General features: G+C 42.5%; 176 protein-coding genes, 2 tRNA genes and 1 pseudogene (1 of these 179 running past the window's edge). 81 read left to right on the top strand and 98 right to left on the bottom strand.

Translation table 11 applies throughout. The features are described 5' to 3' along the window. The 8 genes from GJV22_RS05625 to GJV22_RS05660 form a co-directional block, all read right to left on the bottom strand. Positions 1-1,428, bottom strand: a 1,428-nt coding sequence (locus GJV22_RS05625) for a SprB repeat-containing protein (RefSeq protein ID WP_205461752.1), incomplete at its 3' end; no start/stop codon positions are given. A gap of 690 nt (positions 1,429-2,118) precedes the next feature. Next, the gene (locus GJV22_RS05630; RefSeq protein ID WP_163709903.1) at positions 2,119-3,120 is read right to left on the bottom strand and encodes a PorP/SprF family type IX secretion system membrane protein; all 1,002 of its coding nucleotides are present in this window, start codon (positions 3,118-3,120) and stop codon (positions 2,119-2,121) included. Continuing rightward, a complete protein-coding gene (locus GJV22_RS05635; RefSeq protein WP_163709905.1) occupies positions 3,120-4,151 on the bottom strand; it encodes a T9SS type B sorting domain-containing protein in 1,032 nt (343 codons plus the stop codon). The genes GJV22_RS05630 and GJV22_RS05635 overlap by 1 nt, the downstream gene beginning before the upstream one ends. A gap of 412 nt (positions 4,152-4,563) precedes the next feature. Then, positions 4,564-5,673, bottom strand: coding sequence for a hypothetical protein (locus tag GJV22_RS05640; RefSeq protein WP_163709908.1), 1,110 nt, complete (start codon positions 5,671-5,673; stop codon positions 4,564-4,566). Between the two features lie 50 nt (positions 5,674-5,723). Next, a complete protein-coding gene (locus GJV22_RS05645) occupies positions 5,724-11,813 on the bottom strand; it encodes a carbohydrate-binding domain-containing protein (protein WP_163709912.1) in 6,090 nt (2,029 codons plus the stop codon). Positions 11,814-12,614: 801 nt separating this feature from the next. After that, the gene (gene tpx, locus GJV22_RS05650; protein ID WP_163709915.1) at positions 12,615-13,127 is read right to left on the bottom strand and encodes a thiol peroxidase; all 513 of its coding nucleotides are present in this window, start codon (positions 13,125-13,127) and stop codon (positions 12,615-12,617) included. Positions 13,128-13,342: 215 nt separating this feature from the next. Beyond that, on the bottom strand, positions 13,343-13,951 hold the full coding sequence (locus tag GJV22_RS05655; RefSeq protein ID WP_163709918.1) for a hypothetical protein: 609 nt from the start codon (positions 13,949-13,951) through the stop codon (positions 13,343-13,345). 299 nt (positions 13,952-14,250) lie between these two features. After that, positions 14,251-14,826, bottom strand: coding sequence for a peptidylprolyl isomerase (locus GJV22_RS05660; RefSeq protein WP_163709920.1), 576 nt, complete (start codon positions 14,824-14,826; stop codon positions 14,251-14,253). Positions 14,827-15,095: 269 nt separating this feature from the next. Here GJV22_RS05660 and GJV22_RS05665 point away from each other — a divergent pair, with 269 nt between their 5' ends. The 4 genes from GJV22_RS05665 (at position 15,096) to GJV22_RS05680 (ending at position 18,731) form a co-directional block, all read left to right on the top strand. Continuing rightward, positions 15,096-15,929: a UDP-2,3-diacylglucosamine diphosphatase gene (locus GJV22_RS05665; protein ID WP_163709923.1), complete on the top strand. Its 834-nt coding sequence runs from the start codon at positions 15,096-15,098 to the stop codon at positions 15,927-15,929. A 33-nt stretch (positions 15,930-15,962) separates the two neighbouring features. Then, entirely contained in the window at positions 15,963-17,024 is a 1,062-nt protein-coding gene (locus GJV22_RS05670; protein ID WP_163709927.1) for a glycosyltransferase family protein, read from the top strand. Between the two features lie 27 nt (positions 17,025-17,051). Beyond that, complete coding sequence (locus GJV22_RS05675) at positions 17,052-17,606, top strand: SRPBCC family protein (RefSeq protein ID WP_163709929.1); 555 nt, start codon at positions 17,052-17,054, stop codon at positions 17,604-17,606. 117 nt (positions 17,607-17,723) lie between these two features. Continuing rightward, positions 17,724-18,731, top strand: coding sequence for an SRPBCC family protein (locus tag GJV22_RS05680; RefSeq protein ID WP_163709932.1), 1,008 nt, complete (start codon positions 17,724-17,726; stop codon positions 18,729-18,731). 102 nt (positions 18,732-18,833) lie between these two features. Here GJV22_RS05680 and GJV22_RS05685 read toward each other — a convergent pair whose 3' ends face one another. Genes GJV22_RS05685 through crtD form a run of 4 tightly spaced genes read right to left on the bottom strand, consistent with a single transcriptional unit; the run spans position 18,834 to position 22,381 of the window. Beyond that, entirely contained in the window at positions 18,834-19,562 is a 729-nt protein-coding gene (locus GJV22_RS05685; RefSeq protein WP_163709935.1) for a hypothetical protein, read from the bottom strand. Between the two features lie 2 nt (positions 19,563-19,564). Beyond that, positions 19,565-20,263, bottom strand: a complete 699-nt coding sequence (locus GJV22_RS05690; protein ID WP_163709938.1) for a fatty acid desaturase — start codon at positions 20,261-20,263, stop codon at positions 19,565-19,567. Continuing rightward, on the bottom strand, positions 20,263-20,907 hold the full coding sequence (locus tag GJV22_RS05695) for a carotenoid biosynthesis protein (protein WP_163709942.1): 645 nt from the start codon (positions 20,905-20,907) through the stop codon (positions 20,263-20,265). The genes GJV22_RS05690 and GJV22_RS05695 overlap by 1 nt, the downstream gene beginning before the upstream one ends. Further along, the gene (gene crtD, locus GJV22_RS05700; RefSeq protein WP_163709945.1) at positions 20,900-22,381 is read right to left on the bottom strand and encodes a 1-hydroxycarotenoid 3,4-desaturase CrtD; all 1,482 of its coding nucleotides are present in this window, start codon (positions 22,379-22,381) and stop codon (positions 20,900-20,902) included. Before crtD ends, GJV22_RS05695 begins: the two co-directional genes overlap by 8 nt. Positions 22,382-22,478: 97 nt before the next feature. Between crtD and GJV22_RS05705 the strand changes: the two genes are divergently transcribed. The 3 genes from GJV22_RS05705 to GJV22_RS05715 are packed head-to-tail and all read left to right on the top strand — an operon-like array spanning position 22,479 to position 25,470. Next, entirely contained in the window at positions 22,479-23,963 is a 1,485-nt protein-coding gene (locus GJV22_RS05705; RefSeq protein ID WP_163709948.1) for a phytoene desaturase family protein, read from the top strand. Then, positions 23,947-24,780: a phytoene/squalene synthase family protein gene (locus tag GJV22_RS05710; RefSeq protein ID WP_163709951.1), complete on the top strand. Its 834-nt coding sequence runs from the start codon at positions 23,947-23,949 to the stop codon at positions 24,778-24,780. The genes GJV22_RS05705 and GJV22_RS05710 overlap by 17 nt, the downstream gene beginning before the upstream one ends. Beyond that, positions 24,781-25,470, top strand: coding sequence for a lycopene cyclase domain-containing protein (locus GJV22_RS05715; protein WP_163709954.1), 690 nt, complete (start codon positions 24,781-24,783; stop codon positions 25,468-25,470). Between the two features lie 97 nt (positions 25,471-25,567). On the opposite strand, the gene GJV22_RS05720 is transcribed toward GJV22_RS05715, so the two are convergent. Beyond that, positions 25,568-26,089 (bottom strand): YhcH/YjgK/YiaL family protein, encoded by a 522-nt coding sequence (locus tag GJV22_RS05720; RefSeq protein WP_163709959.1) that lies wholly within the window; start codon positions 26,087-26,089, stop codon positions 25,568-25,570. A 192-nt stretch (positions 26,090-26,281) separates the two neighbouring features. On the opposite strand from GJV22_RS05720, the gene GJV22_RS05725 reads away from it, so the two are divergent. Then, entirely contained in the window at positions 26,282-26,791 is a 510-nt protein-coding gene (locus tag GJV22_RS05725) for a hypothetical protein (RefSeq protein ID WP_163709962.1), read from the top strand. On the opposite strand, the gene GJV22_RS05730 is transcribed toward GJV22_RS05725, so the two are convergent. After that, positions 26,756-27,172 (bottom strand): (deoxy)nucleoside triphosphate pyrophosphohydrolase, encoded by a 417-nt coding sequence (locus tag GJV22_RS05730; RefSeq protein ID WP_163709965.1) that lies wholly within the window; start codon positions 27,170-27,172, stop codon positions 26,756-26,758. The two genes, GJV22_RS05725 and GJV22_RS05730, sit on opposite strands and share 36 nt — an antisense overlap. Before the next feature lie 57 nt (positions 27,173-27,229). Between GJV22_RS05730 and GJV22_RS05735 the strand changes: the two genes are divergently transcribed. From GJV22_RS05735 to GJV22_RS05745, 3 genes are all read left to right on the top strand, one after another. Further along, positions 27,230-27,757 (top strand): hypothetical protein, encoded by a 528-nt coding sequence (locus GJV22_RS05735; protein ID WP_163709967.1) that lies wholly within the window; start codon positions 27,230-27,232, stop codon positions 27,755-27,757. Positions 27,758-27,918: 161 nt separating this feature from the next. After that, a tRNA-Gln gene (locus GJV22_RS05740) sits at positions 27,919-27,991 on the top strand. 902 nt (positions 27,992-28,893) lie between these two features. Continuing rightward, positions 28,894-29,217: a hypothetical protein gene (locus GJV22_RS05745; protein WP_163709970.1), complete on the top strand. Its 324-nt coding sequence runs from the start codon at positions 28,894-28,896 to the stop codon at positions 29,215-29,217. 46 nt (positions 29,218-29,263) lie between these two features. Here the strand turns inward: GJV22_RS05745 and GJV22_RS05750 are convergent, their stop codons facing one another. The 4 genes from GJV22_RS05750 to GJV22_RS05765 form a co-directional block, all read right to left on the bottom strand. Further along, positions 29,264-30,355: a hypothetical protein gene (locus GJV22_RS05750; RefSeq protein WP_163709973.1), complete on the bottom strand. Its 1,092-nt coding sequence runs from the start codon at positions 30,353-30,355 to the stop codon at positions 29,264-29,266. Positions 30,356-30,455: 100 nt separating this feature from the next. Beyond that, complete coding sequence (locus GJV22_RS05755; RefSeq protein ID WP_262888212.1) at positions 30,456-31,187, bottom strand: agmatine deiminase family protein; 732 nt, start codon at positions 31,185-31,187, stop codon at positions 30,456-30,458. Positions 31,188-31,356: 169 nt separating this feature from the next. Next, the gene (locus GJV22_RS05760) at positions 31,357-32,139 is read right to left on the bottom strand and encodes a hypothetical protein (RefSeq protein ID WP_163709979.1); all 783 of its coding nucleotides are present in this window, start codon (positions 32,137-32,139) and stop codon (positions 31,357-31,359) included. Positions 32,140-32,212: 73 nt separating this feature from the next. After that, a complete protein-coding gene (locus GJV22_RS05765; protein WP_163709982.1) occupies positions 32,213-33,700 on the bottom strand; it encodes a pentapeptide repeat-containing protein in 1,488 nt (495 codons plus the stop codon). Between the two features lie 343 nt (positions 33,701-34,043). On the opposite strand from GJV22_RS05765, the pseudogene GJV22_RS22230 reads away from it, so the two are divergent. After that, positions 34,044-34,619, top strand: a pseudogene (locus GJV22_RS22230) (DUF3387 domain-containing protein). A gap of 447 nt (positions 34,620-35,066) precedes the next feature. Here the strand turns inward: GJV22_RS22230 and GJV22_RS05780 are convergent. From GJV22_RS05780 to GJV22_RS05810, 7 genes are all read right to left on the bottom strand, one after another. After that, positions 35,067-35,726, bottom strand: a complete 660-nt coding sequence (locus GJV22_RS05780; protein ID WP_163709988.1) for a DUF6371 domain-containing protein — start codon at positions 35,724-35,726, stop codon at positions 35,067-35,069. Between the two features lie 231 nt (positions 35,727-35,957). Then, the gene (locus GJV22_RS05785; RefSeq protein ID WP_163709991.1) at positions 35,958-37,418 is read right to left on the bottom strand and encodes a hypothetical protein; all 1,461 of its coding nucleotides are present in this window, start codon (positions 37,416-37,418) and stop codon (positions 35,958-35,960) included. Beyond that, positions 37,418-38,104 carry an HNH endonuclease signature motif containing protein gene (locus GJV22_RS22125; protein WP_205461753.1) on the bottom strand — a complete coding sequence of 229 codons (687 nt, stop codon included), beginning with the start codon at positions 38,102-38,104 and terminating at the stop codon, positions 37,418-37,420. Before GJV22_RS22125 ends, GJV22_RS05785 begins: the two co-directional genes overlap by 1 nt. Positions 38,105-38,108: 4 nt before the next feature. Continuing rightward, entirely contained in the window at positions 38,109-38,381 is a 273-nt protein-coding gene (locus GJV22_RS05795; protein WP_163709994.1) for a hypothetical protein, read from the bottom strand. 98 nt (positions 38,382-38,479) lie between these two features. Beyond that, positions 38,480-39,364, bottom strand: coding sequence for a hypothetical protein (locus GJV22_RS05800; RefSeq protein WP_163709998.1), 885 nt, complete (start codon positions 39,362-39,364; stop codon positions 38,480-38,482). Then, positions 39,345-40,550, bottom strand: coding sequence for a site-specific integrase (locus GJV22_RS05805; protein ID WP_163710001.1), 1,206 nt, complete (start codon positions 40,548-40,550; stop codon positions 39,345-39,347). Before GJV22_RS05805 ends, GJV22_RS05800 begins: the two co-directional genes overlap by 20 nt. 246 nt (positions 40,551-40,796) lie before the next feature. Continuing rightward, positions 40,797-41,681, bottom strand: a complete 885-nt coding sequence (locus GJV22_RS05810) for a LysR family transcriptional regulator (RefSeq protein ID WP_163710004.1) — start codon at positions 41,679-41,681, stop codon at positions 40,797-40,799. Positions 41,682-41,818: 137 nt separating this feature from the next. Here GJV22_RS05810 and hutH point away from each other — a divergent pair, with 137 nt between their 5' ends. The 9 genes from hutH (at position 41,819) to GJV22_RS05855 (ending at position 53,374) form a co-directional block, all read left to right on the top strand. Continuing rightward, positions 41,819-43,393: a histidine ammonia-lyase gene (gene hutH / locus GJV22_RS05815; RefSeq protein WP_163710007.1), complete on the top strand. Its 1,575-nt coding sequence runs from the start codon at positions 41,819-41,821 to the stop codon at positions 43,391-43,393. Positions 43,394-43,405: 12 nt separating this feature from the next. Further along, on the top strand, positions 43,406-44,641 hold the full coding sequence (hutI, locus tag GJV22_RS05820; RefSeq protein ID WP_163710010.1) for an imidazolonepropionase: 1,236 nt from the start codon (positions 43,406-43,408) through the stop codon (positions 44,639-44,641). A 4-nt stretch (positions 44,642-44,645) separates the two neighbouring features. Further along, positions 44,646-46,646: a urocanate hydratase gene (locus GJV22_RS05825; protein ID WP_163710013.1), complete on the top strand. Its 2,001-nt coding sequence runs from the start codon at positions 44,646-44,648 to the stop codon at positions 46,644-46,646. Positions 46,647-46,657: 11 nt separating this feature from the next. Beyond that, positions 46,658-47,458 (top strand): N-formylglutamate amidohydrolase, encoded by an 801-nt coding sequence (locus GJV22_RS05830; RefSeq protein ID WP_163710015.1) that lies wholly within the window; start codon positions 46,658-46,660, stop codon positions 47,456-47,458. A 33-nt stretch (positions 47,459-47,491) separates the two neighbouring features. Beyond that, a complete protein-coding gene (gene hutF, locus GJV22_RS05835; RefSeq protein ID WP_163710017.1) occupies positions 47,492-48,832 on the top strand; it encodes a formimidoylglutamate deiminase in 1,341 nt (446 codons plus the stop codon). 226 nt (positions 48,833-49,058) lie between these two features. Then, positions 49,059-49,424, top strand: coding sequence for a DUF6686 family protein (locus GJV22_RS05840; RefSeq protein WP_163710019.1), 366 nt, complete (start codon positions 49,059-49,061; stop codon positions 49,422-49,424). A 51-nt stretch (positions 49,425-49,475) separates the two neighbouring features. Continuing rightward, positions 49,476-51,707: a formate C-acetyltransferase gene (gene pflB / locus GJV22_RS05845; protein ID WP_394367538.1), complete on the top strand. Its 2,232-nt coding sequence runs from the start codon at positions 49,476-49,478 to the stop codon at positions 51,705-51,707. A 98-nt stretch (positions 51,708-51,805) separates the two neighbouring features. Then, complete coding sequence (gene pflA / locus GJV22_RS05850; protein WP_205461754.1) at positions 51,806-52,555, top strand: pyruvate formate-lyase-activating protein; 750 nt, start codon at positions 51,806-51,808, stop codon at positions 52,553-52,555. 24 nt (positions 52,556-52,579) lie between these two features. Continuing rightward, a complete protein-coding gene (locus tag GJV22_RS05855; protein ID WP_163710022.1) occupies positions 52,580-53,374 on the top strand; it encodes a formate/nitrite transporter family protein in 795 nt (264 codons plus the stop codon). 27 nt (positions 53,375-53,401) lie between these two features. Here the strand turns inward: GJV22_RS05855 and GJV22_RS05860 are convergent, their stop codons facing one another. The 23 genes from GJV22_RS05860 to GJV22_RS05970 form a co-directional block, all read right to left on the bottom strand. Further along, positions 53,402-53,695 carry a hypothetical protein gene (locus GJV22_RS05860; RefSeq protein ID WP_163710024.1) on the bottom strand — a complete coding sequence of 98 codons (294 nt, stop codon included), beginning with the start codon at positions 53,693-53,695 and terminating at the stop codon, positions 53,402-53,404. 544 nt (positions 53,696-54,239) lie between these two features. Continuing rightward, a complete protein-coding gene (locus GJV22_RS05865; RefSeq protein ID WP_163710027.1) occupies positions 54,240-54,422 on the bottom strand; it encodes a cysteine-rich CWC family protein in 183 nt (60 codons plus the stop codon). Between the two features lie 122 nt (positions 54,423-54,544). Further along, entirely contained in the window at positions 54,545-55,456 is a 912-nt protein-coding gene (locus tag GJV22_RS05870; RefSeq protein WP_163710030.1) for a nuclear transport factor 2 family protein, read from the bottom strand. 492 nt (positions 55,457-55,948) lie between these two features. Beyond that, on the bottom strand, positions 55,949-57,154 hold the full coding sequence (locus GJV22_RS05875; RefSeq protein ID WP_163710033.1) for a glycoside hydrolase family 27 protein: 1,206 nt from the start codon (positions 57,152-57,154) through the stop codon (positions 55,949-55,951). Between the two features lie 99 nt (positions 57,155-57,253). Continuing rightward, positions 57,254-58,639, bottom strand: a complete 1,386-nt coding sequence (locus GJV22_RS05880) for a sialate O-acetylesterase (RefSeq protein ID WP_163710035.1) — start codon at positions 58,637-58,639, stop codon at positions 57,254-57,256. 208 nt (positions 58,640-58,847) lie between these two features. Beyond that, complete coding sequence (locus tag GJV22_RS05885; protein ID WP_163710038.1) at positions 58,848-59,729, bottom strand: tetratricopeptide repeat protein; 882 nt, start codon at positions 59,727-59,729, stop codon at positions 58,848-58,850. 309 nt (positions 59,730-60,038) lie between these two features. After that, a complete protein-coding gene (locus GJV22_RS05890) occupies positions 60,039-62,882 on the bottom strand; it encodes an insulinase family protein (RefSeq protein WP_163710041.1) in 2,844 nt (947 codons plus the stop codon). 208 nt (positions 62,883-63,090) lie between these two features. After that, positions 63,091-64,443, bottom strand: coding sequence for a thioredoxin family protein (locus GJV22_RS05895; RefSeq protein ID WP_163710044.1), 1,353 nt, complete (start codon positions 64,441-64,443; stop codon positions 63,091-63,093). Between the two features lie 24 nt (positions 64,444-64,467). Next, positions 64,468-65,796 carry a thioredoxin family protein gene (locus GJV22_RS05900; RefSeq protein WP_163710046.1) on the bottom strand — a complete coding sequence of 443 codons (1,329 nt, stop codon included), beginning with the start codon at positions 65,794-65,796 and terminating at the stop codon, positions 64,468-64,470. Between the two features lie 49 nt (positions 65,797-65,845). Beyond that, positions 65,846-67,186 (bottom strand): thioredoxin family protein, encoded by a 1,341-nt coding sequence (locus GJV22_RS05905; RefSeq protein ID WP_163710049.1) that lies wholly within the window; start codon positions 67,184-67,186, stop codon positions 65,846-65,848. A gap of 185 nt (positions 67,187-67,371) precedes the next feature. Next, on the bottom strand, positions 67,372-70,011 hold the full coding sequence (locus GJV22_RS05910; protein ID WP_163710051.1) for a M16 family metallopeptidase: 2,640 nt from the start codon (positions 70,009-70,011) through the stop codon (positions 67,372-67,374). A 319-nt stretch (positions 70,012-70,330) separates the two neighbouring features. Then, positions 70,331-71,839: a hypothetical protein gene (locus tag GJV22_RS05915; protein ID WP_163710054.1), complete on the bottom strand. Its 1,509-nt coding sequence runs from the start codon at positions 71,837-71,839 to the stop codon at positions 70,331-70,333. Positions 71,840-71,857: 18 nt separating this feature from the next. Next, a complete protein-coding gene (locus tag GJV22_RS05920; protein ID WP_163710057.1) occupies positions 71,858-73,075 on the bottom strand; it encodes a hypothetical protein in 1,218 nt (405 codons plus the stop codon). Between the two features lie 85 nt (positions 73,076-73,160). Continuing rightward, positions 73,161-74,606, bottom strand: a complete 1,446-nt coding sequence (locus tag GJV22_RS05925) for a RagB/SusD family nutrient uptake outer membrane protein (RefSeq protein ID WP_163710060.1) — start codon at positions 74,604-74,606, stop codon at positions 73,161-73,163. 12 nt (positions 74,607-74,618) lie between these two features. After that, complete coding sequence (locus GJV22_RS05930) at positions 74,619-78,248, bottom strand: SusC/RagA family TonB-linked outer membrane protein (RefSeq protein ID WP_163710062.1); 3,630 nt, start codon at positions 78,246-78,248, stop codon at positions 74,619-74,621. A 143-nt stretch (positions 78,249-78,391) separates the two neighbouring features. Continuing rightward, positions 78,392-79,609, bottom strand: coding sequence for a FecR family protein (locus GJV22_RS05935; protein WP_163710064.1), 1,218 nt, complete (start codon positions 79,607-79,609; stop codon positions 78,392-78,394). A gap of 89 nt (positions 79,610-79,698) precedes the next feature. Next, positions 79,699-80,256: an RNA polymerase sigma factor gene (locus tag GJV22_RS05940; protein WP_163710068.1), complete on the bottom strand. Its 558-nt coding sequence runs from the start codon at positions 80,254-80,256 to the stop codon at positions 79,699-79,701. Positions 80,257-80,592: 336 nt separating this feature from the next. After that, positions 80,593-82,536, bottom strand: a complete 1,944-nt coding sequence (locus GJV22_RS05945; protein WP_163710072.1) for an OmpA family protein — start codon at positions 82,534-82,536, stop codon at positions 80,593-80,595. A gap of 63 nt (positions 82,537-82,599) precedes the next feature. Continuing rightward, on the bottom strand, positions 82,600-83,577 hold the full coding sequence (locus tag GJV22_RS05950) for a PorP/SprF family type IX secretion system membrane protein (protein ID WP_163710075.1): 978 nt from the start codon (positions 83,575-83,577) through the stop codon (positions 82,600-82,602). Continuing rightward, entirely contained in the window at positions 83,577-86,483 is a 2,907-nt protein-coding gene (locus GJV22_RS05955; RefSeq protein WP_163710077.1) for an Ig-like domain-containing protein, read from the bottom strand. The genes GJV22_RS05950 and GJV22_RS05955 overlap by 1 nt, the downstream gene beginning before the upstream one ends. A gap of 48 nt (positions 86,484-86,531) precedes the next feature. Then, positions 86,532-87,515, bottom strand: a complete 984-nt coding sequence (locus GJV22_RS05960) for a hypothetical protein (protein ID WP_163710081.1) — start codon at positions 87,513-87,515, stop codon at positions 86,532-86,534. A gap of 48 nt (positions 87,516-87,563) precedes the next feature. Next, entirely contained in the window at positions 87,564-90,419 is a 2,856-nt protein-coding gene (locus GJV22_RS05965; RefSeq protein ID WP_163710084.1) for a hypothetical protein, read from the bottom strand. Positions 90,420-90,932: 513 nt separating this feature from the next. Next, positions 90,933-91,688 carry a LytR/AlgR family response regulator transcription factor gene (locus GJV22_RS05970; protein ID WP_163710087.1) on the bottom strand — a complete coding sequence of 252 codons (756 nt, stop codon included), beginning with the start codon at positions 91,686-91,688 and terminating at the stop codon, positions 90,933-90,935. 159 nt (positions 91,689-91,847) lie between these two features. Here GJV22_RS05970 and tsaB point away from each other — a divergent pair, with 159 nt between their 5' ends. From tsaB to efp, 3 genes are all read left to right on the top strand, one after another. Continuing rightward, positions 91,848-92,561, top strand: a complete 714-nt coding sequence (tsaB, locus tag GJV22_RS05975) for a tRNA (adenosine(37)-N6)-threonylcarbamoyltransferase complex dimerization subunit type 1 TsaB (protein ID WP_163710090.1) — start codon at positions 91,848-91,850, stop codon at positions 92,559-92,561. Positions 92,562-92,665: 104 nt separating this feature from the next. Continuing rightward, a complete protein-coding gene (locus GJV22_RS05980) occupies positions 92,666-93,394 on the top strand; it encodes a DUF3108 domain-containing protein (RefSeq protein ID WP_163710093.1) in 729 nt (242 codons plus the stop codon). Positions 93,395-93,543: 149 nt separating this feature from the next. Next, positions 93,544-94,113, top strand: a complete 570-nt coding sequence (gene efp / locus GJV22_RS05985; RefSeq protein ID WP_163710096.1) for an elongation factor P — start codon at positions 93,544-93,546, stop codon at positions 94,111-94,113. 629 nt (positions 94,114-94,742) lie between these two features. Here efp and GJV22_RS05990 read toward each other — a convergent pair. The 5 genes from GJV22_RS05990 to GJV22_RS06010 form a co-directional block, all read right to left on the bottom strand. Beyond that, on the bottom strand, positions 94,743-96,197 hold the full coding sequence (locus GJV22_RS05990) for an O-antigen ligase family protein (RefSeq protein ID WP_163710099.1): 1,455 nt from the start codon (positions 96,195-96,197) through the stop codon (positions 94,743-94,745). A gap of 3 nt (positions 96,198-96,200) precedes the next feature. Next, positions 96,201-97,154 (bottom strand): GumC domain-containing protein, encoded by a 954-nt coding sequence (locus GJV22_RS05995; protein WP_163710102.1) that lies wholly within the window; start codon positions 97,152-97,154, stop codon positions 96,201-96,203. 84 nt (positions 97,155-97,238) lie between these two features. Beyond that, positions 97,239-98,531, bottom strand: coding sequence for a tyrosine--tRNA ligase (tyrS, locus tag GJV22_RS06000; RefSeq protein WP_163710105.1), 1,293 nt, complete (start codon positions 98,529-98,531; stop codon positions 97,239-97,241). 158 nt (positions 98,532-98,689) lie between these two features. After that, the gene (locus tag GJV22_RS06005) at positions 98,690-99,709 is read right to left on the bottom strand and encodes a DUF3667 domain-containing protein (RefSeq protein WP_163710108.1); all 1,020 of its coding nucleotides are present in this window, start codon (positions 99,707-99,709) and stop codon (positions 98,690-98,692) included. Then, entirely contained in the window at positions 99,687-100,226 is a 540-nt protein-coding gene (locus tag GJV22_RS06010) for a CvpA family protein (RefSeq protein ID WP_163710110.1), read from the bottom strand. Before GJV22_RS06010 ends, GJV22_RS06005 begins: the two co-directional genes overlap by 23 nt. Before the next feature lie 22 nt (positions 100,227-100,248). On the opposite strand from GJV22_RS06010, the gene GJV22_RS06015 reads away from it, so the two are divergent. After that, on the top strand, positions 100,249-101,919 hold the full coding sequence (locus tag GJV22_RS06015; protein WP_238480287.1) for a GH3 auxin-responsive promoter family protein: 1,671 nt from the start codon (positions 100,249-100,251) through the stop codon (positions 101,917-101,919). Positions 101,920-101,979: 60 nt separating this feature from the next. After that, positions 101,980-102,594, top strand: coding sequence for a deoxynucleoside kinase (locus GJV22_RS06020; RefSeq protein WP_163710115.1), 615 nt, complete (start codon positions 101,980-101,982; stop codon positions 102,592-102,594). Here the strand turns inward: GJV22_RS06020 and GJV22_RS06025 are convergent. Together GJV22_RS06025 and GJV22_RS06030 are read right to left on the bottom strand one after the other, a co-directional pair. Then, on the bottom strand, positions 102,591-103,589 hold the full coding sequence (locus GJV22_RS06025; protein ID WP_163710119.1) for an adenosine kinase: 999 nt from the start codon (positions 103,587-103,589) through the stop codon (positions 102,591-102,593). The two genes, GJV22_RS06020 and GJV22_RS06025, sit on opposite strands and share 4 nt — an antisense overlap. Before the next feature lie 217 nt (positions 103,590-103,806). Beyond that, positions 103,807-104,028, bottom strand: coding sequence for a hypothetical protein (locus GJV22_RS06030; RefSeq protein ID WP_163710122.1), 222 nt, complete (start codon positions 104,026-104,028; stop codon positions 103,807-103,809). Between the two features lie 121 nt (positions 104,029-104,149). On the opposite strand from GJV22_RS06030, the gene GJV22_RS06035 reads away from it, so the two are divergent. Next, complete coding sequence (locus GJV22_RS06035; protein ID WP_163710125.1) at positions 104,150-104,833, top strand: Crp/Fnr family transcriptional regulator; 684 nt, start codon at positions 104,150-104,152, stop codon at positions 104,831-104,833. A gap of 23 nt (positions 104,834-104,856) precedes the next feature. On the opposite strand, the gene GJV22_RS06040 is transcribed toward GJV22_RS06035, so the two are convergent. Beyond that, positions 104,857-106,104, bottom strand: coding sequence for a metallophosphoesterase (locus GJV22_RS06040; protein ID WP_163710128.1), 1,248 nt, complete (start codon positions 106,102-106,104; stop codon positions 104,857-104,859). Between the two features lie 364 nt (positions 106,105-106,468). Between GJV22_RS06040 and GJV22_RS06045 the strand changes: the two genes are divergently transcribed. Genes GJV22_RS06045 through GJV22_RS22370 form a run of 3 tightly spaced genes read left to right on the top strand, consistent with a single transcriptional unit; the run spans position 106,469 to position 108,940 of the window. Then, a complete protein-coding gene (locus GJV22_RS06045; protein ID WP_163710131.1) occupies positions 106,469-106,699 on the top strand; it encodes a FeoA family protein in 231 nt (76 codons plus the stop codon). Positions 106,700-106,704: 5 nt separating this feature from the next. Further along, a complete protein-coding gene (feoB, locus tag GJV22_RS06050; RefSeq protein ID WP_163710134.1) occupies positions 106,705-108,804 on the top strand; it encodes a ferrous iron transport protein B in 2,100 nt (699 codons plus the stop codon). A 1-nt stretch (position 108,805) separates the two neighbouring features. After that, positions 108,806-108,940: a FeoB-associated Cys-rich membrane protein gene (locus GJV22_RS22370; protein ID WP_163710137.1), complete on the top strand. Its 135-nt coding sequence runs from the start codon at positions 108,806-108,808 to the stop codon at positions 108,938-108,940. A gap of 157 nt (positions 108,941-109,097) precedes the next feature. Here the strand turns inward: GJV22_RS22370 and GJV22_RS06060 are convergent, their stop codons facing one another. The 5 genes from GJV22_RS06060 to GJV22_RS06080 form a co-directional block, all read right to left on the bottom strand. Further along, on the bottom strand, positions 109,098-109,781 hold the full coding sequence (locus tag GJV22_RS06060) for a hypothetical protein (RefSeq protein WP_163710140.1): 684 nt from the start codon (positions 109,779-109,781) through the stop codon (positions 109,098-109,100). A 152-nt stretch (positions 109,782-109,933) separates the two neighbouring features. Further along, positions 109,934-111,784: a helix-turn-helix domain-containing protein gene (locus GJV22_RS06065; protein WP_163710144.1), complete on the bottom strand. Its 1,851-nt coding sequence runs from the start codon at positions 111,782-111,784 to the stop codon at positions 109,934-109,936. A 181-nt stretch (positions 111,785-111,965) separates the two neighbouring features. Then, a complete protein-coding gene (locus GJV22_RS06070; protein ID WP_163710146.1) occupies positions 111,966-112,613 on the bottom strand; it encodes a DUF6090 family protein in 648 nt (215 codons plus the stop codon). A gap of 66 nt (positions 112,614-112,679) precedes the next feature. Continuing rightward, positions 112,680-112,865: a hypothetical protein gene (locus tag GJV22_RS06075; RefSeq protein WP_163710148.1), complete on the bottom strand. Its 186-nt coding sequence runs from the start codon at positions 112,863-112,865 to the stop codon at positions 112,680-112,682. 72 nt (positions 112,866-112,937) lie between these two features. Then, complete coding sequence (locus tag GJV22_RS06080; RefSeq protein WP_163710151.1) at positions 112,938-114,644, bottom strand: acyltransferase family protein; 1,707 nt, start codon at positions 114,642-114,644, stop codon at positions 112,938-112,940. A gap of 266 nt (positions 114,645-114,910) precedes the next feature. Here GJV22_RS06080 and GJV22_RS06085 point away from each other — a divergent pair, with 266 nt between their 5' ends. Beyond that, the gene (locus GJV22_RS06085; protein WP_163710154.1) at positions 114,911-116,971 is read left to right on the top strand and encodes a helix-turn-helix domain-containing protein; all 2,061 of its coding nucleotides are present in this window, start codon (positions 114,911-114,913) and stop codon (positions 116,969-116,971) included. A 66-nt stretch (positions 116,972-117,037) separates the two neighbouring features. On the opposite strand, the gene GJV22_RS06090 is transcribed toward GJV22_RS06085, so the two are convergent. After that, positions 117,038-117,787, bottom strand: a complete 750-nt coding sequence (locus tag GJV22_RS06090) for a NigD1/NigD2 family lipoprotein (protein ID WP_163710157.1) — start codon at positions 117,785-117,787, stop codon at positions 117,038-117,040. Positions 117,788-118,208: 421 nt separating this feature from the next. Further along, entirely contained in the window at positions 118,209-120,971 is a 2,763-nt protein-coding gene (locus tag GJV22_RS06095; protein WP_163710161.1) for a M16 family metallopeptidase, read from the bottom strand. A 525-nt stretch (positions 120,972-121,496) separates the two neighbouring features. Here GJV22_RS06095 and GJV22_RS06100 point away from each other — a divergent pair. From GJV22_RS06100 to GJV22_RS06115, 4 genes are all read left to right on the top strand, one after another. After that, a complete protein-coding gene (locus GJV22_RS06100; protein WP_163710165.1) occupies positions 121,497-123,665 on the top strand; it encodes a hybrid sensor histidine kinase/response regulator transcription factor in 2,169 nt (722 codons plus the stop codon). 136 nt (positions 123,666-123,801) lie between these two features. Next, positions 123,802-124,755 carry an ester cyclase gene (locus tag GJV22_RS06105; RefSeq protein ID WP_163710167.1) on the top strand — a complete coding sequence of 318 codons (954 nt, stop codon included), beginning with the start codon at positions 123,802-123,804 and terminating at the stop codon, positions 124,753-124,755. A gap of 465 nt (positions 124,756-125,220) precedes the next feature. Next, entirely contained in the window at positions 125,221-127,224 is a 2,004-nt protein-coding gene (locus GJV22_RS06110) for an FAD-dependent oxidoreductase (protein WP_163710169.1), read from the top strand. A gap of 2,253 nt (positions 127,225-129,477) precedes the next feature. Next, positions 129,478-130,236, top strand: a complete 759-nt coding sequence (locus tag GJV22_RS06115; protein WP_163710172.1) for a hypothetical protein — start codon at positions 129,478-129,480, stop codon at positions 130,234-130,236. A gap of 555 nt (positions 130,237-130,791) precedes the next feature. On the opposite strand, the gene GJV22_RS06120 is transcribed toward GJV22_RS06115, so the two are convergent. Then, on the bottom strand, positions 130,792-131,262 hold the full coding sequence (locus tag GJV22_RS06120; RefSeq protein WP_163710176.1) for a hypothetical protein: 471 nt from the start codon (positions 131,260-131,262) through the stop codon (positions 130,792-130,794). 53 nt (positions 131,263-131,315) lie between these two features. Then, a complete protein-coding gene (locus GJV22_RS06125) occupies positions 131,316-131,630 on the bottom strand; it encodes a hypothetical protein (protein WP_163710179.1) in 315 nt (104 codons plus the stop codon). Between the two features lie 90 nt (positions 131,631-131,720). Between GJV22_RS06125 and GJV22_RS06130 the strand changes: the two genes are divergently transcribed. The 11 genes from GJV22_RS06130 to brxL are packed head-to-tail and all read left to right on the top strand — an operon-like array spanning position 131,721 to position 151,788. Continuing rightward, on the top strand, positions 131,721-131,897 hold the full coding sequence (locus GJV22_RS06130) for a helix-turn-helix domain-containing protein (protein WP_262888207.1): 177 nt from the start codon (positions 131,721-131,723) through the stop codon (positions 131,895-131,897). Further along, a complete protein-coding gene (locus GJV22_RS06135) occupies positions 131,897-132,493 on the top strand; it encodes a DUF1819 family protein (RefSeq protein ID WP_163710185.1) in 597 nt (198 codons plus the stop codon). Before GJV22_RS06130 ends, GJV22_RS06135 begins: the two co-directional genes overlap by 1 nt. 1 nt (position 132,494) lies before the next feature. Then, a complete protein-coding gene (locus tag GJV22_RS06140) occupies positions 132,495-133,076 on the top strand; it encodes a DUF1788 domain-containing protein (protein WP_163710188.1) in 582 nt (193 codons plus the stop codon). Then, positions 133,073-136,579: a BREX system P-loop protein BrxC gene (gene brxC, locus GJV22_RS06145; protein WP_163710191.1), complete on the top strand. Its 3,507-nt coding sequence runs from the start codon at positions 133,073-133,075 to the stop codon at positions 136,577-136,579. The genes GJV22_RS06140 and brxC overlap by 4 nt, the downstream gene beginning before the upstream one ends. After that, entirely contained in the window at positions 136,580-138,175 is a 1,596-nt protein-coding gene (locus GJV22_RS06150) for an RNA-binding domain-containing protein (protein WP_163710194.1), read from the top strand. 57 nt (positions 138,176-138,232) lie between these two features. After that, complete coding sequence (locus tag GJV22_RS06155) at positions 138,233-140,353, top strand: AAA family ATPase (protein WP_163710197.1); 2,121 nt, start codon at positions 138,233-138,235, stop codon at positions 140,351-140,353. Next, positions 140,353-141,372 carry a hypothetical protein gene (locus GJV22_RS06160; RefSeq protein WP_163710201.1) on the top strand — a complete coding sequence of 340 codons (1,020 nt, stop codon included), beginning with the start codon at positions 140,353-140,355 and terminating at the stop codon, positions 141,370-141,372. The genes GJV22_RS06155 and GJV22_RS06160 overlap by 1 nt, the downstream gene beginning before the upstream one ends. Before the next feature lie 27 nt (positions 141,373-141,399). After that, positions 141,400-145,014 (top strand): BREX-1 system adenine-specific DNA-methyltransferase PglX, encoded by a 3,615-nt coding sequence (pglX, locus tag GJV22_RS06165; RefSeq protein WP_163710203.1) that lies wholly within the window; start codon positions 141,400-141,402, stop codon positions 145,012-145,014. A gap of 28 nt (positions 145,015-145,042) precedes the next feature. Continuing rightward, positions 145,043-147,217 carry an AAA family ATPase gene (locus tag GJV22_RS06170; RefSeq protein WP_163710206.1) on the top strand — a complete coding sequence of 725 codons (2,175 nt, stop codon included), beginning with the start codon at positions 145,043-145,045 and terminating at the stop codon, positions 147,215-147,217. A gap of 59 nt (positions 147,218-147,276) precedes the next feature. Next, positions 147,277-149,772 (top strand): BREX-1 system phosphatase PglZ type A, encoded by a 2,496-nt coding sequence (gene pglZ / locus GJV22_RS06175; RefSeq protein WP_163710208.1) that lies wholly within the window; start codon positions 147,277-147,279, stop codon positions 149,770-149,772. A 3-nt stretch (positions 149,773-149,775) separates the two neighbouring features. Further along, positions 149,776-151,788 carry a protease Lon-related BREX system protein BrxL gene (brxL, locus tag GJV22_RS06180; protein WP_163710211.1) on the top strand — a complete coding sequence of 671 codons (2,013 nt, stop codon included), beginning with the start codon at positions 149,776-149,778 and terminating at the stop codon, positions 151,786-151,788. Positions 151,789-151,837: 49 nt separating this feature from the next. On the opposite strand, the gene GJV22_RS06185 is transcribed toward brxL, so the two are convergent. After that, positions 151,838-152,458: a hypothetical protein gene (locus GJV22_RS06185; RefSeq protein ID WP_163710213.1), complete on the bottom strand. Its 621-nt coding sequence runs from the start codon at positions 152,456-152,458 to the stop codon at positions 151,838-151,840. Between the two features lie 553 nt (positions 152,459-153,011). Here GJV22_RS06185 and GJV22_RS06190 point away from each other — a divergent pair. The 6 genes from GJV22_RS06190 to GJV22_RS06215 all read left to right on the top strand — a co-directional run bounded on the left by GJV22_RS06190 (position 153,012) and on the right by GJV22_RS06215 (position 158,722). Continuing rightward, positions 153,012-153,404: a hypothetical protein gene (locus GJV22_RS06190; protein WP_163710216.1), complete on the top strand. Its 393-nt coding sequence runs from the start codon at positions 153,012-153,014 to the stop codon at positions 153,402-153,404. A 3-nt stretch (positions 153,405-153,407) separates the two neighbouring features. Continuing rightward, positions 153,408-154,757 carry a WG repeat-containing protein gene (locus tag GJV22_RS06195; protein WP_163710219.1) on the top strand — a complete coding sequence of 450 codons (1,350 nt, stop codon included), beginning with the start codon at positions 153,408-153,410 and terminating at the stop codon, positions 154,755-154,757. Between the two features lie 36 nt (positions 154,758-154,793). Then, positions 154,794-155,270 (top strand): hypothetical protein, encoded by a 477-nt coding sequence (locus GJV22_RS06200; RefSeq protein WP_163710222.1) that lies wholly within the window; start codon positions 154,794-154,796, stop codon positions 155,268-155,270. Between the two features lie 129 nt (positions 155,271-155,399). Continuing rightward, positions 155,400-155,942: a hypothetical protein gene (locus GJV22_RS06205; protein WP_163710225.1), complete on the top strand. Its 543-nt coding sequence runs from the start codon at positions 155,400-155,402 to the stop codon at positions 155,940-155,942. 176 nt (positions 155,943-156,118) lie between these two features. Then, positions 156,119-156,949, top strand: coding sequence for a GIY-YIG nuclease family protein (locus tag GJV22_RS22130; protein ID WP_205461755.1), 831 nt, complete (start codon positions 156,119-156,121; stop codon positions 156,947-156,949). A 762-nt stretch (positions 156,950-157,711) separates the two neighbouring features. Then, a complete protein-coding gene (locus GJV22_RS06215) occupies positions 157,712-158,722 on the top strand; it encodes a transposase (protein WP_163710229.1) in 1,011 nt (336 codons plus the stop codon). Positions 158,723-158,809: 87 nt separating this feature from the next. Here GJV22_RS06215 and GJV22_RS06220 read toward each other — a convergent pair whose 3' ends face one another. Then, on the bottom strand, positions 158,810-160,429 hold the full coding sequence (locus GJV22_RS06220; RefSeq protein WP_163710232.1) for a hypothetical protein: 1,620 nt from the start codon (positions 160,427-160,429) through the stop codon (positions 158,810-158,812). A gap of 518 nt (positions 160,430-160,947) precedes the next feature. On the opposite strand from GJV22_RS06220, the gene GJV22_RS06225 reads away from it, so the two are divergent. The 8 genes from GJV22_RS06225 (at position 160,948) to GJV22_RS06260 (ending at position 170,265) form a co-directional block, all read left to right on the top strand. Beyond that, a complete protein-coding gene (locus tag GJV22_RS06225; RefSeq protein ID WP_163710235.1) occupies positions 160,948-161,850 on the top strand; it encodes a helix-turn-helix transcriptional regulator in 903 nt (300 codons plus the stop codon). A gap of 54 nt (positions 161,851-161,904) precedes the next feature. Continuing rightward, positions 161,905-163,572, top strand: a complete 1,668-nt coding sequence (locus GJV22_RS06230; protein WP_163710238.1) for a DUF262 domain-containing protein — start codon at positions 161,905-161,907, stop codon at positions 163,570-163,572. A 16-nt stretch (positions 163,573-163,588) separates the two neighbouring features. Beyond that, positions 163,589-165,883: a DUF262 domain-containing protein gene (locus GJV22_RS06235; RefSeq protein ID WP_163710241.1), complete on the top strand. Its 2,295-nt coding sequence runs from the start codon at positions 163,589-163,591 to the stop codon at positions 165,881-165,883. Beyond that, positions 165,864-166,349: a 3'-5' exonuclease gene (locus GJV22_RS06240; protein ID WP_163710244.1), complete on the top strand. Its 486-nt coding sequence runs from the start codon at positions 165,864-165,866 to the stop codon at positions 166,347-166,349. The genes GJV22_RS06235 and GJV22_RS06240 overlap by 20 nt, the downstream gene beginning before the upstream one ends. Positions 166,350-166,417: 68 nt before the next feature. Further along, positions 166,418-168,466 (top strand): hypothetical protein, encoded by a 2,049-nt coding sequence (locus GJV22_RS06245; RefSeq protein WP_163710247.1) that lies wholly within the window; start codon positions 166,418-166,420, stop codon positions 168,464-168,466. Positions 168,467-168,671: 205 nt separating this feature from the next. Further along, complete coding sequence (locus GJV22_RS06250; RefSeq protein ID WP_163710250.1) at positions 168,672-169,274, top strand: recombinase family protein; 603 nt, start codon at positions 168,672-168,674, stop codon at positions 169,272-169,274. A 209-nt stretch (positions 169,275-169,483) separates the two neighbouring features. Then, positions 169,484-169,951 (top strand): hypothetical protein, encoded by a 468-nt coding sequence (locus GJV22_RS06255; protein WP_163710253.1) that lies wholly within the window; start codon positions 169,484-169,486, stop codon positions 169,949-169,951. 26 nt (positions 169,952-169,977) lie between these two features. Next, on the top strand, positions 169,978-170,265 hold the full coding sequence (locus GJV22_RS06260; protein ID WP_163710256.1) for a hypothetical protein: 288 nt from the start codon (positions 169,978-169,980) through the stop codon (positions 170,263-170,265). A gap of 4 nt (positions 170,266-170,269) precedes the next feature. Here GJV22_RS06260 and GJV22_RS06265 read toward each other — a convergent pair whose 3' ends face one another. From GJV22_RS06265 to GJV22_RS06290, 6 genes are all read right to left on the bottom strand, one after another. Further along, on the bottom strand, positions 170,270-170,614 hold the full coding sequence (locus GJV22_RS06265; protein ID WP_163710259.1) for a DUF3024 domain-containing protein: 345 nt from the start codon (positions 170,612-170,614) through the stop codon (positions 170,270-170,272). A 105-nt stretch (positions 170,615-170,719) separates the two neighbouring features. Further along, positions 170,720-171,586 carry a DUF6291 domain-containing protein gene (locus tag GJV22_RS06270; protein ID WP_163710263.1) on the bottom strand — a complete coding sequence of 289 codons (867 nt, stop codon included), beginning with the start codon at positions 171,584-171,586 and terminating at the stop codon, positions 170,720-170,722. Positions 171,587-171,767: 181 nt separating this feature from the next. Continuing rightward, positions 171,768-172,424, bottom strand: coding sequence for a hypothetical protein (locus GJV22_RS06275; RefSeq protein WP_163710266.1), 657 nt, complete (start codon positions 172,422-172,424; stop codon positions 171,768-171,770). Between the two features lie 53 nt (positions 172,425-172,477). Continuing rightward, on the bottom strand, positions 172,478-173,059 hold the full coding sequence (locus GJV22_RS06280) for a hypothetical protein (RefSeq protein WP_163710271.1): 582 nt from the start codon (positions 173,057-173,059) through the stop codon (positions 172,478-172,480). Positions 173,060-173,269: 210 nt separating this feature from the next. Next, positions 173,270-174,076 carry a radical SAM family protein gene (locus tag GJV22_RS06285; protein ID WP_163710274.1) on the bottom strand — a complete coding sequence of 269 codons (807 nt, stop codon included), beginning with the start codon at positions 174,074-174,076 and terminating at the stop codon, positions 173,270-173,272. Between the two features lie 98 nt (positions 174,077-174,174). Then, positions 174,175-175,278 carry a hypothetical protein gene (locus GJV22_RS06290; protein ID WP_163710276.1) on the bottom strand — a complete coding sequence of 368 codons (1,104 nt, stop codon included), beginning with the start codon at positions 175,276-175,278 and terminating at the stop codon, positions 174,175-174,177. 192 nt (positions 175,279-175,470) lie between these two features. On the opposite strand from GJV22_RS06290, the gene GJV22_RS06295 reads away from it, so the two are divergent. After that, positions 175,471-176,031 (top strand): hypothetical protein, encoded by a 561-nt coding sequence (locus tag GJV22_RS06295; protein ID WP_163710278.1) that lies wholly within the window; start codon positions 175,471-175,473, stop codon positions 176,029-176,031. A 457-nt stretch (positions 176,032-176,488) separates the two neighbouring features. On the opposite strand, the gene GJV22_RS06300 is transcribed toward GJV22_RS06295, so the two are convergent. From GJV22_RS06300 to GJV22_RS06315, 4 genes are all read right to left on the bottom strand, one after another. Beyond that, a complete protein-coding gene (locus tag GJV22_RS06300; RefSeq protein WP_163710281.1) occupies positions 176,489-176,779 on the bottom strand; it encodes a helix-turn-helix domain-containing protein in 291 nt (96 codons plus the stop codon). Positions 176,780-176,961: 182 nt separating this feature from the next. Continuing rightward, the gene (locus GJV22_RS06305) at positions 176,962-178,221 is read right to left on the bottom strand and encodes a site-specific integrase (protein WP_163710285.1); all 1,260 of its coding nucleotides are present in this window, start codon (positions 178,219-178,221) and stop codon (positions 176,962-176,964) included. A gap of 273 nt (positions 178,222-178,494) precedes the next feature. Then, a tRNA-Asn gene (locus GJV22_RS06310) sits at positions 178,495-178,568 on the bottom strand. A 186-nt stretch (positions 178,569-178,754) separates the two neighbouring features. Further along, entirely contained in the window at positions 178,755-179,519 is a 765-nt protein-coding gene (locus GJV22_RS06315; RefSeq protein WP_163710288.1) for a hypothetical protein, read from the bottom strand. Positions 179,520-179,858: 339 nt separating this feature from the next. Between GJV22_RS06315 and GJV22_RS06320 the strand changes: the two genes are divergently transcribed. The 4 genes from GJV22_RS06320 to atpC all read left to right on the top strand — a co-directional run bounded on the left by GJV22_RS06320 (position 179,859) and on the right by atpC (position 185,105). Then, on the top strand, positions 179,859-182,207 hold the full coding sequence (locus tag GJV22_RS06320; protein WP_238480288.1) for an efflux RND transporter permease subunit: 2,349 nt from the start codon (positions 179,859-179,861) through the stop codon (positions 182,205-182,207). A 24-nt stretch (positions 182,208-182,231) separates the two neighbouring features. Further along, on the top strand, positions 182,232-183,215 hold the full coding sequence (locus GJV22_RS06325) for a polyprenyl synthetase family protein (protein ID WP_163710294.1): 984 nt from the start codon (positions 182,232-182,234) through the stop codon (positions 183,213-183,215). A 115-nt stretch (positions 183,216-183,330) separates the two neighbouring features. Continuing rightward, a complete protein-coding gene (atpD, locus tag GJV22_RS06330) occupies positions 183,331-184,842 on the top strand; it encodes a F0F1 ATP synthase subunit beta (RefSeq protein WP_163710297.1) in 1,512 nt (503 codons plus the stop codon). Positions 184,843-184,859: 17 nt separating this feature from the next. After that, positions 184,860-185,105 (top strand): ATP synthase F1 subunit epsilon, encoded by a 246-nt coding sequence (atpC, locus tag GJV22_RS06335; protein WP_163710301.1) that lies wholly within the window; start codon positions 184,860-184,862, stop codon positions 185,103-185,105. A 76-nt stretch (positions 185,106-185,181) separates the two neighbouring features. Here the strand turns inward: atpC and GJV22_RS06340 are convergent, their stop codons facing one another. Further along, positions 185,182-186,351 carry a MalY/PatB family protein gene (locus tag GJV22_RS06340; protein WP_163710304.1) on the bottom strand — a complete coding sequence of 390 codons (1,170 nt, stop codon included), beginning with the start codon at positions 186,349-186,351 and terminating at the stop codon, positions 185,182-185,184. A gap of 18 nt (positions 186,352-186,369) precedes the next feature. Next, the gene (locus GJV22_RS06345) at positions 186,370-187,059 is read right to left on the bottom strand and encodes a 2-phosphosulfolactate phosphatase (protein ID WP_163710307.1); all 690 of its coding nucleotides are present in this window, start codon (positions 187,057-187,059) and stop codon (positions 186,370-186,372) included. Positions 187,060-187,607: 548 nt separating this feature from the next. Here GJV22_RS06345 and GJV22_RS06350 point away from each other — a divergent pair. After that, a complete protein-coding gene (locus GJV22_RS06350; protein ID WP_163710309.1) occupies positions 187,608-188,195 on the top strand; it encodes a hypothetical protein in 588 nt (195 codons plus the stop codon). Between the two features lie 95 nt (positions 188,196-188,290). Further along, positions 188,291-188,890, top strand: coding sequence for a hypothetical protein (locus tag GJV22_RS06355; RefSeq protein ID WP_163710313.1), 600 nt, complete (start codon positions 188,291-188,293; stop codon positions 188,888-188,890). A 65-nt stretch (positions 188,891-188,955) separates the two neighbouring features. On the opposite strand, the gene GJV22_RS06360 is transcribed toward GJV22_RS06355, so the two are convergent. Further along, entirely contained in the window at positions 188,956-189,711 is a 756-nt protein-coding gene (locus GJV22_RS06360; RefSeq protein ID WP_163710316.1) for a DUF5995 family protein, read from the bottom strand. A gap of 295 nt (positions 189,712-190,006) precedes the next feature. Here GJV22_RS06360 and GJV22_RS06365 point away from each other — a divergent pair, with 295 nt between their 5' ends. After that, positions 190,007-190,894 (top strand): M48 family metallopeptidase, encoded by an 888-nt coding sequence (locus tag GJV22_RS06365; RefSeq protein WP_163710319.1) that lies wholly within the window; start codon positions 190,007-190,009, stop codon positions 190,892-190,894. Positions 190,895-191,042: 148 nt separating this feature from the next. Here the strand turns inward: GJV22_RS06365 and GJV22_RS06370 are convergent, their stop codons facing one another. From GJV22_RS06370 to GJV22_RS06405, 8 genes are all read right to left on the bottom strand, one after another. Further along, positions 191,043-191,852 carry a hypothetical protein gene (locus tag GJV22_RS06370; protein WP_163710322.1) on the bottom strand — a complete coding sequence of 270 codons (810 nt, stop codon included), beginning with the start codon at positions 191,850-191,852 and terminating at the stop codon, positions 191,043-191,045. Between the two features lie 944 nt (positions 191,853-192,796). Next, complete coding sequence (gene scpA, locus GJV22_RS06375) at positions 192,797-194,950, bottom strand: methylmalonyl-CoA mutase (protein WP_163710325.1); 2,154 nt, start codon at positions 194,948-194,950, stop codon at positions 192,797-192,799. Between the two features lie 33 nt (positions 194,951-194,983). Beyond that, entirely contained in the window at positions 194,984-195,334 is a 351-nt protein-coding gene (locus GJV22_RS06380) for a four helix bundle protein (protein ID WP_163710328.1), read from the bottom strand. Positions 195,335-195,376: 42 nt separating this feature from the next. Beyond that, complete coding sequence (gene mutA, locus GJV22_RS06385) at positions 195,377-197,254, bottom strand: methylmalonyl-CoA mutase small subunit (protein ID WP_163710331.1); 1,878 nt, start codon at positions 197,252-197,254, stop codon at positions 195,377-195,379. Positions 197,255-197,590: 336 nt separating this feature from the next. Then, positions 197,591-198,910 carry a TolC family protein gene (locus tag GJV22_RS06390; protein WP_163710334.1) on the bottom strand — a complete coding sequence of 440 codons (1,320 nt, stop codon included), beginning with the start codon at positions 198,908-198,910 and terminating at the stop codon, positions 197,591-197,593. 41 nt (positions 198,911-198,951) lie between these two features. After that, positions 198,952-200,469 carry a DHA2 family efflux MFS transporter permease subunit gene (locus tag GJV22_RS06395; protein ID WP_205461756.1) on the bottom strand — a complete coding sequence of 506 codons (1,518 nt, stop codon included), beginning with the start codon at positions 200,467-200,469 and terminating at the stop codon, positions 198,952-198,954. A 109-nt stretch (positions 200,470-200,578) separates the two neighbouring features. Further along, positions 200,579-201,565 (bottom strand): HlyD family secretion protein, encoded by a 987-nt coding sequence (locus GJV22_RS06400; protein ID WP_163710340.1) that lies wholly within the window; start codon positions 201,563-201,565, stop codon positions 200,579-200,581. A 23-nt stretch (positions 201,566-201,588) separates the two neighbouring features. Further along, positions 201,589-202,215 (bottom strand): TetR/AcrR family transcriptional regulator, encoded by a 627-nt coding sequence (locus GJV22_RS06405; protein WP_163710343.1) that lies wholly within the window; start codon positions 202,213-202,215, stop codon positions 201,589-201,591. Between the two features lie 207 nt (positions 202,216-202,422). Between GJV22_RS06405 and GJV22_RS06410 the strand changes: the two genes are divergently transcribed. The 3 genes from GJV22_RS06410 to GJV22_RS06420 all read left to right on the top strand — a co-directional run bounded on the left by GJV22_RS06410 (position 202,423) and on the right by GJV22_RS06420 (position 205,201). Then, positions 202,423-202,842: a hypothetical protein gene (locus GJV22_RS06410; protein WP_163710346.1), complete on the top strand. Its 420-nt coding sequence runs from the start codon at positions 202,423-202,425 to the stop codon at positions 202,840-202,842. A 189-nt stretch (positions 202,843-203,031) separates the two neighbouring features. Beyond that, positions 203,032-204,138, top strand: a complete 1,107-nt coding sequence (locus GJV22_RS06415; RefSeq protein ID WP_163710347.1) for an aminotransferase class I/II-fold pyridoxal phosphate-dependent enzyme — start codon at positions 203,032-203,034, stop codon at positions 204,136-204,138. Then, complete coding sequence (locus GJV22_RS06420) at positions 204,125-205,201, top strand: dipeptide epimerase (RefSeq protein ID WP_163710350.1); 1,077 nt, start codon at positions 204,125-204,127, stop codon at positions 205,199-205,201. The genes GJV22_RS06415 and GJV22_RS06420 overlap by 14 nt, the downstream gene beginning before the upstream one ends. Before the next feature lie 69 nt (positions 205,202-205,270). On the opposite strand, the gene GJV22_RS06425 is transcribed toward GJV22_RS06420, so the two are convergent. Continuing rightward, positions 205,271-206,095 carry an MBL fold metallo-hydrolase gene (locus tag GJV22_RS06425; RefSeq protein ID WP_163710354.1) on the bottom strand — a complete coding sequence of 275 codons (825 nt, stop codon included), beginning with the start codon at positions 206,093-206,095 and terminating at the stop codon, positions 205,271-205,273. Positions 206,096-206,232: 137 nt separating this feature from the next. On the opposite strand from GJV22_RS06425, the gene GJV22_RS06430 reads away from it, so the two are divergent. Continuing rightward, a complete protein-coding gene (locus GJV22_RS06430; RefSeq protein ID WP_163710357.1) occupies positions 206,233-207,603 on the top strand; it encodes a UDP-N-acetylmuramate--L-alanine ligase in 1,371 nt (456 codons plus the stop codon). Between the two features lie 81 nt (positions 207,604-207,684). Here GJV22_RS06430 and GJV22_RS06435 read toward each other — a convergent pair whose 3' ends face one another. Together GJV22_RS06435 and GJV22_RS06440 are read right to left on the bottom strand one after the other, a co-directional pair. Continuing rightward, positions 207,685-208,647 (bottom strand): hypothetical protein, encoded by a 963-nt coding sequence (locus tag GJV22_RS06435; protein ID WP_163706911.1) that lies wholly within the window; start codon positions 208,645-208,647, stop codon positions 207,685-207,687. Positions 208,648-208,802: 155 nt separating this feature from the next. After that, positions 208,803-209,243 (bottom strand): DUF4395 domain-containing protein, encoded by a 441-nt coding sequence (locus tag GJV22_RS06440; RefSeq protein WP_163710360.1) that lies wholly within the window; start codon positions 209,241-209,243, stop codon positions 208,803-208,805. A gap of 153 nt (positions 209,244-209,396) precedes the next feature. Between GJV22_RS06440 and GJV22_RS06445 the strand changes: the two genes are divergently transcribed. The 9 genes from GJV22_RS06445 (at position 209,397) to GJV22_RS06485 (ending at position 220,380) form a co-directional block, all read left to right on the top strand. After that, complete coding sequence (locus GJV22_RS06445) at positions 209,397-210,686, top strand: S28 family serine protease (RefSeq protein ID WP_163710363.1); 1,290 nt, start codon at positions 209,397-209,399, stop codon at positions 210,684-210,686. A gap of 173 nt (positions 210,687-210,859) precedes the next feature. Continuing rightward, positions 210,860-212,977 carry a glycoside hydrolase family 36 protein gene (locus GJV22_RS06450; RefSeq protein WP_163710366.1) on the top strand — a complete coding sequence of 706 codons (2,118 nt, stop codon included), beginning with the start codon at positions 210,860-210,862 and terminating at the stop codon, positions 212,975-212,977. 255 nt (positions 212,978-213,232) lie between these two features. Further along, positions 213,233-213,613: a PaaI family thioesterase gene (locus GJV22_RS06455; protein ID WP_163710369.1), complete on the top strand. Its 381-nt coding sequence runs from the start codon at positions 213,233-213,235 to the stop codon at positions 213,611-213,613. After that, the gene (locus GJV22_RS06460) at positions 213,606-214,778 is read left to right on the top strand and encodes a chorismate-binding protein (protein WP_163710372.1); all 1,173 of its coding nucleotides are present in this window, start codon (positions 213,606-213,608) and stop codon (positions 214,776-214,778) included. The genes GJV22_RS06455 and GJV22_RS06460 overlap by 8 nt, the downstream gene beginning before the upstream one ends. Next, positions 214,717-216,399 carry a 2-succinyl-5-enolpyruvyl-6-hydroxy-3-cyclohexene-1-carboxylic-acid synthase gene (menD, locus tag GJV22_RS06465; RefSeq protein WP_163710376.1) on the top strand — a complete coding sequence of 561 codons (1,683 nt, stop codon included), beginning with the start codon at positions 214,717-214,719 and terminating at the stop codon, positions 216,397-216,399. Before GJV22_RS06460 ends, menD begins: the two co-directional genes overlap by 62 nt. Before the next feature lie 12 nt (positions 216,400-216,411). Next, positions 216,412-217,236 carry a 1,4-dihydroxy-2-naphthoyl-CoA synthase gene (gene menB / locus GJV22_RS06470; protein ID WP_163710380.1) on the top strand — a complete coding sequence of 275 codons (825 nt, stop codon included), beginning with the start codon at positions 216,412-216,414 and terminating at the stop codon, positions 217,234-217,236. 67 nt (positions 217,237-217,303) lie between these two features. Continuing rightward, positions 217,304-218,212, top strand: coding sequence for a 1,4-dihydroxy-2-naphthoate polyprenyltransferase (locus GJV22_RS06475; RefSeq protein ID WP_163710382.1), 909 nt, complete (start codon positions 217,304-217,306; stop codon positions 218,210-218,212). Beyond that, a complete protein-coding gene (gene menC, locus GJV22_RS06480) occupies positions 218,212-219,237 on the top strand; it encodes an o-succinylbenzoate synthase (RefSeq protein ID WP_163710386.1) in 1,026 nt (341 codons plus the stop codon). Before GJV22_RS06475 ends, menC begins: the two co-directional genes overlap by 1 nt. A gap of 105 nt (positions 219,238-219,342) precedes the next feature. Next, positions 219,343-220,380: an AMP-binding protein gene (locus tag GJV22_RS06485; protein WP_163710388.1), complete on the top strand. Its 1,038-nt coding sequence runs from the start codon at positions 219,343-219,345 to the stop codon at positions 220,378-220,380. Between the two features lie 7 nt (positions 220,381-220,387). On the opposite strand, the gene GJV22_RS06490 is transcribed toward GJV22_RS06485, so the two are convergent. The 7 genes from GJV22_RS06490 to sov all read right to left on the bottom strand — a co-directional run. Then, the gene (locus tag GJV22_RS06490) at positions 220,388-221,398 is read right to left on the bottom strand and encodes a fatty acid desaturase (protein WP_163710391.1); all 1,011 of its coding nucleotides are present in this window, start codon (positions 221,396-221,398) and stop codon (positions 220,388-220,390) included. A gap of 626 nt (positions 221,399-222,024) precedes the next feature. After that, on the bottom strand, positions 222,025-223,407 hold the full coding sequence (locus tag GJV22_RS06495; protein WP_163710395.1) for an FAD-binding oxidoreductase: 1,383 nt from the start codon (positions 223,405-223,407) through the stop codon (positions 222,025-222,027). A 21-nt stretch (positions 223,408-223,428) separates the two neighbouring features. Beyond that, positions 223,429-223,713, bottom strand: coding sequence for a cyclase (locus GJV22_RS06500; protein WP_163710398.1), 285 nt, complete (start codon positions 223,711-223,713; stop codon positions 223,429-223,431). A 174-nt stretch (positions 223,714-223,887) separates the two neighbouring features. Next, positions 223,888-224,094: a DUF1059 domain-containing protein gene (locus tag GJV22_RS06505; protein ID WP_163710401.1), complete on the bottom strand. Its 207-nt coding sequence runs from the start codon at positions 224,092-224,094 to the stop codon at positions 223,888-223,890. A 225-nt stretch (positions 224,095-224,319) separates the two neighbouring features. Further along, entirely contained in the window at positions 224,320-227,076 is a 2,757-nt protein-coding gene (locus GJV22_RS06510) for a WD40 repeat domain-containing protein (protein ID WP_163710405.1), read from the bottom strand. 168 nt (positions 227,077-227,244) lie between these two features. Beyond that, positions 227,245-228,504, bottom strand: coding sequence for a peptidase U32 family protein (locus GJV22_RS06515; RefSeq protein WP_163710407.1), 1,260 nt, complete (start codon positions 228,502-228,504; stop codon positions 227,245-227,247). Positions 228,505-228,855: 351 nt separating this feature from the next. Further along, positions 228,856-230,686, bottom strand: partial view of a T9SS outer membrane translocon Sov/SprA gene (gene sov, locus GJV22_RS06520; RefSeq protein ID WP_163710410.1) — the 3' end only. It continues 5,714 nt past the right edge of the window; only the last 1,831 of its 7,545 coding nucleotides appear in the window; its start codon lies off the right edge, out of view — the gene reads right to left on this strand; its stop codon occupies positions 228,856-228,858.

Genomic DNA, 230,686 nt, shown 5'->3' on the forward strand with positions numbered 1-230,686 from the left:
ATCATTACATTGCACTGCTGTTGCCGTCGCACTGATTGTCAGTGCAGTGGCCGGATCTACAGTGGCGGATGTTACTGCCGTACATCCATTGGCATCTGTTACCGTTACTTCGTATGTTCCTGCCGTAAGCCCCGACTGATCTTCGTCACTGGCTGAAAGACCACTGCCGTCTGAGGTCGTCCAAGAGTAGGTATAACCCGGGGTACCTCCGGAGATCGTTATATCGATTGTTCCGTCGCCGCCTCCAAAACAATTAACATCGTTCTTTGAATAGTCTATTATTGGTAATGAGTTAATGGTAATTGTCACCACTTCCGATTGTGCATTATTACAAGCTGCACCATCAACAACGACACTATCTTTGTAATAAAATGATCCGGGCAAAGCAGTCGGAACGGAATAAGTGTCACCAGTCTCTCCCAAAATATCGTACCAAGGCCCTATGGGCGAATTACCAACTCTCCAATGATGATTGATTGTTCCTGTTCCATTCGTTACCGTTGCAGCTAATTCTAACGTTCCGTTTTGGCAAACATCACCTTCTCCTGATACAGTAGTCGTAGGATCTGGTACCACCGTAATACTCTTGGCTGTCGAATAAACAATATCGTTACAACTATCAGAGACAGCAACCCTGAACTCGTGCAAGCCTACAGTTAATATATTCGGTGGATCATATGAAGTCCCTGTTTCCCCGGGGATATCTGTCCACCCCGAATTATCTATGTTCTCTTGCCACCGAAACGAATAAGAAGGCGTACCCCCACTGGTCGCTATGCTAAAAGTTAAAACATCGGGATTAAAATTGGTGCAAACTCTAAGTACATTTGTGTTGTGAACGGGCGGAGTAAGTGGATCAGGCTCATTAACAGTAAAAGTCGATTCTTCGGGTATACCAGCTTGATCTGTTACAATAACAGTATAATCTCCTGCAATCAAACTCGGAATAGTATCGCTAGTTCCAGTTAATCCACTTTGGCTTCCATCATTTGCCTCCGGGCCATCCCAGCTAACGGTGTAGGGCTCATTCGTACTCGTAATTGACAAAACAATACTACCATCATTTCCTCCACGACAAGTCACATTACTAACGGTCCCACTCAGGGTGGTAATAGTGCTAGTTTCAGAGTAGTCATTGCTAATCTCTGGCGCTGATCCTTCGTCCTCGTTTTTAGCAACTTCATTCTTTATTGAAAATACACCTGGCGGTGGCAAAGCCAGCACCAAAGGGGATAAAGTTTCCGAGGCACCTTCGAAATCGTAGTTGAAAGCTAGCAGTTGAGATTGTGGTATAAAAAGCGGAGAAAGATTGCTATTGGAACGATCGACACTTGAATTTACGGAAGAACTAGTAGAGGAGCTGAAAACAGAGGAATTTTGAGTGGGGAAATGGACGTGGCTACCAGATAAAACTATGGACTTGGCCATACCGTCTCCTTTAGGAGCAAATATTAAGCTACTTCCGTTAGTCTTTTGTGATGTACCCAAAATAAGAATGACAATCAGCAAGCATCCCACGCACATCGCACCGACGTATCTCACCTCGCTTTTATCCATAAGTCTAGAGATATACCAACTCTCGTCCTCCAAACAGCACTTATCGCATAGTTAGTTTTTTTGCCTGTTTGAACTAACAAGTTACAATATTTCATCCGGTTTTGCACAATCGATCATCAACGCAAAACATACACAATCAGCGTTTTATGGTCAATAGCCTTGTTTTTATCGACAAACAGTCCTTTTTACTCGATAAAACAACTCGAAATTTGTGCAAATCGGGATTCAAACACCTGATAAACTGCACAAAACGACTCAAAATACATAACATAAGTCAGAATAAAGATGCTAGGGAACATAGTTTTACAACACAAACCGGCGTTTTTCGACGATGAAAAGAGAAGAGAAATTATTGTCCGGGAAAGACGTAATATTTTATTTAGTATCCCCTTAAATTTCAAAAATCAAGATTCAACCAAAACAAGATTTTCTAGTCGGGAAAATGACTTTACGTCTTGAGAATGGGTAATTCAGAACAATTCGTAATCGGATAGGATAATCTGCTACTGGTTTCATCTTAAAAAATGCAGATTTTTTCATCGATTTGGAAAGTTTGTTGCGCTAAAAATATTGCTTCCGGGTATAGGGTCTGCGATAGAAGTCGAATTCGTAAACGACGCGTATTTCGTGGGTTTGGAGTTGGTATTTAAAGATTTCACGCCCAAAGGGAAGCTCCATCGCATAACCGAAGCGAATATTTTTCATCATTACAAATTGGGTTACAATAGCTGCCGTGTTGTTGGTTCGGTACATGGCACCTACCCAAAATTTATCGTAAAAAAGCCAGTTTGCCGCAAAATCGGCGGTGATCGGCTCTCCAATAGCTGCTTTAACTAATAGGGTTGGTTTAAAACGGACTTGCCGTTGTCTTCCGAAGAAATACCCCCCCAACAAATAGAGATAACGCACATCGGCCAACGATGAAAAGTTGATGACATCGGCCCGAAATTTATTGGAGATAATTTGCGGAATAGATAAACCAATATAATAGTCGCGGGTGTAGACCAAGGCACCTACGCCCCACTTTAACATCATCCGTTGGTGAATATCGGTTGCAAAAGCCTCGTCCGGATCATCCTGTCCCCAATCCAGATCGTAACGGGTCAACAGGTTATCGTAATTAATGACCCCCACTTTCAAACCTAAGCGCAGGTTGGTTTTCCAGTCTAATCGAACCTGGTACGAATAGTCGGCCGCAATGGTCAGCTTGTTTTCATAACCAATGTGCTCCTCTGTAATATTCAAGCCCATGCCGTTATTGTCATTCTTAACGGGTTTGTACCAGCTCGCAGCCATCATAAGAGGCGCACCATCTTGCCCAACAAAATAACGACGGGTAAAAACCTGCACCCCCACTTTTTCCCACATCCCTGCATAGGCCGGGTTAATGGTTTGCATGCCATTCATATATTGGGTAAAAACCGGCTCAGTATATATTTTATGCGAGCGATCGCGGTCAATCTGCCCTTGGGCATTCAAACTCAACAACAGCAGCAGCAGTCCGAATGCGAACTGTAGGCGAATTGCCGGAATCAATAAATATGTCGCTCGTTTGTTCTTCATTAATTTCCCCTTCCATAGGATACCATAACGAAGCCTCTTGCTAAATCGCCGTTTCCTTTGTCTAAGACATACAAATACACGCCAGGGATGACCATCTGGTCTGCATTGTGGTGATGTTTGGTCGTTTGACCACCCCACCAGAGGTCGGCCTCACTGTAGCCCCAAATATTTGTATTACCATAATTCTCTTTCCCGTACAGCAAATATCCCTGTTTGTCAAAAATCATCAATTTCGCATTCGGATATTGCTCAATACAATCAATCACGAAGTAGTCGTGCGCACCATCGCCGTTCGGAGAGAATCCTTCAGGGATAAAGAAATGACAAGTTGTATCGGGTGGTGCTGCCGGCGATTCTGCCGGATTACAATTCAAATGATCCGGAATAGTGATGTGGACAGTTGCCGTATCGCACAATGTTTGCTCCATATCAAGACATAGCGTATAAGTGAATGAATCGGTGCCTTGGGCTAACATGTTTATCGTATAGCTTACGGTTCCCTGGTCATCCAACTCCTGCAGTATACCTTGAGTGGGCCATTCTAAGATACTGACGAAATAGTCATAATTTCCTTCATTTTCATCGTTGTCGGTGACAAAAAAGAATTGCTCTTCACAATCGACAGTGTATTCATCGTCAATGGCTACAGGCGGAATAATTTCATTCGAAACTTCCTGAATACTGATTAGGCCCATTTTAATGTTGTTTGTACAAGCCAGCTCATCAACTGCGGTTACTTTATAATAATAGACTCCCGGCACATGCCAAATAACCTGAACCTTAGATCCTTGCTTTATGCCGTTTACAAACTCTGCCAGATCGGCGGTCACATCCCCCGGCTCAGCTACGAAATCGATTGTAGAATCACTGTAAAGCTCCCAGGTGTAGGTTACCCCAGGCTCTTGGTCAACTGTCAAATCAATTACCTGACCTTGAGACACAGCAAGCTGGGCCGTGGCGGAAGCCGCAACCAAAAGTACCGGTATAATTACCAATCCCCATCTGCTGATATGGTACCAAAGTCGGTTCATGAATTTAATTCAGTTTCAATTTCTTGTTATTGTTTTTGAATTTGAATTCTTCTTGCCTAGCTGCCTGCACTCTTTCTTGCAGGCTGTTTTCATATTATATATTCTCATCGCCCTCAAGCATCGGACTTTATCTTTTCCCCTTGGAGGACAATCGAATCAGGTTTTGATCTTAAACTCAACTCCGGAAAGCAATACACCGAAGATCTTCTGATTAATCCCTTGCGGATTATTTCCATATTCGAGATTTCAGCAACAACGGTATAGCTCGGTTAAATGATCCATGTGTTCCAACGGAACGAACATTCACTGCCAATTCACAATCCCAAAAGCCTCAGCCAAGCCCAACCCCTTCAAAAAAGGAAGGGCTTGGCGAGTATATTCTGGTTATGAAAAAGCATTTTTCGTCAAACGACTAGTTTGTTTCGTTTCCTGTCGTAAACTTTGGAGCCGGCATACTTGTGTCTGTAACTGTCGGACGTGGATCGATTTTAGAATCAGCTGTATCTGCTTTATCTGCTGCACCAGGGTCTGAACAATCAGCATTTACCACATCATAAGTACCATCGGCAAGTTTACCATCCAAGGTCATGGTGAAAGTTTGGCCGTTTTTGTTTTCATAATTCGCGTGGTCAACCAATACGCGAACAAAAACCGATACGCCTTTATCAGTCGCATCCTTCACGCTTGTAGCCGGTGTGATATGTGTTTTTCCAGATTCAAGAGTAGTCCAATTCGTTGAAGAGCCCCAAGTATCCGGAGTATCATAAGTATATTGATAGGTTAGGGTCTGCGCTGAATTTTCCCCGGTTACTGTAAATTCCGGGATCCAGTAGTCTGTGAAGTTTGCAGCTACAAATTCAAAATACAGGTAGTTATCACCGTAATCGTAGACAATACCTTTGCCTGATTCATATTTGATTGATTCAACAACGTCAACACAAGTTGTTGGCGTAACATTATACTTATCTATTGAGCTTTCCGGAGTCGCAACATCCATTGCAATGATGTCAACGGTGAACGCATTTTGGGGATCCAGTTCCCAAATTTTCATATTGTCCGTACACTCAGAACCACTTACGTAATAGGCTACAACGAACAATTTTTCTTCCGTCCCGGCAATTACAGAATTCAGCATACCCGAGGTCCATGTTAACTGAATCGTTCCTTCTGTATTTACATTGGAGTTGCCAACACCGACTTCAATATTATAGTTAGCTGAAGCTGTCAAAAGCTCATTTGAGCCCACTATCAATGCTGTTGCTGTGTTAAATTCGGGCTCTCCCGCGTTGTTCACGACAAAACTCGAATCATTGGTTGCCCAAAAACGCCATTCTCCGGTTCCTGTCAAATCGCTAACTTCAGCTTTATAAGTATACTGCACACCCGCAAATGGGTGTAGCGCATCGCTCGTACAGCTTAAGGTTTGAGGAGTTGACCACTTAACACCTTGTGCGTTCGACTCGTTAATTCCCGCAAATACTGCAAGCAGGAAAATTGCTAATGATAAAAATTGCTTTTTCATAATACACTTGTTTTAAACGGTTATTTTATTTCTCTTATTTATTATTATTCTTATGGCCAATTACCTGAAAAGGCCGAATCATTCATTCTTATAATTTCGGGACGCGGAGTCACCATAATAAAAATCACAAAGTCCATTTCCGACGAATTTCCGCAACCGTCAACCAACCAATAAATCAGGGTATACAACCGGTCTCCATTGGCATCACCCTGAAGGGTAATTGGATGGTCAGTAATCGCATCAGACTTATCTGACAGCAAGTCTGAATTATCATCACGAACCGGATTATTGTCGCTGTCAAGCAAAGACCAATGCAGCGCTGCTTCACAGTTATCGGTAAAGCTGATGTTCGCCAAAGTTTCCTTTTCGAGATCGGTTAAAATGTGATAGTCGGGACGATTCGGGGTAATATCAGTATTGGGTTCGGACAACCCGTTATGGCTCGCCTCGATTAAGTGATTCACACAAAAACTATAATTCTGGGCCGGTGTATTCACAAAAGACGGTTTGTTCGTGTCCAAAATATTGATCTCCTGCGTGCACTCGGAATAATTACCCGCGTAATCGGTTGCCCGATAGGTACGTCGTACATTCCCGTTACACAGAGAGCCGTCCACCAACTCGTCGCTATAGCTGATCTGGATTTCATTGAAGGCGGTACAGTTGTCTGACACGGCCGACTGCGAATCAATGGCAACAAAGTCTTCCGGACTTGTAGCTCCATCAGGAACATCTTCATAGCAACTTACCTCAATGGTTTCCGGGCAGCTGATCGTCGGTGCCACTTCATCACCAACCGTCACAGAGGCTGTATTTTCCACACAAGTATGGCCAGCCACCTGAACTTCAATCTGAAAATCGGTCTGCTGTAAGCTGTTCGGATATTTACTTTGCAATTGACCCGAAATACGATATTGATCATTCACATCCGGAAGCCCGTCGCCGCTTTCAGCAATTGCCGGTGGCGCCGGAGCATTGATAAAACTTGCTGTATTTGTTCTGTTCCAGACAAAGGATACGTCATTGACATCGTTCAACAAAGTCAGCGTAATTGGAGCAATTTGCGAATCATCTGACGGACATATGATTTGTGTCTCATTTATGATCGAAACATCAGGAACCGGTTGAACACGTAATTCAAATGTTATCGGTGTCGCAGGACAATCACCGGCATGAGGTGTGATCGTGTAGTACACAATCGCTTCCTGAGTTGACGTATTTACGACCGGATCCATAATAATACTTCCACAGCCGGAAGAACAGGAGGTATAGCCAGAAGCCAATCCATCAGGGTTACTGGCTTCCCAGGTATAGGTCACCAAGCCGGGCTCTACCACATTGCCGTAAAGATCAATACTTCCTATCCGAATATCAGTCGTTTCGCCGGAGCAGGTCACATCCGTTCCGCTAGTTGTTGCCGTTGGGACAGGATAAATCGTAAAATGCACTTCCTCTTTACAAGTAGACTCATCACCACAGGAAACATAGAAGCTCCAATCTCCGGGAGTTTCTGTATTTTCGATCACACCTGATGCAACCGGATCGAATTCCTCACCTTCAGCAACGGCATTCCCATTTTCGTCATACCAGGTAACTTCAGAGTATGTCTTCTTAATAAATAAAGGCTTATCATTTTGGTTAAACTGAACGTTTACATCAACATCCGAATCGAGCGTATAATCGTTAATTACCAATTGGTAGTAACTATTGGGATCTAAATTGTCGATGGTTAATTTCGGACAAGCAGCACCGACGGGAATTAATCGAAGAAAACCTTCTTCCGGGTTATTCGGATCAAACGGATACTCGTAGAGAGAATAGCTGAAGTAATCTTTTTGGTTACAATCATTAAACGTAAAGCCTCCATCTTTTTCATCAACCATGAAAATGTCAGTCACCGCATAAGAGACTTCATCGCCGGCACTATATACATAATCCTGACTTGACACGTAATAGGTCGAGTTTTCGTCCGGGTCCAATTTGGTCACGTGAGATGCTTCATCCCACTCCACACAAAGCGACAGGGCATCCATCGCCTCCGACTCTCCTCCCTGACAAATCGCCACATCGTTGGCAAAAGCCGAGGCAAAGCCAATATCAGCTGTAATCGACTGGGCGCAATCCGGATGAGCACTGTTACGTCCCAACACGGTCACAGATCCGTAGGGTAAATCAGGACCATAATAATCATCGGTTGTCCAGGTGGAACCTCCATCGTAAGAGTACTCAACGACTCCTAAATCGCTGGTCGAAAAATTCAGTGGATTGTCGGTTGAGCCTCCCATAGCCGCATCCATCGTAACAGAACGTTCAAAACAGGATGGAGAAATATAAAGATCAGGAGTTCCATATATTTTCACCGGAATATCATATGAAGCAGAACAACCATCTGTAGTAGTAGCCGACAGGGTATAAACCTGAAAACCGGCTACAGGAATAAAACTGAAGCTACCTGTTGTATTGTCTGTAAAGGTCGGCACCGCAAGCCCCTGCATTTCATAGGATCCGGAAGCATAGCTCAGCGAATATGTCACATCTGCGGTTGTAGATGTTGCCTGGATAGAAATTGACTCGTCTTCGCAAACAATCTGACTACTGATGGTATAACTCAGGTTTGCCGACGGATAAACCGTAAGATTTAAGCTTGCTGTATTTTCTTTACCATCAGGGGAAGTAATCGTGATCAAATAGGGTACATTAACCGGCGTAGTTCCGGTATTTAAAAGAACCTCATCAATCGGGCCATTCCCGCTTCTCGCTGCATTACTGATGTTTGCAACAGCCGGTCTCTCCCATTCAAACGAGCAACCATCGACATCAGCCGTTGGAAAATAGCTAAACTCGTCGTTACTGCAGACTTCAGCTTCAGTCGCAGAAGTCAGGCTAGGCAATTCCCCCACTGCAATTGTTACAGTGCTTGTCAATTCACTTGCCAATGCCGAGCAATAGGCTCCTCTCAATGATGTTATCGCATATTGCGTGGTCGCCGTCGGACTTAGTGTAATTTTTTCAGGGTTGCCGGTATTTGTTGCTACCGAGCCACCATTAATTGAATATTGAAATGGGCCTGTCCCCGTAAAGCTGATCCAAAGTGTAGCCGTCTGCCCCGCAATTATAGTTACCTGGTTCGTTGACGTGCCATTCACTGTCAGTATTGCCGTCGGACTTGCGTTCATTACAACGTTCTTTAATCCCGACATTGTTCGTTCGCAACCTGTTGTTGAATTAGTTGCAATGACGGTATAACTACCAGCTTCAGTTTGCTCGCCAAAACTAATGGCTGTGCCGTCGCCAACTACTGGAGTACCGACAGCTGTTCCGTTGCGATAAAGTTGGTATGAAGTTCCGGATACGCTGCCAGATAATCCAACCAACACGCCAGCATCACCTTCACAGTAGCTGCCTCCACCTGTCACACCAAATTGCTGAGGCAAAGGATTGACGGTAACAGTTGCAGTACCTGCCATATCCTGCAAGCAGGTAGTCCCGGAATCTGTTGCCTTCACCGTATAAACTCCTGCATTCGACTGATTCGGAAAATTAATTGCACTTCCGGTGCCGCCTATCGAACCGCCAACCGCAGATCCATCGCGATACAGCTGGTACATTACGCCACTTTCACTTCCATCTAAACCAACCGATGCGCTTCCACCTCCACTACAGAACGAACCTCCACCTGTCAGGTTATAAACAGCAGGTCCTTCGGTTACAGTTACCGTTGCCGTTTTACCGCTGATCGCTTGTAAACATCCGCCTGCATCGGCCACACTAACCAGTTCGTAAACATAACTACCGGAAACCAACGAACTTTGGCTAACCGTCGCCGAATTACCTGAAGAAGTCAGGGGTGTAGGACTTCCTCCATTTAAGCGGTAGGTAAATTCAAAAGGAGCAGTTCCGGTCGTTCCGGTGAAGGTTATTGGTGCATCACCACTATCAGCACAAATCGTTGTTGTACCGGCGATCGTTGCATCCGGTGCAGCGTAAACAGAAATAATATCAACAGAAGAATAAGCTTGGGAACAACTTCCATTTTGTACTAAAACCCGGTAACGTGTATCGACAGTTAAATCGGTCGCGGTATAAGTAGTTGATGTATTCGCTACTGAAATCCAGGTAGCCCCTCCATTCTCTGAGTATTCCCACTGAACAACATCACCGATATGACCCGATAACGTTAGCGTAGTCGAATTGCTTCCTTTACATACATTTGTCCCACCGGAGATACTTCCACCAACACTGGCTTCATCAACTGCGACAGTCACAATTGTACCGGTAACCGTTCCCGCAATATTCGCATCAGAAACTGAAACGAGAGAATAAGTTGTCGTTGCCGATGGGTATACTTTTATGTTGTAGGCCGAAGTAACTCCTGTCAAGCTATAATTTGACGTTCCATCCGTATAAACCACATTCCAATTAGCTGCTCCGGTCAACTCCAGGTTCAAGGTTGCCGAAGCTCCCTCGCAAATCGTCGTGTCACCAATCAAATTAGCAGTTGGCTTCACGATCGCAGCAAGCGAAAGGGATGGGCTCGTTATTCCGGTGGCGATAATACTCGAACTCCCAACCGATCCGATAGCACTCCAGGCTGTTCCGTCCCAGCTGGCAGCAACCAACGACGAATAAATGGTACTGTTTGGAGACAACGCTGCAGATGGATACAATGCCGTGACGTTATAACTGGAAATTCCATTGGTATTGATCTCCCAATAACGATTCATGTAATTGGTTGAATTCGCATCATTAGGATGCTGTGCTTCGTGCATCGACAAGGTAATTGCGCCTCCGCTGCCAACAATGCCTGAAAACGCCACTGAAGACTTTTTAGCATTCGAATCAACAAGATTGAAGGTAACATTTGATGAACTTGCCGGAAGTGTTAAACTGAAATCATGCAGGAGAATCAGGCTGCCGCTACCAGCGCTGAAAGAACTGCTCACATCCAAATCAGATGCTAATTCCAAATGCACATTGGGTTCTGTTATTATCTCAGGAATAGTAATCGCGCTATTGATGACGAAATATTCGCCGGAAGTCGTGTTGGCATTCCCAAACTGGAATGCCCCCCCGGTGATTGTCTTGGTTCCTTTTGCTGAAGCAACTGCGGCAATCGACAAATCAACTGCCGTGCCGCTGCTTGAATTTGCATTTTCAAATACGATGGTGCCTCCGGCGAAGTTGAAATAGGCATAACCGTTTATATCCAAGCTTCCTTTGCCACTCGTCCCGTTGCCTTCCGTTGCGAGAGCTATAGTTCCTCCATTTATGGTTATTCCGGATTGAATTCCTGCACCGCCATCCGACAAGGTACCAGCGGCAGCACTCTGCAGCCCACCCGCAATAGTTACATTTCCGCTATTCACGATAAAAGCACCCCCAGTATCCACAGTCACATGGTTGTCAGCAGCAATTCCAAAATTTACAGTTCCGCCTTCTACCCGGATTAATCCTTTATTATTGACGGTATAATCTCCGGTATTCAATGTCCCGCCCGCAGAAACCTGAAGTCCCGCAGAAGCTGGAATATTGAAGCTATTCGTTACACTTGTTGTTCCACCGGCGATATCCAGCAGTCCATTCAAAAGGTTCAAGCTTGTAACGGTAACATCAGACGAAATCGTAACAACCGAAGAAACATTTGCTCCGGCATCAATCACCAAATTATTAAATATCGTAGTTGAAGTCCCGCTGACAGTGCTTCCTGCAGCTGTTAAGGTAATCGTTCCGCTATCGTCCAGCGTGCCATTATTCCCAAAACTACCATTGACGGTCAGTGTTGCTCCCGCTGCTAAAATCAACGTTCCACCCGACTCAATGGTCAGGTTTTGACAAACAGCACTACCAGTGATTGTAATTGTTTCTCCGGAAGGAATGGTTACGTCGTCGGTACTTGTCGGCACGAGGTTGGAATCCCAGGTCGATGCGGTATTCCAGTCCGTGCCGCCAGGCTGCACGGTAACGTTTAATGGAAGTGCCAAAAGATACTCGGTGAGGGACGACGCGGACTTCTCTCTTTCTGTTGTAGCGAAAGAAGAGTCAGCTCCTTTTACCAGAAATGACAGCCCTGCAAAAAGTACGATCAACATCGTCCTTCCGGCGCAAATCCAACTGATATGTTTTCCTCTAGTTTTAGCCATTATACCACATTTCTTGCTCACAGTATCAAGTCAACCCCTTTTTCAAATCGCTTGTATACTTTTCCAGGTTAAAAATTCGTAGGGAAAAATTCATTCAGGCTTTCCTGTCTATCAATCGCACAAAAAACCGATTGACAGGACCTTAAGATCGAGCCGTTTCCGGTTAATTAATCAACAAAACTTCGGTTTGCGAATTCGCGAGAAGGACAAGCTTTTTTGAAAATAGCTTTTTGCTCGCTGCGTAAATGAAACATTACTGAATTGAAGTAAATTTTTTCCATAGCATTCCTCAATTTTGTTTTTACTAATTATGCTCATCATACAATCAAAAAAGACTTGACAAAACAATCTTTCTTAATGTTGTTAGCGCGGTCTGCTCTCCGGTCTATACTTCTGTTTAAAGTAGCAAAACCGGGTCACTGACATTTTCGCTTTCATCAGTTAATTACGATTTTTGATAATTGGTAACCCGTGTTTGATCAATGAAAAAGGCTTTTTGATATCAAAAAACGACAATGCTCGACCAACGCCCTGAATACAAGAAGGTTGAAAAATCACCATTTACTATAAATTTTTGCATATGGAAAGCACGCGGAAGTGATTTACATCTAAAAGCGGGGACAGGCAGTCAAACCCGATAGAGAGCGATAAGATTATGTATTTACAACATATGTTCAACCATCATCTATAAGACTACTGAAAAACAACAATCTAGGCCATTACAGAAATGGACCGACATTTTTGAAATAAAAAAAGCAGACCCTTAAAAGGATCTGCTTTGCTATTTGTTGGATGTAATTCTTACAACAATTCTTTCACTACTTCCAAGGCTCCGTCGTAATTTGGCTCATCTGTTACTTCAGGGCAAATCTCAGCATACTGAATTACACCTTCTTTGTCCACGATGATGGTACCGCGAGTCAATAAACGTAGCTCTTTGATCAGATAACCATATTTGGTTCCAAATTCTACATCTCTATGATCTGAAGCCGTAACTACCTTATCCAACCCTTCAGCTGCACAAAAACGACTTTGCGCAAAAGGCAAATCACAAGAAATTGAAAGGACTACGGTATCTCCCAAATTAGCAGCTTCAGCATTAAAACGCTTATTCTGCAACTGGCAAACACCTGTGTCAATTGATGGATAAAGAGCCAATACACGAACTTTACCATCGTAATCACTTAATTTAATCGGGTTCAGCCCTGCCCCGATCACCGTAAAATCCGGAGCTTTCTGTCCAACTTTAACGTCATCACCCAATAGTGTTAATGGACCACCTTTGAAGGTAATCTTTCCGGTTGTTTCTTTCATTGTTTTTTTTTTGATTTTATTTAATTCTGCGCAGACAATCCTGTCTGTCTGTTAATTCATAAACGCCACAATCGCCCGATCAAAGATCATGTACAGCGATTATGAACGTGAAAGACTAAAACAACAAAAATTCATTCTTGTTTGAAAGGAAATAGACTTTTTATGGAAATATTTTTTCATCCCATCGTTGGACGATAATCCCCGGCTAGCGCGCTTCATAGCGCTAGCGTCAAGCCAACAGACAGATTATTAACCGCTGCTTCAGCCCACATAAACCATTTCTCATTTAACCGATAGCGGGCCCCAAAATGGATATCGCCCAAAAATTTCTTTTCATGCCAGTCTTTCTCTCCCGGACCAATTGCCACCTCGCAACTAACACCGGTATAAACGTTCCAGGGATTCTGTTTGCGATGTAGCTTCGCCCGAATCAAATGGTAACTCACCCGAATGCCCAGGTAGCTCGAAAGGTACTTCCCTTCGTCTTTTTTCATTTGATAAAGACCTGACTGAGCGCCAATCGACAACTGGTCTTCGACCATATAATCGAGCACCATTTTCCCACCCAAAGCACTTCCGTATTTAAAATCGGTTGAATACCCCCCGGAAAGGTAGAGCTCACCAACATAGCGATTCCAAAACGTGTAACTCGGATGGTAATTCTTCGGAACAGGCGAAGCCGGCGCCTCTCCCTCCTCCGAAGCTGGCGTGACAATCTGATCGGATTTCTGTATCGAAAACCCGCTTAATGTTCCAGTTAATATAATTCCCAAAAATAAAAGACGAATCAGCAATTTCCGCGTAAATGCAGATAAGGTAATCATGGATGAATCGGATATTGAAACCTCCGGCAACTGACCCGATCTTCCGGCTCAGTCCTCAGCTTCAGTCTACAAATTTTCTCTTTTCACTCTCCGCAATAATACGAAGTTTTAAGTCGCTTTATTGCGCGACAGGCGAAACTTTCGAAATGGAAATCGCCCGCTATTCTTCAACAGCACTCAGTTTCTGTTCAAAAACAGTCGTTTGTCCCAAGTCCAATTACTGAAAAAATATCAAATTTCGGATTGGAATATTCTTCGGCTATTCACAGTGGAGCAACCTCCCCATATCGACTCAGCCCTTACTTCAGCCGTTTAATATTGTAGATCTGTACCGGCTCAGTGAGGTATTGCTCTTCATCCTCTTGCTGCTGGATTTGGCGAACCACGTCCATTCCCTGAAGAACCTTTCCGAATGCAGCAAATCCTTGCCCATCGGGATTCCGTTTGCCGTCGAAGTCCAATTCAGGCTGATCACCAACGCAGATAAAAAATTCAGTAGAAGCGGTTCCCGGGGAATAACGGGCCATCGAAAGTGTGCCATCCAAATGCTTCAGTCCGGTTTTTTTTGTCGTTTCATGCAAAATAGCCGGGTAACTCTCTATGAGCTTGTCATCATTCAGCCCACCCTGAATCACTTCTATTTTCACGGGACTTTGAGGCTGATTATCCATTCGAACAACGCGATAGAATGTTGCATTCAGGTAGACACCCTTGTCAACTAACTCCAAAAAATTGCCGCCTGTCACCGGTGCATGCACCGTATCAACTTCCAACAAAATGTTCCCCATCGAACTTTCAATCTCCACCTTTGGAAGAGTCGTATTACCGCACGATACGAATACCATCAGCAGCATTCCAATCACTAAGTTTCTCATCTCTTTATTGTTTCATATTAACTCCCTGTACTTCCGGTATTTTGCAGAATCTCGTTCACTTACTCTGCCAACGGATGAAACTCGCCAAAAAACCTCCCCTGTGTTTCGTAAGTCTTTGTTAGGGCTCGTTTCATAATTTCTTTACACGGATTTCAGTTTCTGTTCACAAACTTAGTGGTTTTTAGCGTCTTTTCGTGTCCATTATTTCATTTTAGCTTAATCACTGCTTAATAAGTAAGCCGGATATTGCAGTAGTTATTTATTGAAATATGAAAGCGAGAAAGCTCGAAGTATCGGTCATTTCCGATTTGCATTTGGCGACGCGTGCCTGCAAAGCCAAAACGATCCTGAAATATCTAAAGTCGATTAACCCAGGAATCTTAGTACTGAACGGCGACATCATTGACTCCTGGCGTTTCAGCCGCAACTACTTCCCAAAGCCCCAGTTGAAGGTTGTCCGGCAAATCATTAAAATGCTGGAGAAAGGTGTTCATGTGTTTTACATCACCGGCAATCACGATGAGTTTCTTCGGAAATTCAACCAAACAGAAATTGGGAAGCTAAAGATCGTCAACCAACTAATTTTGGAATTGGACGGCAAGAAAACCTGGGTTTTTCATGGCGACCTGTTCGACCACATTATCCACAAAGCAAAGTGGTTGGCCAAAATCGGAGCCGCAGCCTATGGTTTGTTGACTGTTATTAACAATGGTCTCAACTTCATATTAAAACCTTTTGGAGTGAAAGAGTTTATCCTGTACAAAAGCCTGAAGAAAAAAAGCGGGAACGACAGTCGTCCATCGGCGTTCGAAAGAGCGATTGCCGCTACGGCAGCCGCCCAAAATTACCAAACGGTAATCTGCGGACACACCCACGCTCCAAAAGATAAAATCGTAATGATGCCGGGCAAACCGGTTCACTACATCAACTGTGGCGATTGGGTGGAGCATTTCACAGCAGCGGAGTACAACGATGGCAAATGGGAACTGCACTATTTTGAAGACAGCGATGAAGAAAATTCGACCGACGAGCCCGACATCCCGGATCACAAACAAGTCTACCAATCGCTGTTTCGTGAGTTGGCCATGGCAAACTGCCTCTAGACGCTGACATTGAACCGAGCAAAACATCAGCAAATGCAACAGACAAAAAAAACAAATCTTCGCATATTATACGCCATTCAGGGAACCGGGAACGGGCACCTGGCCAGAGCTACAGAGATCGTCCCAATCTTGAACAGACTGGGACACACCGACGTCCTGGTCAGCGGAATTCAGGGAGATATCCAATTACCCTTTCCGGTGAAATACCATTTTTACGGACTGAGTTTTATTTTCGGCAAACACGGTGGAGTCAGTTTGTGGCAAACAGTGAAACGGTCGAGACCCTTCCGGTTTTTTCGAGACATGATGAACCTTCCTGTCAAAGATTACGACCTGGTGATTTGCGATTTTGAGCCAGTAACTGCCTGGGCTTGCCGCTTTCGCGGGAAAACCTGTATCGGGTTGAGCCACCAGAATGCCGTGCTTCACCCCAAATCACCCAAACCTTCGCACACCGACTGGCCAGGACTTTTCATTTTGAAAAATTACGCACCGGCAACAATCAAATATGGCTTTCATTTCAAAAGGCTTGATGAGCTGAACTTCACCCCGGTGATCCGATCGGCAATACGCCAATCGAAACCAAGTAACCAGGGACACTACACCGTTTACCTCCCGGCATACAGCAACGAGGATATCGAACAAGTCTTGAGTTTATTCCCGCAGTTCCAATGGGAAGTTTTCTCGAAACATAACAAAGAAAGCTACCGCAAAGGCTCAATCTGGTTCCGACCGGTTTCGCTGAATGACTTCAGCGAATCGTTTGTGCATTGCGCCGGGATTATCTCTACCGCCGGTTTCGAAACACCAGCCGAAGCAATTCACATGGGGAAGAAACTGTGTGTTATCCCGATGAGAAAGCAATACGAGCAAGCCTGCAATGCAGCTTTCCTTGGAAATATGGGTGTCCGTGTGCTCACAAACTGGCACGACTCACCAAAACAACTGGCAGACTGGCTGCAACTTGATGAACCGCTGCGTACCAACTACCCCGACGAAACGTTCCACATTTTGGAACAGGTCGTTGAACGGGCTGAGGCTGAACTTTATCAAAAAATGATTTCTTCAGCAGAATCAGCCAATCCTCCAATTTGAATATTTCACCCTTAAAACCAAACAGACATGCGAAAAATAAGCTTAAACCTCCTTTTGCTAGTCGCGCTTTTCACGGGAATTGGTTATTTGCTTCCCAACGAAGTCAAAGTAGAAAAGATAATCCGCATTCAAGCCCCGATAACTGAGGTCTACCAGCAAGTTAACAATCTAAAAAACTGGGACAAATGGTCAGGAATGGTTCCCCTCGACAGCGCAATGAACCTGGAATTTATAGCGACAAAGCAAGGCGATACCGGATTTTGTTGGAAAACAACCGGAATGAACCCACAAAAACGCCGCCTGTTGGTTACCGGCACTTCCTGGTGTGACTCGCTGAGCGCCAAAATGAGTTTCAATAAAGATGATATTGCAAGCAGCTGCTTCCACTTTTCCGAAAATGACGGAACAACTGTGGTCAGTTGGGTTTTCCGAACCAAACTGAATAACGACCTGATTAGCCGGTGGAGCGGACCATTTATTCACAATTTGATTGCACCGGATTTAAACCACGGACTCACGAAACTGAAAACAATCAGCGAAGAACAAAACAACGATTCCAGCCCCCAATATTCTGAGCTTTAGCCCAATTGTAAAACATTACCGGGGTTCGCATTTTGCCATCATATTGAACAAAATTGAAAGGCAGGTCGTTTTAAGTGAAGATTAACTAAAAAACCACTCACCTTTAAAATCGAACAGATGAAAACCCTGAAGAAAATCCTTACGGCAATTGCGGTGCTACTCCTTTTGTTTGTGATCATTGCCTGGTTTCTACCCCAAACCGTTGAGATCAAGCGCCACATCACAATCGACGCTCCGGTTCGCGTTGTTTACAACCAAATAAACGATTTGCACAGTTGGCAAAAATGGGCAGTCTGGAACCAAATTGATCCGGATATGAAAACGACCTACCATCAACTGGGTATTGGCGAAGGTGCCGGATATGATTGGGAAAGTGAACATGAACAGGTTGGACACGGGTCGTTAAAAATCCGTAGCTCCGTTCCATATGATTCAATCCTGGTAGATCTGGATTTCGGAGAGAAAGGTGTTGCAGAAAGTCCTTTTTACTTTTCAGAGGAAAACAACCAGACGTCGGTCGTCTGGAGCTTCAAAACAGATCTGGGCATGAACCCGCTACACCGTTGGATGGGTCTGCTTTTTGATTCGATGATTGGTCCCGATCTGAGAAAAGGCCTGGAAAATCTGAAAGTCGTCGCGGAAACAATTTGGCAGGAAAAACAGCCGTTGGTGGAACTCCAAACACTTCCGGATATGAACTATATCAGCGTTCGCGGAAATGTTGTTTTTTCAATGATCTCGGCAGAAATGGCTCGCATGTATGGCGATCTCTACGGGTTGATTCAAAAAGACGGTTTGCAAATGACCGACATGCCTTTTGCGATTTACCACAAAATAGACGGTGACATGATTGATCTGGAATGCGGCATTCCTGTCGCTGAAAAGATTGATAGTACCGATAAAATCCATGCAGGAACGATGGTTAGCCGCACTTACGTTGAAGCTGACCACATCGGCTCCTACAACACCTTGAGACAAACCCATGAGTTTATTCAGAAATGGCTGAAGGATCACCAGATTACGCTGGCCGGCTCTCCAATGGAAAAATATTTGACTGATCCGTACGAAGTAACCGATACCGCACAGTGGATCACTGCTGTCTTTTATCCGGTAGTTGTGCAATAAGCCAACGCAGAGGGCCTGGAAAACAGACTTGAAATCGACTGGCGACGAACTTCGTTTTTTCGCAGCCATTTTGATCCGCTTATCCATGCCCTTTGCCCTTCTCTAGTCAACTACCCGACTGTCCAGGAACTTTCTTATCCAACTCAGCTCGCCATGCTCAACTCGAAGTTTCGCCAACAACGAGTGGAATTGCACCTCATCTTCATTTTCGAAATAAGCCTTCAGCAAAAATAGCTGAACCATCATCTCAAACCAGTCACAATCGCCAACTTCTTGCCGATGTAATAACTCCAGGCTCTTTTGATAATATTCAATCGCTTTCTCTTTATCACGTCCTAAAAGACGAGGTTTATAGAAAAGCATATTCGCTTTTTCAAACCAAAGGAGCGGCTCGTCCTCCGATAGTTTTTGAGCTTTTCGGATAGCCGACTGATGCTTCGGATATAAAATCGGAGCCTGAACCATCGACAAGGCAATTTGATAGGAATGGAAGCAGGCATCCAGGCAATAAAAAGCAGCAACATCCGGGTATTTCGTCCGAAGTTTCTCAAGCTGAACGAATGCTTTTTCCAATTCATCGCGCGCCTCATCTTCCAATCTGTTTCCCAAATAAAAACCTGCCACACCATAACGAGCCAAAAGAATCTCCTTTTGCCAAACCACTGAAGAGTCCTTCATACTTTCCATTTCCTGAATTATTGCCGGCCAACGCTGCATTTCATCATTCACATAAGTCTGGTAAAGCCGACATTCCAGATCAGCCTGATTGGGCTGTCCCAAAACTTCAAAGAGAAAGCAAAAATTAAGAAGGATGATCAAAAGCAAGCGCATAGCTATTCGCCCTCCGTTTTATGGATTGAATGATTTTTTTCGCGATACAGCTGCCACCAAGGAATACGCGGTATTTCGTGATGTTCCCAGTGGTAACCAAAAAAATAACAACTCAACATAGCCCACCAATGCGGTCCGTTTTGGCTACGGGCCCGATGGGGCTGCATCGTTTCCTCATGCGGTTTCCGATGTGGCAAATAGGTTCCGACAAAAAACAGTTGAAAGCTGGATAAAACTGCCGGGACAATCCAGAAAAGGACCAGCCGCGGAACTTCAACCCAAATTTTGAGCACGTTAAAGACAACTGCCATAAACACAAACTGCCAAATGGTCGCGTAACGCATCAAAAAAACGAACCACCAGACGAACACATTTTGCGAACGAATATAGTAATCGGGATCGTTTTCTGTAGCCGGAAACTGGTGATGTAAATAATGGTTCGTGCGCAATTTACGGAATGAAAGCCCTGCAAAAAAGAGGGAGGCCAGCCAACCGAAAAAATCGTTCACCCGCCGATTCGAACTTACTAATCCATGCATGGCATCGTGCCCCGTGATGAATAAGCCAGTGTACAAATAGGCCTGCAGCAGGACGTGAAAATAACTCCAGCCTGAAGTTAGGGCGAGCGGCGAATATAGCAAGCTCCATACGAGATGGAATGCCCAACACAGCAAAATCACAATGGCTATAAAAACTCCCATCACAGCAAATTCAAACTAAAATTCAACACTAAAAAGAAGATAAATTGGCACATAATAATCCAAACAGCGAGTTGGTTCCGGAGGTTCAGTTTCAAAAAATTCATACCGGCAAATAAAAAAAAGGAGACCAAAAACCAATCAAGGTAATTTTTAAAAGGAATGTGCCCATCCTGCCAACTCCAAATATTGAGCTGAGTAGCTACCGGTTCCATCACAAAATCGAACGCAACCATTAGAGCAGCACCAACAACCGGCAGTCTCCATTGCAAACGAAACCGCGATAACAACACATAAATACCGTAGCACAATACCAACCAATTGGCTCCGATGAGCAAGGGCGTCTCCCAAACCTTAATTCCTAACACAGGACCGTATTTATAATTTCCGAAAAGCAGCCCGGTACGCGTTCCCAACAGTTCGGCTCCAAATCCAATCAACACAACAATAACGATACTCAGGAGAGTTTTGACCGACCAGTGCTCCTGAAACCAAAGCAGCAAAACCACCGACAAACATAAATTCAATGGACTAAGCTCAGCAAAAAGTTCCCGGCTTGCAGGCATACTAAAGCCGACAATCCCAACCAAATACAGGATGGCTATTACAGCTCGGGCCGCGACTACAAGTTTACTTCTCTCAGGCATAGCCACCCTCCTTCTCACCCACCAAGTCACCAACAATTTTTGCAGATGCCAGACACAATGGAATACCACCTCCCGGATGCACACTGCCACCCACAAAATAAACCCCCGGCAATTCGTTTCTAAAATTCGGATGGCGACGAAAGGCCGAAAACATACTGTTTGAGCTGGCCCCATAAATGGCTCCCCCTACCGACGCTGTTTTTCTTTCAATACCAGGCGGGTCCCAAACTTGCTCTGAAACAATATTGGCTCCTACCGGCTGCTCCAGTAATCGTTCCAATTTCTGAATAATCTGCGTTCGAACCTGATTTCGTATATCCGCCCAATTCTGCCCAATATCAGCCGGAGCATTCACCATCACAAACCAATTCTCCATACCATCGGGAGCATCCTCCGCATTTAGCTTGCTGCTAACATACACATAAACCGTCGGGTCGTCGCTTATCGTTTTTTGCTGAAATAAACAGTCGAACTCGGTCTTATAACTTTTACTGAAGAAGATATTGTGCAAATCCAATTGCGAATACTGCTCCTTCATTCCCCAATAAAAAATCAATGCCGAGCTCGACGGATCATCTTGCCTCAGCTTCTTGAAACGACCGGAATCGGCCAACAGCGTTTCGTAAAAATAATGAATATCAACATCGCTCACCAGCAAATCAAAATCCCGTTGCTGTCCATCAATCATCAAGGTTTTAGGTCCTTGTTTACCAGCCAGAACCAGCTCGACAGGCGTTGAAAAATGAAACTGAACAGCCAACCGTTCTGCTTGCTGCTGCAACACCTCAACAATCGCGTACATCCCCTTCTCCGGGAAATAAGCACCCAAATTATGCTCCAGGTGAGCAATCACCTGCAAGGTCGCGGGAGCCGCGAAAGGATTGGAACCGTTGTAAGTTGCAAATCGGTCGAATAGTTGAATGATCCGCGGATCTGAAAACGCAGAACTATTTTTAGTGTGAAAATTGGACGTTGCCTGTATCCGTGGCAATTGCAATGCCCTTTTGAGATTTCCGAGTGTCAACAACTTTTTTAAACGATGAAGCGAATTGAAGATAAAGACGGGCGACGTGATCCTGTATATTAAAGCCGCTTTCTTCAAATAACGCAAAACAGCTGATTGAGAATCGGATGATTTTTCCGCAACTTCAGCGGCGAAACGCTCCGGATCGGCAAAAGCATTAATGACAATTCCATCTTCGTAAAAATAACGAGTCACCACCTCAAGCTTTCGGATTGGAATGCGCAAATCGTCGTCGAGCAGTTCATACAGCAAGTGTGGCAACGTGAACAATGACGGTCCTGTGTCGAACCGAAATCCATCCAAGCTGAACTCATTTAACTTTCCTCCTGCATTTCCAGCTTGCTCAAAAACATCCACATCCCAACCCGATCGCGCCAATCGAATGGCAACCGCTAAACCCGCTATTCCGGCCCCGATGATCCCGGCATTTTTCATGCTTTTTCTTTTCATTAATAACTAATTAAACACTCTCATCTAAAAAATTCCTCATCTAAGTAAAACTTTTTCATACTTATTTGTTTAATATTTTAGATCATCCATTAAACAAATGAAACAAAAAGCACTGATTATTGGAACGGGATTGGCCGGTCTATCCACCGCTCTTCGCCTTACAACTGACGGATACGAGGTTGAAATGGTTGAAAAATACTATCAACCTGGCGGACGACTCAACTTACTTGAAAAAGATGGTTTCAAATTCGACATGGCCCCCACTTTTTTCAGCATGAGCTACGAATTCAAGGAACTGGCCAACTATTGCAAAATTGATATGCCATTTGAATTTGTTGAATTAGATCCGCTCTATGCGGTTCATTTTGAGGGCGACAAACGATCGTACCTGATCTACAAAGATTTAAAAAAACTTGCTGAAGAATTCAAGGAACTGGAGGTAGGACTGGAAAAGAAATTACGCCGCTTTTTGGAAGCCGCAGGAGAAATATTCCACGACACGGAGAATATTGTCATCAAGCAAAATTTCGACAGTTTGCTCGGATACTTGCTTCAACTCACTCGCGTACCAGTCAAGCATGCCCCAAAAATGTTCCGCTCAATGTGGACTGAGATGGAGAAAAACTTCGATTCGTTCGAAGTGAAAGTCATCTTCTCGCTGGTCGGATTTTTTCTGGGCTCAACACCTTTCGACACCCCCGCGGTCTATTCAATGCTGAACTACACCGAGCTGGTACACGATGGTTATTACAACGTAAAAGGCGGCATGTATAAAATTGTGGAAGGATTGGTGAAAGAACTGAAGAAAAGAAATGTTAAAATGCACTTCAACGTGGAGATTGACCGGTTTGAAGAGCAAAAAGGCAAGCTAAAATCCTTCACAGATACCAACGGCAAAAAATGGAACGCAGATGTTTTTGTTGTTAATGCCGATGCCGCTTCGTTCCGGGGACAGGTCCTTCAACGTAAAAAATATACACCCGAAAAACTCGACAGCAAAAAGTGGACGCTCGCTCCACTGACCATCTACCTGGGGCTCGATACAAAAGTCAACAACATGTATCACCATAACTATTTTTTAAGACGAAATTTCGAAGAGTACGCCCATAAAATTTTCAAAAACAGCATCAAGTTAGACAAACCGTATTACTACGTCAACATTCAATCGATGCACAATCCCGGCTATGCACCACCAGGTAAAGAAAGTGTTTTCATTCTTTGCCCGGTTCCTGATTTGCGCTACAAGGCCGACTGGCAGGACGCGGAACGCATTGCCGACGCGATTGTGCAAGACATGAGCGAACGTACCGGTTTCGATTTCAATTCGCACACCGAGACTAGGGTTGTGTATGATCCTCAGCAATGGGAAAGCATGTTCAACCTTTATCGCGGAAGTGGGCTTGGCCTGGCTCACGACCTGAACCAGGTTGGTGGCTTTCGTCCTTCGAACAAGGACGAAAAGCTAACCAACTTGTATTACACCGGTGCATCAACTGTTCCCGGAACAGGGTTGCCGATGACCGTAATTTCCTCACGTTTAGTAACCGAACGAATTTTGAAAGACCATGGAACTTTATCGTAAAAACAACCTGGACTGCAGTCGGATTACGACTAAAAACTACAGCACCTCATTTTCACTTGGGGTGCGGATGCTCAACCCGAAATATCGCACAGGGATTTACAGCATCTACGGTTTTGTCCGCTATGCGGACGAAATTGTTGACACCTTTATTGAGCAGGACCAGCGAACAATTTTCGATGAATTTACCCGGGAAACATGGAAAGCCATTGATCGGGGATTCAGCATCAACCCGATTATCGACAGCTTTCAGGAAGCAGTTCGACACTTTGGCATTGATCATCACCTGATCAAAGCTTTTCTGAAAAGTATGGAAATGGACCTTTACGAAAATGCCTATGATCCGAACCAACTGGAAACCTACATTTACGGCTCTGCCGAAGTGGTTGGGTTAATGTGTTTGCGGGTATTCTATTTTGATGAGCCTGAAAAGTATGACCAACTCATTGAGCCGGCACGAAAACTGGGAGCAGCCTTCCAAAAGGTGAATTTTCTGCGCGATGCTCAGGATGATTTCGAGAACAAAGGGCGGATTTATTTCCAGGATATCGATTTCAACAATTTCGATCTGGAAACAAAAAAACAAATTGAACAGGAGATTGAACAAGATTTCAGAGAGGCCTATCAAGGAATCAAAGCATTAAAAAAGGAAGTTCGTTTCGGTGTTTACCTTGCATACATTTATTACCTTCGCCTCTTCAGGAAGATCAGGCGTGCCTTGCCCGTTGATATTTTAAAACAGCGGTACCGGGTTTCCAATCCCAAGAAAATGTATCTCTTGGCGAACGCTTATTTGAAGAACGCTTTTAACATTTTGTAGATGCAGGCAGCACAATTTACTTATGCCGGTCTTTTGCTGGCGACCCTGGCCATACCTTTGGCTCTAAGTTTTGACAAAAAAGTACATTTTTACACCAACTGGAGATATGTGTTTCCGTCAATTTTCATAACCGGGTTGATATTTATTCTCTGGGATATTCGGTTCACAAAAGTTGGAATCTGGAGTTTTAGCCCCGATTACACGCTGGGCTTTTCATGCTGGGGCTTGCCGATTGAAGAATGGGCGTTTTTTATCATCATTCCCTATTCGTGTTTATTCATCTACGAGGTTTTAAAAGCTTACATTCCTGCCTTTGACAAAGGAAATTTATTTGCGGCAGTCAGCCTCGGACTACTCGTTATTTTCGCTGCAATTTGCTACTTCAACCGATCACACGCTTACACTTTTTTCAATTTCCTATTTCTAACGGTTTACCTGGGGTACACGGTTTTCCGAAACCGCTTCAAGCAACACCTAACCAAGTTTTACCTGACGTTCCTGATTGGGTTAATTCCATTTCTCATCATCAACGGTGTATTGACTGCCTTACCGGTGGTTGAATATCACCCCGATCACATCATGAATATCCGGTTTTTGAGTATTCCCTTTGAAGATTTTGGCTATTTCTTCTTGATTCTGTTGATGAATTGCACCATTTATGAAACCTTGAAAGAGGGCCGGTTCTTTTAGCTTAAGGTAGTGCTTGAAACCCCGGGAAGACAAACAAAAAGGTGAATCCCGTCTTCATTCAGACCAGTTTCACCTTCAAAATATTATTGATTAAAATTTATTTTGCCACCGCGATTTTAGCAACCAGCTTCTTCACCGGAGCCGACTCATCAACCTTAATACAGGGACGATGAACATCTTCGGGGAAAAACAGGAAAAAAGCTTCAGGCGTTGCCATGTGTAAATCGCCATCGTTTTCACCATAAAAAATCAAATCTTTCTGCTCATTATACTCCATGGCATTTTGAGCCTCGCTCAACGGGAAGATCCCCATCTTCTCTTCACCTGAAATCACATATTGCAGGTCAATATACTTTTTGTGGGCTTCCCACTTGGCATTCTCCGGCTCCTTGGTATCATATTCTGAGATCATCGCAAAAGCCTGATCACCTGCCAAAGGATATTTACCAACTTCCAGCGCTGAAAGATCTTGTTTCATAAACTCGAAAACCGCCTTCCAGGCCTCGGTATTCGCTTGATATTGCTTGTAAAATTCATCAATATTAACCGATTCGTGAGCGGCCACACTAATACCTTCAGACCAGCTCCCTGCTGCAAACCATTCTTTCGTAGTACTCATTTTTGGTGTTTTAATTTTCAACCAAAATTAGGCAATGTTTCATCAATCCGGAGCAAATTAGCTTCGGGAAATTCAATTAAAAACCAAGGAATCGTTAATAAATTCTAAAATCAAACTAATAGCCAGCATCTTATAAAATATTTTTCTGATATTTGAGTTGTTGCATTTAAAAAGATAGGAGATTTGTCGGGTATGAGTTTTGCAGCCATCTTAAAATTATTTCACGTTTATTTATTAGCCACTGTTAAGTATTTTTTGACCTTTCCGTATTCCATGCTGATTGGTCTTAATTTTTTGCAGACGCTGATCACCGTCACGATTGGCGGAATCACAGGTTTCTACTTTTTCTATTACTTAAGTGGATATCTGATCCGTTTTTACCAAAATCACCACGGAACAGTGTTGTGTGCACTGAAAAATTATACCCGGATTGATCTGTGTCATCTCATAAACAAGAACCCAGCTGTAGTAACCGTCAAGGTAAACCGAAAAATGCGTTTGATTGTAAAACTCCGGGCGAAATACGGTTTCTGGGGCATTATCATCATGACTCCATCTCTGTTAAGCATGCCGATCGGGGCATTTCTACTGAATAAATATTATTCTCGCCAAAAAAATACCGTTGCCTACATGACCCTTTCTATTTTAGGGTGGGCGCTGCTGTATTCATCGATCTTCATTATTTTCCCGAAGCCGTTGTGAAACCGCAATTTGATTAAGTTGAAGTAATTTACGGTCAGCAACCTGCCAGTCCGGTTTTTCCAGATCATCGGCATCCAGCCAGCAAAAATTCGTATGTTCATCAAGCACTATTACTCCATTTTGAATGGAACAGACAAACGGATGCAGCCGAATTTGTTTGATGCCGTAGTCGTGGCAAACGGGGAACAAATAAGCTTCAACAACTACCGAAACCGCCAACTCTTCCACTATCTCCCGCTTAATGCAAGCAACTGCGCTTTCACCGGGTTCGATTTTTCCTCCCGGAAATTCCCACTCTCCCGGATGATCTGAATCGGCTCCCCGCTGAACGGCCAACAAACGGTTATTACAAACAATTAAAGCACAACAAACGTCAATCATAAACTTTCGGCCTTGGTGTAAATGCTTAAATTTATGCTTTCATTTCAAAATACGGCCATGACTTCAGCTGAAATTCAAGAACTCTTAAGGAATTGGGAAAACAGTGAACTCCTCTTTTCCCATTTTGCGAACCAGCCCAAAGACTTTGAAAAATTATTGCAGCTTGTTTTCGACGATAGCCAGGCAATAAACTGGCGCGCCGCATGGATTTTAGACCACGTAAACGACCGAAACAGCCTTTTGGTCGGTATATACCTCCCCCGTATTATAGAAGCGGCTCTACAAAGCAAAAACGCTTCGAAATTGCGCCATTATTTGAAAATCATCAGTACACACCCAATTCCTACTGAATCAGCAGGCTTTTTATTCGATCGTGCTACAGCTATTTTTACTGATGCAGAATGTCCGATTGCCGTCCGTGTGCATGCCATGCAGGTTTTATATGAAATCTCCCAAATGGAACCGGATCTTAAATCCGAACTCATCCAATTAATCGAACATGAAATGGAATTTCACCCATCAGCAGGGATCAAATCGCGGGGAAAACGACTTCTTAAACGCCTCAACACTCAAATCCGATCCTGATTTCAAAATCGACAGATTTTTTTTGAAATTGTATTTCATTCATTTTCAATATACCTTTCAAAAAAACATGCTGTCCAACCTAAAAAACTTCAAAAAAGTATTTTGGGAATTGAAAAATTTTATACTTTTGCCGCTGTCTTTAAACAAAAGACAATAATGATTGACCCGTGGTGTAATTGGCAACACGTCTGGTTTTGGTCCAGAAGAGTCCAGGTTCGAGCCCTGGCGGGTCAACAAAAAGAGCTGATTTTCAGCTCTTTTTTTTTGCTTGCACCCGAATTTGCACCCCTTGTTATTAAAAATTGCCTCATCCGGCATATACCTTTACCCAAAAAGAAATATCAACGGGACCACTTATTTCTTCCCCGTTCCAGCAGATTACTTTCATTGCTATTTTGTATATTTAACTAATAATCACCAAGCTATAATCCAAAGTCTGCATGTTTAATCGGATTGAGAAAAACTTATTGCAAGTCGCCAATGGCCTTAACAATATAAACCAGGAAGCAAAAGAAAGATTGGTTAAAACCATTAAAGACCATTTCGAAGCAATGAGAACAATTAATCGGATTCTTATAATAGGGATCGTACTTTGGATATTGCTACTTAGATACTCCAATGATACAAACAACGTAATTCCTCTGTTTGGAGTCATGTTCATTTTGGGGTACTATGCATTAATCGCAAAAAACCGAGACATCAAGAAAGCGATTCGTCATTTATCTGACGACAACGATTATTACAAGAACAAGCCTCACTTACATAAATCAACATACGAATACGATTCAGAAATCAGAAAACTACTTGGTTGGGACAATTCCGAATGGCGACGATGACAAAAACCACCAACTATACGGTAATGCCCGTGTAATCCCGCCCTTTTCCATCGCTAATAACTAGGATGCAACATACTTTTATTGATAAACCTGGCAGCCATTTTCCCCGACCATCAAGACAAACATCAAGCAACGCTAACGGTGCATCGGCACCCCACTGGCTTACTACTCTACGGGGAAAACCCCACCAAATAAATAGATATCATCCCCTTGGGGCCTATTAATAAGCTGACACATTATAGAAACCAATATGGTCAACAACGCATTAAAACAGTGATTTAACACAAAAAACTAACAATCATGGCAACCTCTAAGTTGAGACCACTAATTGAGAGCCGAATGGCCCGAACGGCAATCGAACACCTAAACGAGACGAACCCTGATTATCTGCGGGCTATGTTTAAGGACAATCCCAAGGAACTAAAAGACCAAATTGAGCAAAAAGTAATGATCGCTTTCGACTTGAAGGAAAGGTATTTAAAAACAGGCATGAGCAACGATCAAGTGATGGAACTATTAAACCTATACCTCGCAGATCCTGAAGAATTACCGCTAGAAGACATAAACGAAATTAGTCAGGCAAAAATCAGCCATATGATAAAGAAGATGGCAAACCTGAAGTAACATGCCGCTATAACCAAAGCGGGAGCAAGGCGATATCGTGCTGATACTAAAAGCCACCGATAAGACTATCGAGTTCCTTAAAAATAGCTTCAACTATTGATTCTGCATCTGTCTTCCCAAGATCTATGTCAGCAATTTTTTTGGTTCCTAACCAGGGATTTTTCGGGGGTGAAAACTTCAACTTTTGCAGTAGCTGCTCATAATCACGCCTGAACGCAAGAGAGTTATTCCAATCGCCTCCTGCTTTTGATGCGCTGCGAAGGCCTATATAGCGGCCGCCTGAGGATGTAATTATAAATTCAAGTTTATCATCTCCACGCCCTTCAAAATGAATACGAACAGTCTTGTCTCCCTTCTCGGATAACCTGAGGGTGCTGTTGTTTCCCGTAAAGCGAGAACTTCGTCCGATAACTTCTATTACTTCAGCTAGTGTTTCCTTTGTAATGCTTGTACAGCGTGCTCCATCAGCACCAAAAAATTGATCAGACGTATAGATGCTCGTGTTTTCAACGAAATTACTTAACAAGGCTTTCGATCTAGGCCTTTTGTGCTGCACATTAAGGTATCGGGGGTGATAGAATGGGTTCTTATCAAACTCATCGTGTAAATACGCATTATTCTTTTTTACATAGTCAAAAATGCGTGATGCCTTATCCCGAAGTTCAACTCCACTAGATTTACCTGCGCTACCCCAGCCGAGATATACAGGCTTATCTCGAAACAACTGCACGTCCTCCTCTAGCGAGAACAAGTGTTTACTTTGCATGTTTTGAAAGCTGTTCAGAGCCTCTCCCAAATGTTGGTTTCGCAAGTTGAATAGGTTCAATAACTGAATTACACCATTCAGCTTTTTCTGGCTATCTGCTTTGACGTAATAACCATCGAATATTTTTGTTATCCACCCCATTGTTGGATCTGGACGGAATTCATACCAATCATTGGTGTATCCTGTCCCCAGGAAAGAACAGATCTCACTGAGCTTTGAGCCTTTGATAGGCTCCTCTGTTATGGGTGCAGCACTTCCAGGGTTAATAAGAACTGCACTTCCAATGAGATCCCAACTATTCCCAAGTTGAATTAAAGTTGTTCGACGAAAGTTAAAATTGTCTTCTGAGAAGTATCTTGCAAAGACACGCATAGTGGAGGTTTTAGTTGTTGTTGTTGTTGAAGGTTAAAGGTTAAAGGTTAAAGGTACCATTAATGCAGCCAAATTGATTCTATTTTTATGACAGTTGTGTTTAACTCTTCTCGGTCACCGTCCAGCTGGCGCAATTCAATACACCGCCATATTCAGCAATCCAGCATGCATTGTAAGGAACAACTTGATGCGAGCGACCAAATAACTTGTTCATGACCTCCAAGGCTTTCACATCTTCTTTTTGATCAAACTGCGATACAACAATCAAGTTACCCACATGGAGGTAATTGATGTAAAGCCCGATGGCATTCCCTTGGTCCATTTCAACAGTGCATGGAATATCATGGTAGGCCAGGTTATGAGCTGAAAGTATTGCTAATACTTGCTTTAACCACTCTTTCTCCGGCTCTTCGTGGGTATCGTTCAGCAGCACAGCTTTATCGTCCACAAAACGAATTAAACCATCCGCATGGCCGGTTGCCTCATTGGGGTATGCCGGTATCACAATCACCTTACATTGCAGGTCTTTTTCCAGCTCAGCAATCACGTCTCCATCAGAATTAAATTGATAGCGGTTGTCGGCTATTATCTTGTCTGTAACGATCACTTTATCGCTTGCCTTAGCCAAGTTTCCCCCATCTAGAACGAGTCGGCTAAAACGCGGCAAAGCCAGTTTGTTAACCGCATTTATTACGACCGGGTTGATGATGCTCCAAACTTGATTACCGTTGTAATAGTCCACCGGGCGAAATACAAACCGCACATAGTCATTGTCTGCAACTTGTACTGGCATGTAATCTCGACAATAATAGTCTTCATCTGTTGTGGAGATGAGGAGTTTTACCTGTTATCCGGCACCTTCGATAATTGACTGTAACTCGTCAAATCGCTCTTGGTTCTCTTCGGGCCATAAGTTCGAGAAGTATACCGTGTTGTAGACAGAGTCTTTTTTCATACACACATTATTTTGTTTTAATACTATTACCCACGCTCAATTAACTTTAATCTCGGATCATACCATAAGGTGAAACTTTCCCTTCCGTCAAAAAGAGGTACAATGCATTAATGCAGTTTACTTCACTATCATAATAATGAACACGAGTCATCCACGTAGGTAGTAGATCTTTTTCTTTGAAGTAGTAATGTTCGTAAACTATATTGTTACGGACGATTCCAATTTTGCCATCTGAAAATCGGACCGTTATCTCCATGATCTCATCAGAGTACGCAACTCTTGAAACTGACCATGAAACCTTGATCCTTTCATCATTTGTCGTATTTTTTCCTCCCGAGCTGTTTTCTGGGTTTGAATCTAATATTGAAGGAAAATCGTGTCTTAGCTTTGGATCGCTTGCTGTTTTCTCTTTTTCTCTGTTAGACGAAATCTTATCAACGTAAGTATTTACCAAAAAATCTCGAACCTCTTCAATCGAATTTAATGGCACTGGGATTTTATCTTCATTATACAGAATCACATACTCGTCAGCGCTGTCAACCTTTAAAGCCAGTATCTTTTCATCGAAAAACCCATGCTTAAACAAAAAGCACTCTTCTCCTTGATCAATTAGGATAGAGTTATTACCAAGATACTCCCACTTGGCTTTTTGTACTCGACCATTCACTGATAATAGTAGATCGTTGTTTTGTCGAAAAATATACACTGTTTTTGAGTTTTGCAACTCATCAACAGTCACCCAATGTTGATTGACAAGTAGTGCTGTCTCGTCCAACTTTTTCGAGTAGCGTTGCAGTTTTGGAAAAATATCTAAGAAGAATGTTTTCATTGATTAGTAATTAATGGCATAAATATCGAATACACTCTATGTTGTCGAATTTTGAACAAAACCTATTGTTATCCTAAAATCGCCCATACTTCCTGAAGGCCTGTATAGTTTGATATATGAGTAGTCCTACAATCAGCCTTACAAGAATGTCTGTGGCATACGACCAAGAACCAGAGTATACTTCCATGAATTCGATGTCGTGGGCAGGATTAGTGAACTGTAAATAGTAACCAATAACCTTACCAACAGACATAAATGTATCTGATAGCGTCGTATCCAGTGTAGGTATGATTGGACGACTAGATAGCAAAAGCCAGTAAACAATAAAGCCCAGTACTGAGATACCGAACAGCCAACCCAACCCTCTTCGCCAGCTAAGTCCGTAGTTATTTGACAACCGGTTAAAACCTGTAATAAATCGGTCATTTTCATACCATTTACAGCCATTGTCGCGCAGTTCTATCCGATATGCTTCCATTTCCAGAGCATGATATGCCAGCGCTTGTATTCGGTTATTTTGCTTTAACGACTCGTGCTTTAATATGCGGTAGGTTTCTCTCTTTTGGTAGTGAGTAACTGTTTTCCAGTCATCGTTTTGATCGATGTCGTAGTTCAGAGGTGCCGACACAGATACGAAGCCTTTAGTGTCTATATTGAGTCCGAATAATTCCAAAAAACCATCGCTAATAAAATTTATGTAGGCCATGTTTACCCCACCGTTAAAAGCAGTCTCTCTCAAAATCATGTTCTTCGCTACTTTGGCATAATGAAAGACAACCGCAGCGGAAAAGACAGCTTTTGAGAATACAGCTGTTTCAAGAAAGTCTGTTTTGTAAAAGCGAGTTTCGGCATTGAATCGAGTGTTGTAAAAATCCACTAAGCCTTCAAATTTTGTGTTTTCGAAGGTGCATTCGGGGAAATGTCTGTGGTAAAATATTACTTTCTTTTTGAAGGTGGTGTCCTTAAAGCTGCAATTCATAGGGTGATAATATGGCATTTCCGTTTTGTCCCGATATGAATCAGTTAAACGAAAGTCAGCAGCGTCTTCAAAGGTGCACCTGACAAACTCTACTTTATCCCCAAATACGGTATTCTCAAAACTCACGTACTTATTAAATGTACAACCAATAAACTTAACACTTTGTCCAAACTTAGCATCGTAAAAGTCAACTGTACCTTCAAATGTAACACCCGAGAACATGACAACATCATTGAAGATTGTCTTGTTAAATTTGACATCTTCTTCTATCGTTGCTCCGTAGTGTGTAAACTCCTTTTCAAAAAACGAATCAGTGATTCGCAGTTGACCTACAATGTCAGTACCCTCAAAATCAAGTTTACATTTGAACAGGCACTTCAAAGCAGTGAAGCTCTCTACAAGTTCCTGAGTAAGGAAGTCGTATTGATCAGTTATGATTCTATTCTCATAGTAGGGGGTATTTATAAACACAGACACTTCTTCAGCGGCACCGTTGTAGCTCTCTCGTTTTTGTTTGATTAGTTCATACAATGGGAGTAGTGAAGGACCTTTGGGGTGATATGCTTTAGAGTTAACGCTCATTGTTCAAAAATTATTTACCGGTACTATTAAAATTGTTTGATGTTTACTCTCGCGCATTAACTACTTCTCCCCCCCTAGTACCTCCTTCAAACAACACTGCATCAGTTCCTCCATTTGCTGGGTACTACGCTCTATTTCCTGCTCCAACCGGTCGCATAAGGCCATTAGGCTGCGTACTATTTACAATGGCGTATCGGTCTTCGTTTTGGAAGGTAGGGACACAACATTCATCAGCGGAAGTTAGTTATAGAAAGTAAAAATAGCTATTTTATTGTAAAATTGTCTTTTCCATTTGTAATATGTTGTTCAGCGCAAAGTTCTTAATATGACATAACCGAAATTACTGAAGACAACTAACTTCAAAAAATTACTTGAAATGGCCATCAAAAAGCTGCTTAACGACGAAATTAAAATGCGGCAGAAAACCAACCTCGTTCAGTCTAAGAAATTCTCCGAAATGATTGAGAACGCCGTCCGGAATTATCAAAACAACCTGATAACATCGGCTGAAGTCATCGAAGAGCTGATTCGCTTGGCTAAAGAAATCAAAGATGCCGACCGTAAAGGGCACGACCTCGGTCTCGACTTCCGCTAATATGCCTTTTACTCAGCACTCGAAGTCAACGACAGTGCCGTAGCGGTACTTGGAGACGAAATCCTGCGCCACATCGCCCGCGAACTGGTCGACACCGTGCGTAAAAACACCAGCATCGACTGGACCGTCCGCGAAAACGTACAGGCCAAAATGCGTATCGCCGTCAAAAAGATCCTGCCCAAACACGGCTACCCGCCCGACATGCAGGCCAAAGCCACCGAAACCGTCCTCGCCCAGGCAAAACTCCTGGACAACGACTTTAATCGGAAGGACTATGACATTTCAATCGGGGTTTATTCGGTAGCTGCTGAACCGGGAGAGTAATAAAAATAAGTAGCATCCATTGCAACATTAGCTATATCATTACAAGGCCATATAGAGACTTTACTTTTTACTATACTTTACCTCTAAGTGGTAGAGGATGATATATTGGGGGCATATCTACTCATTTATCCCTCATTAGCCAAACTATCGCATAAACCGTGCAATTTCAGACTGAATCAGCGCCTTGGTCAGTCTAAAAGAGTGTATTTACAATACGATGTCCACGCATCGACAATGCTATTTTTGCCCTATTGGGGCTATGAAAACATCCGCCAAATCAGTTCCTGCCGGATAACCTTCCAACTGTCTATCAACAAATGCCGCAGTTCCTCGTGCCTTTTCAGCCCATTTATCAGCACAACCTGCATCCGGGAACAGGATCACCTTCCTCAGCCCAAGCGCCTCAATACGGCCTCTATTCAAATTGCTTAATCCGCCTGTTGCCAGTCAGATATAATCCGGTTCTTTAATGGCCATTATTAGGGCTGTTTTTTCGCTTTCAACGATACAAGCAGGCTTTGTATTACCAGCAAGGAGATGTTCGCCAAAAAGGCATTGTTTCAGGTTAAAATCAAGTATATCGCTATGCACCCATGCTATGTGGTTAAAAGGCTCTTTTATGCGCCGTCCGGTAATCGGGTTATAGGCCATTATTTTACCCGTTCGATAGCGTCCCCAATGGTCAATCTGGTAAAATGTAACCGCTTTGGACCATTTAGTTGAACTACCAACACGATAGAGCTTCATCACCCGATCTACATCATTCGCATCAAAATGACTGCATAAAAAGTCGTAGAGATTGCTTTCCTTGAAATTAGTATTGATCGCATGACCTGGAAGAAATGACATCGGCCTCACCTTGGCTTCGACCATCACGAAGTCATTGGATTGGGGCATACCGTTATCTGCAAAATATTCTCTCGGGGGATAGTGGTAACCGCATTTATTTTCTCGGTTACACTTCCCTACGTCGGGGTGAATGTACTGACCGGTCTCGACGTCGATATAACGCGTAAACTGATGCTCCTCACAGCATCGTGGACACGCGTATCGGGAACTTGGATTAGTATACTTCTCAAGTTGGTACTTATAAGTTGAGGTTTTCATTTTTTACTGGATTTAGTCTAAGGTTTTACTTCGTTCGGGGAATATCTAATATCCCAAAAGAAAGAGTCACAAGCGTCACGATTCGCATAACGACATAAACATCAAACAAATAGCTATGTCAACAAAGTAAATAGAGGCGTCATGCGTTATACAAATGCTCCAACCAATTAAAATTACCTTGCCTAACAATGACGCCTCATCGTCACACTTATGACTCCTAAATAGTCTGATTTAAAACAGCTTGACACTAGTGACAGGATGTTCAGACTTTGATTTATTTTTCTCTTCCCTCATGGGCAATATAATAAAGCCACGCATTTCTGATTTTCGTTCGGATCTGAACTCCAACCCTTTCAACTTGCAATAGATCTTCACCCATTTGATAAACTTTTTATCTCCAATGGCTGCGTTGATACCTGACTGATATAGGTACTCTCCCTTGGTTTGGGAAGTAGGATTAAACCTTCCTCCAATAAGGCCTTCTATGCTGTCCTCTATCCAATCAGCAAAAGTTTCGCAAGTTGATCGGATTAGTTCTTTCCGTTCATGGTCCGATTCAGCGGCCTCAACAATACCTTCAGCCAAATATTGCTTCACACATGCTAGCATAAAGCTGTCAAACCTCTCCCATTCAGCAGAATCCCAGTCAACAAAGAAAGTGTGACCAAACTCATCAATCGGCGTATGGTTCGCGGAAAAGTATTTGCCGATATCAACGCAGTACTGTCTTCGTTTGTAAGAACTACTGTTACCACGAATAATCGTATTTGCCGTAATTACAACTAGTGGACTCTTTTCCACTGGCAACCGGTACTCATCTTTTTGCTTACGATTGATGTTAAAACCATTGGTAATTGCACTAAACAGGCCCTCGAACTTAAACCCTTGTTTAATATCGTCAAGCAGCAATATATCGGTACTCTCATCAACACTTGCATAGGCAAATTCGTGCGTTGGATCAAACTTTTTACCATCCCGCTCTACAACGTTCCTGATTTTTCCGATACCTTTCACAACTAAGCTCTTTCCGGTACCCCCTTCGGGTTCATCACTTACATTTTCATCATTTAATATGACCGCCCTGGTGTTTGCCGAAGTCCGGTAATTATGCATCATATACCCGATTAAACCACGCAGATGAATAAATCGATCTTCCTTCGCGTTCGATATTAGTTTACAAAACTTCTCAAACACACTGGTGTCAAACACATGTTTAAAATTACGCGGAACAATCTGACTACTCCATACTAATCGCCCAAACTGTTCATATGGCACAGGATCTAATATTCCACCCTTGGTGACCTCAACAACACCGTTCTGATAAAAGAAATAAGCGGAAGTCTCAGTATCCCTCAGTATCTTAGGCTCAACCGTAGCTAGCGAACTAAGATAAAACACACTAAAAAGATTGTTTTTGGATAAATAAAAGTCCACAGCTTCATTCGACATATTCTTCCTCACAAATCCTAGCACGAAATGTCTGATTTGAATATGATCGACCGTTGAAATCACATTTCCTTCTATTCGAACGAGCTCCAGGTTACTTCCGTTACGAACAGTCCGATACCCGTTAAATTCAAGAAATTCAAAAAACAAACCATCATAGTGCCTAACCTCTCCCTTCTCCGATACAGAACAAAAGGTAAGCATCGGAGCAGCCGAAACTGCTCCGTTAATAGATATTGGATTCATTAGTGCTGCCCTCCCTTTAATTTATTTTCGTGGTAATGACGGATATTCTCTAACTGTGTAACCCACTCCAAGTTATCTAAGGTATTATTCGTCTTATCCAAATCTTTGTGATTGATTTGACCTTTCCCTTCAATTCTTGACAAAAATGTATTCCCCACAGCCCTATGCACATACTCGCTAGTTTTTACTCCCTCCAAATAAGGAGAAAAGACAAGATATCCACCACCATTTTTAGACGGGTTAATAAACTGAGCTTTCTCCCTTTTTGTCGACACAATTCGGCCTGTCATAGATGCAAAATAATCTGACATCCCAGGTATCTCCCGAACAAGATGCCCGATCGGCACTCGATCTCGTCCGGCAAACAACTTAAAGATCTGTGAAAGCGGTGTCGAATTTCGGATAGTTGTTGATTTGATAAATAGGCAGGCGATCATTCCACCAATGCGTAACCTTGCAGCCTTGTCCTTTGCATGACAATAGTCTACCAATAGTAGGTTCCACATCTCCAAGTGACAGCCTTTATTTACTCCCCATTCAACAAACTCTGCCAGTTTAGGGTAGTCCACCATAAAGCGTTTTCCGAGCTCAACAAAAATGCGTATATTGTTTCTCGTATCCTTCGTATCGTTTCGAACAATGTTTGCCTCCGAATGTCTAGCGGGGGCTTCTTTTTTTACAGCCATATCATTAGTTTTTTCGTTCAAATGATTCAGCTGCACTCAGTACATTTTCCTTTTGATACATGATCTTAGCCCCCACCCGAATGGGAGTTAACATACCTTTGGCTTCCCACCTGATCATAGTTAGGTCGGACCGCACACCAAGGATTTTCTTTGCTTCTTTTCTTGATATCAGTTCAGGACTGGTTTCTTTAACCGGCATATATGCCTTGACTGCGGAATAGATCATTTCTTTAAGCTGATCTGGGCTTAACTGAACTACGGTAATGTGGTTGTCCATGAGGTTCAAATTTGATTGTGTTAGTAATTAAAATCAAATGTAAGGGCACCACCTCCGTGTCCAGTGGACAAAAGTTTCACTTCATACCAAGAAGAAGACTAAACAATGATACCAACCTTCACTTTAACGTATGTTCTGACTTTCTCAGCATCGGCTTCTGGGATGAATGGTAAGTATATGCTACAGGTGTCTTTGATCAATTTAGTGTCTTCCTTAGCGATAGGCAACCGATCTATGTTCGAATAATTCTTCCGGGCGTTGCCGGGCGTCCCAAAGTCATAATGCGCTAAAATCACAGTAAAACTTCGATCTACACTTGTAAAGTCGATGGGAATATCAACCCCCGACTCGATGACAAGTCTACAAAACATCGCTTTTTTAGGTGCTGGAATCTTCTGCCAAAAGGCTTTTTCCTTTTTATTAATCTCGATAAGATTCCGTCGCCACAACTCACAAGCTTCGCTTTGATTATCATATTCAAGAATCAATTCCAACTCATCCACCATGAAAAGTCTTACAAAGCCAGATGATACTGTTGCCGAAACAACACCTTCAGTAAGCTGCGACAAATCAACGTCTATATCATCTGACAGACGAGGCACAAACTCCCTTCCTTGTATAGTTATCGGCTTACTAAAAAATTCACGCATCAATTCAATTTCTGGTGCTATTGCTTTAGCAAGTTCTTCTGCATATTCGGGATCCGCACCACCAAAATACCCTGCACCAGTGTCAGGATTGGTAAATACATCCGCTAACTTATCTGGGTCAGTACTCAACAACTGCTTAATCAAGGCGTCTTCCTGCTGGTTTGCAAAATTAACTATACTTGATACGGCTTCCTTCAGATCTCCATATAACCTCATCTTTTCTGTATTCGATGCACAACTCTCGTATGCCTCCATGATCGGCGAGCGACTTTCAGCCTCACAACAGTCTGCAATTAGCCTATAACCTTTAAATTCAGCACTCATACTTTTCATTCCAAAATTTTGCTAACATTTCTGCTTGTTGTTCTTTTGATACCTTTATATATTTCAGGAAAGCGGCCTGTGTTCTGTGACCGGTCATATTCATTATCGTAATCTCGGAAACACCTTCTTTAAAAAGATTACTTGCAAAACTCCTACGAGCAGTATGGCTACTTACAAGCTCCCACTTCTCGTATTTAACTTCCGAATAAACTCCACCGACTGTCTTTCCAACAGTCTCCTTCTGCCTCAAGCTCGCTGCTTTAGCAATGAGCTTCACTTCCCTGTTAAACGGCTGATTCGCTATTGTTTTTGGCAATACCCAGTTATACTTATCAAATATCTCACGCACCACTGGGTGTATCGGAATAACCACGGGATCTTTGGTCTTTGTTTGCTTAAAGTAGATTAAGCCGTTCTTTACGGTCTCCTGTCTTATTTTGCCTAAATCGCTATGCCTACACCCCACCCAGCAAGCAATGACAAACAAGTCTCTGGTTTTTTCAAGATGAGGATGCCGCGATAAATTGGCTCGATAAATCCGGTTAATCTCGGATTCGTTCAGATATACGTTGTCGCTATCCTCCGTCTCCTTCTTAAATTGGAGGTAATCGTCATACCGGTTAACCTTATGAAGTGCTCCAGCCTTACATATAGCTTTTATTGCCTTGACGTGGTCTGCGATAGTGTTTTTCGCAAGCCCCCTCTGTTGCAAAAACGCAATATACCTGTCGTAAAATTGATAATTGATGTGCTGCCAGTCCAAGTCGGGATCGAATTCCCGGAGTCTTTTAAGGACTATATTGTACTTGGCTATCGACTGCTGTTTAATGTTTAGATTGGCAACGTGCCTGGCCGACCAGATGAAGAAGTCGTCAACAACCCTCGTTTCATGCTTCTCCGGATACCTGAACCGATCAACTACGTCCAACAACCACCCCGCTTTTTTCTCAGACGATTGTTCGGCCCAATTATGGATATGCTCTTTAAGCTGCCTCAGCCGACCTACCAAACGATCTTTGCCAGGGAACGTAGTTTTCCTGAACTCTTGCTTTTCCAAGTTCCAATGCCTTAGCTTTACAACCTCCCCGGTCTTGGCAATCTGATCAACATTTGCGTCCTTAAATCGGACGCGGATTGACACGTCGCTTTCCGGGTGACTTAGTTTAGTTCGAACCTTAAAATAGACTTTAGCCATATGGTAGTTAATCTAGTTACCCACTAAATTACGAAATAGGGTGCAACTACTATTCATTTGCACCCTAAAATAGTGAAAAGAATTAAAAAGCAGTGAAGAATAACTTTTTACAAAAACATTTAGAAAGCCTATAAATAGTACATTACATAACCTTTTAGTTAATAATTGTTTTTTATCTTAATTAACTATTTAAGACCTGGCGGGTCAACAGATAAAGCAACTCAATTTGGGTTGCTTTTTTCGTTTTCAAGAGTACAGAGACTGTAAGGCATTCTGCAAAGCAGGGTTCCGGTTATTCTCTTTCCAAACGGCATACAATCCGGTTCGCTGTGTAAGATGATCAAGTGGCACTTGTTTTATCTTCAAATCGTACCCTTCTTTCAGTGAACTCGGCACAATTGCCAATCCGATTCCCTCTTCTACCAATTTAAAAATAGTGAGCGCATTTACTGATTTATGCAAAACTTTGGGTTGAAAATGGTGATCCTCAAAAATGCTCATGATCAAATCGTAGTAAAACGAGCTGTATTCGCTCGAAAAGAGGATGAACTGTTCCTCTTTCAGCTGTTCCAGACTTTCAAAATTGTCACAGTTAATGGCATGGGATTCGGGAAGAATCACGGCAAACGACTCATCGGAGATCTTTAATTTTTGAATCCCAGCCGGAACATTCGGCATGCGCACAAAGCCCAAATCAATTTTGTGATTAAGCAACATCTCCAACTGCTGGCTATTCGACGTTTCTTCCAGTACCGCCTGAATATCCGGGAACTTGTGTTTTAAATCGAGTAATAAATCGGGGATGACCTTTTGAGCGGCCGAACCGATAAAACCAATTCGCAATTCGGCCTCCTTCCCCATCGAAATACTCTCAAGGTGGTGCTGCACCATGTCCAAATGGTTAAAAATGAAATCGACTTCGTGCTTCAAAAATTGCCCTGCCGGAGTCAATTCCACGTGGCGTTTACTCCGTTCAAACAGCTTTACACCGTACAATTCCTCCATCTGTTTAATCTGCCGTGTCAGTCCTGGTTGCGAAATAAACAAGCGCTCAGCAGCTCGCCTAAAACGCAATTCTTCGGCTAAAACCTGAAAATATCTTAAATGGCGAAGCTCAATATGATAACTCATGGTTATTAACAATTGACAAAATTGGTATTTATAATTATCAAATATAAGCTGTAATTTTGAATTACCAAGACCCGAGAATACATACCTATACTCAGCCTCAATCGTATAAATAATCGACTAAAGAATAATAGCAAGATATGTCCCAGGAAGTATTTCATTACGGAGAAGATTTCCTCACAGCCTCAAAAGCACTGGCTTTGAGCTGTGGAGAACTAAAAGGTGAGTTAAGCAAAACTGCCCGTGAAGGAATCAGAAAATGCCAGCAGATTGTAGAAGACATTACAGAATCAGACCAAGCTGTTTATGGCATCAATACGGGCTTTGGCCCACTGTGTACAACGCGTGTTTCGGCTGCCGACACCAAAAAACTGCAGGAGAATATTTTAAAGAGTCATGCGGTAGGAACCGGCGATCCAATCCCGACTTCCATTGCTGCACTCATGCTGGTGCTGAAAGTTCATGCGCTGGCCAAAGGTTTTTCGGGTATTCAGGAAGCCACTATCGACCGCATTATCTGGCATATTGACCAAGCCGCAATTCCCGTTGTTCCCAAACAGGGCTCAGTTGGTGCATCCGGTGATCTGGCGCCGCTTTCACACCTTTTTCTGCCGTTGATTGGCTACGGCAAGCTTGATTACAAAGGAAAAAGAAGAGATGCAGAGACCGTTCTTTCTGAATTGAATCAGGAACCGTTGAAACTGAATGGGAAAGAAGGATTGGCGCTCATAAACGGAACCCAATTTATGGCAGCCCATGCGGTCACTGCCGTGATCAAGATGCAAAACCTGATCGCTTCAGCCGATCTCATTGGAGCGATGATGATTGAAGGGCTCACCGGTTCGGCGCGACCTTTTCTGCCTCAACTGCACAAAATCCGTCCGTTTAAAGGCAACCGCCACACGGCTGAAACAGTCACCAATCTCTTGACAAATTCGGAGGTCGTTCAATCACACGCCGGATGTACCCGTGTTCAGGATCCTTACTCACTACGCTGTATGCCGCAAGTGCACGGAGCTTCGTGGAATGCCTGGCTACACCTAAAGGAAACCGTTGAAATTGAAATCAATTCGGTGACCGACAATCCGATTGTCTTTGACGACGGATCAACCATCAGTGGCGGAAATTTCCACGGGCAGCCCATCGCACTTCCCATGGATTATGCCTGCTTAGCAGCTTCCGAAATCGGGAATATTTCCGACCGCCGCATTTATTTGTCGTTGATGGGAAACTACCCCGGCGTACCGAAACTGCTGCTCAAAGAAACCGGTCTAAACTCCGGATTCATGATTGTTCAGTACACATCGGCTGCTTTAGCCAGCGAAAACAAAAGCTTGTGCTACCCGGCCAGCGCCGACAGTATTCCAACTTCCATGGGGCAAGAAGATCATGTAAGCATGGGCTCCATTAGCGGCCGCAAATTACTGACAGTTATCGACAATGTTGAACGGGTTCTGGGACTGGAGTTGTTTTGCGCAGCCCAGGCGCTGGATTTCCATGCACCACTTCGCCCAACTCCGATTCTTGACGGTCTGCAAAAACACATTCGCAAACAAATTCCTCACATAACCGAGGATGAACTGATCAACGACTATATGCACCACGCCATCAACTTTGTCAAAAATGCCGACCTGGTAAAACTGGCGAAAGAAATTTCAGCCATTTCAGGTGCGCCCTACAGAACAACGCTTAGCAACTTATTTGACGAATTTTAATTTGACGTTGACATGACTTATTTAATTGGTCCACTGACGCAACTCCTGACATTGGAAGACCTTCCTGCCAAAGGCCCCATCGCTGATGACCTTTTGAAACCTTTTCCGAATGGAGGAATTCTGTTTGATGAGCACGGGATTCTGGAAACCGGCGATTTTGAAAAACTTAAAGCCGAAGTCAACGACCGACAAGTACGAACGATTGAGCTAAACGAAGATTTCGTTTGCCTCCCGGGATTGGTAGACAGCCACACCCACATTTGCTTCGGAGGATCGCGTGCACGTGACTATGCCATGCGTACTGCAGGGAAGAGCTATCTTGAAATCGCCGCTGAAGGTGGTGGCATTCTGGACACCGTTGGTCAAACAAGGAAGGCCAGCTTAGAGGAATTGGTCGACGGTATTACAACCCGAATTTCACGGCACCTCTCCGAAGGCGTAACTACCTGCGAGGTAAAAAGTGGCTACGGGCTTTCCGTCGATGAAGAACTGAAAATGTTACGAGCCATTCAGCAGGCCAACACCCGAACCCCTGCCGACCTCATCGCGACCTGTCTGGCAGCACACACAGTGCCTTCCGATTTTGCAGGTACCAAACAAGAATACCTAAGCAAAATAATTGAAAAGCTTTTCCCTGTTATCGTGGAAGAGAAACTAGCTTCCCGAATCGATGCCTTTATCGAACAAGGAGCTTTTCAAGCAGAAGATGTTGTTGATTATTTCACCAAGGCCCAAGAATTGGGTTTCGACATTACGGTACATGCCGATCAATTTACAGCAACAGGGAGTAACGTAGCCGCCCGATACGATGCAATGAGCGCGGATCATCTGGAAGCCAGCACCGATAAAGAAATAGCTTGTTTAGCAGCAGCCAATGTCGCTCCCGTTGTCTTACCCGGAGCTTCTTTAGGCCTGGGATGCAACTACGCGCCGGCGCGAAAACTGCTCAATGCCGGATTGCCCCTGGTCATTGCCAGTGATTGGAATCCCGGCTCAGCACCAATGGGCGATTTACTTTGCCAGGCTGCTATTTTGGGAGCAGCTGAAAAACTGAGTGCTGCGGAGATCTTCGCTGCCATCACTTATCGTGCAGCCCGTGTGCTCGGCCTAAACGACCGCGGTCAACTGGCAAAAGGACAAAAAGCTGATTTCATTCTCTTCCCAACTTCCGACTACCGGGAAATTTTATACCATCAGGGTAAGTTAAAGCCTGCTCATGTTTATAAAAACGGACAAAAAATCAACTAGCATCATGAATTTCAAAGCACAAATATTACAGGGAATCCCCAACCAGCTACCATCACCGAAAACCTACGACACGACAATTAGCCATGCGCCAAAACGAAAGAACATTCTCACTGCTGCCGAGAAGAAACTGAGCATTGAGAACGCACTCCGTTACTTCCCGAAGGAATGGCATGCCGAGCTGGCATCAGAGTTTATGCAGGAGTTGAAAGATTACGGTCGCATTTACATGTACCGTTTTCGCCCCAACTACGACATGTATGCCCGCCCGATAAACGAATACCCCGCACAATTGAACCATGCAGCCTGCATGATGATGATGATCCAAAACAACCTGGATCCAGCTGTCGCACAGCACCCACACGAGTTAATCACTTATGGAGGCAACGGTGCGGTATTTCAAAACTGGGCACAATACCTGCTCACCATGAAATACCTGGCAGAAATGTCCAATGAGCAAACCCTGCATATGTACAGCGGACACCCCATGGGCCTGTTCCCGTCATTCAAATCATCCCCTCGCGTGATCATCAGCAACGGGATGATGATTCCCAACTACTCCAAACCCGACGATTGGGAGAAATTCAACGCACTGGGTGTTACCCAATACGGGCAGATGACTGCCGGATCATGGATGTACATTGGCCCGCAAGGAATTATTCACGGCACAACAATTACCGTGATGAACGCCTTCCGTAAAAAGTTAGGCTTCGATGAAACGCCAAAAGGAAAGATCTTCCTGACAGCCGGACTCGGTGGGATGAGTGGTGCCCAGCCGAAAGCCGGAAACATCGTCGGTTGTATTTCGGTGTGTGCCGAAGTCAATTTCCAGGCAATTAAAAAACGGTATGAACAAGGTTGGGTCGATGAAATTATCGAAAATCTGGATGACTTGGTAATCCGTGTAACCGAAGCCAAAGAAAAGACCGAAACAGTATCAATCGCGTACTGGGGCAATGTGGTGGACGTTTGGGAACATTTCGACAAAGTTGGGTTGTATGTTGAAATCGGATCGGATCAAACTTCGCTACACAATCCTTATTCCGGAGGCTACTACCCGGTTAGCCTGAGCTTTGAAGCGGCTCAGAAAATGATTTCGGAAGATCCGGAACAGTTTAAGATTGAAGTACAAAAGTCCTTACGCCGTCATGCTGCGGCTGTGAATCGACATGCCGCAAAGGGTACTTATTTCTTCGATTATGGCAATGCTTTCTTACTGGAATGCAGCAAAGCCAATGCCGATGTAATGACCGAAGACAAACAGACGTTCCGCTACCCATCATACGTTCAGGACATATTAGGCCCTATGTATTTTGATTATGGCTTTGGCCCCTTCCGCTGGGTGTGCTGCTCTTGCAATCCGACTGATTTAGAATTATCGGATCAGATTGCGCTGGATGTTTTGCGCGAAATGCACCAAAAAGCACCGACGGAAACCCGCATGCAACTCGCCGACAACATCCACTGGATGGAAGAAGCCGGCAAAAATAAAATGGTGGTTGGCTCGCAAGCCCGTATTTTGTATGCCAATTCCGATGCCCGTATTGAAATTGCCCTGCGTTTCAACCAAGCGATTCGCAATAAAAAAATTTCAGCGCCGATTGTACTCGGGCGTGATCACCACGATGTAAGCGGCACCGACTCCCCTTTCCGCGAAACCAGCAATATCTACGATGGCAGCAGCTTTACGGCTGACATGGCTGTTCAAAATGTGATTGGCGATGCCAGTCGCGGAGCAACCTGGGTATCGCTGCACAATGGAGGTGGCGTGGGCTGGGGCGAGGTCATCAACGGTGGTTTCGGCATGGTCCTCGATGGCTCGGACGAAACCGATGAAAAACTAAAAATGATGCTTTTGTTTGATGTCAACAACGGCATTGCCCGACGCTCCTGGGCCAGAAACAAAGAAGCCAACTTCGCTATTCAGGAGGAAATGAAGCAAACACCGGGCTTGAGAGTCACCGTACCCAATTTGGTAGACACCGAAATTTTGGACAAGCTGAACTAAGAAATTGAACAATGACAAATTATATCATCACCCGCCCGGCGAAAATTCTGTCACCGGTTGTGCTAAGTATACCACACAGCGGCACAGGGATACCGGAAGAACTGGCTACTGACTTTAAGCCGGAGATCCTTCCGGCCGACGACACCGATTGGTTTATTGACGACCTGTACGCATTTGGGCGAGAATTGGGCATGCTAACCATCAAAGCAAATATCAGCCGCCTGGTTATCGACCTGAATCGGAATCCGAACGGAGTGCCGCTTTATAACGATGGCCGGGTAATCACCTCCGTCTGCCCCGCCACCGATTTCAACGGAAATTTAATTTACGTGGACGAAAGGCAAGCTGTTTCAGACCAAGAAATCGGACGCCGAAAGGAAAAATACTTCAGCCCCTATTACACCGGCGTACAACAATTGCTGGATGAAGTGCATCAGAAATTTGGCGTCGCGTTGCTTTGGGATTGCCACTCCATTCGTCGCTATGTTCCGGGAATCCGGAACGTAGCATTTCCGGACCTGATATTGGGAACGGCCGATAGCACCACGATTCCAGCCAAACACGAGAAACTGGTTACCCGGAAACTGGCTTCCGGTAATTACCAGCTGAGTTTGAATACACCTTTCAAAGGCGGCAACATTACCCGCACATTCGGCAAGCCGGATTCAAAGCAATATGCGATTCAACTCGAAATGTCGAAGGATGTTTACATGGACGATTCTGAAACACGATATCACCCGGCAAGAGCAGAAAAGATCCAGCAACTGCTTCGTGAAACGCTACAGAAGTTGAGCCAACAACTACTTGACTAAATCCCATTACCGAACCCCAATCACAATCAAATTATGAAACTCTTTCAATTCTCTGCTCTTTTCACCGAAGAGGGCTGGATCAGTCCGGCTTATGTCGGCATCAATACATCCGGTGAAATCACTTATCTCGATCAGGTACAACCAAGCGAACTATTTCCCGATTTCGAGAAAATTGACGGTTACGTACTGCCGGGATTTCAAAATGCGCACTCACATGCCTTTCAGTATGGGATGGCAGGTATGGCCGAAACGCACATGCCGGGAACGGATGATGATTTTTGGAGCTGGCGTGAAGCCATGTACCGGTGCGCTTTATCGTTCAGCCCGGACGACATGAAAAAGGTCGCCGTGCAACTATACCAGCATATGCTGCGGAACGGATACACCGAAGTAGCCGAGTTCCATTACCTGCATCATGACAAGGACGGAAAGCCCTACGCCAACCTGGCCGAAACCGGAACTGCGCTGATTGAGGCAGCAGCTGAAGCCGGAATAAAAATCACCTTGGTACCGGTATTCTATCAACGTGGAAATTTCGGTACTGAATTCTATCCGCAACAACGTCGGTTCATTTCTGCAACGCCCGACGATTATTTCAACCTTTTGGAGAGCAGTAAAAAGGCGGTCGACTACTACGAAAACGCACGATTAGGTTTTGGCGTTCATTCGCTGCGAGCAGTCGATGCGGTAGATATTATTGCCACCGCGACAAAAGGACCAACGGATTTACCCTTCCACATTCATGCGGCCGAACAACTGAAAGAGTTGGAAGACTGTAGAAATCATTTGGGAACCACACCTGTTGATTGGCTACTCAATAATTTGGACTTGAATGAACGATTTCACCTTATTCATTGCACCCATTTGTCTGACAAGGAATTGGAAGGGCTGGCCAGATCGAAAGCGAACGTTGTGCTTTGCCCCGGCACAGAAGGCAACCTCGGAGACGGCATTTTCAGGCTGAAGGAATATCATGAGGCCGGAGGAAACTGGTCCATCGGAACAGACAGCCACATCAGCCTCAATCCGCTCGAAGATTTCCGCTGGATGGACTACGCGCAACGATTGATGAGTCATAAACGGAATACGTTTGCCGACGGCGGAAAAACCTTATTACACCAGGCGCTGGTGAACGGACGAAAAGCAATGGGAGTTGACAACAAAAGCTATTTCAAAATCGGTTCGGCTTTCGACGCCGTTGTGTACAACGCGAAGAACCTGCTTTACCGGCAGGCTGGCCCTGATCATTTACTTCCGGCTATCATTTACAATTCCGATTCCACGAACATACTGGGAACAATTGTGGCCGGGGAATGGATTTTCAGAGATGCTGAATATTGCCCGTCTTGCAAGCAGGCATCCCTCAACTATTAAGTCAGCGAACAGTTCCAGCTAAATAGGGAATTCGAGGCTTCGGCTTCCGTATTGCTCAAATAAGGGTTGAAATTTTTCTGTCCAATTTATTTCCATAACTCATTGCTTAATTGTAGCATGTTGCCTTTTCACCTAAAACCAAGATACTGAAAATACCAACATTTAGCGATTGCACAGCTCGGAAAACAATTGTTATTTTGAATCGTTTTAAATAGAAAAAGATAAAATGATTCAAGGAAGAGGAGAACTTACGATTAATCAAACAATAAACGGGCGGATTTACAAGTGTTCTGAATGCAATAAAATTCACGTGGACTACAAAAATCTGAATTTTAGTTTCACCCAAAAGGAATACAATAATTTCCAGACTTACATTCAGAATCTTGATGGCAAATACTGGATCCGACAAAATGAGGATCATTCGGGCGAACGAAAGATACTCATCCCTATCAATCATCCGAACCTACTCATTGGGTTCAACCTGGAGGAACTTTATGAGTTGAAAGAACTACTGGTCGCCAATTTGTTTCCGCCCAGAAAGTTCAAATTGATTAAGCCGCGAACAGTTGAACTCAACATTTCTAAAAATTAAAAACGGTTGATTTGAATCACCCCGGATCAACTGCTAACATAAACACTACACATGATGAAATCGACATACCCATTTAAAGAAGGACACTGGAATGAAGCCATTGATGTCCGTGACTTTGTTTCCAAAAACATTAGTACCTACTCCGGTGATCACCATTTTCTGGAAGGACCAACCGAAAATACACAAGCACTCTGGGAAATTTGCAAGGCAGCCCTAAAAGAAGAACGGGCAAAAAAAGGCTTATTGGCTGTTGACACCAAGATCGTTTCCACGATTAGCTCCTTTCCTGCCGGATATATCGATAAGGACAAGGAAGTGATTGTTGGTTTGCAAACTGACCAGCTTCTAAAACGGGCGATGAAGCCTTACGGTGGTTTCAAAGTGGTGAGCCGCGCCTTGGCTGAACATGGATACCAACCGGATGCGAATATTGCCGAAACCTTCGAGAAATATGCCAAAACCCATAACGACGGCGTTTTTGATACCTACACATCTGAGATCAGAACTTTCCGTTCACTTGGATTTTTAACCGGCCTTCCGGACAATTACGCTCGCGGACGAATCATTGGAGATTACCGACGGGTTGCACTTTACGGCATCAACCGGTTGATTGAAGGCAAAAAAGAAGACCTCGAAAATATTACCGGTCCGATGACCGACGCGACCATTCGTTTGCGTGAGGAAGTGGCTGAACAGATCAAAGCCTTGTACGACATGATTAAAATGGGTAAGGCTTACGGTTTGGATCTGTCCCGTCCTGCAGAAAACGGACAGGAAGCCGTTCAGTGGACCTATATGGGCTACCTGGCAGCTGTGAAAGAACAAGACGGTGCCGCCATGTCGCTGGGAAGTGTTTCTTCATTCCTCGATATTTTTATTGAACGCGACCTGCAGGCCGGCATCATTACCGAAGATCAGGCGCAGGAATACATCGACCAGTTTGTGATGAAATTGCGCATGGTCCGTCACCTGCGTATGGAAGCTTACGAACAGATTTTTGCGGGTGATCCAACCTGGGTTACCGAATCGATCGGTGGCATGTTAATGGATGGTCGCAGTAAAGTAACCAAAACGGCTTTCCGTTTCCTGAACACCCTTTACAACCTGGGACCGTCACCCGAGCCGAACATTACCATTTTGTGGTCGCAACAATTGCCTGAACCTTTCAAGGCTTATTGCGCCAAAGTATCGATCGACACCTCATCCATTCAATATGAGAACGACGACCTGATGCGAACCACCAGCTGCTCCGATGACTATGGAATCGCTTGTTGCGTATCGTTCCAGGAATTGGGTAAACACATTCAGTTTTTCGGTGCCCGTACCAACCTGGCAAAAACACTGTTGCTGGCCCTTAACAAAGGGAAATGCGAAAATACCGGAACTCAGGTGGTCAATGGAATCCCCGCGATTGCGAGTGACTACCTTGATTACGACGAAGTGATTTCGAATTTCAAAATAGCCATGAAAGAAGTTGCCCGTGTGTACAATGAATCGATGAACATCATTCATTACATGCACGACAAATATTATTACGAGAAAGGACAAATGGCGTTGATTGATACCAATCCGCGTATCAACCTGGCTTATGGTATTGCGGGCTTATCGATTGTGGCCGACTCACTTTCTGCGATCAAACATGCCAAAGTGAAACCTGTTCGGAATGAAGATGGGCTGACCATTGACTTCCAGATTGAAGGAGATTTCCCGAAATACGGAAACGACGATGACCGTGTAGACCATATTGCCCGCGATGTGGTTGCCCACTTCAGCAATGAACTGAAGAAACTACCGGTTTACAAAAACGCCAATCCAACCATGTCGGTGTTAACCATTACATCGAATGTGGTGTATGGTAAGAAAACCGGCGCTACGCCCGACGGACGTGGTAAAGGAGTACCTTTTGCACCGGGAGCAAATCCCATGCACGGACGCGACACGCATGGTGCAATTGCATCGCTGAACTCGGTCGCAAAGATTGACTACAAGGATTCGCAGGATGGTATTTCAAACACCTTCTCGATCGTTCCAAAATCATTGGGAAGAAACGAGGAAGAACGCATTGCCAACCTGGTCGCCACACTCGATGGTTACTTTGGAAAGAATGCGCAACACCTGAATGTGAATGTGCTCGATCGCGAACTGCTGGAAGATGCGATGGCTCATCCGGAGGAATACCCGCAGTTGACAATCCGTGTTTCAGGCTATGCGGTGAACTTTGTCCGTTTGTCGCGCGAACAGCAAATGGAAGTGCTTACCCGCTCTTTCCACGATTCGATGTAATTGAAATTTGAACAATCACGCATAAAATAAACCCGTGTTTCGGACTGAACAGCCGGACACGGGTATCTTTTCCTTAATCAGAACAACCAAAACCAACGATGAGCGATTCCGCCGACATGCTAAACATTCATTCCATCGAGTCCTTTGGCACCCATGATGGCCCCGGCATCCGGCTGGTCGTTTTTCTGCAAGGTTGCAACCTGAAATGCCTCTATTGTCAAAATGCCGATACCATTAAAAACGAAGGTGGACGATTGATTGAAACCGAAGAGCTTGTCAGGCGGGCGGTCAATATGAAAACTTACTTCGGAAAAACAGGAGGAGTCACGGTTTCGGGAGGCGAACCTTTGCTGCAAAGTAAAAAGCTCATTCCACTTTTCGAAAAGCTTCGGCAGGAAGGCATTCATACCAATATCGACACGAACGCAACGGTTTCGAATGTTTATTCACAACAGTTAATCAGTGAGCTGTCCGATTTGGTCATGTTCGACATGAAAAATACAACCAGCGACGGTTTTGAAAAACTAACAGGCCGCGATGGCTTGCAAACCGCTTTGGACTTAATCGCCTTGCGGGAGAAAAGTCAAAAGCCCTACTGGCTGCGCTATGTGCTAATCCCGGGCTACACGGATCATCCGGATCAGCTGAATTGGCTGGGAAAGAAGTTAGGAACAAATACCTGGCTGGAACGGGTGGAATTGCTGCCCTATCACAAACTCGGGGAATATAAATGGGAAGCTTTAGGCGAAAAGTACCAACTAACCGATGTGTCTGAAAATACACCCGAACAGATTCAACAGGCGCACGAAATTCTGAAGAAATACTTTAAGCTGGTCATCGCTAAATAAACCGAAACACTAACATCAACACCTATGAGCTTAAACACACCACCACGGATACTGGAAATTGCCGGCGAAACGGCCATCACAAAGGACAACTATTCAGTTAAAAAGATCTTGGTACTCAGCTTTCTGGCCGGCGCTTATATTTCCTTCGGGGGTCTGCTGTCCATTATCGTGGGCGGAGGTATTCCCGAAATTGCAGCCACCAATCCCGGTATTGCCAAATTCATTTTTGGAGCGACTTTCCCGGTGGGACTGATGATGGTGGTGATGGCAGGTGCCGAACTGTTTACCGGGAACAATGCCTATTTTATGCCGAATGTTCTTAATGGCAGCCAAAGCTGGACAGCACCGCTGCGTAACTGGATCCTGGTATATATCGGTAACTTTATCGGCTCCATATTGGTCGCCTATTTTTTGGTTCACCTCACTGATCTGGTCAGTCAGGAGCCCTGGCATCAAACGGTGATGAATATTGCTGAAAGCAAAACGTCAAACCCGTTCTACAAAACATTCCTAAAAGGGATTGGCGCTAACTGGCTGGTTTGCCTGGCCATGTGGATGGGGATGTCGGCACAGCACACAACAGGAAAAATACTGGGAATCTGGTGGCCGGTCATGACTTTCGTCGCCCTGGGCTACGAACACTCCATCGCCAACATGTTTTTCATCCCGCTGGCTATTTTTGAGGGCTCATCGGTCACCTGGTCCGATTTTGTCTTCCAAAACCTGATTGGTGCGACATTAGGCAACATTGTTGGAGGTGCTTTCTTTGTGGGCACGTTGTATTGGTATGCTTACGGCAAACGAAAAACAGATCGCTAGCCGACGGAAACAAGCTCAATTTACCGGTTACACGACAACAACGCACTTTCGTTTGGCAGAATCGTGCCGTTTCCAATGATCATCCCGGAGCACAGCATCGTAAATTTCAGTTATCAATCCGGCGGCCAGCGGCATCTTGTCGTTCCGGCAGCATGTAAGGTTTATAACGAGAAAGATATAACCAATAAAGATGCCTGTCTGATTTACAGTGGGATAAACACGAGTTACAACGCCCCATCTCTTGTTTACTAAACCGTTTTCCCTGTTTATATTGGCAGCGATACCGTCTATTACCAAGATGTACAATGTATATGAGCCCATATACGACCATATTTTAAGCGGATACAATTAACAATTTTGAAGATATGGTTGTATATGCCAATTATACGGTCATACAATTCATTTATATGGTTGTATATGCCATTTATATGGTCATATAATTCAGTTATATGGTTGTACATGCCATTTATATGGTCATATAATTCATTTATATGGTTGTATATGCCATTTATATGGTCGTATAATTCAGTTATATGGTTGTACATGCCATTTATATGGTCGTATAATTCGTTTATATGGTTGTATATGCCATTTATATGGTCGTATAATTCGTTTATATGGTTGTATATGCCATTTATATGGTTGTACTTTAGTGGATATTGTTCAATAAAAGCCCCTCCCCGGCCGTCATTTTGCCCGGAAGGCTTTGTTTTTAACTTTTCACGGAGGTAGGTGTCAGCAAAATTGATGAATACCCGTCTTTGATCGGCAGTGCCGCACTAATTTCGGTTTCCCAAATGCGCTAAGATCTTCGAAATTGCCGCAAGTGTTTCTTCCGGGCTTATTTTCCCGGCTCCTGCTGCATCTATTCCATCTCTGCCATTAACTGCAGAATACACTTTCGGCACAGGCAACGACTGAAAGTAGCGCCAATAAAGTCCTGAATCTTTTCAGGAATCTGCAGATCGGCACATTCACAAGTCAGATCGCCGTAGCAATTCAGATCGGCGCCGCAATTATCACAGGCTGGTGCTTCGTAGTTATTCATGGCTATTCCCTTAAACTCACAATTGTATTCGGAAGCTAAACACGCAAGTTTCCCGGCGGTTCAAAAAAAAGAACCCACCGGGGCCCGATGAGTTCTCTTTTTTAGTTGTTCAGAGTGCAATGCTATTCCATGTGGTTGCTACTGTAGTAAGCCATATCATAGTCAATTTTGCCATCCTTGTCAAATGAAGTGGACAACATGATCGGCAAAGCAATTTTTTTACCGTCTTCTTTCATCGTTGTATGCAAAATCCACCAGCTGTACACATTATAGCCATCATTTTTCGCATAATAAACGCAGTCCGGATAACCGATCTGTTCAAAAGAAATTTCGTCGGTTTTGTCGAAAAAGGCCTGCCAACTTTTAGCAACTTCGTCCCAACCAATACTTTCACGCCACTTCATGGTTGAATTACTAAACCGGGCATCTTCGGCATAAAACCCTTCCAAGGCTACCAAGTCCTTGGCACAATAAGCATTAACGGCCTTGCGAACAACGTTGATATACGCATGTTGAATGTATACTTTCCCGTTTTCAATCGTTCCGCCACTGGTATTAATTGCCTCAAAAACATCATTGTTGTAGTAATAGTGTATCGAGGAAATTTTCCCGTCATCGTTAAAACTGTATAGGTGATGAACCCTCAAATTGAGATTAATTCCGGACTTGGTGTGCGTTCCGGTCATTTTCATCCAGTCCTGAACCCACATTCCTCCTTCGTCATAATCAATCGCATCGGCATAAGCCGGTGTATCCGTAACAACCTTCAGGTTTTCAAACTCTTTGGCCCACCAATCCAAGCTTTTTACAACTTCAGCCTTGGGCTGGAAAAAGAAACGACCATTCCTGTCGATACGAACCGAGTCGGCCAGCAAAGCACCAAAGGCATCTTTATCACCAATTTCGAAGGCTGCCCAAAGTTGACTGACTTTGTCCAAATCAGGATGTTCAATATAAACCGTCCCGTTTTTCTTTTGTGCGTAACTTGATGCCATTAAAAACACCATGAGAAACAAAATAGATAGTTTTTTCATACGTCTGAGAATTTTGATAAATAATTTAATTTGAATACACGTAGTGTATCTAACTAAATTTACGAAAAAGGGGACAAACATGCTACACTATTTCATTGACCCTCAAGAGACTAAACAAAACAAACTAAAACATTATACTATTTAAGACTCAATTGTCTTAAAACAAAAACGGCTCATCATGTACTTAAAGGATGGAATAACGGGAGCTACAGGGCAGCAAACAGAAAACGACAAAGAGACAAGTAAATGATAGTTATGATCATGTAAAAGACACATTTGTCTTAATTTATTTTAGAAAGTATCAAAACGAAAGCAGTTTTAACTAAACAATAGGCCTAAAAGCGAGCAAATTCACGAATAATAAAATATAATGATAAATCGGAATACCTGATTTTCAGGAACAAACACGAACCTTTATGCCAATCAAAAAAAAAAACGGGTGCAGCTGGTCAATACCAGACTTGCACCCGTTTTCATATCTAAAAATTACGTTTACATCGAACTTATACGTAACATGAGCACATCATGTGACGGTATTTTTGCATTTATTGCTTTTTTTGTTGTTCCCTCATTCTTTTTCGTCCAAACATTGAATAGCGAATAAACCGTTTCACCGGCGTTCAGATCTCTTTTTGAAAGTTCATCATACACCTTGGTATTCCAGTCGAAATCAACGTTAGCGACTTTCGATGAACGATTCAGAAAACAAACGGCCCAGTCTCCGTCTTCCAAGGGTTTGAACCAGGTTTCCAGGCTGTCTTTTTCAGCAAATTTGAACCCTTGAATTCCGAGTTTATCCTGGTTAACGGCAATTGCATCCTGATTTGTCAGAATCTCAAGTGTCTCTTTACTCATATCGCGAACATCATTCCCGGCAATCAGCGGAGCTGCAATCATGCACCACATTGAAAAATGAGCCCGGTCTTCGTTCTGTGTCATTCCACCGTTTCCAACTTCCATCATGTCCGGATCGTTCCAATGATCCGGTCCGGCATATTGGCGCAATCCGTCCTGCATGTCCAGGATCTTCATTACTCCCCAACTCGACCAGGTTCCGTGGTTCACCTCGCAATCGAAGCAATCGTAAATATCGCCGGTCGTACGCCACAAATGACCAACATTGGCTCCCCACTTCCAGGGATCGTTATCGCCCCACTCGCAAAGGCTGAAAACAATCGGACGACCTGCTGCATACAGCGCATCGCGCATGGTTGTATAGGCCGCTTCGGCATTCAGTCCTTCGGTATCACACCAATCGTATTTCAGATAGTCGACACCCCACTTGGCGTATTGCAAAGCATCCTGATACTGGTGACCGCGACTGGCAGGTTTCCCGGCACAGGTCGTATTTCCGGCACAAGAGTATATCCCAAATTTCAAACCTTTGGAATGAATGTAATCGGTTAGGGCTTTTATTCCGTTTGGAAAATGCTCAGGTGAGGCTTGAATAAAACCGAGGCTATCCCGTTCGCCATGCCAGCAATCGTCAACAACGATATATTCGTATCCGGCATCACGCATACCGTTTGCCACCATCGCATCGGCAACTTCCATCAACATTTTTTCATTGACATCACAAGCAAATTTGTTCCAGCTGTTCCAGCCCATTGGCGGAGTTGGCGCCAGCCCTTCAAACTTCTGACTAAAGCCACTCAGGCCTGTCAAAAGCACCATTAAAACAATTAAACTTCTTTTCATCTTTTATCAAATAAGTGTTTGGGTTGAAGTGTTGGCATATCAACACTGGTTGGGTTTATGAATTTGACGAATATGCCCGTTTTAATACATGCTGAAAATCTATTTATTCCAGTCGACCGTTGTAAAGCTCGACGCCGGAAGATCCGCCCCATTGAACAGTTTCGGAACACATGCATTCCCCCAGGCATAGCGAATATTCACCGGAGCCTCAACTTTCGGGTTCGATAGCACAACGGTTTCATTTTTTACTTTCGCTTTTGCAGGATACCACTCGCCATCATTCCCGGCAATCTCAAACTGGGTCAAATCATCTTTTGCATAAAGTCCTTCACTATGTTCAAAGGCCACAATCGCCTTCCCTTTCTCTACTTTAAAGCCGGAAAACAGCGGACTTGAGTAAGCCAGGTTACTCATTCCATAAGCTTGATTCAGAGCCAGATTTGCGAACCGATGACCAACATCGATTTTATTGCGCGGATGTATGTCTACTGTGTCGCCAACATCGGCCACCACAACCATACCAGTTTTGGGTTCGGACAAGACGCGCCGCTGGGCATCCCGAATTTTCACCCCTGTATCGCCACCATAACCGTTGTAAGGCGCTATTTGTGCCAGGTAAAAAGGAAATTCAATTCCAAAACCAACCCGCCAGCTGCGAATCATTGTTTTCAGCATCGCCTCATAGGTGTCCGGATTGGCCGTATTGGCTTCTCCCTGGTACCACAACGCACCGGCAATATTGAACGGCATTAGTGGTGCAATCATAGCATTGTAAGCACGCCCCGGCTCTACCGGTCCCCATGGAACAGGTTCCAATTTGGCAGCCCCTTCGCGCAAGTTTTCATTTTGAACAATTTCATCCTTCGGAGTCCAAACCTCAACAGGTGTTCCACCCCAGGCTGAGCAAATCAATCCAACGGGCTGATCTAATTGCTCCTGTAATTGTCGGCCGAAGAAAAATCCAACGGCGCTAAAGTCCATCACCGATTCCGGAGAACAGACCATCCAATGTCCATCGACATCATAAGCCGGACAGGAAGAGGTACGGTGTTCTACAATAAAAAGCCGAAGCTCCGGATTTGAAGCCTCTTTCACTTCCTTTTCGCCTCCTTTGAGTCCGCCCCGAGGCGACCACTCCATGTTTGATTGTCCGGATAACAGCCAAACTTCCCCAATTAATACATCTTCAATTTGAAGGGTGTTATAACCCTGTACGGTAAACGAATAAGGACCTCCGGCCTCCGGGGTCTCCATCATCAGGGACCAGTTGGCTTGATTATCGACCTCCGTTTTTAGCGTGTCTGTGCTCCATGATGTTGTTATTGAAATTTTTTCCTGTGGTTTCCCCCAGCCCCATATTTTGATTTTGGAGTTTTGCTGCATGACCATGTGGTCACCATAAATCGCAGGGAGAGAAACAGCCTGACTGAAAAGTGATAGACATAGCAAGAGGATACAACTCAGGCTAAAGATTTTGATATTCATGCTCGTGTAGGTTTATACAGCATGCAATACACCCCCGAAAGAGAGGGATATATTCATGTGTTGGGTTTATAAAAAGTTGTTGTTCTAAAAACGCAATGAATTTAATTCAAATTCTGCAATTAGCCGAATCAAATCGGGGCCGGGATACTAAAAACCATAAAAAAAGGCCTTCCACCAGGAAGACCTTTACAAAGCTATATCGGAAATATTACTTCATTCTTTTTTTCATTTGCTCGGCTTTATCTTCTTTAAATTGCTTTTTATAAAGCTGATAAAGCGATGTAATCACCAACTGGTCATTCGGATACTCAGTCAAAGACTCTTCCAAAATCACCCGGGCGTGTTCATACCCTTCGTTGATATCTTCCAGCCTTTTTTTGGTACCAATATAATCTTCCAGTTTGGCCTTCTTGTTCTCTTCGTAACGTTTAACCTCTGCTTCATTCTGAACATCGGTTTTCTCAAACATGGTTACACCCAACATCTTCTTTGACCGTTTATCGCCTGGAAATTGCTCTTGCATCGTTTCGAAAATGGCAATCGCCTCATCATATTTTTTAATTCGCTCTAAGCTGAACCCATACAAATACATATAACTTTTTTTGCCTGGATTAGCTTCATTTACAATACCAAAGCTTTCTGCAGCTTTCTCGTATTGTCCGGTATTAAAATATAAATAGGCCAGCTTTTTGTCAAATTCAACGGCTTCGGCCGGAACCGATTCTTTTCCTTTTAACAACACTTCTTCTGATTTTTCCGGTTGCTTTAAGCCATAATAGGCATCGGCTAACAGGCGGGAAGTACGGCCGGTATTATAATTCAATCCGTAAACTTCTTCCAACAGCGGAAGAGCCTTCTCAAATTGATCAAGCTTCACATAGTTCATTCCAGCTCGGTAAACACAAACTGTGTCCAACTGATTTTGTGCTTTATAGGCCGCATGTGCTTCCTCGAAAAGACGAGCAGCATCAGCATATTGTTCCTGCGATTCAGCGCTAATCGCATCACTTTTCAAAACATCAGCATTCTGCGCTGCTGCTATCCCCAAACCGGTTAGCAGCATAAAAATTGATAAAATGGTTCTTTTCATTGTTGTAAAAATTGACTTGTAATCGAGTTAGTAATAATAGTGTCCGCAAGATACTTGAAATTTAGCAGTTATTAAAGCTTCAGGAATTCTGAAAAGTGAGCGGAATCGGTCACTCCGACTATTATTGGAACTATCGACCAACTTCGAATCACTTCTTCCCTGAAATTCGGTTCCAATCACAGAAAAGAACGCGAAGCGATCAGGAGTAAAAAATAACCCGACTTTAAGAGCGCTGAATTTCTCAGAAACATCTTAAAAGCCGGGATATTAGAAAGTGCCCAACGATTTATTTTTGAGCAAAAGCTGCTGTTAATTATTACTATGAATTGTGAGGGACTGTTTATCACTTTCAGGCAAGAAAACAACATCCAACACATCAGCATTCTTCAGAAATTTCTTCGCTGCTTTCGCAATGTCTTTGGTGGTCACTCTCTCTATAATATCTTCGTAGTAGCCCGGATCCAACTTGTTCTCGTTGGTTGAGTAATACGTTTGAAGAACTGACATCCAATAGCCGTTATTTTCAACCTTCTGCCCGTAGTTCTTTTTCATATTCAGGACTACTTTGTCGAGATCGGAAGATTGAACATTCTTTTGAATGACATCCAATTCTTTATAAACCAATTCCTTTAAATGATCGGCTTTTGTGGGGTCGCAATCAAACTGAATATTCAGTCCGTACTTCATATTCGGAATGCGCGAAACCGTAGGTTTTACCGTTACTCCGTAGGTACCGCCTTCTTTTTCGCGAATGTTCTCGGTGTAACGAAGGTTCAGAATTGAACCAATAATTTGTTGGTAGATCACCGCTTCGCGCGAGTAGTCAAACTCATTTCTAAATTTCAAAACAATGGTCGCTTTCGGATCCTGCATCGGAACCTCAATGCGGTATTCGTGTTTGCCGGTTGGGTAGTAATTGCCATTGTCAACCCACTTTTCCGTTTTGCCGTTCGAGTGGATTGAACCGATGTATTGCTCCACCAGTGGTTTCAATTCTTCTTCGGGCACATCACCAACTATAAAGAAGGTGAAGTCGCCAGCGTTGGCAAAACGTTCCTGGTAAATCTCCTTCATCCGCTCGAAATTGATCCGGTCGAGGTATTCTTTGCTGAACTTCAGAGATCTCGGGTTTCCGTTACTGATAATGGTATTTAGCGTGTCGCGCATGATCGACTTAGCCGTTTTCACTTCATTTGCCGCATTCCGGTAATTGATCTCCATCAAACGGTCAAAATTTTCTTTGTCGAAGCGTGGTTCTTCGAACCGCATGTACACCAATTGCAACATAGTTTCCAGGTCGACAACCTTTGTACTGCCCGAAACGGACTCGGAATAACCACCAATATTAAAGCCACAAGCCGCAGTTTTACCGGTGGTTACCTTTTTAAACTGCACGGCATCGAAGTCGCCGATACCGAAACCGCCAACAAAGTCGGCTGCCGCGTTGAATGAAGGAATATCTTCCACACCGTACAACGAGCTGCCGCCGTTACTTTGTCCGGTCAACACCACGGCTTCTTTCACGTAATCGTCGAACTTATACACCACTTTAGCTCCGTTTGACAAGGTCCACTCAGTGGCATTAAACTCCTCAATTTTCTTTTCCGAAACAATCTCTCCCGCTTCAGGCAAGCTGCTCAACAATTCTGTTGATACCGGTGCGTTATCGACATACGGTGCTAAATCACTGTTTTGCACATTGGCAACAATGTCTTCAATTTCCTTTTGCGAAATAAACACGGTTCCCGGTTCTCGTTCCGGACCAGTGATTACATAAGAGCGGTTACGATCGGTCAAATATTTTTGGGCTACAGCCGATACTTCCTCAGCCGTAATTCCCGGAATGATTGCTTTGGCAAACTGATATTTGAACTCGCCGTCAGGAATTGACACTTGTTGGAGGTAAGCCGTTTTTATGGCTTTGCAATAGGATTCGGCGCCGATCAGATCGCGCTTTTTGTAGCTATTCTCCACGCTTACCAACATGTTTGTTTTCAAACGCTCGAGCTCCGTTTCGGTAAATCCGTATCGAAGCACACGCTCCAACTCGGTGTAAGCAGCTTCAAATGCCGCAGCTTCTTTTCCCGGCTCGCAACTTGCAAACACATCGAAAGTTCCGTAACCGCGTTCCAAACTGCCCAAACCGACACTTGCGCGTTGGTAAGGCTGCTTGCTTTCCTGCACCAGTTCTTTAATACGACCACTTAACAACGCATTGAAAAAGCTATTGATATAGTTTTCGCGTAAACCAGCCAAGGTATTATCATTCTGCTTCTTGTAACGTATTTTCAGATCGATAGTCACATTTTTATATTCAGGCTCCATGACCTGCACATACCTGGGTTCTTCGTTATCCGGAATAGCTACTACCGCCCGCTCCTTTGGGTTTTCAATGGCCGGAATGGCAGAGAACAATGCCTTTACTTTTGCCTCGATGGTATCCACATCAATATCGCCCACAATCGCTACGGCCTGCAAGTCGGTACGGTACCATTCGTGGTAAAACGAACGCAATTCTTTCGGGTCGAAGTTTTTGATAACATCCAGCTCGCCGATAGCATCGCGCTGTGCGTAAATGGTATTATTGAAGATGATTGGCGCCGTTTTAGCCTGCACCCGAAATGACGCATTTCTGCGCGTACGCCATTCTTCGGAAATTACGCCTCTTTCGGCATCGATCTCTGCTTCTTCGAGCGAGAGCTCATCACACCAGTCGCGCAGGACCAGTAGACAAGAGTCCACCAAACCTTCGCGCGAAGTCGGGACACGGCTCATGTTATAAACCGTTTCGTTCCGTGTGGTGTAAGCATTCACATCGCGACCGAATTTCACCCCGTTTTTTTCGAGCATGTCCAACATGGATTTCCCGGGGAATGTTGTTGTACCGTTGAACGCCATGTGTTCGAGGAAGTGCGCCAGACCATCCTGCTCATCGGTTTCAAGCGATGCACCCACGTTTTGATAGATGTAGAAGCTGGCCGCCCCTTTCGGGTTCTCGTTGTGCTTGATGTAGTAGCTCAAGCCATTGGGCAATACTCCTCGTCTGATCGATGAATCAAAAGGAACTTCCTGCGATAAATCGGTAAATTGTTGTCCGAACGACAACGTGCCAATGAGAACAACTCCCATCAGCGAAAAAAATAGTTTTCTCATAGCTGATTCAATTTTCGGCTGAAAATTATTTTGATGTTTATACTGTTCAAGCTCTGAATTAGAAAGCAATTGTGTTGCCTTCTCACATCCCGCTGTTAGAAAAAAAGAGCGCCTGACACAATCTTCGAATTAAAAAAATGCTCAGAGCGCTCAATATGAAGCTGTTTAAAAAATCCTTAAATATTTATTTCGCTGATCGGTGCTTGAATCAATTTTCGTTCTGCACCATCACGTCCAGTTCATGCTGAAAATTCACCTTTTTCTTGACCGTAAAAGGCATCTTTTCGATGGCGGTTCCTTTCAACGCAATCGCCTCTTTGGTTTTACCTTCTTTGTATAGCAAATCTGCTTTCAGGTTATCCACCCAGTATTGTCCGGGAATCAATTCGTAGCAGTAATCAATCCACTTGTTCAGCGTCTTCGTTTCTTTTTTACCCTCCATCACGGCCAAATAATTTTGGCCTACTTCTGCAATTGCATCTACAAGTTTGTTCGCCGTCAAGCCCTCCTTGTATTTTTGTAGCATCAGGTCGGTATAGGCATCTTTACCCTTCTCTTTCCCTTTGGAGTACCACTCGTAGCTTTCAGCGTCCTGCTGGTGTATTTTCGCTACCGACTCCAGCCCCATTAAACTATCCACATAGTTTTCCGCCAATTGCTTAAAAGCATCGTAATCCTTTGAAAAACGATAGTAATCCATTTGGAAGGTTTGCAAGTTTTCGTTCCCTCTCGGCTTTATTCCATATTGTTGATAGCGATCAATCACAACTTGCATCAAAGAAGCACTTTCGCTTCTCTTCGCCTTTTTCACCGTACGGGCAAACATGCCTTGGCGAAATCGCTCAACATTAATTTTCTGAGTACCGGATGCCAGGGTCAAGTAATGATCGTAGTTGGCATTGAAGATCTCTTCCGCCCTTGTACCGCAATACACGTTCCCTTGATTCTTCAGCAAAAACTGCATCATCTCTTCACTCGAGTCTTCCATTTCCGTTTGCACCTTCAGCCAGGCATCGATGCCTTCTGAAGCATCTGTACCAAACTCTTTCATCTTCTGAAAATACAACTTCAGGAAAGCTTCGTCATCCTGCTTATTCGGATACATGGCCTGCAGCTTTTCCCAACTGTATTTAGCAGTGGCGGCATTCATAGCCTCTTTTCCAAAGCCAATCATGTCCTGGCCTTTTGTGACGCCCACCCCCATATGGACGATATCGCCATCGCCGTTAACAAACAGTAGGGTTGGGTAAGCATTAACCCGGTAACGAGCCGCAGTCTCTTTGCCTTCTTTTTCCGCATCGAGTTTTAAGTTGATGAAGTTCTGGTTATAGAAATCACCGTTTGCCTGTTCTTTAAACGGACCAGCCGCTAACTTTTTACAGGGGCCACACCATTCGGTGTGAAAATCGATAAAAATGAGTTTGTCCTGCGCTTTAGCTTGCGCAAGTGCTTCCTCGAAAGTAAGGTTGTGGTTGAAGTCGATTCCTTGTGCCAATGCTTGTCCGGCAAACAATACACAGAGTAGTAAAACTGTTACTATTTTATTTTTTGCGTTAATCATTGTTTTCAAATACTTAGGTTAAAATTAGCCCAGAGTAATCTCTTTACCTGCTTTCATTAAATCAAGGTCGGCTTTAATTGAAGAACCGCGTTTCATATCTTCTTTCACCGCATTTTCGTACGCTTCTTCTTTAATTTTTATCGCCTCTTCCTGGTTGCTTCCAAACGTATAGAGGATATTCGCATACTCGCTCATGATCGTCGCATCGCCCGGTAAAATGTCGTAAGCTACTTTCATCCAGCGAACCACATCCGCCTTCTCCTGATCGGTCGTAGCGAACTTGGCGTAATTGTACACCATGCTGTAAATCTGGGAGCTGTTACGGATAGCGAAAGGCTTGATAGCGAGGGCATGCTGGTCACCTTCTGCTCTGAGGCGCAGGTTTTCCTCGTAATCTGAACGCAATTTCTTCACATCCAACGACTGAATATAAGCTTCGTTGTTGTCGTGCACCATGGCTTTGTACTTTTCACCCTGTCCGGTTTGCTCGTAATAAAAAATGTACAACCGCTTGCGTTGGGCGTCATCCGCCACGGCACCGGCTTCGCCTGCGCGCGTCAACACATACTCGAGCATCGCAGTATCGCGTTTTTGTATCGCATAGTCAGTCGTACTTTCGACCATTTTACGCGGTAACTTCTGAAAGGCCTCGCGAATGTCTTTGCGTACCCATTGTTTCCAGGCATCAGAACCAAGGTTACGTTGAATAATCTCGTCGGCTTTACCTCTAAAAACCAGTTCTTCGGCATGGTCAGCCAGGAAGGTGACCATCTCTTTGCTCTCTTCTGGCATTGTGGTTTGAATGTCCAGGTATTGTTCCACAATGCCGGTATAACCTGTCGACTTCGATTCTTTCAGCCTATCCAAATACATGCGAACGAATTGTTCGTCATTTTTCTCGTTGGGATAACGTTCTGCTATACGACCAACGCTGTTGGGATCTTTACCGTAAGCAACTGCCAATTCAACTTCTTTCATGAACTTTTCGGTTGGCATAGCTGCTTCGAACCGATAAACAACCAGCCCGTCACCATCCAGAAATACATATCCCGGTAAGCCAGCGATCCCATATTTACGTTTGATTGCAGGTCCTTCCCCTCGTTCCACATCAACTTTCAGTGCAACCAAATTTTCGTCGAAGTATTTCCCCACTGCGTCCTCTTTGAAAACCGTGGCAGCCATGTGCTTACACGGGCCACACCAAACAGCATAACCATCGATAAAAACCAGTTTATTTTCTGCCTTTGCTTTGGACAAAGCTTCGGCCAGTGTTTCGTGTTCGAACGTGATTCCCTGCGCCAGCATCAACATTGGAGCCGACAAAAGAAGAATAAGACTATATATTTTTTTCATTATTTTTGATTTTAAAGTGATCCTGAATACGATTCTTCTAAACCCGAAATTAAAGCTCCTGGCCTTGTTTCATTTTGTTCAGCTCTCGCTCAACCCGACTTCTGTATTTGCTATTTTCCGAAAGCTTATTCAGCGCGATTTCCTTGTACTCAATCGCCTTTGTCGCATTCCCTTGTTTATACAACATCGCTGCACGCAGGTTATCCATTGCATAATCCGACGGAATTAACTGATCACCGTACTCAATCCACGACTCCAGCGTTTTAAAGTCTTTTTTGCTTTCGCAAAATCTCAGGAATTTATAGCCGGTACTTTCAATTTCATTTGTCTGCGCCAACGCTTCACGCCCCAATTCCAGGTTCGCCAACGTTGAATTTCCCATTAAACTCGGCATATATTTGGTCGCCTTATATTCTTCGTAGTAGGCTTTGTCTTCTTTCCGAATTTGCTCCAGGCTCTTTACCGACATCATGCTATCGATGTAATTTGTTGCTGCTTGTTTGAAGGCATCCCCATCCTTGGTTAACCATACGTAATCCAACTCGTAGGTATCCAGGCTTCCGCTTTTCAGCGGGCCTTCCGGTAATTCCTTCCAATTCGTAATAAACGCACGCATCAACTCCGGGCTTCCTGTGCGATAAGCTTCTGCTTTGGTATTGTAAACCATGACTGCTTGCAGACGCTTCAGCTCGACTTCTTCGGTCCGGGTCGCGATATCAAAAAATTCGTCGTAGTTGGCTTTTAGAATTTCCTCAGCCTTTCCGTCAACCAACAAGTATTTTTTATGCTTGAAAAGGAATTCCATCATATCGACATCGTCTTCCTTTATTTCGGTTTGAATAGCTAGCCAGGCTTCGAGCCCTTCAACCGGACTTTGACCATACTCAATCATCTTGTCTACGTATAACTTCAGGAAATTTTCGTCGTTTTGTTTTTCCGGATACAGCTCTTTCAAATTCGTCAGGCTGTAATCGCTAAAACGAGAACTCTCAGCGTTCCCGGCTAATTCAATTGTTTTTGCAATGTTTCTGGAACCGGTGCTTTTGTATGCCAACTCTCCATCGGGCGTAATGAACGCCAATGTCGGATAAGCTGAAACACCGAACTTGCGGGCAGCAGCTCTGCCTTCTTTTTCGGCATCCAGTTTGATATTGATGAACTTACTGTTGTAGATCCCACCAACCTTCGCATCGGTAAATACGCTGGCCGACATCATTTTACAAGGAGCGCACCATACGGTGTAAAAGTCGATAAACACCAACTTATTTTCGCGCTTCGCTTCAACCAGAGCTTCCTCAAATGAGATATGCTTAAAATCAATCCCTTGCGCCAGCAACTCTCCTCCCCACAGGACTGCAAGAACGGCAAAAATCATTTTTAATCTATTCATGAAATTATTTTTTAATTGCGATTAAATTTTTCTAATTGATCGGCTATCTTCCCTTTCAACGCCTTAGTTATTATTAAGACCGAAAACAACGGATGGAGAGTGACAACAATGTCAAAAAAAAAGTCAGTTCATAACTAAATGAACTGACTTCCCTTGCAATATTTTACTTTCTGTAAATTGCTGGCTTAGCCTTCAGGCCAATATGTCGTCCGCAAATAATACTCAAAATCAATCATTTGATGCAAACAGGACTCTAATTCCTTTTTTGACAGTTTCTTAATCATGACGTCTAATTCGCTTGGCGAATAAAGCTTGCCGTATTTTAAATAGCTCTTCAGCCAGCCATCTGAGATTCGCTTACCTTCGTAAAAACTCATGACGTACAAACTCCGCAACATCGCTTTCATTTTCAACACATCGGTATCCGTCAGTTCATCGCGGCTCAAGGGTTCCAGTACTTCATCCGCCATAATCTCGTACGTACGTTCAACATTGGTCGTATCGGTCATGTAAGCCAGGCGCAACATGCGCGAATCTACGGGGTCGACAGAAATACCCGAACGTTTGCCTGTGGCGTACACCAAGCCATACTTTTCGCGCAAAATCTTGATCATCCGGAGGTGAGCATGCTCCACCGCACCCTGCAAAATCAGTTCATCACGCATCGTCAAGCTTTGTTTATCTGCTTTTGTAAACACGTATTCCACCTTCGCTAAATCGCGTTTCCAGCTTTCAACCTTATTTCGCGCCGAATCAGTTGGCTCCAGGTTAATCTCTTCTTTCACCAGCGACTGAGAGGTTGAAGAAACCAGGGTTCCAACATATTTTGAAACCAATTCCTCTATATTTTCGGGCAAATCACCGTCAAAGAAAATAACCGAATTGCGCAGATTTTCTTTCAACAGGCGATCATATTGACACAATCTCCGGACCAGCTGATCGTCTCCTACACTATCGGCTGCTTCTACTGGCTTCGTTGCATCCTTTTCCGATCTTTTCCGTCGATTAACCTTTTCCAGAAATTCCCAAACTTTTTCATCATTAGGATAGTGTGTTTCTGTCAGCATCAGGTTGAAAACCTGAACCATTTGCTCCAGAAACTCTGATTTTCCGGAGACATTCAGTTCAAAATTTTGATCGTCGAAGCTCACTTTTTTGAAAATTTTCATACTCCGCTCCAACGAGCGCGCTTGCTTTTCATCATATTTCCCGTAAGCGCTGTTCAACATTCCAAACGTTTGGTCCAAATAGTCCCGATCTGTTTCCGGAACGAACTTCAATCCATCTTTGCCTAACAGTTTGATTTGCGCATTTTCGTGATGCGACTGCCTGAGCACGACTGTTGCACCATTCGGGTAAGTGAGCTCCACCAACTGCCCACCGTCGAGCTGAAGCTTCTTTTTAGCCGGCACAACGGGCTTTTCTTCAATTTCAACCGCCACAGGTTCCAGCTCGCTCATTACCGCACCTCTGGGTCGTTCAAACACATAAGGTTCAGTCGCTATTCTATCCAGTTTGTTTAAACTGCCAAGAATATAGGCCTTGTTGAACTCCGGAGACCAAGCCGCCGCGGTACTATCGAACAAAATCGTTTTGTTCAGATCCAGCATGCGCTCAAGTGTTTTTGAGAAATCGGCCGGAGTGAGCTCCTGAATCGCTCTTTGCGTTAACTCCTCGCGTTGTTCAATGTCGATTGGAATGTCGCCAGTCTTAATAAAATTATGCATGCTACCAATCACCTGCGAATTGCTGCGACGAGCACGATTAAAATATTCCATTCGAAGTTCACCGCAATAGTTGATTTCGTCTTGCGAAAATCCGTGCTGTTTGGCTTGCGCCAATACCTGGCAAAACTGATCGAAGACCGTTGTATAATCGCCTTCCGTTGCCAGCTTCATCCGAAAATTATAAATCGAGTTGCCTGTAATCATCGACCCGATATTGGCCGATGCCTGCGAAATCCAGCCAATCAAAGACTTTTCCAATCTGCGCTCCATCATGTCACACAAAAGGCCATCGATCAAATCCTGCTTAAAAGCCGGAAAACTATTGACCACTAGTGGCTTTATTTTAAACAAAACTGCCAGCGTAACATCTTTTTCGTTTGACGATAATGCCTTACCGCTTACGACTGTTTCCGAATTCACATCGATGTAGTGATTTCCGGTATTCCCGCTATCTGCCGGAACATCTTCAAATAGCTTCTTGATGGTCTTTTTAGCAAATTTTTGGTCCATCTTTCCATACACGATCAAAGCCAAATTTTCCAGTCTGTAGTTGTCTTTGTAAAAGCGGTATAAACCTTCGCTCGTTGCCGATCGAACGGACTCTTTCGTTCCCAGAACTTCGTGACCTTCCAAGCTGGTTCCTAACAGATTGACCACCCCCGGAACAGTTGACTTCCCCGACCGGTTTATTTCTTCAACAATTACTTTCTTTTCGTTTTCAAGTTCCTCATCATCCAACTCCAGATAAAACATCCAGTCTTTCAGAATGCTCAGGCTTCGGCGAAAATAGTCTTTATCATTTTCAGGAATGGTCAAAAAATAATCCGTATCGGTATTGTTGGTATGCGCGTTATAATCGAGTCCCATACGCATGCCCATCGTTTCCATTTCTTCCAGGCACGCCCCTTTCGGATAGTGTTCGCTTCCCTGAAACAACATATGCTCAATCATGTGTGCATAGCCATGTTGATCTGGCCGTTCCATGAAAGCACCCACTTTCGTATAAATTTGCACCTCAACCTTTCCCGGTTCTCCTTCCGGAACCAGAAAATAGGTCATTCCATTATTGAGCTTGCCAACGGTAATATTAGAAGGCATGACCAGTGGTTGCGCGGTTGATAACAGAGACATAAACAGCCCCAAGAGAATAATACAATATTTGGTATTGAATATTTTTGAAATCATTGTGTGATGAGTATTCTTGGTGATTAGACGCTTCGGAAATTCCCCAGCTAACTACTTATAAAATAAATTTTCAACTTGGCGATTTTGTGGCTTCGTCAGGCTGAAACTCCCTATCCGTAGCATTCATAGAAACCCAAAACGCTCCCCGGACTTTACAACGTAGGAAAATAGAAAAAGCTGACTTCTTGAGATTCGATCCCTAAAAAGCCAGCTTCTTCATTTTAAAAAACGATTAGTAGGTTATTGTATAAGAATAGGTATATGGATTACCATAAGAAACCTGCTCCCATGTTACCAGGTTAACAAACCCATCTTCATCCGTATTATAAGAGAATTCTTTGGATATCTCACCATCGGCATCTTTAAGCTCAAGAGCCAGGTACGGGTTGTAGCAAAGTAAATTAAGCATTTCGCCAATCGTTGTACCTCCCTCGAATTTGAAGGTCGACGGTAAACCCGGAATATATGCCGGAGCAAACACCGGAGCATAGCTGTCATAGTAATCTCGGTCAGCTGCCTCGGGCGAAATTTTGAGGTTACCTCTAAAAGATTCAATGCCCACGTAGTCTCCAATTCCAAAAGGATCGACATAGCGTAAATCATTCACCATATAGGACGATGGAGCATAAAAATACGACACAGCCTGATTCTGATCATTATAGGTGAAATTAGATGCCTCCACCTCGATATCGCCAGACTGAACTGTTTCCGGAGTTGCATCGATTGGCCACTCTTCAACCTTCTCTAGTAATGTAGTTCCTTCGGTGTAGGTAAATACCTTTTTCACACTGTAACGACCAAACCGAATGGTATCAACCATATCCATCGCGTTGTAGCTAAATACAATAGCGGCCTCCGGATCGTTGAAATCCCCATTGAATGAACTATAACGCTGTACGACCATACTATCGATTCGAGAGTCACCATTTGCGTAAATGAATAGTCGCAAAGGATTGTAGCTATATGTACTATTATAAACGATTAAGCTTGGAATTTTTTGCTGACCTGATCCTTTGGTAACGGTGATCTCTTTAACGTAGCACAATGCCTCACGTGTAATATGATCGCCGCCGGCAGTGGTGTAATCAATACCTTTATCGCTTACTTCAATCTCCAGTTTATATTCCTGATTTTCGTTTAGTTGTCCAACTATAACCTGTTCCTTTAATTTGTATTCATACACCAAGGTGTCTGCAGGAAAAGTAATGGTTTTCACTTCACTACCTTCATAGCGGATGATGATAGATTCCATTGGGGCCAAACCTGTTGTTACCAACGCTTTTGCCAAATAAGCCGGCAACGCCAAGGCTACATTATCTCCTCCAACCAACTGTATTTCCGGTGTAGATTTCTGTTTCACGGTTAGTTTCAACCCTTTATTAATGCTTCGCCCATCATTATCAACAGCGCGAATGATGTAGTTGAGAACGGTGTCATTGTCAAATGGCGTAAGATCGATGTCATACTCAAACAGGAACTTCGTTTGACCACCGTACTCGTTAACCTCATCAATCAGACTGTAATCATGACCATCCAGAACTTCAATTTTATTGAGTCCGTTAGGTACATTCATTTCAATTTCGACCCGGTAAATATCAATTGTATCTCGTCTTAATTCAATATCCTGGTCTTGAATTTCGAATCCCGGATCCGGAAATTCATAATCCTCCTTACAGGCTACCAATGCCAAAACTCCCAAAAATAAGGTTAGCCCTATGCTGTATATTTTATTTTTAAACATTCCTTTTCGTTTTAGTTATTAGTTAAGAAACTGCTCTAACTCTGGGTTGAATGCCACCAGGTCAATTCCCCAATCGATTAGTGTATTCGCTACAAGTTTTAAACCTGTTTGAATCGTTTCAGGATAAGCGTTCAGCTCATCGTAGGTACGGTAAAGCAATTGATTGGTGTAACTGCGAATGAACTCGTCTTTGTCTTCAAGAAATGTACTGCTAGTACTGATATCGATATAATCGTGATAGACATACACTTTCAGTGCTTTAAAAAGCTTACCGTTTTCGTCACGGATATAATTTCCGTCTGCATCCTTCACATAACCGTATGCGTCGCCAGTTCCGGCAGCAATGTAGTTACCATCTTCATCCGTCGGGTAAGTTGTCTCTTTATACGTTTTGAAACCGAAACCGTAAAAACCTGCAGCATCCACAAAACCTTTTGACAGAAACCAAGCCAATGGAATTTCGCCATTCGGGGTTAACTCTGTCCATTGTGTTTCATCGTCACCATAATCTTCGATATAAGCATCTTCTATAACCATGTTGAAATAGGGTTCCGAGTACTTGTAGATTTCATCGTCGAACAACTCATATAAATCGTTCTGCTCGTACAATTTACAAATGAACAAATAGAAGTTATCCATCATATAAGATTCAGTTCCCAGTTCCAGATTTTCTTTGTTGACATTGAAGATCATCGCATGTGAATTGAAAAGGGCGTGGTAGTTATATTCGTCGTTTGAAGAAACCCCGTAGTCCCCTTCGGAGACAAAACCACCGGTTGATGCTCCTCCCAAGCTTGCACTAATCAATATGGTGGGCGGCATCATACTGGCAATCTGACTGCCCGGCTGGATGTATGCAAACAATGTTGTATCCAAAAAGGCCAATCCCTGTTCGACATATGCCATGTATTGGGCAATGCTATCAGCAGGCAATGCTCCGTCTTCAGTTTCAAACAACGAACGGATCTGCGGAAAATCGAGGTCATTCCAAGCGTCATTGGCACTTTGACTGCCAGCCTGGTAAATAAAATCGAGCGTATCCTGATATTCAAACAAAACCGCGGTATTATAGGTACTGTACCATTCCTCGATGAGCGGCTGTGCTCCATATTCACCTTGTTGTTCCATAAGTACATCAACCCGGTTTACATCAGCCAGCGACGGGGTCAGTTCATCTTCCTGACAAGCTGTTGCCAGAAGCCCCATCAATATTGTATATAGAAATAACTGTCTCATATGATTTATTTTTGTATTAAGGCAAGAATGACTGTCAGTTGTATGATTCCGGAAGATCAAATCTTGCATCTTAAATTGTATTGTTTTAAGGGATTACCAAGTATTCTTCTATTACCGGGAATTTTTCGTAACGCTCAACATTGCGGATCAGCAGGTTATTTTCGCGCTCATCCAAAGGCAACGGAAGCGTGTAGTTAGGGTCGTCGCTAAATAAGGTATAGGTTTCTGTTTGTAGCAGATAACCAGTCTCATCGATAACCGAGTAAACATGTTTTATTTCAGGACGGCTGTCCATTCTTCTTAAATCGAACCAACGGTGGTGTTCTTCAAAACACAGTTCTTTACGACGTTCACTTAGAACGTACGACAACACCTCGCTATCGTTATCCGGATAAACCACGTCATCAGTACTGGTATACCTGTGCGCATCCAGCATTTTAATATCATCAATCGCAAGCGTTGCCTGGTTTGAGGCCGCATAAGCTTCGGCCCTGTTCAAAACAGCCTCTGCTACCCTGAAATTAGCAAAGCCCATACTTGTAAATGAAGTATTGTATTTAGCGGTCCAGTTGTATGCTTCCCCTGTCTCAGCGGTCATCCCTGTAAAAAAGGTTTGCTTACGTCGGTCTGCATCGTCATAACTATTGTACAATTCTGAGGTTACAGCGAAATATTTTTCACTCCCTGACGACCAGCCACTAATCAAACCAGTCTGGAAAGAATAAAGGACCTCATCATTTTCGTCGCTAATAAAAGGTATTCCTGTTCTCATAACCGACAAACTGTACTTATCGAGTACTTTATCGGCATAGGTAATTACATCAGCCCATTTACGCTGGTACAGCAGCACTCTTGACATCAACAAGTTACAAGTCGCAGCATTAGGATGCCATTTCGACTTGGTTAACCCGCTTTCTTCGATCAACATCATCGCTTGTTCGAGGTCTGCTTCAACTTGAGAATAGCATTCGGCCACCGAGCTGCGTCTGTAGGTACGCTCCACACCAGTATCCAACCGTAAGGGAACACCTAAGTCGGATGATGCAGTTGCAGCATTGAATGGTACACCGTACAAATTCAGCAAGTTAAAATACGAGTAAGCTCTAATAAAATAAGCTTCTCCTTTAATGTAATTGATCTCTTCGATGCTACCAATTGCATCGTCGACCAATTCGATAACATAATTCGCAATCGCAATATCCTCGTATATATCTCCCCAAGCGCTATTGGCATATCTCACCGTTCCGCCATCTTCGTCAATCTCCAATTCGCGCTGCCAGGTATAAAAGGTTTTCATTCCCTTTTTCTTCGTATTGGTGGCATCTGCACCGTTTCGCTCCCGCAGGTCATCAGTCATGTAATTCACATTCCGGTAGGTGGTGTTTGTTGCATAGTTGAACTCTTTCAACAGCAATGAGGCGAAGTGATCGGTTGTTTCCGGAATAATCTTATCCTGGTCAACCTCATCCAAAAAATCGTTACAACCCCAAAAGGGCAATAAAATCAGTGTGATATATAATAACTTCTTCATACTATTCAGCTCTTAAAAACTCATATTTAAACTCATACTATAAGTAGGCAAACTTGGCATCCCGATTGAGTTAACTTGCTCCGGGTCCTGCCCTTTCAGCTTTTTATCGAAGGCCCAAACAGCTACATTGCTCATTTGCAGTGCTACATTCATATTTTTAACGCCAACTTTCTTGATTGCGTTGGTAGGTACATTATACGATAGTGTCACCGAACTTAGTCGAATATGATCTCCTTTTACCACACGGGCATCACTCATATCGTACATATACCAGCCGTTATTATTTCCGCTTGGCAATACATAGTCATAATACTCCACCTGCGATGCCGGATACGTCAATCGATCAGAAGAGAGACCTGGAATATTCGTGTATTGTTCATCTCCCGGTTGTCTCCAGCGATCAACAAAAGTGCTGCTCATATTTTCATAGGCGTAAGGCATATTCTGAGCGCCATTATAAAGTTTCAACAAGCGGGTTTTATACCCCAATTTATACGTGAAACTGGCTGACAATCTTAAATTGCCATATCTAAATTCTGTCCCGAAACCTCCGTAATAGAGTGGAACCCTGCTACCTTCGTATTTCAACATTGCTTTTAACTGCTCATCGGGGGTGTCAAAATCATCTGTCAAACCAACAAAAGTAGGTAGACCCTCTTCGTCCAACCCATCAAATTGGTAGGAGAAAAATCCGTTTGTCGGGAATCCCGTCCGATAAATACTCCCGCTTAAATATTCGGAGACTGTTAGTCCGTCGCCCGATGCTCCTTCATCAAAACCTTCGAGAACGCGATCTTTGTCATACGAGAAGTTGAAGAAGGTGCTCCAGCCAAGCTTTTCGCTTTTGATATTAACCGTGCGAACCGATAATTCGTAACTACTTACATCTTTCGAACCAACATTATAGGCTTGTGTTGATGCGCCGTTAACCAGCGAAACCGGTTTTTGTTGGATCAGGTCTGTACTTTTGGAGTAGGCATAATCGAATGCACCACTTATACGCCCACGGAATAAACTGTAGTTCAACCCAAGGTTTACAGTTTCTGTCTTTTCCCAACGCAAATTGGCATTCGGGAACTCAACCAAATTTGATGTAAACTCGTTGCCGTAAATACTCGAATAATCGCGATTATAATTACCAATAATCAGGTAAGGACTCGTATTGGGCATCGTACCACGTATACCATATGAAGCGCGCAGAGCCAGCTCGTCAATCTTCCCACTTTTGTTCCAAAACTGTTCGTTATGGATATTCCATCGGGATGATACCGACCAGGTTGGTTTAAACTTGTAACGCTCATGCTGGCCAAATGTGTTGGAACCATCACTCCGCATATTAAAGTTAAGGATATAACGATTGTCGTACACGTAGTTGAAAATGCCAAACATCGACAAGGTGTTTGACAAACGGTCGGTGATCGTCGGATAAACAGAGGAACCCTTTGTTGTCATCCAATTGATCATGTTATCATAGCCATAATCAGAGAAATTATACACCTGCTCACCATCAACATTTACATATCCCGGATTATCTAAGGAGATAAAACCCCGGCCATAATAATGGTCGTACCCTGGCACCGTGAAACCTGTTGCACCCCAATATTTATTGGAACGCAATTCGTGCCCCAGGTTAATATTGAATACGTGCTTATTGTTGATTACTTTATTGTAGTTTAACTGACTACTAAGGCTATAAGTATCAGAATTCACCATACCTCCGGTGTAAAGTCCGCCAAAAGGTACCGAGGCAAATTTGTCAACAGATGACTGCACCAAATCGTCAAATGAATCGTAGGTACGAAGTTCAGCAATATAGAACGTATTGTCTGTGATCCACTCTTCGGAAAGGTTTGTTGTATTGCGATAGGCTGCTAAAGCTGTGAAGCGAAAGTTTTTGAGGAACTTCCAACTTAAATTGGCCGACACAGCAAAGTCTTTGTTAATAATGTTACGTTGCGAGTTATTCATCTCATTCAGCACATTGTACCTGCCATAAGTCGTTCCTGGCGCGTTCGTGTCCAATTTTTTATGCTGAAAAAACAGCTCACCTTCCTCGTCGTAAACAGGTACCGTACGACTGGTATAATAAGCTTCGTTAAAAGCATTGATCGATGAATGGTTGTGCTTCGCATCCTGCTTCGAACCACTGATTTTAAACGACAGCAGCAGGTTTTCACGCAAGTCAAGATCCAGTTTCGACATGGCTGTTATCCGTTTAAGGCCGACACCGTTCTCTGTTCCCGGCTGGTCATCGTAGCCCAGTGAAAAATAGTAGCGACTTTTTTTACTTCCGCCGGAAGCACTTACAGCATGCTTTTGCGTAACGGCAGTTTGGTATAATTCGCCAAACCAATCCGCATTTAATGTTTCGAGGTATGAAACCTGATCCTGAAATTGTTGGAAATCATAAGTTCCATCCCACAAGTTCATCAGGGCACCTTCGTAGCCCAAACGATCTATATTTTGTTCTGTGCCGGTAGTTCCCAGGTTACGCTCGTACATTTCGCGCGACACATCGATCCGTTGCTTCGAATTCATCAACTCAAAATCAGAATAGCCGGGTGCTCTAACCACGTTAACTCCTCCGGAATAGGTGAACACAGGATCACCTTCTTTACCCCGTTTGGTGGTAATAACAATCACACCGTTGGCAGCGCGTGTTCCGTAGATTGCTGTTGCAGAAGCATCTTTCAACACATCAATTTGCTCAATATCCGATGGGTTGACACCGCTCAAGGCGTTTCCAATCACGTTTACCTGGTCAAAGCTGTTAATTTGGTCGGCAGTCAGCGGAACCGGGTCTTCATAAATTACACCATCGATAACCCAAAGCGGGCTCTGGTTGCCGGTAAAAGTACTCCCTCCACGAACGCGCACTTTGGCCGCGGCACCCGGTGTAGCACTCAGGTTGGTAATGGATAAACCGGTCGCTTTACCTTCGAGCATCCGATCTACGTTCAGCGCTCCAAGCATCTCCATGTCCTCAGACTTAATCGAAGAAATAGAACTGGTCAGTTCACGTTTGTCGATCACCTGATATCCGGTTGCAACAACTTCTCCAACTTCGCGGATATCCATTTCCATCTTCACATTGAGATCAACTATCCCGGTTGCCCCTTTGATTGACACTTCTTTAGTAACATAGCCAATGAAGGAAAACACGAGCGTTTCTCGAGGCTCAGGTAAAATAAAACGGAATTCACCATCCACATTAGATACACTCCCAAGAAAACCGTTTTTCACTACGATATTTACACCTGGCAGCGGTTCACCTGTTTCTACGTCGGACACTTTACCAATAATCGTCACGCGTTTCTCCTGATCCGATTCCTGATCCGAATCACTCTTCGTTTTGATAACAATCACATCGTCGATCAATGTGTACGTGATATTGGTCCCCGAAAAAATTTCGTCCAATACTTCCTTTACGGTAACGTCAGATTTCCGAAGCGTGATATGCTCCATCTGGGACAGGTTATCCTCATTGAAGAAGAAACTGTAATCACACTGTCGTTTGATCTCATCGAACAATTCAGATGCCGAAGCATCTTCTACATCTAAGGTCACCCTTTTTGACTGAGAATAGGTGCTAGCTGATACTGAGATCGCTGCACAAAAGACTAAAATAAAAGTCAACCTCATAATAAGCCAAATTTTTTTTGGCACTCCCGAACAAAGGGGTGCCTTTCGTAATCTCAATTTTTTCATAGATTTGTATTACAATTAACTAATAAAGTATTCGTAACAGGATGCTTTTCGGGAGGGTGTCCTACCACCCTCCTTTTTTATTTTGTTACGGTAAGCGTATGATTATCTTCCATTACTACAGTAACCGATGTTTCAGCCTGCAGGATTTTAATTAGTCCACTCATATTTTTATATTTAGGCAGGTTGCCGGTAAAGTGAATCGATTGAAGCGCCGAGCTATCCACATTGATATCCACATCATACCAACGGGAAATTTTCTTCAACAACGACTCCAACGGTTCATTCCGGAAAACAAACCGCCCATCCTTCCATGCAGTATAAACGCTGGTATCAACCTCTTTCAATTCGACTACTGCTGTTTTTGTGTTTAACACCAACTGCTCGTTCGGCTTTAGTACAATCTTATCTGTCGATTTCAAACTGGCGTCTAATTCAACTTGTACTTTCCCTTCAACCAGTGTCGTTACCGTACTCTGGTCTTCGGTATAAGCTGAAACATTAAACTGAGTGCCCAATACCTGAATGGTTTGTGAAGGTGTAGCAACAATAAACGGTTTGCTCTTGTCGTGAGCCACTTCAAAGTATGCCTCTCCTTTCAGTTCAACCCTGCGTTCATTATCTTTAAAAGGTACCGTATAGCTAAGCTCCGTTTCAGAATTCAGCCAGACCTTACTTCCGTCCGGAAGAACCAACTGGTATTCCCCTCCTCGCGGAATTGACAGTCTATTGGTTGCATAGTGTGTAGCTAACTTCGATGTCGTTTCATCAGCCAGCATATCATCATCGTAAACCAACACACCACTGTCGTTTTTAATGATCACACTACCCTCGTCAATCGATTGGCTGTCCGTTGCTTTTAGATCAACAACCTGTCCGTTGTCTAAAATCAACCGCGCATTTTTTGATCCGGGCTCAATACTTAGCTCGGCTAATTTTTGCTCTTGATCTGAACCGGAGAATTTTTCCCAAACAATACCAACGGTGACCGCTAAAAGCAAAACCGCAGCCACTGCAGTCACTGTCCGAATTATTTTCAAGCGAATCACGTTTCTTCGAACAGATGTTTTTTGCATCCGATTCAAAAAAGTTGTCCATTGCCCCGAAACGTCCAAATTATCCATCTGTCTGTTCCAGTCATCAAACGACCGGGGCTGAAGAATATCTTCGGCCACCTTTTTATTGTCGTCTGATTCCTCCCACTTCTGCAGGTGCACCCGTTGCTCATCGGTAAGCATTCCAAGCATTTTCCGAGCAAGTAACCCCGCAATTCTTATATGTTCCTTTACTTTTGTCATTACACGAATAGGTTAACTAACAATTTGAGACCTTCACATGTAAGACAGAAACAATTGTCAAGTCGGGTGACAACAATTGTAAATATTTTTTAATAAAAGTTAATGAGATTGAAATAAAGAATCATAATTAGCTCATCATCAAGCATATCTCGCAATGCCCTGTAAGCTCTTTTTTTTACAGTCTTGACCGTATTAATTGAGACACCCATCTGATCAGCGATGTCCTGATTGGAAAAACCGTGAAGCATGAGATTCATGACTTCTCCAGCCTGGGGAGATAATTCTTTGATCGCATACCGGAGTATTTGGTATGTTTCTTCGCGTAAAAGTTCGTTTAGAAATTCTTTTTCAGGCAGATGCAAGGCTGCATCGACCGACGAGTTCTGAACCTTGTTTTCTTTTTGAATAAGATTCAGACACGCATTCTTCACCAACACATATAAATAAGCACGCAATGCTTGCTCGTCGGCAAAGTCCTCCTGATCTTTTTGCCAAAGCTTTACAAAAGCATCCTGAGCGACATCTTTTCCCTTTTCTTCATCTTTCAGGATTCGGGAAGCCAATATGCACATAGGGGGAAACAAGCTCTCAAATAATGATTTAAATGCTTGACTATTAAACTCAATAGTTTTTCCCGATACTTTCATAAAACGAATTATAAGCCATTCTTGATCGAATTACAGCTTACTTAAAAGATAAAACAGACGCAAGAATAACTTTATTCTTATTTGGTTAATGGAATGCGAATATAATATTTACGAAAATACTTACAATTTTAGATGAAAAAATAGAACGAGCTCTCCAAAACAAAACATATTTCTGTCAAAGATTCTAAAATATTGGAAATATGCAAAAGCAGAACACCATTCGACCTTCCTTTCTTACCATTCTCCGACTCAACGACAGCTTCCGTATAAGCAACTGAATACAAAAAAAGAAATGTTCTTTATTTGTATGAAAAAAATTTGAATTAATCTTCGGTCTTAGAAGTAGAAAGCAGCTCTTTTCAGACGCATGTTATAGTAGCGACCTTTGCGGACAATTTTAATAATCGTACGCCGGTTGACTGCATGCTCATCCTCGTCACAGGGCACATTGTCGTAACAAATATTCAGCAACCGGCTTTCGCCAAATCCTTTGAACCGGATTCGTTCGGGGCGGATGTAGCGCGAAATAAAGAAGTTATTCACCACTTTGGCCCGTTTATTCGTCAGTACATTATTAAACTCACGGCTACCACGGCAGTCGGCATGCGACTCAATTCGAACCTCCAAATCCGGATTTTCAACCAGATAGTCAATGATCGGATTCAAAATATCATAATTCTGTGTCCGAATAAACCATTGTGACAAATCGTAATGAATACTGAATACTTCCAGGATCTGAATCGGTTCCCCGTCTTCCATATCCATGTAAAGTGGATGAACGCCATCTCCTTCCGTTCCCGGATTAAACTGAAGCGCTATTTCGTAACTTTCTGTCGCTTTCGAATCCAATTCTTTACACACAAAATCCTGTCTATAATTGAAATAATTCCGTTTGCTCACCGCCATTGTGTAGCCGTCTCCGGGGAGTAATTCGAAATTTACGACTCCTTCGATATTAGTTAAACTTTGAGCAATGGTGTCTCCTTTCGAGTCCATCACAACAACTTCAGCCAACTGGATCTTTTCCTTGCTGTTATCATCTGAAACAATCATTCGCACCGGAAACGGAATGTTGTTGCGCTCAAAATAATAGAGATCATCCTGTCCTTTTCCACCTTTTCGGTTCGACGCGAAATATCCAATATCCTCATCCTTTAGCAAAGCCATACCAAAATCATCCGCCGGACTATTTATCGGGGATCCCAGATTCTCAACATGATTCACCGCCGAGTCTACAATGTCAGCGCGAAACAAATCCAATCCACCTAGTCCCTCCAGTCCGTCTGATGAGAAATAGAGCTTACCATCGGCCAGCCAACAAGGAAACAGTTCACTGCCCTTTGTATTAACTTCCGGCCCCAGATTTTTGGGCTCACTCCAGGCTCCTTTATCGAAATAGCTGATATATAAATCGGTCGAGCCGTAACCGCCGGGTTGGTTCGAAGCAAAAATAAGAACCGTTCCACTTGCATTTACCGCGGGATGAGCAACGGAGTATTTTTTGCTGTTAAAAGGAAAATCCATCGTCGGCATCCACTGTCCGCCTTGCAGCACCGCCTGCCGGATTCCCAGTTGAACGGTTTGCTCAGAAAGCATATGAATTGTCCGCGGCTTTTGATTATGGGTAACAAACATTTTCCCGCCATCAGCAGCGATAGCCAGTGGACCGTCGTGGAAATTGGTTCGCACTTGAGGTGCAAAAGGCTCCGGTTCGTCCAATTCCCCGTCCGGAAGTATTTTAGCGGAAAAAATCTTCAGATAGGGTTTCTGATCCAGATAGGATTTCCGTCGGGCTCCCGAGTGCAGACCTGCCGAACTAAAGATTAGACTATCTCCATAAATAACAGGTCCTAATTCAGATTGACTTGTATTGACCGACAAAGGTGTAACTGAGAATTTAACTGAATCGGCGTAGAGCTGCTTGATGTGAATCAATTGGTCCTCAAGATTCCTCCCCAGTGAATCATTTGCCAACGCGCTGTATTTCCTTAACCAGTTAAATGATTCTTCGTAGTTTCCGTCCTTTTTCAATACAGTGGCATAGGCAATCCAGTCGGCTGGTATGTCCTTTTTCCGAGCTACTAATCGTTGGTAATACCGCAACGCCAGTTCATTTTCGTCGGCATGAAAAGCTGTATTGGCCATCTTTCGAAGCAACTCATTATTGCCACGATTTTTCTCATAAGCTTTCTCGTAGAGCGGTAATGCTTTGGCGTACACTTGTTCCTGGTAAAACTGGTCGGCCCTGCGAACTTTTCCGTTTTGGGCAAACGAAGACATACATACACTTAGAATTATGCATATAATTAGCCCCAATTTCCCCAAATCGTATTTCATCCGCATTTAAAAATAACGTGGCGAGATAAATCGTCTCCGCCCTGCATTGATTACAAAATTGACCAATATCTCGTGTGTTCCTTTGTTAAACGAATTCAGATCGGTTGCCGTAACATCGTAAGCGTACCCAACCTTCAGCTGTTTCGTTACAAATAACTGTGTCATTGCTCCAACAGCATCTCCAACTCTCCAGTTAGCTCCTACCCATAGTCGGTCATAAAAAAGAAAATGAGCCGATACATCAAGGGAAACCGGACTGTTTGGAACCAACTTCACCAGTGTGTAAGACTTAAATTTCACATCTCGGTTCAGTTCAAAGACATAACCGGCGATACCAAAAAAATGCATTTCCTCTTTGCTGGCATATTGCGATGAATAGCCTACCTCATGAATTTGATTTTCCAATAATTTTGGGATTGAAAGTCCAGCGAAAAACCGATCATCATATAAAAACAACCCAATACCAAAATTCGGCAAGAACTTCCGGGTAACATCGTCGCTAAGAATGGGGTCTCCCTCATCATTGACTTCTAATATCGAATAGTCTGTATTGAAGAAATTAACACCCGCTTTCAATCCAAAAGACAGGTAAGTTCGGTACGCCAGTCGAATTTTAAAAGAATAATCGACGTATGCCCCGGTTTGCTTGACAGGTCCTATCTTATCGGAGATGAAAGACAGACCAACTCCGGCATAAATATTTTTAAGCGGCATGAGTGCCGAGAACGACTGCGTGACGGGGGCTCCATCAACCCCAACCCATTGGTTCCGGGTAAGCAAGTTCAATTCCATGGTTGTACTAACACTGGCATAGGCCGGATTGATCGACAGAATGTTATTCATGTACTGCGTATACATGGGATCTTGCTGTGCTTCGGCGCCATTCCAATAGAGCGATCCGAAAAGCGTATGCAACACGATCAAATACACAGAGCTCCTCCTGCGCAACTGTTTTTGTCCTATGTCAAATTTTGCACTTCCCATTACCTGTCGATATAAATAAATCCACTTAACCGCTCACTCCCTTTACCCAGGTCAAGGATGTAGTAATAAGTTCCGGACGACACTCGCTCGCGACCGACCCGAACACCCCGATTCGCAACACCATCCCAGTTTCCGTTGCCACCATTCTCTGTTCCATAGTTCGCCGATTCGTAAACCAGGTTCCCCCAGCGGTTAAACACTTTCAGGTGTACATTGCTGTATTTTCGCAAACCTTTAATTTCAAAATAATCATTGTAGCCATCGCCGTTCGGCGTAAAGGCATTCGGGATGAAGAGCGCTTCCTCACTAACCATGACCAAAACAGTCGCCTCATCACACTGCTTCAAATAATTACATACCTGGTACACGAAATTATCCTCGCCGATGTACTCCTGATTCGGAGTGTAAACGATTGTCGAATCGGTTTGAACTTCGGCGACACCATTGGATGGCGGCATAACAATGGTCACCGATGTTGGGTCAATATCTCCCTGCGGCACATCGTTCCGAAGAACATTAATGCTGACGTAATTATTAACCAATGCTTTGGCAACATCATCAACTGCCTGGATCCAAACGCCAACAAGCACCGAATCCTGATCCATACATCCGTACTGATCAGTAATCGTTACATAGTACTTTCCAACGCCTTTCACTTCGGGTGTCGCCGAATTTTGCCCGGAAACAATGACACCACTGTTCCCCGATGACCAACTAAAGCTTAAACCATCCCCTTCACTTTGAGAAGCATCCAGAAGAACTGATTCAGCCGGATTTTCAACAAAAACATACGGATCGGTAACAACATCAGGGACCGGTGAAACATCCACCATAACGGTCCGGCTATCCGTATTACCAAGAGCATCGGTCAAGGTAAGCGTGTATGTTGAGCTTTCGCCCGGCATAAAAGTTGGCGACGAACTGGTCGCATCACTCAGGAACTCGCCCGGCGACCAATTAAAGCTTAAAGGTGCCAGCCCTGTACTCTTTGAGGCATCCAGACTAACGGGAATACAGGAGCCCGTTGTAAATTGATTTTTAACGATCAGCACCGGTTCTTCCACATAGGAACTGATATAAACTGTTGCCTGCGCCTCGCCGGCTAAGGTGCTAATCTGATAAACAAATTGATCGGTAAAGTAACCGGTCTCGCCTACCAGTGGCGTATAAACAAAAGAGCCATCTTCATTCAAATCAACAGTGCCATGGGTTGCTTCAGTCCCATTGACCAACGCGTACGAATAATCCGGCGAGCCATCTAATCGTTTATTATCAGGAAGCTGAGACGCTAAAATACCGGAGTTGAAATAGCTTATATCGCCGGCCAGCAAGTCCGTGAGCTCAAATTCATCACCCCAAACGTAAAGGGAAACCGTAGCCCAGTCGCAGTTGCTTCCGTCGCAAACTTTATAATTAAAGGCTTCAGTTCCTGTAAAATCAGGAGCGGGAATATACGTGAAAGAACCTTCCGGCGAATACGAGAAATTTCCTGTCAATTCTGTACTGTTTAGATTTGAAATCAGGATCGCATTTTTATCCAAATCGACATCCCCGCTAATGAAGTTCCCCGTTAGAGTCTCGTTTTGGCCCACAGCAAAATATTTATCGCTGGCAACCGGAGACGCATTTGAAAAGTTTGTATCCAGCACTTGAATCGTCACATGTGTCGACGAGCAGCGAACTGTTCCGTCACCAAGCGTCTCGCATAACTCGTACTCGAAGACCGCATCACCGGTGAAATTCGCCGCAGGAACAAAGGAGTACGCTCCGGTCGTTCTGTTGAAGGCTGTTAACTTTCCCGAAGAAGCATCGGGTTGTGCTGTAACAGTCAACTGCAGGGTCCCCGCATCATATAAATCATTGGTCAATACATTTCCCTGAACTACCTGATTTTTCCATCCCTGGTTAATATCACTAATCGCCAAGGTCGGATAAACCTCCGGATCAGGTTCCGGATCTTTTTCATCCGGAACAACCGTAATGGCCAACGACTGCCATTCACCGGAACACGAATTACTCGCCGCAGCCTGAACCTGTAAAATATATTCTCCGGGTTGATCGAAGTAGATGTCATCAGACTGTTCGGACTGAGAACTTAAGCCAACGGTTGCGCCGTCGGGAGACGTTAGTCGCCAGGTATAAATAAAGTTTTCCGACGCATTAACAGTGAACGCCTGTGTGCTTCCCTCGTTCAATTCAACAGCTGTTTGGCTGAATGCGATTTGAGGCTGAGCCAATGTGGCAAGCGTAAATATATTTTTTCCCTCAAGGGGTTGAATTGTCTGATTAAGGGCATCGGTAGCTCCGGTAATTTCGATGGTATAAGCCTGATCAACGGAGCCATCTCCTGGCAAAAGCGAGGAGTTGATGCTGAGGGTTTGATCGGCAAAAGTGATTTGTATTGGAGATTGGGCTACACCGTCGATTGAAAAATCAAGTGTAATGGGGAACTGACTTTCATTCAAAGCATTCCCTTCCCCTTCATGAAAAGCTAGAGCGATTGAACTCGTATTGATTTCATCGCCGTAACAAACGGTAATGGTATTATTGCGAAACGCGGCGTAGGCGGTTGGAACTTCCAAAATTACAACAGGAACATACCGGCCTGTTGAACATCCATCAGGACTCATCTCGATAACCGCCGGATAATAAGTTCCAGACTCACTAAAAACAATTGTTGTGTTGGCTCCATTGGTGTTACTGGTGAATTGATAACTCGAAGCATCAGCAGCAATGCTCGTACTCACATCGGTATAAACTTGCCAATAGTAAGTACTACCAGCATGCTGTTCAACCGACAAATTCACCGTCTGTCCAACACTGAAATTCACCTGGGCATTGAGCTGCATGGTCAATACCATACCAATGAACAGGGCTAAAAGTTGTATAAGGAGCCTGAGTTTCATTTAGAAATTCCACCGGCCGGAAAGGGTCGGTGGAATTTTAATGAGTTATTAGTTTGCAGAAATTTTCGAAGTGTTTGGAATTGGCTTAACAGTTATTTGATAAGCATCATTAGTATGTGAACCACTTGTTCCATCATATGTGTCAGGCTCTTGTCCTTCAGCATAGTCTGATGAAGATGTGCCGCCATTCTCAATCATCACAGTTGCTGGATCGATTGAGAAATCTAGAACATAATTAGTTCCATCATTTGCTGCAATATTCTGAATCTCCGCTGTAATTGTAACTTTAGAAACTCCAGCTCCAACTGTGATCACATTACTTCCTAAAGTTGTATACGTATCTCCAGTTGAAACTGTCCATATTACATTTCCAGGAGAAGATGGAATCGTGCTATTATCTACAATTGTAAACTTCCAACCCGCTGAGTTCAATACGGTTCCAATTTCACTACCATCAGTACCTGCTTTTTCTGTATACAAGGTAATTTCATATGTCATTGTCATAGTTGTCAATGCAGGCGTGACACCAGTTGCTGAATTCAGATCATCGGCATCGTCAACACCGTAGATGTTACCTTCATCAGTGTTACAAATAGCACTAGCATCTGCAGTTAACACTGTTCCTAAATTGTCTTTCGTAACAACTAACAAATCAAGATCAATAATCGTTACACCAAACCGACGCACAGTAGTACAACCTCCTGATCCACCATTAGCCTCTGTTACTTCCACAACGTAAGAGCCAGGAACGAGCCATTCAATTTCAGTCGAGTTCGCAGTCGGAGTCATTGCATAAGCACTACCTGGAGCAGCAGTCGCAGTCCAAGTATCGGAAGTAAAATCTACACCACTAGTCCAACTATAAACAGCCCATGTAAATGAATTGGACGCATTTGCAGTAACGCTATACACCCTTTTTGCATTGACAATCTCAATTTTGGGATCACCAAATGTTCCATCTCCCTGCCCAAAGGCAGTCGAAGTAACGGCTACGAAAGCCAACATACATAAAGAGAAAAGTAATTTTTTCATTTTTTGAAATTTTGAGTTTAAATTTTTGAATTATCTATCATTTGTATTTTAATTTGGCTGAATATCAGAAGTATCCGGAACTCCATAAAAAATCGCTCCGTCGCTATTATTATCAACTGTCTCAGTACCTGACTCGGAAACGCTGTACTCCCCAGACGCTGAATTAATCGTAAGTGCGACTGTTTGGTCGTTCTCCGAGTCACTCGTAAAAGCATACATTAAGTATAGCGTATGGGCACTATCGTAACCGTAGGTAACTGCACAGCCTCCAGTTTCTGTATGGGCTAAATCTACCGTTCCAACGTTGTCATCGAAGGTAATCCCTGTCAACGTTCCAGTACATGCTACTGCTCCCCTATCAAGCGTGTAAGTCACATCAAATGGCTGAGAATCTGTCGTTCCAAATCCGATACGCCATGTGATCCTTGTTGTTGAGCCGCTAACTCCATCCTGACAGGTATTGCCTAAATCTTCTACCGAGATATCAAAATCATTCTGCAATACAGAAATATCAAGTGGTCTAGAAGCAATAGAGCAACCAGAGCTATTTGTTTTGGTTACTTGTATTTGATAGGTTGTGCCTTCGGTGTAACCGGTGGTGAAGGTAATAGCAGTGGCAGTCAAGCCTACTCCGCTCGTTATTGTTGAAAGGAAATTACCTGAAGCATTCAGCAAATCCCAGGTATAGGTGTAATTATCTGGTGAAGCTTCGCCTGCATCCACCGCGTAATTGTGAGTTGAAGAATAAATTGGCTGCTTACCAGAAGCAACACCTTTGTCGGTTGAATTACTATCGTAGGTTATCGGATCGATCGGGATTGAACTTGAAACAACGACATCCTGTGTTACTTCATCTGATTCATTTCCACACTCGTCGGTAACAGACCAATAAATAGTCGTAATTCCAACAGGGAATTGATCCGCCACATCTCCTGCATCGGAAACCATTGTTCCTGCGTTGTCGTTCCCCGGGTAGTAGCGAAAATTTGCATTTTCCAATATAACTGAGCAATTACCATCTGTTACTTTAGAATAGTCAAAATTCACGGTAAAATCTGCCAAACAGCTTGCATCAGCATACAGGGTAATATCCGGAAGTGGATTGCCTCCATTGACAACAGGAGGATCTGAATCGTTTAACTGAAAAATTTGTGGATCAGAAGTAATATCAACACCATCAATCGTGGCTTTATATATCACTTCCACAGAAGGGCAACCTCCCCCGGGCGGATAAGTATAGCTTTTTTCATAGCTAAAAGCAGTTATCGAAACATAAGAACCACCAATGTAACCTCCTGCAGTAAAAATGTCAGTGTATTCAATCTCTGCGGTCGCAAAGTCTGCAAAGCTATCAAAGGATGGTAAGCACTCAACGACATTATTTCCGTCTTTAAATTCTGGAGCGATCAATTCAACCGTCGTACTACAATCGGCTCCATCCAGGGAACAATATAAATCCTTCAGGGTATTATTTGAAATATCATTTGGACTTGTTCCGTCGGGTCCGGGCTGCAAATTTGTCTTAATAGGATCATGGTCAAAAATATAAATAGGTCCATCACTGCTAATCCAACCGCTATTAAGCGTTTCATCCACTATAATCGAGCCTTCATTGGAGAACCCTCCGCTTACCGACAAATTCCCCATTACAATTAATACCCCACTCGGAGAAATTGTAATCGAGTTTGCAACCATGTCTCCATACACGATCAATGTGTCACAAATTTGAAACCCACTACTCGTTGTGGTCAAGTCTCCATTTCTATAAATCGTCCCGTAAATTGTGGTTATACCCGATTGTGTATTAGTGGATGGGGGGATTGAATATGAAGCGCTAGATCTCCCCCAACTACTTGCGTCCTCCCAATTACCAGTTTGGTTTTCGATACTGAAGAATCGGCTATCTGAATCTCCACAGTCTCCAACGTGAACGTAGGTTGAGTCCTCAATGAAACATCCCTTCGCATTCACATACCGACAAACATAGTAACCAGTCATGTTGGTCGTAGCGTTACTCAAACTGACCGTACTCTCATTCCAATCGTTCCTGGTTTCGGAAAAAGAATAATTGTTCGGTCCACTCCATACATAGACTACCGGCAAATACAAAGATGAAGGAGGTACACCCTGAGCACGCAAGTTGATCCCACTACCCGGTGAGACCAATGAATTCGTAGCCTGAGGTTCACCATTACTGTTCCAGCCGGGAATAGAAGCAGTTACACAGCCTAAAGCATCTTTCAACTCGTCTGGAAAGCCATCATAATTATCGATAAAGTCTTCTAATCCGCCATAATCACAATCTGCCTCTGAATAGTCAGTATATTCATACCCTTCATCACAATTCGATTCCAGATTTAAATTGTGATCGACATCGCCTAATAAATATACCTGAGCATCCTCTTCTATTGTAAAATCAGTATTTCCCGCCGCCCCGTTTATATTACCTTTTACAATAAAATAACTGGCTATAGATAAGGTAACTTTATTTGTCAGCACAACATTGCCATTGACGACAACATAGGCCTCATCATTCATCCTCAGAGTCGCATAATCCTGTCCATTAAATTGCATTGAGAAATTGCCATAAACAACCAAACCACCTGACACTATCAGGTCACCAGTCTTTGAAATGGTAATGTTGTTTGTTTCCGCTTTGTAGGAAGAAGGAATCTCGACCACATGATCTATCACCACATCATCACTCGCTCCAGGCACAACATCTCCATACCAAGTTGAAGTGCTTGACCACAACCCATCCTGTTTCGAAGTTATTGTAGCAGCATACCCACTCCAACTAACCGTCAGTAATACAAGCAGCAGCAGAATAGAAGCACAGCGTTTATTGAGAAAAGGGGTGAAATGGTTCATGGCTTTGTCAACAAGTAAATATCGAAGTGGCATGCCAGGGCAAACCGGATGAAACAAATTGATACTGATGGCTATTTATTAAATGGCAGGAAGTAATACAGCAGTTGTTTGCGGTGTACAATAAGCCTAACGAAAGAACAAATCTCTCCTTAGCTGCCATTTTCTCCTTGGCAACCGGAGATTCACCCTTCCCTTTAAGAGAAGCGTATTGAACATTCCTTCGAAATCGACTAGAAACAGTATTCTTGAAATGGCTTACGTTCAAACATACCAAGCACACCCTCTCCCGTTCTGAAAACAGAAGAACCACTTCAAGCAATAAAAACTGTAGGATTATGACTCCCAACTCTAAACGACACAAGAAACTATAACACTTTTTTTGTAAAAGCTTAGTCCCCATTCAAACCACTAAAAATCCTGTTTTATCTTATGATATTAAATCAACCGCACCTAAACTAGATATTATTAATGCGTAACAGAAGCACAAAAGATCAAAACGACGAATTACTCTACCAAACGCCGATTTCTGTCGATTGTACAATTAGTCTATAGTTTATTATGTAGGAGTTTGTCGAGAAGGAAGTCTTTAAACTTGGGGGAAACCTTTAATTGCGATTTGTCAATCATTTCAACCATGCCACCGTCGGTCTTCACATAACGGCTAACACAAGTTAAATTCACCAGGTGAGATCGGTGAATCCGAAAAAAACCATGGGGAACCAGAAGCTGATCAAACTCAAGCAATGTCCGGCTAATTAATACGGAGGTTCCGTCTTTGTAATACACACGGGTGTAATTTCGTTCGCCTTCACATCGCAAGATATTCTTCACTTTAATAATCGCAAAGCCGTTCATCTCGGGTAGGGCAATAGTTACGTCCGCCTGTTCTTCTGAACGTTCTATTTGGCTGCGAAGATTGTCAATTTCGAATTTGGGTTTAATACCTGAAGTCTTCAAAATACGACTAATCGTCGACTTAACGTTCTCAGGAAGAACCGGTTTTAAGATATAGTCGAAGGCTGAATATTTGAAAGCAGTAATTGCGTAATCATTGTAAGAAGTAACAAACACGAGCCGGAAATCGACCTCGATCAGTTGATCAATTAAATCAAAACCAGTCCCGTCAGGCATTTCGATATCTAAAAACACCAAATCCGGATCTGTATCATTGATGAGCTTAATCCCTTCTCCAACGGAGCCAGCTTCACCCACAATTTCTAGTTCTGAAAAATTTTGACTGATAATCCGAAAAAGAATCTTGCGCGCAAGCTGATCATCGTCAATAATTACCGTCCTCACCATAGTTCGTTTAATTCAACATACTAATCTAATAAAAAAATCAGTCTGAAGACTAACATTACACTATATTATTTTAGACAGATTCAAAGAAAAATAACCAATCGAAACATTTTCGTCAAGATAAGCCGAATATGCTTATTTTTGGAGCCTAAAACAGACGTTATGGCATATATTCTCCAGCTGGAATCTTCAACCTCAATTTGCAGTGTAGCACTGGCGAAGGACGGAAAGTTGATTGATTTACTCGAAAGTAACGAAGGACAAAATCACGCACGGCTACTAAGCGTTTTCGTTCAGGATATCCTGCAACGCAACAAAATAAATTCCAACCAGTTAAGTGCTGTAGCTGTAAGCGAAGGCCCTGGATCGTACACAGGACTAAGGATTGGTGTATCCTTGGCCAAAGGAATCTGCTATGCCAACCAAATACCCCTGATCCCTGTTAGTCCGCTGCAAGCGATGGCTGAACAAGTCATAACAAAGCAAACGGAACTTGGCATTGACAGTCTTGAGAACACCATTCTTGTGCCAATGATTGATGCCCGGCGGATGGAAGTTTATACAGCAACTTACGACGCCAACAATCAGCCGGTAAAAACCGTTTCTGCTGAAATCATCGACGAACAGGCCTTTTTATCGGATTTGGACAGCCAAAAGCTTCTATTTTTCGGCAACGGAGCCGATAAGTGCTCCCAAATCATTTCCCACCCAAATGCGACCTTCATTCCGAACATTTTTACTTCGGCACAGTTTATGTGTAAACTGGCATGGAAAGCTTTTCAAAATGAACAATTTGCGGATCTAGCCTACTTTGAGCCTTTCTATTTAAAAGACTTTATTGCCGGCAAACCGCGAAAAAACATATTAAATACGTAGCAAGAAAATTTACAGTTTTCGGATGTTTTTCACCTATGTTTCCACAGGAATTACATACATTTATTAAGAACTGTGCATCTTGCAAAAATTGAAATCCGGGAAATATGAGAAACAGTTTAATACTATTCTTCAGTCTAATCGTAATGGGAGCCTTCGCGCAACCGACCGAGAAGCTGAAGTATAATCTAAAATATAGCTTCATCAAAGGCGGCGAGGCAGTCATTCTCGTGAATGATACAAGTTTTGCCGGTAAACCGGCTACCCATTATTTTCTGCGGGGACAAACAGTTGGACTACCGGAAGCAATTTACAAGATCGACGATGTTTATGAGACTTTCTTAAATCCGCGAAACGGACGGCCTTACATGCACATTCGCAACATCAAGGAACGGAAGTACCGGTATTACAACGAAACATACTTTTATACCGACAATGATTCTATATTCAGTCAACGATCAGGAGGACGAACGGTCCCACACAATATGCTCGACATCCTGAGTGTTTTCAGCTTCCTGCGCCAACACGACTTACTGGAATCTTTAAAAGTGGGCGATGAATTCACCTTACCGGTTTATCATGCCGACAAGTATTTCATGATGACCACTGTTTTTCTGGGTACTGAAACAATCGATTCGAAACTCGGTGAAAAGGAGTGTTATGTTATATCTCCCAGGATTGATGAAGGGAAATTACTGAAGAGTTCTGACGGACTCCGGTTCTATATTACCAAGGATGAAGACAAGCTTCCGCTGATTCTCGAACTCGACCTGAATGTCGGTGCCGTTCGGGCAGAACTCGTATCCTACGAAAAAAAAAAGCCGACTAATCTCTGATTACCCGTCAACAACATCCCGCCGGTAAAAACAGCTACACAAACAAGCCACTAGAACAAAGGCATTTAAAATTGAAATTGGCGGACGTACTTTTGCCTTTTTTTTATACTTTTGCAGCAAAATTTAGCAACAAATAATTTAATCAAGATATGGCAAGTACAGCTGATTTTAAAAACGGTTTGACAATTGAGTACAATGGTCAACTGTTTACAATTATCCAATTTCAACACGTAAAACCTGGTAAAGGTGCAGCCTTTGTGCGTACCAAACTGAAAAACGTGAAAACAGGTAAAGTGATTGAGAACACCTTCAATGCTGGAGTAAAAGTGAACACTGTTCGTGTTGAACGTCGTCCGTACCAATACCTGTACAAAGATGATATGGGTTTCAACTTTATGCACACCGAAACCTTTGAACAAGTTTCAATTGACCCGGATTTAATCGAAAATGCTGACTTGATGAAAGAAGGCCAGATCATTGAAATTAACTTCCACGCTGACACCGAAACAGCATTGACGGCTGAACTTCCTCAATATGTTGAGTTGGAAGTAACAGCAACAATTCAAGGTGAAAAAGGAAACACAGCCAGTTCTACTGCATTGAAACCAGCAACACTGGAAACAGGTGCTGAAGTTATGGTGCCGATGTTCATCAACGCCGGAGAAACGCTGAAAATTGATACCCGCGACCGTTCATACAGCGAACGCGTTAAAAAATAATCAGTCGTCCAAACCGATTGATCTGCAGCAAAAGCTCCCTCACCGGAGCTTTTCTTTTTTTCGACCGTTAGCTGAACCACGACTCTCCGCTTTCGGCATGCCAATCCCAAACTGCTCCGGTATAAGTTGCGAAACGATTGATTTAAACCGGCCATTTTAGTTTAAAGAAACGCACCAATTCTGTCAAGAACCAGCTCACTTCTTTAAAGAACCGTGTCATTCCTTTGATGAATTGATGTATTTCTTTAAAGAACTAAGCCAATTCTTTAAAAAAGCACATCAATATTTTAAAAAACCAAGCCAGTTCTTTAAAACATCACGTCAGTTCTTTAAAGAACTGAGCCAATTCTTATAAGAATTGAGCTGATTCTTCCCAAAAATGCGTCGACTCTTCCATGCATTGCACCAGTTCTGAGAGTGTCCAATAAACTGTGTAAGTGAGTCAAGCCTTGTGTTACCTATCATTGCTGACTATTTTGATAACGGTCCGGAAATATTCACGATACTGCTGCCGGGCTTGTAAAAGAGATTGCTCCCGAATGACGAAAACCTGTTCATCAACAACAAACTGCTCCGGTAGGACGATGATTGGAAAGGAATAGGATTAAACCGGCCCCAACAATAGAGATCTATTCGTTTAGTGAAGCTTCTTGCTGAGCCGGTTTTTGAGATAAGTCCAGCGCCACCAAAACAGCAGCGAAAAACCAAACCGGAATGGCAGCTTTATCCGTATCCAGAAAGTTATTGAGGAATCCATGGGTGAAATAACTGACCAGTGCCATCAGAACGGACAAGGCGAGGATTCGCTGCTCTTTATTTTCCGACTTTTCATAAACCCGGAACCCAGTCCTTAACAGTGCAATAACGAGCCACAAAATACTAACCAGTCCCGGGAATCCGGATTCAGCCAACGGTCCCAGGTATTCACTGTGCGCATTGCCCCCGTCTGCCGAATTGGTACTGATAATGGTTCTCAAATCGGTCTTCTGAAACGGTGCATACTGAAACATGTAAGTTCCGGGCCCCCATCCCACCACGGGACGTTCCTTAAACATCGCAATCGCGCTGCTCCACCGGTTCAACCGTTCCACATTCGAGGCATCAGTCGACACATTTGAAATTGAATTGAGGTGTCCCGACAGCTGCGAACTCGATTGCTGCTTGTTCTTTTCCAACAACATCACCAGCTGACTTTGGAAAACAAACAAAGTAGCGAGTAACAGGCCACCTGTAAGCAACACTGTTCGAAACTTCACTTTCAGCATTAAAAGCAGAAACACAGCCAGCGCAACGATCAGACTTAGCCAGGCCGCACGAGTATAGGAAAAAACCAAAGCTACAGCAAAGATCAGCAGAAGCACTGTTGCCAGAATCCTCAAAGAGCGTTTCAACTGCTTTTGCATGCCTACAGCGATCAAAGCGGGCATAAAAAACACCAACATTGCACCATAGGACGTGTGATCTTTGAAAAAAGGATTCATGACAAAATTGGCAGCATGATTATCGAAAAAGCCATAACCCGACTGTCTCCACCAGGCATACGCAATTACCGGAACAAACCCGACTGCATAGAGTAACACAAAACGATGAAAGTTATTGGCTTTCTGCAACAGACTGTACCCGAGAATATAGAAAGCAACGATGAACCAGACTTTCGAAATCCAGAATTTGAGCGAAACAATGGCCATACTGCTGGTCAGGCAGGTTAGCAACATCCAGAGTAAATAAAAGCCAATTGCCAGGCTGATCGGGTGTCTCACAAACTTCCGGTCGAGCTTGGGCTGTTGCGAGAACTTCAGCATAAAAATCAGCAGCACTCCGAACACTAAGGGTTCAGTTGGCAAATTCATATCGAATGAAAGTCCCGGAATAAGTTCCTTCAGGGCCACACTTAGCGGCGTAAAAAATACGATCAGCAACAACAGATAATCCAGTCTGGAGAGGCCCAATAAAACAAAAGCCAATGCGAAAGGCAAAACGCTAAGCCACAAACTATCCTTCGCAATGACCAGGTAGAAGTTCAGCGCCAGGAAAATAACGGACACCGCATAAAACAGCCCTATTTTGATCCTTTCGGCGGACAAAGCTTAGGATTTTTTGATGTTAAGCGAATCGAAAAGCAACAGTAGCATCATGGCCAAAAACTCAACAGAGATTAAACTGGCCAACACGATCAACCAGCGGGTAGGATATGATTTTTTGTCGGCAGGGAAAGGTTCTTCGACGACCATGGCGAAGCGGTCATTCCGATTTACCAAACTGTATGATTCTTCCACTTGCCGACTAATTTCGTCGCGTTGTTTTTCAAGCTCCAGCGTTTTCATTTCCATTTGCCTGAAAGCCCCACCCTTTTCGGCCAGTACGTCGAGGCGTTTTTGCAGTTCATTGACCGACGAACGGGCAGCTCCGCGAGCAAGTGCTTCAGCATAGCCCAAGGTTAACTGCTGCGCCTGGTTTTCGTAATCCAGAATTCCATATTCCTGCCGGAACATTTCCATTTTACGATTCAGACTATCAAGCTCGGCCTGTTTCCGTTCCAGATCTTTCTGATAAGTCAGTAATTCCTCCGAATATTTTGCCCGCCGCATCTCTAACATCTTCACATTGTAAAAAGCGATTAACGAGTCAACCATGGCACAGGCAATCTCCGGATCGGCATCCAACACGCTAAGTTCAATGGTCTCAAACCGTGTTTTCGAACTCGAAACATGCTCGTCGTATTCCTTCAGCACGTGTGTCTGTGCAAAACGATCACCTGACTTAATTTCGTAGCGTTCTGTCAAGCCAAATGAATCAATCATCTTCCGTTTAATATCGGTAGAAGAGATAATTTCCAACAGCTGCTCACTTTCAGATTCTTCTGAAAAAGCCTTGACATTGGTCGGATAAATTCGAGCTTGTGATTTGAAAAGCGGAGTAATGAAAAACGGGGATGAAAACAGGGCTGCCAGAATCACTGCAACAAATCCAATCACAATCAAATGTATTTTCCAGTGCAGAATTTGCTTAATCAAAGACTGGCTTTCCAAAAAGTTTTTCATACAGCAAGGTTGAATAATAAAAGTCGTATGCATTAAAACGCACAGATCCCTTGTTTAGTACAAGAGATCTGTGCAACAATGCTTTTATTCGGCTATCAGCAAGAAATAATTTTTCTTGCCTTTTTGAACCAGAACGTATTTATCGCCAATCAGGAAATCGCTATTGATTTCGCCTTCCTGATCAGTAAATTTTTCTTTATTGATACTTAGTCCGTTGCCTTTTATCGTACGGCGCAATTCCCCTTTGGAAGGGAAAACAGCAGCCTGATCAGCCAACAGATCCAGCACATTAACGCCACTTGTCAACGCTGACTTTGAAACCGCAAATTGCGGAACACCTTCAAAAACAGCCAGGAAAGTTTGTTCATCCAAACGGCGAAGGTTTTCAGCAGTACCCCGTCCAAACAGGATTTGTGACGCCTCAACCGCCATCTCGTAATCCTCGCGCGAGTGCACCAATACGGTCACTTCCTCGGCCAGTTTCTTTTGCAATTCGCGTTCGTGCGGAGTGGCCTTGTGTTGGTCAATCAACGCATCAATCTCTTCTTTGCCCAACAGGGTGAAAATTTTGATGTAGCTCTCAGCGTCTTCATCGGATGTATTCAACCAAAACTGGTAAAATTTATAGGGTGATGTCAACTTCGGATCCAGCCAAACGTTTCCGGACTCCGTTTTTCCGAATTTTGTTCCGTCAGCTTTCTTAATCAACGGAATGGTCAGTGCAAAGGCATCATTGCCCGACTTGCGGCGAATCAACTCTGTACCGGTCGTAATATTTCCCCATTGGTCAGAACCACCCATTTGCAATTTGCAATTCATATGTTCGTTCAACCAGTAAAAGTCGTATCCCTGCACCAACTGGTAAGTGAATTCGGTAAACGACATACCGGATTTTGCTTCCGGATTCAACCGCTTTTTCACGGAATCTTTGGCCATCATATAATTCACGGTAATGTGCTTACCAATGTCGCGGATAAATTCAAGGAAACTGATTTGCTTCATCCAGTCATAGTTGTTCACCATGACGGCTTTATTTTCGGCATCACTGTCAAAGTCCAGGAACTTGGCCAACTGATTCCGGATTCCGGTCAGGTTACGCTCCAATGTTTCTTCGTTCAATAAATTACGCTCCTGAGATTTACCTGAAGGGTCACCAATCATTCCGGTGGCTCCGCCAACCAAGGCAATTGGTTTATGGCCAGCAAGCTGATAACGCTTCAACAACATGATTGGAGCAAGGCTTCCAATGTGTAACGATTCAGCTGTCGGATCGAATCCAACATAAGCAGCTGTCATTTCTTTTTTCAGTTGTTCCTCAGTTCCGGGCATCATATCATGCAACATGCCCCGCCAGCTTAATTCTTCAACAAAATTCATTGTATTGGTCTCTATTTAATGATCTGTAATTCGATTATTTGATTCAATTTCGCCCCCATACGTATCCGAAATAAAAATCCGGGCAAAGATATAAAAATGAACCGTTAAGCGGGCCATCCTGCCGGCATTAAATCAGTCGCCGATTCGCCGGCCACCTATCATGCAAACATAAAGGCATTGTAAATGACGTACGCAAATGCGATCGCAATACAGAGGGAGTAAATTCCGCCAAGAAGCATATGTTTCACAAAGGTCTTCCAATAGCGCTGTTGATAGAATCGACGCAAGGCCAAATAAATATAGACCTGGATCATCAAAAAGGCCATGAAATAAATCCACCCGGGCAAGTGCCAGATCAATGCCAACACAACGACAACAATGTTGATCAGAAATACGAACGAATGAACATGGACCGAGAAGACGAGGTGGCGGATGAAGTGCATTTTTCGCTTCCGGTAAAACAAAGCCAGGAATACCGCAAAAATAGGCAACATGGCAAAGAATGCCCAGGAAAGATATTTCAAAATAGCATTGGTCAGCGCTCGTGGCGAACTCAAAACCCGTTTCATTTGCAACAGGGTTTTACGGTCCTCCTGCCCTTTCTCTTCTTGAAGCTTCTCATCAATTTTCTGAGATAGCAACTCCAGTTTCGACTCCAGTGAATTCTTAGCGAGAAGCTCATCCACATTGACTTCCATTCCCGAGCCAAGTGTGTCCAATTCTTCTTCGGTAAGTACGAAGGAAGAATCGGAAAATTCCTTGTTTATTGAATCAACTATCGCCACTCCTTCAGCAGCATTTGGCTCCCAGCCAATCGGTTCTTTCAGCGCCTTTCCTGTCAGGATTTGCAACAACAGAAACAATAAAAAGCTGAGGAAAATAAAAGTTCGAAACGGAGGAGCATAACGTTCCCGACGGCCGGCTAAAAACTCGCTTGTCAGAAACCCCGGCTTAAGCGCTAAATATTGAAAGGTCTTAAAAAAACGGGAATCAAACGAGAAAAAGTTACCCATAAAATCATAAACCACGAATCCGAAAGGACGGTCAAATTCGCTATCCGATTGCCCGCAGTTCGGACAATAATACCCTTTAAAGACCGTCTCGCAGTTTGGACACTCATGCGGCTCCAGTTCCTCAAAAGGAACTTTCTCTTGTTTAAACCACTTTGTGAATTTCATCTTTTAACTTTGATTTGTTCGGTTGATCCTGATCGTCCCAGAAATTCAAGAACGGGAGTAACGTTGGCACCAGGTTTTTCAACGGCTCATACACACGAGACTCTTCCTTTGTATCTTTCGATATGATATGGGCATCTTCATCAATCCGATCAAAAAAGACCAAAACAATACTGAGGATCAACGCCGTTTTCAGCACGCCAAACAGCAGGCCTGCCAAATGATTCAACAAGCCCAAAGCCATCGCTTCAACCAGGCTGGTTAAGACATTTCCCAAAATATGAACGACAACGAGAATCAACACGAAGGTGATAAAAAAAGCAATCAACCCGATATGTTCTGTATCCCAGTTAAAGGTGCCGGTCAGGAAGTCAGCTGTAAAATAGGAAAAATGTATGGCTCCCCAGATTCCTAAAATCAACGCAGCCAAGGACGCCACCTCAACAACGAAACCTTTAATGAAACCGCGCACTGCCGCGATAATTAACAAAACACCCAGGATGATATCAATATAGTTCATACTTTCAGAAAAAAGATTATTGTTGAGTAAAAATAGAAAATTATTTGTTGCCGCAATTTTCGGCTTCCGCGATTACTTTGCTTTTGTTCACAAAAATTATCAATTCGGTGAAGTTCTTTCACTCGGAAAACGCTATTTTCGTTACAAACGTAAGGACGATAAACATATGGCAATCATTAACTCCATTGTCAATTGGCTGAATTTCAAACGAATTTATGAAATTGACCTGTTCAAAAAGCATCCAATTGATACACAGCGGGAAGTCTTATTCGAATTACTTGATCAGGCTCGCGACACAGAGTTTGGAGAACAATACAATTTTAGAGGGATTACCACAGAAGCTGAATTTAAAAAGCGAATTCCAATACGAAGCTACGAAGACTTCTCTCCCTATATTGATCGGCTTTTAAAAGGCGAGAAAAACATTTTATGGCCCGGTGAAACCAAATGGTTTGCCAAGTCATCGGGAACGACCAATGATAAAAGTAAGTTTATCCCGGTTAGTAAACATTCGCTGGAAGATGTGCATTACCGCGGGTTCAAAGACGTGCTGGCTTTGTACTTAAAAAACAATCCGGAATCGGGTGTCCTGCTCGGAAAATCTCTGACCTTAGGAGGCAGCCATCGGGTGAACAGTTTCAACAACAACTCATTTTACGGCGACCTATCAGCTATCTTAATTGAAAACACGCCTTTCTGGTCAGATTTCATTCGAACACCACCGGCCGACGTCGCGCTGATCGAAGAATTTGATGAGAAGGTTGCCAAAATCATTGAACAGTCGCGCGACGAAAATGTGACATCGCTGGCGGGTGTTCCCTCCTGGAACCTAGTTTTACTGAATCGCGTGTTGGAAGCAACAGGCAAAAAAAATATTTTGGATGTTTGGCCAAACCTCGAAGTGTTTATTCACGGCGGAATTAAATTCGATCCGTACAGGGAACAATACCGCCAAATTATCCCGTCGGACGACATGAGATACATGGAAACCTATAATGCTTCTGAAGGTTTCTTCGCCATTCAGGACAACCCGGAAACTACCGACTTATTATTGATGCTCGACTACGGGATTTATTACGAATTCATTCCCATGGACCGGTTCCATGAAGAAAATCCTCCCGCATTGAGTTTAGAAGAAGTCGAGCTGGAGAAGAATTACGCCATGGTCATCAGTACAAATGGCGGCTTGTGGCGTTATTTGATTGGTGATACGGTAAAGTTTACCCGTCGAAATCCGTTCAAAATAAAGATTACCGGTAGAACAAAACACTACATCAATGCGTTTGGCGAGGAGCTGATTATTGACAATGCGGAAGAAGCTTTAAAAGTGGCTTGCAATCGGACACAGGCAACGATTCTGGAATATACCGCCGGCCCGGTGTTTATGGGTGAAAACCAAAAAGGAGCTCACCAATGGATCATCGAGTTTGACCAAAAGCCGGACGATTTGGAACACTTTATCTCGGTATTGGATGGTACGCTGAAAACACTGAACTCCGACTATGAAGCCAAACGCCATAAAAATATAACCCTGGAACGACCGCATATCACATTAGCTCCTGAAGGTTTGTTTTATGAGTGGATGAAACAACGGGGAAAAATAGGCGGGCAAAACAAAATTCCGCGTTTAGCGAACGATCGGATATACCTGGATCAGCTTTTAGAGCTGCAGAAAAATAAATTTGATAATTAAGCAGTCCGGCATAAGGCATTTTATAAATTTGTAACACAAATCAGAAAAACATATACAACCATGCATATCGCAGTTGCCGGAAATATCGGAGCCGGAAAAACGACCCTAACAGAAATGCTGGCCAAACACTATGGCTGGAGTCCTCATTATGAAGATGTTGATGAAAATCCATATTTAAATGACTTCTACGAAGACATGCAACGCTGGTCATTCAACCTTCAGATTTACTTTTTGAACAGCCGATTCAACCAGGTACTGGATATTCAAAATTCGGGACAGACCGTCATTCAGGATCGAACCATCTATGAAGATGCCGAGATTTTTGCCCCTAACCTGCATGCAATGGGGCTGATGTCGACTCGCGATTTTCATAATTACACCAGTCTTTTCCAGCTGATGAGCAAATTGGTAAAAGCGCCCGACATCATGATTTACCTGCGGGCAAGTGTGCCAACGCTGGTGAACCAAATTCAGCTGCGGGGCCGCGAATACGAGAACTCAATCCGAATTGATTACCTGAAGCAACTGAACGAACGTTACGAAGCGTGGATCAACCGATACAAGGACGGGAAACTGTTAATTATCAATGTTGACAAAATCGACATTACTCACAACCCCGAAGATCTAAGTAGCATTATTGATAAAATTGATGCACAAATTCACGGCTTGTTTTAAGCCTTCATTTTTTCAAGTGCAATCATTATTTGGGGCCAGGATTCATCAGGAATTTTGGCCCCAAGTACTTGTATCACTTCTGCCGCTAAAATTCCACCTAACTTGCCGCAATTCTCCAGACTAAGCCCATTGGCTAAACCGTATAAAAATCCGGAAGCATAAACATCACCTGCACCGGTTGTATCAACCGCATTTACCGGAAAGGCATCAACCCGCACAAACTCATCTCCAGCTTGGACCAAAGAACCTTCTTTACCAATTTTCACGATGGCAATCGAACACTGAGTCGCAATTTCCTTTAAAGCTTCTTCCGGCTCTTTACGCGTATAGGCTTTCGCTTCTTCTTCGTTGGCAAAAACAATATCGACATATTCGTGTACCAGGCGTTTCAGAAATTCCAGGTTGGCTTCAACCACATTAAAACTGGCCATGTCCAACGAAATGGTCAACCCGTTCCTTTTAGCTATTTTCAATATGCCTTCAATCAATTCATGATTAAAAACCAGGTAGCCTTCAATGTGCAGGTAGTTGTAGGGTGCAAATAGCTCGTCAGACAAGTTCTCTACCGACAGTTCGCTGGCAGCGCCGAGGTATGTGCCAAAGGTCCGTTCCGAATCCGGTGAAATCAGCGTAGCAGCGACTCCCGAAGGAATAGAACCATGAAACAAGTGTGGTTTAATTTGAAGATCTTCAAATGTTTTTTTGAAAAACTGCCCCATCTTATCATCGTGAACCTTGCCAATAAAACCGGTTTTACCGCCCAGTTGAGCAATTCCGCGGACGGTGTTGGCTGATGAACCTCCGGTTTCCATCCCGGATTCCAAACCGGCACTGGCCTCCAGTATTTGTTTCGACAAAGCAGCATCCACCAAAGTCATACTGCCTTTTGGCAATCCAAACTGTTCCAGCAACTGGTCATCTTTCAACTGTACAAGCACGTCAACCAGCGCACTACCAATTCCAACGATCGATTTTTGAGGGTTTGCATTTTTCATGCGGCAAAAATAACAAAAAAGCCGATCCAATGCATGAACCGGCTGTCTTCCCTAACTTGTCAGGTACTAATAGTAACAAGCCTATGTTATATGAATGAAATGGAAAAGACATCAGGAATCCCAACCGATTTTGTTTCGCGTCCGGCATTGGGGGTATTCTAAACGCATACTCACCATTACCGGCAATAACTTTTCCCGGGTTGGAAGAGGAGGTCATTCATCGTTGTTCCGGAACATCTCTGAATTTCTCACAACATTTGGAAACACTTTTCCAGGTCATCACAATTCCGACCAAGGAAAACAAAGCCAACAAACTAATGTACAGCGTCTGCGACCAACCGGCACAGCAAAATACAAAGCCTAAAGCAATGGTTACCAAAAAGCCCAGAACACCCCAAGCTCCTCCATAAAAACATGTCAATGTAAACAACTTATTCATGACTTTCCTTTTTAAACAAAATTAGTCTACATTTGAAACATTCGTTCGATTTAATGCGTGATATAAATCACACAGGGATGTGACATTCGAACCATGAACGAAATGAAAAATCGAGTTACCAATGAATAAAAGTTGCAGAACTTGTAGTATAAAATCGAGGGCTGTTTCCGTTTTGGAGCACAATGAGCTGGCAATTTTGGAAGAAGGTTGTTCGCAAACTGACTTCAGAAAAGGAGAATTGATTCTGAAAGAGAACGCACCTGCCAGGTACATCACGTACATCCGGGACGGGTTTGTGAAACTATGCAAGACAGGAATTGGCGGGAAAGAATACATTTTAAGCATTTCGGGAAAGGGAGCCTACCTCGGACTTCAAAATCTGGATGAAAAACGCCGGGTTAACTATTTCTCGGCATATGCGATTACCGATGCCAAAGTTTGTTACCTGGATATTAGATATTTTGATCAGCTGCTGAAAATGAACGGCGTATTTGCATCGGAAGTGATCTCCTACATCTTTCATGATGAGATGAACTATTTCGAAAGGCTTCTAAACAATGTACAACAACAACTGCCGGGACGGCTCGCTACAGCTTTGCTTTATTTTTACCAACAAATATATCGGGAAAATCCATTCAATCTGAATCTCACAAAGGCAGAACTAGCCTCCCTCATCGGCACCTCGCGCGAAAGCGTAACCCGCGCATTAAAAAGCTTCCAGAATGATGGGATTATCGAACTTAGCAAAAACGAAATCAAAATTCTACAGGAGCAAAAACTGGAAGAAATAAAGCGCAAAGGTTAACACCACTCACCCAATCAATCGAATTAAGTCAATTCTAATAAGGTAATTTCAGGCAACACACCCAAGCGGCCCTGATAACCAATAAATCCATAGCCGCGATTCACATACAAATATTGATTTGATTCCCGGTACAATCCAGCCCATTTATCATACATATACTGAACAGGACTCCATTTGAATCCGGGGATGTCAATTCCAAATTGCATACCGTGCGTATGACCGCTCATTGTCAGATCAATATCCTGATAATCCTTACGCACCTCCGCATCCCAATGAGAGGGATCGTGACTCATCAGAAGCTTCACCGGAACATTATGTGCATCCAACCCGGCAACAGCTTTTTTCATGTCGCCGTACTTTGTGAAACCTTTGGCTCCCCAGTTTTCAATTCCAATGAGCGCAATCTGTTGCTGTTCCCGCTCAAGCAGAACGTGCTCATTCATCAGTAATCGCCAGCCCATATCCGCATGATGCTGCTTAAGCTGATCCAGGTTTCTTTTCTTCTCCTCATCCGATGACCACGAAGTGTAGTCCCCGTAGTCATGATTTCCCAAAACGGAGAAGACTCCCAACGGTGCTTTCAATTGGTTAAAAACGTCCATATAAGGCACAATTTCTTCTGCCCGATCATTGACCAGGTCGCCTGTAAACAAAATCAGATCCGGCTTTTCCTTCATGATTGCCTCAACCCCTTCCAAAACCGCTTCACGATTATCGAAACTCCCGGAGTGAATATCTGAAATCTGGATAATCCGAAGTCCTTTGAATTCATCCGGCAAATTATTCAGGCTTAATTTCACTTTCCGAAGCTGATACCGATAACGATTGCTCATGCCATAAGCGAGTCCTGCGGTGAGCACACCTCCGACCAACAAAGCAGTTTGTGAAATGAATGTAAAACGACTGATAAAACGCGATCCTTCCGGAGGACTCCCTACCGGGTGATTTTTAAAAGAAGTCAAAAAGCTGAAGATGTTGGGAACGATCATCACAATGTCTGCCAATAGCATCACTGCTGCAACAAGCAATTTCCCCAGGAAAACACCAATTAACACATTCACCGTTAATTTGAGTCCCACCGATGGCCAAGCAGTTCTACCATAATGCGGGAAGGCGTAAAAGCCCCACAAAGTTGCCAGAGTTAATAGAATATAACAGCTCCAAAGCACCCACTGCAAGTTCGGATTTACTTGACGCAAAACCGTCCGCACCGCAACAAATGCATAATATTCAACCACGAGGACGAAAAGTCCAAAGATTACTAATCTCATTTTTTGTTTCTCTAATCTGTTTAATACTGTTTCCGGCTAAGTTAACAGGACTTTTTCCGAAATCCTTCTTTCTAAACAACCGACAAACAAGATGGTTGCTTTTAGCATTAAATTCAAAGCAACCAGCAATGCAAAAATACGGCAGCAAGCACCTTTGCTTTTTTCCACTTCGGCAGTCGTCTCCCAAGTAAATGGGATAAGAAATTCGAATTTAAGACAGCCAGCCTCCAGATATCACAACTTTTGGGGATTGAAAAGATCACCGATGTGGACTAATTTTGAAATACAAAATTAGAACGGCTCAGAATCATCGTGGTTTTCAAGCAGAAAGGCCAATTTTAAAAAAAATTTAAACGCACGAAGAATGAAACAGACAATAGCTGATTTAAATCGGGGAGAAAGAGGAGTTATTGAGAACTTCTCGCCTGACGATATTCCATTGAAGTTTTTAGAAATGGGTTGCCTTCCGGGTAATGAAGTCAGCTTGATTCAAATGGCTCCCTTCCGCGATCCAATCTATATCAACGTCAACGGAAACAATCTTGCCATCCGAAAAGAACTGGCGAATTTAATCGAAATTACAATCGTCAAGTAACAGGCATGAGTAAACAGCTCAAGGTAGCTCTGATCGGGAACCCCAACACCGGCAAAACGTCGCTTTTTAATCAACTTACGGGCCTCAACCAAAAAGTCGGGAACTACCCGGGAATTACTGTCGACAGGAAACAGGGTTTTTGCAAACTGTCTGACGATGTGCGTGCTTCAATTAACGACCTTCCCGGAACATACAGTTTGAACGCCAGTTCGGCAGATGAGCAAATCGTCGTGGAAACACTGCTCAATCACGAACATCCCGATTTTCCGGAGGTTGCCGTTGTTATTTCTGACATTGAAAACCTGAAGCGGAATTTGCTGCTTTTCACCCAAGTGAAAAATATGCAGATACCAACCATTTTGGTGATCAACATGGCCGACCAAATGGAACGTCGTGGTATTAAGTTGAACATACCGCTTTTAGAAGAAAAGCTGCAAACCCGCATCGTCGTTACCAGCTCACGCAAAGGTACCGGTCTCGAAGAGCTAAAAAAGCAGATTCTGGACTATAAAGAACTCCCTCTTAAACCGTGCGTTGAGATTGAAGAAATTAACCCGGCTTATTTTGAAAAGCTGGAAACTCAGTTCCCGGACATCGATGGCTACAAATTGTGGCTGATGCTTTCGCAGGAAATGGCCTACAAAAACCTGGATCAAAAACTTCGCGAGGTACATTCCCGCCTACCGGAAATCTCGCCCTCAGAATTGAAACGACTGCAGCAAAAAGAAACTATTCGTCGCTATCTGGTCATCAACAGCTTTTTCAACGAAGCTTACCAGGTTGATAAAAATGCAGCAAGCGACTGGCGATCTGCCATCGATCGGATTCTCACACACAAAATAGGCGGTTATGTTATTTTCTTTTTGATCCTGTTACTCATCTTCCAGGCTATTTTCAACTGGAGCAGCATGCCGATGGATTTGATCGACGGTCTATTTGCTTCACTCAGCGAATACCTAAACAATAATCTGCCCGAAGGTACATTGACCAGCTTACTGGCCGAAGGAGTCGTCCCGGGTGTTGGCGGTGTTGTTATTTTTATTCCGCAAATTGCCTTTTTGTTCCTGTTTATTTCCATTCTGGAAGAAAGTGGTTACATGAGCCGCATTGTTTTCCTGATGGATCGGGTGATGCGCCGTTTTGGACTAAGTGGGAAAAGTGTTGTTCCGCTCATTTCAGGAACAGCCTGTTCCATTCCCGCCGTTATGGCAACCCGTAATATCGAAAACTGGAAAGAACGTTTAATCACGATATTGGTGACACCATTTATCACTTGCTCGGCCCGTCTACCGGTTTACCTCATCATTATCTCGCTGGTTATTCCAAATCAGAATTTTCTGGGCTTCAACATGCAGGGATTAACTCTGATGGTACTTTACTTGTTGGGATTCGGCATGGCCGTACTATCTGCTGCAATTCTCAATAAAATACTAAAAATAAAAGGCCGGTCAGTTTTTATGGTTGAAATGCCAGCCTACAAACTACCACTGCCGAAAAATGTTTTAATTACTGTTATTGAGAAAACAAAGAGCTTTGTGGTTGGTGCCGGGAGCATCATTTTAGCGCTCTCTATTGTTTTGTGGTTCCTGGCGTCAAATGGGCCATCAGACGATTTCAAAAACGCTACTGAGATTGTAACGTCACAACCCGCAAGTCAACATCTGAGTCCGGATGAACTCAACACGGCAGTATCTTCTTACCAGCTTAAACATTCGTACATCGGAATACTCGGGCATGCCATTGAGCCGGCTATTCGCCCACTGGGCTACGACTGGAAAATGGGCATTGCCCTGATCAGTTCCTTTGCTGCCCGCGAGGTTTTTGTGGGCACTCTGGCAACCATTTACAGTGTTGAAAGTGATGAAGAAGAAACAATCAAAACCCGAATGAGCCAGGAAATCAATCCGGACACCGGAGATAAACTCTTTAATTTTCCGACAGGAATTTCACTTTTACTGTTTTATGCGTTTGCCCTGCAATGCATGAGTACAGTGGCCATTGTAAAACGTGAAACAAACGGCTGGAAATGGCCGTTAATTCAATTAGCGTTCATGAGTTGCTTTGCCTACCTCTGCTCGCTGACTGCTTATCAAATTTTGAGTTAAAATGAACATCAATCTGCAAGATATACTTGCCTACTTAATACTGGCGGCAGCCCTATTTTTCATACTTAAACGCTTCTTTTTTAAAAAGAAGAAGAAAGCAGGATCGTGTGGCAAGGCCGATTGCGGCTGCCATTGACCAAACATTTCCATCTGGTTATTGATAGTTACAACAAGAAAAGCTGACCCGATGGGTCAGCTTCTCTGCTATCAAAATGGCCCGGACAAGCTCAATTTCCAGGAATCGATCTAAACCGGCCATTCTATCTTTGGAAAAACCAGTTCTGGCAGCATATTCATTCGCTCATCTTATACTTCCCATAGCCGGGGCCCCACGGGCTGTTGTACTCATCGTAAAAGAATGGCGGCATCTCACCTTCATTCACAACCTGAACAACGATTAGCTCCGGCCAGTACATCGATTCAAACCCAATCTCTTCACCTTCGGCGTTGTACCAAATTCCATCAACAAGCATATCTGTAGACCGACTTGACACCAACTTTCTCATGTGAGACCAACACTGGCCATCCATAACACCGGAATACTTGAATACAATCCAGCCGTCAGAATCGACCCAAGTGGCGGGATAACCCCCTTCTTTGCTGATTAAACCAGTATTCCAATGTGCATTCAGTTTTGTATCTAACAACTCAAACGGCATCATATAGATCCAATAGTCGTAATTTGCCACTAACATATCCCAGAATTCCTGACCTTCACCATTGTAGACATGTTGCTTATAATGTGGCCAACCGTCGAAAAAGGCATCCCCTAACATCATATTAACCAGATAGCCGTTAAACTGTTGCGCATTCCAGTTGAATCCCCACTCGTCAAAGCCGGTCACCTTTTCTTTGTTCATTTGCCCCTTTTTCAAATTTTGATCCGCTAGACTTTCATCCAACGCAGTTTCCTGGCATGAGGCCATAACCAAAACAAATGCCAAAAACATTCCGATAATAAAATTCAATTTTTTCATGATAGCAGAATTTAAAGATTAGGATACAAAGTTCGGACTGTGCAGGGCTGTTGACTTATCAACCGCCAAGCAAAAAGTTGCAATTTTGAAGCACTGCTTTCAAATATGAAGCATCGAAGGAAAAATTCAGGGAGTAGGTTCTTCTGAACCTGCTATTCGGGAATAACTACGCCGATTTTTTGAGCAAGCTCCTGAAATTCCGGATTTGGATACAAAGGGGCAAAATCAGGATAAGTCAGCATGACCGGAAGATCCTCGTTTTTATAATCGAAGGCAATATCGAGGTATTCCGTTGCACCGGAATCGTTGTCAAGCAACATATATACCGAGGCAATGACCACCGGATTGGAACAATAGCGAGGAGCATTTTTCTGTGCTCCCTGTAACCAAAAATTCAGGCAATTTTCAAAGGTGTCGGTCGTGTAGCAATCAATCATCGCTTCATTCCCCATGATGTGCTGTAGCTGAAGCCACGAACGTCTGGCCTCTTCCCTCTCGCCGGCCTGATAGTAAGCAAAGCCAATTCCGTTCCAGGCAAACCCGTAATCAGGATTTAATTCCAATACCTCTTTATATTCATTGATCGACTTTTCGTAGTTGCCGGCAATGTAATAACGTTCGGCCAGCAAACATCCGGTAATCGGATTAACCGGATCAAGATTCTGTGCTTTTAAAGCTTCGTTTATTGCATTTTCATAGTCCCCTTTCACAACGTAATAGTTCGACAAACTGAGATGAGCATTTGAATTGTTGGGCTCTAACTCTAATCCTTTTTCTGCCAACGATTTCATTTTAGACCAATCCCAATCGAACTTGCCCGCCAGATTTCCCCCCGTAATATAGGCTTCGGCCAGGTTCGGATCAATCTGAAGCGCTCGATTGATCGCGCTTTGCGCATTTTCCCGATTACTTAATTTTTCTTCGTTGTCGCCAATCAGGGTATTAATTGAAAGATAGGTTTCTGCAAGTGTAACATAGGCTGGAGCAAAATCTGGAGCTTTTTCAATGGCTTGGTTTAAATAATCGAGTGCTTTCGACAAAGAAGCGTAACGTATTTTTTGCGTGTTCCACAAATGTCGACCACGTAAATACAGGTCATAAGCTTCAGGATCGACCTCCGGATTAGAAACCTCTTTAAGCGGCTGCCCGATAATGGTTGAGATTTCCCGGGCAATTTCGTTGGACACATGACTGATCAACTGAAGGATGTTACTATGGTCCTGGTCATAAGCGTTCGCCCAAACATGATCCTCTTCCGGGAAAGGATTGATTAGCTGAACCACAACCCGCATACTATCGCCCCCGTAAATGACCGATCCTTCAAGCAACAAATCAACATTCAGCTCCCGGGCAATTTGCGGATAAAGTTTCTTTTCACGTTTGTAAATCATCGCCGAACCTCTTGAGATCACCCGAATTGCTGAATTTTTATACAACTCAAACGTGATTGCTTCAGTAATTCCATCGGCCAAATATTCTTTGTCGTGATCTTCCGATAAAAACAGAAACGGCAACACTGCAATGGAAGCCTTCTCGTGAGCATATTCATTATTGGGGATAACAACTGAGATGTATCCGCCCAAAATAATGATTAGAATTAGCACAGCCGCAGCAATTGGTTTTTGCCTCCACCACTTAACCCGAGGTTCCAGGTCTATCGAATCCGGTAATTCTCCACCTTCAATCTTTTTTTTGTACTCCCCCGGAGTCAATCCAAACTGATCTAAAAAGCATTTATTGAAATAAGAAGGACTGCTAAACCCCACCTTGTATGCAATTTCAGAAGCGGTCAGATTTTCACGATTAATGAACTTGCATGCTTCTTCCAGACGAATCTCGCGAATCAGCTGATTCACCGATCTTCCGGTTGCAATTTTAGTTTTCCGAAGTGTCTGAGATCGGCTTAGCCCAATTTCATCAGCTAAATCGAGCACACCAAATTTTTCGTTCTCCAAATTTCGGAGAATGATTTCTCTCAATTTATGAATGAATGAATCTTTCATGCAGAAGGATTGCCAATATACCAAACATTAAAAAGCTAAACCAGTGTTCTGCTTTACGTAAAATAAACCTTGTAGTTTCTGTTCCTACTCCCGATTCAATCAACCCGCTCGGGTACAATTAAGATTTACCTCCTCACACAACAGGCTCACAACTTGCATCTTAGGCATTACCCCCCAAGGGTCACTCCCCCTCCAATTCTTTTTTAATTAATTCTACGATAGTTTGAATTTCGGCCAATGCCTTCTTGTAAGCATTGTCTTTCCCTTTAGTCAGAAAAATGCTTTCGATAATGAAATTCTGAATCTCGACAGAATAAAGTTTATCGGGGGCTACAAGCTCCAAAGTCGCATAGTTGATGACACCCCGCATCTCGGGAGACAATTCATTGATGATGATTTCCCAATGTATATCTTCCAGTTTATTGATGTAGTTATAAGTCATCTCCAGCCGTTGCAGGTTGGATGTAATGCTCGGATTTGTCAGCAGCTTTAACTCGCCGCTGTTCACCAATGTTTCGTAAATTTTCCCGCCTCTGTGAAAATCGGAATACTGCGACAGACTCATCGTGATAATCGCCAACGTATCAATTTTGCTTCGATCTTTCCCTAAGATAATTTGATTGGCATATTCAAACTGCGCTGAATAATAATTGTTAAAGTTCCTCACTTCATTAAGCTCATCGCGATCATCTTCAACCTGAAGCTTAATGTTCTGATAGATCTTTTTTTCATTGTCTTTTTGTATCCGACGAGCGTTCCAATTATTAATCTGAAGGGCGACCAAAATACCAATGACGATCAATACAATTTCACCAATTGCGTAAAGCATATATTTACGAAACTTACTTTCAGCAAGAAGGCCCTGTCTGATATTTCGGAAAAATCGGACCATGCGTCAATCCTGCTTGCTTACCCCTGATATAATAGATGTCAGGATTAAACCAATACCAAGCCCGGCGATAATACAGCCAACAAAAGCCAATACAGATGTCTGAAGAAAGAAAAATCCGATGCCCAAACCGGCGAGCAAACCTCCTCCGATTGCCCAGGTACTTTTGTCTTCTTTGTTTTTCGTGTCCATGGTTGTCTATTTTTGGTTTTTGAATTCATATGGGTTTGCGATGTCCTATGAAATCAGCACAAATGCGGAACCCTACATTTCCAGCAGCTCAACGATTCGTGGCCGGTTTGCCTCTATTTCATCCAGATCGATCGTCAATCCAAGGGGGGCATATATCTTTCCGAAGTATTCATAAATTCCTCTCACGGATTCAAATGGAATAACGATTGACTCCAAGGCGGTTGAGCCGGCACTATTTCTTACGGCTGAATCAGCGCCATGTTCTAACAGCTGTGATACTATTTCTGTCCTGCAAAAAAAGGCAGCTGTATGCAGCGCTGTGGAACCATCATTATTTCGGAAATTTAAGTCCGCTCCATTATCAATCAGAAATTTTGCAATGTCGGGCTTGTTGAATAATGCCGCTAATATTAAGGGTGTAGAACCTCCTTCCGGTTCTGTCAAATTGATGTCTATACCCTGATTAACTAATTGTTTTACAGCGTCCAAATTTCCGCTGATCACAGCTGCATGAATGCTGACAACAGTTGGATCAACCTCCGTTTTCTCTATTTCCACAGAGTTGATTTCCGTTACCGGTTGCCCACTAAAGGCGAATAATACAAGGACAATTGAAGTCCCTAAAGCTCCAGCTGTTTTCAAGCTAAAGGGTCTTTGTTTAGCTTTTTGCCAGGCATAAATGAGGAAGTTGGATACCACAAACGTTGTTCCCGCCAGTACGATGAATTTAATCCAGGATGGAATATTCAATTTTAAAAGCACAAGGGCTAGCAAACCAAGAACAACTGTGTGAATGATATAAACAGTGTATGAGGAGCGCCCAAGTTGGGATAAAACTCCGTTTGTTTTGTTCAGGCTAAAGCGGAATGAATAAAGCAGCACATACAAGAAACACAACATGGATAACATCGCTGTTGCGTGATAGATAAACCGATCTACCAACCCGGAAATGAAAAAATAGTTTCGATCAGGTGTAATAAGGTTAAAAAATAAATTTAATGCAATTGCCGTGAAAATTCCCAAGACAACAGTCATTACAACATTCACCCAAATATACTGGCGAGTGTTCCGCTGCCAGTTTTCAAAAACATTCAACTTACTGAACAACGATCCTAACAAAAATGCCGACAGGTAAACCAACAAGCGTTCATTCTGAAAGTCGAGCAGAATACTGTGGGTCCAGCCGGTATAACCGCCAAGCGAAATCAGCGACGCATAGATAAAGCCTACGACAAACGTAAACGCGACTCCCTGCTTAATGCTGATTTTGAAGGACAACAAATTCAGTTTGTATAGTGCCAGATAAAGCAACTGAAAAACAAACAACACCGGCAAGAACCACAACCAATTCTGCGTCGGATTATCTGCAAAAAAGCTCAGGTCTGCTCCTGCCCGTTCAAAGAAATGGAAAGAGCTAAACCATTCTTCCTGAGGCAATCCGCGGGAGAATAAGAAAATGGCTTTGTAAGCCGGAATTAATGTGAAGACTGCAATACCCCATGGCAACATAATCCTTCTCAACTTAGATTGAATGAATTGACAGGCTGTTTTGGTCCTCACCGAATTTGGAATAAAATACCCGGAAATAAAGAAGATGCAAAACATAACAAACAGATCGAGATACATCCGGAGCAGACCAATGCTATTACACTTAACCGGGTCAACCACGATCCAGGAATTCTGCAATACATGCTCGTACACCAAGCCGGAGTGCAGTACCACGACCATTAAGATTAGAAAGGTACGGAGGTTGTCTAAAAAATAGATTCGCGTTTTCATGACTATCAGATTTTTGGTTTCAAATTCAACACTGTAAAGATCCCGGAAATCCTGATGCGCCACTAATCACCTATCAACCAAAGAATATGAAGTTTCACTTAACGGTATAACGTATGCATCACGGATATAAATTATGACGCAACGCCAACAGAATAGTCGATGCAAGCGCCCTTTCGCTGCACCTATTTCACCAATAAGCCACGACCGGTTTATTCACGAAATTTGTATCTTTATTACCCGTGACCGGAAACCAATAAAAAAACCAAATGCCTGAAATGTCGCCTCCTGAAAAAGAGTTTTTGAATAAACTCACTTCAATTATTCTGGAAAATTGTTCGAACGAGCAATTCGGAGTTTCAGAGTTGGCGCATTCCATCGGGATGAGCCGATCAAATTTACTCCGTCGGATTAAAAAGTTGACTGATCTTTCTGTTAGTCAATTCATCCGTCAGGCTCGTCTGAAAAAGGCATCTGAAATACTTCAAAATTCAGATCTCTCTGTTTCGGAAGTTTCATACCAGGTGGGGTTCGGAAGCACTTCGTATTTCATCAAATGTTTTCGGGAGTTTTACGGATTTCCTCCAGGAGAAGCCAGCAAACATGCTGTAGAACCAGAGGAAGAGAATCCCCCTCAACAAGCAAAAAAGCAAGTCTCCTATCGCGTTCTTTTACCATTGGCAATCATTATCGCCATTATTCTGGTTGCTTATTTTTTCGTTCTGCCGAAAACAAGCACCCGAGACAAAACTGGTAAATCGATAGCTGTATTGCCTTTTAAAAATGAAAGTGCCGATTCAGCAAATGTCTATTTGATTAACGGATTAATGGAATCAATCCTCACAGACCTTCAAAAAATAAACAGCTTAAATGTCATTAGTCGGACTTCGACCGAAAAATTCAGGAACCTTCCTAAAAATGCGAAAGAAATTGCCGACGAGCTGAATGTAACTTATTTAGTTGAAGGAAGCGGACAAAAAATCGGGGATGAGATTTTGCTGAACATTCAACTGATTGACGCCCGAAACGACAAACATCTGTGGGCCGAACAATACCAAAGAAAGACAAAAGACATTTTCACCCTGCAATTAGAAATTGCCCAGACCATTACTGATCGGATTGAAGTGATCATTTCGCCGGATGAACAGGAACGGATTCAGAAAACACCAACATCGAACCTCGCAGCGTACGACTACTTTTTACAAGGGATGGATTTTTTCTATCAGGGAACAGAAACCGGACTACTGCAAGCTATTCCCTTGTTTGAAAAAGCAATTGCTGAAGATCCAACTTTTGCCCGGGCATACGCTGATATCGCTATCGCGTACTATCTGCTCGACTACAACAAGACAGAAAAAAGGTACACCAAGCTCATCAATACCTACGCTGATCAAGCTTTACTATATGACAATAAACTGGAGCAAGGCCTGCTCGCAAAGGCCTTCTATTACATTTATATCGGAGAATATGCACTGGCCGAACCATATCTCACAAATGCCTATAATTACAATCCGAATTCGTACCTCACCATCACCAGCCTTTCCGACTTTTACACCAATTACATTCCCGACACCGAGAAATACCTGGAATATGCTTTGAAGGGAATCCGGCTCAACATTGCAGCCAGCGACTCGACCACTGCTAGCTACATTTTCCTGCATGTTAGCAATGCCTTTATACAAAGCGGTTTTGAGGACGAAGCGCTGAAAAATATCGACAAATCACTGAGCTACAATCCCAATAACCTCTATTCTCAATATGTGAAATCGTACATTCAGTTTGCAAAGCACCGTGATTTGGAACAGCTAAAGGATGAGTTAATCATCACACTCAAGCAAGATTCGAACCGGATTGATATTCTGCAGGAAGTTGGAAAGATTTGCTACTACCAGCGTGATTACGGGGAAGCATATAAATACTACAAGCGCTTTATGGAGCTGAGAACAGCCTACGGATTGAAGGTTTATCGCCTGGAAAATGCCAAAATCGCCTTCGTCATGAAAGAAATTGGGAAACAAGCTGAAGCGGACCAGCTGATGGAAGACTTCTTGCAGGCGGCAAATGAAAATGAATCGATATACAAAAATCTCAGCCTGTCAATCTATTACTGCTATTTCAACGATCGGGAAAAAGCGCTGGAATACCTCAGTCTGTTTTCTGAAACATCTAACTTCCACTATTGGACCTTGCTGTTTTTACCGATTGACCCCTTGGTTGACTCCCTTCAGGATTCGAAGGAATTTAAGGTTCTGTTAAAAAAGATAATCCGCAAGTTTGACACACAACATAAAGAAATGGCCAAACGGTTAAAGACAAAGAATGTGATTTAAACAACTGTCAAAAAGCACAAAAAAGGCACCCTCCGAGGTGCCTTTCGCGATTTAGCAAACCGATATTTATCTAATCGTAGTCATGATATCATCCGCCTTAAAAGTTCTGGCTTGTACCTCATTTTGCTGGTACTCGTAAGTCAAAACCTTATTGTATTGATACGCTCCCTCTTTATCCAAAGCTCTTACATAAATATCGACCGAAGATTGCCCATCCTCCTGCAACTCCGAAATATCAAATGAAGCGACACTCCACTGCAAATAGCTGTACGGATCGCCATTCTTGTTGTGCTTCAACTCTAAAATAATGGCCCCCTCATCGGTCTCCAAATCTTCAGTATCCTTCACCAGGTTAATGAAGTGAGTATAGCCCATTCCACCACCATATTCAAATTGCACATTCAGGTAATCATTAGTAAACCAGGTATCAACAATCGTAACAGCATCATTACCGATGGAATCTTTTACCTCTTCAGTTGTTTCCGCCGTGAAATTAAAGATCGGTTTGGTCAGGATTTCCGATAAAGAATTGACTTTCACGTAATAATCATAACCTTCGCCGTCATTAGCATCGCCCAAAATCGTATAATTCACGAACACGCGTAAGCCATCCTCCAATTCATCGGGGCTAACATTTGTTGCCGATGGCCATAAGTTATCACCACCATCTGTCGTGATAAAGAAGTAGTCTGTTGTCTTCACCACAGTTCCTGTTGTAATCCAATATTTGCCCAACGAGTAATCATCGTCGTCGCTGCAGCTTATCAAAAATATGCTGATAAGTGCAAGGATAAATCCATTTTTAAAAAGTTTCATAATCTATTCTCCTTAATTGTTTTCTTAATTGCTTATATCCTATAGATGAAACAATTTTAAAAGGTTGCGTTTATCGCTCACTTTTTTTGGCATACATTTAATCCGGTGATTTAAACATCGTTTGGAGTCCAGAATCCCACCTCTCTGAGGACATAATTAGCCGATTGTTACGATTCATATTTTAATCCTTTAGGTGGCAATGATACATCTGAAAGGATCTATTATTTTACCGACAGCGAACATGATGAGTAGCAATCAGTTTTTTAATATGCAGCGACCGCAGTGCGATTGTTGCTTTTCTACACGTATCACTATTCAAATTCCGAAGATTTATCCCTACCTCGCAATCATGTATTCATAAAGCAAGACAGGCTCACCAAAAATGATGAGCCTGTCTTGCTTTTATCCTATTTTGATTTTCTTATTCAATCGGATTGCCATCCGTATCAATCAGCCTGATTTCGCTAAAACCAAGTTCTTTTAATCCGGATTCAACTTTGGTCCGGTCCCCGACTACGACCCACACCATTTGATCCGGGTGAAGAACTTTCTCCTGAGCCACTTGAATATCATTCAGGTTGAGGTTCTTGATCTTCCCCGCGTAGGTTTTGTAATAATCAGCTGGCAGCTGATATTCTTCCATAGTCACAATCGAGTTGCTGACTGCACGAGCTGTTTCCCACGAACCGGGCAGCCCCAGAATCTCGTTTTGCTGAACCTTTTTCAACTCTGCACTGGTGGCTGGCTGGTCGGTCTGAATTCCGGTTAACTCGTTCACGATCTCCTCTATCGATTCTTTGGTTTTATCTGCCTGAACAGGAGCATATGCAACAAACAGCCGCTGCCCTTTTGCATCAATCAAGACACTTCCGGCCCCATACGACCAATGTTTGTCTTCTCTCAAATTCATATTCAGACGTGAAGTGAAAGTTCCACCCAAAATAGAATTCATCATAGACATGGCAATATCATCGGGGTCAGATTTTGGAGGCGCCACGTTGCCGGACAAAATAACCGACTGTGGAGAACCCGGCTTATCCATGAGATAAATCGTCGACTGTTTAGAAAGCTCAACTTTACTGATATTTTTAACCGGTACTGTTCCCTGTTTCCAATTGGCAAGCAATTTCTCCAGCTTTGGAACGACTTCGTCCATGGTAATATCGCCGACGACGACTATTGTCGCATTGTTAGGCTTAAACCAGTCGTTCTGAAACTTAACCAGATCGTTGGTCGTCATCGCCGTTACCGATGCTTCAGTTCCCGAGCCTGTGAATGAATTACCATAGGCATGGTTCTTACCATACAAATAGCCTGGAAAAAGGCGCAAAGCCATTGAAAAAGGTGAGGATTTTTCCTGTTGTATTCTTGCAAGCTGCTGCTTTTGAAGTCGGGAAAATTCTTTTTCAGGAAAAGCCGGATTTAAAATGATGTCGGCATAAATATCCAGCGATGCATCGAGGTTTTTCTTGAGCGCCGAGAGCGAGACAAAAGAGTTGTCCAGGTCTGAATAGCTAGCGATTTGTGCCCCTAACATGGCCAGTTGATCGCTGATTTCCAAAGCATCGCGCTCCTTCGTCCCCTCGTCCAGCATATTCATCGCCAGACTCGCAGTTCCCGGCAGACCAAACTGGTCAGCTGCGTAACCAGCGTCAATCATCAAATTAAAGTTGACCACGGGAATTGAATGCCGCTCAGCCAGAACTATTTTCAATCCGTTCGATAAGGTTTTTCTGTTAATTTCGGGAAACACAGCATCAGGAGCCTCACCGGCAACCGGCAATTTCGATCGATCAACCGTTGTTTCTTCGACCTGATAGGTTGGGAAAGGGTGAACTTCAAGAATGTAAACACCATCTGACAACCACTTTTTAGCGGTTTCCTGCAGACCAGTAGTTGTTGCAGAATTGATTTCACTCAAATTAGTCTTGAAATAATCCGGACTTCCACCATAGATCTGGCTACTTGCCAAAATATCCGACTTCCCGCCAAAACCACCAACTCGTTCAATCCCTCGAATATAATTCGACATATACTTAGCTTTAACGCGTTTTAGCTCTACCTCGGTCGGTCCTTCATTTAACAAACGGGTGAGCTCTTCATCAATTGCTTGTTCAACTTTCACTAAGTCCTCACCCGGTTTAGCCGTCGCAAATACCTGGAAAAGACCGGCAATCTCGCGAGCATCAATATAGGCAGCTACGTCCGTTGCAATCTGATCGTCAATCACCAACCGTTTGTACAAACGGGAAGTTTTACCAGAGGCAAGTACATCGCTGATCAAATCCAACTCGTTGGCATCTTTCGTTCCCCATGCCGGAACATTCCATGTTTTATATATTCTTGCCTGCGGAACGCGATCCTCAACTGTCTCGCGAATCGTTCCGGAACGCTTGGCAATATCTTTCTTCGGCGTAGCAATCGGTGGACCGGAAGGAATATCTCCAAAATATTTCTTCACTTTCTCGTAAGCAGTTTCTGCTTCAATATCGCCAGCGATAACAATCACGGCATTAGCTGCTCCGTAGTATGTTTTGAACCACTCATGAACGTCGTCCAGCGAGGCACCATCCAAATCCTCCATCGAGCCGATAACTGTCCACGAATACGGATGCCCGGCCGGGAAGCAGTTCTTCGGCATAAGCTGCCGCACAACTGCATACGGCTGATTTTCACCTTGCCGCTTTTCGTTCTGAACAACGCCTCTTTGCTCGTTAAGCTTAGCGGTATCGATCGCTGCAACAAGGTGCCCCATGCGATCCGACTCCATCCACAAAGCCATATCGAGCGCTGAAACCGGAACATTTTCGAAATAATTGGTTCGGTCACTGTTGGTTGTTCCATTCATATCGGTAGCCCCTACCTCCTCAAACGGTTTAAAATAATCATCATTATAATTTTCAGAGCCATTAAACATTAAATGTTCAAAAAGATGGGCAAAACCCGTTTTTCCCTCTTTCTCATTTTTTGCTCCCACATGATACCAAATATTGACAGCAACGATTGGTGCTTTATGGTCTTCATGTACAATCAGCGTCAATCCGTTTTCCAACACATATTTTTGAAATGGAATGTCGATCTCGGACTCAACATTTGACTGGGCTTTAATGCCCTGGGATAGAACAAACAGGACAATTAGACAAAGGATAGCTAATCCCTGGTTGCGAAATAAATTATTTTTCATAAGATTTTGGCATTTGTTTTTATTTTCATGTAGTGCTAAATGACTCTATTTAAAAGAGAGCGATAAGGTTCAAACATTTGCCTTTCCCGTCATTTCTTTCACCCAAACCTTCACCCGCAAAAAACAATAGAAGTTACGAAATACTTATCAAAACATCAACAATTTTCAGTGCTAGCCCCCGTAGAATAACAACGCAGATACCTCTGATCGGATATTTATCCCCCCTTCCTGTCGGAAGTTGCAACCTAATTTGTGAATGGTCAAGCATACATTACCTGTCGTAATATCGCTGTAAGCCCGGGTAAGCAATTTATCGATAAACGTTATCCAAAAATTAGGTAGAGTGCACACAACAATCAAATTCTCAACTTGAAATTGAAAACCGAATAACAAATGACCGGAATTCTTCCACTAGGTATTATTCCGATTGCCTGACCACAAATAATTGTAACAATTAACAACAGCATTAGTATTCAACAATACCTACAATGAAAAACTGATGACTCCGATTTAGTACTATAATCCATGGAACGCCCAACAGAATCGTTACTAACCCGAATTGACCGTTACCTGGCCGACCCACGGCTTGAGCCCGAAGCACAACTTCGCAAACGCTGGGCTTGGATATGGATGGTAGTAACTTTCGTTTTCGTTGTTATAACGTCCTTCGTAGAATTGGTAGTGCTCAACCTTTGGCCCATTTGGTGGTTTGGAGTCGTGTTCCTTGCTGGCTATGCCATCGGTTTTCCACTATTCCGCCGGCTAAAGCGCTTCGATCTGGTTATTAATATTGTTTTTACGGTATTTACCACAGCAGCCATGTTCGCCATGCTCCAGGTGGGAGGACTAACTCATTCGCTCGGATTCGTGTTTATTGGAATGAACTGTGCCATGGGCTCTATACTGGCCGGAAACCTTCGTTGGACCATCGGCATGTTTGCCTGGTATTGCGTCACCATTCTTGTTGTTGGTATTTTTCAACCCTCGTTAACAACGCCTGACTTCGTGACCCAACAAGCAAATACGATTTCGTTCGTGGGGCTTACATTTTGGATCAACGCCTGCATCCTGTTTATTGTCATCCTGTTCATGAAAGACAAGAGCCGTTATGAAAAAGCTGAAGCGGAAAAGCTCAGGAAAATTGATGAAGCAAAAACGCGGCTTTTCACCAATGTTTCGCACGAATTCCGAACACCACTCACGGTTATTCAAGGAATGACTGAACAAATGGAAAAACACCCGGAACAATGGAGGAAAACAGGACCAGAGAAAATTAAGACCCAAAGCCAAATCTTGCTACGATTGGTCAACCAGATGCTCAATATTGCCAAAATAGAAGCCAATGAAATGCCACTGGCTCTGATACATGGCGATATCAACAGCTTTATCCGTTTCCTGGCAGAATCGTTTCACAGTCTGGCAGAAAGTTTGCACATCGACCTGATCGTCAACCACGAGGAAAAACAAGCTTTTACCGATTACGACCCCGATAAATTAATGCATGTCGTTTCCAACCTCTTGTCGAATGCCTTAAAATTTACTCCAGCGGGAGGCCGTATTTACGTAAACGTTGATAAGAGCACAGACGAGGATAAAGAAGTAGTCCGGATTATTATAAAAGATACCGGTCGGGGAATCCCTCAGGAATCGTTAGAGAAGATTTTTGACCGCTTTTACCAGGCTCCGGACAAACCCGACCAAACGCCCGGCACCGGACTCGGACTCGCATTGGCATCTGAACTGATAAAACTGATGAAGGGAGAGATCCGGGTAAAAAGTCAGGAAGGCCAAGGCGCGGAGTTTACTGTTTCCCTCCCGCTAACAAACGTTGCGAATGTGAGCAAAGACCATGGCATTTCAGCGATAAATCAGGAAGCGATCGATGCCGGAATACCAAAAACAACGTTCAGCTCAGGCAACGGAGGATTTTTCAAAAGAAAGGACCATTTGCCGCTGCTTTTGATCGTGGAAGACAACAACGATGTGATCGAATATCTCCGGGCAATTCTTGAAAAGCATTATCGCATTGAGTTGGCACCAAATGGAAAGGTCGGATTGGAGAAAGCCCGAAACATCATTCCGGATCTTATTCTTTCGGACGTAATGATGCCACAAATGGATGGGTTCGAGATGCTCGAACAATTGAAGGCTGATATACGAACCGACCACATTCCGGTCGTGATTTTAACTGCCCGCGGCGATTTCGACTCGAAACTCATCGGCTTGGAACACGGCGCCGACCACTACCTGGTCAAACCTTTCAGCGAAAAGGAGTTGCTACTTAAACTCAACAACCTGCTGGAACTGCGCAAAAAAATGCAAAAACAACTGGGAAGCATCCCTTTTAGTCGCCCCGGCCCGAACGTACAGTACAGGCAGGAAACCTTGTTCATGAAACGGTTGAACAGCTTAATCGAAACTGAACTAAACAACGAAAATTTTGGGATAAATGACATCTGCTTGTCCATGAACATGAGCCGCGCCCAATTGTACCGAAAATTTGGTGCCCTGACCGATAATTCGGTGGGACGATACCTCCGCTCCTGCAGGTTGCTACATGCAAAATCCTTGCTCGAAAAGCATGGAAGAAACGTTACCGAAGCTGCCTTTGAATCCGGATTCCGAAACCTTTCTCACTTCAGCACCTGTTTTCATGAGGAGTTTGGCTTCACTCCAAAAGACCTCATCCGCTAGGATGACGCACATTTGAGACAACCACCAAAATATCCGAGACAATAGCCAAAGCACAGCCTGCTGCTATTCAGTAACTTTAACTGTATATCCGAGCCGAAAAAACCTCAACGTTTGAAACCTTTAAAATTCAGGAAAAATGAAACGATTAATTTTTTTATTATGGTGCATGAGTCTCCTTTTTGCAGGCTGCGAAACGAACGATCCGTTGCTTCCCGATGTGGATGTGAACCAGAAATCAGCCAAAACGACAATGGTCCCGATCAAAGGAGAACTACAATCTATTGTAAATGAATCCCTAAACGGCATTCCTGTATATGGAATATTATCCGGAAGCATTTCTCATTTAGGAGAGCTGACTGCTGATAAAAGTACCTGGTACACCATTTCTGTGGAAATGGATGAGCAAACCTGGACCATCTCATGGGAAATGTTTGGGGCCGTTTGTGCTGCCAATGGTGACCTCCTGAAATATACACTTTCAGGATCATTTAACATCCCGGAGAACAATATGAGTGGAGAAGTTAATTTTGACGGTGGCACAGGCAGATTTGCTCAGGCGCAGGGTAACATGGAATTTACCGGCTATGCTGACGATCCCACCAACATAGCAGCCATGTATATGGAAGGTGAAGGAATGATCACAAATGTTGGCTCCAGTCACGGCGACGAAAATCCGTTAGTAGCGCAAAATGAATCAATTGGCAAATTACTGATTGAAGCATGGGATACCCACAATGCCGAGATGCTTACCTCACTTTTTGCCGATGAATTCTCATACACGGAAGTAATGGGCCGTAGTTTCACAGATAAAGAATCGCTTGCCATGTATGTTTTGGGATCTATTTCCGGAGCACCAGATTCAAGGTTTGAAACCGTATCATCTGTAGCGAATGAAAAATATGTAGCTTCGGAATGGGTCTGGAAAGGAACAAATACAGTCGGCTGGCAGCAGATGGGCATACCTGCTACCGATATCTATTTTGAATTACCCGGTGCTTCTATCATGGAAATTGAAAACGGCAAAATAATTTGGGTCAAAGACTACTGGGACAGGGACACCTTTTTACAATTAATCGGTATCATCTTGTAGATTACGAAACTGCAAATTTTAAACGAAAAAAGGCCGGAATGACTCCCGGCCTTTTTAGCTCCTCTGACAGTCGGAAGTGGCAACCTGATTTGCAAAAGTTTGGTGTAAATTCTAGCCTTCCCTGAAAATGTAACATTTCTCCTTGTGGTACAGGTTAAATTTTTACAAGATTTTATACTGAGTATTTCAATGGATACTATATTATTCCAGTCATTTACACTTTTTTAGCAATAGCTCCCATTACAACATAGATACCAAAATCCCCAAATTCACTAAATCCAGGACACGATCGCTTTCTAAAAGCGCGCCAGCGAGGGAAAGTACCTTAATTGGTTAACACAAGGTTAAAGAATAACTCAACTCTCCTCTAACAATACATCCGATTAAAGAAAGTTTTATATTTTCGCATCGAACTATTTAGATATTTCTATTTATAGATGGCAATAACAGAAGGATAGCAACAAAATGGAAAAAATATTAATCATTGGAGGAGTTGCAGCCGGAGCAACGGCTGCGGCAAAAGCACGGCGTTTATCGCCCGATGCACAAATTACAATGCTCGAAGCTGGGCCAGATATTTCGTTTGCCAACTGCGGACTACCTTACTACATCGCGGGAGACATCGATAGTCGTTCGAAACTAATTCTTCAGAGTCCCGAGAGCTTTGACGAACAATACCAAGTAAAAGTACACACCCATACGGTGGTAAATTCGATCGACCGGGCAAACAAAAAGGTTCATACAACAGATAGCCTGAACGGTTCTGAAAATACGTTTGAATATACCAAACTCATTCTAGCACAAGGAGGTCGCCCCATTCAACCGGCAATCCCCGGAGCAGATGCCGACCATGTTTTTAGTCTGTGGACGTTGGAAGACATGGACAAAATCGACAATCACCTGAGCCATAAGGATCCCCAAACGGCAGTGGTCGTAGGAGGAGGCTTTATCGGTCTGGAGATGGTGGAAGCACTTGTAAAAAGGGGCTTAAAAGTACATGTGGTCGAAAAAATGCAGCACGTCATGTCAATCATGGAAGCTGAAATCGCCGGCTTTATTACCCGCGAACTGAAAGCTTATGGCGTAGGCGTACATACTGAAAATGCGGTTACTAAGATTGATGTAACTTCTGTTGAACTTGAAAACGGACAATCGCTGAATGCCGACATGGTATTGCTTTCGATTGGCGTCCGCCCAACGTTGCAACTGGCAAAAGATGCCGGTTTGGAAATTGGTGATGCAGGCGGTCTGCTGGTAAACAACAAATTGCAAACATCTGACCCCGATATTTACGCTGCCGGCGATATGGTAGAGATCGAGCACCGCGTAAACGACAAAAAAGTGCGGATTCCGTTGGCTGGACCTGCTAACCGCCAAGGAAGGATTGCTGCAGAGAACGCGTTGGGAGGCCAGCATTCTTACAAAGGAGCGCTTGGCACATCGGTGGTGCGTGTTTTTGAGGCTGTTGCCGGAACCACAGGACTATCGCTGAAGCAGGCTCGCGCGGCCGGTATCAATGCAGATGCCGTTGTGGTACACAAAGAACACCATACCGCCTATTACCCCGGTGCCGAAACCGTGACCGTTTTATTGGTTTACGATAAAAACACGGGCGTTGTACTCGGTGGCCAAACTGCCGGTTACAAAGGCGCCGATAAACGCCTTGATGTTATCGCAACCGCTTGTGCTGCCAAACTTCCGGTTAGCGAAATCGCCGATATCGATTTTGCCTACTCGCCACCAATCGGGACAGCTAACGATGCCATGAACATGGCGGCTTACGTTGCTGAAAACAAACTATCGGGCTATGGACCAAGTATTATGGCCTCGGAACTTGACGATTACATCGAGAACAAGAAGCAATTAATTGTTTTGGATATCCGGGATGTATTTGCTCACAAAAAAAGCAATCTGACCGGAGCGTATCATCTTCCGCTGGAAATGCTGTATCCCAACCTGGAAAGAATACCAAAAGACATCCCAATACTGATTTACGACGAAACGGGAAAAAAGGGCCACCAGGCTGTTCGAATCCTGATTGGTGCCGGTCACCCGGAAGTAATTAATCTTGCCGGAGGACATACCTCGTTGCAACGCCATGCTGCTGCTGTTGGATTCAAAAATATAGGTATGCTTGCCCTACCTGTTGAGAAAAAAAGCATTGGTGAAAAGGCGGTTGAGGAAACAGAAACCAATAAGCAAGTAAGCACTGATGAACTCAAGCGCCTAATTATCGATGTACGTACACCCGGCGAATTTCACAGTGGTGCATTTCCGGAAGCCATCAACATTCCATTGGACGACCTGATGTCGGGCAAAGCCGACCTGGGAGAGGACACCGATCGCGAGATTGTTGTTTACTGTGCCAGCGGAGCCCGTTCGGCCTATGCGAAACAGGTACTGCAAAGTCGTGGTTTCTCGAATGTTATCAACGGGGGCGGTATTTCTGCAATGATGTCGAGATATTAAACAGATACAAAAGAGCTGGCAAGATGCTTGATATTCCAGCTCTTTTATTTGCATAGTAGCGGATTTTACATGTTCGCTGAGGACTCAGCGTTGTGGGTCCTATCTTGCCTTTATTAGTGTTGCATGGACAGTTGTTAGGGTGTAGTTACAAATGTTGAATCTTGGTTGAGTTTGGTGTGAATTACCACCACCCTTTTTATGAGATTTCTACGACTAAAAAATCACTTCAGCTCAGAAAGACTTGCACAATTTGTAAGCAGCTTATTTACCGCCACTTAAAAACCAATATGTAGTTAAACCGTTCGTGTGATTCACGAAATTGGAATACTTTTCCGATCCCTTTCAAATCAATAATCCCGGAAAATTAAGGCATAAAAAAAGAGGTCATGTTGACCTCTTTTCAGCTCCCCAGGTAGGACTTGAACCATATTTTCATTCAACTTGGAATCAACTATTTACAAACACCAAAATGCAATAGGTCTCGATTTTAACACCTTTTGCACATCAAAACCAACTTCAAGGAACATTTTCAATTACAAATATCCGAAAACTATTTCTAAATCGCCAAGGAGCTGGCATAAGTCTTCATTTTGTTGTAAAATTGAATTTCACATCCCAATTCGAAAATGTCAGTTTCAAATTCAGAAATAATCTTCTTTGTTAGCTACAGTATAGGCGCAGCTATAATACTAAAGTTCTTATTTCGGCAAGTAGACAAATTGGTCGCCTACTTGACTCGTTCTAACAATATTTCAACTAATTGGAAGAAAAACGCACCATACACCGAAGTTGTAAGAGAAACAATACACTATACAAACTCGATCTTGTACAAAAACGGAATTAAGTATTTCCCAAAATTTGAAATTCACTATCGTAACCACAAAAAGTTTGACGGGTTCTTTAATGGAGAAATCAAAATATATCTAAAGAACCATTCGGACATACCGACACTTGTGACAACTGCCCTCCATGAAGTAGCCCACTACTTACAAGCAGAGACCGACACCAACTTTAAGAACTACGACTACTATACAAACACTATAGGATACTGGGATAATCCTTTCGAGAAGAGCGCAAGGAAATTTGCGAGAGAACACCTCGATTCGTGTTTGAGGTACCTAGAGCAGAAAAACCTCATAGAACGTCATTAAAGAACCACGAGTCCGATTTTTCGAAAATTTTTGGGGAATTTTTTTTTCTTGATTTGGGGCAAAAAATTGGCTGGATTTTTTTTAAGGTATTGTCCCCCCTGCTGTAAACTCGGAATTTGTATACATAAGGCAGGAAACGGGGCCATGCAGGAAGAGGCCCTCCCCCTGGGGGCGTCCAGGTTTAACACACCGAAATTGTTTCACGAATTATTATCGTTAAGTACTCAGCAGAAGTTCACAGACAGCAGTACTTCAGAGGCGTCACTCTTTTTTGGTACAGAGGAAGCAACTCATTTTTTACTGGGTATGTTTTTCAATTTTGATTCACAAATTATTATTATTCAACTGAAATAAATAGGCTGATTAGCAGCTTGGTTTATTAATCAATTCTAGTTCTAACCAGGGATTTTTCAACCGATACCCCTTCAGTAATCCTTCATCTGCTCTTCCCCACTGCCTCTGGTTTTATCACATGTAATATTACATCGAATTCATGAAATATTACAACCACTTAATGGTGTGATAATTAGCCTCACTTTTGCGCTGTAAATATAAATTTTAAGACTATGAAAAATGTAATTTTTATTAGAGATGCATACGATGCATTGAGGAAGCACATGTTGAACCACACTAATGCAACTGAAAGATTGTTTCGAATCCTTATGCAAGTTGAAGCCAGTCAATCTGACTTGTTTTGTTTAAGCTTAAAGTTTAGCAATGAAGATGTTCATGATGTCAACTTTGAACTGACCAATAGCTTTTTAGTGGCTATGCACCGTTTGAAGTATGTGAACACCATCTGTCCATGCAAACTAAGCTTGCAAAGGTTCTTAGTGACGATGACATGTCTCAAATCGACTTTAGTAAGGTACTAAACGAAATTGATGAAAGGATTGAGGTTCTAAACCAACTCTGTTCAATGCCTGAATCCATAAGAAACGACATTGCAATGCGATTAACAGAGTGGGATTTAGCCAACTTTAAAGACTTAAAGCTGTATTTGTCGCTAGCTAGGATCGATGTTTCGAGTCTAAAACTGGATTTACCCATATAAAACTTACGAAGGGTAAATCCTTCCTTATAAACTTAAAAATGATAAAAAATGAAAAGAAAAATTAGTGATGAACATGTTGCAATTATAAAGCAAATGCTATCAAGAAACTACAAAACTTCTAGCATCAAAGAGTTCATGCAAAATAAACATGGGGTTTATATTTCAGCTCCACAAATTTATGGCATCAAAAAATTGACATCATATATTGATGTAAGACCAAACCTAAATGATGCAATAAGTAAAGCCTATTCCTCTAGGATAACAAACGACATTGAAAGAATCACCGACACAAAATGGGCATTAGCAAATGGATATTTAGAAGAGGAAATTATGAATCTTTACAATTGGGAGAAACGGGAACTAATGGCGATTCGGATGGGACAAAATCCATATTACTCGATTGCTCCCGAATATAACTACCAAATAAAGAAACGGTGGGGCAGAAAGAAAAATGCCAATATTGACAAGAAAATGGTAATCGCCATAAAAAAGGAATATGTAGACCGAAATGGAGAAGTACTATTAAACGAAATAGCGGAAAAGCACAAAATTGACAAAGCAACTGTTTCCACAATACTAACATTGAAATTTTATAAAGAATTTGGGGTCGCTTATAACTCAAAAATTAAATTAATAACCCAAATGAAGGAAGACAAAAAGAAGGAGAAAAAGAATGAAAGATGTAAGGTGAAAATTGCTAACGAGAAGTTGAAACATGATGCTTTGATGCGGAAGAAAAAACAAATTGAGAATCAACTAAGGGAAAGTAATGCCAACCTTAAAAGACTCACAGTACTAATTCCGTGACTTATTCACAGCACAATATAGAAGCGAAAAGACGAGTCTATTCTCCATTAATCACTGAAAAGCAGCATCTACAATGCTACACCTGAAATTGCAACAGTCATTTTCATAATGTGTTTCTTACTCTGAAACACTGCGAACTAGCAAAATGTACTTATAGAACTCCACACCAAACGGGCCGTACCAGGCCTCGCATGCACGAATGTTGTTTCACAAATTATTATTGATAATTAGATGCTCAAATATCCAATTATAACGCCACTTCTGGGAGATTCACTCTTTTTTGTTACTGGGGAAGCATGGTTTTTTTTACCTGGGGATGGTTTTGAATATTGTTTCACAGAATATTATTGTTTACTAAAGCCAAGAGATTACTTAGCAATAAATTTTTGTGAAACAAGATTCCCTTTTTGCCTCCAGCATCCATAGGTCAGTATAGCGGCCGTTGAAATTCATGTCAACAACTTCTTAAAATCCACATTGCATTCAGATGACAATAAAAAAGGTAGAATCCTGTCACCGATTCTACCTTTGATACCTAAAGCTATAACCCAACTATCAGTTAAGTTTTAACCTTAAAATTTTAGATTCAGGAGCATCACTTGCGTAAACTCGTTTTTGCACAAGTTCACCATCGCTAAAAACGCAAACTCCAGATTCACCTTTTTCTTCCTCTTCAGCAAATTCGTAGACGAAAGTAACCTCAGAACATTCTTTGGACATCCTTTCAACAACTTGAGTCACGCTGAAATCTGTACAAAACTGGAATATCCTGTCAGATATCTGTTCGTGATACAAGGCATCATCAAAAGAACCCCAATTTTCGAGACGCCATTGCATCGCACTAGAATCAAGATCGTATCCTTTATTGTCTCTTAATTCTTTTTCGATCCATGGCGGCATTGCCACGACTTGCTCCAATAATGGAAAATCGACAACTTTCTTAGTCGATGTCTCATAATTACATGAATATCTACTTAATACTCTTTCAATTTCGGTTATGTCACCGATTAATTCTAATCTATTCAAACAATGCATACTTAATATTTAATTTATTATTTATTTCAAAATAAAGGAAGACATCATGCGTCATCTATCTCTTTGTATACAGTGCCATCCCGCTTTTTAAAATTATACGTAAAAAAATTGACAAAAAGAAATATTGATACATAATTATTTTGAAAATATGTGAGTAATTTTGGATAAATTGACGCCGTTTCAGAAAGAGTGTAGTTGGGAAATACCTTGCGTTTAGTTTCTAAAGCTGCGCCTTTTTTTAGACTGGGGAAGGTGGAAGTTTTTCCCTGGGAACGTTTTTCAATTTTGTTCCACAAATAGTTATTGTTTAATACTCCAATAAGTGACTTAACGATAAATATTTGTGAAACAACTTTCATTCAAAGCTAATTTTCTCGGTCTGGGGTAGCAGTATATTTCCGTCAAAAGTTTAAATTTGATGAAGACAAACTTTAATTTTTATTAAAGATATGCTGAAGGACATAATCAGATCGAAGGGAATGAAGCAAACATTTATCGCTCAAAAAATTGGGGTGAGTGTTGTTACAGTGAGCAATTGGGTGCAGGGGAAAAGCGCTCCAAAGGATAAGCACTTAAAAAAATTGAGTGAGTTGTTAGATGTGCCAGAGAAGGAGTTAGTGCATTGATGGATAGAATTGGCAAATACGATTTTTCCTATACAGGTTTTTCGCTTCGGGCAAATGACATGGCTAAGGTTGCAAAAGCATTCAGCGAAAGAGAAGATATTGACTTGCAGGAGTTGGGTGATGGAAAAACTGCTACAGGTAAACGCAGATATAATGTAATCAAAAAGCGCATAGAGACATTAACCCGAAGACAAGTGGACATTTTGGCGAGTGGAAGTTTGACAGAGCAACGACATATTGCTTTTCTGGCTACTTGTAAAGCTCATTTATTTGTTCGTGATTTTACTGTCGAAGTAATACGGGAGAAGTTGCTTTTGTATGACTATGAACTTTCAGAAGGTGAATACATATCCTTCTTCAGAAGAAAAGCTGAGTTGCATCCTGAAATGGAAAACCTAACCGAAACGACTAAGAAAAAAATAAAACAGGTTACATTCAAAATGCTGGAGCAGGCTGGAATTATCGATGACGTAAAAAGTAAGATGATTCAACCGCAACTACTGGAAGAAAAAGTTATTCAGGCGATAGCTGAAGATAACAAAGAGTGGTTAAAGGTCTTGCTAATGAGTGATCTGGATATTGAAAATCTAAACTGAAATGGAAGATTTATCACAAAAATTCAATCGCCTTTATAAGGTCATTTCGATGGGGAGCTTCCTGAGCAAAGAATCTCTTGGTGGGGAGATACCCTTTTTTATTTCACCGTATGACGCAGAACAGGAACTTGGGGTGCGTGATGGAATCAAAATGCTAAAAAACAAACTGAGTACCGCAGGTATAAGTGTATTAGAAGTTAATCTGTATGACACCGTTTCTGAAATTTTGGAAGAGAAAGGTGGCATGGAACGCATGTTTCGTGTAGAGAAAGCAAGGGGCAAAGAGAAGTTCTTGAAAGCATTGCAATCAACCCTGAATATCCACGAAGTTTTGATGCCCAGGATCGCAGGCAAAATTGAAGAAAGTGATGCTCAGGTCTATTTTCTGACAGGCGTTGGCCTGGTTTTTCCATTCATCAGGTCGCACAACGTCTTGAACAATCTTCAAAGTATAGCTAAAGAAGCGCCTACGGTTTGCTTCTTCCCTGGTAAATACGATGGGATTTCGCTGAACCTGTTCGGGAAACTAAAAGACGACAACTACTACAGAGCCTTCAACATTGAAAAAATACAACCAAAATGATAATCAAAGACCTTTTCGACAAACCGATTGACAGATACATCGAAACTGTTATTAAAGCCGATGATAAGAATAACATTTCAGAAGAAGTAACTGAATACGTTATCACCAATGAGATCGCAAAAAAGATTCGTGATTTCTTCTACGCCTACAACAACTATGGGGGAGCAAACGGAGTTTGGATATCAGGCTTTTTCGGAAGTGGTAAATCTCACTTGTTGAAAATTCTATCTTATGTTCTGGCGAACAAAGTGCACGATGATTATAAGTGCGGTGAACTGTTTGCCGAGAAAATTGAAGATGATGAGATGTTGAAGGGAGATATTATCCAGGCAACCCGAATTCCGTCAGAATCGATACTTTTTAATATTGACCAGCAAGCCCAGATTACGAGTAAAACAGATGCGAAAGCCATTCTTTCCGTCTTTTACAAGGTCTTTTTTGACCATTTGGGGTATTACGGGTTCCAACCACATGTGGCAGAATTCGAGGCCTGGGTCGATAAACAGGGGAAATATGATGACTTTAAAATAAAATTCGCAGTCAAGCATGGGAAGAGCTGGCAGGAAGCCCGTATCGACTATTTCGATCCACTGGTGACCGATGATATTGCTGAGGTGTTAAGTGATCTTAACGGACATGACGCAACGAAGTATGAATCGATCCTGGATGACCTGGAAGATAAACACAAACAGTCCATTGAAGATTTTTGCGAGCGGGTGAATGAATACATCAAATCAAAACCTACAGGATTTCGCTTGAATTTCTTTGTGGATGAGGTTGGACAGTATATCAGCGACAACACCAAGTTGATGTTGAATCTGCAAACCATTGCTGAAACTTTGGCTACCAAAACGAGAGGATCATCCTGGATATTGGTAACCTCGCAGGAAGATATGGAAAAGGTTGTTGGTGATATGAATAAACAACAACAAAATGACTTTTCCCGCATTCAGGCTCGGTTCAAAATAAAAATACCATTGACATCAGCTAACGTAGACGAGGTGATTGAAAAGCGTTTGCTTAAAAAGAAAGATGCACCACAAAAGCTATTGGCTGATGATTTTAAACGGGAAAGCGCCTATTTGGAATCATTGCTTTCATTTTCTGAAGCAGGCGTTCAATTCAAAGGATACTCCAGTGGCACTGACTATGGGAATAAATACCCTTTTGTACCCTATCAGTTTGACCTTTTCCAAAGTTGTCGAAGGGCGCTGTCTACGCACAACGCATTCCAGGGGAAACATGCCTCGGTAGGTGAACGCTCCATGCTTGGCGTATTTCAACAGGTTGTGAAGGAAATAGAGAACAGGGAAGGTAATGCACTGGTTAGTTTCGATTTGATGTTTGAAGGGATTCGCAACGAATTGAGAGGTGAAATCCAACAGTTTATTATTCTCGCAGAAAGAAACCTGGATGACCGTTTTGCGGTGAAGGTGCTGAAAGCTTTATTTCTGGTAAAATACTTCGGAAACTTCAAAACGACCCAGCGGAACGTGTCGGTTCTCATGATTGACGATATTAACGTTGATCTGAAGGAACATGAGCGTAAAGTAGAACAGGCTCTGAACGTTTTGGAAAATCAAAACTACGTGCAGCGTAATGGCGATTTATACGAGTTTTTGACCGATGATGAGAAAGACGTCGAAGAGGAAATCAAAAATACAGATATTGATGAACAGGTTATCACCAACCAACTGAAAGAAATCTTTTTCGATGAGATCATCAAAGATAATAAGATAAGATACGCTGATAATAAGCAGGATTACGATTTTACCAGTAAAATTGACGGTGCCACACTTGGTCGTGAGAAAGAACTGGAAATTGAAATCATTACACAAAACTATACCGATTACAGTAACGAAGCTTTCCTGAAATCCCAGACCATGGGCAGCCCAGGAATGAAAGTTGTGTTAGCTCCCGATGCTGTCTTCATTAAGGATTTGAAAATGTATTTGCGGACCAACAAGTACGTGAAACAAAACCAGTCAACATCAAACCGATCCGAGTTTAAACGAATCCTTCAGGATAAGGCCCAGCAAAATGCGGAACGAAAACGCAATCTTGTTTTACTGGCAAATAAATCGCTGGCGAATGCTACGGTTTACATGAACGGTAGCAAACACGAAATGGGACAGACGACCGATGGAAAGACAAGGGTAGTCAATGCCTTCCAGGATTTAATCAAAATGGTTTATCCGAGCCTACGGATGTTGGGTACCACTCAATACAGCGAGGATACCATCATGACAACTGTTCGAAGCCGCCAGAGCGAGTTGTTTGGCTTGGATGAAAATACCGTATCGGAAGCCGAATCAGAGATTGTTAACCTGATAAATAGAAGAAAGCGACAATCAGACAGAACTTCGTTGGCCGATCTAAGGACCCATTTCACCCGAAAACCATACGGATGGTACCCGAATGCCATTTGGACAATCACTGCAAAACTTTATAAACGTGGTAAAATTGAGTTTAAGCGTGACTCGAACCTGTTGGAAGACGAAGATGTCCTGAATGCTTTGTTGAACAGCGCCAATTATGGTAATACATTGCTCGAAGCACCGACTGAAGTTTCGCCTGAGGCCATTAAGAATTTGAAGCAAGCCTATGCTGATGCCTTCGATGAAACATGCTCACTGAAAGAAGCCCGAGATGTAGCCAATGCCTTTAAAGGAAAACTAAAAGAAATGCTGGTAGAGGTAAATAAGTTTCTGGTTCAGAAAAAGCAATATCCGTTCCTGCAAAGTTTGGAGCCTTTTAGCGAACACTTAGGACGATGGTCAGCCAAAGAATACAGCTACTACCTGACTAATTTGAGCGATATCGAAGATGAATTGCTGGATGCCAAGGAGGGCTTACTCGACCCGATTAAACGGTTCATGAATGGCGATCAGGTGAACATCTACAACTCCATCCAAACAATTCTTTCGGGGGATACTTCAAACCTGGACTATGTGGAAGGTGAAGAGCTGGATGTACTGAAAAAATTAATGGAGCATGAGAAACCATACACGGGTAACTTGATTCGGGATGCCAAAACAGCCAAAGATTCACTTTCTGCAAAAGTGTTGGAAAAGATTAATGCAGAAAAAACGAAAGCAAATGAGGCCATCGAAAAAGCGATCAGTGATTTAAAATCCAAATACGATTTTAATAAGTTGACCGATATTCAGAAAAAGCAAATCATCCAACCGCTTGAACTGGAGCTGAAGAAGTTGAAGGATCAAAGATATATTGCCGTCATTCGGGATATCAAGAACCGAGCAACCGATAGTCTTTTTACAAAGCTGCTAAATGAGATGGCTGAGCTGGCCCATCCTGTTGAAAAAACCGAAGGGGGAGATGCTCAGGATCATCCAGTAGTTCATTACATCAAACGCAACAACGTGAAAATTGAGTTTGCCAAATCAGAGCTACAAACAGACGAGGATGTTGATGAATACCTGAAGGCTTTTGAAAAGGCGTTAAAGTCTCAGATTAAAAACAACCGAAGAATTCAACTGTAGATGAACAGGGAAGAATTGATTCATAAATTGGCCGACCTGGAATGGGAAGACTTTGAGGTTAAGGCGGCAAAAGGTGAACTACCCAAAGATACCTGGGAAACGGTCAGTGCCTTTTCCAACACTTCGGGCGGATGGCTGCTGTTCGGTGTTCGTCAGAACGGCAAAACGTTCGAGATCCAGGGTGTCAGCAACCCAGAGAAGATTGAACAGGACTTTTTGAATACCATTCGAGGCGGTAAATTCAATGTATTTGTGCCAACCAAGCAGGCGAAGCATACCATTGACGGGAAGACGGTCATCGCCTTTTACGTTCCCGTATCGAAAGAAAAGCCTGTTTATTACAACAGTCTTCAGAATACATTTATCAGGCGGGGTAGTTCGGACCAAAGGGCAACAAACGAGGAAATTGATGCGATGTTTCGGGATCAGACTTTTGGTACCAAAACTTCAGAATTGGCTCCAGGTACCACCCGAGACGATATTCACGAGAAATCGCTGAAGCAGTACCGTGATTACATGGGGCGTTTCAATCCTGATGTCAGCTATAACCGCTATGATGAAGATGAATTTCTGCGGAAACTGCGGATTCTGGACAATGGGAATTGCACCTATGCAGGATTGTTGTTCTTGGGCAAGCGGGAACGGATAGAAAAGCATTTTCCCGATTTCCGAATCGATTTACTGGAGATACCAGGAACTTCCATTTCCGATGCGGCAACCAATTACACCTTCCGCCTGGATGAATACGAAAACCTGTGGGATTATTATTTCGAATGTTTCAGACGACTGAAACCTCAGGTGGATGTGGAATTTAAACTGACCAGCGAAGGCTTTGGCGAAGAGTTATCGACAGGACTGAAAGCGATGCGTGAAGCATTGGTAAATATGCTCATGCACGCTGATTACTTTTCGCCTGCCCATTCCCGAATTCGGATTTTTACCAACCACATTGAGTTCTTTAATCCTGGCGGTTTGCCAAAACCTTTGGAAGAGCTTAAAGAAAAGGATATTTCGCTACCCCGAAATCCGTTAATATCGAAGCTGTTTCGAATGGTTCGATTGGCGGAGAATGCAGGTTATGGTTTCGAAAAAATAGAAACCAACTGGAAACAGTTTAACGGTACAGCTCCCGTTTATGATATTGCCTTTGACTCAACCATCGTGAAACTTTACACCGAGGGGAAAGAGACGAAACCTTCGGAAAGACTTCGGAAAGACTTCGGAGAGCTTTCGGAAAAGCTTCGGAAAGCAATAGAGAACAAACCCGCTTCAATTGACTTGATAATGGGAGAATTAGAAGAAAGCTATGAGGTTTTTACAGCTCATCTGAAAGAAAAGTTCGGACTGAGTTCGGAGACGGTTCGGAGACAGTTCGGAGACAGTTCGGAGACAGTTCGGAGACGGTACGGAGACAAAGCCGTAGTATTTATTTTGCTGGTATTACTTAATAAAGAAATTACAGCCACAGAAGCATCTGAAATAATGGGAGTCACAACAAGAACCGTTGAGAAATACATCAAAAAACTAAAAACTGAAGGAATTATTGAACGGATTGGAGCGGATTTCGGAGGTTACTGGACCATAAAAAAGGACTGATAAAGCAATCAACGATATTAAAAGATTTCACCCCAAACAAACAACTGAAAGAAAAGAATGCTAACCAAGATTGGAATCGAAAACTTCCGAGTTTTCAAATCAAATACAGAGACGAATTTGGCCCCAATAACCATATTGACGGGAACGAATAACAGTGGCAAGAGTACCCTGCAAAAGCTTTTGTTTTTACTGTCACGAAGCGTTGAAAAGGTGAATAGCCGATTTAACTTTAATATGCTGAATTTTGATTCAGAAGTGATAACCCAAATCGATACCTTCTCCCGCAACCTGAATTACGACAGTGAAAGTGACACCATGGTTTTGTCACTGGGCGTTAAAGACAGATTATACAAATCACTGACATTAAAACTAAAATACAAGCCCATGCCTCCTGCTCAGGTGGTAAGTTTGTATCACATTGAAATTGAAAATGAAGGTAAAATTCTGTTTGATTTCAACTACACGCCATTTATTGAAATACTCGACAGGTGGGAGGTAAAAGACCTCGATGAACGAGAAAAGAACGGCTACAATGATTATTTCGCCTGGGAGTTAAATCCATACTTAGACGTCCCAAGACTGCTTGAAGCTGTTTACAGCCTGTTGATGCACGAAAAGATCAGTGAAATCCGTCAAAACGATATTTATCGAATTGGTGTCAGGATTAATAATCGTCGTGAACTAGACATTGATGAAGAAAAACGAAAGGAACAATTGGAGCAGGAAGGTATTTCATTTAATGACCCCAAGGCACACGAACACTTTCAGATGCTCATGATTGAAAGTGATGACCCGTATCCTACCGAACTTTTTGTTTGGGATGATAAAAAAGATGAATATTTCGAATTCGACCACGACTTGAAAGCATCTTGTAAGGTTTATTATGACGAAAATTCAGACAATCTTATTCCAACCCGACTTTATGAACTAGTCACCCAGACTGAAGATTTTTTTACCTGCATGATTGATGACATTGCAGTAGCTGAGCTACGCAACACATTGATTCAAAATAACATTTTAACCATCGAAGCGTTTCTGGAAGCTTACCAGCTTTTTGAATTTGGATTGATCTTTTTCAATATCTATTATCGACAACTGGAAACCAGTCCTCCAACGTATGGAGGCATACAGGAACACTACGATCTGGTTTTGGAATCAAGGGAGTTTGTAAATTTTTTTATGAATGAGAACTCTGGCCCGAAGACAATTGAAAAATTTGTGTCATCGATTGCCGATGAACACAATAATATTGTTGCCAAAATCCTGATGAGCGACCTATATAAAAAGTTATTTTCGATAACAATCACAAGCAAAAAGGGTAAAAACCCGACCAACCAGATACTTTTCCCTTACATCAAAAATAACTCCCGACCTGGTTCTTATGAGGAGGAAATGGCCAACTTGGGCCAAATTGCCCAGAAGATGCAGGATGCCATCACGCAGCCTGTCAAGCAACTGGGACAAGCGCTTTACGATTTTACCCATAATATCCAATTTGCGCTTCACCGATCTGAAATGAATCGCTACTATTTTTATTCCAGTGTAAAAAAGGAAGACCAGTTGTTTGTAGATTTTGGACGTCAGTACCTGCAAAAAACTTATAAAGCAACCTCCCGAAAATACTTTATAGACCACTGGCTGAAAGAATTTGAACTGGGTGACGAACTTGTGGTGAAACCAATACTCGCTGGCAGTAGTGAGGTCGGCATTAGCTATTACCTGAAGAATGGGGAAACAGAATACCCAATTGGCGACAATGGTATTGGAGCCAATATGGTGTTGTTGCTGATTATTCGGATTGCGATGGCTGTGAAAGGCAGTACACTGATTCTTGAAGAGCCAGAATGTAACTTACACCCCGCTTTCCAAAGCAAGCTGGCCGATATGTTAGTCTATGCTCAAAACAACTACGATTTAAAATTCATTGTAGAAACGCACTCCGAATATATGGTGCGAAAACTTCAATACCTGGTTGCAAACAAGGATAGTAAAATTGAAGCCGAAGATATTGCCGTTTATTATTTGAACAATCCGAAGAAGATACCCTTTGGGAAAAAACAGGTTGAACGATTAGAGTTCAGAACCGATGGTATGCTGAAACAGGATTTTGGCGAAGGGTTCTTTGATGAAAACGCTCGCTGGACAATTGAATTATTAAAACTTCAAAGCCCGAACTAATGAACACACATATTGATGAAGGAGTACTTTCGGTGTTTTTTAAATCGCAGCCTAAGCCTGTTCCACTTGGAGAACTGGAGGATAATCATTGTTGGAATAGCTTTTATGAATTTATAAAAACCCACAGTAACATTGTTGTTTATGGCCACGAACAATTTAGTTCGCTGCAAACTATTTTTCTAACCTCATTGACCACGGGGCGAGGAGATAGTAAAATTAGCTTCGATAATAAACCGTGGTCGTGCTATAAAAATGAAGTTAAATGTAACGATCCGCTTTCTTTCTATTGTCTGGAAGAAAAGGACGAGGCTAGCCAGCTTAAATACCGCAAAAAGAATGGCTTCTTATTTGCCTTCGAAAATGATTTATTCAATGTCTGGAAGCAGTTTAGTGTACTCAAGCCCATCACTAAAAAGAATGTACGAAAGCACAAAATCGGTCAAGGCAATACCGAAATGGATTTTGGGAACTGGAGCCAGATAGCGGATTATTTAACTCCGTTTACCGATGCTGTTTTGATTGACAACTATATTCTGAATGATCCCAGCTTAGTTCCCTCGAATTTGGAAAAGATAATGATCGAATTAGATCGGGCGACACCTGTGAAATACAATTTGACGGTGTATTCATTTGAGTCAGACCGCCCCAATATCAGTCGGGAAAAAGCATTCGAGATTGTAAAGGAAATTAAAACCCGAAATCAATTGAAATGTGAACTGGAGCTTGTGATTTCCAACAGGGAATTAAAAGAGCATGATCGGGGAATTTTCACCAATTACCTACGGATTCGGTCTGGCGATTCTTTCAACTACTTCAATTCAAAAGGCGAGGTAATATCGCACGGAACCGACATCTCCTTTAATTCAATGGCGAACAAAAACGAGCGGATGCTTTCGATGAGAACGCTTGCCGATGTTGCCTATAAAATAGACGAGATGAAGAGTAAAAATGTAGATCGAATTTTTGGCTCATGTAAAAACCGACTACTCAACCAGGCCAAACTGATGTTTCCCCTTTAAGATTTGTAAAAACAAACGATATCAACCATGAACACCAATAAACTCAAGAAATTTGCACAGGAAGCCCGCAGGAAATTAATGGAACAGGTGGGCGCCCGTTTGGCTTTGGTGCTGAGTACCGACTCGGCTGCCTTGCGTGAAAAAGCCGAACAGCTTAGAAAGTTGCAGGAAGCCATTAACAGCAGCAGCAAAGCACAGGTAATTGACAAGGTGGCCTATACCTGGTTTAACCGACTGATGGCGCTGCGTTTTATGGATGCCAACGACTACCAGCCCATTGGTTTGCGGGTGGTAACGCCCAAAGATGGCTATACCCTGCCCGAGTTGTTGGATGAAGCCAAGCAAGGACACATTCCTGATGATTTGCCTGTAAAAAAGCAACACATTTACGATTTGCTGGATGGGAAAATACCAAGCACCAACCCGCAAAACGAAGCTTACAAAGAGTTGTTGATTGGTGCCTGCAACCATTTGAATAAGGTGTTTCCTTTCCTGTTCGAACGTATTGAGGACTATACCGAACTGCTCCTGCCCGATGATTTAATCTCCGAATTCTCCGTTGTGCAGGACATGCGTGATGGCATGACCACCGAAGACTGCCAGCAGGTAGAAATCATTGGCTGGCTCTACCAGTTTTATATTTCGGAGAAAAAGGATGAAGTGTTTGCTTCGAAAAGTAAGGTAAAAAAAGAGGATATTCCTGCGGCAACTCAGTTGTTTACTCCACGCTGGATTGTAGAATACATGGTGCAAAACACGGTAGGTAAGTTGTGGTTGCAAAACCGCCCCAACTCCAAACTCCGTGACCACATGCCCTATTTCATTGAGTCTCCTTCGGTGCGAAGTGATGGGTACCTGAAAGTGAAATCCGTAGAAGAAATTACCTTATTGGACCAAGCTTGCGGAAGCGGGCATATTTTGGTGTACGGCTTTGAGTTATTGGCAAAAATTTACGATGAAGAAGGCTATAACCCCAGCGAAATACCGCAACTAATTATTGAGAAAAACCTCTTTGGTTTTGAAATTGATGAACGGGCTGCACAGTTAGCGGGTATGGCATTGATGATGAAAGCCCGCAACTACCAACGCAGGCTATTCCGTAAAGAACTAAAGCCAAACATTCTTTGCTACAGCGACCTGAAATTAACGACCACTGAGTTAAAAGACCTGTTTGCCCAACTGGAGTTAAAACTAAGCGATGAGCTGTTGCACGACCTCCAAAACATGCAACAGGCAACCAACCTGGGTTCATTGATTATTCCGCATACTTCGGAAGGTGTTTTAACAAAAACGCTGGAAACCGTAAAAGCCAGCCCGAAGAATTCAGATGTCTTCCTGGCTCCACAATTGGAGAACTTAAGAGAAACTTTAACACAACTCCTTCTGCTAAGTAGGAAATACCATTGTGTGGTGGATAACCCACCATACATGGGCGGAGGCAACATGAACAAGGACTTGGCAGACTTTGTAAAAACCAACTACCCTGCCAGCAAGGCCGATTTAATGGCGTGCTTTATGGAGGCTGGATTAAAAATGCTACAACCCAAAGGATTTTTAGGAATGATTAATCAGCATAGTTGGATGTTCCTGAGTAGCTACGAAAAACTGCGTGAAACATTAATCAAAGAAACGTTCTTCGACACACTCCTGCATTTAGGCCCACGTACCTTCCCTGAAATAGGTGGCGAAGTTGTACAGAACGCCTCATTTACATTTTGGAATACAACTTTTGAAAACAAAGGGGCTTACATTCGATTGGTCGACTACGACAAATCGGAATTGAAACGAACAAAAACCCTCGAAGCCATTCAGAACCGAAACTGCGGTTGGTTTTATACTTCTAATCAAAAAGATTTTTTGAAGATACCAGGTGTCCAAACTGTTTTTTGGATATCAGATTCAATAAAAAAAGTATTTCAAAATCATGTTTTATTAAAAAATATTTCTGAGCCGAGAAAAGGAATAACTACTGGAGACGACGCACGGTTTGTTAGGTTCTTTTGGGAAGAGGACTACAGCCGAATAGGTTTCAAAGGAGTGGAGTCTCTTGGTAAAAATAAAAAATGGTTTCCTGTTATTAGGGGAGGAAACTTTAGGAAATGGCATGGAAATCTTTTTGCAGTAATAAATTGGGAAAATGACGGATTTTCTATTAAAAATTTCAAAAATGACAAAGGGAAACTGAGGTCAAGACCGCAAAATACATCCTATAACTTTCAAGATGGAATATCTTGGAACGATGTATCTTCTGGAACTTTTAATGCAAGAATAACTGGGTTAAACACCTTAATGCAAGCTGTTGGCCCCAAGATCTTTAATTGTGAAAAACTAGAATTAATACTTGGCTTACTTAATTCTAAAGTTGGTTTTTTATTGTTTCAATGTATTGCACCAGGCATAAAATTTGAAGTAGGAACTGTCCAAAATTTTCCTGTATTTAAATCAGTTTTGTCGCTTACAGATAAATTAGAAAATTCTATTGTGAAAATCTCACAATCTTGTGTTGATTTAAGTTTGGTAGAATGGAATTCACGAGAAACGTCATGGGATTTCCTTCAAAACGAACTTATCCGAATCAAAGGTCAAGACTTGGAAGAATCCTACGATTTATACCAGCAATACTGGAAAAACAAGTTCTTCCAATTGCATCAAAACGAAGAAGAACTCAACCGCCAGTTTATTGAAATTTATGGTTTGCGGGAGGAATTAACACCCGATGTGCCGCTGGAAGATATTACCATCCTGAAGGAAGAGACCAGCATCGAAAACAGCCAACTGGTCTTCCATGCCGATGAAGTTTTTGCCCAGTTTGTTAGCTATGCCGTTGGTTGTATGTTTGGCCGCTACTCGCTGGATAAAGAAGGGCTGATTTTGGCCAACCAGGGTGAAACATTGGAGGATTACCTCAAGAAAATAAAGCCCCCCTTAAATCCCCCCGAAGGGGGGAAATCAGCGGCAACAGTGTCTTCCCTTCCCCCCTCGGGGGAATCGAAGGGGGCTTCTTTCCTGCCTGACGATGATAATATTATTCCTTTGTTGGATGATGAATGGTTTGAAGACGATATTGTTGGTCGTTTCTACGAGTTCCTGAAGGTAAGCTTTGGCAAGGAAAACTTCGATAAAAACCTGGCCTTTGTAGAAGATTGCCTGGGCAAGAACATCCGCAAATACTTTATGAAGGACTTTTATACCGACCACATCCGCCGATATAAAAAACGCCCCATTTACTGGATGTTCTCATCGCCCAAAGGCTCATTCAACGTACTCATCTACATGCATCGTTACACGCCAGACACCCTCAACAAAATCCTCAACGGTTATCTGAAAGAGTACAAGGAAAAGCTGCAAACGCACATGGAGCATCTCGACCATTTGATGGTTACAGGTTCGTCAACCGAGCAAACCCGAGCATCCAAACAAAAGGACAAACTCAAACTCGTTCTGCTCGAATTGCAGGAATACGAACGGGATGTCCTCTACCCGCTCGCCACCGAACGCATCGCCATCGACCTGGATGATGGCGTGCTGGTCAACTACAACAAATTCGGCAAGGCCACTAAAGAAGTTACTGGCTTGAACGACAAAGCCACCAAGAAAAAGGTCAAGGGATTTGACTGGATAAATGTGGAGGAGATACGGTAAGAAACAAAATTGATTAATCGGAGCAAGGATGAATGTAAGAGTACTGGGGCAGAATACTGAAAGCCCCGAATACGGTAAGGCGCTGGAGTTAAAAGAAATGTTTGAAGCCTGGCTTCACGGCCGAAAGGATAAAAACGATGACGTCATGATTATTCCAAACCTTCGGCTTTATGGAGAAGAAGTTACGGACCTTGATGTTTTAATTGTTGCCAAGTTTGATGGAGGACTCTACAAAGAGTTGCCGTTTTATCCGAAAGAAGACACAGAGGATAAGCAGGAATCACAAAACATGATACAGCGAAGGGTCTATTTCAATTCCTTTGTGATTGCTCTAACTTTCAGGAAAGAACAATCGGCAGAAATAACGACAATAAATGAAAATATTTGGCTGACCAGTGGGAACCGAAGTGCTAATATTTCAGAATATTCGAAGGATATTTCTTTTTCAGCAAAACACTTCCTTTCGATGTTCCTGGGAGCGGAGTCCAATCCGTTTGTGGTATCGATCTTGAATTTTGAAAGAATCCCTTTTTCGAAATACAACCAAAATGAAAAAACGGCTTCTTTTATCCGTGGAAAATTGACCATTGATAAGCTGTTGCATTCGCTTGTTCTTATCAATAGACCGATTGAAAAAAACACTTATTACAATGTCAATGGATTTTTCAATACGAAGACAGACTTTGGTAAGATTGGTGATGCTGTTACGTATTTTTCTAAAATCAGGAATGGTGTTGGTCCTCTTACAAAGCAAAAGCTTAATATGTATTCAAAATCACGTAACGACCTTCCTGACTATTACAACAGAGTAGGGAAAGAACTGCTGATTTTGAAAGGTGGAGCAGGAACAGGCAAAACGATGAAGTTGCTGCAACTGGCCTATGAAGTGTTTAAAGGAGGGAACCGATGTTTGATATTGAGCTATAATAGAGCCTTAACACAAGACATAAGCAGACTGTTACAACTTTCTGACATGACTGGTAAACCGATGGAGCCAACCATCGAAATAAAGACAATCCATAAATTCATTCGACCTATTATAGATGAACTAGCAGAATGGGTAGAGGAAGAAGAATTGAAGAAAACGAAACTGATTCTGGAAGAGAGGAATACAGAATATTCAAAAGAGGCAGAGGCGAAGCTGACTCGTAAGGAGCGGTTCTCAATAACGAATCATTTGTGGACACATTTTAATGAATTCTATATAGAACACCTTGCTAATGCGCACAAGAATATTGATAAGTTTCTGTCAGATGAAAATCAGGACTTTTATACCTCTATTCGTGAGATTCAAGAATCGTACGACTATGTTTTTATTGATGAAGCACAGGACTGGAGAAAAGAAGAGAGAGATATATTATACGCCATTTTTGGTTCGGAGAATATCATTATTGCAGATGGTTTGGAACAGTTGATCCGAACCAATGAGCCTTTGAATTGGGCAGTCTCAAAAGGCGCTCGTGTAGCAAATCATCAGGTCGAATTTCCTGCAAAATCGTTGAGGCAAAAAGCGAAGTTATGTGAGTTCCAAAAACTGTTTGCCGAAAAGTTTGGGACCATCTGGGATGTTAAGAAGAACGAAAATTATGACGATGGAAAGATTTGGGTTTTTAACGGTGAACTTAACGAACACATGTTTGGCCAGTTAAAAGCTTATACCGCAGAATATTCGATTGACAAATACGACGATATCCTATTTCTTACTCCAGGCCACTTAACGGAAAAGAGAACTGAAAAAAACAAACTGGATAATGCAGGCATAACAAAGGTGGTTAATGAGACGATTAAACGTTCTTTCAGCCTGATGGATGAATGGAAGCGAATGGGCGTGAAAATACACGACTTAACCTATATCGACCGAGAATCATTGAAACAGCCAATGCCTGGTGATTACAGGTTGCTGAGCTATGACTCATGCAGGGGATTAGAAAGTTTTGCTGTTGTCGCATTGGAAATGGATACCTTCTTTGACACCAAATTCAGTCACTACATAGATAGTGAAGAGGCTCAAAAAGAAGGAGGTATGTTTGTGCAGAGCTTCGAAGACAAGGCCCTTCAGTATGCATCCATGTGGGCTTTGATTATCTTTAGTCGGCCCGTTGACTTACTTTTGATAACAATAAAGGACAAGGAATCCACTTTTTATAAGATTCTTGAAGAAATTAATAACACCAGGCCTGGTCTAATTCAAATGATAAATTGAGTTTGTATGTCCGAAGCGACAACACCGACTTAATGAATAATGAAGGAAAAAACAAAAGTATGAACAAGATAGAAGAAGCACTCGTAAAGCGTTTTCAGAATCATCGTGTCGTTTTTTGGTACGATGAAAAAAAGGAGTTGACCGAGCAATATGAAGAGCTTGCGATTGATGGTGTTGAGAAAATTGCCGTAGAAGGTAATGAGTTTGAAGTAAAGTACATGATCAATAAGCTCAAACCCGACACTAAATTCTTGTTGTACTTCAAAGGTGCTAAACCGTCTGATGACGAGAATTGGTTGCTGGATATGGAGCTTGCTCACGACCTGTTTCACACCGATCAGGAAGCGATGTTCCTCCAGGAGATCGGCCTTGGGTATCACCTAAAAGAACTGGTGACCGAGCATATTGAATTCTTCAAAGCGAAAGAACGTAGGCTAAAGCTAAAAGAGTTATTGGGTGAAGGCGATGAACACGAAGATATCAGAGGGAAACTGTTGGCCGTCACTTTCAACACAGACTATGTGAATCTGATCACGTTCATTCATGCCCATGGTGCCGCATTTGTTGACGGCAATGAGCGGCTGGATAAAGAATTGGAGCGGTTCAACCTCACGAAGTATTATTGGGGGAAAATCAAGTATCAGTTTAAATATCAAAGTGAGAAACCATCGATTTACGATTTTCTTCTGGAAGTCTTCAATACCAATTTTGTGTTAGGCAAAAAATCCACGATCGATAAAGAATCCAGATTGCTGCTTTCACTTTGGAAGGACACGATCCAGTATCGGGAAAGTTTTGGGGCTATATCTGAGAAGATAGCTAATGACCTGGAGGTTGAAGATCAATTGTCGAGCGCAAACCTGGAAGAAATTGTCAATGACGACCTGTTCAAAGTTGTTGACCAGAAAATTGTGCATGACCTGGTTGACCTGGTTGCAGATGAGGCGATTTCTCATGACAAACTCATTCAACTCGTTAAGAAGCGTGAGAACAAATTTTGGTACTCTTATTCCGAGTATTTTTATCGCACCCTGGAGCAAGGTTCGCTGTTGATCTCCCTGGTTCGAAAATATGCCTCAACAAAGTATACTCAATTCAACGAAGGGATAGAACATTATACTTCTAAACTTTATGAGATTGACCAGGCTTATCGGAAATTTACTTACTACCATCGTCAGTCCAATCAAAACAGAATCCTGCATCGATTGTCTGAAAAAGTTGAAAAAGTATATTCAAACGACTGGTTGCTGGTCTTTAACAACAATTGGCAAAAGGTTATTGATGGACTGACATCATGGCCAACCAATGAGACTATCAGCCAACAAAGGTTCTTCAAACAACATGTCAAGCCCTATACTGAGAAAGGGAATCGGCTATTTGTTATCATTACGGATGCTTTCCGCTATGAATGCGGAGAAGAGTTAAGCCGAAGATTACTTTCCGAAAACCGATATGAATCTTCGCTTACGCACATGGTGGCCAGCCTTCCTTCATACACGCAGCTTGGCATGGCTTCCTTATTGCCGCATAAGCAAATCGAGTTTCATGAAGGTACTGATTCGATTGTTGTGGATGGGTTGTTAAGCTCAGGTGTTCAGGGTAGAACTAAAATCCTTTCCGAGAATTCAGGTGTACGGGCAACAGCCGTTAAAGCTGAGGATTTCATGAAAATGAATGCGAACACTGACGGGCGGGAATTTGTCAAACAGTACGACTTAATCTATATCTATCACAACCGTATCGACAAAGCGGGAGATGACAAAGATTCTGAAGAAAAAGTGTTGGAAGCTGTCGAAGCGGAGATCGACTTTCTAATGACCATGATGAAGAAAATAGCGAATATGAATGGTAATAACATGATGATTACTTCAGATCACGGCTTCATCTACCAACATCAACCTCTGGATGAAAGTGATTTCAGTGTGTCAACGCATTCAGGAGAGATATGGAAAGACAACAGACGTTTTGTAATTGGCAAAAATCTGAAGCATGGTGATTCTACTATTCTCTTCAAAGCATCCGCATTGAATATTCAGTCGCAGGTCGATGTTTTGATCCCGAAATCAATCAATCGGCTTCGGGTTAAAGGAGCTGGATCCAGATTTATTCACGGTGGAGCATCGCTACAGGAAATCGTGATTCCACTCGTTAAGGTGAATAAGAAACGACAAGATACTACCGCCCAGGTTGAAATCGATATCATTAAGTCAACCGACAAAATCACGACCAATATTCTTGCCGTTTCATTTATCCAGCAGGAACTCGTGACAGAACAGGTGCTGGCCCGAACAATCCGAGCCGCAATCTATTCTTCGGACGGTGAGCTATTAAGCGATCAATTCAAGTATATCTTCGATATCGAAGATGGAAGCGAGCGACAACGAGAAGTGAAGCACCGTTTCCAGTTGATGAGCAAAGCAAGCGGAAAATATAAAAATCAACAGGTGAAATTAGTTCTGGAAGAGCCTGTTGAAGGCACTACTAAATGGAGAGAATATAAAAATTATCTCTACACTTTGAATATTTCATTTACGAACGATTTTGATGATTTTTAGACTATGAAACAACTCGACATCAAGCTAAATCAATATTTCTCAGGTAAAGTAGTGCGAAAGGACCTTACCAAGATGGTTAAAGGAAATGCCATTGTTCCAACTTATGTATTGGAATACCTTTTGGGACAATATTGTGCCACGGACGATGAAGAAACCATCAATCAGGGAGTTGAGACAGTTAAAAGCATTATTGCCAAGCATTTTGTGCATCGGGATGAAGCCCAAATCATCAAATCAACGGTACGGGAGAAAGGTTCACATCGGATTATCGACAAAATTTCGGTCAAATTGAATGATCGAAAAGACCAATACGAGGCCAGTTTCGCCAACTTGGGTTTAAAGCAAATTCCGATTTCGGATATTGTTGTCAAGGAACATCAAAAGCTTTTATCAAGCGGTGTTTGGTGCATTCTCACACTGGCCTACTTTTCAACCGACCAGAAAGATGCTTCACCGTGGATTATTGAAAGTATTAAGCCCATTCAGGTCTCAAACGTTGATCTGGGCGAATATAAAGAAGCACGAAAAAATTTCACGAAGGATGAATGGATTGATGTATTGATGCAGTCGATTGGTTTAAATCCTGATGAATTTACCCGAAGAACCAAACTGCTACAATTGGCACGACTGATCCCATTTGTCGAGAATAACTACAACTTGATTGAACTAGGACCTAAAGGAACTGGGAAGTCACATATTTACAGCGAAATGTCTCCACACGGGATATTGATTTCAGGAGGTGAAGTCTCAAAAGCAAAACTGTTCGTAAATAACAGTAATGGTGAAATTGGCTTGGTTGGATATTGGGATATTGTCGCCTATGATGAGTTTGCAGGAAAAACGAAAAAGGCTGATCGTGGCCTGGTTGATATCATGAAAAACTACATGGCAAACAAGTCTTTTTCCAGAGGGACAGAGGTTTATGGTGCCTCAGCCTCAATGGTCTTCGTTGGTAATACCGACCATCCTGTTCCTTACATGCTAAAACACTCTGACTTATTCGATGCGCTTCCTAAGGATTATTATGACACTGCTTTCCTGGACCGTATACATGCTTATTTGCCAGGTTGGGAGATTCAAAAACTTCGGAACGAAATGTTCACGGAAGATTACGGTTTTATCGTAGACTATTTAGCAGAAATCCTAAGAGAACTTCGCAGGGAAGACAGGACGCATGAATACACAAAATTCTTCGAGCTGTCTGATTCGATAACGACAAGGGATAAAACCTCTATTGCTAAAACATTTGGGGGATTGGCAAAAGTAATTTTCCCTGCGGGAGAGATGAGTGAAGAGGATGCCAGGGAACTGATGGATTTTGCTATTGAGAATCGAAAGCGGGTTAAATTACAGCTTCAGAAGATGGATGAAACCTTTGAAGAGGTTGATTTTAGCTATACCGTTAAAAGCACAGGTAAACGGGTAACTATTGAAACGCTTGAAGTGATCGAATACTACGGCCTTCGGGAATTAAAACACGGGGATGATTCTAACGTCCTAAAAGAGGAGAATCCTCAACCGAATGAATCAGGCTCGCTAAAATTGGCAGATGGTCAGAAGATAATCAGAGATAATCAAACTGGGATCAGTTATGACAATCTGTTCGGAGCCTATTTAATTGGAGCGACTGACATAACTTTGGTTGATCCGTATGTCCGCCTTCCTTATCAGCTCCGTAATTTCATGGAATTTGCGAAGCTTGTATCAGAGAAAAAAGAAGGAGATGCCGAGGTTAAGCTCCACCTTGTGACAGCCAATAATGAAGAATTTATCGAAAACGCCAAGGAAGCTTTTGAGCACATGGTTTATTCGTTGGAATCGGTTGGTGTGCTGTTCTCATATGAGTTTGCCGACAATATTCACGACCGTTCTATCAATCTGGATAACGGATGGAAAGTAATCCTTGGTCGAGGCCTGGACATCTGGCAGAAGACAGGAGGTTGGTTCGACATTAATGAATATGTGCAGGAAAAACGGCTGTGTAAGGCGTGTGAGGTCACTTTTGTGAAAGCTTAGAGGGGCAGTTTCATAATGTTCAGATTACGCTGATTTTTATAAATTACTACTAATAAAAAATTTGTTCATTGTTGGCTGTTTTGGGATCATGAAATATCCTTTCGTTAATGAATTTGTCAATTTCAATTTCTGTGATCCCATATTTTTTTAACCGTTGCTTTATGATCTTTAGATCATTACCAAGTTTTAACATCGCTGAATTATACTCATCTTCCAGTTTGTTAAACCTGATCTCTTCGGGGGTATATTTATTTGGAAGGTTTAGAATGTCATTGACTTTGTAGTTCATAGGAAGGGCGATGCTTCGAAGGATTGTAAAATCTTCAAAGTAACAGGTTTCCACATCTATTGTATGACCATTGTAGGTAAGGAACCAATCACCAATAGAGATCGTTGACGTTCGGGAGATGCATGTATCAGCCATATCCTTCAGATAAAGCAAAGACATTTCAAATTTGACAGGACCAAATGCCTCGCAATACAGCGTCTTTTTCGAACCTGCGGTTACAAAAATTACCTCATCTGTTTTCACCGTGACTTCCAGCCTTCGTTTATATCCCTCAACCTTTGAAGGAATAGAAGCATTCAGAAACTTTATCGTATCCCTTAGTTCTATTGTTTTGCACTTGAACGAGGCTTTTATGGGCTTGGGTACATCTTTTGATTTCATAGTGGTTGGTTTACACTTGTCAAGACATATTCTTTGCAGGTGAGTAGCGCTGCATAGGGTCATAAAACTAATTAAAGAATTTATAGAATCTTGATATCATCCTATAGAACATACCTATTTTTATTATATTTGAATATGTCCGTGCTGATTGTCAAAACTGGTAGTAGGCTTGAAAGAACTGACTTTTTGAAATCATCTAAAAAATCAAATGACATCTATCCCTGACGAGAATGGAAATATCGATTGCCTTTATTGCATCAATTGTACTAATTGTGAACATTGTGTTGGGTGTATTAATTGCAACAATTGCACAGGTTGCATTACTTGTGAAGGATGTAATAACTGTATTAAATCAAAAGAATGCAGAAACTGTGAGAATTGTAAGCATTGTCTAACATGCAAGGGGTGTTCAGACTGCATCTATTGCCAAGGAGCGATTTTCAAATTTAATTTGTGGGGATATAAAGACTATTTAGTATGCGATAGAGAACATTTAACTTTTCCAAATAAAGGAAGATGCCAATATTCAAATAAGATAGAATCGTTCTTTCTCTTGAACGGAATAGTCCCATATAAAAGAACCCCAAAGAACACAGAATTCAAGAAAAAGCCAGTTCGGGAATTAGTTAAAGATGTTGATTGGCCTTGGGACCACGATGAAATTCAAAGTTTATTTTATTCTCAGGGGATTCAAATCGCTTGGAATATCGGGAAGCATTATGGGAAATACTGGATTACAACGGGTAATTTTAGAGCTAGCTGTACACTCCATGATTTATCCTTATTTTTAATTCTAAACAAATTTACAATTTCAGAAACAGATGTTTTTGAGTTCGCTGGATACAAGCATCGTCCCTCTTATTTCAATCTGCATGAGTTCTTTGTTGAATTTGTCGCCAACGTAGATATATCTAGACTTGAAGCCTATACAAACAAGGAGAGTTGAGATATGAATATTATAGGTTGTTATGTCGAAATTGTAAAGGAAGAAACTCGCTTGAATAGATTCAATTTATATAAAAAGGCTAAATGGCCAAATGAGGAGATAAGAAGAAAAGCGAGTGAAGATGAATGGGATTTTTACGGATTTAAACCTGTAAAAGGAAATATCGGAGAGGCCGTGGGAATAGTTGAAAATGATTTGTTCGAAGAAAATATTTACATAATATTGATCCTCGAAATGTTTTATGTTCCCATATCTGAAAAAAATTTAAAACTCATTTCAGAAGTAGATTATCTTAGAAGGAAAAAGGAAGAGGTTACGTTCGTAAAAGCATCTGAGGGATACATTACTCAGGATAAAGATCTTCTGTTTTCTGTTGTTGCAAAAAATGGACTCTTCGGTTTTAAAGATAATCTAGGAAATCTCATTACTGAATATAGATACGAATTGGCCGCTCCGTTTAAAGAAGGTAGAGCCTTAATCCGAGATAGTAATTACATGGGATACATTAATTACGAAGGATGCGAAATAATAAGTCCAATTTTTGAAGACGCTAACACTTTTCACGAAAAACGTGCAATAGTTAAAACCTCTAAATATTTTTCGATTAATAACATAGGCGAAGCCACCTCTGCAAAATATGATTACATGCAAGACTACAATGATGGTTTGTCTGCAGTATCCTTATCTCGCAAATGGGGTTTTGTCGATTTGGACGGCAACTTAAAAATACCGTTAGTTTATGACTGGGTTTTTAACTTTCATCACAAAATAGCAATAGTGCAAAAGGAGTCAAAATATGGTGCAATTAATATTCATGGACACGAAATTCTCCCTTGTAAATATGATTTTATTGGAGGTACGTCTCAAGATGGATGTTTTGCCGCTAAAAAAGGAAAATTTTGGATGCTTGTCTCTCCAAATGGAGCGGAACTCACAGACATATTATATGAATCATTGTTTGCATACTCAAATAATCTTTTTGCAGCCCAAAAAGATGGCAAATACGGCTTCGTAAATAGTATAAATGAAACAATAATTCCATTTATATACAACAAAGCTAATGTGTTCATTGACGGCATTGCGATGGTGAAAAAAGATAATAAAACGGGATACATTGATCCCAACAACAATATTGTGATTCCATTCGACTACGAGGAAGGAGAACAACAATCATGCGGACTTTTCTGCGTTAAAAAAAAGAACAGATGGGGGTGTATCGATCGCTCTGGCAAGATCATCATTCCGTTTAAATTAGATGAAAGTTGCTATTTCATTCACGATTTAGCGGAGATATCTATTAATGGTGAGTTTTGGCTAGTAAACAATCGTGGAAGTTTTATTAGACAATTATAGCAAGTAAAATTATTAAAGTAAAAATCTAGTTGACATATGGAAACAAAAGAAATAATAGCAGTTAAAGAATCTTGTAAAGGAAATCGAAAATCATTGTTTGAAATCGCTCCATGGGGAATCGATTTCGACTTACCTATCGGAAGATTCTTGGGTGTCTTTGAGATCGCCCTATTACAAAATGGGTTCACAAAATTGAATGAGTACAGCAATGAACGTAGAAAAGTCTATTTAAATGGCAATCAAATATTCCAACTCTCAAGGAATGAAACAGGAGTTACAGAAGTTGTTAGAATTTATGCCTACAATGGGTATGATGAGCAACTAATGGATTTCATGAATATTCTGAATCAACTAGTGGAAACGTATGGGGCTCCTCACGAATGGTTGGAAATTGACGACAACATCACAGCTGCTTGTTCTTGGGACGCAAGGAATGGTAATTGTTTATCAGTTGGGTTTAATTGCAGTTCAAATGAAATAGTCTTAAAATACTTAAAAAATCAGTATCAGTAAAATTCAAAGACTTAACAAAATAGATTAATTCAGGCCGTTCAATTATACAAAACCGAGTATTAAGCATAATGCTAAATTGAGAGTTTGTTGTATAATTAAAGATCAGTAAGAAAAAAAACCGAAGTCAATATGGAAAGATTAAAAAGGACAAAACTAAATATAGTGATTTTTGGCATCTCCTGGCTAGTATTTCCACCGCTTTTCCTTTATCTATCAATAAAATGGAAAAAGCCCAAAATTTTTGGCCGAATTATCCTGACCATCTTTGCCCCAATTTCATTGATTTTACTGATGACAACAACCGTATACGGGTACTCTTACTATTACCATTATATCAAAAGAGGAAGTAGAGCTGAAATAGAGGAAAGTACTGGCATCGACTTCCCTGGATTTAAAACTATAAAAGAAAGACAACTGCAAGGCTCTATCGGGTTCAACGGAGACTTCAACATGACACGGACTGTTCAAATAGATACAGCATACATTGATGGCATCCTCAACGCCATTAATAATACCCAACTAAATGATTCCGTTCCACCGAATGTTTTTAAAGGATGGGATACAAGAAGTACGGATAAGATATCATTTCACTATCTGGATAAACAAGACTACATTGATTTCACTATAGAAAGAGAAACGGGACTAATGGATATAAAGTTTGGCAGTTACTAACCTTTGAACTGGGCAAACTAAAGGTCTATCCTTCAAAATTATCACCTAGGTTTATGCCTTCTTGTTATTGAGACTTATCAGATTAGTTTACATTCGAAAGTGGTAGAAGAATGTTGAATACGACTTACTTTATTCGTAAATTAAAAGGCTGTATTCTACAAACTAACCTTTGAATTATGACACTACATGAAGCCATTTACAAATTGTTGACTGAGAAAAACAGATGGATGTCAACACAAGAAATCGCAAATGAACTAAATACCAACAAGTGGTACTCCAAGAAAGATGGCTCTCTTATAACGGCTTTTCAGATACATGGTAGAACTAAAAACTATAAAGACCTATTTGAACGCAATGGTGCACTAGTTGGTGTAAAAGGTAAGGCTAATCAAATTGTAGTGTCAGCCCCCAAGAGTAGTTCTGGCAGGAATCTTACTCCGATTAATAATTCATCGCTAGACATTCATCTTGTTGAGAAAGTTTTAATGAATGAAAATAACTTTAAGCCTGCAAACAAAATAGAAGAGTTGGTTCCCAACCGACCTGGTGTATACTGCATTCGGATAAAAGAGGTCTCATTGCTATCTGAACCATTCAGAAAGATACTAAACGAAAGAGGACACAATATTATTTATATAGGCATTGCTTCACAGAATCTTAGAACAAGGTTCTTCAATCAAGAACTAAATGCAATCGGGCATGGCACATTTTTCAGGAGCCTTGGAGCTGTTCTCGGGTATAAACCTCCTGTTGGCTCATTACTAGGAAAAAGAAATAAGAGAAATTACAAATTCAGCAATTCCGATGAATGCCAAATTATTGACTGGATAAAAAACAACATAATCGTCAACTGGCAGGAATATGACAAAGAATTAGATGAATTTGAGTCCGAATTAATCGTAAAGTATCTGCCACTTTTAAATCTTGCGAAAAACCCAGCAGCTTCAGATAAGCTAAAAGCCCTTCGTGCAGAATGTGTAAGTATTGCAAATACAATTAACAAATGAATACTCCACCCGATTAAAGGTTAACCATTCGGCCAATCCCGTCTTATTTTTGTAGACCGAGTAGTTTTCTTTCAAAGTTTCTCTAAAATGTTCGGAGAACTTTGAGAGATTTAGGAGTGACTTTGGCTTGTTGGGTTGAACTTATGGGGCAGCAGTTTCCTAGAAGCCCCTCCTGGCTGAAGGTAGATTTTGTTTCACAAATTACTATGTCTTATAGAAAAGTTTCCATTATTTTTTGTGAAACAACATGCAAATCAAGGGGCCTGGTGATGATTTTTTACCGATTCTATCCCATTTTAACGCTTGTCCTATTTTAATCTTGTAGAAACAATTTTTAGGATACAATATGACCATGAAATCATCCTAATCTAACTCAAAGAATTAAGATTGGAAATTATTATGTCGGTCGGACGACTATGGGTACAACTATTGCTCTGAAACGCTTGCGAAAAAGGAGGTACGAGGCTATGCTCACCTATTACGAAAAACTTACCCCACATCACAGTGTACCGCCCTATACGAGACCCGTACATGCGGTGGTGTCGTTAGTTTGTACTCAAAGGATTTCAATGGTAAAGTTAATTGATCTATACCTTTGATAAAAAGCTCCATCTGCTGCGCTAACTTTGCGGTGGTGTTAGATAAAATCTAACTCTCATATTAAGGACAGCAGATTTATTGAGTTGAAGCCAGAGAGTATATAGGGCAGAACCCATTATCACGATGTTAGCCACTCAATGCGGAGCATAAAACAAAATGTTTATGCAAGTATATGGAATTGATTTATCAATGGAAAAGTTTGATGTTAGCTTTATCGGAATCAATGGAAAAGCGAAGAGCAAACAAGTGAACAATAGTCTGGCAGCGATTTCCAAATTTTTAATGACTCTACCCGACGATTGTGTATTATGTGCTGAGCATACAGGCGTTTATGGAGAGATGTTGGTTTTCTTATGCACCATGATGAACATTCGGATTGCACTTGTTCCAGGCTATACAATTAAGCATAGTTTTGGAATGACCAAAGGCAAATCAGATCCGATTGATTCTTTGAGAATTCGGGAATATGGAGAGCGATTTGCAGATAAGCTGACCTTTGTCACTGCAGAGAGTGAAAACATTTCAGAGCTTACACAATTGTACGCTCTACGTGCACAATTAGTAAAAGAACGAAAGGGGCTGCAAACGAGCGAGAAAGGTCATTTTCACCGACCACATCAGAGCATCCATGTTCATCGACATATTCGAACAATGTTAGAAGTTCTAGACGTGGAAATAAAAGCGATTGAGCAGGAAATAGAGATTATAATACAATCAGACGATTGCATAAAGGAAAATTATGATCTTGCTCGAAGTGTTAAAGGAGTTGGTCCGATAATCGCCACTGACTTACTAATCAAAACTGGGAACTTTGAACAAATCGATACGGCGCGTAAAGCTTCTTCCTATGCAGGGGTTTGTCCTTTTCCCCAATCTTCAGGCAAGATGGTTTCAAAGAGTAAAACCAGTCCTTTTGCCGATAAAAAATTGAAATCTCTATTGTTTATGGGGGCGAAATCTGCAGTTCAGCACAACAAAGAGTACCAGCTGTATTTTCGAAAGAAGATGCTTGAAGGAAAGCCCTATTACGTGATAATGAATAATATTTCGAACAAACTTTTACGGACAATCTATAGCGTTGTGAAGAACAAAACGCCGTACAAACAAGATTATATCTGTTTAGATCCCAGAACAAGAAAAAATAAAAATAGCTTCTCAGAAAAAGTGGCTTGAAAATTTGTTTTTGACTAGAGTATATGAGAGGTTCTCCCTGCTAGTGTTTGCTAGTGGGGTGGCTACTCGATTAACAGCTGCCATTTGTTATTTGAAGTAAGGATGATGAATTTGAGTTATTTCTCCTTTGTTATTTTCATATTCAATCACTGGTAAAGAATATTCACCTAATAGAAATTTCTCCAATTTACTTATAGTAATTGCTTTGTAAACTCCATTGAGCATATAGAACGTTGGCGTATTTATAAAGAAAAGACCTTCTACAGAAAAATCTGTTATATCATATTCAGGTATATTATACACAATTTCCAAATGTCCTTGTAATACTTCCTTATTAGCACTAACCCAATTTATTTTTCGCTCTAATTGTGGTTCATAGGATTTTAAAAAATTAGTATAATCTGTTCGATAGCCAACAGCCTCATATCTTGCTTTATTATATTTAGAATCTACCACAAATATTTTTCTCGTTTTTTCATCCACTATTATAAAGTCAATTTCACCCGCCAAATGATTATCTATGTTTAAGTTGTGTTGGCTAGGCCTTTTAAAGGATCTTATATTTCTACAAAATCTAATTTTATGTTTATTTAAAACTTTCTCTACATCATCTTCTAGAATCTTATCATGCTCATTACCTTTTTTACTCATAAACCTGACCATACATTTAACATATTTCCAATTTTCAGGAATTGTGTTCCAACTAATAGCATTTGTAGCTAAAACATGCATAGATTCAGCTATTTTATTCTCCCCAACTAATGCTCTTTCAACACCTCCAATATTGTATACTAGAATTGGGCGAAACATATATCTTTCTGTGGAGTATGGTTTCAAAATAGCATCCTCTATAGAGAGTTTATTACTTCGGTTCAAAATCAGACCATTATAAAAAGCCTTTGCAATTTCTGAATCAATCCCACTTTCTTGAGCTAAATTAGTTGGAAGAACATAGGGTTCAATTGTTTGTAGCTCTGATTCACTGAAATGTCGTTTAATCATAAAAATAATCCCTATGGCAAAATCATAATCTATTTTAAAACAAGTATTTATTGCTTGTTTTAAGTCATCACTAGCATTTTCATCATGCACGCCACTTTCATAATCAGTTTTTAGCAGGGGAAATATTTCTGAATAAACTCTTCCATAGTGTTTTTGCCATTCGACACCTATCGCATGAGAAGCATCAAAATCTACTTTTTGAGCATTGCTAATCATCTTTTGGTATGCTATGTAATCAGCAAACGTATAAATCCAAGTTCCAAGATAAAATAGCCTTTGTATTTTCTCGTCCATTTCAAGAACATGTTTTCCCGTTGGGAGACTCCCCCAAGACAAATCAATTTCACAACCTTGTTCTAAGATTAATTTCAGTATTCTACGATATATAGAAAAATCATTTTCATCTACTTCTCCAAATGATTGCCCATTTCTAGTCTTATTCAGGAAATCTAATGACTGTTCATGAAGAAAAAAAGTATAAAGAAAAAATGAAAGAGAAGTTTCTTCTTGTATCAACTCTCGAAATTCAAGAACCAAGAATTGAAAAGAATCTAAAAGAATATTTTCAACTTCGCTACTGTCACTAAACTCATTTTCTCCGTATTTTTCAATGATATATTCAGATAATTTGGTCCAATAAATGCCTATATAAGGTTCATATTCGAACGTTAAAATTATATTGCCATAAATATTTAGTCTTGCCATGAGCGATTTTTGGTTTGGTTGCTGCTAACGATCTATTATTTTATCCACCGTTCTAGCGTGCCGTTAAATTAGCAATAATATTTGATATCGTCAGTTTGATTTTATTGGAGTTGTAAATGATGAGTTTTTGGAATAGGTCAGCAACGTATGTTATCATTCCTATCAGTAACCTGAAACTTTTGTAAATCTACTGGTCAAAAACTCTATTTAACAACGTAGCAGATTGAATTGTGCAAGCAAATAAACGTACGTTTTTTTGATTCACTATAACAGGGGAGGTTTTGTGGGTTTTCGGGCATAAAAAACTTCCACCTATTATTTGGGGGAGTAACGCTCCGCCTCGAATTGGAGAAGTTTGCATTTTACCAACTAATCAGACGACACCCTCAACCTTCACCCAACTACTCTACTTTAAATAAAATTAGTTTAAATTACATAAAGCTATTCTCGATATGCGGGATATTTTGTAGTTTTCTTGGTGTAAAAACCACGGTCAAACTATACGTCTTAGCCCCAATATGTCCAAACACGGAACTATCCGAAGATATACACTCGAAATCGAAAAAATTCGACAGTCTCTCTATCCTTCTTTTATTGAAATAAAAGAATACTTGAGTCAACATGGCTTTGAGATTGGAGACAGAACCCTACAACGAGATATTGAACAAATTCGTTTTGAATTCGGAATCGAGATAAAATACGGCAGGGATAGGAACGGATACTATATTGACTATGAAAACAGTTTAAATACAGAGTCATTCTTCAGATTCCTGGAAATTGTTAATACTGCAGAGCTATTAACAGAAAGCCTATTACAAAGCAAGGATACCTTAAAATACATCTCCTTTGATACAGGAGGCGGATTAAAAGGGATTGAGAATCTGAAACCTCTTTTGAAAGCGATAAAGGAACAGCGGAAAATCTCGTTTAGTCACCTCAACTTTCACACGAAAAAGACGAGAAAATACACACTGAAACCATACTTACTGAAGGAATACCTGAATAGATGGTATGTAGTAGGAATAATCGGAGGTTTTACAGATTTCAGAACTTTCGGGATTGACAGAATTGAAAATTTGGATGTCAAGGCTGAAACCTTCGTTCTCGATGAGAAATTAAATCCAGCAGAAGCATTTAATCAAACAATCGGATTAGTCTATTCGGAAAACTCCGTTCAGAATGTTGTATTATCATTTACTCCAACCCAAGGGAAATACATTAAGACTTTACCTCTTCATTCGTCTCAAAAACTACTAGTCGACAACGATAATGAATGTAGGATTAGCATCGATGTGATTCCCAATTATGAACTAACCCAACAAATTTTGAAATACGGAGACACCATAAGAGTGTTGACGCCAGATTGGCTTGCAAACGAAATAAAGCAAAATTTAAAACGAACAATTCAGAAATATGGCTAGTACGACAAAATTTGACGTAGTCGTAGGCTTTATTTACTTGAAAAATCAAACAAAATGAGTGAGAATATTCTAACAATCAAACAATACTTTCAGAAGGGAAGTTTTGTAATTCCTAATTATCAACGTGGTTATAAATGGGGAGTACCTAATTCAAAAAAAGGCTGTGCTGTTAGTGTACTGATGGATAATCTTATCAGTTCCTATTCCGCAGGATTAGATGAATACTACATCCAGGGTGTCACCGTCAGCGAAGACGGTGATTCAATAACACTTATTGACGGCCAACAACGTACCACCACTTTTTATTTACTGCTAAAGTATCTTGGCCTGGCTAACTTGCCCAAGATGAATTATACTATTCGGAAAGAATCAGATTATGTACTTTCTAAGTGTTCAATTGAAAAAGGAGAGCTTCTGTTTGATCCAGAACCAAATAAAACGGAAAGTGATTACAACTTGCAAGATATCCATTACTTCAGGAAAGCTGTGGAAACGATTCATTCAAAAACACAAACTACAGATAAAAATCTCTTTCTAGATTGGGTTCAGCACAGGGTCAAACTCTTCTACATTAAAATAGACAAAAGAGAAGCAACAAAAATCTTTTCAATGATGAATGGCCAAAAAGCACAAATGAAGGACGATGAGCTGGTAAAGGCCGCTCTGCTGAGTAAAGCCTCTCGACCTCAGGCTGTATCTGATCAAGGTAAAGCTCAAACTTTCAAGGCTGACTTGGATGAGTTATTGCAAACGATTAGGAAAAAGGTGGGTGAAGAATGGGAAATTAATACTCTCCGAAGTCAATACGCCAGAGAGTGGGATAAATGGTTGTACTGGTGGAACAGGAAAGATGTTAAAGATTTCTTCGGAAGTGGTAGCAGTCCAATGGGCTTGTTGCTTGAATACTACTTTGAACTGCATAAGGAAGACGATTCAACGAAGAACTACAACTTCACAAATTTTAATGAGGCATTTTTCAGCGATACTACCAAAGCAAAACAACACTTTAAGGGGGTACGAGATTTACAAAAGACATTTGAGGATTTATTTAACTCATATGAATCATTCAACTATTTAGGACTGATTATTAAAGGAGGAGGAAATAAGAAAGATGCATTATTATACTTACTGGAGAATCGGACAGCTACAAATATTCACCTTAAGGAATATGCCAAGTGGACTTTAGTTGGAGCCACCCACCGACAAATAACGAGGTCCTCAGAATTGGGAGATGAAGAAGAAACCAAAGAAAGTAAAGCTCAAGTGACTTTAACAAACTTATCGGCCAAACAAGTGTACGGAAAACATGATTCTGACGCATTAAAGCAATTGCTAAGACGTAATGTGGAATTAGACAACAACCTAAAAAGGAAATTTGATTTCAGCATTTACGGAGAGAAGTCTTTGGAACACATATACCCGAAGTCGTGGGAAAACGAAGAGCAAAGTAAGCTTAATTTCATAGGAGACCTGGATAAAAAACTTTCCGTTCATTCCATCGGTAATTTGGTATTAATTAAGAAGAATGAAAACTCCCAGTTTGGAGCAAAATCTTTCGATGAAAAGAAGAAACTGTATTATGATTTAAACAATGTAAAATGGAGTTTAAAGCTTTTACACTCGGTGTCAGTTTTCTCCAAGAACAAATGGGACGAAAATGATATCGAGGAAAACCAAACGGAGTTTTTAAAAGAGATAAAAGACTACTATAAAATCCAATAATTCGGAGGAAATAACGATGAAAGCTAAATTAGAAAGCGGAAAACAATATAGTTTGACAGACCTTTTTGGTGGTGAACGTAGAGTAATCATTCCCGATTTGCAGCGAGATTACTGTTGGGGTGACCAAAATCACGGGGCAAACAAAACAGAACTGGTGTCAGGTTTTCTATCAAACTTGATTGATCTATTTAAGAGCGATCGTAATAGGGACCATCAACTGGGGATGATATATGCTTATGAAAATCCAGTAGACCATATTCATCTCTGTGATGGACAACAACGCATCACCACATTATATCTCTTTCTGGGGATGTTGTATCGATACGTAGACAACGAAGAAGGCAAAAGCATACAGAACTTTCTGATGTCTGATTTTGAGAGAACAGACGATAGAGAGCCGCACTTACAGTATGCTATCAGAGAAAGCACCCTTTATTTCTTAAGTGACTTAGTCTATGAGTTCTTTTTTAATTCTGAGTTAATTGAAGTTGAAGCTATAAAAAATGCAAAGTGGTACTTTGCAGATTACAACCAGGACCCGACTATTCAGAGTATGCTCAACGCTTTAGCTCTGATGGAGGATATTATAAGAAACATTACGAACCATCGGGACTTGGCGAATTTCCTTCTTGAAAGAATCAAATTCTTTTATTTCGATATGGTCAATCGTCAGCATGGCGAAGAAATGTTCGTAGTAATAAACACGACAGGAGAGCCTTTGACACCAACCGAGAATTTAAAACCCATACTTGTAAATGCAGTCGAAGAAGAAAATCAACAAAAGGAAGCGAGCGATATTTGGGAAAAATGGGAGAAATGGTTCTGGTTAAATCGGCTTGATGGAGAACATGAAGCTGACGCAGGATTAAATCAATTTTTGATTTGGTATTGGCAAATTAAGTTAAGACAAGAAAGCGACTGGTCACAAGGGAAAAAGGAAAATCTAAAACCTCAAAAGCTATTCAAAGAAAGACCTGTCAGAAAAAATGAAGACGAAAATTCCGAATTCTCTGTCATAAGTGAATCTGACTGGGAAAAAGCGAGATCAATAAAAGAAGTTGACAAATATTTTGAACAGTACACTATCTTGAATAGCTATATTAAGGTTGAAAATTTCCGTAAGGTCCTAAATTTTGAAAGAACTAAACCAAACTCGTTGAGAAATTTTAGTTCGAACCAAGCTCAAGACATTATCGTTCCAATGTTCGAATTTATGGTTCGATTTCCTGAAGAGGATCAAGATCACTGGTATTTCTTTCGTAGGCTACGAAAAAATTACTACGATGGCAACGAATGGGAAGATAGAAATCAAAACTATGTAGATTGGAGACATATTCTTGAAATTATAGGGAAAAGTGAAGATTCTGATTCAGTTCTTAAATACGAGAAAGGCACAGAGGATCTTAAGAAAATACCCAACGTGAGGAGTAATATTTCTAGGTGGTACAACCACGAAGCCAAAAGGAAAGAACGGTTAATTGAATCAGGGCATCGAGTAAAAGTTGAAGCATGGGAGGATCACCAGGATTTCATGGGAGATTTGTCTTTACTATTTGAAGTCGACGACGTTGCCGACAGGTCTGATATTGATGAAATACTGCGTTTGGAAGACTATTACAGAAATTACACCAATACTATCGATCTATTAAGAAACCAGTATAATGGAGAAGATATTAGTAAGCGAAAACTTTCAAATTTGTTTCGGTTATTCAGACTATTCTCAGGCTGTAGTAAGGTCGGACACATTTCAAGAGTTTCCTGGGAGATAGAAGGTGTTCTTTTTTCTAAAATTAAGAATAGGGAACATTTCAATAATGCGAAATTTAAAGAGCTATGTTCTTCCCGAAATCTCGAAAAATACAGTGAAACCTATATCATTGAAAAACTGAATGAATGGAACCTTTTAAGCTTAGATGAGAATAACTATTCCGTTGAGAGATATATTAAGGCATGGCTTACGTTAAAAGTGTTTAGGGCTGTCAAAGAAAATGAAGTATTGGCATACTACGATGGTAATGATACAGGTGTTGCCGCCTACATAGATATGAAACGGAATCTACTTATCAAAGAAACTTCCTTTAGCCTGCAAAACTCAATGTGTGGTTTTGCAGTTAAGAACGGTAGAGGAGGTGAAAGCTACGTACGTTATACTGACGATATCCATTGGCAGAAAAACAGCATAATAGACACTCCATTCTGCGGAATTGAGCGTAAAGACGATTTAAGAACAATCTCCAGTTTGGAGGAAAATAGGAAAGAAATAGACCAAATAATCGATTATATATACAGTTATGAACTTTGTTGCAATTGACTTTGAAACTGCCAAGGACCACCATGTTTGTGCTGTTGGTATTGTTACTGTCGAAAACGGAATGATTACAGATGAATATTATTCCCTGATTCAGCCTCCAGAAAACAAGTATAATTGGCACAATATCCAAGTGCATGGTATTACCGAGAAGGATACACGTTATGCGCCTACTTTTGTTCAGGTGTATCCTGAAATCAAGCAGCGTTTATCTGGCAAAGTTGTAGTAGCACATAATGAGTCTTTTGACCGAAGTGCGTTAATGAAAACGATGGCAGACTTCGGGTTGAGTTATGCTGAACTAGATATTGCGAGTCGCTGGGAATGCACGATGAAACTCTGTAAAGCAAGCAACAAGTACCCTTCGGGTAAGCTAAACGAATGTTGTGCTGTTCATGGAATCAAGTTGAATCACCATGAAGCCCTTTCCGATGCCAGAGCTTGTGCCGAGCTTTTTTTGAGAAGGTAGCAGACTACGACATACTTTGGCGATGTGTGAAAATACATTTGCTCCCATAATCAGAAATCATTTTCATTATGGGAGCAAATAGTAGTATCAAAGAAAGCTTTGTTTCTAAGAAACAAATACTCGAAAACGCCAGACTTACACTGAAGAACGAATTCATCGGAATAGATCAGGTAATTGATGAAGTGATTGACAATGTAAGTACATGGTATTTCATGCCAGACCTCCAGGAAAAACCAGTAATCATTAATTTGTGGGGATTAACAGGCGTTGGAAAGACATCTCTAGTCAAACGACTTGTTGAACTAATCGATTTTGAGGATTCATTCTATCGGTTCGATCTTGGGGAAAAGGAAGGTAGTTTTTCATTTAGAGATTCTCTTGATGAGTTGTGCGAAAATAGTGATACCTCCCCTGTCATCATTGCTCTGGACGAAATTCAACATAGTCGTACAATTTTTGGCCCGCAAAAGCAAGAGGTTGAAAATGATAAGAATCGCCTGATCTGGGAGTTAATCGACTCTGGAAAAATTCAATATATTGAGTGGAAAAGAGGTCTTTGGGCTTTTGAGACTTTGCTTCACAGGATGCTGCATCTGAGCAAAGCAGGTGTAGAAGTACATAAAGGAGTCGTTGTAAATAACATTGAGTTGTATTGCAATGAGATGAAGGTGACATGCGAAGAGGGCAAAGAGGTCTTGTTTTTCCCCGAGAATGAATACAATTTGATTCTAGATTTCGCAGGGCCTCAACTCGGACTGCATTTAAAGCAAGATGTCAAGAACTTACTTTTGTCCTTCTCAGCTAACGATACAATATTTTTCTTGAACAAAGTACTGAAAATTGGCAAACGCCCTTCAACTAAAAGCTTTACGCATGCGTTGATTTTTGTTCTCGGAAATCTAGATGAAGCATACACGATGAGTGGTAATTTTAGTGCGGATATTGACGCTGATGAATTCAATAAATCTTCAAAGAAGATAACTGTCCCCATAATTAAGAATGCACTTCAGAGTAGATTCCGCAATGAGCAAATTGCGAGGTTGGGCAATATACATATCATCTATCCTGCATTGAGCAAAGTATCCTATCAGAAGATTATTCAAAATGAATTGGAGAAATATGCTCAAATGTTGAGTAAGAAATTTGCACTTGAGGTTTTATTTGATTTTACAATAAACGAAATCATTTATAGCGAAGGAGTTTATCCAACTCAGGGTGTAAGGCCGATTTATACTTCAATTCACCAAGTTCTGAAAAGCAAGCTTAGTACATTCTTCGCTGAAATATATTTGAAATCACTGGATGTTGATTGTTTGAAGTTTACTGCAAAAGATAAGAAACTGCATTGTAGTTATTTGAAAGCTGGAAAAATCGAATCAGCACTAAGTGCAAAGATAACAGCTACACTTGAGGAAGTAAGATGTAGCAGGAAGGACGACATGCAAGCAATTACTGCCGTACATGAAAGTGGACATGCCGTGCTTGCAATTGTTCTTATGAATACTCTGCCAGACGTAATCTATTCGGTCACAACAGATGCAAATAACTTAGGGTTCGTTTATACAAATTTTCCATGGAAGTATATTTCAAAAAAAGAACTTGTACCCAGGGTGGCAATGATGCTTGGTGGACTAGTTGCCGAAGAATTGGTCTTTGGTGATGAACACCTCACATCTGGAGCAACCAGTGATATTCGGAAAGCAACAGAGTTCCTTTCAAGGATGTACAAATCCAGCGGTTTCGGGAGCCTTCCGATTTCATACAGCATTCCCGTGAGTGGAGAAAACGAATCCTACCATAAATTTGAAGAAGTAGAGATGGAAATAAGGTTGGCCATAGAAGAAGCAAAGCAACTTGCCCAAACTGCTTTGCAAAAAGAGAAAAGATTTTTATTGAGCTTGGCTGACTCGTTGAGTGATAATCGCATGTTGAAGCAGGAGGAAATCCGTGCTATTGCCAATAACACTATGTCTGGCAAAATTGACTTGATCGAAAACGGGGACTATTTGTTTTACAGAAAGCATTTGAAAAAAGAGATTGAAAGATTCAAGAACTCTATTCCTTCATGCAGCTACCCCGAAAACTCAATTTCACTAAATCAAGACACTAACAACTAACCACTAAAATTCTTTATTGGTGATAATCCTTTTTTCGTTTTGCTATTTTATGTCATGAGGATTTTAATGGTTGTCCGCAAGAGTTTTGAAGGCATTTTTAATCAAGAATAAAAGGGAAGTAAATATTTGTTCTGTTTCTGGTTGAAAATCTGGCTTTTGCTATTGTTTTAGTGTAATTTTAATGTGTGATTAAAAAGGAACTAAAATGAGAATAAAATACAACAGAGTTTCAACCTTGAATCAGACTGGAAATAGATTCACTGCCGACAATGACAAATACGACATGGTAATGTTGGATAAAGTCTCTGGAACCGTAAACTTCAAAGAGCGACCTAAAGCTAAAGAACTCGTCAAATTAGTCGAAGACGGAAAAGTAAGAGAGTTAGTCGTTGAAGAGCTTAGTCGGTTGGGCCGAAATACAGGTGACGTCATAAATAACCTCGAATGGTTTGATGAGAAAGAAGTAAACGTAGTGGTGCGGAATTTAGGTATACAGTCTAGACCAAATGGGAAGAGAAATCCAATTTGGAAGCTTATTGGCGCCACGATGTCCTCCCTCTACGAGCTTGAACTTGAAAATATTAAGGAGAGGACGATGGTCGGAAGAGCTGTTTTTGTCCAGAACGGAGGCAAACTAGGCAGGCCCGAAGGAACCCTTGAATCAAAGAAGAAGTTCATTGAAAAACCCAAGAATCAAGAGATACTTAAATACCTTAAAAGAGGTCTAAGATATAGTGAGATAGAGAAATTGTTAGGATGCTCACCAAAAACGATTAAAAAGGTAAGGGATTTCGCTGATGTTGATTGATTTTCCAGATTTACAGTAAAATTGCTTCCATTTAGAACGGAAGTCAATATCCAGCACAGTTACAATTGAATTCTGATTTAGAATAATTACACACAAGCATCAGGATCACTGTGTTTTACTCACTGCTAGGCAGTTATGAAAGTATAAATTATATATCTGTACAACCCGACAAAAAATGTACTAATGGTACATTATAAAACGCTTAAAAGATGGATAATCAACAATACAAACGCATTAGAGCAAAGAGACTAAAGTTTCCTGAAAACCTTAAATTCCTTGCTGTTGATAACGGTTTGCTAGAGTGTAACAAAAAGTTGGTACAGGTTGTATCTTCATTGTCTGTTGGACCACAGGATAATCCACCTACCGACCTGTTCATTGACGGCATTGGCAGATTTGAATTCACCCTATCCAATGTAGATGTAATTATCTTTAGCTTTGCTAACGCTAAAACTAATCAAACTGATTGTGCCGTAATACAGAAAGAAGAGCTACTATCCCGCTTATCAACTGACAATTATTTAGACGGAAAAATAGTCTTGAGACTAATCTTGACCGAACGAGGGCTGCATGAAACTTTTAATATCGGTGGTGAAGGGATGTTTATGGGACTTTGGTTGAATAAACTAAGGGACTACACCAAATTCTACAGTAACTGGTCTGTCTTCAATTACTAAATTTGCTTGCTTTACAAACGTAGTACATGTACATTACAAACTTCCAACATTTTCTTGATGAACAGGGCAATATTCCAGTTACCATGCCCAAAGAAGCCAGAGAACTTGCCAATTTTTTTGCTTTACTTGTTGATGATGCATCTCTTGAAGATTATGATGCAGCACCTACAATCAGATGCATCGAAAAAAATTGCGAAGGCTTAATCATTCCAATAATGGTTTTCGATACCGATGAAATTCATTGGTCCTGCACTCGCTGTGAAGCAAAAGGAATAATTACTGGCTGGCAAGGAACGAAATGGGACAACAGGTAAATCTTTAGCCCCAAAAGCATCCATATTTATCTTCACCTATAACCTTTAACATTTGGTCTGCACCTTTAATATCGGTTTCAGTATCATATGCTTCCCATTTGCCACTTGCACGTTTCCAATAAAGCTTCCAAAGCTCTTTTGATTTTACATACCTTGCTTTAGCTATCGGTGACTGAATGAATTCACTTGGGTTGTTCCACCGTGGCCGCATTTCGAAGATTTCAAGCACATTATTATTGTATGTGTAACCGATATCAACTTTATTCCTTATTTCAACAGGTGGTCGTTTGGATTCAACAAACTGCTTTATTTGAGCTTCAGTAAAATCTATAGTTTTCCCTTCTGTCATTTGGATAAGAATTTGTTTAAAGGTAGCAAACCAAATCTATCTAAATAGAATGGCCAGAATACATTACTGGCCATTAACATTTTTTCAATCGAATGTAGAAAATTACTAAACTTTATCCAGGTTGAAGTTCTTGATTGTATTAATAAAAGAATCAAGATTTTCTAGTAGTTGGAATAAATTAATATTGTTTTCTGTTACATATTCATTTGGAATATCTTGATATACATCATTGAGAATCATATTGATAACATCATAATTTATAGTGTATGCAATCTTTCTATGTACTTGCTTATAAATAGTATTCAATTCATTGAAAACAAAATGGTTAGATTTATTTTTCAATTCAAAAATATTTTGAATAAAAATATCAAGTTCATCATGAGTAATAATATCTCTTCCAAATTCTGTTGGATTGTATCTTTTGAATAGTGATTCATCTATATCCAATATAATATCTAAATTCAATCTATTATTCTTAAATATAGTTTCACGATTAATTTTATTTCCAACTTTACTTTTATCCTTATCTTCTTTTCTATTCTCAATTATCTTTTCACTATTATCCTTTTCCTCTTCACTTTTAACTATTTCCTCTTTTCTCTTATCACTTATCTCTTTACTATTATCTCTTATCGGGTTTTCTGGGTTATCATTTAAAACCATATGGTTTTTTTTATAACCATCAGGATTCATTGGTTCCTTATCTTTTTTAGGTCTACCCCCAAGTTTCCCATTTTCCTGGTTCTTACGAACCTTCTCAACATACTTTCTGTGATTTTCTTCCAACGCTATTTTAACACTATTCCAAACTAGTTTATCAGGTATAGTTTCAAGCTGGATATCGTCACCAGTATGGTAGTTTATCAGGTTATTAATAAACCTTCTTAGCTCAGCATCATTTAACAATTCAATCTGTTCTTTCCAACTAAAGTAGAACATGAAGCTTTTTCTTTCAATATCATTTGCTTCCATATTAAAAATAAAGTGCCTCCAAACTTCCCTGGTGCAGCAGTTCAGTAGGAGGCCTTAAAAGTATCTTATAAACCGTTTCTGCACTTGGTTGTAAATAAAATATACATAATTTATTTTACAAAACCAAGAGGCTCCCTCGTAAAATTATATAATTCTACCTGATTTATTTTCAAATAACCATTCAGGAGGCTTTAACCACATTGGTACATGGGGAATAGTATTCTGGAATAACTGTCTTATTATGAACTTCATCCCAAAAACGCTCAAAAACCAATGCAGCACGACCGATAGATTCATTCTGGCTTTCAAACAGCATTTCTCTTGTAATAAATGTTTTGCAGTTAAACCAATTTGAATTTGACTCCTGATATCCCAATATAACTCCATCTGTAGTATATCCTAAAAACCGATTATCATTATAGGGAAAATCGAAACTTATAATAGTATTTCTCAGCATGTACTCTTTCAAAATATCGAGTTTCAATTTTAGTTTGCTACTAAGAAAACGTTCGTTGTATCTTTCTAAAAAGTGACCAAAATAATGAGTTATTAGGAGAATGGGGGCGATGGATACCATAACTGCATTAAATCGATTTCTGTCAAGGTAGTAGCAAAACATTACCCAAGAAGGGTCTCTTTTCAAATAATCGATGCCCACTAACCAATTGTTATATTGTTTTGTTCTAAACTCAAAGGCTTGGTAGTAGCGTTTGCTTCTATTTCTAAGTGCAGCCCTTCTCATCTTTGGTAAAGCTTTATCAACAAAACCTTCAACATTTCTAAGGTCTTTGAACAACTCTTCTGAAATTTCTTCAATATTCATCGTGTTGGTTATCATGATTTCAAAATTTTAAATTGGTTTATATTCTACTATTCTCTACGTCGAATGAATCAATACAAAATGCCAGCATCGCTCCAGTCAAATCTGTTTTTGATACCGAATTCGTTTCTTGATATTTCGACCCCAGCTACGATATTCTTCAAGTGAGAAATACGTTTGTATTTGCGGCTAAACGTGTGAATGGAATAGTAGAAAAAACCGTCTTCAATCTTTTGAGTCTTCAGATAAAAACCGATATAGTATTTGGGGCCATTCTTACCTTCCCCATAGCATCCAATTAGAAGATGGTCACCTTCCTGGTTCTTTCTTTCAAAATAGATATCTAGAAATCTACTTTCAAATTTCTTTTTATCCTGGTAACGTTGTGGGACGTTTTTAAGAGCATCAGGCTCATCACTAGGATTAACGCAGACCCATTTTAGATTCTTCAGGTCCTGTAGCCTGTTGATGAATGTTGCATTTTCATAACCAGCACTGTTATTCAATACAAAAATCATTATCTCGTTTTTAAAACGATTTTGCAATACCGCATTATAACCAGATGGCTTATTACTGATTACTTGGTTTTGCCCTTCAATTACTTGATTTTTGATTTTGGAGACTATAGCTCCGTTTTTAATAATTTGATTCATATTTTTGGTTTTTATTTACTTTACAAAACTCCACATAAAAGATTGATAATAAAAGAAATGCGATATCCCACGGATACCATGTAATATTACACGGCCGTTAGTTCTTTTATGGTCGCAGGATATTTTTGGGGTGTTCTTTGCAATGCTGCTTGATTTTGGATTATTAAACCCCTACAAGGGTATTCCGAAACCCTGAATTATCGACCATCCTTATGCTTGTGATTTAATTACCTTTTGGATACTGTCTTTCCATTTAATCTTCGAGCAATCCTTATATTGATTGACAAGTTTATTTACCCACTCTATCGACTGCCCCGCCATCAATTGGTTTGCCTTGCACTGAGTGTCATAATCGTTCCCACCATTGCTGCTTAGTCGTTGCCTTAACATATTTGGCAATCCTACCCAGATATCTCCTGTTATATAGTTGGTACACCTATCAATAACATACTCAGGATTCAGGTCAAGACACGGCTCAATAGATAGGCTGGTTTTGAATCCAATGATATTGGCGTACATCAATGAAGCTAAGCGTTCTTCGAATGATGGGGCGTTAGGTTCCCAGAATTTAAGTATATCGCTATCGCTGGAACCAATAGTAAATCGAAACATGATTTGCTCTTTAAAGCATTCTAGTTCGTGGGATAACGACTTCACAACTTCCAAACGGGGTTTGGTTACTATTAGAACCTCGTTACCCGCAATTAAAAGCTTTCGAAGGGTTTCAAGACAGATATCTAAACTTTGTGGGGTAATGTCATGGCTTGATGGAAACATGATTCTTCCATCAATCTTTTTGAAATTTTTGGGGAGTTTGCTGGAATTGACTTCTTCTATTTTCCAAGTCTCTGAAGTCTTCCGATTAAAACGTATTGCCATTGATTTTGCATAGCAATACTTGCAGTCATTTTCGCAACCTGAAATGCAATTTACGTTCTTAACTGCCCATTCTTTTGTACCGAATGCTGGTTTCGTGATTTTGGAGACCGTAGCTCCATTTGTTTTACTTTGTACCATAACTTTTGATTTTTAATTATGACACAAATATTTCACTAATTGACTGATAGTGAAACTACTGTAACATTACGCAAACTCCATGTAATATTACATGAAACTTATTCTTCTAGGAAAGATGGGTCTATCTGGACATTATCGGGTGAGATATTGATTTTAAAAACCGAAGTTTTGTCTTCAAGCGAGACTCTGTTGATGGCATAAAGACTGCTCAGGATTTCCCCCAATTCAGTCTTTAAAGCACTCTTCACCATTGACTTATTCTTGTCTAGAGTCGATTGAAATTTTTCAATTTTAATACCTTCCTTGGTCTTAGAACAACACATTCTGGTTATTGATTCAGATATTGATTCAGAATCAAACTTGTCTCGTTTTAAAACCTTGTAAATCTGCTTTACTTCTTCAACTCTACGACACAAGTCAATCCTCGATATACCGTCTGGATTCTTTAGGAAAAAGATATATAGTGTCTTGGGAAGTTCCGTCATGTCTACCTGTCGTTCACCGATGATAACATTACCATCTGAATCGATTCTGATAACATCAGATTGATGCTTGCGCCTTATTCGCTTGGAAGTAATGAATTCCTTCCTGATATGCTCTGTAATCTCAAGTATGTGGGCAATCACATTATCACTAACACCTTCCTTTAATGCTCTGTTGTAACAAGAATCACAGATATCGGCCGATTTAAGCTTGATTAATATCTCTGATTTCTCATCACAAAAATCATTGATACATCCAATCGATTTCATGTGAATATTTGGCTCTGTTTCATAGTTGTCGATATCCAGTTTAATCAATGACTGGAATATGTTCTCAACGCATTGGTGTGCGATACCAAATTTTGCGTCAACATTTGAAATCAGGTCCCATTCTACACCATGTACGAAGACGTCCTTTTTATTAAACGCACTGAACCATTCTTCACAGTTCTGAATAGAGGTAATTACAATTAAAAAGTCTTCTTGAGCAATCCTGTTCAGCAACCTAACAGCGGACAAATACCTAAAGAACACTTCAAATTCCAGACTTTGAAGTGTATTAATGTTGGCGAACTTATCATTGATTATTAATGACTGTTCAACCGTGAATGGTTCCAGATAGTGAAAGCTCATTTCGCCTGGAATCTTAGCTAGCAACTCAACAACTTCTCTAAGCTTGTCTGTCGAGAATTCAGGGGTGCAGGTGATATGGATATTCATTGTTAGGTTGAATCAAATTGAAGCGATAATACTAACAAAAAATCTCGAAACTGATTATTGTCTCTGGCACCAAAATCAATAATTATTGCCGAAGCAACTTTTATCTCTGAAATCCATAGACGATAATATACTCGGTTCTTTATTATGGAATTCAAATACTCATCAAAACAGATAATTTTCGACCTGAAGAACATGAGGTCCTTCGCCCGTCAACTGCTTGGGAAAGGGAAAAGATACGATTACTTTCTACAGCAGCTACTTGGCTTCGATTACTTTAAGGAGGATGGTTATTTGCCGATTAGTTTAAAAGAAATTGAGCAAACCACTGGATTGCCATACACAAAAATAAGAACCTACCTTCACCTCATATACGAAGATTTGCTAGAACATGAAAAGAACCACCTTGACTTATCCGTTCATAAAGTGGAGTACACTTTCAGCATGCATTACTTCGAACAGTATGCAGAATTAACAGTTAACCATCTCTGCGTCATTCCTCGTGTGGGTGAGCAGGTGAATATCCCCTTCTTTAGGGCAAAAGTAGGCACAACCACATTTTTCGTTGACTCGATTCATCATAGGCTGACTCACAACAAACACATTGTTGAAATCAATTTAAGCCCTGGATACTACAATTATTATTGGAAGTTTCGCAAAGACGAAGCATATGAAAAAGGTGAAATATCGATACACGAATATTACATGGACAATGAATATGAACTAAAAGAGAAACTTAAACTTCGCAAGTGGTAAATACCTCAACGATCCAGTGTATTCAATGAAAATCACAGAATCTACCTTGCGAGCTATCAAAATCACTAACTTATCCATAAATCGTTCGACACTTCACCTTTAAATAGACGATTAATAGCCAACTTGAGTTGAATCTCTATATTCAATCAAAAACAAGAGCGTCCTCTAAATTCTATGAAGTTCTCAACTCCTTCGTCCGACTTTGAAACTTCGCTTGAATTCCTCCCTTGCCTGAAAGGAATAGAAGATTGGTCCATTACCTCCTAAACGATAATATTCCAACCCCTTATCCCGATAGTTCTTAGTGGTTCTCTTACTTACTCCCCAATTTCGCATCAAAGTAGCATTGTCCCAATCTGAATTCTGATTACTAAGTTGCTGCTCTAATAGATCCAAACGTTTGTTCTGCTCTTGAATTTTCTTTTCCAAGTGTTGAATAAGGTAAGCGTAATCCTGATTAATTGCCACGCGGACCTCCTTTCCCCCAATTAGTTCTAGCATCTAATGCTCTAACAACTCCCTCATAAGGATACAACCAAGTACCACTTGATAAATGTGTTGATGGTATATCACCATTAATTCTAATCTGCTGTAATGTTGCAGGTGAAATACCTAACATTGAACAGACATCACTAGACCTTAGCCACTGCTTTGGCGTTCTTGACTCAAATTCTGACTCAATTCTTTTATAAACTCTTTCGGCTATTAATTGGACTGCCTCTTCATCCTTTACTTTAATTTTGGACATAATTCTTCCATGAATTAATGTCAAAAGGAGAAAAGGTGTCGGTAATGAATATTAGAAACGACAGGCCTGGTGATTTTAGGCCAGCACTACCTTAAGACAGGTTAATAATTTATTTTAATGAACTCAAGTCATTTGCGACTTTTCAAAATATTAACGAAAAAAATCGAGAAAACGAAATTTTGCTACATAATTTTCCTTACTCTTTCATCATTTTGTCCTTCGTCTCCACCCTGCAACCTTTTTTCAAGTTTACTCATATCATCAATCACCTTAGTATCAGTAGTTCTTGCATAAATCTGAGTAGTACTCAAATTTTTATGTGCCAACATTTGTTTAACCGACTCAATCGATACACCATTCTGCAACGTCACTGTGGTCGCAAATGTGTGACGCCCCAAGTGCATAGTAATATGCTTATTGATTTCACATAGTTCTGCAATCTCTCCCAAGTACGAATTCAGTTTCTGGTTACTTCGAATTGGAAGTAGTTTTTCATCAGCAATGCATTCTGGATCTTCTGCGTATTTGTCGATTATTGCTTTCGCCTGACTTAGCAATGGAACAGTAGCCCTCACCCCCGTTTTTTGACGCTCGTAACGCAAACAAATTCGACCATTTATATCAACAGCCAAATTGTCACGAGTTAAATGTTTTAGATCAGAATATGAAAGACCAGTATAACACACAAAAACAAAGACATCTCGAACTTCTCCAAGCCTTTTTATCCGAAACGTTTTTGTCTCAATCGTTTTCAATTCTCCCAACGTCAAATAACCACGATCCACTTCTTTGTAAGATGTTTGATACCCAAAGAATGGGTCAAACCGAATATATCTAAGTTTCTGAGCGTAGTGTAACACCTTTTTCAATTGCTTAAGATATTTCGCAACTGTGTTCTCGGAAAGACCGTATTCAGTCAACAAAAAATTTTCAAAACGACTTATAAAACTGATGTCAAGCTTAGCTAACTCGAAATCATTTGATTTGTAATGTTTCTTTAAAAAAGACTTCAATCGATCAAGTGTGGTCACATATTGGTTGTATGTTGATTGCGAATACTTATGCCCGAGTGACTGTTCTACCAACTTATTACTCTCCTGAAAAACCTGAACTAATGTAAACACATCAGACTTGCCTGATTTAAGTTTTACTTTAAAATCGTCTATCGAGTAATTCTTACCACTAGCCACAAATTGGTTATGGTATCTATTAATCTGGTTTTTAAGTTCCTCCAGGGATTTATTGGTTATTTGAGCTTCTTCACTTCTCCCTTTTACTTGTTGAAGCCTAGAATCCCACTGTTTTTCAGATACGAACTTATTAGTTGCTGTCTCAAATCGCTCACCATCCACAGTGATTCTTAAATAAACAGGTGCTTCTCCGCTCTTTCTGGATTTGTTTTTTTTGAGCTGAAAACTAACAGCATAATTTACTTTCTCCATTTTTTCAATTTTTAATTTTAATTGATGAAAAAATGTATCCTAATTCGAGCGGTTTTCGAGGTGCAAAAAGAGGTAAAAAGAAGCAATACAATGAACTATATATCAACAATCTAACCTCGCCAGCGAGACCTATTCCGCAGTTTTCACAAATAGGTCTCGATTTTAACACCTTTTATTTCGAGTATTTTCGAAAATTTCGGGTTGGCTAAAAACAAAAAGAGCCTGAAAATCATCGATTTCAAGCTCTTTCAAAAATTTTGTTGTTCTTTTCAGCTCCCCAGGTAGGACTTGAACCTACGACCTACGGATTAACAGTCCGCCGCTCTAACCAACTGAGCTACTAGGGAATTTTCACCTGTTTTTGCAGGCGCTTTGTCTTTCAAAAGCGATGCAAAAATAAGAGCATTTTTGAAAACAAAAAACTTTTTTCAAAAAAAAATCATCTCAAAAACGAAGAAACTTCGGGCGCTACAGAGAGACAGCCAAATAAAGCTCAGCTATCCCTCAGACTTCTAACAAATTATCACACCCCACTAAAAATGGCGTGTTAATGCCGATCTCCACCACAAATAATATTTTCCTTCCAAATCAGTCATTGAAGGGAATGGATAGAATAAATAATGCTTTTGATCGCCGACATAAAAACCCGTTTTTATTGTCCGGTACGAAATATCTCCCTTCATATAGCGCAACACCGTTTTTGTTTGTCTTCCCGGTGACTCTTTCAATTTAATCAAACAGTCGCGTAAATGATCCGGGTTTGGATACGGTAAATTATGGATGGGAGCATAGGGGTTATTCACCAGCTCATTCAATAACAAATCGCAAATAAAAACCTTGGGAGCTGAAACAGGCTTGGAAATATCGGTTAGGAATTGGATAAACTTAACAGGATCCAACTTACTGGCCACTCTGGTTGTATTGGGAACCAACTGCTGGTATAAATGAATCGGGTCTGTTTTGTTGGCAATGTAATCGTGCGCCTGAATTTCCAAAACACGACCATCGTCGGTCACCAGGTACAAACTTCGAAGTGCATTTAATGGTGTCTTTTCGAATACCCGGTAAATAGACAAGAAAACGGAGCGTTTGGGCTGACCGTCCTCATAAGGCTTCATCTTCAGATCCACGTAATCCTGATGCACCATGGCTTTATCCGGATCAATTTCAAAAAAGATAGCTTGTCCCCTTATTTGCTTTTTGGTTCCTACCGCCAGGTAATTCCCAAAATCTCCGGGCGCCAGATGAGAAACAATCAAGGATTCCGGAGTAGCAACTAAATAATAGTACTTTTTCATTGCTTCCTGATTTTTGGTTCTATAGAAAAATACGATTTTGAGGTGTAAAAAGTTAAAGAAGCAACCACTGAACTTAGGAGGAATTAGCAAACACATTGAAGGGGAAAAACCGTGCCAATGGCGGATATTAAGATCTGATTTACATTCATTTTTGGCAACAATAAATTCAGGTTAACGATTGAGTTGACTCGAGGATTCATTCTTTCGTATTCCAAATATAATTGACTACTTTCGCACATCAATTTTTTGACGAATTTCATTATGTGGGTTTGGCTCTCAAGAATTATCCTTAGAAATAGAATTGCCGTTCTTATCACACTTGCCTTAATAACCATCTTCATGGCTTATCAGGCGACGAAAGTTGAAATGTCTTACGAACATTCTCAGCTTCTTCCTAAAAAAGACAGCGCATATATCGACTATGAGCATTTTCGCGATCTGTTTGGTGAAGAAGGGAACCTTATCGTTGTTGGCGTAGAAGATCCGGACTTCTTCAAACTAAGTCACTTTCGCAAGTGGCAGGAATTAAACAAGGATCTAAAAACAATTGATGGTGTTGAAAATATGATTTCAGCATCCAGTACCTTCAACCTTACAAAAGACACCAAGGAACGCAAATTCGTAACGTCCCCGATTTTCCCCGACGAAGTTGTTTCTCAGGATGAATTAGACAGCCTGGCCAACAGCTTTCATTCACTTCCGTTTTATAAAGGATTGCTTTACAACCCCAAAACGAGTGCCTATGTCTTGGGGATTACGGTGAACAAAGACAAGATGCACTCCAAACTGCGTGAGAAACTTGTTTTAGCCATCAAAGAACGTTGTGATCAGTTTTCAGAAGAGACCGGACTGCAAACCCACTACTCCGGCCTGCCCTACATCCGGGTAATCATGTCGGTGCGGATTAAAAAGGAAATCTACCTTTTTAGTGCATTAGCCATGGGCCTGTGTATCCTAACGCTCTTCTTCTTTTTCCGCTCCTTTAAAGCTGTACTTTTCCCGGTAGTTATTGTGCTAACAGGGGTTATATGGGCTATGGGAACCATGGGGCTTTTGGGCTACAAAATCAACTTGCTGACTGGCATGATTCCTTCATTACTCATTGTAATTGGGATCCCCAACAGCATTTACATGCTCAACAAGTATCACTACGAATTCCGGTCGCATGGCAATAAAATAAAATCGTTGCAGCGTGTCATTATGAAAATCGGGAATGCCACTTTCCTGACAAACCTGACAACTGCATCGGGCTTTGCAACCTTCATCGTGACCAACAGCGAGATTCTTCGCGAATTTGGGTTGGTTGCCTCCTTGAATATCATTGGATTATTTCTGCTTTCTATTTTAATGATCCCAAGTATATTCAGTTTTCTGGATCCCCCAAAAGAACGACACATACAACACCTCGACAATAAGACCATTCGACGCATCATTGATAAGTTGGTAGAAGTAACATACCATCACATTAAGTGGGTTTACGCTTCGGCCTTTTTAGTTTTACTTGTCGGCCTTTACGGAATAACTCTAATCAAAAGTTCAGGCTACATGGTTGATGATATCCCGGAAAGCGATGTTATTTACCAGGACTTAAAATTCTTTGAGAACCAGATTGATGGGGTAATGCCGCTGGAAATTATTATTGACACCAAGAAACCCAATGGTGCCATGAATCTGCAAACGTTCAAGCGAGTGGATAAACTGGAACAACGGTTAAGTGAATACCCGGAATTGTCATCCTCTCTTTCCTTGTTAAACATTCTTAAGTTTGCCAAGCAGTCTTTCTATAACGGGAAAGAAAAATATTACTCCATCCCGAGTAACCAGGAACGAAACTTCATCTTAGCTTATGCCAAAAACTCAACCGGAAGCGAGGCTCAAGGCATTGGCGCTCTGCATTCGTTCATCGACAGTACACAGCAAATCACCCGTATCAGTATCCGGATGAAAGACGTTGGCACGAAACGAATGGAAGCTCTGTATGACGATTTTAAGATGGAAGTCGATTCTATTTTCCCAGCCGACAGCTACAAGACAACAATAACAGGATCAAGTATCACCTTTTTTAGGGGAACCGAATACCTGGTAAAGAACTTATTTTCGAGTTTAGCATTGGCCATCTTCCTGATTTCTGCATTCATGGCCATTATGTTCTATTCCTGGCGAATGGTTATCATGTCGCTTTTGCCGAATATCCTGCCACTGATATTCACCGCAGCGATTATGGGCTTTACCGGCATTCCGATTAAAGCCTCCACAATCCTGGTATTCAGTATTGCATTTGGAATTTCGGTCGACAATACCATCCACTTCCTGGCAAAATACCGACAAGAATTATCTGTAACCGGATGGGACATCCAGAAATCAGTAAGGGTAGCCCTGGGTGAAACCGGTGTCAGCATGATGTACACTTTTGTCGTTTTATTCTTCGGCTTTGGTGTATACAGCATTTCGCAGTTCGGAGGAACAGCAGCCCTCGGCGTTCTGGTATCTCTAACATTGTTAGTGGCCATTACCTCGAATTTAATTCTGCTGCCAAGCTTGCTGATCGGCCTCGAACGACTAACAACAACCCGTTCGTTCAGAGAACCACTGCTGACCATTTATAATGAAGAAGAAGATATTGAACTGGATGATTTGAAGATTGAAGAACAATCCGGTTCTGAAGAAGACAACAAACAAGAAAAATAATCCCCAAGCGATAAAAGAACAAAAATGGATCGGGTAAAAGCATTACAGTCACAACTAGTTAATCATCTTGCGAACGAAGCCAAATCCATTGGCGAAACAGCCCCATTCAACTTATACCAACCGATCGACTACACCCTGAATATGGGTGGCAAACGACTTCGTCCGGTTATGGTTTTGCTGGCCAATGAATTGTTTGGTGGCAAAGCTGAAGATGTCATGAATGCTGCATTGGCTATTGAGATCTTCCACAACTTCACCCTGCTGCACGACGACATTATGGATAAAGCCGACGTTCGCCGCAACAAGCCAGCCGTACACAAAAAATACAGCGAAAACATTGCCATTCTGTCCGGCGATGCCATGTCAATTATGGCATACCGGTACCTGGTAAAAAACAAAGCTGAAAAGCTGCCGGAGATCATCAGCCTGTTTACAGAAACAGCAATTGAAGTTTGCGAAGGCCAACAGTACGATATGGATTTTGAAAACCGTCTGGATGTTACTGCAGAGGAATACCTGGAAATGATTCGCCTCAAAACTGCGGTTCTGCTGGCCTGCAGTTTCAAGATCGGTGCTTTGGCTGCGAATGCCGATGAGGCTGACGCTGAGAATATTTACCAATTCGGAATTAACCTGGGACTGGCTTTTCAGCTACAGGATGACCTGCTTGATGTTTACGCCGATCAGGATAAATTTGGAAAACGAATTGGTGGCGACATTGTGGCCAACAAAAAAACATACCTGCTGATTAACGCTCTCAAACTAGCGGAGGGGGAAGAACAGCAGAAGCTGATGCAATGGCTCCAAAAAGAGACCTTTGATGAGGCTGAAAAAATAGCTGCGGTGAAAGCCATTTATCAGACAACAGGGGTCAAAGAAATCTGCGAAAAATCAATTCAGGAATACTACGATAAAGCATTAAAATCACTGGAAGAAATTCAGGTTCCAAATGAACAAAAAACGGAACTTTTCATTTTGGCAAAAACCATCATGGAACGTGAACATTAGCAAGCAGAAATCGTTTGGCTGAATGAGTTAAAACGCAAATTTAAAACCTAAAATAAACTTGTTCAATTAAGTTGGTTTTTGTAATTTCCGCCAACACAGGATTAAACTAAATAACATGAGTCAGAATACTGGTAAAGTCGTCCAGGTAATTGGACCTGTGGTCGATATAAGCTTCGACCAAGAGGGCACAGAGCTCCCTAAAATTCACGATGCACTCGAAATTGTCCGCCCGGGCACAACAAACCTGGTAGTAGAATGTCAACAACACGTCGGTGAAAACACCGTTCGAACAATCTCGATGGATTCGACGGACGGATTGAAAAGAGGTATGGATGTCATTCCTTCCGGGAAACCAATCACGATGCCTCAAGGTGAAAAAGCTCTTGGCCGTTTGCTAAATGTCACGGGTGATGCTGTTGACGGATTAAAGCAACTTCCCAAAGATGGTTTAAACATTCACAATAAGCCTCCAAAATACGAAGAACTAACAACTGAAACCGAAGTGTTATTCACCGGGATTAAAGTTATCGACCTGATTGAGCCCTACGCTAAAGGGGGTAAAATTGGTTTGTTCGGGGGTGCCGGTGTAGGAAAAACGGTATTGATTCAGGAATTGATTAACAATATTGCCTTAGCACACAGCGGACTTTCTGTATTCGCAGGTGTCGGTGAACGTACCCGTGAAGGAAACGACTTGCTTCGTGAGATGATTGAGGCCGACATCGTTGATTACGGTGAAGAGTTCAAAAAATCGATGGAAGCAGGCAGTTGGGACCTTGACAAAGTTGATGCGGAAAGCATTAAGAAATCGAAACTAGCCCTGGTATTCGGACAAATGAACGAACCACCCGGTGCACGTGCCCGTGTTGCACTTTCCGGATTGACTATTGCTGAAAGTTTGCGCGATGGAGACGGTACTCCGGGATCAGGAAAAGATATCCTGTTTTTCGTGGACAACGTGTTCCGTTTCACCCAAGCCGGTTCTGAGGTATCTGCCCTTTTGGGACGTATGCCTTCAGCGGTAGGTTACCAGCCAACACTGGCCAGTGAAATGGGTGAAATGCAGGAAAGAATCACATCAACAAAAAACGGTTCTATTACATCGGTACAGGCAGTTTATGTGCCTGCAGATGACTTGACCGACCCTGCGCCGGCAACGACATTTGCCCACCTGGATGCAACAACCGTATTGAGCCGGAAAATTTCAGAGTTAGGTATCTACCCTGCTGTTGACCCACTGGATTCAACTTCCCGAATCCTGAGTGAAGATGTCGTAGGAAAAGAACACTACTCTTGCGCTCAGCGTGTGAAAGAAATTCTGCAACGCTATAAAGAACTGCAAGACATTATCGCCATCCTGGGTATGGACGAATTGTCGGAAGATGATAAACTGGTTGTACACCGCGCCCGCCGCGTACAACGTTTCTTATCGCAACCATTCTTCGTGGCTGAACAGTTTACCGGACTGGAAGGGAAACTGGTTTCCATTGAAGATACAATCAAAGGTTTCAACATGATTATGGAAGGTGAAGTGGATCAATATCCTGAAGCAGCCTTCAACCTGGTTGGAACAATTGAAGAAGCTATCGCGAAAGGTGAAAAAATGCTGGCTGAAGCAGCTGTTTAATCGTCAAAATTGCATCTATGTTTCTTGAAATAATTACTCCGGAAAAGAAAATATTCAGTGGCGAGGTTAAGCTGGTTAAAGCTCCCGGAACCAAAGGTAGCTTTGAAATATTACCAAAACACGCCCCGATTATTTCGACACTGGAAAAAGGACAAATAAAGGTTGTGGACACCAGCGAACAAACAATTTTTGTTGAAATCGCAGGTGGTGTTCTCGAATCGCAAAATGATAACATTATAGTGCTGGCTGAACCTGCAGCATAGCCTATTATATAATGCCTAAAAAACCTGAAGGAGTTTCCTTCAGGTTTTTTCTTTTTATACTATTATATATATACAATCAATTTTTCAAAACATTGACAATGCGAAGTAACGCTTCTTCCAGCATTGCACGTGTACAACCGAGATTGATCCGCATGTAACCACTGCCCTGTTTCCCGAACTGAGTACCTCTATTCAATCCCACGCCGGCTTCCAGCATCGCTTTGCTCAGTTCCTCATCTGTCAGTCCGCATTTCGAGAAATCGACCCAAGCCAGGTAAGTTGCTTCCAATTTCATCGGTTCTGCTTCAGGCAAATTCTCTCTCAGGTATTCAACCATGAAATTGAAATTACCTTCCAGGTATTGAACCAGCTGCTTACGCCACTCTTCGCCTTTTGTAAAAGCGGTTTCCAATGCAATATGTCCGAAAATATTTCCCATATGCAAATGAGGAACATTCAGCGTACGCTCGTAACGGGTAAATAGCTTTTTGTTGGGTATAATTAAAAAAGATGTCGTCAGTCCTGCAATGTTGAATGTTTTGCTGGGTGCCATGCACACCACACAATTTGCAGCAATCTCTTCTGAAAGTGAGGGAACAGGTGTATGTTTATACCCTTCAAAAACCAGGTCTGAATGAATCTCATCCGAAACGATCAGGATCTTGTGCTCCACACAGAACTCGCAAAGCGCTGTTAATTCTTCGCGTGTCCAAACCATTCCCCCCGGATTTTGCGGATTACAAAGCAACAACATTTTGGTTTTGTCCGTGATCTTGCTTTTCAAATCATCCAGGTCAAAAGTATATCGACCATTAACCATCTTCAATGGATTCTCCAGAACAACCCGTCCGTTTCCTTTAACAGAATCGAAAAACGGGAAATACACCGGCGTTTGCACAATAACTTCGTCACCTCTTTTGGTGAATGTCTCCATCACCAGGTTTAAACCCGCCACCACTCCCGGGCTGTACGAAATCCACTCCTTTTCAATATCCCAACCATGACGCTGTTTCATCCAGTCGACAATAGACTGAAAATAAGACTCAGGCCGGAACGTATACCCCAGCACTTCGTGATTTAAGCGTTCACGAAGAGCATCCAATATAAAATCGGGCGTTTTAAAATCCATATCAGCAACCCAAAGCGGCAAGATATCCTTTTTCCCAAATACGCGTTCACACGCATCATACTTCAAACTGTTTGTGCCTTCCCGCAAAACAGGTTCATCAAAATCATACTTCTTCATGAAAGTTCACTACTTATATTATACTTCTATTTTTTTCAGGTAATTGCGCTCGCGTTCTTGTTCAACCTTCAGCACAAAATCAAACCGGTTTAACTGCAGGCAAAGATCGAAATCAGCGGTAGGAGACCAACTTTGCTTTTCCGCCTCAAAGAATCGCGCTCCTGCACCCAAACGTAATTGCGCCACCAGCTGTTCAAAATCAACAGGCTTTTCCTCCAACACAGCTTTAATATATTCAGCGAGGAAAGTATCCTCATCGGTCGGATAGCTGCAGGCATAGCCCATACAAACCAACGATAGCTGCTCGGGTTGTTGTTTTCGTATATAATTAATAATAGCCCCTGCGTTTACAAAACTTCCGGTAATCAACTCATCAGCCTGAAGCGCATTGGCTATTCCCTGCGTTCCGGAACTCGTTGTGTGCACCATTGTTTTAGCTGCTATGTCCAAACGCAATAATTGCGACGGCGAATTCCCACAGTCGAAGCCCTCCGGTTTCTGCTCGTTCCGTTCACCAACCAACAAAAAATCGGGATTTTGCTCCTTTAGTTGATAGGCATCCTCAATATTACCTACCGGGTAAATTCGCTGAACACCTCCCTCAAATGCATAGCAGGCTACCGAAAAAGCCCGAAATACGTCGATAATAACGGTTAATCCCTTGGCGTTCCGGGCACCATCCAGTAACTGTAGAATTTCAATTTGCATATTCTGCCACTTTAAAATAGCGTATCGCTCCTGATATTATAATGTGCGATCACACGAAATAAAGGATAAAACTAAACATTCATTCCCGGATTAGGCAGCAACGAGCTATTTTATTTCCTGAAGGAAGCCAATACGGCAGGTGAAACATGAACTGTTATGAATTATAAAGAATTTTCGAGGGAGATATCTAACATACTGCCACAAGTGTGGCAAAAACACAGGAAATTTGGAAGGCCTGTAACGCAAACGACTGACAAAAATCATGGTTTTAAAAGTTTCAGACCTTTTTGTGTTAAATACATGTTAATAGATACGAAATAAGTTTTAATTATCAAATTTTATTTTTGAGGTAATTTAAATACTAAACGAGCAGGACAAAGCCTCATTTACACCTCTTTTTCAGAACATTAAAGATTATGGACTCAGTAATATTTTAAACATACATGCTGAAGAGCATATTTTTTAACCTAGCCTTAACGTGTGTTTTGCAGCAGGTTTTCAAATGCTATCTATATTTGTACTGTGATTAACAATTTAAAATTAGAACAATGAAAACAATGAGAACATTTATCGCAATTTTTGCCTTAGTAGCTTCGGCAAACATCGCAATGGCAAGTGGAAACCTTCGCGTTGACATTTTACCATTAACATCAGATCGTGCAGTAGTAGCAGTTTCAAGCAAAGCAGAATCACAATACGAAATCAGTATTGAAAATGCTTATGGAGAAGTGATCTACTACAAAGAAACAGAAGGTAACGTAACTGACTATCGCAAGGTATTCGATTTTTCAAAATTATCAAAAGGTGACTACAAAGTCGTAGCAACAATCGACGGTGCAACCAGCGAACGTACTTTCAGTGTAGGTACAAAAGAAATTGCAGTTGGCGATTTGAAATATGTAGCTGATCCTGTATTCTCTTTCGACAAAGACATCCTGCGTGTAGCTTACTTGAACTACCCTGGTGAAAAAGTAAACCTTAAAATCTACGATGGCAACGATTTGATTTATTCAAAAGCAATCGATAGCAACTTTGCTGTAAACGAAGGTTTGAACTTAGCAAAATTGAGAAGCGGTAACTACCAAGTAGTATTGGCAAGTGGAAACGAAGTATTCGATTATACTGTTCGCAAATAATTGCGACAGTATAATTCAAAGCCATAAAAACATACGGAAAACCGTAATTACAGAAACAGAATTTTCGAGTTGAACGATTTAGATTGAGTAGGATTATGAAAACAACAATGAAAATTACCGGACTGCTAGTTGTACTTATTTTTTCAGCGCAACTAACTTATGCCTTTGTAACTCCAAAGGTTGAGATGAAAGCAATGGCGGGTAAAAACGCAATGCTTCAAATTGAAAAAGAAAAAAGTGCCCCGCTTGAGATTGTTATCCAAAACAAATCAGGCGAGATTATCTACTACAGTGAAACTGAAGAAGACACATCGAAGTACCTGCATGTATACGACTTTTCGGAATACAAACCAGGTGTTTACGATTTGATTGTGACCAATGACAATGTTGTAACTGAACACCAGTTTACAGTTGCTGACAATGAAGTTAATGTTGGTGAAAAGCAAATGACACAGAAACCATTCTTTGCTTACAACACCGACGAAAATGTTATTCGTGTAGCGTATTTAAATTATCCAGGCGAAAAAGTGAAGCTTAAAATTTATGAGGGGAATGAGCTTATTTATAACAAAGCATTGGATAATTCATTCTCGGTGAACGAAGGACTAAACTTATCGAAACTTCAGGCAGGTCAGTACCAGGTAGTACTTGCAGCCGGATCGAAGAAATTCAATTATCCGGTTGAGATCAGATAAAAAATGAACTTACTTATATAATGAGATCCAATGCGGTTATCGAAAGAGACCGCATTTTTTTTGCGCTAAACGAAAGGAGCAAACTTCAGTTTCCCAATCTTTTGGCGCACCGTTCCGCGCTCCGTCAGCCTAACAACCGCCAATACAACTGTAGCAATCAAACCCGGATTGGTAACCACTTCGGCAATTTCACGAATCCGCCGGTCACGGGCACGCAGACAATCCAATTTCCCACTTTCGCCGACAGCTGCATATTCACCGGCAAATTTCCAGGCTCCATCGCGTGCCAGTTTCATACTAAAATCGACCAGGTAATCATCAACCTTCCCGGTCAGTTTCAAAATCCATTTCAAAAAAGGCCACACAGCCGACAGATTGTCCTGCACTTCATGCACCAAATCCGATAAAATTTCATTGATCCGGTTAAAATCGTCCTTCAGATCATCGAGCTTTTGCCCGGCTGAAACTTCAGCTGCCGCAACACCCAGATCGAGGTTGATGTGAGCATTCATTCCGGCAAGCATATGCTGCAACACAATCGGCCAGTATTGAGGACTGAGCTCAAATGCCTTTTGCCACGAGAGCGACATTTCCGATCCGCTTTTATAGGCTCGCCAAGCGTCAATGTAGCGTTGCGCAAACGCCACATCCAACTTTTCCATGCGCGGGCCATCGTCAAAATAACCATTCCCAATTCCTTCTTTCACTTTGATAGTTACCTTTTGGTAAAGGGCAGCAAAATAACCGGCCGGATCCTTGTTCTGCCCGGCATCGGCAATAATCGCAGCCAGTTGATCAATTACTTCGTCGATATTTTTCATTGAATGACCGTTTTCAGAATCAACAGCATCAACGCCAACCCGGTTCATACAGCCCTGTAAACTTTTCAGTTCTTCCGGCTGCCCGACCACTCCCAAGCGATGCCCAAAGCAGTCAACTCCTACTTCCCGGAATAGACCGAAATCATTTTGCCAGTCGGATCGCCGGACTCACGCCATGTTTGTTATCCCCTATTTCCAAACTCAGATCATTTAACTTATTCAAAAAATTATTAATTTGGCTCGTACCAAAAAGTAAACCAGAAAAAGACCTTCAACCTTTAAAAACTTACAACTTATGTCACCAAAAATCGATTACCGGATTACCACCAAAGAGCGTGTCTATTTTTATATTCGACTATTCTTCAGTCTGCCGATGTATATTTTGATCACAGCGGGCATTTATATGTCTTTCAAAACTGCTAACCCGCAGATGGCATCGCTGTATGTTCTCTACTTTTACCTTGGCGCAATTTTAATCTACCTTTTCTTCCGGTTGGGTGTGCTCATCGGTTACCTGAAAGGGAATGCCATTAAACTTAGCAAGGATCAGTTCCCCGATATCTACAAAGTTGCGCAGCTGCAAGCGGAGCAACTGGGATTAAAATCGGTACCAAGTATTTATATTTTACAATCGGGAGGCATGTTGAATGCCTTTGCGGCGCGTTTCATGGGCAGCAATTATGTGGTGCTGTATTCAGAGATTGTGGAGGCCGCCTACCAGCAGGATAGAGCGATGCTCGAATTCATTATTGGTCACGAGTTGGGCCATATCAAACGCCGGCACATGCAGAAAAACCTGTTACTGATGCCCTCCTTCCTCATCCCGTTTTTAGGCGCAGCCTACTCCAGAGCCTGCGAATACACCTGCGACAATATTGGTCATGCCCTTTGCCCGTCGGGTGTACAAAGCGGATTGCTGGTACTGGCTTCGGGCAAAACCATTTACCGGAAAGTTAACCTAAAAGCCTACCTGAGACAGGATACCAGTGAAGATGGCTTTTGGAAATGGTTTGCCGAAAAGGTTTCAACCCACCCGAACCTAACCAAACGGCTGGCCGTTTTTACCGACGTGCGAAAACTGAACACCGGGAAAAGCCGTCTTCAGATCATTGAAGAAACGGTTACCGAAGCGCCGGTCGAAGAGAAAAAAGAAGACGATTACAGCCGCTATATGCCGCAATAATCACCCACAGATTGCTTCCTGAGGTTCGCCACAACGAAGGAATCCGGGAAAATTAAAGGCCACCCTCGAAACGGAGATGGCTTTTAATTTTCCCGGATACGCCGGATGACTTGAGGTCTGCCGTAAATTTTTTAAGCATGAAGCCAACTTATTCTGCTTCGTGATACGCCAGGTTGATCAGGGCAACCGTGTATTGATCGGGCTTTTCAGAATATTTGATCATGTATTCAGGCGCATACCAACCCGACATTTCATAGGCTTCAGGTTGCGGAATGGCAATCACATCGTCAGGCATACCCATCAGGTAGTCCAGTGTAATCATCGGTTCCCAGAAAATGAAGTGCCCTTCATACGATCCCCAAATAAAGGTGTAAGTAAAAGGCGTTCCGTTCAATTCGGGCGAGGTTACATCAACCCAATGTGCGCCCATTTCGGGAACCAGTCCCTGCAACAGGATGTAGTTGGCCGGCACATACATGTCGGCAGGTCTCGGATCTTCGTAAGGAGGTGCCATTGGAGGAATAGCCATACGCCCTTCGTTGCTGAGGGTGTAAAAGTGAAAATCGAAGTGCGGCACATCGTACACACCGGGAGGCTCGTGTCCGTGTGGGTTCCAATCAACCAGCGCATGTGTGTAAAACTGATGCCCCTTTGTTTTTGGCAATTCCAACACCAGTTGCACAACCTCATCGGGCAAATCCATTAATGCCTTGGCCGAAAGATTGACACCCACGGCCATCGGGTCGCCCATTTTGTCGACCTGCACCCACGCGCGAACAACGCCATTCCCCAAGGGCTGCGTCGAACTGTAGAAGACATTCATATCTGCCTTTTTCAAAACAGACGATGCGTCATTCAGATCCGATTGATCTGAAAAACCGGAGTCCTGACAAGAGGGTAGTCCCAATATGGCTACCATTGCCAACATCCAAACCGCAATTTTAAAGAACTTCTTCATAACCTCTAATAATTAATGATTAACCCTGCAAGTTAGCACCATGCAGCGGCCAAAGTCAAGGTTACATGTTGTATAAAAGATGTTTTTATCTCATTTTACCGCCCTGTGAATCAATGTCATACTTTATAGTCGCCTAAAAATAGTGTCGTGCCGGAATGACGCTTGAGAGTGATGCCCCGAAGAAGCCCAAAGTACCCCCCAACACTATCCATTTGTTCAGTATTCAATTCAACAAGATCGCGTAACTCGCCCGTTCCCCGGCAACCCGCCCAAGCTGGCTTTCGCAACCAGTTTGCAAAGCCGCTGCCCTTCCTGTCCCATTTTTCGTTATCCTGTTACCAGTCGAATCGCCCTGCCGGTTTTTTACCAGCCCTCTAATCCGGAAGCCTCCCTGCTAACATTTTGGCCTCCCTGCCCGAAAATTTCGCTCCCTGCTACCCCGGCAGTGCTCCCTGCCCGAATTTTTGTCGCCCTGCCCGGCAGGACGACCTCCCTTACCAGCAGGGAAGGTTACCCCACCAGCAGGGAGGCCGACTTTTCAGCAGGGAAGGGTGCCCCACCGGCAGGACGCCGAAAAAAGCAGCAGGGCGGGACTTTCTTTTGACAGGACTCACCGGTAATATAACAGGAAGGGCTTTTTGCGGGCACAGCACCCACCGCCGACCTGACAAAACAGTGTTGACAATCGGCAGGCGGAATGCCGGGTTATCAGGATGGTACTATTTTGAAGCCTCGCCAGCCCAAAGATTGCTTCTCCGGCAAAGCCGGATCGCAATGGCGGCCTCCATGTTTGCAGGAGAGTTGCGTGTCCCGTCATTCCGAGGAGAAACGACGAAGGGATCTCTACAAAAACAAAAGCCACCCTCCGAAACGGAAGGTGGCTTTCAATATTTCAGATTCACCGGGTCACTTTGAGTCACCCGGTGAATTACAGGAATCAAGTTCTATTCTTCGTGCGCTGAGATCAAAACCTCAAGGATTTTTTTACCGGCAGCAGCAACGCTTGAACCAGGTCCGAAGATGGCTACAACGCCTGCATCGTACAGGTATTTGTAGTCCTGAGCAGGAATAACACCACCGGCAATCACCATGATGTCGTCACGACCCAGTTTCTTCAGTTCGGCGATAACAGCAGGAACCAATGTTTTGTGACCTGCAGCCAGGGAAGAAACACCCATCACGTGAACGTCGTTTTCAACGGCTTGCTTAGCGGCTTCTTCCGGCGTTTGGAACAAAGGTCCCATATCCACGTCGAAACCAAGGTCGGCATAACCTGTTGCAACAACTTTTGCTCCGCGGTCGTGTCCGTCCTGCCCCATTTTAGCGATCATGATCCGTGGCTGACGGCCTTCCAATTCAGCAAATTTCTTTGCTAACTCCTGAGCTTCCTGGAAGGTTTTATCGTGTTTACTTTCGGCTGAATACACTCCTGAAATAGTTCTGATTACAGCTTTATAACGGCCTGAAACTTTTTCGCAGGCATCTGAAATTTCACCTAATGAAGCACGCTTTTGAGCGGCTTTGATAGAGAGATCCAGCAAGTTACCTTCGCCGGTTTCGGCACATTTGGTAATTGCTTCCAGGGCTTGTTTCACATCATCCTCGTTACGCTCAGCACGCAGCTTATTCAAGCGATCGATTTGTGACAAACGTACAGCAGTGTTGTCGATATCCAAAATATCGATTGGATCTTCTTTTGCCAAACGATATTTGTTTACCCCAACAATTGTTTGCACACCACTGTCGATACGTCCTTGTGTACGGGCAGCAGCTTCTTCAATACGCATTTTAGGCACACCGGTTTCAATCGCTTTCGCCATACCACCCAGCTTTTCAACTTCTTCGATCAAAGCCCAGGCTTTGGTGTACAAGTCTTTTGTCAACGCTTCAACATAGTACGAACCGGCCCATGGGTCTACGCCACGGCAGATTTCAGTTTCCTGTTGAATATACAACTGCGTGTTACGGGCAATACGAGCCGAGAAGTCGGTTGGCAATGCAATCGCTTCGTCCAGTGCGTTGGTGTGCAGCGACTGTGTGTGACCCAATGCCGAAGCCATAGCCTCAATGGCTGTACGACCTACGTTGTTGAATGGATCTTGCTCAGTCAACGACCAACCTGACGTTTGCGAGTGCGTACGCAATGCCATTGATTTTGGGTTTTTCGGGTTGAACTGTTTCACCAATTTCGCCCAGATCATACGTGCAGCACGCATTTTGGCGATTTCCATGAAGTGGTTCATACCGATGGCCCAGAAGAATGACAAACGAGGCGCGAAAGCGTCAATGTCAATTCCGGCGTTGATACCGGTACGGATGTAATCCAAACCGTCAGCAAGGGTGTAAGCCATTTCGATGTCGGCTGTGGCACCAGCTTCCTGCATGTGGTATCCTGAAATTGAAATTGAGTTGAACTTCGGCATATTTTGAGAAGTAAACTCGAAAATATCAGCAATGATTTTCATCGAGAACTCGGGTGGGTAGATGTACGTATTACGCACCATGAATTCTTTCAGAATGTCGTTCTGGATGGTACCTGCCAACTGATCCATAGTTGCTCCTTGCTCCAAAGCCGTTACGATGTAGAAAGCCAAAACCGGCAATACCGCACCGTTCATCGTCATGGAAACAGACATTTTATCCAATGGAATTTGGTCGAACAGGATTTTCATATCCAGAATAGAGTCGATCGCCACACCAGCTTTACCCACATCACCAACAACACGAGGGTGATCCGAGTCGTAACCCCGGTGCGTTGCCAGGTCGAAGGCTACAGAAAGACCTTTTTGACCGGCAGCCAGGTTACGGCGGTAGAATGCGTTTGACTCTTCAGCAGTTGAGAACCCGGCGTACTGACGGATTGTCCAGGGACGCATGGGATACATCGCTGAGTAAGGTCCGCGAAGGAATGGTGGCAAACCGGAAGCAAAATTCAGGTGCTCCATGCCTTCCAAATCTTCTTTGGTGTAAACTGGTTTCACCGGAATTTGCTCCGGAGTCACCCAGTTTTTTTCAATTTTGTGTTCAGTAGCCCAGGCAGCGGCATCGGCTTTTGCCTGTGCTTCTTTAATATTTATATTTTTAAAATTCGGTTTCATATTCAATAGATTTTAGATTCTAGATTCTAGACATTAGATTAAATTTTTCTGAAAAGCAATCAGCATTTTGACAATCTCCGAAGTTTTATCCAGTATTTCTTCTTTTTTACTCTCAGGGATATATTCCAGATCGCAGGCAAGAATCATCAATGATTCAACTTCGAACAAAGATCCCTTTGTCATATCCAGAAAGTGATTGAAATCTTTATTGGTTCCTCTACCAGCTCCTTCTGCAACGTTCAACATCACAGAGACAGCCGCCTTTCGGGTTTGAGAAGTCAATCCATAAAGCTCTTCAGATGGAAATTGTTTGGTCACCAGGTAAACGTCCTTCACCAGGACTCTTGCCCGTTGCCAAATCTTTATTTCCCTGTAATTATGCATCCTGAATGTCTATTGTCTAAATTCTGATGTCTTAATATCTGTTTATGCTATTCCCAATTTTGCATTATATGCTTTCAAATCTTCCAGCACATTGCTCTTCACGTGAATGAAGTTTTCAATGCCTTTCGCTTTTAAATCATCCATGCAAGCAGGAGCACCAGCTACAACGAAAATTCCTTCGCCTTTCATAGCGTCTAAAACAGCAGGAGCTAAGTCTACATATTCATCATCAGAACTACAGATCACAACAATCTCGGCACCGGCAGCTTTAGCTGCGGCAACACCTTCTTCAACTGTTGCAAAACCATTGTTATCCTTCACTTCGTAACCGGCAACAGCAAAGAAGTTGCAGGCAAACTGGGCACGAGCCTTACGGAATGTCAGGTTACCAATGGTCAACATGAATGCCAACGGACGTTTACCGGCTTTGGCAAATTTATCGGTAGCAGCACGCAGCTTTTCAAAAGCCATCGCGCCACGGTATGGTTTCAGTGTTTCAATTTCTGCATCTTCAGCAGTCAGATCAGTTGCGTCAAAAACAGCTTCATCCAGTTCCTTTTCCATTTTCTCCGTGAAATTCGGGAATTGGTTTGTTCCCAAAATATTTTCACGACGAGTGGCTACATTGATATCACGTTTTTTAGCCATCGCTTTAATTTCAGCTTGGATGAAACCTTCTTTTGCCGCTGCTAAGAAACCTCCTTTATCCTGAATAGTCAGGAACAGTTTCCAGGCTTCTTCAGCAATTGAAGCAGTCAACTCTTCAATATAGTATGAACCGGCACCCGGGTCTACGATTTTATCGAAGTGCGATTCTTCTTTCAACAACAATTGTTGGTTCCGTGCGATACGATCAGAGAACGTAGTCGGATCTTCGTAAATCGCGTTGAACGGAAGCACAGCAATTGAATCGGCACCACCAAGAGCAGCACTCATCGCTTCAGTCTGGGTACGCAGCATGTTTACGTAAGGATCGTAAACCGTTTTGTTCCATGTTCCGGTTTCAGCGTAAACATTCATTTTGCAGCAACCGTCGCATTTGGGTCCGTAAGCTTTTACGATTTGAGCCCACAACATACGACCTGCACGAAGTTTCGCGATTTCCATGAAGTAGTTCGCGCTAACGCTAAAATTGAACTTCATATTTTTGGAAACGGCGTTCACTTCCAGACCGGCCTCAGTCAAGGCTGAAAGATATTCAGCACCCTGAGCCAATGCAAAAGCTAATTCCTGAACTGCAGAAGCACCCGCGGCTCCGTAGCTTTTCGCGTTAACAGCGACCACTCGGTATTTCGGTAAGTTGGCTGATTTTTCAATCAGGTGTTTCACTTGCTCCACCGAACCTTCGAAGCCGTTTTTCATGCGACCGTAAAGCAGGTAATTTCCGAAAGGATCGCAAGCAACTGATGCGACAACATTTTTCGGATCCCATTTTCCGGCTAACACATAATCAGCAAAGCTTTCTGCGATTTTGTTGGTGTAGCACTTGGCAACAAAGTTTACCTCTACCGACTCCAGGCAAATACCTTCGAGCAACACTGCCATGTCGTCTTTGGTAACATTGATGCACTCATTAAAAACAAAGCCCAACGAGGTCACACCTTTCATCAATACGTCCAGTGCTTTCTTGTTGGCCTCGGCCAAATCTTTTACGATGATGTTCTGGCGAACATACCAATCGTTGTCATTTGTCTTGTTACCCCGAACAAATGGAAACTCACCGGGTAAGGTGTCCAGGTAGTTCAGGCTTGTCAAGTCTTCCTGACGGTAATACGGTTGAACGGAGAAACCTTCGTTTGTCCTCCAGACCAGCTTGCGGTCGAAGTCAGCGCCTTTCAGGTCAGCAGTAATTTTTGCTTTCCAATCTTCGCTACTGACAGGAGGAAATTCTTCAAAAAGTTTGTTATATTTTTCTGCCATAATGTAACTGTTAAGAAAATCAGGGGGCAAAATTAGTGGTTTTTAAGTATAGAATCCCATAAATAGTCAAGTTTTTAACAGCTTACTAACAAAAGTCAGTGTTTGATTTTCAATGTTTTACATATCGAAATCTCTACATGTATCCATTTCCCAAATTCACTTTTAGCGCCGAACAACAACCCATTGATTAACATTTATTTAGCGAGCATAATTTCAGACAAAAATGCCTTTTTTTCTCTCATTTTCAAGCCAATTCGTATATTAACCATTTGTTAAAATTGAGAAGCCCCTTGCCAAAGGAAGAGGCTTCTCGTATTCATCCTGTAACATGAAAAACTACTGATATAACTTTTCTCCGGTAGCGTGTTTCAGCTGATAACCGGCTAACAGATAGTCGATTTTTGTTTTGATTAATTCCAACTTACTGTCCTCCAAATTTGTGGAAGCGTCCAACAAATCAAGGTTTGTAATAGTACCCGACCGAAAGCTCACTTCCGCTAGCCTGTAGCCTTCGTTTGCTTGTTCAAATTGCATCTCGACCTGTTCTATTTTCAGTTTTGCCGCTTTGAGGTCTTCTATTGATTGAATCACTTCTTGCTTAACACCTTGTTTTGCCGATTCGGTTGCATAACGCAACTCTTCTTGTTTCGCTTGCTGAAGTGCCAGCTGATGTTTTGTTTTCGATGCACTGTAAATTGGAACCTGAACGCCTACGCCGACAGTGAAATTCGGTCTGATCTCCTGAATATCCGGTTCAAACCCGTTTTTTACGCCAACCGTTGCTAAGGCGGAAATACTTGGATTGACCTGTGCATGAATCGCATTTGCCTGTAGGCTGGCAATATTTTCCTGTTCCTTTGCAATCTTAATTTGATCGCTATTGGCAAAAGCCTGCTCCAAAGCTTGCCCCAACTCTGCTTGAACAAGCAGCTGAGACAGCTCTTCAGGAAATTTTACCTGTGAATCAAAGTCGAGCCCAACCAAGGTCGACAAAACAGCCAATTCCTTTGTCCGAAGTGCCTCTAAATCGACGCGTTTACTTTTCAATTTCGAAATACGGACTTGTGTCGAAAGCAGTTCGTATTTGGTCGACGTGCCGGCATCCAGCTTTTTAGTCACCGTCTGCTTATGTTCTTGCAGAGTTGCCATTTCTTCGTCATTGATTTCGATCGCATTTTGTAGAAATACAACCTGAAAATAGGAATTAATAAGCTTCAGACTCAACTGTTCCTGCAACTGTTCAATCGACTCATTCAGCAAAAGTTTTCGCGCTTGCTCAACAGCAACCAATTTGCCGGTACGCCCAAAATCGTACAGCGTTTGTTCGTAATTGATGCCTGCACTTATATTATCGGCAGGGTTCAACTCTGCCTCTCCTATTCCCGGAAGATCAAATTTACTAATCGGTCCAACCCGGGTGTAGGATGCCCCCCCGGTGACCATCGGACGCAAAGCTGACTGAACCAGCTGCATTTGTTCATCGGCCTGCACCAGCGACTGCTGCGCCTTCAACACAGCCGGATTGTTTCGAATCATTTGCTGCAACAGGCTATCGAGTTCATATTGGCCGGAGCTACCTGCAGCCAGTGAAAAACCGGATGCACACAACCAAAGCAACACCGCCCCAAGTGTATTTTTCAGATATAATCGTGTCATATTTTTCATAACAATGTTCTCTTAAATTATTCAATGCCGGCTTATTCGGCAGAAGAACCAATGACTTCAGCTTGATCCTTTTTTCGTGTTTTCAACGCGAGCACGGGAATAACAGCCAATACCGTTATCGCGGCAGCAATCAGAAAGTCATCTGAAATTCCCTGGATATAACCTTGATTCATCACGTGTTTAACCAGCAACATCTTTCCTTGCTGCATCGATTCACTCACCGAGCTCCCCGCCGCATGCACAATGTGTTGGGACATTCGGGAAAGTGACCCAAAAAATTCCGGCGAATTCCCGGCAAGCTGTTCACCAAACACTTGCTGGTGATAAATTGTGCGGGTGGTCAACAAGCTACTTAAAATAGCTACGCCGAAACTCCCTCCCAACTGACGGGTAACATTGAACAAGCTCGAAGCCTGAGCCATTTGGTCCCTCGGAATTTCAGAAAGTGCAATGGTGCTAAGCGGAGCAAACAGAATCCCCATTCCAAGTCCCCTGAAATACAACATTGCCATAATGGCGGCATGTTCTGTTTGGTACGACAGGAAGTAGCCCATCACAAAACTTATTACAATACAAGCAATACCGGTTAGCAATACAATCTTTGCATTAATCTTCGTAACCAATTTCCCGGCCAACGGAGCAACCATTCCTTGTATAACCCCTACCGGAAGAAAAACGGATCCAGCTTGTATGGCTGTCCATCCCAAAGAATTCTGAAGAAATAGCGGAAGGATAAAAGGAGTCCCAAACATGCCAATACCAAAAATAAACATGATCAGGTTACTCAATCCAAAGTTCCAATCTTTCAGCAGTTTTATATCGATAAAGGGATCTTTCACGTGCAACTCCGCTACAATAAAAACCGCCAGACTGATCAATGCGACAGCAAAACAGAGTAAAATATAAGGCGCCGTCCATCCTTCCGAGTTACCTACTGCTTTTCCCTCCGAAAGCGCGTAAAGCGTCACCGGCAGGAAAGCAACAATGGAGAAAAACCCCCAGGGATCGAACTTGCGAACTTTCGGACTTTTATATTCCTGTTGAATCAGGTAGGTTACGAACAAACCGATCAAGCCAACCGGAACATTCACCAGGAAGATCAGCTGCCAGCTAAATGTGTCGACCAGGTAGCCGCCAATGAGAGGACCGAAAGAGACAGAACTGGCTGCAGCCACGGCCCAAAGCCCCAAGGCGACGCCGCGCTCCTTTGGCGGAAACTCGCGGCTGACAATCGCCATCCCCATCGGCATGATTGTTCCGGCACCAAGTCCTTGAACAATGCGCGATATAATCAGTGTCTGTTCACTATCCGATATTCCACAAAGTGCAGAACCAACCGTGAACAAGAGCAAGCCAGTAAAGTAAACTCGCTTATAACCGAACCTGTCGGCCATCCAGCCGGCAATGGGAAGCACGACTGCTAACGATAAAAGATAAGCTGTGAGCACCCATTCGATTTGGTCGAGGCTGGCTCCAAAATTTGCCATGATCTTGGGCAAGCCCACATTCACAATCGTTGCATCGAGCACCGACATGAACGTACCAATCATCACATTGGCCAATAACCACCACTTATAAGAATTTTTTCGGGGATGAAAAAAGGATGATCGCGGCCTTAAGTGCCAACGTATTCGATGTAAAAAAAGAGTCACCATACGACTAGTTGCGCTCTATTTTAACGACCACTGACATCCCCGACAACAGTGGATATTTATTTGAATTTTCAACATCTTGAATACTTACTTTCAATGGAATTCGCTGGGTTACTTTCGTAAAATTCCCCGAAGCATTATTCGGCGGAATCAACGAGAACTGCGATTCTGTGCTCGCGCCTACGTAAATCACTTTTCCTTCAAAAGTCACATCGGGGTAGGCATCGATGGTATATTTACTCTTACTGCCGTTATGAATACCGCCCAGCTTTGTTTCTTCCAAATATACTTTCACCCAGACTTCGTCATTCTCAACCACCGAGTAAACCGACTGTCCTGCCTGCACCACGTCTCCCTCCAGAAGCCATCGTTTAGCAATTACACCGCCCGAAGGCGCATAAACCTTCGCATCATCCAGTTTCGATTTTACAAGCTCGATCTGGCTGAAAGCTGCCTGAACCGAAGCCTCTGCGCTTTTCTGCGCCGCTGCCTCAAGCGCTATGTCCTTTTGGCCTGACGCATAACGAGCCTTAGCTGCTTTGAACGAATCTTCAGCGTGATCATAAGCTTCTTTCGTAATCACTCCGCCTTTATACTGAACCTCGGCACGATGGAAATCCTTCTCCGTTTTGTCAACTTCAATTCCCAACACGTTCAACTGCTCTTTGCTCAACGCAAATTTCGCAGCTGTCTCCCGGGCCTTAGCCTCAGACTGAACTTGCATGCTTTGCAAATAAGACTTTTCAGCAACCAAATCGGTACTGTCAAGCTCAAAAAGCAGTGTCCCCGATTCCACGTGGTCACCTTCATCAACATACAACTTCGCGATTCGCCCCATCATTTTAGGACTGGCCGTTACCATGTTAAATTCAACAAAAGCATCGTCAGTCGATGCATATTTCAAATAGTCCAGGTACCAATAAATACCTCCACCAATAACCAATACCAACACCAGTAAAACCGGAAGGTATACCGTTTTAAATTTTTTACTCATATTTCTGTTTTCTTGTTTAATTGTCATTCTGCAACCCGCAGTCCTTTGCAGAAAATGTCGAGAAAAAGCTTGACTTGATCAAGGTGAGCACTCTTATCTTCCTCTTTCTGAAAAACGTGTTTACTGCGTAGATAGATTATTCGTAACCCACGAACCAAGCCGTTAAAAAGGGCAGCAGTAGCACGTAGATCTTCTATTTGAAATTGTCCTTTCTCAACACCCAACTGCAAAATATCTGCGATCAGTTCATCTTCCAACTGATTAAAGTCCTTCACAGCATCGTTCATAAAGCCCTGCAGATTTTTCTGATACATGCTCTTCATCCGTGAAAGATTAATCAAACGCTCGGTCATTTCCAAACGAGTCACCATATACTGATGAAGCATCTCATCCGGATCGGAAAGCTGCTCAATTTTAGCGCGGATCGTCTCGAGAAACTCATCCTTTTCCCGCTCAATTATCGAGCGGTACAACGCCTCCTTATCCGGGAAATAATAATAGAGCGAACCTTTCGACATCTGCATGTCATTGGCAATTTCCTGCATGGTTGTTTTTTCAAAACCATATTGCGCAAACCGACTTTGAGCCACATCAATTATTTGCTTCCGTTTCTCCGACTGCGCATCTTCATTTCGAACGACACCTTCCATTTGACCATTCTGTTTGATTAGTCAAATTTAAGATAAATCTATCAAATAGAAGACCGATCGGTCCTTTTCTCAGCTATCAGATCCAAAACTTTACATTAAATACATATTCATCGACGAAAATCAGGAAAAGAAAGCATGATCCGGTTGCTGAAGTAAAGCCAATCACCTATTTTTATCTTCCGCTAACTGCATCGAATAAAACAGGATATGAAGCTAATTCCCCAAATATTACTCATACTGACTCTGTCTTTCTCAATGCATGCCTGCCAAAAGATTGAAGGCCCCGCGAAAAACATCTTCCAAACCTGGGAAGTCAAAGAGTTTGTTTCCACTGAATCAACAAACTACAGCAAAAGAGAAGACTCGCCAATCTACCTTACGATCCATGAAGACCAGAGTTATTCGCTCAAACTTGATGCAAACATCTGCCAGGGCAGCCTCTTAAGAATCACGGATCTTTCCATTATTTTTGAATCACCGGCCTGCACCGAAATTTGCTGCGATAGTCCGTTCTCATCACACCTCGCTGATTTGCTACCTTTCATCTCCATGTATAAAGTTCAGGACAACATCTTGCGACTGTCAATCAGCGATTGGGGATTCATCGAATGTGAGCGGGTCGACTAAAACCGACCAAAGGCGATTTCGTATCATTTCTAAAGAAATTCTAAACAACACGCGATTTTAGGGCATCAAAAAGGCGACTGCTCAAACTTTTTGTAGATTTGTCATACAACTTCACAAAAAAGACCAGATCAACAATGTGAGCTCACAGCCCGCTGGAATCAGGCCTTTTAACTATTTAATAAGCTTAAAATGATCACACTTGAAAGTAAAACGGGACCGAATATCACAATTGATCATACATCATATCATTATTTTGCAGGCAACAACTACCTGGGGCTAGCCAGCAATCCGGAGCTTATCAACAAGGCTATTGACGCCTTAATCCACTATGGAACGAACTTTTCAGCGTCGCGCCAAACAACAGGAACAGCAGATATACACCTGGAGCTAGAAACGAAATTAGCCCGATTCAAAGTCAAGCAAGCCGCGGTGGTGTTTGCCTCCGGCTATATGGGAAACAAACTGTTGATGGATTACCTAAAAAGCGAATGCCCGGTCGTACTGACCGATGCCATGGCACACTCCAGCATCATTGACGGTATTCCACGCGATATTGAAACGATTGACACCTACAAACATCTCGACACAGTGCACCTGGAAAGCTTGTTGAAGAAGTATGCCGGGAAACGTGCATTAATTGCAAGCGACGGACTATTTGCATTGACCGGGGAAATTGCGCCACTGGACAAAATTCACCGTCTGGCAGAAAAATATGATGCCCTGATTCTGATTGACGATGCACACGCAACCGGTATCTTGGGAAAAAACGGACGAGGAACACCCGAGCATTTTGAGTTGGCTGATTCTCCTCGGATTTATCAAGCTGAAACCATGAGCAAAGCAATCGGATCCTACGGAGGATTCATCGCCGGAAGCACTGAAATGATTCAGATCATTCGGGGAAAATCCGCTTTTTACGGGGCTTCAACCTCACTCCCTCCGGCATTGGTCGCCAGCGGATCCGCAGCATTGGACTACATTAAAGAACACCCGGAATTGCAACAACAGCTCTTAGCCAACATTCGTTATCTAAAAATTGGAATCAAGCAGCTGGAACTCAAAACCTCCACCGCCGAAACTCCGATCATCCCAATCTTTTTTAACAAAAAGGCGGATGCTCAAAAACTGTCAACATACCTGAAAGATCATCAAATAATTGCACCGGCAGTCGATTACCCGGTTAAAACTGACCAATACATTGTCAGGCTGACTGTTTCAGCTGCGCATACACAAGACCAAGTGAAATACCTCATAAGCACCTTAAAAACCTGGACCGAAGATTATGGAAGGAACTAAAATAATAGCCGTTAGCATTGAAAAATTAAATATTCCGCTGGATGCCCCATTTACGATTGCAACAGGCGCCAAATACCAAATTGAAAACGTACTGATCACGCTGACGCTTGAAAATGGCATTATGGGCTACGGCGAAGCGGCGCCCCTCGAACCGGTTAACGGTGAAAATCAAGGGACAGCGCTGGCGACACTCCTCAGCTGTAAGGATTATCTGAAAGGAAAGTCCGTATCCGACTATCGTCAAATATCGAAACACCTAAAAAGCGTCTTCTGGGCACAAGTCACCGCCCGTTGTACCATCGAGATGGCCTTGCTCGACGCTTACACCAAATGCTTGAATATTCCGCTTTACCAGTTTTTGGGTGGAGCTGAACGCTTAATTGAAACAGATTACACCATTGATATTGTCTCGGCAGCTACCGCCAAAACAAATGCTCAAAAACTAGCCGCCAAAGGCTACAAAACCTTGAAAACAAAAGTTGGAAAGAAGCTTCAGGACGACGTGGCGCGTGTTATTGCCATTAAAGAAGGGGCACCCGACTGCAAAATCATGCTGGATGCGAACCAAGGGTATTCACCAGCCGATGCCATCCACTTTCTGGAATTACTCGAAAAAAACGGTGTTCGGCCCGAGTTGTTTGAGCAACCTGTGGTGAAGCATGATCTGCGGGGAATGAAACGAGTAAAGGACAGTACTTCTGTTCCAATTGCCGCTGATGAAAGTGTTTTTACCGCTGCCGATGCCCTGGCAGTAGCAAAAGCAGATTGTGCTGACCTGATCAACATCAAAATCATGAAGTCTGGAATTGTCGAGGCACTTGACATTGCGGCCATTGCGCGAACGGCCAATATGGGATTGATGATCGGCTGCATGCTCGAAAGTAAACTGGGACTCGGAACATCTGTCCACTTTGCTGCCGGACTCGGCGGATTCAGCTTTATCGACCTCGACCCGCATATCGATCCGGCCAAAGAACCATTTAGCGGTGGCCCAGACTTTTCGGATCCCTGCTATCGAATGAATGAACTTCCAGGAATTGGACTTACAAAGAACATATCTTGACTTAGCATAGAATACTTACAACAACCAACCAAAAGCCGGAACATCATTGATGCTCCGGCTTTACTTATTTTAAAAAGGAAATTTGTCTTTCAGCTTTGGACCGCGATCAGTCCATTCAACCGTTGCACACTCGGTATAATAATCGTGTTCAAAAAACAAGATGTAGTTTTTATCCGCTGCCTCCTTTAAGAAAGGTTCTTTTTCAGCCATCGAGCTAACCGGGTATAAATCGTAGGCAGCCAGCCAAACAATTGGCACATGCGCCGCTGTTGGTATGAAGTCAGCCATATAAACATAGGTTTTTCCATCAGCTTCAATAAATGGGATCATTTGTCCGGGCGTATGTCCATCATACATTCGAACTGAAAATCCGGGAAAAAGCTCACCATCATCCTCAACCAGGTGCATTCTTCCCTCCTCTTTCAGAAAATTCAAGATATGATAGTGATAGGCTGCCCGCTCGCGCGGATTGGATATTTTACTGTGCTCCCATTGTTTTTGACTACACCAATGTGTGGCGTTCGGGAAAAGTAACTTCAATTCACCTTGCTCGCTCACAACTGCTCCGTTGCAGTGATCCCAATGCAAATGGGTAAACACAACATCAGTAATATCGTCAACCGAATAACCCTTCGCGGCCAGTGACTTCGGCAGGGCATCAGTTTCCTCGTGACCATTGTTCCGTTTCACCTTATCTGGATAATGATCGCCCACACCCGCTTCAATCAAAATCTTTCGTTCGCCCTGATCAATCAACAGGCAACGCATCGTTAGCCGGGTAACATTATTATCGTCTGAGGGATATACTTTCGACCACAAAGGTTTTGGAATGGCTCCAAATAAAGCACCTCCGTCGCAGGCAAAGTGCCCGCCGTGAATAGCAAATAATTTCATCGTTCTATCTTTCTGTTCTGTATAACTTATTAACCCATTGATCCGGGATCGGTTCAGCAAAATTAACTCAAATGGGCTCGAATGCAAGGTGAAATCGTCCGAATGTTTATCTTTGATTTTTCAGCAAAACAAACAATATGCGCATTCATTTTATAGCAATCGGCGGTAGTGCCATGCACAACCTGGCCATCGCCTTGCACAAAAAAGGTTTTCAAGTTAGTGGAAGTGATGATGAAGTGTTTGAACCTTCAAAAGGCCGGCTACTGCAACACGGGTTATTACCGGACGATTTTGGCTGGCACCCGGAAAAAATAACCGATGAACTCGATGCCATCATCCTGGGAATGCATGCCCGCCCTGACAATCCGGAACTATTGCGGGCTCAGGAAATGGGTTTGAAAATCTACTCCTACCCTGAATATCTTTACGAACAGACCAAAGACAAAACCCGCGTGGTGATTGGCGGTTCCCATGGCAAAACGTCCATCACCTCCATGATTATGCATGTTTTAAAAACAAACCGCATTGACTTTGACTACATGGTTGGAGCAAAGCTGGAAGGTTTTGACACCATGGTATCACTGAGCCACGAAAGCGAAATTGCGGTCTTCGAAGGCGATGAATACCTCTCGTCTCCCATTGACCGCCGACCGAAGTTTCATCTTTACCACCCAAATATCGCATTGCTTAGCGGCATTGCCTGGGATCACATCAACGTATTCCCGACTTTTGATAACTATGTCGATCAGTTCCGCATTTTTGTAGACCAGATCGAAGAAGACGGTTCCTTATTTTACTATGAAGGAGATACAAACCTTCAGGAGATCGCAACCCGCATTCGGACAGATGTTACGGCGCAGGAATATCGCGAACATCCGTCGGTGGTAGAAAACGGTGTAACTTATCTGACCTCGGCCGATCATAAAATAAGACTACAGGTGTTTGGCGATCACAACCTGCAAAACATTGCCGGAGCAAAGCTGGTCTGTAACAAACTTGGCATTAGCGATGAAAAATTCTACCTGGCTATGAGCAGCTTTAAAGGGGCAGCGCGCCGCTTGGAAATTCTAGCCGAAAATCCAAATTGCACCGTCTTTTACGACTTTGCACATTCTCCGTCGAAGCTTAAAGCGACTACCGAAGCGGTCAAAAAACAATTCACAGATCGCCAGCTGGTTGCAGTGATGGAGTTACACACCTTCAGCTCTTTAAAGAAAGAATTTCTGCCTCAATACGAAGGATGTATGGCTGCAGCTGATGAGGCGTTTGTTTATTTCAATCCGGAGACCATTGAACACAAGCGACTTGAACCCATCACCAAAGAACAGGTCGCTGAAGCGTTTGACTCCGAAGGGCTGCAGGTTTTTACCGACTCAGACGAATTGTTCGAAATCCTTCAGTCAAAAAACTGGGAAAATAAAAACTTGTTAATCATGACTTCAGGTAACTTTTCAGGAAAAGACATGAAAGAAATTGCCAGCTCAGTTTGTAAACCGGTGACGATATAAATCACAAAAAGATGGATTCTGCAACAAGCTTGTTGCAGAATCCATCTTACCAATTAAAAAGCAATTCTGAAAAAGCGTTAATTATTCTTTTAACGCGAAGCGCATCATCAGACTGATTTCCTTTTTGCCATAATCCATCGATTTTTGCGCATCGCTTCCTGATGACTTTTGTCCACCTGACATTCCACCGGAACCGCTGCCTGATCGTCCCATACCTCCATCGCGGGGAGGCATTCCTCCGGGACCGCCGCCTCCCATCATACCACCGGGACCTGCTCCACGTGTCTTGCCACCAGATGAAGGACCATCGGGTCTGTCACCGCTGCCACCTTGTTTTGCACCTGGCTGATCTAACGCACTCAGCAAAAACTGAAAGTTGACCGGTTTTAGCGTATCGGCAGCTGTAATCTCTTCCTTATAGAAAGTCTTTAGCGGAATCTGCCCTTCAACAAATAACGTGCTATCCTTCAGCTGCATTGAAACAGCAATACCATATGGGTTGTGAACATCTAAAACAGAATCGGCCACTTCGGGGAAAAACCCTTTCACAAAAAATTTCTGCCTGGCTTCGAATTTGCCGCCTCGTCCGCCAAAACCACCTTTTTGCAATCCATGCTCCCTTGATGGTTTCGAAGAAGTATGACTTTCGCTCTCTGTCATTTCGAAATCAGGCTGATTTCCCTGCCCCAAGCTATCCTTCGGATGTTTACCAGACAGTTCCTCGGAATAAGGGAATTTCACCTGAATCGGATAGTCTTTGCCGGCAGACATATCAATGCCAAAAGTCAAGCCCTTTTGCATTATTTTCTGCTGACTCGATTGATCCCGGGTTGAAATAGCAAAATACAAGTTTTGATTGTCGTTGTCGATTTCATAAAACATCTTGCTGTCTTTGTCAAAATAGCGTAGAAAATCACGCCAGTCATCCTGATGACCATCTATTGCAACTGGCTTTTCTTTCCACTCCAGTGCTTGGTAAGTCTTCCCCGAACATGCGCTCAAAAGCAGAGCCAGTCCAAAAATCTGAATAAATTGTTTCTTCATATCCTTGTTTTCTATCGTTTACATCAAGGATAACCGAAACATCATCAACAGTCAAAAATAATCGATAGATTGCCGGATAACACCGATCGTTCGTCAGTCTTCACCGACCGGCAAAAAGCGGTAGAGGATCGTTGAAAAACGATCTATTGGGGTGACTAATTTCGAAAAAACGGCAAGACGAAAACAGTATAAATTGTACAGCCGGCACAAAATGCGATGGCAAACTCCAACCCCGCAAAAACAACAAGGATTCCTGCGACAATTTTAGCTGCCAATTGATAGTCCGAAACAAATAAAGTTGTAAAAATGAGGACCATCATAAACCCCATTCGGGCTGCAAAGATTTTAGGTGCTTTATCAATTTTCTTTTCGGGTAATTTCAGAACCATCGTAATCCAATAAGCAACACAACTCAACGCACTAAATTTCAGCGTGGTGAACGCACGGATTGCAAAATCAGCCAAAAGAAATGTAAAAACCAGTACGGATTGCAATGAAAATCCGGTAATAACCAGCACGATAACCAACAAAGATGTCACCCGCGGCACCTGCTCGTTAATACGATCCGAAGAAATCGGACAAAAAATATTCTTCATACATTAAAATTTAAGCGGACAAATATATCTCTTTTTCTCAAATTCATGACTTTTATCAGGAAAGCAGAAGCCGCTGTTAAGAATCGATTTATATCTCCAAAAAAATTCCTTATTTCAGCAATTCGAAACAATAATAACTTAAATACGATCAAAATGAAGCTATTTCGCTTTTTTCTGTTCCTGATCTGTTTTTTGCCATTCACTACTCTAACAGCTCAGGACCTATTTCTGTTTATGAAGCAACAGGATGTTATTCAACAAATCGAAGAAATTCCGGGAAACTCATTCTTTGAACACACTTATGTTGTCAAAATAAAGCAGCCGCTGAATTACAAGGATACCACAGCGGGTTATTTTCTACAGCGGGTGTTTATTGCCGAAAAAGGAAAGAGCCAACCAACTGTTCTAATCACGGAAGGCTATGCCGCCAACTACGCCAAGGCTCCAAAGTATATTAACGAGTTGAGCGAAATACTGGATGCCAACCAGATTTGTGTTGAACACCGCTATTTTGGCGAATCGTACCCGGATTCGATTGTCTGGAAATACCTGACGGTTGAAAATGCCGCCAACGACCATCACCGCGTTGTTGAACTATTCAAACCCTATTTCGACCAAAAATGGCTGAACACAGGAATCAGCAAAGGAGGTCAAACATCACTTGCCCACCGAACGTTTTTCCCCAACGATGTTGATTTAACCGTTGCTTATGTTGCCCCGCTAAATTTTGGTGTTGAAGACGGACGACACGAGCCATTTTTGAAGCAGGTCGGAACTAAAGAGTGCCGCGATGCAATCTACAACCTTCAACTTGAAGTCCTCAAACGGCGCGAAGGGATGAAGGAACTTCTGCAAAAGTATTGCGAAACCAGAAATTATCACTCAGTACTCAGCTACGATGAGCTGCTTGATTTTGCTGTATTGGAATATCCATTTGCTTTTTGGCAGTGGGGCCATTCTCAAGACGAAATTCCTCCGTTAACTGTCAGCGATGAAGAACTGTTTGCTCATTTCAGTCAAATTAGCGAACCAGACTATTTTACCATAGAAGGTGGTAAACCTTACGTCTCTTTTTTCTACCAGGCAGCACGTGAGCTTGGATACTACGGATACGATACCAAGCCGTTTAAACAAGACATCCCTGCTGAAATGGTCAAAGGTTGGGTAAATAAATACATGATCCCCGAAAATACAATGGTCACCTATCATCCGGAAACCTCGCTAATGGTGGACAAATTTCTGAAAACCGAAGCGCGAAACGTTGTGCTGATTTATGGAGAAATTGATCCTTGGTCGGCAACGGCAGCGACAATAAATTCAGATCCGTCAAACCTTAAAATTGTCGCACCAAATGGGAGTCATCGTACCCGAATAAATACCCTGTCTCCCGAATCAAAGTCAAAGGTGATTGAATACATCCAATCGAAAATGATCAATCAATAAGAAAATTCCGACAAGGGGAAATTGTAAGTTTAACACCTTTTATACAACATATCGCAAAGCCGAAAGTTAACAAGTGATATTGTCGTTCGAAACGCAACTTTTTAGCAATTTTGTCGGCTGGTTGTTAAAAGTTGTTAAATTTACGAGGCTCGAAACAAAAACTAATCTGCTCCATGTCGTCAAACCCGATTGAAAGAAGAAATTTTATAAAGCTACTGGCTGCCGGTATCGGAAGCACTCTTTTGCCAATCAGATCATTAGCCGACTTACCGGTCGCTTCGGAGGCACCGGGACCAGTAAAATTCAAACTGGGCCAATCGGATTGGGTTCTGCATAGCGACGGAACCTTCGATTTGGTTTCCGGCTCAATCCGATTGCGAAATTGTCGTCCAACAATCGATGGACAAAGTATTTTTGTGCAAAATACCTTCATGGGAGATTCTCCAAAAGGTAAGCGTATCATCTACGAATTGGTCGGCAATAGTTTTGTTATGCTCGATCTGAAAATCTTCAACGGATCGGTGTCTATCGGAATTGAGCTTAGTAATATGTCACGGGCTCCGTTTTACCTGTCGCCATTGGGCGAAGCCCGGGTTGAGGGAGTAGACCGATACTTCAAGCAAGGGTTGGGACAAGGTGGTCCGTCCGGAATTTATAAAATCCCAACTCCGACAGCGGAAGATTGGGGAAATACTTCAGGTGAACAGGCCTGGTCATTCGATTCATACGTCACCACGGCTCTCCTTTCACCCCAAAATGAAACCTTAGCTTTTAGTGCTTACGAGCACTACGATTTTATTCAGAAAAGTACCATCTACAACCGACCGCATCGCAAAGGTCTTTACGACCGTTATCCGGACAAAGAGGATATTTTCTTCGAAACCGGATTTGTGATGGAGAATATCCCGTTGCAAAATGAATTCATCAAACTGCCTGATATCTACATTGTAAAAGGAAACACTCCTTTTGACACGTTGCAACATATTGCCTGGAATATTTCGGAGAATATGGTGGCCCGAAAAGATACTAAAACCAGTTACCACTGGAATTCATGGTACGAGTACCAGCATGATTTTTCTTTCGAACAATTAAAGGAGGTCCTTCAGGGCTTAGATGATATTAAACCGAAGATTCCGTTACAAACCATCCAAATTGATGATTGTTATTGCACACTTGGTGACTGGCTGGAAACAAATGAAAGATGGCCAAAGTCGATGGAAGACCCGGCTCGTGAGATTTTCCAGCGAGGTTTTAGGGCTGGAATTTGGGTGGCTCCATTTGTTGTGGACGAAAATAGTAAGTTATTTAAGAATCATCCCAATTGGCTCATTCGCGATCTTGATGGCGAACCGATCCAGCAACACAATTTCCGGGACAGCAAGCTTTATGCGCTTGATGGCAGTCATCCGGAAGTTCAAAAATACATTGCCCGGGTTTTCAGAACCTTCCGAAAAATGGGCTACACCTTTTTCAAAACGGCCTATCTTAGTTGGGGGCTAAAAGACGCTGCCAACATCCGCCGCTACGACCGCGATAAAACATCCGTTCAGATCTTGGTTGATGTGATGAAGATTATCCGCGAGGAAATCGGTGCCGGTGCATATTGGATGGCTAGTAACGCTCCTTTTGGTCCACTGATCGGATTTGTTGATGGCATGCGTATTTCCGCCAACGTTGACGCCGACTGGACACCCGGGGGAATTGGCAACATGTTCCAGGAATCATATAACTGCCAGTATTTCAACAACGTGTATTGGCAGAATGACCCGGACACTATTTTCTTGCGCGATGTTAACAATAACCTCACCGCTGAAGAAAAAGCCAGCATTGCCCTTTGGGATGGAATCATGGGAGGTACCGTTAACACATCAGACCGTTTCTCAACCCTAACCGAAGAACAATTGAACCTTTGGCGGTTCCTGCAACCACAGGATCGTCCGCAAAGCGCAGTAACTCCCCTTTGGAGCTACCGCGACACCGGCAAAATTGCTGTTCGCCGTTACAAATCAGAAAGAGCATGGGGCGTTTTAATTGTAAACGACACTGAAGAAAAACTGGAAGAGACCTATAAATTGGTCGATCTGACCGGAGAAGACAAGTGTTGGCTCTTCCGCTGGACTCCCGGGAATAGTATTGGACTGGGACATATGGAACAGGTGCAAATAACACTTAATCCACATGAGTCGATCTTGCTGTATGCCAGTGAAAATAATGACGATCCACCCTCTGACCTGTCAATAAGTGGTGTAAAACTGGAAAAATACCTTCGCAAACATAACCTGATTGATTAACGGATAGCGAACCAATTCCATTGGGCTGGAACCGCAAAAAGCTTAGCGGAACACCCAAAAAGCGCTAGTAAGTGATAATGATTTATAGTGAAAACCACCCATTCATTAAATCATCATGCTGCGTGAACCTGACTCGCGTTTGAAAACTTTCTGATTTCAAAACTTAACGCTATTTTAGGGCTTGATTTTTAGCAATAGCAAATGGATTATAGCCTATTAAATACAAAAACACCAGTAGATTTATTAAACGCTTCAATGAAAGATAGTTTAATCAGCAACCTGGGAATTAAAATTGAATCGATCGATGATGGGGAAGTGACAGCAAGCATGCCGGTTTCTGAAAAAACGATGCGCCCCGGAGGTATTCTTCACGGTGGCGCCAGTTTGGCATTAGCCGAAACAATTGCAGGCCTGGGAAGTATCCTAATCATCGACGCGACAGAATATGACGCCAGAGGCATTCAGGTTACCGCAAATCATGTAGGTGGTATGACTGAAGGAACAGTGCTGGCAACAGCAAAAATCGTACATCAGGGAAAACAAACCCACATTTGGAATGTTGACATTACCAATAAGGAAGGCAAATTAATTTCGACTGCGCGTGTGACCAACATGATTATAAAAAAGAATGATTAAAGGGGAATTGTATAAAACATTTTTCGATCAACTTTTGAAGAAGAACAGGCCTTTTGCTGCCTGGTCTATGCCCGGTGAATCCGAACCTGAAATCTTGATCGGAGAACCTTCCGATATTCTTCAACTAGAAGACTTCAACAAACTTAACGGACAGGAAGGCTTCGTGTTTGCGCCATTTAGAATTGAACCAAACGCGCCCCTGATTCTGTTAAAACCCGGCCTTTATTTAAATGGTGAAACGGACATACAATCCTTTGATCTTGATTCGCTGCCAACATTGGAATCCAACACCTGTTCGGAAAAAGATTTTCATATTATTACCGAAGAGCAATACCTAAAAGACATCGCTGAAACGGTGCGGGTCATTCAAAATACAAAATTATCCAAGGTCATTGTCTCCCGCATCATCCAGGAAAAGAGAAAGGGTGAATCCATTGGGCAACTGTACATGCAACTGCGCGAACAAACTCCCAATGCATTTGTGTACCTGGTAAATCTTCCGGAAAGCGGACTCTGGATGGGGGCTACTCCGGAAGCACTGCTACAGTCAAAAGGGAAAACGCTCGAAACAGTGTCGCTGGCTGGCACCCAGTCGCGACGACAAGATGCTGATTACAGGTGGCATACCAAAGAAATTGAGGAGCAAGCGTTTGTTTCCCGTTACATGCTCGATGTTTTTTACAAATTCAACATTCACCCCTACGCTACGCAAGGTCCGGAGACACTAGAAAGCGGCAAAGTGGCTCACCTGAAAACAAGCTTCACGTTTTCGTCCAAAAAGGTTGACGATCAACTGGGAAATTTTGTGGCCGAGCTACATCCTACACCAGCTGTTTGCGGATTGCCTAAGTCAAAAGCGAGTCGGTTCATCTCGACAATCGAAAAACACCAGCGCAGATATTACACCGGTTACCTGGGTCCGTGGCGAATGAACGATTGCGTCAGATTATTTGTAAATTTGCGTTGCATGGAAATCACCCCTGAGAATTATATGTTGTATTCGGGTGGTGGAATCACAGGCAGATCAGTTCCTGCCGACGAATGGGAAGAAACAAAGAAAAAAGCAACAACTCTATTATCAGCTATTGAGGCTGTTCAGCATAATGATTTCAACAAAGAAACACATCCAACAACTGGCCTCTTTACTGCTGGCCAACAAAATTGACGACATCATCATCTCGCCCGGTTCACGAAATGGTCCGATGACCCATACGTTTTCCGGCTACGGGCTTTTCAACTGCCGCAATATTGTAGATGAACGCAGCGCTGCTTATTTCGCGTTGGGTTTAGCACAAGCCAAGCAAAAACCGGTCGCTCTGGTTTGCAGTTCAGGCACAGCAACACTGAACTACGCCCCTGCTGTTGCCGAAGCATTTTACCTAAATGTTCCCTTAATTGTATTGACGGCAGACCGACCGGATTACTGGATTGACCAAGCCGAAAGCCAATGCATTCGCCAGGATGGCATCTACCGGAACTTCACAAAAAAAGAAATCAGTTTGCCATTGGGTGAATCGGAAAAAGAACTGTGGTTTGCAGCTCGTCAAATCAACGAGTGCCTGAATATTGCCGTGTCAGGAACACCGGCACCGGTACATATCAACATCCCATTGGAGGAACCGTTGCACGATTTAGTTGATGTGCAGTTGCCATCGACTAAAGTGATTGCTCAGGAAGGAACCGAGACTGCATTAAGCGAATCGTCAGTGGAGAACCTGGCTACCGCTTTTAACAAAGCACCCAAGGTCTTGATTTTGGCCGGCCAGCTAATTCCCAATCCGGGATTGGAAAACGTTCTCTCCGAATTAGTCAACACAACCGGAGCAGTTGTTTTAAAAGAACACCTATCGAATCTGAATGACCCGCAATTTTGTGGCAACATTGATACACTGATGGCCGCCATGCTGGAAGATGTGCCTGCTAAATATCAACCGGACTTATTGATTTCTTTCGGCGGACAATATGTGTCGAAAGCATTGAAACAGTTTCTGCGGAAGAACAAGGCCACTCAGCATTGGCACCTGACGCGATCCAACGAGCATTTCGACACCTATCAGTCGCTAACCAAAGTAGTCAATATCGATGCGGGCGACTTCTTCGAATTGCTCCTACCGAAACTGGCAGCTAAAGAAAAAGCCTATTTGCAGCTTTGGAAAAATAAGGAAGAGCAAGTCATGCAACTAAGTGAAAAATGTATCGCATTATCAGATTGGTCGGATCTAATCGTTTTTGACCAAATCCGGAAAGCCATTCCTGAAAATTCGGTGATTCACTTGGGCAACAGCACACCTGTTCGTTACGCGTTGATCTGCGACTCCGTTCAAGATGCGCACTATTTCAGCAATCGGGGTACCAGCGGTATCGATGGTCCAATGTCGACAGCTGTTGGATTCGCACATGAATCGGAAAAACTCAATACAATCATTTTGGGTGATCTGTCATTCTTTTACGACTCGAACGCTTTATGGAACAATTATATTGGCAACAATCTTCGCGTGATTGTTATCAACAACCGGGGAGGTAACATATTTGGACTAATCAAAGGACCTTCAGATTCGCCAGCTTATCAGGAACATTTTTTCACCGAAAATAAATTTAAAGCTGAAGGAATTGCACAGACATTCGGGCTTGACTATTTTAAAGCTGAAAATGAAAATGAATTGCATGGAGCCTTAACCGAGTTTTACTCAGCCAAACAACAAGCCCCTGCCCTGCTTGAAATTTTCACAGATGCGGAAATCAATACGAAAACATTCAGGGGACTATTCAAATTTGTCAAACAATAAAAAACACGATAGATGAGCACGACAAGAAAATGGGAAACCATTAAAGAATACGAGGATATCTTCTTCGACTATTTCGATGGAATTGGAAAAATCACCATCAACCGCGAACAGGTACGGAACGCTTTCCGTCCGACAACTGTCAATAATATTATTGAGGCATTGCACATTTGCCGGGAAGATCAACACATCAATGTGATTGTTTTGACCGGTGCCGGCGACAAAGCATTCTGCTCCGGTGGCGATCAAAATGTAAAAGGAACCGGCGGTTATATTGACGAGAATGGTATTCCACGATTGAATATTCTGGAAGTACAGAAACAAATCCGTAGCATGCCGAAACCGGTGATTGCCATGGTCAATGGTTTTGCCATTGGTGGCGGCCACGTGTTACATGTTGTTTGCGATATTAGTATTGCCAGCGAGAATGCCATCTTTGGACAAACTGGCCCTAAAGTGGGTAGCTTCGATGCCGGATTGGGATCATCGTACCTGGCCAGCATTGTTGGTCAGAAGAAAGCTCGTGAAATTTGGTTCATGTGTCGCCAGTACTCTGCTGCCGAAGCGCTTGAAATGGGCTTGGTCAATAAAGTGGTTCCTTTGGACCAATTGGAAGATGAAGTGGTTGCCTGGGCACAAAAAATGCAGGAACACAGTCCGCTGGCACTGCGCATGCTGAAACTGGGATTAAATGCCGAACTGGATGGGCAGATTGGTATTCAGGAATTTGCAGGAAATGCAACCTTATTGTACTACCTGACGGAAGAGGCTCAGGAAGGCAAACATGCATTCCTGGAGAAACGCAAACCCGACTTCCAAAAATACCCGAAATTCCCTTAATCTAAGAATAGATAACTAATGTTACAGAGAACTAAAAACCTCTCTGTAACATTTCATTTTAATTGCAATGGCTACACCAAAAAGTTGGATTAAAGCAGCTCGACTGCGCACTTTGCCTCTGGCCTTATCCGGCATCCTGATGGGTTCGGCACTGGCCTGGTTTTACGGGTCTTTTAACCTTGCCGTGTTTGTACTGGCTTTGATCACAGCCACACTCATCCAGGTATTTTCAAACTTTGCAAACGACTATGGCGATTTCCAAAAAGGGACCGATAATCATCAGCGACTCGGCCCAACACGCACCATGCAAGGTGGTGAAATTACGCCGGCAGAGATGAAAAAAGGGATGTGGATCATTGGTGGGTTGAGCTTTTTGTTTGGCATTGCGCTGGTCTATGTCGGCACTTGGGAATATTGCAAGATCGCATTCTCCGGATTTATCGGATTGGGAATTCTTGCCTTGCTCGCGGCCTATTTCTACACAGCAGGGCATAAATCCTACGGTTACATTGGGTTGGGCGACTTGTCGGTTTTCCTGTTCTTTGGTTTGCTGCCGGTTATTGGCGTTTTCTTTCTGCACGCAAATTATGTGGAAACAGCCATTATTTTACCGGCCATCAGCATGGGGTTTTTCAGCGCCGGTGTGCTTAACCTGAATAACATGCGTGATATTGAGAATGACCAGGAATCAGGAAAAATAACCTTGGCGGTAAAAATGGGAAGTCGCAACAGCCGAATTTATCACATCGCACTGATTTCGTGGGGGTGGGTTGCGGCCCTGATTTTTACGCTTCACCAACAGGAGTCTACCTGGCAATGGCTTTTTGTGCTCACATTCCCGCTGTTTTTGTTCGATCTGATCAAAATATACAACACCAAAGATGACCGGTTGCTTGACCCGTTTTTAAAGCGGCTCGCACTGGGAACACTGGCTTTCACAATCCTTTTCTCCATCGGACTAATTTTAGCATTCTGATGATCGGCTATTTCAAAAAATACGAATTAGAATTTAAGCAGGCTGCCGGTACGTCTCGGGGAGTCTTAAAAAACCGAACGGTTTGGTATTTATACCTGGAAGAAAATGGCAAAACCGGTATTGGTGAATGCGCTCCACTACCGGGTCTCAGCAAAGAAAAGCCGGAGCAGATCGATTACCTGATTGAAGATGTTTGTTCTGATCCGATACACTTTTCTGAAAATGAAGAGTTGCTGATCGACTATCCGTCACTTCGATTTGCATTGGAGACCGCTCTGCTCGATTTGCAAAACGGCGGAAATCGGGTTTTGTATCCTTCTGCTTTCACGGAAGGACAAGCCGGAATCCCGATCAATGGATTGATTTGGATGAATGATGCTGAGACCATGCGCCAGGAAATTGAACGCAAACTTGAAGCAGGTTTTCGATGCCTAAAACTGAAGATTGGTGCGATCGATTTTGAAAAAGAACTGGATCTGCTGCAGTCGATTCGGGAGCGCTTCAGCCCTGACCAAATTACACTGCGAGTAGATGCCAACGGCGCCTTTAAGGTTGATGAAGCCAGGGAAAAGCTGAAACGTTTGGCCGAATTCGACCTGCATTCCATTGAGCAACCCATTGCGGCGGGTCGTTGGGCCGAGTTGGCAAAACTATGCGACGACAGCCCGTTACCGATTGCCTTGGATGAGGAGCTAATAGGCCTGAATAAACGTGAAGATAAGGAGCTGCTGCTCGATATGGTGCGTCCGCAATATTTGATTTTAAAGCCAAGCTTGCACGGTGGCATTTCCGGTTGCGACGAATGGATTGAACTGGCTGAAGATCGGGCTATCGGATGGTGGATTACCTCGTACCTGGAATCAAATATTGGACTGAATGCCATTGCACAATGGGCTTTCACCAAGAATGTGACGATGCACCAGGGACTCGGAACCGGGCAACTGTTTACCAACAATATTGATTCGCCGCTCGAAATCCGGGGTGAGCAGCTTTGGTTTGACCCGGCGAAGGGGTTTGGCCTCTGAGCGGCATTAAAGGTTAATCATCCTGACCAGGATTCAGGCTCCCTGGCCATTTGATGGAAGATCCCGCAATGAATTCGGGATGACGAAAAATTTGAAACTCAGAACTTGGAACTATTTCCTTCACATATCACTTTAAACGGGCAACCAACCAAGGTTGAAAGTCTGCTTGCAAACCGCAAAAGCACCACCGACTGGGAGCGCGACTGGCTCGACTTTCTGTCGGAATGGTACAGTAATGATGACGTCATCCGGGTAAATACGTCGGGCAGTACGGGCGAACCGAAAACCATCGAGCTAAAAAAGGATTTTGTTGCAGCCAGCGCCATGCGTACCATCCGCTTTTTCAATTTAAACGAAGGGGATAAAATTCTGCATTGCTTACCCAGCCGGTTCATTGCAGGAAAACTAATGGTTGTTCGGGCATTGATCGGCAAACTGGATTTGTATGTGATCGATCCGGCAAGTGATCTCCGGATTCTAAATGACGTTCAGTTTCGTTTTTCGGCGATGGTGACCAACCAGGTTGAAAAGTGTTTTAAATTTGGCCATTGGCAGTTGGATTTTCTCCTTTTGGGTGGCTCAGCCATTCCAACTCCGTTGGAGGCCAAATTGCAGACCATCGGCACAACCTGTTATTCAAGTTACGCCATGACCGAAACCGCAACGCACATCGCTCTGCGCAAGTTAAACGGTGAAGGAAAGGACGCGTATTACCATTGCCTCGAAGACATCAACATTAGTCTGAACGAAACTGGTTGTGTGCGGATAAAAATGCCGGGCCTGGAGCATGGATTTCTTCAAACCAACGACCTGGGTGAATTGAAAGATGAGCATACTTTCCGGATCCTTGGACGGGCCGACAACCGCATCATCTCCGGCGGATTGAAATTTTCGCCCGAGGAACTGGAGCAAAAACTTGAGGACAGCATCCCACAAGCTTTTTACATTTCATCCAAACCCCACGACTCACTGGGGCAACAACTCGTCTTAGTGGTTGAAGGCAATGAAAATTCATCCCAAGTAAGCGAACTGAAGAATATCTGCCGGGAAAAGCTGACAAAATACGAACAGCCCCGCGAGATCATTTTCGTGAAACGACTGCCACGAACGGAGAATGGAAAAATAAGACGAATGCCGGTGTGATTTTTTCTTACGAATTATGCCCAAAGGATACCATTCGTTTCAACTTTTCATCCCAAAGTTTTAGTCTTAAGGACTTCAAACTACCCAGGAACGTAACCGGCGGAACTTCCTGGAAAATCTTATTTTCCTTGAAACATTTTTCAAGATTGTAGTTTGGAATTCGCGGATTTAAATGATGAATGTGGTGAAAGCCTATATTGCCGGAAAACCACTGCAGTATTTTCGGAAACTTGATGTAGGAACTTCCATGTATTGCCACCTTCCTGAAATCCCAATCCTTGGTTCTGAACCACGAGACGTCGGAATACTGGTGCTGCAAATAAAACAACCACAAACCGCTCATCGCTGCCACATACAAGATGGAGAGTTGAATGATCAGGAATGTCGTAAATCCGACCAAAAATCCCATGCCAACAAACAAGATCAACAGGACCAGGTTTGTAAAATACACATTCAATTTATCCTTGCGCGGCATATCTTTCCGGGCGAAACGATTTTGAATCAGGAAGACATACAATGAACCCACACCGAAAATCGCCACCGGATTACGGTAAACCCGGTATTTGAGCCGCTCCCACCTTGAGCAAGCCAAATATTCCTCCCTCGTCATGACCCAAACGTCGCCATTCCCGCGTTTATCTAGGTTTCCGACAGTGGCATGATGCTCCATGTGTTGCCGATGCCATTTGTAGTAGGGCGTGAAAGCCAGGATTCCCAAAGTCATCCCAACAATGGTATTGGCCTTTTTGGATTGAAAGAAAGATCCGTGCCCGCAATCGTGGAAAATAATAAACATCCGAACAAGGAAGCCCGCTGCCAGTATAATCAGGAAAGCAGTCAGCCAGTAGCTAATTGACAAACTATAGATAATGAATACCCACGCAGCAAGGTAGGGAACAAATGAATTAATTACCTGCCAAATACTTTTGCTTGTTTTTGATTTACTGTACGCTTCCATGCGTTTGGTGAGACTTTCCCAGGAGGAAAATTCGGTGTTGTGGTAATCTTGTGCTTTCATAATAAAACGACCTTCATTAAAACCGGTCCACATCTTATTTAAACGGATTTTCGATTTTGCGGGTTCTGAAAACGACCGGCAAAAATTGCAAAAGTCTGGTTCGCCGAACGGGACTACTTCCCGGGAACTGTCTAAAAAGGGAACTTAGCACGACTGCAGGTTTCGAAGGCTGTATAGCCTGTTTTGACGGCTGGATGAATCGTTGGGAAAGCTGTATAGCCTCCCGTTACGCCTGTATGACCTCCGGTGCGTTCTGGATGAGCTCCCGTTACGCCTGTATTGCCTTTGGGAAATCCTGTACAACCACTTGTTACGCCTGTATAGCCTTCCGGAAAAGCTGTATGAGCACTCGCGAGCCCTGTATGACCTCCCGTTCAGTCTGGACGAGCTCCTGTTACGCCTGTACGACCTCTTGGAACTTCTGTATAGCCTTCCGTAAATGCTGTAAGACCTCTCGTGATCCCGGTACAGACTGCCGGAAAACCACTTTAACCGGGTTACAGGCAGGCCGTCACGCTTTAACCGGCCCTGGGTTCGACGTCATGTCCAAGTATAAACTGCCGGAACGCCCGATTGTGGCTCCGGCAGTTTAACCCAGGTTTCAATTATTCGTGATTCATTCATCCTTACGGCTTAATGTTTTGGTTCATGTGAAAAATATTGTCCGGATCGTACTTGGCTTTCAGTTTGGCCAAACGTTCGTAGTTCGGTCCGTAAGCTGCTTTAACACGGTCCTGCTCCTCTTCTGTCATGAAATTGACATAAGCGCCGGCCGAAGCAAAAGGTTCAGATGCTTTAAAGAACTCACGCGACCACCCGATACATTTGTTATCATCGGCCTGGTTCTCCCAACGTCCGTGAACGTTCATCACAAATTTCATATCACGACCGCTGTAAGCCATGGCATCAGCCGGAACGTCATTTAATTTACCGCCAACTGCACCGATAAAGATCTCGCAATGTGGAGACGGCATTTTACCGGCATATTCAATCATCGCATCAAACAAGCCATCACTCAACGAAGTGAAATTGTGTGATTTCCAATAGTTGCGGAATCCGGGAGTCAACAACGGATCAAAGGCTTGTTGCCAGCCTGTGTAAGGTGCCATTCCCAAGTGTTCGCCAACAGGATCGCCAAATTGACGAATCGGGTTTACTAAGTTTTCGCCACTTGCGGCATCACCAAAATGACAGATAGCCATTACAACCACCTCGGTACCATGAACCGATTCGGGGAGGAATGGCAGGGGAGGCGCTTTACGCATCACAACCCAGTTATTAAATTCTTCGGGTGTTGACAAAATATAATCGCGATACTGCTCCAGAATCTGTTTCGCTTGCGAAAAAGGAAAGACAATCAATCCGGAAAAGACCTCCGTTCCGATGTAATGCAAGTCAAACTCAAACTGGGTGACAATACCAAAGTTTCCACCGCCACCGCGAACAGCCCAAAACAAGTCGGTGTTTTCAGTCGAACTGGCATGTAGCATCACTCCTTCGGCAGACAAAACATCGACCGAGGCCAAATTATCGATCGTCATACCATGTTTCCTCGACAACCAACCAAAGCCACCACCAAGTGTCAATCCGGCAATCCCCGTTGTTGAGTTGATTCCCACCGGCATTGCCAAACCAAACTTTTGACATTCCTGATCGACATCGCCTAAGGTGGCACCGGGTTCAACAAATGCTTTCTTCTTACCGGCATCGACACGCACCTGTTTCATTTGAGAAAAATCAATCAGCAATCCGTCGTCGCATAGCGAATTACCGGCAATATTATGTCCGGCACCACGGATTGAAATCTCCAGATCATTTTCCTTGCCATAACGAAGTGCCAATTGGGCATCGGCTGCCGCAGCACACTGAACGATGACAGCTGGTTTCCGGTCAATCATGGCGTTCCAGATCTCGCGCACCTCGTTATATTCCTTGTCTGCAGGCATAACTACCCGACCCTGAACTTTTTTCTTTAGGGATTGAACTGTTTCAGATAATGTTTCTTTCATAATAAAACCTGTATGTAATTATTAATGTACTTCTTTCTTAATATCCTCACCAAACCATATTTCGGGTGCACTGCTAACACCGGCACTTTGCATGGCATCTTTCAATTCGGTGGAATTAAAAAACTCATTGGCATCTTTGACAGATTGAAACTGATGGGTCACGATTACCTGATCAGGAGCGTTTGGGTCGCGGAAAACATGTTCTGCCCGCACACCCTTCTCTTTTGCTTTTGGCATGAAATCATCATAAACAGTCTTCCAACTTGCAAAGTCTTTAACGGCATGCCTCACAAATGTTGTTATCATTATTGCACTAATTAGGATTGAAAAAAATAAAGGAATGAATCAACAACAGCTGAGAATTCAGGAGTTGAGATGAGAAGCGAATAGGATTTCAGTTGCAAAGGCTGATTCGGGTCAACCTTTGCAACTGACCTCTTCCGGATAACCAGAAAACAAAAACACTGTATCCGGCATCAATTAACTAACTTGTTCTTCTTCGTGAATGAGTGATCTTACTTTTGCTACCAGCTCGTCATTAATTTCCATGCCATGCACTTCTTTGGCATGTTTCCCCACTTGATTCAGCAAGTCTTCTTCGGATTCAGAGTGAGCAACAAAACTACAATCGAGACCAGCATCACTACAGCGTACTACTTTGATTTTTCCCATAATTACGTCCTCCAAAATTTAAAACATTACGGGTATTTTTTAAACATCGCTATCCTGGCAGTAACTTCTTTACCGAAGTCTACGCCATAATTCGAAATAAGATACTTTTGTCTCTTTTTATTTTTCAGGAAGTTCCGGCAAAAGACACTGATAAGGCTCAAAGTCCGGGGAATAAGCGGATTCAATTGATCACGGACAATCAAAAACGTGGAAGGAATAGTAAAAAAGAACCGTTCGGCCCTACTCCACCTTATAATTAAAGAAGCTGTTGTCCTCGTTTCCGACGAGAAGATTGAAATAGTCGTTTTCGCGACTCAGGTAGCCAATGCTGAAGTCAGTATTTCCTTGCAAGGGGAATCCATCGTAAAGCTTGCCATCGGTACTGACCAGGTAAACCCGGTTTTCGCTTCCACAAACAACCCCGATTTTCTTAGTGTTTCCGGAGAAGGTGTAAATATTCGGCCGACTGCTGATTGGGCTCGAAAAATCGGTCTCCATTATCTTTTTACCTTTGTCCGTGTAGGCCATCAGCTCTTTCCCATCGGCAATTACAAAATCCGACTGTCCATCGTTGTTCAAGTCTTCTGCAACAAAATAGTGCTCCTTGCCGAAATTCCCCAGATCGACCTTTTTCGATTCTCCGGTGAAGTATTGCAAATGCACCAGCCCTTTGGTATCGGTGGTTGCCAGGGCAAACTGTCCGGCCTTAACCAAATAAATATTGTTCCCCGAGTGTTCGAAATTATCCGAAGTTTTCACCCGGATATTTCCCTGACGGCTGAGTATATACGTTTTGTACCGGTCGGCACACACCAGGAAGTCTTTGCCGTCAACGCGAAAATGCTGTAACTGATCTGTTACTGTCCCATCGGTTTTGTCGGCTTTCCAACCGTCCACAATGCGGCCCTCGCGATCGTAAGCATAAATCTGCTTATTCTCACAGGCCACAAAGTACCGGTAATCCCGGTTGTTATCGTAGTCGAACATGCCCACTCCGTTCGTTGCCGGTGAACGGAAACTTACCGGGAATTTGGCGACATTATTACCGTTCCGATCAATCAGGTACAACTTTTCACGCGTATTGAACAGGTATTGCAATTTGCCATTCCGGTAATAATCGATCTGGTACACCTCGCCTAGTATTTTACCCGACAGTTTAATTTTCCACAAGCGAACACCTTCCTTGTTGATCAGGTACAAATTATTCTTATTGTCCTGCACAATAACCTCCTTGTGCAGGCGGTCGTTATGGTTGGTTACAACCTGTGGTTTAATCGAAATAGTTGTGTCCAGCTTGCTTTGCCACACCGTCTGTGGCTCTTCTTTCAAAACCGGGTCGAAACGCAAATAAAGGTTGTTCAAGAAGGCTCCGGAATTGGCTGATATTTGCCAGCCCAAAGCATAAAATTTCCGGAACAGCTGCTCATACTTTTGAACGGTAGCAAAAGTTTCCTCATCCAAATAGTAACCTCCAAGGTTAAAGTCTTTTGAAAAATTCAGGTAGCAATAGATGCTCGACCGGGAAGCCATTTGCTGATGAAACTTCTGAAAATGAATATCGTTTTCCATAGTAGCGGATAGCACAAGGTCGTGGATATAATTCTTCAAGGCAACTTCATTATCCGCAAAAATCAGGTAATTATCGTAAAAACACAGGTAGTTGCATTCAACACCCGAAAACACCTGCCCAAACAGTAATCCCGCCAAATTTTTAACAGGAAATTCGTAAATGGAATAAACCACATCCTTCTGCAACTGGTATTGACTTTCGGTATCTGCCAGCGATTTTTTCTCCGATTTGGCATAGTTTTCCAAAACAGGCAGCAATAATTCTTTTGCCGCCGACTGCCCTTTTATCTTCGCTATAAAAAACCTATTCCGGGTTGGTTCATTTTGCATAACAGCTCCGAAAGCCATGGCAAAATCGTTATCCGAGATTTCTTCAAACAACGGAATCAATGCCTTTTTGCCGGTTCGTTCAATTAGGGTCAACGAGGTTTCACGGTTATAAAAATCGCTTCCCTGTTTCTTCAAAAACTCAGCGTAATCTTCCTGATACCTGCTGAAACTCTCCAAATTAAAATTGACAAAGAAACTTGTGTTTGCCGAAAGCACCCGATCCATCCGAAATCGCTGACCTGTCTGGTTACGCAACACACTAAGAAAATTATCGTAGTTCTTCCCGGCAAAGCTGAAACCATTCAACCAAAATTCAGACGCCTTCATTGTAACGTCCAGCTCACTCCAGTCAGAAAAATTCGCATACTTGCGGACAATCTTCTGAAAGTCGGGTGCAATCAACTTATCGAGTAAAACAGCTATTTTTTTATGGTTGACAAACAAATTACAATCGGAACTGGAGCTTACCGTGTTGTACAACTGTTTGAACTGCTCTTGGCTTAACAGGTTTTCGGAGCTGATCTGACGGATCCCTTCTTCCACGAAAATGGCATTCCGACTAAACAGGAAAATCCCTTTCGATTCGGCATAATAAAAGGTTTCAGTTCCTGCATTGAATTGATAAACCTCCTGACCATCATAATCCCTTTGTTTCACCGTCCCTTGTCCGGTTTGTTGCAGATCTTTGAAATAACGAATCAACGCATCACGTTCCGATCGGTTTTTCAAACTAAACGCAAACATGGCTCCAACGCCCGATTTTCCTTCAGCATTGAAAGCCACCAAAACGGATTTATATTGAATCGCTTGTCGCAAGGTTTCGTTTTCAGCCATCAGGTTCTCAATCATATCAACATCAGACCAAAAGGGCTGTAGAAATCCCGCTGTGCGCAATTCTTCCACCACCGGGTCAGTCGACCGTAAAGCTTTCAACAATGAGCGCATTTCAGGCAGCTCCACAACCAGCGGAGTTCGAACCGGAATTGCCTGGAAAGCTGAATTTTCCGAGTAACTAGTCGTTTCCCGAGCCATAAAATACCAGATTGACCCCAAGGCAACGATTAATACCAGTAAAAGAGGAAGAAGAAACTTACGCATAGTTATGTGGCTTTGACTCAAAAATAGAAAGTTTAGGAGGATTTATCAAAATGAATTGTCCTTCATCATCAGGAATTAACAGAATTCGCTTCAAGGGACATCGATTAAAGACTCCCGTCCGAAATAAAGATCGATTCGCTCATTCGCAAATAAGCCCGCCGAAGCTGCTTATTTCCGATGTTTCACCTCACTGGCCGGAACAATTTTATACAGTTTATCGGAACGTCTGATCTTCTCCGGAATCCGGACAGAAAACAGTTCTCCTTTTCGGGTTTCCTCAACAGGTTTCAGGTCAACGCGAATTTCCTCAACAACCGACTCAACAACTCCGGAACTCGGCCCTGTAATCAGAATTTTATCGCCTATTTTCAACGAACCGGTTTCCATTTTAAACTCGGCCACGCCTATTTTCGGGAAGTAGTTCATTCCCTTACCGAGGTATACTTTTCGCTCGGTCGCCAGCGAACCATAGTTTTTGCTCCACTCACCCAAGCGTTGTCCGGTATAATAGCCGTCCCAAAAACCGCGGTTGAAAACTGTATTCAAGCGCGAATCCCAATCAGCTATTTTTTCGTCGGTAAATTTATCTTCGAAGTAGGCATCAACAGCCTCGCGATAGCATTCAACCACCGTTTTCACATATTCGGGAGCCCGTGCCCGTCCTTCAACTTTCAACACGGAAACACCGGCATCCAATAGTTTATTTAGAAAATGAATTGTCTTCAGATCTTTCGGAGACATGATGTATTCATTGTCAACCTCCAGTTCCGCTCCGGTCTCCTGATCGATAACGGTGTAGGCACGGCGACAGGTTTGCATGCAGCTTCCGCGGTTAGCCGAGCTGTTCATCTCGTGCAGGCTGAGGTAGCATTTTCCGGAAACAGCCATGCACAGCGCACCATGCACAAACATCTCCAGTTGAACCAATTTGCCTTTGGGGCCACGAATATCCTGCTTTTCAATTTGCCGGCTGATTTCGGCAACCTTCTCCAAATCCATCTCCCGGGCCAGAACGACCACATCGGCAAATTGCGCGTAAAACTTGACCGCTTCAATATTGGTAATATTCACCTGAGTCGAAATATGCACCTCAACACCAATTGACCGGGCATACAAAATGGCTGAAATATCGCTGGCAATAATGGCAGAAATACCGGCTTCTTTCGCCGCCTGAATCACTTCGTGCAGCTTGCCCAGTTCCTGATCGAAAATAATGGTGTTAACGGTCAGATAGGTTTTCACCCCATGACTGTGCGCCTTTTCGGCGATAGCCCGCAAATCATCCAACGTAAAATTATTCGACGAACGCGACCGCATGTTCAACCCTTCAACACCAAAATACACTGACCCGGCACCTGCCTGAATTGCTGCTGCCAAGGATTCGTAAGACCCCACCGGAGCCATTATTTCTACATCTTTTCTTTCCATTTTTTCTACTGAATCGGCCACAAAATTACATTTAATTTACGCATCAGACAAAAGCCATCTCCCTGAATTTAAATCTCCGGGAAGAATAACTGCCGAATTAATTCTCCGGCAACACAAACCTAAATAGAATACATCTCGCTGGTCTGAAATAGAACAGCGCGTGGCCTTCACAAAAATGAAGTGGTTTTTTTGTCGAAACCACACGTGATTCCAGGCAAAACCACACGTGATTTCCAGCAAAACAACAGGTGGTTTTCACTAAAACCACAGGTGGTTTCGATCAAAACAACGCGTTGTTTCTGAATTCCCCTAAAATACGGATGTGAGCGATTTAAATACTGAGCTGCAGGTTTACTGCGCGAGTGTAAAACGGAAGCTTAACCCAAAGCTGGTTGTTGCAGTCGGAAATGCCGAACTGGTGAATGGCTTGTTGATGACTTTATCGTAGTACATGCGTAACTGGAAGCGGTCGCTCAACATATAATCGGCTGAGGTTTTAATGGTAACCGCCTTCTGGCCGGCTGTCAACTGGTTGTCATCTTCATCTAGTTTGCGTAAGAGTGTTTTATTTTTCCGGAATGCCAGGTCAGCACGAATGTTTAAGTCGTTGGAGTAGGCCTTTTGCCCGCCACGCGATTTAATAATCAAATCCATTCGCGGGAAACGGTATCCGAACCCGAATGAAAATTCATTACTCAAAACTTCAGTCAGCTGGTTATTGGCAAAGTTCAGGGTCAGGTTACGGCTTCGCTTAATTTCAGCGCGGGTCGACATGTCGTTCAGCCAGGTCACATCGATATTAATAAGCGGGCTGAACTGCTCCGTAATACTGACTGCTGTAATGTCATATTTTGCAACAAAATCGCCGTTCAACTCATTCTGGATATAGCTCCATCCGTCGTCAAAATCCTGATCATCATATTTCAGATTCGTAACGTACGAACCAATATTATACGACGATCTGTAAGCGTGATTCAAATTGATAGACTTGGCCACTTTATTCAATCCTTTAATCTTGGAAACAACGCCATCGTATGTTATCCGCCAGTTCGGACGCAAGTGTTTCAACGAAGGAAATGGCTCCAGTGACACTTTATCAGCCGATTGGCCAGTGTAAGCCGCAATAAAGGATGGAATCAATACCTCCTGCGAAGTTGGCCCATACCCTACCGGGAAACCGGTTGCGGGATCGTTGTCAATAGGATCATATCCTGCTTCGGCGTTTGGCACCCGCCGGGCAGCCAATCGTCGTGCAATAATCTCGCGGTTGTCTAACATTTCCTGGTATGCCTTCGGCACTTTTACCTCGGCTCCACCCATTTTTGAGAAGGCCGTACTCCAGGTGTTGACCGACATGGTAAAGTTCCCCTTCAACGTTCGGTTTGTCGCATTAAAATTACCGGTGTTAATATCGTAGAGGTAATATTCACTGGCATTCTCTGAAAACGATCGAATCGCATTCAGGTCAATCCGCAAAAATGGAATTGGTTCGAGATCTGCTCTGAAACTCCAGGTTTCGTTGTGACTCATAACGTAGGGCGCATTCAAGGTCGTATCCTTTGTAATCCACCCTTTCTCGGCAGCTTTACGGGCAAAATCCTCATCCTGCCATCCAAACAAAAAGCCTAAGCCCGGAGCATTTGACGAAGCTATCTGCCCGAACTTTGCTTGATCGGGGGTGTAATGCCCTGCCCCAAAAAAGCTTGGCTCAGGCATGTAACCGGGAAGTAATGTACCATCGGCAGCAGAATAAGTGACATTGAAATTCTTCACCATCATCGCTGTTCTGGCTGCATATTGACCGGTTTTGTACAGCCAATCATTCTCGATGCGACGTTTACCTGTTATTTCAATTCGCCCGGCATCAACTTTTGTCCGACTTTGAAAGCTGATTTGGTTATCATCGATCACTTTAACCGTTCCCCGTACCTGTTGTCCTTCAGCGTTGAAAACCTTCACCTGAACGTCCTTGGTTTTCATGCCGTGGTCCACAACCCTGGCCGTATTTGCTTCAAACGTAATCCGGTTGTCTTTATAGGAAACATCGCGAATGCGGAACTCTGCCTCTTTCTTTTGTTGCTGACCGGCAGCCTTGCTCCTGCTACTAGAGCTCCGGGCCGATCGTGTACTGGCTCCAAATTTCTGGTTCACTTCTTTCAGGAACGGAACTTTGTTGTACAGA

This window comes from Mangrovibacterium lignilyticum, assembly GCF_010882175.1.
GTDB classification, from domain to species: Bacteria; Bacteroidota; Bacteroidia; order Bacteroidales; family Prolixibacteraceae; genus Mangrovibacterium; species Mangrovibacterium lignilyticum.

Bases quoted from the DNA above. Each gene is read 5' to 3' on its own strand.
- GJV22_RS05630 (WP_163709903.1), bottom strand. From the start codon at position 3,120: ATGAAGAACAAACGAGCGACATATTTATTGATTCCGGCAATTCGCCTA.
- GJV22_RS05635 (WP_163709905.1), bottom strand. From the start codon at position 4,151: ATGAACCGACTTTGGTACCATATCAGCAGATGGGGATTGGTAATTATA.
- GJV22_RS05640 (WP_163709908.1), bottom strand. From the start codon at position 5,673: ATGAAAAAGCAATTTTTATCATTAGCAATTTTCCTGCTTGCAGTATTT.
- GJV22_RS05645 (WP_163709912.1), bottom strand. From the start codon at position 11,813: ATGGCTAAAACTAGAGGAAAACATATCAGTTGGATTTGCGCCGGAAGG.
- tpx (WP_163709915.1), bottom strand. From the start codon at position 13,127: ATGAAAGAAACAACCGGAAAGATTACCTTCAAAGGTGGTCCATTAACA.
- GJV22_RS05655 (WP_163709918.1), bottom strand. From the start codon at position 13,951: ATGATTACCTTATCTGCATTTACGCGGAAATTGCTGATTCGTCTTTTA.
- GJV22_RS05660 (WP_163709920.1), bottom strand. From the start codon at position 14,826: ATGAGAAACTTAGTGATTGGAATGCTGCTGATGGTATTCGTATCGTGC.
- GJV22_RS05665 (WP_163709923.1), top strand. From the start codon at position 15,096: ATGAAAGCGAGAAAGCTCGAAGTATCGGTCATTTCCGATTTGCATTTG.
- GJV22_RS05670 (WP_163709927.1), top strand. From the start codon at position 15,963: ATGCAACAGACAAAAAAAACAAATCTTCGCATATTATACGCCATTCAG.
- GJV22_RS05675 (WP_163709929.1), top strand. From the start codon at position 17,052: ATGCGAAAAATAAGCTTAAACCTCCTTTTGCTAGTCGCGCTTTTCACG.
- GJV22_RS05680 (WP_163709932.1), top strand. From the start codon at position 17,724: ATGAAAACCCTGAAGAAAATCCTTACGGCAATTGCGGTGCTACTCCTT.
- GJV22_RS05685 (WP_163709935.1), bottom strand. From the start codon at position 19,562: ATGCGCTTGCTTTTGATCATCCTTCTTAATTTTTGCTTTCTCTTTGAA.
- GJV22_RS05690 (WP_163709938.1), bottom strand. From the start codon at position 20,263: ATGGGAGTTTTTATAGCCATTGTGATTTTGCTGTGTTGGGCATTCCAT.
- GJV22_RS05695 (WP_163709942.1), bottom strand. From the start codon at position 20,907: ATGCCTGAGAGAAGTAAACTTGTAGTCGCGGCCCGAGCTGTAATAGCC.
- crtD (WP_163709945.1), bottom strand. From the start codon at position 22,381: ATGAAAAGAAAAAGCATGAAAAATGCCGGGATCATCGGGGCCGGAATA.
- GJV22_RS05705 (WP_163709948.1), top strand. From the start codon at position 22,479: ATGAAACAAAAAGCACTGATTATTGGAACGGGATTGGCCGGTCTATCC.
- GJV22_RS05710 (WP_163709951.1), top strand. From the start codon at position 23,947: ATGGAACTTTATCGTAAAAACAACCTGGACTGCAGTCGGATTACGACT.
- GJV22_RS05715 (WP_163709954.1), top strand. From the start codon at position 24,781: ATGCAGGCAGCACAATTTACTTATGCCGGTCTTTTGCTGGCGACCCTG.
- GJV22_RS05720 (WP_163709959.1), bottom strand. From the start codon at position 26,089: ATGAGTACTACGAAAGAATGGTTTGCAGCAGGGAGCTGGTCTGAAGGT.
- GJV22_RS05725 (WP_163709962.1), top strand. From the start codon at position 26,282: ATGAGTTTTGCAGCCATCTTAAAATTATTTCACGTTTATTTATTAGCC.
- GJV22_RS05730 (WP_163709965.1), bottom strand. From the start codon at position 27,172: ATGATTGACGTTTGTTGTGCTTTAATTGTTTGTAATAACCGTTTGTTG.
- GJV22_RS05735 (WP_163709967.1), top strand. From the start codon at position 27,230: ATGACTTCAGCTGAAATTCAAGAACTCTTAAGGAATTGGGAAAACAGT.
- GJV22_RS05745 (WP_163709970.1), top strand. From the start codon at position 28,894: ATGGCAACCTCTAAGTTGAGACCACTAATTGAGAGCCGAATGGCCCGA.
- GJV22_RS05750 (WP_163709973.1), bottom strand. From the start codon at position 30,355: ATGCGTGTCTTTGCAAGATACTTCTCAGAAGACAATTTTAACTTTCGT.
- GJV22_RS05760 (WP_163709979.1), bottom strand. From the start codon at position 32,139: ATGAAAACATTCTTCTTAGATATTTTTCCAAAACTGCAACGCTACTCG.
- GJV22_RS05765 (WP_163709982.1), bottom strand. From the start codon at position 33,700: ATGAGCGTTAACTCTAAAGCATATCACCCCAAAGGTCCTTCACTACTC.
- GJV22_RS05780 (WP_163709988.1), bottom strand. From the start codon at position 35,726: ATGAAAACCTCAACTTATAAGTACCAACTTGAGAAGTATACTAATCCA.
- GJV22_RS05785 (WP_163709991.1), bottom strand. From the start codon at position 37,418: ATGAATCCAATATCTATTAACGGAGCAGTTTCGGCTGCTCCGATGCTT.
- GJV22_RS22125 (WP_205461753.1), bottom strand. From the start codon at position 38,104: ATGGCTGTAAAAAAAGAAGCCCCCGCTAGACATTCGGAGGCAAACATT.
- GJV22_RS05795 (WP_163709994.1), bottom strand. From the start codon at position 38,381: ATGGACAACCACATTACCGTAGTTCAGTTAAGCCCAGATCAGCTTAAA.
- GJV22_RS05800 (WP_163709998.1), bottom strand. From the start codon at position 39,364: ATGAAAAGTATGAGTGCTGAATTTAAAGGTTATAGGCTAATTGCAGAC.
- GJV22_RS05805 (WP_163710001.1), bottom strand. From the start codon at position 40,550: ATGGCTAAAGTCTATTTTAAGGTTCGAACTAAACTAAGTCACCCGGAA.
- GJV22_RS05810 (WP_163710004.1), bottom strand. From the start codon at position 41,681: ATGAGTTATCATATTGAGCTTCGCCATTTAAGATATTTTCAGGTTTTA.
- hutH (WP_163710007.1), top strand. From the start codon at position 41,819: ATGTCCCAGGAAGTATTTCATTACGGAGAAGATTTCCTCACAGCCTCA.
- hutI (WP_163710010.1), top strand. From the start codon at position 43,406: ATGACTTATTTAATTGGTCCACTGACGCAACTCCTGACATTGGAAGAC.
- GJV22_RS05825 (WP_163710013.1), top strand. From the start codon at position 44,646: ATGAATTTCAAAGCACAAATATTACAGGGAATCCCCAACCAGCTACCA.
- GJV22_RS05830 (WP_163710015.1), top strand. From the start codon at position 46,658: ATGACAAATTATATCATCACCCGCCCGGCGAAAATTCTGTCACCGGTT.
- hutF (WP_163710017.1), top strand. From the start codon at position 47,492: ATGAAACTCTTTCAATTCTCTGCTCTTTTCACCGAAGAGGGCTGGATC.
- GJV22_RS05840 (WP_163710019.1), top strand. From the start codon at position 49,059: ATGATTCAAGGAAGAGGAGAACTTACGATTAATCAAACAATAAACGGG.
- pflB (WP_394367538.1), top strand. From the start codon at position 49,476: ATGATGAAATCGACATACCCATTTAAAGAAGGACACTGGAATGAAGCC.
- pflA (WP_205461754.1), top strand. From the start codon at position 51,806: ATGAGCGATTCCGCCGACATGCTAAACATTCATTCCATCGAGTCCTTT.
- GJV22_RS05855 (WP_163710022.1), top strand. From the start codon at position 52,580: ATGAGCTTAAACACACCACCACGGATACTGGAAATTGCCGGCGAAACG.
- GJV22_RS05860 (WP_163710024.1), bottom strand. From the start codon at position 53,695: ATGGGCTCATATACATTGTACATCTTGGTAATAGACGGTATCGCTGCC.
- GJV22_RS05865 (WP_163710027.1), bottom strand. From the start codon at position 54,422: ATGAATAACTACGAAGCACCAGCCTGTGATAATTGCGGCGCCGATCTG.
- GJV22_RS05870 (WP_163710030.1), bottom strand. From the start codon at position 55,456: ATGAAAAAACTATCTATTTTGTTTCTCATGGTGTTTTTAATGGCATCA.
- GJV22_RS05875 (WP_163710033.1), bottom strand. From the start codon at position 57,154: ATGAAAAGAAGTTTAATTGTTTTAATGGTGCTTTTGACAGGCCTGAGT.
- GJV22_RS05880 (WP_163710035.1), bottom strand. From the start codon at position 58,639: ATGAATATCAAAATCTTTAGCCTGAGTTGTATCCTCTTGCTATGTCTA.
- GJV22_RS05885 (WP_163710038.1), bottom strand. From the start codon at position 59,729: ATGAAAAGAACCATTTTATCAATTTTTATGCTGCTAACCGGTTTGGGG.
- GJV22_RS05890 (WP_163710041.1), bottom strand. From the start codon at position 62,882: ATGAGAAAACTATTTTTTTCGCTGATGGGAGTTGTTCTCATTGGCACG.
- GJV22_RS05895 (WP_163710044.1), bottom strand. From the start codon at position 64,443: ATGATTAACGCAAAAAATAAAATAGTAACAGTTTTACTACTCTGTGTA.
- GJV22_RS05900 (WP_163710046.1), bottom strand. From the start codon at position 65,796: ATGAAAAAAATATATAGTCTTATTCTTCTTTTGTCGGCTCCAATGTTG.
- GJV22_RS05905 (WP_163710049.1), bottom strand. From the start codon at position 67,186: ATGAATAGATTAAAAATGATTTTTGCCGTTCTTGCAGTCCTGTGGGGA.
- GJV22_RS05910 (WP_163710051.1), bottom strand. From the start codon at position 70,011: ATGCCTTCTAATATTACCGTTGGCAAGCTCAATAATGGAATGACCTAT.
- GJV22_RS05915 (WP_163710054.1), bottom strand. From the start codon at position 71,839: ATGTTTAAAAATAAAATATACAGCATAGGGCTAACCTTATTTTTGGGA.
- GJV22_RS05920 (WP_163710057.1), bottom strand. From the start codon at position 73,075: ATGAGACAGTTATTTCTATATACAATATTGATGGGGCTTCTGGCAACA.
- GJV22_RS05925 (WP_163710060.1), bottom strand. From the start codon at position 74,606: ATGAAGAAGTTATTATATATCACACTGATTTTATTGCCCTTTTGGGGT.
- GJV22_RS05930 (WP_163710062.1), bottom strand. From the start codon at position 78,248: ATGAGGTTGACTTTTATTTTAGTCTTTTGTGCAGCGATCTCAGTATCA.
- GJV22_RS05935 (WP_163710064.1), bottom strand. From the start codon at position 79,609: ATGACAAAAGTAAAGGAACATATAAGAATTGCGGGGTTACTTGCTCGG.
- GJV22_RS05940 (WP_163710068.1), bottom strand. From the start codon at position 80,256: ATGAAAGTATCGGGAAAAACTATTGAGTTTAATAGTCAAGCATTTAAA.
- GJV22_RS05945 (WP_163710072.1), bottom strand. From the start codon at position 82,536: ATGTCTTCGTTTGCCCAAAACGGAAAAGTTCGCAGGGCCGACCAGTTT.
- GJV22_RS05950 (WP_163710075.1), bottom strand. From the start codon at position 83,577: ATGGGAAGTGCAAAATTTGACATAGGACAAAAACAGTTGCGCAGGAGG.
- GJV22_RS05955 (WP_163710077.1), bottom strand. From the start codon at position 86,483: ATGAAACTCAGGCTCCTTATACAACTTTTAGCCCTGTTCATTGGTATG.
- GJV22_RS05960 (WP_163710081.1), bottom strand. From the start codon at position 87,515: ATGAAAAAATTACTTTTCTCTTTATGTATGTTGGCTTTCGTAGCCGTT.
- GJV22_RS05965 (WP_163710084.1), bottom strand. From the start codon at position 90,419: ATGCCACTTCGATATTTACTTGTTGACAAAGCCATGAACCATTTCACC.
- GJV22_RS05970 (WP_163710087.1), bottom strand. From the start codon at position 91,688: ATGGTGAGGACGGTAATTATTGACGATGATCAGCTTGCGCGCAAGATT.
- tsaB (WP_163710090.1), top strand. From the start codon at position 91,848: ATGGCATATATTCTCCAGCTGGAATCTTCAACCTCAATTTGCAGTGTA.
- GJV22_RS05980 (WP_163710093.1), top strand. From the start codon at position 92,666: ATGAGAAACAGTTTAATACTATTCTTCAGTCTAATCGTAATGGGAGCC.
- efp (WP_163710096.1), top strand. From the start codon at position 93,544: ATGGCAAGTACAGCTGATTTTAAAAACGGTTTGACAATTGAGTACAAT.
- GJV22_RS05995 (WP_163710102.1), bottom strand. From the start codon at position 97,154: ATGAAAAACTTTTTGGAAAGCCAGTCTTTGATTAAGCAAATTCTGCAC.
- tyrS (WP_163710105.1), bottom strand. From the start codon at position 98,531: ATGAATTTTGTTGAAGAATTAAGCTGGCGGGGCATGTTGCATGATATG.
- GJV22_RS06005 (WP_163710108.1), bottom strand. From the start codon at position 99,709: ATGAAATTCACAAAGTGGTTTAAACAAGAGAAAGTTCCTTTTGAGGAA.
- GJV22_RS06010 (WP_163710110.1), bottom strand. From the start codon at position 100,226: ATGAACTATATTGATATCATCCTGGGTGTTTTGTTAATTATCGCGGCA.
- GJV22_RS06020 (WP_163710115.1), top strand. From the start codon at position 101,980: ATGCATATCGCAGTTGCCGGAAATATCGGAGCCGGAAAAACGACCCTA.
- GJV22_RS06025 (WP_163710119.1), bottom strand. From the start codon at position 103,589: ATGAAAAATGCAAACCCTCAAAAATCGATCGTTGGAATTGGTAGTGCG.
- GJV22_RS06030 (WP_163710122.1), bottom strand. From the start codon at position 104,028: ATGAATAAGTTGTTTACATTGACATGTTTTTATGGAGGAGCTTGGGGT.
- GJV22_RS06035 (WP_163710125.1), top strand. From the start codon at position 104,150: ATGAATAAAAGTTGCAGAACTTGTAGTATAAAATCGAGGGCTGTTTCC.
- GJV22_RS06040 (WP_163710128.1), bottom strand. From the start codon at position 106,104: ATGAGATTAGTAATCTTTGGACTTTTCGTCCTCGTGGTTGAATATTAT.
- GJV22_RS06045 (WP_163710131.1), top strand. From the start codon at position 106,469: ATGAAACAGACAATAGCTGATTTAAATCGGGGAGAAAGAGGAGTTATT.
- feoB (WP_163710134.1), top strand. From the start codon at position 106,705: ATGAGTAAACAGCTCAAGGTAGCTCTGATCGGGAACCCCAACACCGGC.
- GJV22_RS22370 (WP_163710137.1), top strand. From the start codon at position 108,806: ATGAACATCAATCTGCAAGATATACTTGCCTACTTAATACTGGCGGCA.
- GJV22_RS06060 (WP_163710140.1), bottom strand. From the start codon at position 109,781: ATGAAAAAATTGAATTTTATTATCGGAATGTTTTTGGCATTTGTTTTG.
- GJV22_RS06065 (WP_163710144.1), bottom strand. From the start codon at position 111,784: ATGAAAGATTCATTCATTCATAAATTGAGAGAAATCATTCTCCGAAAT.
- GJV22_RS06070 (WP_163710146.1), bottom strand. From the start codon at position 112,613: ATGCTTTACGCAATTGGTGAAATTGTATTGATCGTCATTGGTATTTTG.
- GJV22_RS06075 (WP_163710148.1), bottom strand. From the start codon at position 112,865: ATGGACACGAAAAACAAAGAAGACAAAAGTACCTGGGCAATCGGAGGA.
- GJV22_RS06080 (WP_163710151.1), bottom strand. From the start codon at position 114,644: ATGAAAACGCGAATCTATTTTTTAGACAACCTCCGTACCTTTCTAATC.
- GJV22_RS06085 (WP_163710154.1), top strand. From the start codon at position 114,911: ATGCCTGAAATGTCGCCTCCTGAAAAAGAGTTTTTGAATAAACTCACT.
- GJV22_RS06090 (WP_163710157.1), bottom strand. From the start codon at position 117,787: ATGAAACTTTTTAAAAATGGATTTATCCTTGCACTTATCAGCATATTT.
- GJV22_RS06095 (WP_163710161.1), bottom strand. From the start codon at position 120,971: ATGAAAAATAATTTATTTCGCAACCAGGGATTAGCTATCCTTTGTCTA.
- GJV22_RS06100 (WP_163710165.1), top strand. From the start codon at position 121,497: ATGGAACGCCCAACAGAATCGTTACTAACCCGAATTGACCGTTACCTG.
- GJV22_RS06105 (WP_163710167.1), top strand. From the start codon at position 123,802: ATGAAACGATTAATTTTTTTATTATGGTGCATGAGTCTCCTTTTTGCA.
- GJV22_RS06110 (WP_163710169.1), top strand. From the start codon at position 125,221: ATGGAAAAAATATTAATCATTGGAGGAGTTGCAGCCGGAGCAACGGCT.
- GJV22_RS06115 (WP_163710172.1), top strand. From the start codon at position 129,478: ATGAAAAGAAAAATTAGTGATGAACATGTTGCAATTATAAAGCAAATG.
- GJV22_RS06125 (WP_163710179.1), bottom strand. From the start codon at position 131,630: ATGAAAGTTGTTTCACAAATATTTATCGTTAAGTCACTTATTGGAGTA.
- GJV22_RS06130 (WP_262888207.1), top strand. From the start codon at position 131,721: ATGCTGAAGGACATAATCAGATCGAAGGGAATGAAGCAAACATTTATC.
- GJV22_RS06135 (WP_163710185.1), top strand. From the start codon at position 131,897: ATGGATAGAATTGGCAAATACGATTTTTCCTATACAGGTTTTTCGCTT.
- GJV22_RS06140 (WP_163710188.1), top strand. From the start codon at position 132,495: ATGGAAGATTTATCACAAAAATTCAATCGCCTTTATAAGGTCATTTCG.
- brxC (WP_163710191.1), top strand. From the start codon at position 133,073: ATGATAATCAAAGACCTTTTCGACAAACCGATTGACAGATACATCGAA.
- GJV22_RS06150 (WP_163710194.1), top strand. From the start codon at position 136,580: ATGAACAGGGAAGAATTGATTCATAAATTGGCCGACCTGGAATGGGAA.
- GJV22_RS06155 (WP_163710197.1), top strand. From the start codon at position 138,233: ATGCTAACCAAGATTGGAATCGAAAACTTCCGAGTTTTCAAATCAAAT.
- GJV22_RS06160 (WP_163710201.1), top strand. From the start codon at position 140,353: ATGAACACACATATTGATGAAGGAGTACTTTCGGTGTTTTTTAAATCG.
- pglX (WP_163710203.1), top strand. From the start codon at position 141,400: ATGAACACCAATAAACTCAAGAAATTTGCACAGGAAGCCCGCAGGAAA.
- GJV22_RS06170 (WP_163710206.1), top strand. From the start codon at position 145,043: ATGAATGTAAGAGTACTGGGGCAGAATACTGAAAGCCCCGAATACGGT.
- pglZ (WP_163710208.1), top strand. From the start codon at position 147,277: ATGAACAAGATAGAAGAAGCACTCGTAAAGCGTTTTCAGAATCATCGT.
- brxL (WP_163710211.1), top strand. From the start codon at position 149,776: ATGAAACAACTCGACATCAAGCTAAATCAATATTTCTCAGGTAAAGTA.
- GJV22_RS06185 (WP_163710213.1), bottom strand. From the start codon at position 152,458: ATGAAATCAAAAGATGTACCCAAGCCCATAAAAGCCTCGTTCAAGTGC.
- GJV22_RS06195 (WP_163710219.1), top strand. From the start codon at position 153,408: ATGAATATTATAGGTTGTTATGTCGAAATTGTAAAGGAAGAAACTCGC.
- GJV22_RS06200 (WP_163710222.1), top strand. From the start codon at position 154,794: ATGGAAACAAAAGAAATAATAGCAGTTAAAGAATCTTGTAAAGGAAAT.
- GJV22_RS06205 (WP_163710225.1), top strand. From the start codon at position 155,400: ATGGAAAGATTAAAAAGGACAAAACTAAATATAGTGATTTTTGGCATC.
- GJV22_RS22130 (WP_205461755.1), top strand. From the start codon at position 156,119: ATGACACTACATGAAGCCATTTACAAATTGTTGACTGAGAAAAACAGA.
- GJV22_RS06215 (WP_163710229.1), top strand. From the start codon at position 157,712: ATGCAAGTATATGGAATTGATTTATCAATGGAAAAGTTTGATGTTAGC.
- GJV22_RS06220 (WP_163710232.1), bottom strand. From the start codon at position 160,429: ATGGCAAGACTAAATATTTATGGCAATATAATTTTAACGTTCGAATAT.
- GJV22_RS06225 (WP_163710235.1), top strand. From the start codon at position 160,948: ATGTCCAAACACGGAACTATCCGAAGATATACACTCGAAATCGAAAAA.
- GJV22_RS06230 (WP_163710238.1), top strand. From the start codon at position 161,905: ATGAGTGAGAATATTCTAACAATCAAACAATACTTTCAGAAGGGAAGT.
- GJV22_RS06235 (WP_163710241.1), top strand. From the start codon at position 163,589: ATGAAAGCTAAATTAGAAAGCGGAAAACAATATAGTTTGACAGACCTT.
- GJV22_RS06240 (WP_163710244.1), top strand. From the start codon at position 165,864: ATGAACTTTGTTGCAATTGACTTTGAAACTGCCAAGGACCACCATGTT.
- GJV22_RS06245 (WP_163710247.1), top strand. From the start codon at position 166,418: ATGGGAGCAAATAGTAGTATCAAAGAAAGCTTTGTTTCTAAGAAACAA.
- GJV22_RS06250 (WP_163710250.1), top strand. From the start codon at position 168,672: ATGAGAATAAAATACAACAGAGTTTCAACCTTGAATCAGACTGGAAAT.
- GJV22_RS06255 (WP_163710253.1), top strand. From the start codon at position 169,484: ATGGATAATCAACAATACAAACGCATTAGAGCAAAGAGACTAAAGTTT.
- GJV22_RS06260 (WP_163710256.1), top strand. From the start codon at position 169,978: ATGTACATTACAAACTTCCAACATTTTCTTGATGAACAGGGCAATATT.
- GJV22_RS06265 (WP_163710259.1), bottom strand. From the start codon at position 170,614: ATGACAGAAGGGAAAACTATAGATTTTACTGAAGCTCAAATAAAGCAG.
- GJV22_RS06270 (WP_163710263.1), bottom strand. From the start codon at position 171,586: ATGGAAGCAAATGATATTGAAAGAAAAAGCTTCATGTTCTACTTTAGT.
- GJV22_RS06275 (WP_163710266.1), bottom strand. From the start codon at position 172,424: ATGATAACCAACACGATGAATATTGAAGAAATTTCAGAAGAGTTGTTC.
- GJV22_RS06280 (WP_163710271.1), bottom strand. From the start codon at position 173,059: ATGAATCAAATTATTAAAAACGGAGCTATAGTCTCCAAAATCAAAAAT.
- GJV22_RS06285 (WP_163710274.1), bottom strand. From the start codon at position 174,076: ATGGTACAAAGTAAAACAAATGGAGCTACGGTCTCCAAAATCACGAAA.
- GJV22_RS06290 (WP_163710276.1), bottom strand. From the start codon at position 175,278: ATGAATATCCATATCACCTGCACCCCTGAATTCTCGACAGACAAGCTT.
- GJV22_RS06295 (WP_163710278.1), top strand. From the start codon at position 175,471: ATGAGGTCCTTCGCCCGTCAACTGCTTGGGAAAGGGAAAAGATACGAT.
- GJV22_RS06300 (WP_163710281.1), bottom strand. From the start codon at position 176,779: ATGTCCAAAATTAAAGTAAAGGATGAAGAGGCAGTCCAATTAATAGCC.
- GJV22_RS06305 (WP_163710285.1), bottom strand. From the start codon at position 178,221: ATGGAGAAAGTAAATTATGCTGTTAGTTTTCAGCTCAAAAAAAACAAA.
- GJV22_RS06315 (WP_163710288.1), bottom strand. From the start codon at position 179,519: ATGAAAAAGTACTATTATTTAGTTGCTACTCCGGAATCCTTGATTGTT.
- GJV22_RS06320 (WP_238480288.1), top strand. From the start codon at position 179,859: ATGGCTTATCAGGCGACGAAAGTTGAAATGTCTTACGAACATTCTCAG.
- GJV22_RS06325 (WP_163710294.1), top strand. From the start codon at position 182,232: ATGGATCGGGTAAAAGCATTACAGTCACAACTAGTTAATCATCTTGCG.
- atpD (WP_163710297.1), top strand. From the start codon at position 183,331: ATGAGTCAGAATACTGGTAAAGTCGTCCAGGTAATTGGACCTGTGGTC.
- atpC (WP_163710301.1), top strand. From the start codon at position 184,860: ATGTTTCTTGAAATAATTACTCCGGAAAAGAAAATATTCAGTGGCGAG.
- GJV22_RS06340 (WP_163710304.1), bottom strand. From the start codon at position 186,351: ATGAAGAAGTATGATTTTGATGAACCTGTTTTGCGGGAAGGCACAAAC.
- GJV22_RS06345 (WP_163710307.1), bottom strand. From the start codon at position 187,059: ATGCAAATTGAAATTCTACAGTTACTGGATGGTGCCCGGAACGCCAAG.
- GJV22_RS06350 (WP_163710309.1), top strand. From the start codon at position 187,608: ATGAAAACAATGAGAACATTTATCGCAATTTTTGCCTTAGTAGCTTCG.
- GJV22_RS06355 (WP_163710313.1), top strand. From the start codon at position 188,291: ATGAAAACAACAATGAAAATTACCGGACTGCTAGTTGTACTTATTTTT.
- GJV22_RS06360 (WP_163710316.1), bottom strand. From the start codon at position 189,711: ATGAAAAATATCGACGAAGTAATTGATCAACTGGCTGCGATTATTGCC.
- GJV22_RS06365 (WP_163710319.1), top strand. From the start codon at position 190,007: ATGTCACCAAAAATCGATTACCGGATTACCACCAAAGAGCGTGTCTAT.
- GJV22_RS06370 (WP_163710322.1), bottom strand. From the start codon at position 191,852: ATGAAGAAGTTCTTTAAAATTGCGGTTTGGATGTTGGCAATGGTAGCC.
- scpA (WP_163710325.1), bottom strand. From the start codon at position 194,950: ATGAAACCGAATTTTAAAAATATAAATATTAAAGAAGCACAGGCAAAA.
- GJV22_RS06380 (WP_163710328.1), bottom strand. From the start codon at position 195,334: ATGCATAATTACAGGGAAATAAAGATTTGGCAACGGGCAAGAGTCCTG.
- mutA (WP_163710331.1), bottom strand. From the start codon at position 197,254: ATGGCAGAAAAATATAACAAACTTTTTGAAGAATTTCCTCCTGTCAGT.
- GJV22_RS06390 (WP_163710334.1), bottom strand. From the start codon at position 198,910: ATGACACGATTATATCTGAAAAATACACTTGGGGCGGTGTTGCTTTGG.
- GJV22_RS06395 (WP_205461756.1), bottom strand. From the start codon at position 200,469: ATGATTGGTACGTTCATGTCGGTGCTCGATGCAACGATTGTGAATGTG.
- GJV22_RS06400 (WP_163710340.1), bottom strand. From the start codon at position 201,565: ATGAGTAAAAAATTTAAAACGGTATACCTTCCGGTTTTACTGGTGTTG.
- GJV22_RS06405 (WP_163710343.1), bottom strand. From the start codon at position 202,215: ATGGAAGGTGTCGTTCGAAATGAAGATGCGCAGTCGGAGAAACGGAAG.
- GJV22_RS06410 (WP_163710346.1), top strand. From the start codon at position 202,423: ATGAAGCTAATTCCCCAAATATTACTCATACTGACTCTGTCTTTCTCA.
- GJV22_RS06415 (WP_163710347.1), top strand. From the start codon at position 203,032: ATGATCACACTTGAAAGTAAAACGGGACCGAATATCACAATTGATCAT.
- GJV22_RS06420 (WP_163710350.1), top strand. From the start codon at position 204,125: ATGGAAGGAACTAAAATAATAGCCGTTAGCATTGAAAAATTAAATATT.
- GJV22_RS06425 (WP_163710354.1), bottom strand. From the start codon at position 206,095: ATGAAATTATTTGCTATTCACGGCGGGCACTTTGCCTGCGACGGAGGT.
- GJV22_RS06430 (WP_163710357.1), top strand. From the start codon at position 206,233: ATGCGCATTCATTTTATAGCAATCGGCGGTAGTGCCATGCACAACCTG.
- GJV22_RS06435 (WP_163706911.1), bottom strand. From the start codon at position 208,647: ATGAAGAAACAATTTATTCAGATTTTTGGACTGGCTCTGCTTTTGAGC.
- GJV22_RS06440 (WP_163710360.1), bottom strand. From the start codon at position 209,243: ATGAAGAATATTTTTTGTCCGATTTCTTCGGATCGTATTAACGAGCAG.
- GJV22_RS06445 (WP_163710363.1), top strand. From the start codon at position 209,397: ATGAAGCTATTTCGCTTTTTTCTGTTCCTGATCTGTTTTTTGCCATTC.
- GJV22_RS06450 (WP_163710366.1), top strand. From the start codon at position 210,860: ATGTCGTCAAACCCGATTGAAAGAAGAAATTTTATAAAGCTACTGGCT.
- GJV22_RS06455 (WP_163710369.1), top strand. From the start codon at position 213,233: ATGAAAGATAGTTTAATCAGCAACCTGGGAATTAAAATTGAATCGATC.
- GJV22_RS06460 (WP_163710372.1), top strand. From the start codon at position 213,606: ATGATTAAAGGGGAATTGTATAAAACATTTTTCGATCAACTTTTGAAG.
- menD (WP_163710376.1), top strand. From the start codon at position 214,717: ATGATTTCAACAAAGAAACACATCCAACAACTGGCCTCTTTACTGCTG.
- menB (WP_163710380.1), top strand. From the start codon at position 216,412: ATGAGCACGACAAGAAAATGGGAAACCATTAAAGAATACGAGGATATC.
- GJV22_RS06475 (WP_163710382.1), top strand. From the start codon at position 217,304: ATGGCTACACCAAAAAGTTGGATTAAAGCAGCTCGACTGCGCACTTTG.
- menC (WP_163710386.1), top strand. From the start codon at position 218,212: ATGATCGGCTATTTCAAAAAATACGAATTAGAATTTAAGCAGGCTGCC.
- GJV22_RS06490 (WP_163710391.1), bottom strand. From the start codon at position 221,398: ATGAAAGCACAAGATTACCACAACACCGAATTTTCCTCCTGGGAAAGT.
- GJV22_RS06495 (WP_163710395.1), bottom strand. From the start codon at position 223,407: ATGAAAGAAACATTATCTGAAACAGTTCAATCCCTAAAGAAAAAAGTT.
- GJV22_RS06500 (WP_163710398.1), bottom strand. From the start codon at position 223,713: ATGATAACAACATTTGTGAGGCATGCCGTTAAAGACTTTGCAAGTTGG.
- GJV22_RS06510 (WP_163710405.1), bottom strand. From the start codon at position 227,076: ATGCGTAAGTTTCTTCTTCCTCTTTTACTGGTATTAATCGTTGCCTTG.
- GJV22_RS06515 (WP_163710407.1), bottom strand. From the start codon at position 228,504: ATGGAAAGAAAAGATGTAGAAATAATGGCTCCGGTGGGGTCTTACGAA.